Raw genomic sequence first — 229,662 nt, forward strand, 5'->3', positions numbered from 1 at the left:
CTACGGCCTCGTCAGGTCCGCGGTGTACGTGCCGAGCCTCGACAGGGCGCCAGTCTCGTCGACGGTGACCAGCGCAACGTAGTCAGTGTCGGGAATTCCATCCCCGATGGTGTCGTCGGAGCGGCAGAGCTCGATGACCTTCAGCGGTCCGTCGTCCGCCCAGGGGCGTGCCGGTCGCCGTGTCTGTGTTTGTGGCGCCCAGGGCAGTGTCTGCAGTCGATTCTTGGCTGACCCCTGAATCGTCGCTTGAGTTCCCTACGTCCCGGGTCCCTTTGTCGCGGACCATGCTGCCCCCCTTAACGGCCAGACACGGTCGCGGCGGAGGGCCTTCCGGCAGAGGAGAAGACGACGCGTCCACTGCCGCCATCGGTGACGACTCGAACGTATGGCGATTCTTGTTACCGCAGGCGCATCCCAGGTCAGTGGTCTCTCCGCAAAGCTCTGACCTGCGACGTGTTCAGATCTTGGCAGATTCCCCTGCGTCTCCCCCGCGTCCTCCGGGACTTCGGCGCCTGACGGCGCCCGCATGTTCCCGCAGGAACATGCGGGATCGGCCTCGCTTCGCGACTCCAAGACGAAGCGCGGGCCACTGCATTCTGACCTGCAGCCCGTCACTGTTCCTGCTGCTCTGCATCCACTCCGGCCCGTCCTACGAACTGACACCAGGGCGACCGAAACTGGAGCGCGCACGAGGCTCGCGGTTGCCCAGCGCCACCGTTCCGTTCACCCGCGCCAGCGTCTCGGCATCACAGGTGCAGGTACTGTCCGGAACCGGACTCGAACCGCTTCCGCCGACGTCCAGTGGATCACCAACGCCTACTTCGTCGTCCTTGCGGTCACCCTGATCACCGCGGGCAAGCTCGGCGACCGCTTCGGCCACCGGCAGACCCTCCTGATCGGCGTCGTCGTCTTCGCCACCGCCTCCGGCGCGATCAGCCTGTCCGACAGCATCGCCCTCGTCGTTACCTTCCCGCAGTACCGACCCCGTCATCAGCCCAAACAGTAGGGCGTCAGAGGGGGTAGCCCACTGCCTCACGTAAGGCACCGTGCGGCCACTGCTCCCTGCCGTCGAGGGCGGACAACTGCCGACGGCAGGTCCGCTGCCATGCGCCGGCACGGTGCGTCACCGGCGGTGCTGAATGCTGTGGCTGCGGTGCGGAAGCTGGGTCACACTCGCAGGCAGGCAGAGCCGCTGAGTGACGGATCAGGTCGACGTGACGTGGAGCGTGCCGCGAGTGGGTTGGGCGGCCTCGTCGATGAGTCCGGCGGCGATGGATCGGGCGTGGGCTGCAGGTTCGGTGCTGTTGTAGATCATGTTGCGGGCCACGGCGCCGTCGTAGAGCAGAGAGAGCTGTTCGCCGAGCTGCTCCGGGTCGCTCGCGCCCATCTGTCGGGCGAGGGCGGTGAGTCGGCGGGTGAATTCGCTCTTGTACGAGGCCGCGAGCATGTGGACCGGGTGATCGGGGGCGGGGACCTCGACCACGGCGTTGATGAAGGGGCACCCTCGTAGCGGCCCGTCCGCGGTGTGGCAGTCCCAATCGAAGATCGCGAGCATCTGCTCTCTGGGGTCGGCTTCGGCCGAGGGCTCGGCAGGCAGCAGGCCGTCCTGGAGCTGGCTCAGGTAGGCATGGACGAGGTCGTCCTTGCCTGCGAAGTGCAAGTACAGGGTGCGCTTGGACACGTGGCCGGCGGACGTCAGCTGGTCCATGCCCGTCGCGTTGACCCCCTGGGCGGTGAACAGCTCTGTTGCCGCTTTGAGGATCCGCTCCCGGGCCCCGCGGCCACGGCGTCGGCGTACAGGGGTCGCTTCGTCGCTCATACCTTGATGATACCGATCGTTTTACTTAACGAGCTGCCGCTGCTACGGTTGCGGGCATAAGTAGAACGATCGGTGTGCTTACGAGCAACGGAAGATCACTCCTGCCTCACGAGCACGACCGTCGTATCCGGTCGTCACCGGCATGCCGGGCCGGTTCTCGAGTCCCCATGGCCGCACCTGGCTGCGTCCGTCAGGCCATCCCGCATGCCCTGTTCTCAAGGAAGATTTATGTCGCCATCCTCTGTGGATTCCACCCTCGGCAATACGGCCGCGACGCGGTCGCAGGCTTCCGAGGGGAACCGCGCCAGACGCAGGCAACCGCATCCGGCCCTCGTGCTGACCGTGCTGGCCACGTCGATGTTCCTGTCCGCACTGGACTCGTTCGTCGTCAACGTCGCCCTGACCCCGATCGGCCGGGGTTTGGGCGAAGCCTCGCTGTCCCACCTCAGTTGGATCCTCAATGCCTACGCGATCGTCTACGCTGCACTGCTGGTCCCGGCCGGCCGCCTGGTCGACCGCTACGGCCACAAAGCCGGCTTCATGCTCGGCCTCGGTGTCTTCACCATGGCCAGCCTGGGCGCCGCACTCAGTGGCAACCTGTGGATCCTGGTTGCCTTCCGCTTCCTGCAGGCAGTCGGGGCTGCCGTCTTGACGCCGGCAAGTCTCGGTCTCGTGCTCACCACAGCTCCGCCGAGCAAGGTGGGCAAGTATGTGCAGATCTGGGCTGCCAGCGGCTCCCTGGCCGCGGCGGCCGGCCCCGTGGTGGGCGGGCTGCTCGTTCAGGTGTCCTGGCAGTGGATCTTCCTGCTCAACCTGCCGATCGGGATCCTCGCCCTGCTCATGGCAAAGCGGCTACTGCCTGCCGGACGTCGGAGTGAGGACACGCGTCTGCCCGACCTGGTGGGCGGAGCGCTCCTGGTAGCCGGAGTCGGCGCGCTCGCACTCGGACTCGTCCAGGCTCCGGAGTGGGGCTGGGACAGCGGTGCGACCATCGGGAGCTTCGTGGTGGCGGCCGCTGCCTTGACCTGGTGCGTTGTCCGCTCGGCCCGTCACGCGGTGCCAGTGGTCGACCTGAGCCTTCTGCGCAACCGCGTGTTCGGCTGGGCCAACATCGCCACCCTGCTCTTCTACACCGCGTTCGCCGGCCAACTGCTCGGACTGACCCTGTGGCTCCAGCAGACCTGGCACTGGTCGGCGATCCAGACCGGTCTCGGCGTCGCGCCCGGCCCGGCCATGGTGTTCGCGGGCACGGTCCTTGCCCAACGCCTCGCCCTCAAGATGCGGGTCGGCATCGTGGCGGCCTCGGGCTCCGCGCTGGTCGCTCTCGGAATCGCCTGGGTCGCCCTGAACGTGAGCAGCTCCCCGAACTACGCGTCAGCCGTCCTGCCCGGATGGATGCTCGCCGGCGTAGGCGTCGGGCTCACCCTTCCCACGCTGATCTCCTCCGCCACCTCCGGCCTGCCTCGGGACAGGGGGGCCACCGGAAGCGCCGTCGTCACCATGGCCGGCCAAGTCGGCACCGTGCTCGGCGTAAGCCTCTTGGTCATCATCCTGGCAGCCGCCGCATCCGGCGGCCCCGTGCACGCCTTCTCCCTCGCGTGGTGGATCTCCGTCGGCGTCATGGCCGCAAGCGGCCTCGCCGCCCTGGGCATCTCACCCCGCCGTCCAAAGAGTGCCGCAACCCGCTGGTCGTGGCCCTATCGCCGGTGCACGTGAGCGCGCGGAACAACCATCCGGTCCCCGCTCCGAAACCGTACAGCTGAGTCACGCTCAGCACGCGAAAGCAAACCGAACAAAATCAAAGATATTCCGCATCACACTGATTAGGGAGAACCTATGCGTTACACGACGTTTGGACACCGCACCGGGCTCCGCGTCTCGGAGTACGCCCTCGGGACGGGCAACTTCGGCACCGGTTGGGGAGCCGGCGCGGAAGAGGACGAGGCTCGCCGCATGTTCGACAGGTTCGCCGAGGCCGGCGGCAACTTCATCGACAGCTCTGACAACTACCAGGTCGGCGAGTCGGAGAAGATCCTGTCCAAGTTCATCGCAGGGGACCGCGACCACTTCGTGCTCTCCAGCAAGTTCAGCGTCGGGGCAGCACCGCAGCCGGACATCTCCAAGACCGGCAACAGCCGCAAGAACATGATCCGCTCGGTGAACGAGAGCCTGAAGCGCCTCGACACCGACTACATCGACCTGTACTGGGTCCATTTCCCGGACGAACTGACCCCGACCGAGGAACTGCTGCGCGGCATCGATGACCTGGTCACCTCCGGGAAGATCCTCCACGTCGGACTGTCCAACTTCCCGGCCTGGCGCGTCGCCCGCGCCGTCACCCTCGCCGAGCTGAAGAACTGGGCACCCGTCGCCGGCATCCAGGTGGAATACAGCCTCGTCGAGCGCACGGCCGACCGCGAACTCATCCCGATGGCCCAGAGCCTCGGACTGGCCACCACCATGTGGTCCCCGCTCGGCGGAGGCCTGCTCACCGGCAAATACCGCAGCGGAACCGCGGGCCGCCTCAACGACCTCAAGGTCCTCATCCACACGGAATCCAACGATCAGAAGACCGCGATCGTCGACACCGTCCTCGCTGTCGCGGACGAGACCGGCGCCACCCCCGCCCAGGTATCCGTGGCCTGGATCCGAGAGCGCAGCGCCCGCTCCGCCACCCCACTCATCCCGATCATCGGCCCCCGCAACACCAGCCAGCTCGATGGCTACCTCGGCTCAATGGCCGTAGAACTCACCGATGAGCAGTACACCCGCCTGACGGAGGTCAGCGTCGTCCCCCTCGGCGTGCCCCACGAGGCCAACCGCGCTCACCGCGACCACCTCCGCGGCGGGGATGCGTCCCTCATCATCGACACCCCGGCGCCCCTCGCCTGAAGGTCGGGCGCTACTCCCCTGCTCGAGTGTCGCGGGCGTCATCCGCGGTGGCGGTCTTGCCGACGCGGCCAAGATGAAGCTTTACAGCGTACCATCCGGGCGCCAGGCGGCGCGTCTGCCGGCCGCGGGATGAACGCATGAGGTTGGTGGCTGAGCCGGGACGGCTCAGCCACCAACTGCTGCAGCATCTGCCTCTTTTGGACACCGCCAGGCTCCTGACAGGGGCTGATGCGGGCGGCCCGAGCAGCTTCGGAGACCGCTCCGGCGACCGGGACACCAGGACCCTGACAAGCCCCCCATCGCATACACGGCGGGCCTCCGCGCGCACGTCTCTGCGCAGTCCCGGCAGCTCATCAGCCCGCCCAAGGGGGTTGTCTTGGCCTAGGGCAAACGCCATGCCTCGCAAGTGCAGGCCCACCAACGCGGCCTCCGCAACGGTAACGTTGGCCGGCGCTGCATCAAGCCCAACGAGTGGCCTGGTGGGTGGCGGGCAGCCGGTCACGTCGGTGAGTCCAACGCCTCGGTTACTTCCAGCGTTCGTGGTCGGCGAGGGTGTGTTCGACGGTGACGCGGTCGGATGAGCACCAGTGGCGGTCGCGTTCCCAGCGTGCGTGCACGAGTGGAAGTGCGCTCTTGTTCGGCTTCCTCGGAGGTGTGATGGCCCGGCCCGGCTGTGGTCGCCCACTTGATGGGGCACGGCAGGCGCACAAGGCTCTCAGGGGCTCTCACTGAGGTCGTTGACCGAGGACGCAGAACTCGTTGCCTTCAGGGTCTGCCATGACAACCCACGACTGCTCACCCTGACCAATATCAACACGCTGTGCGCCAAGCGCCTCAAGGCGAGCCACCTCGGCGTCCTGATCATCCGGTACGAAGTCGAGATGCAATCGGCTCTTGGCCTTCTTGGGCTCATCGAGACGGACAAACTCCAACCCCGGACGACGATCCTGCTCCGGGCGAATCGCGAACTCCACATCCGAGGTGTGAACCACAACCCAGCCAAGAGCCTCGGCCCACCACTGCCCCAGGGCCGCCGGATCTGCCGAGTGAACAATCACATTCTGCCAGTCCAAGGTCATCAACCGAGCTTACTGATCGTTTCAGAATGAGTTGAGCTGCGGGTCTTGTGCTCGACGATCTTGGTCGGCAGGGTGTCTGGGGTGCGTGCTGATCTTGTTCCGGACGACCTGTGGGAGCGGGTGGCCCCGCTGCTGCCGTCCGCTCCTGAGCGGCGCCGTCGCTATCCCGGGCGGTTGCGTGTTCCTGACCGAGTGGCCCTCGCCGGAGTCCTGTTCGTGCTGCGAACGGGTATCGCGTGGCGTGATGTTCCCGCGGAGACGGTGGGCTGTTCCGGTGTGACGGCCTGGCGGCGGCTGCGGGACTTTACCGAGGCCGGCGTGTGGCCGCGCCTGCATGCTGCCTTGCTGACCGAGCTGCGCCGCGCCCGTCTGCTGGACTTGGACGACTGCGCCGTGGACGGGTCGCACGTCCGGGCTCTCAAAGGGGGGATCATGTCGGCCCTTCGCCCGTCGACCGTGCCCGCCCCGGATCCAAGCACCACCTGATTGTCGACCGTCACGGAACCCCGCTCGCCGTCACGCTCACCGGCGGCAATCGGCACGACGTCACCCAGCTCCTGCCGCTACTGGACGCCGTTCCGTCGATCCGGGGTCTCCGGGGACGTCCCCGCCGCAAGCCCCGGCGCCTGTATGCGGACCGGGGCTACGACTTTGACAAGTACCGCCGCCTGCTGTGGAAGCGGGGCATCAAGCCGTTGATCGCGCGACGCGGCGTCGGCCACGGTTCCGGGCTGGGCAAGGTGCGCTGGGTCGTCGAGCGAGCCTTGTGCGCCACGAGGCGCTCTGTTTGTATCCCCGGTTCAGCCGGGAGGAACTCGGAAGGAGGTTCCTGGGCCGGATGGCTTACCTGGATCCGAAAGGTGAAGGGGACAAGAGCATGTCAGGAAACCAGTAGTCGGGCTCAGTTGTCGGAGACGGTGTGCTGGGTGGCCCGCGCGATATGGCGAAGACTGGATTGTTTGAAGCCCAATCTCCAGCGGATGCAAGTTCCCATCCGTCGGAAAGACAGCTGAAACCGACGCCGCACTCTGCACCGGAGTCGATGGTTGGCCGGTGCACCTCCGGAGGGCGGAGCGATGTCCAGCGAGGACATTCAAGGAGATGAGTGGGACGCCTGTGTCGCGCTAGAACGTACAGACAGGGACGAACGTGGGATCGCCTACGGGATGCGAGTCCTATGGCGACGGAGGCCCCGTAGTAGTCGCCGGAGTCACGACCGGTCAGGGAGGGCGGGAAAGCCCTCCACAGGGCAAAGGGGGCCAGGTGATCGGGACACCCGCGACCCGGGAGGTATGCGAAATGCAGAACGCCGAAACGGTGCCGGGTGTCCAGTGTGAGCAGCTCAACCGCTCGCGTAGTGATCACTGGAGAGCCGGATGATCGGGAAACCATCACGTCCGGTTCGGCGGGAGGCCGCGCGGAACAGGACCTGCCACGGCAGGCACCTCGCCGCGCGGCCGACCCAACCTCGTGGCTGGCCGGCTGCACCGGCGCTACGAACGCAAGCCCGAACACTCCCGCGCCTTCACAAGCATCGTCTGCGCCCTCATCTGCCTGCGTCACCTCACTGGCTGATGTGCCGCTGCAACAGCTTGACCGCCAGGTCATGGCAGTAGTGAAGGGCGACGTCCATGGGCGTTTGCCCGTCCGGGGCTGGGAGTTGCGGGTCGGCACCGAAGGCCAGGAGCACTGCGGTGGTATGTACGGTCAGCGGGCTGCCGCTTTGCAGCGCGCCATCGCCTTCCATGTCGATGGCGTGTGTAAGGAGCGTCATGTTGTCGCATACCTCATCGGGGTCGACTCCCTTGGCCAGCAGCTGAGCCAAGGTCTGTGCGTCCACGCTCTCTACCGCTTGATGGGCCGGTGTCCAGGGGTTCTCCATGGCGGCATTCAACTGTTGCCGCACCAGCCCGGCCAGCGCCTTTCTCGGCCTCTGAATGCCAAATGAGATGATTTGTAAGAGCGTGCAACACGTTAATGAGTGGTTCCTCTTGAGAACGGCCACCCGGGAACGGGGATGTGCTGGTCCTTGCCCCGGCCGTAGGTGTGGCACAGGATCCGCTCCGGTGAGGTGTGGGCGTCCGGCCGCAGCCAGCACGTGACATCGGCCAGGGACCAGCCGGCCATCGACGGCCCGCGGCAGCGCGGCATCGAGGCCAGGGCCTGTCGCATCCGATCCGCGTCGACCCGGCCCTTTGAGACGGCGGCGTCGAGTCCTGTATGTCCACGGCGGTGTTCGCCTACCAGCGACAGCTCTGCCGGCGACCTCACCGGCCCGTCACCGCACAAGACCGCGTCGGCCGGCTCGAACAGAGCACCCGAACGAGCGGCGATACAGGGGGTAGAACTCACCCCGGAAGCATGACAGTTCGGCTGTCGGCTCCTGCCGGACATCGCTATGCAGCAGACTCATCCTCACGGCCTTCGTGCTGGACGTGTGTATTCCTTGGTCGGAGCACATGTTCATACGAAGGCCGCTTCCATGTACGGCGGATGGCGAACCGAGTGATCAAGTACGACACGCCATTCGAGGCATGGCTTCTACCGGCGACGCAGAGACCCGGGTCCGCAACGAGTGGACCAGTCGCCGGCCGGTGACAGTCGCTCTCCACTGGCCCGCACGACAACAAGCCTGCCGTCTTCGAAAATGATTCGATCACTGGCGGCCAGGAAGAGCGGACTCGTCAGCTCGAAGGCGTATCCGTTGTCAGTCTCGAGGTACTTCACCAGTACCAGCCGCGAGGCCGGCGTGGCTCCGTCAGCTACCAGGCGCATGCCGAAATGGTCCCACGCAGCCTGACGTCAACTCCACCGCATTCAGCAGCCGGCCAACGGCCCAAACGTTGAAGATCAAGCTAGCCCTGACCGTACGGCTGCGAGGGCTGGCGGGCCCGGCTCAGACCCCGTCCATCGCCATCTGCGCGCTGTGCGTCTCGGCCTCGCGCTGGTCGTAGTCTGCGCGCGCGGCAGCAATCTCGTCCTGGTGGTCCTCGGTCCAGGTGACGAGCGCTTGGATGGTGTCGTGCAGCGTCGCGCCCATCGGGGTGAGCTGGTAGTCCACGCGCGGCGGGACGACCGGGTGCACGGTGCGGTGCACCAGCCCGTCGCGCTCCAGTTGGCGAAGTGTCACAGTCAGCATGCGCTGGCTGATTCCGTCGATCTCGCGCCGCAGTTGGGTGAAGCGAAGGGTGCGGCGGTCGAGGAGCGCGATGACGAGCAGCGACCACTTGTCGGCCACGCGGTCGAGGATCTGACGGACCTCGCAGCCCTCTCGGGTGTCCCACTGGCGAGCTTGGTCGTCATCGGTTCCCGTGCAGTGACTCGGTGACTTCAAAGTGCCTTCTTCCATAGTCGCTCAGGGTGCACCAGGATCGAGGCGGTAACAAGAGGGAACTGACAGACGGTTCGGTAACCGCCTGCGACACCTGCGTTCTCTCTTCCCCCCTTTGCCTGAAGGAGCCGTTCTATGTCCACGTCGTCCACGTCACCACCGCCGGAGCCCGGCGTCGCCCGCCTGAGCGGGCGTGCCTGGGGAGTGCTCTTCGTACTGTGTGGCGCGATCTTCCTGGAGGGCATCGATGTGGCCATGCTCAATGTGGCCCTGCCGTCGATCCGTGCCGACCTGGGGCTGTCCACAGGTGAGCTGCAGTGGGTGATGAGCGCGTACGTCGTGGGTTACGGCGGGTTCATGCTGCTGGGCGGAAGAGCGGCGGACCTCTTCGGCCGCCGGCAGATGTTTCTGTTCTGGCTCACCGTCTTCCTGCTCTTCTCCGCCCTGGGCGGCTTCGCCGGCGACGGACCGACGCTCATCGCCGCCCGCTTTGTGACGGGGGTCGCCGCCGCGTTCATGACTCCGGCCGGGTTGTCCATCATCACGACCAGCTTTGAGGAGGGGCCGCAGCGCGACAAGGCACTCATGGTCTACGCGGGCACCGCGGCCGGAGGGTTCTCCATCGGCCTGGTCGTCGGAGGGCTGCTGACCTCGGCCGACTGGCGCTGGGTGTTCTTCGCCCCCGTAGTCCTGTCGTTCCTCATCCTGCTCACCGCCCTCGCCCTCATCCCCAAGGCCGAGCGGCCCGACCGCTCCGGGCAGCGTGTCGATCTGCTCGGGGCGCTCACCGTGACCGGCGCGATCGTGCTCCTCGTCCTCGCCGTCGAACGCGCCGCCCACACCGGTGCGAGCCAGACGCTGGGCACCCTCGCCGCGGGCTTCGCGCTCCTCACCGTCTTCGTACTGACCGAACACCGGGCGGCCGCCCCGCTCGTGCGGCTGGGGATCTTCCGCAGCGGCTCCCTGGTGCGCGCCAACCTTGCCGCGCTGCTCTTCTCCGGTGGCTTCTTCGGCTTTCAGTTCATCGCCGTGCTGTATCTGCGGGAGCTGCGAGGCTGGTCCACGATCCAGACCAGCCTCGCGCTCTTGGTGATCGGCATCGACGCCGCACTCTCACCCACCCTCACCCCCAAACTCGTCAACCGCTTCGGCAACGCCCGGGTCATCTTCGGCGGCCTGGTGCTGGCTGTGCTGTCGTACGCACTGTTCCTGCCGGTCGGCGACGACTGGACGTATGCGGCGATGTTCCCCAGCTTCATCACCCTCGGCCTGGCGTTCTCCCTGGCCTACGGCCCGCTCACCATCGTCGCGACCGATGGCATCGACGAGGAGGAGCAGGGGCTCGCGGGAGGACTCCTCTACACCTCCTTCCAGTTCGGTGCTGCTCTCGGCTTGTCCGCCGTCACCGCCGTCAACGTCGCGGCCACCGATGATGGCGGATCCTCCAAGGCCCTGCTCAACGGCTACCACGCCGCCCTGCTCGTCCCGCTCATCGCGGCCGCCCTCGCAGCGCTCGTCAGCGCGCTCGGCCTTCGCGGTCGCCGTCGTGTGACGGATGGCGACGCGTCGCCGGCCGTCGCCGAAAGCGCCGAGACGTCAGAGGCAGCGCGATGAGTCCCACAGCGACGGAGGCGGCGCCAAGGCGCTGAAAGCGCGCTCCTCCACCAGAGCCTGGCCGTGAGCTGCCCGGAACAAGCGGTGTCGTACGTAGCGCCATCTCCGTTCTGGCCAACGTCCTGGGACCCATCCAGCCACTGAGCTACATCGGAACTACTCATCCAGGCACTGCCGACCTCGCGCCATCATGGTTCGTGCGGGCCGGGCTGATCCCTCAGCACTCGTCGTCGAAACGGTTGCGGAAGCTTGCCGTGTCTCTGAGCTCGGAAATCATCGAGTTTCTGCGCCTGATTCGGCTCCTGCCCAGTGGCGACGGGTGCCAGGTCGAATCCTCGGGTGCACCCGAGCATCCGGTGCTGACCGCGGCTTACCGGCTTGTCGGGCCGCTCGGGGCCCCGGTCAACGCAGCCCTGTACGGCGCGATCTGTGAGATCACGCATGCCTCTTCCGTCATGATCGCCGCCGAACGCTGCGGGCACAGGCTCGAACTCACCGTCATATCTACGTCACATGGCTACCCCAGGAACCCGCGAGCACCGATCATCACCCGCATGAAGCGAACCCTCACCCCCGCCGCGGCCGCTGCTGTCCTCCTGGCCCTCGCGGCTTGCAGCAACAGCAAGACGGACTCCAGCACAAACAGCGCGGCGGAGGCTGCGGTAGTGAGTACCCTCTCCGCTGACGATGCGTTCACAACGATCTCCAGCCAGGTTCGTACTGCGAAGCTGTCCGGGGCCGTGACACCGGAGAACGACCCGAATCACCTGCTCGGCCGCCCGAGCCAGTACACGTCGAAGATCACGTTCACTGACAGTCGGATCTCCGCCGCCGATGTCGACGGCACCGGGAAGCGCGACATCGAGCGCGGTGGCGCCATCGAAGTGTTCGCAGACCCCGCGGATGCGAAGGCGCGCACCGACTACATCCAGGGTTTCGCAAAGTCCACGCCGACAGTCGCCGAATACGATTACGTCCACGGTGCCGTCCTCGTCGGGGTGTCGCGCGACCTCACACCGGCCCAGGCCGCCGCGTACAAGACGGCCGCCAACAGACTGAGCTGAGTGTCTGCAGATGAACAAGATGCGGGCGAGTGGCCGGCTGACCTACACCGTGTCCGGGCAGAGTCCGATCACACTGGGATGGGATGTGGTTGTCGTCAGGGTCGCAAACGGACGCGGTACGCCCCTGGACCAACCCGCTGGTATCGCTCCGTGGACACCCTCAAGGATTTTCTGCTCAACTACCTCATCGGCCGCAATCCGGCCGGTCCGCGGAGGCCGAAGTGCCCGGCACGGGAGCAAAGCGGCGGTCGTAACCCGGGATTCGACGACCCGTCGCAGACTGGGCGGCAATGGCAGGACTGGTCCGCGGCCCCCCTGTCGGATCCCTTTCCTGGTCGAATCAGTTCGGTCTCGACCCGCAGTTGTAGACGCGGGTCGAGAGCCCGAATGGGGCGGACCGCGGCCCAGTTGGGCGACAGCGGGCTGTTAGACGCGCCAGCTGCGGAGCCTGTCGGCGGCGCCGAACACATCAACCTTGCCGGCCATGAGGTCCTTGCACAGCTCCACCAGTTCCCCGTAGGGGGAGTCGAATGCCTCTCCGCTGGCGTGCATATAGGCAATGGTGACCGCGCACGCATAACGAACATTCAGCGTGGGAAGCGGCCTCAGCAAGAGCAGCGTGTGCAGCAGTGCGGCGGCCCGCCACGACGCGTCCGGGTCGACGCCCAGACGAGGCGGGTCGACCCGATGGCGCGCCACCGCTGCGACGAGCGCCGAGAAGTCGCTGACATACGGCTGTTCAGGAAGAGCAGCCTCGTGCTGCTGCAGAAGCCAGCGCACATCGATATGAATAGCGGGGGGCATAGGTTCAGGCGGCCCTGCCTGTCGGGCTCGGCACCTGGCCGTCATCGATACCCGCGGCAGCGATGGCGTCGGCCAGAGAGGGGTCGCGGAAGACGCGCTGGAAGACCTCCGCGCCTTCTCGCAAGGCCCGATGCTGGTTGATTGCGTCGGCGGTGGACTGCCTCACGAACTGCTTCATCGGCACGCCCAGCTCCCGGGCGATCGCCCGAAGGTCTTCGAGCTCTGCGTCGGAGTACTCCACATTCAGTGCTGCCATACCAGCAGAGTACCGCCGAGGTACCCGAACCTCAATCATCCCAGGTCAAGACGGTCAGGCCAGGTACCCGAGCGGTGCCCGACCCGTGACCATCAGCACGGAAGAGCCTGCGCTCCCGACCGTCTGAACATGCCGCAGGAGAACTTCCCGCGAAACCGACGCCGTGCCGCCGCAACCAGCCGTGGAAGGTTCCTACAGTCCGCAGCCGGGCCCTTCGGATAGCGAGAACCACAAGCGAATTCACCTGAGGAGAGCAATGCATCCAGGTACGTGCGTCCTGTGCTGTCATCAACCTCAACCGATTCCAAGATCAGGGATTGGACCACCCGGCGTAGACAGCGACGTCACAGAACGCCATTCCGCCGCTTCCGCTGCAACACTGAGTGTGCGGGCCTCCGCGCCGCGTTTCCCCGAGCCGACGCGGAGTCCGCACAGCCCAAGCCAGACACGCAGAATCGGTGGATCCACGTGCCCCAGGAGAGGCCGCAAGACGCCGTAGTGAGCGACTGAAGCGACCCGGACTCCGCATGGGTCGGTCTGCCGCGCATACCGCCGCCAGATTCTCGACGCTCCACGCCGCAGCGGTCAGCATCGAATTCCCTCCCCGCCTGAAGGCCGACATCCATCCCGTACGACAGTCCCAGATCCTGACGAAGTCCCCGACCCGTGGCCAAGGGGTTCCACCACCTGGCGCGCGCATCACCGTGATCGGATCATGCAACCGACCACGCGGGCAGGCAGCGACTTTTCCGCATCAGTTCGGAGTGACGGCCCGTCGTACATGCAAGTGGCCGTCCCTGGGGAAGGGCGGCCGAGCCGGAAGGACTTGGTGAAACTCGTATCCAGCCTTCTCCGCAACCCGGCACGAGGCGAGGTTATCCACCTGATGGAGCAGGTCGAGACGTTCCAGACCTTCGACTGCGAAGACATCGAAGGCCCAGCCGGTGAGAGCTTCGAGGGCACGAGAGGCCACCCCCTGGCCTCGGGCGTGGGCTGCGGTCCAGTAGCCGACTTCTGCGGATTCGCGACCGGGGCCGGTCCGCTTCATGACCACATTGCCGACCAGCCGGACCTCGCCCGTGCCGGAGGGATCTTCATGCACGGCGAAGCTCAACCGTTCTCCGGTCTCCCAGCCGCGTCTCTGAAGCTCCAGCCACTCCACTGCATCCTCGATGCTCTCTACAGGAAGCCTCGTCCAACGACGCAACGTGGGATCGCGATACGCCTCGACCAACGGCTCGACGTCGTCATCATTCCAAGGGCGCAGGACGAGCGCAGAGGCAGACTGCGTCGCGTCCACCTGCAAGGTGACGTTCATCAAGGTCCTCCCCGAACGGTTCACCTGATCATCTCTCATCCCGAGCCGCGATCCGTGCGGTCGCGCGGTCGCGCGGTCAGCTGAATGCCGACAAGAGGAAACCGATCCGCAAGAGACGTGCCACGGGTCGACGCAGAGCGAACGGAGGCCACGGGCAGGTCCGGGAGTTGGAAGGGGTATCGGCTGAGCTCCGAGTTCGCCGTGTCGCCGGTGCCGGTTCACCCGCTTCGACACCGTTGCTCGGGAGACCCCCGACTCTCCGGCCACCTGCGCAATCGGGCGAGTCATGCAACGCTCGATCAATCGGCGGATACCCTCCACGGACAACGGTGCGTTCGCGTGGGTCATGGTGTCGCCGGGGCCGTACGGGACACGTGGTGCCGTGCGCTGGTGACGATGAGTGAGACGTTCTGTCCGCCGAAGCCGAAGGAATTGCTGAGCACGGCCTCCTGGGAAACGTCTCGTCGGTCCGCGACGACATCGAGATCGATATCGGGACCGACACCGGCCGCGGTGATGTTGCGGGTCGGCGGGATGGCGCCGTGCTCCACACTGAGAACGGCGATGAGTGCCTCGATCGCACCGGCCGCGCCGAAGAGATGACCGAGTGCCGCCTTGGGGGCTGTCACGGTGGCGCGGCCGAAGATCTCCGCGATCGCGCGTGCCTCGGCGACGTCGCCGACCGGGGTTCCGGTGGCGTGGGCGTTGATGTGGCTGATCTGCTCAGGAGCCAAGCCGGCTTGCGCGAGGGCCTTCCGCATGGCCGAGATCTGACCGGAGCCGTCGGCAGCGGGCGCTGTGATGTGGTGAGCGTCGGCGGCGATGCCCGCGCCCGCGAGTACCGCGTGGACGCGCGCGCCTCGGGCGCCGGCGTGCTCGGCGCTTTCGAGCACCACGACAGCGGCGCCTTCACTCAGGACGAATCCGCTGCGGTCCGCGGCGAACGGCCGGGACGCTGAGGCGGGTTCGGCGGTGTGCCGCGACAGTGCTTGCGCCTGGACGAAGCCGGCGACGGTGATCGGGGTGATCGCGGCCTCGGTCCCGCCTGCGATCACCACGTCCGCCTCGCCGGCACGGATGAGCCTGGCCCCCAGCGCGATCGCCTCGGCACCGGAAGAGCACGCCGAAACGGGCGTGTAGGCCCCGGCCCGTGCGCCGTATTCGATGCTGATCAGCGCCGCCGCCGCATTGGGCATGAGCATCGGGACCGTACGTGGCGAGACGCGCCGCGTCCCGGCCGCCTCCAGTACGTCGTGTTCCTTCAGCAGCGTCCTTACGCCCCCGATGCCCGTGCCGATCGCCGATGCAAGCCGGTCCGGGTCCACTCGCGGGGTACCGGCATCGGCCCAGGCTTCGGCTGCCGCGGCGAAGGCCGCCTGCTGCGAGCGGTCGAGCCGCCTGGCCTGCACCGGCGGCAGCGACTCGGCGGGGTCGATCGCCATCGTCCCCGCGACGGTGTCGGGAAGGCCGGCATCCTCGTGGCCACGCAGGACACCGCCGCGAATGCCGGACTCGCCGGCCAGCAGGGCCTTCCAGGTGGACTCCACGTCTCCGCCGAGTGGCGTGATCGCGCCGAGTCCTGTCACGACGACTTCGGTCCGGTGCATGCCCTTCGACCTTTCTTGTATGCGATACAAGCGAACAGAACCTTGTTGTATCACATACAATTCGGGTGTGGAGAAGAAGCGAACCGAGGCTCGATCAACGTCGGCTCGGTCGCGTGACCGCGGTCGCGCGACGAGGCGCCGGCTGATGGAGGCAACTGCCCGGCTCTGCAAGGAGCGGCCCGGCGCCGAGGTGAGCGTCGCGGAGATCGCGAACGCGGCAGGCGTCTTCCCCAACCAGGTCACCTACCACTTCGGCTCCAAGGACTCACTGCTCGTGCACGCCGCCTTTCTCGGCTTGCTGCACGACACCCGACGGATCGAGCGCATCGGTCGCCAAGCCCCCGACGCGGCGACATTTCGGCGCAACATCGCCCGCGCCGTACTGGCCATGCCCTCGCTCCCCTCGGTCGCACGAGCACTCGCCGCCGGGATCTCCAAGCCCGAACTCGCCCCCGTGGTCGACCAGCACCTCCAGTTGCTGTTCCGGCAGTCCGAGCGCTTCGTCAGCCAACTCATCGACGGTCGCGGCTGGAGGGCCCGTCGACCGCTCGACGTGGAGGCCAGGACGTTCTGGAGCACCGCGCTCGGCGCAGTGCTCCTCGCCCGCGCCGGCGCACACGGCACTGTCGCCGACCTCGACCTCGCCGGAGCGTTGACCATCCACGACGAACCCGAACACGGCTGACTCAGTGGAACGGGCCCGCGGCGACGACGTGCGCGGCTCCCGCGCGACGGTGGCCTTGTCACGGCCGGCATGTTCGCCGTCGGCCACGAACTCCACTGTTGCGCCTGGAGCAAGGCGTCAAGAACTGCTCGCCTGCAACACCCAGCTGTCCTGAACGTAGACGACTACTGCGCACGCTGCTGGTGTTCGCGCTGGAAGACAGCGCCCTACGCGGTGCCTGGTCTTCACCGCCGCCGCCGAACTCAACCCCCGCGCGCGGTTGGAAGCGCGTGGTCGGAAGGTCCGGTCGCCGCATTGCTGGCGACGTCGAGGTCCGCTCCCCCGACGGCCGCATGTACGTGCTCCCACCCGACCAGGTGCGTTCCACGACCGTGGCGGCCGCGATGACCGGCCAGTGCCCGCCCACGCCGAGTTGACGATCGGCCTGCAGTACCGGCGAGCCGAGCAGCGCGGGGGCGCTCACACGGCGCCGTACTCCGAGGAGTCACCCACGCATGTGCTCCCGCCTCAGTACCTTCGCCCCCGTCGAGTCGGTCGCCCGGTCGTGGAGACGGCCGGCGGCGACTCGGACTGGATCATCCATCTGCTCTGCCGCATCCTGGTCGATGCGGGGCGGGCCGACCACGCCCTTGTCGCGGCCGTGGCCTGCGGCGAGCTCCACCAACTCCTCGGCAAGCAGGAGATCTGCGGCACGCGGGCCGAGGAGGGCGACGATCTGGTCGAGGTGGCCCTGTCGGGCGAGGAGGCGCGCCAGGTCGCGTAGCGCATACCGGTGGCCCGTGTCGGCGAGCGGGCGCAGCAACGCGATGGCCTCGTCGACGCGTTCCCAATCGGTGAGCAGCCCAGCGACGGTGCTGACAGCCGGCCACCAGCCAGTGGCCGCGAACGGCTGCATCAATGCCAGCGCTGTCGCCTGCCCGTCGAGGCCATACTCGGAAGTGGCGGCCTCGCCGAGTCGGCGGGCGCAGAACCAGTCACCGCGGGCAGCTGCCTCTCGCAGGACGCCGTGATGGCCGTGCTCATGAAGCAGCGTGGCAACGGTGGGTGGAATCCAGCCGTCGTAAGTGCGATGACGGTGGTCGAGGGCGGCTGCGTCCATGGGCGCACACCTTAACTTGCCCAGCCGACAGGACCGGCGCCTACAGCAGCCCCGTGCGGGAGCCGCCTGGTGAGGTCCGTCAGAGGGTACGTCAGCGTCAGGCAACATGAGGCTCGGTTCGGGCGTCTAGGACGCCATGTACTCATACCCATCCGCGACAACCTCGTTGCCCGCATCGCCGAGGCCGAACTCGAGGGCTGGCTCGGCGAGGTCGAAGGACACCGCGCCGGCTTGACCGGCGACGACGGCGCGTTCGCTCATAGGGACCGCCGAACTCCAAAGATGGCGGAGCGGAAGAGGCGGCCTCCCAGCGGCAGGCCGCCCCCCTCCCCCTTGCCGCGTGTGCGGCCGTGGCGTGCTCACTGCACAGCGCCGTCGCCGTTCCCGTCGAGCCCGGGCCCGGGGGCGCCTCGCCAGCCCCCGTTGTGCCACAGGGTGCCGGCGGCCTCGTGCGCGGGCGTGCGGGTGCGGTTGGAGTCAGCAAGGGAAGGTGCCGCTGCAGGGGGCGTGTCCGTAGGAGGAGGTTCCGGAGCCGAAGCCGTAGATGCCGTCGTCGGTCCAGACGGCTTCGCGGGTACCGGGTGCAAGAATGACGACCTGGTCGAGCGAACAGGAGCAGCCGCGTGAGCGAGAAACCCAGCCCCGGCAGCTGTCGTAGCAGCGTAGAACTACAGATCGACCGGGTCATCGTCACGTCCCTCGAAAAGGCCACTGTCAGTGTGCGCTGCTTGCGGGGACCAGTCCGTCCCGGTGCACGCTTCAACCGGCTCGGTGGTTCACCACGAGCACTCGACCTGACGCTCACACAGGCCGTTGTCTACGGACATCGGGTCGCAGAACTCGACACCGGCCTCACCGCCTTGGTGACGCTCCGAGGAGAAGACGTCCAACGTCTCATGTCGGCCCCCGCGGCCTCCGGAGGACAGATCATCCAAGGCGCCAACCCGTTGCCTTGATACTCCAGCTGCAGATCGTGATCTTGCTGGTCGGGCGCCAGGTCCCGTGGCGAACTGCTTCCCGCCTCGATTGGTCGGGGCCAGTGCGCTCGCTGCCTCAGCTGGACTGATCAGCGGAGGGGTTGACGGCGCTGCCCGTGCCGTAGAAACGCCCTTGGTCGCACAGGGCGTCGATCTCGGCGTGTCTTCCTCGCTCAGTTGTGCATCGAGCGCGACGCTGATGACCCGTCGGGCGCGGGCCAATCGCCGAGCCACATCCCAGTCGACGATGAATTTGCCGACGGTGTACTCATCGACGGTTCCGAATACCTGGCGGGATCGGAGTCGATCGAGGGACACGACGAACTCGTTCAGGTCCTGCAGTACTGCAACGACCTCACTGAGGGGCACACGGATCTCTCGGGAGGACATGTCCATCAGCCGATTCAACTCGTGAGTTGGTGCTCTGACCAGATCCTGATCATGCTAGTCCGGCTACGGCCACCGTTGATCATCGGTGGCCGCATCCGTTTCGCATGCCGCCGATCGTTGAGCAGAAGGTGCCGGGGCCTCGGTGCCGTGACCGGGCTGACTCAGTCAAGCGACTACAACGCAACAACGAGCACGCAACAGGTGGGCGGCGACACTGCGGCCGGACGCCCCTCGCCCCTACCATCCGAGGGCAGGGGGCCTCACGCGCACCCCGGGCAGGGGCCAAGCATGTGGTCGACCACTTCCCGTCGGCGCTTCGTCGGCGCCGCCGCGATCGGCGTCGCCCTGGCCGCCACCTCGGGATGCACCGTTCCCGACGACGCCGTCGCCGGCATCGCCGTGACCGCCGACGGCCATCTGCTCGGCGTCATGATGGTCTGCGGACATCAGATCGACGGCGCGACCCTCTACGTGGACAACGACGACGTCAACAAGCAGGTGACGGTCGGTTCATGGACTGCCGACCACCCTCTCACGCAGGGTCTCGCGACCTGGACCCTCGATTCTCCTGCCCCTGGCTGGACCGCAACCAAATCTCTCGCTCCGCTCACTGCCGAGACCACCTACACGCTCTACGGGTGGACCAGGGACAACACATGGTCAGCGAGCAGCGTCTCCTTCACCCTGGCCGACCGGGACCGGCTCACCCCGGGAAAGGTCCGCCACGACAGCATCTCGGACAACGGCGACGAATCCGCGATCACCGTTTCCATAGGGGATTTCAAAGCCAAAGCCTGCCGGAACATCTAACGCTACGGCACCTCCGGGCAGGTCGAGGCGCTGAGGTTGTCAGGGGGTACGCACTCAACCTTCGCCGCCCCGAGACACAAGATCACGGTCTACGGCAGGAGTACACGTGCGCCCTCCCCGGCGGGGCCTTGAACGGAAGAAGCAGCGGTGCAAGGGGTCCCGGCTCGATCCCCAGAAGCCGCTGATCGTCGGCATGCTGTCAGCTGGCCTGTACGTTCCTCCCAAACAGCGGCGCACCGCGAGCGCGTCTTTGACCGCTCGGTGGAGAACCAATGGCTTGTCACCCTCGGTGCGCGCCCTGGGTGATGAAGCGGTAGAGCAGATTGAGTCTGCCGGTGTATCCGAGCTCGCGCGCCGCTCTGTCCCCGCGCATGGGTGAACGAGGTCTCCACCCTGAAGGCCGATTGAGTGACTGAGCGTCACTTTCTGTGCGCGGACGCGCAACGTGTGGTGCGATGCCCACGTGCAATCCGGGGGGCCGGGCTCCGAAAGCGACGCCCGCCCTGGATCCGTGGACGATCGAAGGGAAGCCCATGGTGCTCCGCGCGTTGGCCGCGACTGGTGTTGCGACATCATTGTTCGGCTCGTCGGCCTTCGGCGGCACCCCGCCCCCGACGCCGGACCGGATCGTCATCGACACCGTGGAGGTCAACGGTTCCGGCTGCCCCACGGGGACGGCCGCCGTGGCCGTGTCCCCTGACAGAACCGCCTTCACCGTCACCTACAGTAACTACATGGCCAAGGTGGGGCCCGGCTCGGCGCCGACCGACCGGAAGAAGAACTGTCAGCTCAACCTGCTCGTGCAGGTCCCCCGTCGCTACACCTACGCGATCGTGTCCGCCGCCTACCAAGGCTTCGCGTCACTGGCCCCCGGTGCGTCCGCGACCCAGCGCGCCAGCTACCGCTTCCAGGGCAACGCCCACACGACCAACTCGACCCATCACTTCATGGGCGGGTTCAACAACAACTGGCAGACGACCGACACCGTGGACGTCGCCGCCCGTGACTTCGCCCCCTGCGGAGAAGAGCGCACCCTCAACATCAACACTGAACTGCGGGTCGAGCCCGGTACCTCGAGCCCGAGCGCAACCAGCTTCATGGAGATGGACTCGACGGACGGCAGGATCAAAACCGTGTACCACCTGGCCTGGAAGCGGTGTCGGTGATCTCCTGGCGCTGCGATCAGCGGGTGCGTGCACGCCAACGACTCCCATAATCGGTGGTAGCGCTGTGCGGTGATCACTGGAGGCGCTGGCGGAGCAGGAGTAACTCGCCCGTGCATAATGCCTCTTGAGGCACGCGAGCAGTCGAGTGATCTCAAAAGTTGTTGACGTTGATCAAGTCGACACACTTTGAGTGAGTCCCGAAGTCATCGACCTCTCCTCGGCAGCCGACAACAACGACCAGACTCCCCGTGAGTTACCGGCGTTGAGACTGAACGGCGCAACTGTCAGCAAGGAATATTGCGCCTTTTTGTTCCGCACAAATGTGTGTCACCCTGAGATCCAGGATGTCGGCGCGCCTGGGATGTCGTCGGCTACAGTGGCTTTAGCGTCGGAGTCATGGACTCGCCGACTCGTTTCACCCTGACGGAGCACTCTCCTGCCTTATGGCGTGTGACGTTCAACAACCCTCCTGTTAATGTCGTCGACTCGACGATGACGACCGAGTTGGATTCCTTGCTCACCCGTGCGGAGGAGAGCGGAACGGTCGCGGTGATCGTGTTCGACAGCGCGGATCCCGAGTTCTTCCTGGCCCATTACGACCTCTCGGACGGGGACGAGCTGAAGTGGGTTCTCGCCCACCCGGACGAAGTCCATCCGTGGTCGGCCCTGCTTGCTCGTCTCACATCCGTCCCGTTGGCAACCATCTCCTCCATCAGAGGCAGGGCGCGTGGCGCGGGAAGTGAACTCCTCCTCGCCACTGATATTCGTTTCGGCAGCCGGGAGAAGGCAATCGTCGGGCAGTTCGAGATCGGGATGAGTGCCATCCCGGGCGGCGGACCCGCTACTGTCCTGCCCTCTCTCATGGGACGAGGCCGGACATTCGAGATGCTCTACGGCGGGCTCGACTTCGACGGAGAACTCGCGGAGCGGTACGGCTACGTCAACAGGGTTTTCCCTGACGACGAACTCGACGGCTTCGTCGCCGACTTCGCAGCGCGTGTGGCCTCGTTCGACCTGCAAACGATCAAAGACATCAAGCGCTTCGTCAACGTCGCCACGCAGCGGCCGGTGAAGGAGTACAAGGACCAGATGGACGCTTTCTGGGCCGCAACGACCCGTCCGGCCCAACAGCACGTCGCACGCCACCTGTTCGAGGCGGGGCTGCAGCAGCGAAGCGACCTCGAACGCGACCTCCCTCAATGGGTGACGCGGTTTCAACATCGCCCTGGTCCCGACGCTCAGTAAACGACGGCCCACCGGGTGGATCCGTCGGGACGCGTGCGGGTTCCGAAAGCGCCCCGCACGACGGGGTCCCCCACTGCGACCCACTGAGGACATACCCAGCCCCGTTCGATGCCGGTCGTTCGAAGTCTGACCAGCGCCACGACTCCCGGCGACGAAACGAGCCGCGACCGGCCCGACCAGCACTCCTCGGGAGCCATCGCGGCAGTCGACATCCCACCCCTGTTGAGCACTTCCCGGCTCAAAAGCCGGAAAGGCCTGTTCGGCGAGTGCCTCGCGGAATTCCTGGGGATGTTCGTTCTCGTCTCCTTCGGCTGCGGCAGTGCGGCGACCACGGTCGCCGCACTGCCGGGTTCGGGTCGTACTGCCGGCCCCACCACGATGTTCGTCGCCGCCGGCGACTGGGTCTTGCCGGTGTTCGGCTGGGGCCTGGGGTGGCAGGAGCTCGCCCTGCCCGGCGCCTTCCACGCCTACTTCTGGATCCCCATCGTCGGACCACTCGTCGGCGGTGTGATCGGCGTCCTGGTCTACGACCTCTTCATCGGCGACGTCCTGGCCATCCGGACCCGACTGGCCATGCCCCCCGAGATCGGCTGCACCCTCCCGGTGACGACTGCGCAAGCGGAGTGACGGTTGGTCAGAGGTACGGGAAATCCTCGCGAGATTGATCTTGCTGGGATTCCCTGACCCGGAAAGCTTTCAAGCGCGCTGGTGGCCGGGCGGCGTTGTCCTTTTCGGGCTCTGCGGGGTCGGACCGGGTTTCGAAGGAATCGTGTTCTCCGGGTCCGACGAGGCCGAGCACCCGGTGCCTTTCCAGCGGTAGCACGGCATGCGGGTCACTGGCCGTCTGGGTTCCGGGCCTGTGCGAGCAGCTGGGCAACCACGTCGTCGGGGCCGCGCACGGGCCGCGTGGGGGCCCGGCTAGGCCGGACCCCGCGGAAACGTCGTCACCGCCGCGGGAAGTCAACCTCTACTTCGCGCGCGACCCAAGTGAGATGCCTGGCAGACGGTCTCGAGAGGAGCGGCCGGTTCAAGCGGGGATTCGGGCCGTGCCGGCAGGGAAAAGGCTCAGGCGCGGGTCCATAGGTGTATCACTCCGGAGTCGGAGGTCGTGTACGTGTACCAGGTGCCGTCGGCCAGGGCCTGGGCGGCGCTCGTCACAGGGAACGGATAGGTGATCTGCTCGGGGGTCTGCTGTCCTGTCGAAAGCAGCCAGTGGCGACCCGCACCCCACTCCTCGTCGCTCTCGACGGTGCCGGCGATCAAGGAAGTCTCGTCCAGGAAGCCGCCGGCCCAGTCCCAGGCGGGCCAGACTTCGTCGTTCTCGGGTTCGGCTTCCGGATGGCGCGGGACATCGGACTCAGCGTCCCACTGCCCGAGCACCGACCCGTCGGCGGTGTTGTGCACCGCGAGCGTGACCTGGTCATGGGACACGGTCATGAAGCGTTCGCCCGAGGGATTGAGCCCGATCAGCGCGAGGTCCTGGCCGTCGAAGTAGTTCACGGTCAGGGTCCGACCGTCCCAGCGCCCCCAGCGCAGTGGCGCCCCGTCCTGGCCCTCCCCGATGCTCAGCCCCATCTGCCCAGGGTCCGGATGGGCCAGGTGATCGCTTCCGGCCGCCGCGGCGAGGGCGTCCACCCGGGCAAGCAAACGACCGTCGTCAGCCGAGACAACCAGCCACTCGTCGATCACACCGTCCTCCAGCTCGCCCTCCGGTAGCGGGCCACGCACATGTGCCCACACCAGCCGGCCGTCCGACGAGAACCCGGCCGAACCGCGCTCCGGATACTTGTGATCAGGCCGGTCGGCATACTCTTCGTACGACTGATGCATCTCCTGGCAGGCGCCGTACCAGCAGCCGTGTCGGATCTCCCAGCGCACGGTTCCAGACGGCTCCACCGCCCGTACAGCGTGCACGCCCGCGAAGACGGCGAGGCTTCCGTCCGGCGCCACGGCCCACGTTCCCCTCCGCTGCGGCCACGGCGCCGGAAACCTGACCGTCGCTTCTTCAGATGTACCGAGCGCGTACTCGTCGTCCAGAGGGACCCACAGTGCCTCCCGGTCGCCACGCTGCGACAACGCCGTCCGGCCGGCCGGCCGTGAGAGTTCTGGTGCCTGTGCCTCCGAGGCGGGCAGTGGCGCGGTCAACGTGGCGACCAGACGGGCGGCGACAGGGGACACGGAACTCTCCCGGGTAGGGCGGATCTCTGTATGCGGCGAACAGTACGACACGCCTATGACATCGCCCGACGCTTGAAGGGGAACCTACTCTCCCGTTCGGAGGGTCGGTTCTGTGGGTGTACGTCGTGTGCGCGTGTCCTGGTGGCTCACCACCACGGCGGCCCGTCGGGCCGAACGTCCAGCGGCCCCGAAGCCGAACACCGACAACATCCCCGTCGCCGGACTCGGTTACCGAGTTCCTCGCAGAAAGCCCCGGCGTTCACGCCGGGGACGAATGCATCTCAAAGCTGCTCTGACGTGCACCGTAGAGCGGACGTTCTTGCTGCTCGATGTACTGGCGCACGATCGACAATGGTGCTCCGCCGCACGACGCGCAGCAGTAGGAGGGCGACCACAGGTGCCCGTGCACGACGGCGCGGTTGATCCGGCCGGTGAGCTCCTGCCGGATCCGGCGGGCGGGTACATCCTTGAGACTTTTGACCAAGCTTTGAGACTGCCACCTTGGGTGGGCAGTGCACCAGGAGGTGGACGTGATCGCGTTCACTGTTGAACTCCTTCAACCCCGCTTCGAAGTTCTGGCAGACCTTCCCCTCGATCTCTTCGCAGCGTGTCAGCATGTGGCCGATGCGGCGTGGACGGTGACCGTACGGCGGCGTCACCACCTACGTACCGTGGAACCTCCACAAACCGAGGCCGGGCTACTGGGTGGACTCCGGGGCACTCGACCTCGACCGGTTCCTGCGGACGATCGCCGACCAGGGGATGCACACTCGTCCGGCCGGACCGTACATCTGCGCCAAGCTCACCAACGGAGGGCTGCCACCACGGATTCTGCCTCGGACGGTACTGGTCGCGCGGATCACAGCGAACACTGTTCGTCCCCGGCCCCCTACTCGATCCGGCCGGCGAGAACACCCTGGTCGTGCTTGAACTCGACACCGCCTCGGCCGCCGTGGTCCGATTCGTCGCCGACCTCGACCTGGGCCCCGTCGAGGACCAGCTGTTGTTGGCCATGAGGTTATTGACGGGGCGGTAGGTGAGGTGGCGCGCCGTCAGGAGGACGGCATGCGGCCACCACAGGCGCTGTCGTCTTCGGAACCAGCCGGCGCGCCACGATCAGCCTGGACGGCGGACTGCTCGTCAAGAGCCACACCGATCCCGCCGGGTTCCGTGCCGTCGTGCTCCACGAACTCGCACACGTCTACAACAGCGATGTGGGCATCACCTACGCGACCGTCGCCATGTGGCGCACATTCCTCGTGCTTGTCCTGCTGCCCCAGATCGTCACGTTCGCCTACGGTGCTGCCGTGAGCACCGTGCCCACCTCGTGGGGGCGGGCGTACGCCTACGCACACGTGATCGCCCAGCCGTTTCTCATCAGTCTCTTGGTCTACCTCACTCGTGCGGACATCCTGCGTACCCGTGAGATCCACGCTGATCTGACCGCCGCTCGGCGCGGCGCGAGTCGGCACTCCGGCTTCCCGGCCGCAGCGGGCAACACAGCAGGCCCAAGCTACCGCGTACGCGCTTGGGCCGCTTTCCGAGGGCTGTGGCGCACACACCCCTCCTGGGCCATTCGGCACCGCTCGCTGACCGACCCGGCCCCCGTGTTCCAGTCCAGCGCGCTGCCGATGTTTCTCACCGGCGCAGCAACCGGTATGGCCTCGGTCCGGTTGCACAACCTTCCTGGTTCATCCTTGTTGAAGATTCGCGTGCAGGCGTTGTTTCTCGCGGGTCTGACCATGACCATTACGGGGGCCTTGCTGTGGCGCGCCGTCACGTATGCAGTGCTCACCGGTCGACGTGTGCCGACCGGGTGGAACGCCGGACTGTGGTTCGGCGCGGGCCTCATCGTCCCCGAAATGACCGACCCTCTGGTCAACGACCGCTGGTTGCCCACCCATCCTGAGGCCCTGCTGATCCTTGTCGCAGTATGCGTTCTCGCTTTGGTCTGGACCGCCCAGTACGCCGAACTCCGGATACGGACTGCGCGCGGACACACCCTTCGATGGGCCATGCTGTGGGGAATCGCGCCGCCTTGGCTACTCCTCTCCTACACCCTCAATTGGTGGAACACGGAGGGCCTGACGCTGGCCACTGGCTGGTTCTACTCGACGAGCCAAACGCTGAAGGCAATCGGGCTGACCGGCGTACCTACCTTGCATCCGAGCTTTCCCTCACAGATCGATGCAGTGCTGTTCAATCTGCCCGGCCACAACGCTGCGGCCGACACGCTCTGGTGGGGCCTGCCGTTGCTGTGGATTGTGCCGCTGGCGCTGTGGGGTGCCGCCCGCCCACCGGTACGCGGCCCCGGCATGGCTCACCCGTGCTCTCCCCGAGGTCCCCGATCCGGCGCCGCTTCCCGGCGTCCCGCCCCGACTGGTCCACGTCCTGCGGCCAGGGCTGATCGGCGGGGCAGTCTGCTGCACCGCTCTGCTCCTCGTCATGGCGGTGACGGCGCACTCTGACGCCTGGCTCTCCACCGGCCCGGACCGGGTTCCGGCCGCGGCCATGCTGGACTACCTCGCCGAGATCAAACTCGTCCTGTGCGGTACGGGCGTTCTGACGGCAGCGGTGGTCGCACTGCGCGGGGTAAGCCGCTATCCACTGCTGCGGGGACTGATCGCGGCAGGCATCGCGACCCTGACCGGCACCGTGGGCGAATGGGCGCTGCGAACCGCTGACGGATGCTTCGGACCGCTGAACGTCGAAAGAACGGTTTGCCGTTGGGAAAACCCTGCAGACACGTGGCCGGGAAACCCGATTGCGCTCGGGCAACCACTGGGGCCGGCGTTGGTCCTGGCTGCTCTGACCGCCGCCGCCCTCGGAGTCTTCCCGTCACCGCGACGCTCTCGAGCCGAGGTCAAGACCGAGGCCATCACCAAAACCAGCCGCCGCGCTCAACTCGCGCGGCGCTTGACAGCGTCTGCCATCGTCACCGCAGCGCTTCTTCAAGTCGCAACCGTCACAGCCCAGGCGACCATCGCGGTCGCCACATCCCGCGACACATCAACCACCGTGTCCGCCTCCGATCTGTGGGCGGAGGACACGACGCCAAGAGTGTCGGTGGAGACTGCACGACTCCAACTCCTGGCGTGGGCACGGGCCGGCGACGTGGACCTGTTCTCCCAGACCGTTGCTGCGAGAAACGACCTGAGGAAGGGATTCAAGGCCGCACTCGACGCCCCGCCCGCGGACTTCCTTTCGGTCTACGCAGCACAGGTCCCACAGACTTGCGGCGGATTCTCAGCACTGGTGCGGAAAGCCAGCGCGTACTTTCGTCCCGGTCGCGGAGGGGCAGCAGCTCTGGACACAATTCCTCGAACGATTCGAAAGCACCTACGAAGCCTGCGTGGCCTCCGCACAGAACCCCACATTCGCAGAGGCGGACACCGTCAATACCAGACTCAACCGGGCTATTGACGCCTACAACGCTTTCCATCGCTGGGCCAGCAGATTCGAGGCCCCCACCGCTCCCCCTCGGCAGTAGTGCCTGCCGCTACGGCAGCCACGACACAGCTGTGCAGGTGCTCGCCGGCTTCCAGAACGGCCCGTCGTCCGCCGCGGCGCAGGAAACGACCTGACCTGGTCCATCCTCATCCCCCACCTCGCCCCCGGGGGATGGATCCCACCCCCTCAACCAGCCGACCGATACGGCAGCCGTGACCACGCTCTACCGACACCTCGGCGAGTTCTTCGACACGCGAGAACAGCCGCGGCCGCGGCCGCGGGTAAGAGCATCGCTGCGGAGCGTGGGGCCTGGATCGTCTTCGAGGACAAGACCGGGCGTCGATGGCTCCGCCGCCTACCAGGACTTGGGGGCGCCAGGGCTACACGCCGGGCGTGCGGGTGCACGGCCGCCGCACTTCCGTGTGAGTGCCGATGGTGGACATGACCTGCTACAGGTCTACCGAGCGGGCCCAGTTGTTCTACGCGGTCCGGGAGTACACCGGGCCCAAGGACCACCCGAAGGGCTTCGGACGGCACGGTTTGCGCCCCCGATCTGAGCCCGACCGAGCGCGTCTGGTCTCTGGTCAAGCGTGACATCGGCAATCTCGCCGCCGCCAGCCTCAGTGAAATCACCCGCTCGGTCATGCACCGGCTCATGAGGCTCCAGTACCGACCGGACGTGATTGACGGCTGTCTCGCCGGCACCGGCTTGACCCTGGGCATGCGACTCTCCCAGCCCCGGCCCGGCCGTGTCGCGCGACCCGCGACAGGAGAGGATGCAGCTCCCGCCAGCGCACGAAAGCGAGCAACGACATGACGGAACCCGCTCCGGTGGATCTGATCCATCTCACCGATCACGACGGGAACCGCTGCATCGTGCGCGTCACGGGACGGTTTCAGCCGGGCGTGCTGACCGGTCACGACATTGTGCGCGCGGACGTGCTCGCCTCCGCGAGTTTTGTCGACGCCCGGCTCGACCTCTACCTGTTCCAGGACGACCTGGACTCCTGGGAGCAAGCACTGTCGCACTTGGGACCAGGCCAGACAGCCAGTATCGGCGGGGACCGCGGCTTGAACCTCGACATCCACATGTACGGGGACGGCTGGCTGTCGATCCAAGTCAGCGACCCCGATCGCCTCACGGCGATCCTCGGAGTCCGACCCCACGGAGACTGGATCACTGAGCACCGCGAGCGTTTGGAACAGGTCCGGTTGACCTGGCCCCGCGAAGTCATCGAGACGGCCCCAGGAGCCTACAAGTGGAGCCCCGACCGCAAGCGGTGACCACCTGATCCAAGCAGCCGACATCACGCTGTCGAGTTCAGTACGTACAGACTGAGGGCGTCGCGTCTCTCAATGAGCGTTGTTCTGGTTGCCGGCCTGCGGTCCGACAACCAGCAACAGCAGAGCCGACATCGCGGCTGACGGTTCCTTGCTGCATCTGCAGGACATCGCCCCGTTGCGCCATACGGCGCGAGCCATGACCACCTGTCGGCGGAGGCTGCATCAGCCGCCGTCCCCGGGCTTGAGGGGCCGGCGGCCGGTGAGTGCTGAGATCGACAGCTCGGCGCGCCGGCGGTGTCGTTCAGCGGGTGGTGGCGGTGGCGGCCTGTTCGATCAGGTCGGCCACGGCATGGGGGTGAGAGATGGACACGGCGTGCGAGGCCCTGATCACAGTGGGGTGTAACTGGGCGCGTTGGGTCATGAAGCGCCGGTTGTATTCACAGTGCACTACCTGCACGACGCCTACGCAACAGGTGCGGGAGCGTCCGCTCCGGGCCGAAGCGCCGGCCAGTCGCCCGTCGGCCAGGACAGAGGCCGGTCAGCGGAAGGTGAACTTCTGGTCCCGGGCCCCGTTGCACCGCCACAGGACGAGAGGGGTGTTGTTGGCCGTCTTTCCGCCCTTCACAGCCAGGCACTTGGTGTGCTGCCCACCCGCATATGGCCAGATCTGACAGTTGCGCTGCCGTGAGCCGCAGTTGAAGACGAAACTCTGGTTGGTGCGGCCGTTGCAGTTCCACAGAATGAGCTGGGTACCTTTACGGTAATTGCCAGGGATGTCCACACAGAGGCCCATCTTGCGCGCCGGATGGATCCGGTACGCGTTGTGGAAGTCGAGCGCCTCGACGTACCACTTCTGGTTCGATTGCCCGACGCAGCGGTATTGGTCAATCTTCGCCCCCTTGCGTACGCCTCCGTGGGCGGTGATGCACGGGCCGCTGAAGTGCTCCGGCAGCCATTGATAGGTACCGGGGAAGCGCAGCGCGCCTTCAGTCGTCCGTGCTCCGTGTGCTGCAACGGAAGCCGGGGTTTCCGCCTCGGCGGAAACGGCCGCAGCAAGGCCGCCGGCCACGGTGAGTGCTGCCGTGACGAGCACAAGCCGCTTGTGTACCTGCATGATCCGATCCCTTCTCCTCTGATCTGCCCTGAGTGGTGAACGTGTCGTACCGGGGACGACACGGCGAGCCCCCGCCCCGCTGCGTACCTTTCCGGGCGTGACGTCCGGCGTCATCACTAGCGTGCCGAACAAGCGCGGTGCATTCGTAGGGACGTTGACGACTCCGGGACGTCCCGGGACGTCCCGGACGCCGAGCTGCCAGGACGCAACCGAGGGACGTGTTCTCGGGAGCGCGTGCCGTCGATCGGGACGGGACTTTCAAGCCGTTTGCTGGAGTGACCGGATTCCGCCGCACGAACGAGTGGCAGGCAGGAGAACCCGCTACGGGGGTGCCCGAACAGGTGCAGTCTGACAACAGGTCATCAACCTGCGGGCCGCAGCTCCTGCTGGACGCAAGGGCTGCCGGGGAGGCGTGGTGAGGTGGAAAGAGCTGCCGAAGTCGCTTGATCCGCATGCATCGCAGCTGGTGGTCGAGTTGCGGCGGCTGAAGGATCACAGCGGGCTGAGCCTGAAGTCACTGCAGGCGAAAACGCCTTTCAGCAGCTCTTCGTGGGAGCGGTATCTCAACGGAAAGGCGCTACCGCCTCAGGCCGCCGTCGAAGCGCTGGCCCGGATGGCTGGTGCGGATGACGCGCCGTTGTCGGCCCTACGGGAGGCCGCGCACAGAGCCTCGACCAGCTCTGAGGCGGAGCCGGCAGAAAGCCGTCCCGTGGCGATGGAGCGGGATCCAAAGATCCGGACAGCGGCATTGTCTCTCGCCGCCGGTGTGCTGCTGATTTCTGCGGTCACCTCGGTGCTGTTGATCACCGACCCTTGGCACAAGCAGACTCCGGCAACGGGCGTGGCAGGCGTCGGGACGTACACGTGCAGATATGCCAGGCACGGTGACCAGCTGTTCGCCGGGAACAGCACCACCACGTCCCGCTTGGTGATGCGCAACACGACGGGCCCCGACGCTGCGGAGGTGCAGTGCCTGCTTCTACGCCACAAGCTGTCGCCCGGCGACGTGGACGGGTATTTCGGCGAACACAGCGAGTCGGCGGTCAGACGGTTGCAGCGACTGGATCATGTTCCGGTCGACGGGACGGTCGGCGAACGGACATGGGCGTTACTGCGGCATGTGCGATAGCCAACGACACGGAAAGAAGGACCGGGGGAATGGCGCACTCTGCGGCTCGCTGGGGAGGTCTGCCCCATCATCTGCCCGCCGCTTGCTCACATCTCGTCACCGACCTGCGCAAGCTCAAAGACGACAGTGGCTGCACTCTCGCCGAACTGGCCCAGGCTACAGCCATCAGCAAGTCGTCCTGGGAGCGTTACCTCAATGGCAAGCAGTTCCCACCCCGGCAGGCCGTCCAAGCCCTGTGCAGGGCGGCACACGGGCCCGAGAAGGAACTCCTGGCGCGGTGGGCGTTGGCGGACGCGGTCTGGAGCGGACGTGGGCAACCGACGGCTGCCCATTCTGACCGAACATCCTTGCCGGCGGCCGCCGTGGATGCCGCTCTACTCGACAACTCGCCCTCCGCCCAACGCGTCGGCCGCGTCCGCAGAGTGCTCCTTGCAGCCTCCGCGTTGATCGACGAACGCCCCCTGGGTACCGCTGCCGTCGTCCTCCTGCTGTGCGCGGCGATGGTCACGCCGGCCGCCGTCATCCACGCCTCCCGCGCCACCGGCACGCGGACCGTCACCCGCCCACCCGTCTGCCGGCTGCATTCGTGCGAAGGCAGGAACCCTCGTACGACGGCATGTGAGGATCCCATCACCACGGCCTCCCACACGGCAGCCGACGGCACCCGGCTCGAGATCCGGCTCAGCCCGAGCTGCCGCGCCGGATGGATCCGCGCTTGGCCATTGCACCCTGGCTTCCGCATCAAGATCAGCGGCCCGCACGCGAACACCCAAAGCGCCACCGAAACTGCACGGCCGGCCGACAGCGGCATCCTGACGACGACCATGATCACCGCTCCCCAGCCCTCGCGCCTACGCGCGTGCTACTACCCCTCCGCCGGTCATCCAGGACGGGAGTGCTTCGGGAGCACCGGCTGACCGTGCCTCAAACAGGTACCGGACTCGGACGCCGACCACGGACCACGGCCCAAGAGTGCGGCCAAGGCCTACCTCGGAAGCGGTATCGCCTACCGCACGGCAGTGCACAACAGGGTCCACTCGGTCCACCGCGACCTGGACAAGCCCGTCATCCACCGCTGTCCTCGGAGAACTTCCGTGACGCACTTCCGGCGCGACACAGCACGAGCCGAGTCGCACAGCGACCACCACGTCATGAGGGCCTTCGAGATCCGGTCCGCGTTTGTCCTCGCGCACATCGGTCTCTGACCGGCGCCGTCAACTACGCCGGTTGCGGTGTGGTCGGGTCAGATGCCTTTGCCGCAGTAGAACTTTTGGTCGCCCCAATCGATGTCGGAGATGCAGACCCGCGCCTTGTACCCCTTGTCATCCCGGTGAAACCCGGTGCGCCACGTCTGGTCCTCACCCGCCTGCGAGAGGTAGGCGTTCGAGGCCGGCTTGTAGCTGCCACTGCCGTGTTTGCGAGCAAGGTACATCTCACAGTGGGCGTTGTTGGATCGCAGCACCCCCTGAGCGTTCCAGCGACCGCTGACCTTCTTCGTGGTGACCCACCCAGTACAGCGACCTCGCTGGATGCGGGAGCTCGGTTCATATCCATCGGGATGGACGGCGGAGGTGTACGAGCTCGTCGGGGCCGCCGCACGTGTGACGGCGGCAGCGGGTACGGCGAGTCCGAAGGTGGCGAGACCTGCGAATGTTGCGGTGGCGGCAAGTGCCGTCATGCGTACGGAGATGGTCATTCTGCGGCTCCTCTCGATGCAGTGGGGTGTGCGACCGTCGGCACAGCCCCGGCGTCGCCTTCACTATGAGGAGGTGTCGGACGGAAGGCCAGGCAACTTGGGCAGGTGACGACCTCTCGGGACGCCCCGCCGGCAGACCTGCGGCAATACAGTTTGAGACGGCACCGTCGAGGGACACACCGGGATTGGCCTCGCACGCCGGGTTGTGATCGAGAGGCGCGTCATGCATACGGTGAGGTGCCGTTCGGGATCAGCTCTCGTTGTGCAGAGCAGCGTCGCCGGGTGGGGTGTCCGCTGAAGACGGGTGGCTGCCCGCAGGTTCCGGCGCCGCCCGAAGCTTCGCAGACTGAATGTGGGCGGTCCGTGGTGCCGATGTCGAGGGCAGGAGGCCCCTGGGAAGGCGTCATCTCGTATGCGAGAGCCAGAGGAATGAAGGCATGAAGTACGTACAACTGGGCACGTCGGGCTTGACGGTCTCGCGGATCTGCCTGGGCATGATGAGTTACGGCGACGAACCTGCCCGTAAGTGGCAACTGCGCGAGGATGCGGCACTGCCGATCGTGCGACGGGCCGTCGACATGGGCGTGACATTCTTCGACACCGCCGACAGCTATGCGGGTGGCACCAGCGAGACGTTGACAGGGCGGCTGCTGGCCAGGCTGTTCAGTCGCCGGGAGGACTACGTCCTGGCCACCAAGGTCTACTTCCCCACCGGACCGCGCCCGTACGAGCAGGGCTTGTCCCGCAACCACATCCTCGCGGGCATCGACGCCTCGCTCACCAGGCTCGGCACCGACTACGTGGATCTCTACCAGATCCACCGCTTCGACTCGGCCACGCCGGTCGAAGAGACCATGTCCACGCTGAACAGCCTCGTCCAGGCCGGGAAGGTGCGCTACATCGGCGCTTCCAGCATGTACGCGTGGCAGTTCGCCAAGGCGCAGTACGCCGCGGACCGGACCGCTTTTGTCTCCATGCAGAGCCACTACAACCTCCTGTACCGCGAGGAGGAACGCGAGATGATCCCGCACTGCCTGGACCAGGGCGTCGGGGTCATCCCCTACAGTCCGCTCGCCCGCGGCCTGCTCGCGGGCAACCGCACCCGTGCCGACGAGCGGCGCACACTCCGGGCAGCCGCCGATCCCCTGGCCGACTCCCGCTTCGACGCCCACGCCGATACGGACTTCGACGTCATCGAGGTCCTGCGGTCCGTCGCCGCGGACCGGGGCGTGCCACCTGCCCAGGTCGCTCTGGCCTGGCTCCTGCACAGACCAGGTGTGACCGCACCGATCGTCGGCGCCACCAAGCCCCACCACATCGACGACATGTCGGCGGCGGTGAACCTCCACCTCAGTCCTGAGGAGATGGCTCGCCTCGAAGCGCCGTATCGACCGCATCCGATCCTCGGGCACACCTGAGGGGTCACTGCGCCGGTGCGAGCGGGACCGTGCAGTTCACTCTCCGGCGTCCGACCGGTGCCCCAATCGGCGCGACCCGAGGTCGACCCGACGGGCAGTCGATCAAGACTTGGGCTCATCCGTTTTTGGTGCTGCCACCGATCCGTGCAGTCAACACCATCTCTCCCCCGAGCGGCCCCGCCCCCCTCATCGCATCAGTGGAGTACCGTCGCCGAGCGCCCCTGGGCAACGGTGTACGCGCCCGCGGAGATCGCGCCGAGGCTCGCGGGGGTGAGGGTCAGCGAGACGACGCCGCCCGGCAGTAGGCGCGAGCTCTCTGCGACGGCTGCGAATGTCGCAGGCGTCGATCCGCCAGGGAACAGACGCTTCCCCGTCCCGACGACGACGGGGTATTGGAGCAGTCGATACACGTCGACGAGTCCTGCCTGGTGCAATGTCTGCACGAGCTTCCAACTTCCATGAACCTGGAGCTCCTTGCCGGGCAGCTCCTTGAGGCGGCGTACCTCGTCGACCGGCTCACCGCGCAGGACCGTCGTCGGGGTCCAGTCGGCCTCCTCGTCAGTCAGTGTCGAGCTGACGACGTACTTCGGCAGCCCGTTGAGCTTGGTCGCGATCACGTTGTCAGGCTCGGTGACATTCGGCCAGTACCCGCCCAGCAGGCCAAAGCTCGTGCGGCCGAAGAGAAACGCGCCGGCCTCGCGGAACCAGCTCTCGACGACATTGTTGGTGTGCGCCGAGGCGTGCGGGACGAGCCACCCGCCGCGGTCGAAACCGCCGGATCGGTCCTCGTCAGGGGCTCCAGGTCCTTGCATGACGCCGTCGAGGCTGACGAAGGTGTTGACGCTGAGCAGCACGGTTCTCCTCCGGGATGTGAGTCGCGGACAGCCGACCAGGGCCGGCCGGCAGGCTCAAGCTAGCTACCGGGCCCAGAGTGGGTCTTGTACAGGAACGACATCGCGGCATGGTCGCCCGTCTGCAGCTCGCGTGCGGTGCGCCCGACGTAACGACGTAGCGCATGGGCGAGGTGGGCTTGGTCGAAGAACCCGAGCGTCTCGACGACCTTGCGCCAGTCGTGACCGTTGCGCAGCATCGTGGCTGCGGCGTTCGCGCGGTCGATCTGCGTCACGGCGGTTCGCGACAGTCCAGTGATCGCACGGTAGCGACGCTGAAGGGTACGCTCGGTCGGGCCGGCCCCGGGACGCTCGGCGGCGTATTCCTCGTCGCCCAGGCGCGATCCCACCAGCAGACCCGCGTCCTGCAGTCGCCGGACGAATTGCCCGACGTTCTCGAATGTCGGCGCCTCCCAGTCCTCACCGCCGACGACGATCCTGCCCGTGTCCGTCACCGGAAACGGTACGTAACCGTCAATGATCGAGGCGGGAGGATGCGGCCGAAGTACCGTGCCGAGCGCGAACCGGACCCCGAGGAACTCGGTGTCCGGCGGGACCGGCGCGGAACTCGCCCTCGTCTCCGGCCCGCGCAGGCCCGCGAGCAGGCGTCCCTGCGTCCACGAGAGGATCAGATGGCAGCAGGTCCGCGCCGCGGATGTCATCGTGTCCTCGGCGTCGCTGCGGGTACGCCACACGCGGTCGACGACGGTCGCATCCGTCTCGGTGCCGCGATGCTCGAACCGCAAGACCATGACCTCCTCGATCCTCCAACTGCTGAGGTTCCCGGAACGCAGGGAACGTGTGCCGGCGACCCAGGCCATCGACACCCTCTTCGTGGCGTCACTCGCCGTCGTCAGCTGCACAGCACGCTACCGCCCGGGCAACCTGGACCCCGGGGTACGCGACGCCACGAGTCCAGCTCCGGATTACGTCGATCTGCGGCAACTCCGAGGCCCACTTGCTCGACGACGCCTTCCACGCGCCGGCCGGGTGTCAGCGGAGAGCCGGTGTCCATGACGGCGCCAAGACAGCCCCGGTGAGCTTGCAGCCGACCGGGTTGACCCCGGCCGCCTTCACACGGGCGAGGGCTTCACCGGGTACCGCCTTCGGGTCCGGCAGGTGTCCATGCGAAGCCTTCAGGACGACCGTAAGGACGCTCTCCGTTCAGACGGCGAGAGCGACCGGGGTGGGCGACGCCTGCAGAACCCGGACCAGCGGTTCGAGCCTGACATCCTGAGTTGCCTGCGCCAGTGCTGCCCGCAGTGCGGTGTCGTGGGTGGGGCGGGCTGCCTCGAGCAGCTCTGTGCCGGCGTCGGTGACGTTGGTGTAGATCCCTCGGCGGTCGGTGGGGCACAGGTAACGGGACAGCAGACCTCGGTCCTCGAGTCGGGTGACGAGGCGGGTGGTGGCGCTCTGGCTGAGGACGACCGCGTCGGCGACCTGCTTCATCTGCAGGTGCCCTCCCTCTCCGTCGTGCTGTCGGCTGAGCACGTCGAGCAGTGAGTATTCGCGGGCGCTCAGACCGTGATCGGTTTCCAGTACGCGTTCGAGATGTGCCTCGATCTTGCCGTGCAGCAGGGAAAGCGCGTACCAGCCCTGGGCCAGGGCGGAGAGCGCCGGGTCGGTGGCGGTCACAGGAGCCTCCTTCGGCGGCGGGCCACTCCCGCACTATCAATACTTGCATACAACGGCAACCCCGATGCAACATATCGCGCGCTTGCATATATCAAGCGTCTGCAATTATTGTGCTGGAACGTAAGCATCTGACGCAATCACTTGAAAGGTCTCCGCCCATGCCTCTCGCGCTCCTGGCCCTGGCCATCGGGGCCTTCGGGATCGGCACCACCGAATTCGTGATCATGGGCGTGATGCCCCAGGTCGCGGAGGACTTCGGCGTCAGCATCCCCACCGCCGGCTGGCTGGTCTCCGGCTACGCCTTCGGCGTCGTCATCGGTGCTCCGCTGCTCACCGTGCTCGGCACCAAGGTGTCCCGCAAGAAGATGCTCATGTTCCTCATGGGTCTGTTCGTCGTGGGCAACGCCCTCTCGGCCTTCGCGCCCAGCTTCGGCGTCATGCTGATCGGCCGGATCGTCGCCTCGCTGGCCCACGGCGCGTTCTTCGGCATCGGCTCCGTGGTCGCCGCCGACCTGGTGGTTCCCGAGAAGAAGGCCTCGGCCATCTCGCTGATGTTCATGGGCCTGACCGTGGCCAACATCGTCGGCGTACCCGCCGGCACCTATATCGCGCAGGTGACCGGTTGGCGCGTCACCTTCACCATCGTCGCCGTCCTCGGCGTCATCGGTTTCCTCGGCGTCGCCAAGCTCGTCCCCGAGCAGGGCAGGCCCCAGGCCGCGAACATCCGCACCGAGTTCGCCGCCTTCAAGAATGTGCAGGTCTGGCTCGCCATGGCGATGACCGTCCTCGGCTACGGCGGTGTCTTCGCGGCGATCACCTACATCACGCCGATGATGACCCAGGTGACCGGCTACGCCGAGGGCGCCGTGACCTGGCTGCTCGTCCTGTTCGGCATCGGCATGTTCCTCGGCAACCTGCTGGGCGGGAAGTTCGCCGACCGCGCCCTGATGCCGATGCTCTTCACCACCTTGGCGGCCCTGGCTGCCGTACTGCTGCTGTTCACCGCGACCGCCCACAACAAGGTGCTGGCCGCGATCACCCTCGCCCTGATCGGCGCGCTCGGTTTCGCCACGGTGCCGCCGTTGCAGAAGTGGGTTCTCGACCAGGCACCGGCCGCCCCGACGCTGGCCTCGGCCGCCAACATCGGCGCCTTCAACCTCGGCAACGCGCTGGCAGCCTGGCTCGGTGGTGTGGTGATCGCAGGAGGACTCGGCTACACCTCCCCGAACTGGGTCGGTGCCCTACTCTCCGGCACCGCCTTGCTGCTGTCCTTCCTCGCGGCGTTCCTCAACGGCCGCACCCGCCGAGCCTCCAGCAGCGTCGTGGTCGGCTCCACGCAGGCTCAGCAGACCAGCGTCCCGATCGGCCACTGACCCCGGGCAGACCCGGCCCGACCAGAACCCGGACACCACGAACGAAATGAGCAACACACCATGAGCACCCCCGCCACCGTCGCCCCTCTGACCACTCAGGACGCGGAGGGTCTGGTCACCGCCGCCCGTCGTGCCGCGGAGGCGGCCGGAGCCACCGTCAGCGTCACCGTTCTGGACGCCGGCGGTCACCTCCTCGCCTTCCGCCGCGACGACCGCGCCGTGCTGATCTCCGGCGAGACCAGCACCCGCAAGGCGTACACCGCACTCCAGCTGAACGCCGCGACCGCCGACCTCGTCGACCTGGTCAAGCCCGACGGCCCGTTCCACAGCCTGCCGACCGCCCTCGACCGGCCGCTGCTGTTCATCGCCGGTGGCCTGCCCGTCCATCGCGACGGCCGCCTCATCGGCGCCATCGGTGTCGGCGGCGGGACCCCCGAGCAGGATCACGGCTTCGCCGCCACGGCACTCGACACCCTCGCCTGAGAACACCTCAGCCGTATGGGCCGGGCACCGACGGGGCCGACAGCTCCAGCATCAGTGTCAGTGAGCTGTTCGTACTCGTCGTAGGCGTGACTCCTCCTCCTCATGGATGAGGGGGCTTCTCGCTATGCCGGGTTGGCGTTGCGACGGACCAGCCCGGACCGTAGAACGTTGATCGCGCCCACTGTGTCCGCGTGCGCTGAGTGGCCGCACGAGAGGCAGTGGAACTTTTCCTGGGTGGGCCGTTTCTCCTTGGCGGTGTGCCCGCATTCGGGGCACTGCCGTGAGGTGTTACGGGGGTCCACCGCCATCACTTGCCGTCCGGCTCCTTCCGCCTTGGCGGCCAGGATCGCGAGGAACACCCCCATCCGGCATCAGCGATCGAGCGGTTGAGTCCGGCCTTCGCGGCGGCCCCGTTGGGCACAAACACGCCCGGCTGTTCGGGGTCCGGCTTCGGTGCGGGGGCCTTGCTCATGTTGCGGATCTTGAGGTCTTCGTGCGCGATGAAGTCGTGTTCCCGCACGAGGTCGAGAGCGGCCTTGTGTGCGTGGTCCAGGCGCTGACGGCGGACCTTGCGGTGCAGGGTCGCGACGCGTTCGACCGCCTTGCGGCGGCGCTTGGACCCTCGCTCGCACCGGGCGAGGACCTGTTGTGCGGCTTCGAGCTGGGCGGCGGCCTTGGCGCCGTGGCGGGGGTTGGACACGAACCCACCGCCTGAGTCGGCAAGGAAGTTGGCTACCCCCATGTCGACGCCGACCACGCTGCCGGTCGCGGGAAGCGGCTTGGGCGCGCTTTGCTCGGCGGTCAGGATGACGTACCAGCGGCGACCTTCCCGCTTCACACTGATCGTCTTGACCTTGCCGATCACCGCACGGTGCTGGTGGACCTTGACGTGCCCGACGCCTTGGAGGCGCACGCGGGTGATCGGATCGTGCGGGGTTGAATCCCAGCGGCAGCCGTCGCCGTCCTTGGGGAAGTCCACGGTGTCGAACCGCCTGCCCGACCGCAAACGCGGATATCCCGGCTTGTCACCGGCCTTCACGCGCCGGAAGAACGCAGCGAACGCCTTGTCCAGCCGGCGCAAGGTGGCCTGCTGACTTGAGAACGACCAACGCCCCTGACGCTCGGGATCGAAGGAACGGATGTCTTTGAGCTGAGCGGACTGCTGCCCGTAGCGGACCGTGGTCTTCGAGGTGTGCCGGTAGGCGCCACGGCGTTCCTGCAAAGCCCCGTTGCAGAGAGAACAATGCTCACGCAGCATCTCGGCAAGCGCGCCCGCCTGGCCCACGGTGGGCCGCATGAGGAATGTGTACGCACGGATCATCCCGCCCACCCCCTCCCTGGTCAGCTTCGAAGATCACACTACCCTTGGCGTCTGCACGCTCACTTGGTGTTCGTCACCAGTACCGCAAGGACGTCTTCGATGACGCCATGCTCAAGCGGTGCGAGGAGATCATGCGGCAGGTATGCGGCAGCTTCGGGACAGAGCCGAAGGAGTTCAACGGCGAACGCGATCACGTACACCTGCTCGTGCACTACCCGCCGAAGATCGCCCTGTCCAAGCTGATCAACAGCCTCAAGGGCGTCACCTCCCGGTACCTGCGCGCCGAGTACACCGCCCGCGTCAACCGCATCGGGCTGGGCTCCGTGTTCTGGTCCCGCTCATACTTCGCCGGCTCGTGCGGCGGCGCACCGCTCAACATCGTCCGTCAGTACATCGAAGGCCAGAAGCAGCCCACCTGACCGTCACCGAAGACACACAGCGAACTCCGGCGCTACACGCCTCCGGCCCGAGGATGCGTGTCCCTCCCCGACTGAAGCCGGGGATACCCACGCAAGATCAGGGATGGATCTGCGCTGCCGCGACCATGCCGTCGAGTTCGACGCCGGGCGGGCCTCATCGCCGCTTTTGTCCTTGCTTGCGCAGGAGTTCCGCAAGGCGGTCGCCGATCGGGGTGGTGCCGGGCAGGGGCTCGTGGCGGAAGTGCTTCGCCTTGCGCCGGCGCAGCAGTTCCTCCCCGTCCCGCTCCCAGGCGAACGCGGGCTTGCGTAGCAGTGCGCGGAAGACGGCATCAGCGTTCTCGGGATGCCGCTGGACCAAACGGCGGATCACCATGGGAGCGACGGAGTCGTCGGTCAGGTACTCCCGTAGTCGGCGCAGGTAGGTGCGGTCACGGGCCAGGTCGGGATCGGCGAACAGTGCCTCAAGATGGCCGAAGTCGGCGTAGTAGCACAGGCCTTCGGTCTCGTCATAGATCACGGCGACGGTGTCCGCGTCGCGGAACTCTTCCGGCAAGCTGCTGAGTTCGTCGAGGGAGGGCCCACCGCGTGCAGCCTGCGCTGCGCTCTCGTCGTCGAGTTCGGCCAGAACTTTGTCCTGCCGATGGCGGTGGTACTCCCGCATCCGCACGGCCACCTCGTCGGGATCCAGGACGAGCAGGTCCGTGCCGAACACCTCGATGAAGTCGGCGCGTGCTTCGGCCTGCATCTCCCAGGCGCGGCGCAGCAACGCGGGATTACGGCGCAGCAACTGCGGGTTGCCCGCAAGGTTCTGGACTACTGCGTGTGCCAGCTGCGGTCCGTCGCCCGATTCGTAGGTGGCGAGGTTGCCGCTGATGAGCCAGGCGTCGGTGTCCGGGTGGACGGGCACGATGCGGGCGGTCACGAACATCCGTGTACTCAGGTGGCCAAGGGCGTCGCTGCCCAGATTGGAGTAGACCCGGTAGACGAGGTCATCGAGCAGGTTGTGCAGAACAACGGCCTCTCCTTCGAAGCGCTGTACCTCGAAGGCTCCCTCCACCACGTCGCGCCAGCCGAGCACCATCGCCCGCTCGTCCTCCCGCAGCGGAGGCCGCCGCTGCGCCACGAACCGCTCGAGGACCGTCGAGCCGTCCGCAAGCTCGTGCTGCAGCACAAAGTGATCGATGATCTCGATGGCTGTCATCTCGTCCAAGGCGCCGAGCCGGTCTTCTGCCTCCTCAAACCGGGCATCCAACCGGCGGGCAAAGCGGGGACCTTGCGCGAAGTCCACCAACTCGCCTTTCAGGTCGCCACCGCGTGCCACCAGGCTGGCGACCTGGGGCAGTACCGCGGGGGAATCGCTGTGTTCCACTGCTTCTTCCTACCTGCTCTTCCCGTGTGTTCTATCGCCGCAAGCCGCCGCAGTAGGGCAGCGTGCTGGATGCCGGAACATATGTCAGAAACAGCAACCGTTCCAAGTTGCGTACCTTCCGCCGGCGCCTGCATCACCCCTGACCCAAGCAGCCGCCCGGTCATGCCTGTTCGGCGGAGGCTATGGCCGTCTTCAGCACGCAGCGTTCGAAACTGGCGCAGCACACGACCCGGCAACGGCATAGGACCCGGCCAACGGTGGCCCGATCGTTTGCCGTCGTCCGAGGTACGGCGGCCACCGTTTTTCGCCATGTCCTCGAGTCTGGCAGAGCAGCGCGCGACGCGGACCCCGAGGCTTGAAGTTTGCCCCGCCCGGGTGGTCGGTCCTCAGCCGCCAGCCGCTTCTCGGCCACTGCGGACGGGTGGGGGGTGCCCAAGGCGAGTCGACCACTTTCGAACGGCGGCTTTGCTCAGCACCAAGATCGGAACCGAGGCATCGAATCCTGCGGGGTTACCGCTGGCGCAACCATGATTGCGATCTGCGGATCGATCTTGTTCTCGCCCCCGGCCGACCTTGCTTTCATGGCAGCCCGGACGGGTAGCCCGCGTCTTGCGTCACCGTCCGCCCAGCGCCACCAAGGACAATCGAACTTTCGATGACAAGGACGGCCTGACATGGCGATGACGCCCGTCGGAAAACCCCCGGTTCATATAGAGCAACCGCCGCTGATCGCGATCGCAGGCGGCTGTTGATCAAACTGAAGCTCGCCACGCAGATCGGTGAAGGCCTCGACGGCTACATCATCGGCGGCATCGGCATGGCTCTTGCCGCACTCACGACCGACCTGCACCTGTCCACCCTGTGGCAGGGCCTGGTCGGAGCCTCTCCGCTGATCGGCATCTTCGTCGGCCGCGAGTACGCGATGGGCGCCCCGTTGCTGTCCGAGTACGCTGCGTGCCGCAACCGCGGGCGCCTGCTGGCCAGCCTGGAAGTCAGCTGGTACGTCGGCTACATGGTGGCGACCATCGTCGGCGCGGGGCTGGCCCACGTGGACGGGGGCTGGCGCTGGACGCTCGACAGCAGCGCGATCATCGCCGCCATCTGCCTGGCGCTGCAGGGTGGGGTTCCGAAGTCGGCGCGATGGCTGGTCAGCAAGGGACGGCGCGCGGAGGCCGAAGAACTGATCGTCAAGTACGGCATGAAGGTCGACGTCGAGGCCGAGCTGGCCGACGCGGAGAAGAAGGACCTTCTCCACAGATCTCCTCAGACCCCGCCGCTGGTACCCCGCATAGGTGAACCGGTCACCCTGACACTTGTTTCCGCTTGGATGATCCTCCCGGACCACTCCTGGTTTCAAGAGTCCCCATCGAGCGGGGCGACCAGGCTGTCTCCGGGAAAAAGGTCCTGTTCGTCACGAGACCCACGAGGAACACGTCGACCTCGGCCAGCACCGCAATGCACCCAGTGAGCCCAGATGTGAGGAGACTGTCAGCGGCAGCGTGAGTCACTTCCCCGCTCCTGACCGCCGTGAGCATGTACGGCGCCACGTGCGCGACGGTTCTCGGTGCGTTGACGTGGATGTCGGACCGACGCCGGCGCCCACGTCAGGGTCCAGACAGGGGCTGCATACCCAGCCTTCGTCGGCCGGCTGACCGGGCTCGGCTCAACGTCGTCGGCGGCTCGGGGAGTCGGCGCCAACTTTTTCGGATGGCTTGAGGAGGTGGAGAGTTGACACCTCGAAGGCTCTGCGCGATGCCTGCCGGCCGAGCTTGATCACAATGATGTGACGAACCGTCATAGGATCCCCAACCGCCTTCACGCTTCCTTTGCTTCCTGCAATGCTGCTGCGGCTGAAACCAGAACCCGCAAATGGAGCCGATCACATGGACGACATCAAGTCCACGACCGAGTCCGACCAGAGCGTTCCGAGCCCGGCCGGAGGTACCGTCGCGCCCAGCACTGCCGGTGCCCCTGTCGCGACCCGTGTGGCCGGCTTGGCCATGAAGCGCCGCGGACCCGTCGCGGTGTGGCTCGGCCTGCCGCTCATCACCCTCGGAATCTATCAGCTGGTGTGGTACTACAAGATCCACAAGGAGTTGCAGGCATTCGACCGTCGCCAGACCCTCAGCCCGGCGGGCAGCGTACTGGTATTGATCTTCCTGGGCTGGACCGTCATCGCTCCGCTCGTCTCTTACCACAACACCGGCAAGGCTATTGCGAACGCTCAGCGTGCGGCAGGCCTGCCCGTGACGTGCAGCCCCGCCGTAAGCACGTGGCTGACGTTCGTCTTCGGCCTGAACATCTGGTACATGCAGCGCCAGCTCAACCTGGTCGTCGACGCCTATCCGGGTATTGCTCCGGGCACCGAGGTGCCTCTGGCCGCCTGAATTCAGTAGCCGATGTACGGATCGGCGGCCTCGCTGACCAGCGGGCCTCGAGAAGCCCACGCCATCTGACCAGCTCAGATGCCGTGGGCTTCCATCGTTGTCGGTCGACGTCGGCCGACCTCCAACGCCCCGGAACCGGCCCAGGCTCTGAACTGCACCGGATGTGGTCGTGGTCCTGAAGCCAGGCGTGATCGCCTCGGCAGACGGGAGAACACAGGTCCGATGCCTGAACCACGGAAGTGTTCCGACGAACTGCGCGAGCGGGCGGTCCAGGCCCGCCCGTCCGGTCGTCCATGTGGCCCGCGATACCTGGGCATCCACAAGGAAGCCGTGCAGGGCTGGGTCCGTCCGGCCCAGGTCGAACAGGGCGCCGCGCCGACCTGATGACCACGGTCGAGCTGACCGAACCAACGCAACCCCGCAACAGAGTGGTTGGGTTGGTTGGTGCGGGTCAGGGAGATCTTGGCAGCCGTCAGCGTGCCTTTCGCAGATCGGCGGCGGAAATCGGCACCGGGCTAGAGACGACTCACTCCGAGCATGGCATCACAACCACCGTGGTGCGCACCGCCCTCGAGAGCCTGGTGGCCAAGAAGCAGGCGACGCCCGCAGACACTAGTGACGTCTACCCGTTCCGCTGGTCGTCGATCTGCCGCCAATCGGTCCCGCGTGCACTTCACGGCCACGGTGCTGATTCCGACTTTCCCGCACTTGGGCGGTTCTTGACGATCAGATGAATGGCCCGGCCGCACGCCTTCCGTTCCAGCGGTCGTCGCAGCGGCCGGGCCTCCCCTACCGAGTCAGTTGAGCTTCCACTCTCCAGTGTCGTCGGAGAATCCGGAGTCCATCGTGAACTGGACGGCAGACGGCTTCACGCCCTTCGGGACCTCGAACACGATCCATCCGAGGGCCTTGGCGCCGGGCTTGAGACGTACGTCGGACGACATGGACGGTCCGGCCGTGATGTCGGCGATCGTCGCCTGGAACTGCTGGCCCTGGGCGTCGCTGATCTGGGCGCCGTTGGAGGGGCTGTCGCTGTAGGCCTTCTTGCCCGCGTTGACGAGCCGGAACTGGACGCCGTAGAAGCGCTTGCCGACGCTGGGCTCGGTAAACTCGTCGCCGGGCTTGGCGTTGTCGACGACCTTGACGACGGTAACGTCGAGCTTGCCGCCCTCCATGCCCGTCACACCGATGGTGTCGCCGACCTTGGCCACGTCGGGCTTCTTCTTTTCCTTGGCCGCAGCCTTCTTGCCGCTATTGGCGGGCACGCTGGCGTGGGCCTTCTTCTTGTCGTTGACGGTGGTGCCGGTCTCGCACGCGGTGAGCGCCAGCGCCGAAACAGCAAGCACAGCGGATGTGGCAGCAAGTCTGGTACGCGCGTTCATGGTTCTAGTCCCCCCAAGGGATAGTCGATTCACACCTAACGGACGCGGCAACTCAAGCAATGGTTGCAATCTCCGTGAACCGACTTCACACTCTCCCATTCTTTCCACTCGGGGATCGTCCTGACCCAGGGGGATACCCCGCCCGATCGCCTCCAGTGGGAGACCGCACGTGTCATCGACTCCGCCTCCACCGCTGACGAAGCGTTTCCCCCGCTCTCCCGGGCCGCCACTGCGCCAGCCGATCAGATCTGCCGACGACTTGGGGGCCGGCGCGGCAACGGGGTCTCCCCGGATCCGGGCTTCGATGCCCGCGCGGACGATGAATACGCGCAGGGCATGCAGGCCGTAGGCGTGCCGAGGATGGTGCCGTCGACGCATACGCGTCGGCTGCCGACCTCGTCTGGCCAGGCCGCGGACCGAGGCAAGGATCCGGCGGCCGTATCGACGACCTCTTCCATGTACTCGGCGCACCAATCGAACAGACCTCGCACCTGCAATTCGGACGGCTCGAGCACGCCGGCAGACGCCCTGGCCGAGAAGCAGGTGGAGAGGCACGGGGACCCCCCGATGCCAGGTCAAGGTCAGGCTTGCCCGGCTGTTCGCAGGCCGACCCGGAGTCGCAACAGCTCTGCCCGGCCCGGCTCGACCCCTCTTCCAACCATCCTTCCGCCTTCTCCCGAGAGCCACACAGGACCGGAGGGAACGCACTCATCGGTCAGCTACCACCACCCGGCCGGCGAACGAGAGGAGCCAGTCCGCACCATGCGCCAGTACGCCTGCCGATGCCCCGCGCGCCGTACCGAACCCGCCCGTATGCCAGCGCACGACGAGCGGACGACAACGGGCGGGTGCATCGTGATGAGCACCACCGCCATCCCGACGGCAAGCGAATCGAACAGATTCCGCGAACAATGCCCAGACCCGGGCAGCTCGCAGCGCTTGTATTCGTCAGCGCGCTGATCCTCTTCGCGTTACTCCTCGAGATCGTTTGACCCAGGAAGAGCAAGACCACATGGACATGGACGTCGTCCTGACGAATGGGAAGATCACCCTGGCTCCGGCCAGCCGCATCCGGATCGTCTACAGCCAGCACCGGGCCCTGTACGGGCCGACCGTCATCGCCGAGGCCGCCACCCTTCTCGAGGCCCTCCTCGACACCGGCGAGCGAAACGGCTACCCCACGGAAGCCGAGGGATTCGGATGGCTGGCCACCGCTGCCGCCGAGGCCGCCGCCGACCGCTACTGCCAGCCCACAGGCGACCGCACGGCAAGTGAACTGGCGGTCCTGCGCGCCGCCCTGCGGGCGGCCCTGGGCGACGAGGGACTGACTGTCACCCGGTCCGTGACACCGATGGGCGTCGCCGTGGAACCCGAACCCGGTGGGCCGTCGTGGGGCCTCGACGGGACAGCCGGGCTGGCCGTGACCCTGCGGGCCAACAAGGGCTGGGAACTGGAGGCAAACGTTCCATATTCGCAGTCGTGCTCCATTGTCGCCCCAACCACCGAGGATGGGGCCCGGGAAGTCGCCGCCCTGGTCCGAGACGTCACCACGGGCAAGCGCCCGGACCCGTTCCCCACGTGGCGATAGCCGCGTCCACGCCAGACTCACGGCAAGAGCACCTCGCGGTCAGCAGGTGTCAGCCCCCACGCATGAAAAGCGGGACCGCCCGATACACCCTGGGGGACCATGGGAGCCATGACGGACGAGCTCGTACGAGTCAAAGTGCTGCTGCTCTTCGGGGACGAGGCCGAAATCGTGGCGGACGTGCCGGAGGAGGAACGCGCCGAGCCGGAACGGTACCCGGCTGCGCAGATCGCACAGGCGGTGGGCCTCGAGCCTCGGCAGCTGCCAGGCAGGGCCCTGACCGCCGAGGTCGGCCCGGACAATCGCTTGAGAGGCTGGCAGCTGACCTGATGCCTTAAGACACCGTTTCTTTTGGTGACTGCATCGGTGGGCCAGCGATCGGTTTGTCGCGGTTGCTCTGGTCAGCGAGGCATGCGCTGCCCGAGCTCTCGAGCCTTCTCGCGCAAGCCCGCACCCCAGGCACGCCCTTCGGCCGGAGCGGACATCCCTGTGACTGTGGAAACCTGCGCATCTTCGAGTGCGCCATCAGGGGCGGATCCGAACTGGGCCAAGTCCACCCTGATCCCGGCGCGCTCTGCGAGAACCAGCACGGTGGCGGTGAACCCTTCGGAGAGCGCAAGCACTATGGCATGGCTCGTTCTTCGGTGGTGCGCCAGCAGGGCGTTGACGAAGATCTCCAAGGTGGCCGGGTCGATCTGGCACTCGTCGTTCTCCATCGGCCCGATGCCCGATGAGAGTTCTAGCTCTGCTTCGAAGACCGCCACTTGGCGTCGGAACAGACGGGAAGCTCCGTTGGATGGGTTCCACAGGGTCTCGCCGTCCATATCGAAGTACTGGCTCATCACGGCACCTTTCGGCTGGTCATGACAGGGGAGCGTATCCAGCCGGATCATCGCTGTCGTCGCTGTTACGTCCTGGCCAGACGCCGGTGACAGATGAGCGCTGCGGCTATGCCGACGAAAGCCAGGAAGTGCTCAGGCATGCGTTCGTAGCGACGGTGGAGCCGATGGCAGCCGGCCAGCCAGGACACCGTCCGCTCGACGACCCAGCGGTGGCGGCCCAGCCTCTGCGAGGACTCGATGCCTTTGCGGGCGATCCGATGGCGGATTCCTCGCTTGCGGAGCCATCAGCGCAGGTGGTCGTAGTCGTATCCCTTGTCGGCGTGCAGCTTGGCCGGGCGCCGGCGACGCGGGCCGCGCCGGGAGCGGATCGGCGGGATCCCGCGTACCAGTGGCTTCAGGCCGAGGCTGTCGTGCATGTTGGCGCCGGAGATGCCCAGTGACAGGGGCAGGCCGTTCCGGTCCGTGATCAGGTGGATTTTCGATCCGCTCTTGCCGCGATCGGTCGGATTCGGTCCGGTCAACGGCCCCCTTTTGTCGCCCGCACGCTGACGGAGTCCATCGCGCACCGCGACCAGTCCAGCTCGCCGAGGGCGCCGAGCTCGTCGAGGACGACTCGGTGGAGCCTGGCCCAGACCCGGTCCCGACTCCACTGGGCGAAACGCCGGTAGACCGTCGGCCAGGCCGGGCCGAACACCGGGGGCAACTGCCTCCAGGTACACCCCGAGGTCGCTACGAAGATGATCGCCGCCAGGCATTCGCGGTCGCCCGCCCGCCGTAGTCCGCCGCCCTGCGGACGTATGACCTCCGTCTGCGGAACCACCCGTCGGAACAGCGTCCACAACTCATCCGGCACCAACCGCTCAATCAGACCCGTCATGCACCGCTCAACGAACGATCACACCAAAGCAAACGACGTCTTAAGGCCAATGCCGTGACTCTGTTGGCGATCTTGTGAGGGGTGCTGACGCGACGTGTGTTTTGCGGTTCGCTGGAGTGAGGCGGGGTGGTGTCTCGGGGAGGGGCCCGGGGATGTCGTTGCGGCCGAGGAGTTTTCAGCGGATTCCGACGCGGACGGTGTTGACAGCGTGGGCGGCGTGTCGGAAGGGCGGCGCCGGCGATGCTGATGCGGGACCGGTTGGACGTGGTGTTCGAGAACGAGGATTTCGCGGACCTGTATCCGCGTGATGGGCGCCCTGGTCTGTCGCCTGGGCAGTTGGGACTGGTCAGCGTGTTGCAGTTCGCGGAGAACCTGTCCGACCGCGCTGCCACAAATGCGGTTCGCACTCGCATCGACTGGAAATACGCTCTCGGCATGGAGTTGGACGATCCCGGGTTCGATCACTCGGTGCTGTGCAAGTTCCGGGCCCGGCTGACCGAGGGGGATGCGGCCAACCGGCTACTGCAGGTGATGCTGAACCGGCTGGTCGAAGCCGGGCTACTAAGGCCGGAGGCCGCCAGCGTACCGATGCCACACACGTGCTCGCCGCCGTCCGCAGGCTCAGCCGCCTAGAGTTGGCCGGCGAGAGCCTGCGGGCTGCACTCGAGCAACTCGCCCAAGCAGCCCCGGACTGGCTGCTGCCACTGGTGGAGCCGGAGTGGGACAAGCGCTACGGGCGCAAGGTCGAGATCGGCAAAGTTCCTGGTGGGAAGACCGGAGCCACCGCCCTGGCCCAGGCTTTCGGCCGGGACGGATGCAAACTCCTGGCCGCCGCCTGGGCGCCCAACACCCCGCCCCGGCTGCGCGAATTGCCGCAGGTGGAGATCCTGCGCCGGGTGTGGGTGCACCACTACTACTGGGATGCACGCGGACGCCTGCGCTGGCGCGACGGCCACGCTCTGCCTCCGGCGTCGCTACGGTTCGACTCCCCGTACGACACCGACGCGCACTACTGCGTCAAGCGGGGCACCGCATGGTCCGGTTACCGCACCCATTTCACGGAAACGTGCACGTCAGACCTGCCGGAGGTGGTGGTGCACGTGGCCACGACGATTGCCCCGGTCCAGGACGGTGAGCTCACCGACCAGATCCACGACGACCTCGCCGCGTCCGGCCTGGCGACGGGCGAGCACGTGGTTGATGCCGCCTACGTGACCGCGCAGCGGATCGAACACGCCCAGCGTGTCCACCAGATCACGCTGCTCGGCCCGGTCGCTCCCGACCCCAGCCACCAGACCAAAGCACACAACGGATTCGACAAGGCATCCTTCACCGTCGACTGGGACGGCCACCAGGTCGTCTGCCCCCGCGGGCAGACCAGCCGGACCTGGAAGCCACTGCGGATCTCCGGCCACGACTACATCCAGGTCCGCTTCGGGGAGGCCGCATGCCGGGCCTGCACGGACCGGGCCCGGTGCACCAACTCCGAAGTCCGTCCGCGCTCGCTCGCCATGCTGCCCACCCGTGAACTGCACGAGATCCAGCAGGCCAACCGCCTCGACCAACGGACCCGGCAGTGGCAGGACCGCTACGCGATCCGGGCCGGAATCGAGGCCACCCTCTCCCAAAACATTCGCACCTGCGGCCTCCGCAGAACCCGCTACCGGGGCCTGCAAAAGACCCACGTCCAGCACATCCTGACCGCTCTGGCCTGCAACGTCACCCGGATCACCGACTGGATCGCCACTCCGACCCAAAAACAGCGGGCACCCAGCCACTTCCACGCCCTCTGCACCGCCACCAGCTGACCCTCACAAGATCGTCAACAGAGTCACGGCATTGCGTCTAACAAGCCATCTCATTTGGCTCGTTCGATAGCCTCTGGGTGTGGAGATCGTTGAGCGGCTGGTGCCGGACGAGTTGTGGGAGTTGTTCCAGCGGGTGGTGCCGGAGGCGCCGACCCGTCCGCAAGGAGGAGGTCGGCGCCGGCACGGGGACCGGGAAGTGCTGGCTGCGATCGTGTTCGTGGCCACGTCGGGCTGCACGTGGCAGCAACTGCCCTCTGCCTCGTTCGGGCCGTCAGGGGCGACGGCTCACCGGCGTTTCACGGAGTGGTCGAAGGCCAGAGTGTGGGCGAAGCTCCACCGCCTGGTCCTTGACGAGCTCGGTGCCCGAGGCGAGCTGGACTGGTCTCGCTGCGCCATCGACTCGGTGAACATGCGCGCGCTGAAAAAGGGGAGCTGACAGGCCCGAATCCTGTAGACCGGGGCAAGTACGGCTCGAAGATCCACTTGATCACCGAGCGGACCGGTCTGCCCGTTTCCGTCGGCATCTCCGCCGCGAACCTGCATGACAGCCAGGCCCTCGTCCCGCTGGTGGAGGGCATACCGCCGATCCGTTCCCGGCGCGGCCGACGGCGGCGCAGGCCCGGCAAGCTCCATGGCGACAAGGGCTACGACTACGACCACCTGCGACGATGGTTACGCGCCCGCGGCATCACACCTCGGATCGCCCGCAGAGGCACGGATTCCAGCCAACGCCTGGGTCGCCACCGCTGGACCGTCGAGCGCACCATGGCCTGGCTCGCCGGCTGTCGGCGTCTGCATCGTCGCTACGAGCGCAAAGCCAGTCACTTCCTGGCCTTCACCAGCATCGCCTGCACCCTCATATGCTATCGCCGGCTCGCCAAATGAGATGACCTCTAAGGCCCCCTCCAACGCGTCCGAGGCTCGAGGCCACATAGCCACCCCGCACGCTCACGAGCGACCGGAGCTGCGGGGTCAGGCCCAGGAGATAGCCCTGCCCAGTACTGGCTCCGCGAGCACCGCCCGCCATTCGGCCGCAGCAAACGGGGCCGTCGCCAAGACCGCAGTCAAGTGGCAGCTTTCCGAGAGTTCCGGCCCGGAAGGTGCGTCACATCACCAAGGGGTGAAAGCGTCCGCTTGAGTACGGTCTCTCGTTCCCGTCTGCCGCCCATGCGACAGGGTTGCGCCACCAGCCCACCCTGGCGTGGCCCATGCCGCTACAGCACTTGACGCAGGCCTTCCGATCGGCTCGACAAGGCTGCGACACCGGGGAGGTGTCCGGGGCCCGGGTCGAACGGAGCGGTGGGTTGAGGACGGATGCCGGAGTGGGCGGGCGGCGCGGAGGGTGCGGCCGGTGCCGGCATGGGCTGGAGATCGGGGGCCGCCGACCCGAGAACTACTGCGGGCCAGGACCGTCGTCCCAGGATCCCAGGGCTTCCCTCTCGCTTCGCTCGAGCCATTCGAGATACCAGGTATGAAAGTTGTGGCGGGTTCCGTGCACATCGACGAACGGTATGTAGGCCGGATTGGTCCCAACGTTCCGGTCGCGGAGTTCTCCGCGATGCGGGCCGACGATGATGAGCCAGCTGGTCATCCCGCATCCGCTGTCGCTGATGAGGATCGCACCCCGATCGCGCTGCTCGTGCCAGACCCGGTCTGCGGCGTCGCCGAATACCTTGCGGTAGTCGTCGAGGTAGTCGTCGTCCTCGTCGCGGGTGGTGGGCTCGCACCCGGCGGCGCGAAGGGTTGCCAGCTGTTGGTCGGCCCATTCTTCCGTCTCCACGAAGGGCTCGCTCGGGTCCAGCGGAATGGGATCGCTGTCTTCCCAGACCCAGCCCCATTTCCCGTCGACCCGGCGCAACGATGTCAGCTCGAATTCGGGTCCGGGTCCGCCCGCGCCGACCTCCGCCAAGAAGGTGCGGTACTCCTTGGGGAGTTCGACTCCGTATTGGGCCTCGACCTCAGCGATCTCTGCGGCGGTCAGGACCGGCTCGAGGACGGGGTGCTGAGGAGGCCCCCAACCGCGTGCCCGATACTGGGCCTCCACCATCGCGATTACACGTTCCCGGACTCCCGACCAGCCTGTCTGCGTGTCCACGGCTCCTCCTGTCAACGGCGAGCACGGACGTTAGTCCATGCCACCGACAACGGAGGTTCGCCCTTGGTGTCGCCGGAGTGGGTAACGACGAAGGGACAGCCGGGACCCGGCACCTATTCGCTCTCTAGTGGTGTTCGTCGAACGGGAGTCTCGATGAGGTGATTACAACGACTGCTGGACATGGGGACAGGGCCTCTTGGTAGCTCGGTGGGTGTCTACGCCAACTCGACTACCAGGAGTCCCGTTGTCGCCGTTGTACGTCACGGCGGGGGTGAAGTCCACTTCGGCCACTCTCACGTGTGACTGTCTTGCGCCCCGGTTCGGGAACGCCGCCGACCACGGGGTGCGTCAGCGCCGGTATCCCACGGACATGTCGGACCAGGAGTGGGCCATGGTCCTGCCACTGCTGCCGGTTCGGGGCTGGATGCGTGGCCGGAGGCAGGCAGCCGGAGGCGTACTGCCCTACATCGACGCCCATAGCGAGGCGCTGGTCTTCCGGGAGGAGAATCAGGGCGCCTGCTCCTGGGGTGTACTGCTCAAGGATCTCGACCAGGCTGATCCGCCGATTCATGTGCTGTCGGATCTGGCCGACCGGCAGGCCCAGCGATGGGAGCCGTGGATGGAACGCCTGTCGTGGATGGCCGTCGAGATGGTGCTGGCGGAGTCTCTGCACGCACCGCAGCACCTGAGCGACTTCCTTTACGAGCCCGACCCCGAGTACACGCGGATCCTCGAAGAGAGCTGCGAACAACTGTCGTTTCCGACCTATCCGGCCAGGGGTTTCGAGGGTACCCGCTGGTTCCTCGGCGCGGACGTGCTGCTGCGGGATGAGGAGGGCTACGGGCCTGTGAGGGCTCGGACCGAGGAAGCACTGGAAGCGGTCCGGGCCCTGCTCCCGGGAGACTGGCTCAACGGATACAGACTATGGCGTAATGTCGGTCAGCTGTCCATGGTCAGGCCGGTACCGCTGAGGCACCGTTGACCAGGTCAGGGTGGTGCTGGATCTGTTTGAGCCGGTGCTTCACGGCACGGGTGATCTGGCTGAGGTCAGCTGCGGCGAGGTTGCCGATGTCGCGTTTGACCAGTGACCAGATGCCCTCCTGCGGGTTGAGGTCCGGCGCGCAGGTAGGCAGCTGGAAGACGGTGAGCCAGTCGGAGTTCGCGGTGATGAACTCCCACAGCGGCTTGGTCAGATGGAGGCGGACGTTGTCCCAGACCAAGACGATCGGGCCGCCGAGCTGGATCCGGGCGCGGACGATCAGGTCCCGGAAGTCGCGCCGGCCGAAGCCCTTCGGCTCGTCCTTGCGGCCCCGGGACTCCCGGATCCGGTAGATCAGCCGGGACCGTTCACCGGGCTTGTAGCAGGTCAAACCCGCCATCGACACCTGGCCGGAGCCCCGGCCCCGGACTCGAACGACGGGGTCTGGCCGATCCGGCCCCAGGTCCTGGCGCGCGGCGGCGTCATCGACTGCCCGGCTCCGTCCTCGAAGACGATCCACGCCTCGAGGGCCGCCGCGGCGCTCTCACCCGCGGCCAGGTCTCCTTCTTCCACACCGCGACTGCCGCGTCGTCGCGCTCGATCGCCCGGCGGGCGGGCTGCTGCCACGACCAGCCATGCCGCCTCAGTATCCGCCACGTGCCCTCCACCGTGTACGAGACATGGAACAGCCGGCCGATGAGCGTCTTCACCCGCGCCAGCGTCCACCGCTGGTCCGCCCGCCCATGGACCAGCGGCCCCCGCTCCAACTCCCGCTTCAGCCTGGCGGTCTGGGACGAACTGAGCCTCGGGCGCCCGGGTGATCCCTTCGACCGGACGCCGACCTCTCCGCGCTCGCGCCGGCTCCAGCTGTGGTCCTGCTCCGGCTCCGACAACCAGAAGTGGTCCAAGGCTTGAGCGACTGCAGCTGCTCCCTCCCACCCCATGCCTGATCCTTCGGGGACAGCTGCGGCTGGAGCCGCAGGCGCGCCGGGTCGGGAGATCCGTCCAAGTCCTCGGCTCCAAGGACTGTTGTCGGCCTGCCCATAAGCGCAGCGGATTCCTCCGTGCTGTCTCTGGCCGGCATCCGCCGCGGCTCATGGGGCCGGTCCCCCATCCGCAGAGGAAGGAGAGTCACCTCTGCATGCGGTGACTCTCTCCCCTGAAAAGCCGCCCGACGACGCGAGCAGAGCTCTGTGGCACGTCCCCAGCATCCAGCACAGAAAAAGCGTCCGGGGACGTGTCGCTCGAGTCCCTCTACCAGGTGTCGGCGGGGTTCACTCTCATGCAAGCTGAATCGTCGGAGGCGTTCAGTGCGCTTGAGTTGGCCAGGACGACCTGCTTGTTCTGTGCATCGGCCACCGGGTAGGTCGTTCCCTCTGTCCAGTCGGCTCCGACGACCAGAGTGATGTGCGTTACGGACGAGGACCTCTTCACCACTGTAGGCGGCAGCTTCAGCGCCTTGGCCACGGCGAGGGCGTTGGCTTTGTCGTCGGCGCTCGTGTAGGTGATTGTGGTGCCGGACTGCGGCTGCGGTGTGGAGTCGGCCTTCGCCTGGGTGTAGCCCAGGGCTTTGAGCTTGTCCGTGACGGCACGTGCCCGGCCCGACACCGGCTCCTGCGAGGGGGAACCGGTGCCGTTCCGCACCGTCACCGGAATTTCGGCCGCGGCAAGGGGCTTTGCGGTTTGCTCATCAGCCTTCTTCTTGGCTGCTTTCCCGTCCACCGGCTGGTCATTGCGGAGCAACGTGAACAGCTTGGCCGCGTCCGGAGTCGGAACGACATGTGCTCCGTTCTCGGGGTCCCAGCGCCATGGCATTGTGGTCATCGTGATGCGGCCGGTGGGGACATGTTTGAGGTCGTTGCCGAGGTCGTAGAGCTTCTTGACTGTGCCAAGGCCGGTATCGACGGTCAGCGCTTTGGTGGCCGCGTCCGCCAACCCCATCAGCGCGCCGGGATCGGTCAGCTTCGTACCGGATTTGAGCTGACGGACCATCGAGTTCATGTACATGTGCTGGGCGTGGGTACGCCCGATATCGGTACCGTCCTCGAAGCCGTAGCGGGTGCGCAGCCACTGCAGGGCCTGCTGGCCTTTGATGGTGGTCGTGCCCCGGGGGAGTTTGAGTCCGGATTTATGGTCATGGATGTTCGATTTGACACAAACAGGGACACCCTCGATCGCGTCGGCCATGGAGACGACCCCGGAAAAATCGATCATCATGAAGTGGTCGATGTGAATACCGGTCAGGCTCTCCCAGGTGGCCACCGTGCAACCGGGGCCACCGTGCTGAAGGCTTGTGTTGATCGTGCTTTGCGTACTGGCAGGGTATATGTGCCCGTCATCCGGATCGGTGCACTTGGGAATCTCGAGCCGGGTGTCACGCGGCACGCTTACCACTGTCATGTTGCTACGGTCCGCGGAGACGTGCAGTAGCATCTGAACGTCGGCGAGCGGCTTGCGCAGAGCGTCCGTCCTGGCGCCACCGAGTCGCTGGTTCTCCTTGGAGGCCCGACTGTCGGAGCCCAGCAGCAGAATGTTCAGCGGGGTCTGACCTGCGGCGTTCGCCTTGCTCTGGGCGGCCCGGCTGTCGCCGAGATTCAGCGCGTCTTTCCTGATGTTCGCGTTGAGGTGTTGGTAGTACGCGTAGGCGGCGCCCGCCGCCCCAAGTATCGCCACCGTCGTCACGATCGCCACCCAGCGCAGGGCACGTCTCTTGGGCTTCTTGCGGCGGCGATCACGTCGACCGCCAGCGCCCCCGGATCCCAGGTCTTCGCCGGCAGTCGGGATCTCACCCGCCACTTCACCGCGCGTATCCCTGTCCCCGGCACCTCCCTCGAGCCCGGTGCCTGGTTCACCGTCGCCGTACGCTTCGGTGCCGTACTCCGTCGCATCGTAGGAGGACGGGGAGTTCCCCTGCGCTCTCTCTTCTGGTTGCAGACCAGGCTCGGGCGGGCTCCACTGCCCGGGCACGTTCGGCCCCCGGTGCCCCCCCACGTGTGAAGCGTTGTCCCACCCGGGGTCATGAGAGGTGTCAAGCCCTTGGGGGACATTGTCGTAACGCATCGTAGGCCCTCCCCTGGCGCACTGGTCACCTCAACGGTCACCGACCGCGCCCAGCGTGCGAAACATGGACGGTTCCCGGCTATGCGATTGTCAAAGTCCGGCAGAAGCAGAACCATTCCGATCGCATTTGGCAGGGGATCACCATACATTCACTCGCCGACGAGGGGTTCCAGACGCCTGCACGGGCGCTCTCCCCGCGTCCTTCACTACTCAGCAACCAACCCGTTCCCAACCGGCCTGGCCCCGCAGGATTGGCGGGTGCCGCGAAAACGTCCGTGCCGGGCACGACGTCCTCGCGCACGCTCCGGCATGTAAGCAGGGTGTGGATCAAGAAGGCGGAAGGGTTGGGGCATGCAGAGCACAGTCGCCTGTCCTTCATGCGTCGGGACACCGGTCCCGGTCGCCGACGTCACGAGGTGACTGCGGTCAGAACCATGGCGGCGCTTCTCGCGAAGACTCCTCATGCGACACGCTCACCAGACCGGCGACAGCCTGCAAGCGCACTCTCCAGCGGAGTCGGTAGACCAGCGAGTCGCTCGGTCGAGTCCGCGACAGCACCGCGACCTCGGCAGCGGGCACTCGTGCGCGCCCGGTACCGGAGCCATCGCGTGCACAGCAATCGGCTGATGGCAGTGCCGGCACTGGGTCGAAGCGGATTCGACAATCGGCGTCGAGCGGCGATCGGCGCTGCACGACCAGCGCCGAGGCTCAGGCGGAGAAGCCGAGCACGGGCCTGTGTCGCCTGGGCGTTGCCCCGCAGGAGAAGACGCATTGGAGGATGTTCTACGAGTCCGCCGCGAAGGCCAACGAGGTGCTCTGCCTGAGCGCGGAAAGCCTGTGCTGCCCGAACAAGCGTGGCGGGATCACCGCCACGGGCGGGGCGACAAAGTGGATTCACAGGGGGAACCTGATACCGCCCGACTGCTGCCCCGCCTCATCGCCCACCGCACCGGCGCCCCATTTCCTCACCGACCGCAAGCCCCGGCCGGGACGCCACGCTCGACGTGTACCCGAGACCGGCCGGGCCCGACTCCCTTACCGTCGGACCCGGGAGAACACAACGGTTGCCGACCAAACCGGTCGCCTCACTCAAGGACAGCGACGACCTGAACGGCCGGACCCTGCACCGGCTGCAAGATTCACAGTCACACACGATTCACGCGAAGCGGGGCCTCCCCCTCCCCCGATACTGCTGGCCCACTCCCGCCATGCCTCGGGGTGTGGCCCTGGAACGGTGGACACGGTCCTTCATCGACGCGGTCGTCCAGCATGTCGGCACGCACGACCCTGCCGGCCGCGGCAGATGAGCCCGGGCATTCAACCCTGCAAGATCAACTCATGGCCCGTTTGACCGCCTGCGCGGACATCACTGAACGCGATCGGCTGCCGCGCGCCGCACGGAATATGCTTCCTCGGGGGGCTGTTCATCCCGTATGTCCGCGAGGAGCGCGGTGATGGCGGCCATGATGTCTGCGGAGGCGTCCTTGAGTACGTCTGGGGTGAGGGGCTTACCCATGTACCGGCTGAGGTCAACGGGCGGTCCGGCAACCACATGGACGGGCCGGCGGGGAGCCAGCCAAACTCGCCGGTTGCCCCGGCCACCGCGCGCGTAGGGTGGCGCGATCCGGTGGGCGCCCCACTGGGCGACCGGAATAACGGGTGCACCGGTCATCAAGGCGATCCGGGCTGCACCGGTCTTCGCAGTCATCGGCCACATCTGGGGGTCCCGGGTGACGGTGCCTTCGGGGTAGATCGCGACACACTCCCCCTTGTTGACGGCGTCCACCGCGTCGCGAAGCGCGTGCGCAGCATCGGTGGTCCCGCGATGGACGGGGATCTGGCCGATCTTGCGCAGCATCATGCCGACAAAGGGAATGGTGAAGAGGGAGGCTTTCGCGAGCAGTCGAGGCGGTCGGCCACTGCTGTACTGAAAGTGCCCATAGGTCAGCGGATCAAAATAGGAAATATGGTTGACAACAGTGATGAACCCACCCTTAGCGGGCATGTGTTCATGCCCCCGCCAATGACGTTTGACCAACACGAACAGCACCGGCTTCACGATGGCCGCCGCCAGTCGGTACCAGACGCTGTAGGGGTTATGGGCTGTGCCGGGCACCCCGGTCCTCCTTTGCCTGTGTGGCGCCATCCGGGCACCTCTTCCTGTCGCCTCCCGGTTCCCGGCCAGGCCGGCGGCCGAGCCAGGCACCCCAGTGGGCTCGCCCGCTACCTCAAGGCCGTCGGCCGAAGTTCCGCTCATGCGCGCGAACTTGCACACTTCGCACCGCAGCCGTCCGTCACGCCGCGAGAGCGTGGCCTGCGACGTCCCGGGCGCGAAACCAGGAAGACTGCACATCGGACTTTCCGTACGAAGTGCAGCCCAAACCGATGTGCACCTTGACGCAATTGGTGTACGCCCACCAATATACTTGAGCCCGCAACCTTCTCGGAGTCGTGTGCCGGCGGATCGGCGAACAGCCCAGCGTCGCTTGAGGCACCCGTCCCGCATCCGTCTGGCAGCACACATCGTTCGGTGTAACTCCTGATCATGGAAGTTGCATCGACGACCAGTGAGAACGTGGCCGCGCACAAGGCCCGCACGTCGGCAGCGACTGTGTCGGCGAAGACCGTGTTGACCAGCTGATCGACGAACTGGCGAGCCAGGCCTGGGCCGAGGGTCTGCGGCTGACCTGTGCGGGCGGGCTGCCGCAGCGGCCGACCAGTCGGCTATCGGGATCCGCCCTCGTAGGCGAGGTCACCGACCACCTCGGTGATGACCTGCACAAACTGGCGGGCGTAGACGGGCAACTCCCGCAACGGCAAACGCTCCAAGGCAGTACTGACCGACATGGGTCCAGCGAAGACAGCCGTGTCCCGCGATCGGGACGGCTCCTTCGAACCGAAGATCGTCAAAAAGCGACAGAAGCGCCTGCCAGGCATCGACGAAATATTGATCTCGCTGCCGAGAGGTGCCTGACCGTCGGTGAGGTCCAGGCTCACCTTGCGGAGGTCTGCTGCGGCCGGCTACGCCCTCGCAGGCCGTCGTCTGAACATCCCGTGGGTGCCCTTACGCGATGAACGTCCCCTCAACAGCAGTCGGCCACCCCGCGTGTGAGCAGCCGGCCACCCCGGGCGCCAGGCGAATGAACCAGCTCCGCTGTGAAGGTCTTCGATCTGGGCGAAGGTGTCGATACCGACCTCTCTGGTCGGTTGGGCCGCGGCCGGGTTGACAGTGCCTACGTTGCGGAATTCGATACGGTGCCGTGTGAGGCGAGTAGGCAACGCGACCGCGCTCCGGCAGAGGCATCGACGCAGGCCCGCACAACAACCGCGGTTCACCTACCTGTTCGGAACTCGGCCTCGCCCCGGCAGCATGCCGACGCACTGGCCCGGCCCACGTGGGGGGCCCTGTTGCACCCTGGAACGTCGCTCCCCGGAACAGCCCGGCCTGCCACGCGTCGTATCGGAGACACAGGCTGGCGGGCGAGTGTCGATTCCATTTTCAGGAGATCTACCCGTGCCCAGTTCCAGTCCCGCCATACCCACTGTCAGGCCGGATGACACCGCCATCGTCCCAGGTCGGTCCAGTACGGCCATGGCAGCCGCGCTACTGGGCACTTTCGTCATGACGCTCGACGCGCTGATCGTCAACGTCGCTCTGCCGGGCATCGGACGCGGGTTGAGCGGTGGCATGACCGGCCTTCAGTGGGTGGTGGACGGATACACCCTGATGTTCGCCGCGCTGCTGCTGTCGGCCGGATCGGTAACCGACACGGTCGGCGCGCGTCGCGCCTTCGGCGCAGGGCTGGGCGTATTCGTAGCCGCCTCGGCGATCTGCGGCCTGGCGCCCAATCTTCAGGTGCTGATCGCCGCCCGGCTGGTCCAGGGAGCGGGCGCCGCGGTAATCATGCCCGCATCCCTGGCGCTGATCCGCCAGGCGTACCCCGACTCCGTCCGTCGGGCCCGGGCCATCTCGATCTGGGCGATGAGTGCCTCGGTGGGCGCGTCCGCCGGCCCGGTGGCGGGCGGCCTACTGAGCCAGGTGAGCTGGCGGATGATCTTCTTTGTCAACCTCCCCGTGGGGCTTGCGGCGCTGCTACTGCTCGCCCGCACCGCCCGCTCGCCTCGCCGCTCGGCGCCCTTCGACTGGATCGGGCAGATCGCGGCCGTGGTGGCGATGGGCGCCCTCACCTATGGGGCCATCGAGGCGGGAGCCTCCGGTTTCGGGGAACCGCACGTACTGGCGGCCTTCGGACTGGCCGTGGTGGCCGTGCCGGTCTTCCTCGCCGCGCAGGCACGCGGCGCACACCCGATGGTGCCTCCAGCGTTGCTGCGCTCGCGCACCATGGGCGTCGCAGCGGCGGCCGGCTTCGCCATCAACGTCGGCTTCTACGGCATGATCTTCCTGTTCAGCCTCTACCTGCAGCAGAGCCGAGGCCTCTCGGCTCTGACAACGGGCCTGAGCTTCGTGCCGATGACGACGACGGCCGCCTTCATCAGTCCGGTCTCAGCCAAGTTCGCGGAGAAGTACGGACGGCGCGTGCCCGTCGTCACCGGATTGCTCGTCATGGCCTCCGGGCTCGGGATTCTCAGCCTCAGCCCGGCGTCCGCACCCACTTGGACACTGATCGTGCTGATGATCCCGGTCGGCGGCGGAGGCTCCCTCGCGCTCCCTTCGGTGACCGCCATGCTCCTGGACCGGGTTCCGGCCGAACGCGCAGGTACGGCCAGCGGCGTACTGAACGCATCCCGGCAACTCGGCGGTGCCCTGGCCATCGCTGTCTTCGGCGCCCTGGTCACCGACACCGAGCGCTTCCACGATGGCCTTCGGCACAGCCTCCTGACAGCTGCCCTTCTCGTCCTGCTGGCCACTGTGGCCAGCCTGCTCCTTCGCCCACAGTGCAACGTCGACGCTGCGTCGGGTCGTACGCCCTGATGGCGACGCTCCCACTCGGCGACAGCAAGACGACAGCGACGCCTACCGCTGCGAACTGGTCAGGCGCCCCCTCCTGCTGGTGACTCCCGCGAGAGCACTTCGAACATCAAAGGCTCGGGGAAGCTCTACTACGTCGCCGAACAGACCTTGTCGCTCCCGCTCCTCTTCATCCCCCTGGCCGTCCACTGGGATGGACACCTCGACCTGCGCGACGCCTTCAGCCCCCTTGTCTGCGGCGCCTTTGAGATCGAGCTCCGCGGTTTGGACCTGCACCGGGCAGCGGCCCGATGACCGCGTGCGACAGGCTGACCGCACAAGTGCACCACCGTCCGCCTCCCGCCGGTGCCACTGCACGATGGCCACTGACTGCCGCTGTTCGGCCCATCCGTTCGGGACGGAAGGGATACGACCCGTTCGTCATCCGTCTCAGCGGGCGCGGATGCGCCGCCGCCCGTCGTCTTGGAGACGACAGGCGGCGGCGTGTCCGGCCTGTCCACGGTATTGGCCCGGACCGCCCTGACCGACCCGGAACTCTGCGCGGTCGGCGGGAAGTAGGAGACGCCATGCCGCCCACTGGACATCTCGACCTCGTCGACGCGTTCAACGCACCCCTTCCGGTAACGGTCATCGCCGAGCTCCTGGGCATGCCCGAGGAACACCGCAACGACTTCCATCAGTGGTCGAGCCATGCGCTGCAGACCGCCTCACCTGAGCACCGCGCTGCTCTCACCGGTCTGCACGCACTGCTGAGCGACCTTATCGACCGCAAGCGGCACCACCCTCAGGACGATCTACTGTCCGCCCTGGTGGCCGCCGGCGATGACGAGGACGGCCGGCTGTCCGAAGCGGAGTTGCTCAGTACCGCGATGCTCTTGCTCGTGGCAGGCAACGAGACCACTGTCAATCTTCTGGGCAACGCCGTCCTCGCCCTGTTGCACCATCCCGACCAGCTCCGCCTGCTGCGCGACAGGCCCGAACTGACGGCCGGCGCGGTGGAGGAGTTCCTCCGATTCGACAGCCCTGCCGAACACGCTACGAACCGCTATGCCGCAACGGATCTGGAACTGGGCGGAGTGCCGATCCCCCGAGGCAGCGTGGTCGCCGTTGCCCTGGGTTCCGCCGCGCACGACTTGCCTCAGACCGAGGGCCACAACCCCGCGGCCCTCAACGTGGCCCGGCCGAACGCACGCCACATCTCCTTCGGTCACGGGATTCACCACTGTTTCGGCGCACCCCTGGCACGTCTGGAGACCGCTGTCGCCCTGCGCACCCTCCTGTCCCGCCTTCCCGAACTGGAGCTGGCCGTACCCGCCGACTCGCTGGCATGGATCGGTTCCGGGTTCATACGCGGAGTGTTGTCCCTGCCGGTGCGATACCGTCGCGCCTGACGACCGGACACAGATCGTCCGGTTGACAGCCCCCAACGCGATGACCTGGCCGAATGTACCGTCTGGACCGGCAGCATCAGCCTCTCTGCTACCGCAATGCGGTCAACGCGCCTTCCGGGTACGGGCGGAACGGCAACGCCCCGGCGTTCGCGGGGCGGTCTGCCCGGACCGCCCCGCATCCGGATCGACCGATCACGCTCGGAGGACCTGAACAGGCAGGCCCGACAGCGTCGCTCCGCCGGAGTACGTCAGCCCCGCTGCGGCAAGTACCACCGGGGCCAAGAGGTGCCGGCGCTCGTCTTCCGTCTCCTCGTCGGCCCGGACCATGTGACCGTCCGGACGAATGAGCACGGCACGTGTGCCCTTCCAGTCCCCTGCCCTCGGCAAGGATGCCGGTACAACTGGACGGGGTTCCGCCTCGTGGGCCTGGCCCGCTTCACCAGCTGTGACCGCGTCCCGTCCGCAAGGCCGAGCAGGACGTGGGCTCGGCCGCTCATGGTCCGGTGTACTCGTCTCCGATGACAATGACAGTGCTCGCCGGAGCATCCTCTTGCCTTGGTTATCGGACGTTCCGGCCGGCCTGCCGCCTGTGGACACGGCATGCCGCCGAACGACACCGTCATGCCGACCCTCCGGCGGGTCCATGATCACTACGGTCGGGTGATTACGACGTGATCAATCGGTCACGCAGGGATCCCGAACACCGGCGTCAGCCTCGCTCGCCCCAGACCGTGGGCCACAAGCCGGAAGCCCAGCCACGCCGGGCTCGCCGTTGTCGGCACGTCGTCGAGGGTAGGGACGTCCAGCGCGTGAACGACAAACATGTAGCGGTGCGGCGCCTCCCCCGGCGACGGTGCCGCTCCGAGGAAGCCACGCTGACCGGCGTCGTTGGTCAGCGTCTTCGCCCCGGCGGGCAGAGCCTTTCCGTCGATGTTCCCCGCACCGGCGGGCAGTTCGTTCACCGACGCGGGGATGTCATGGACCACCCAGTGCCAGAACCCACTGACCGTCACCGCATCCGGGTCGTAGCACGTGACGGCGAAGCTCATCGCCCCAACCGGATACCCGCTCCACCTCAGATGCGGCGAGCGGTCCTCGCCTGGCCGGCCGAAAATGGCGCTGCGCTGCGCTACGCCCAGAGTCCTTCCGTCGGCGATGTCGTCGCTGCGCAGTGTGAAAGCGGGCACCGGAGGCAGAGCGTCGTAAGGATCAACACTGTGATGCATGCTCGTCTCCATACTTCTCGGGCGCGAGAGCCGCGTCGCCGTCCTTCAGCCAAGCGTGCGAGGTCCGAGCGAGCAACGCATCACCTCGACGGACTGTATGAACGCCGCCGACCGGGCAGCCCTTGCCGACCATCGGCCGGAGAGGAGAAGAGGCTCGCGCCGCCTGGTCGCGGTCACACCGTCCGTGACAGCAGTATGCGGGAGGGTGAACTCTTCGGCCCGGCAACCGATGGCAACCCAATACAGCGTAGACAGGGCTCCGACCTGGCGCATGCCGGCGAGCAGCTCGCCCCGCCCCAGAGCTCGCAACACGATCTTGTGGCCTCAGCGGGCAGCAGTGATGCTCACTTCTCGGAGTCGATCCAAGTCGCCGCAAGTGCTCGCCGATCTGGAAAGCGGGGACCGGAGACTGTCTCCTGGGTGGGTTCTCCGTTGAGCCAGCACACTTGCTCGGGGGCGCCGTCGCCGGTGTCGAACAGGCAGCACACTCCTCCGCTGTCGGAGGTGAGGTCGGTGAACACCTTCCTGACGTTGGCCGACCGCGCAAACAAGCGGCTCATCGCCGACGTCGCTGCCCAGCACTCCACCGACGTGTAGCCAGGATACAGAAGGGACTCGAACCGGATCGTCGCATAGATGTACCCGATCTGGATGCGCCCGTCCGCCTCGGGTTCAGGGCCGTTCGTCTGCGCGTACTCACTCAGCGCATCATCGACATCGAACATGAGGGACGTGTCGAGCTCGAGCGTGCTGCTCGTGGAGCAGTCGACCGGCTCGCTCTTGAAATGGGACGTGAACGGGAGAACGAGCCGGTCACCGCCGGGCAGGGTGATCTCAACCGGCGGCACGGCACGGGCGGGTGGCGCCAGATCGGCCAGATCGGCCAACGCCCTGGCGACATTCCGGGGACGTAGATAGATGTCGTAGCCGTAGATCAGCCCCACATTTCCCCCTGTCGCAGATCGAACAGCACCCTCTCACGACCCGCTCCTTGGGCGCTTGTCGGTTTAGAGCTCGCAACACTTTCATACGAACTCAGTCCGCTGAGCTCAACTTCAAGACCTCCCACACGGTCACCCTCACCCAGCAGTTCATGGCGGCGAAAGCCGGCGCGGACGACGAGGGCGGACTGGCCGTCGGCAACGTCCGGGCCGCGACCACCGAGGAGGGCGTGGTCGGCGCCGTCGTCCTCGACATGTCAGCTCCAGACTCCGGGACGCTCTCCGCCGCCGCTCCGGAGGCCTAGCCGTGGGTGACGGCCTCTACACGTTGTTCCTGCCGCATTCCGGCCGACATACCCTACGCGCCGGCATGTCGAGGTATCGCACACTGACCCGGACGGTGGTTGGGCACCCCGATCGGATCGCCCGCGTCGACTTCAGACCGGCACACCAGGGTCAGAGCTCGAGCGTGCACAGGCGGAAGGGGCGGTGCGGCACCCCGCTGGGTGCCGCACCGCTTCTCCGCGCACGGCCCGCTGGTCCAGCGATCGTCGAGCCGAGTTCCCGCGGAGAGGCCCCTGCCGTCACCGGCTATGCGCCGACCGAGTGCACGAGCCGCGATGCCACCTCCGCGGCGGACGGCATCGCGGCAATCTCATCACGCAGGCGGTGGGCCGCGGTGGTGAAGGCGGGCTCCTCCAGCAGCCGACGGACGGCGGCGGTCACCGACTCCGGTTCTTGCTCCCCGTTGGGCAGGGCCACCCCGGCTCCCGCTGCCTGGAGACGGGCGGCCTGGCGCTGTTGGCCGGGCGTGCCCGGTACCACGACCGCGGGGACACCGCGGGCGGCCGTGCCGAACGTGGTGCCGGAACCGCCGTGATGCACGACGACCGACACGCCATCGAGGAGTTCTGCGGCGGGCAGGAAGGTGACCATCTCCACGCGTTCCACGTCCAGTCCGAGGGTGTCGACGGGGACGCCGCCCGACGTCGCCACCAGGTCGACATCCAGGGTGCCGAGCGACTGCAGCACGGGGCCGAGCCGGGGTGCCGCGCCCGGGGCGGTGCTGAAGCTGACCAGCACCCGGGGCCGGCCCGTTCGAGCCGCTCTCGGCGCGCGCGGAGTGTCTTCGGGTGCCTGGTGGGGCTCTGGTCGCAGCGCCAGGCGTTCCAGGGGCGGCAGTGTCCCACCGCGCTGAAGGCTGGGCGGGCAGAGGTCGAGCAACCATCGTCCGGACGGTGCGTGGGCGGGCGCTTCCAGACCGCGCTCGAGGTACCGGGAGCGTGCGGTTGCGGCCAGAGCATCCAGAACATCCGGTTCCAACGCCGGATCGATGGCCATCACGGTGGACGGCACCTTGAGCAGGGCGGCGACGAGCGGCCCCACGTAGTCACAATGCTCCGACACGATCATGTCGGGTTCCCACTCGCGCGCCTCGGCCAGAGCCTGGTCCAACGAGAGGTCGACGCGGGCTCCGGCGAAGAACTGCGCGACCAGGTCGGGCGACTGTCCGCTCATGATGTCCCTGCCGGAACGCCGGGTGACCTCGGCGAGCACTGCCTCCGTCGTCGGGCTGGCGGCAATGAGACGAAATCCTTCAGTCTCGATCGAACCCGACATGTGCGCTGAGGTGACGAAGGCGACGACGTGACCCTGCTGCCGTAGTGACCGCGCCAGTGGGAGCATCGGGAGCAAATGCCCCGGCATCGGGTTGCCGAACATGAGTATACGCATGGCTGCATAATACATATTTTGTTGCACGGTCAATCACATGCGAGATGTGCACTCACACACGCACGGGGCCGACCCGGAGGCTCAGTGAGGGCGCCGCGCCGGCCGCCATCCGCGATCCACACGTATTTACCCGCCATCACGGTACGGAGCTCCGGGCGGGGGCAAGCACCGGGCCCGGTCACCGACGGCAGGTCTCAACTCTGCGAGTGCCGCGACGAACACCAGCCCCGCGGCATCACGCCGCATCGTTCACCCTCTTTCGTGGAGGGTGCGACAGCGGGCCCTCCAACCGCTCGTCGCCACCCACCGCCGTCAGCCGCACCTTGTGCCCATGCCTGTGAGCGCCCCCACGCCCAACCGGTGTGCGCCGCACTCGGCAACCGGCATGGCATCCCGCACTCGGCCCAACAGGGCGGGCAGCCACAAACCAACGGTCCCCCATGCCCGCAGTCACCGCGAAGACCGATTCGGCCCGCCGGACGGACATCTTCGCCGGTCACCATACACAGTCGGTCGATGACACACAGGCACACCATGCGTCACCTGCTTGACCGGTGACGCTATGGACTGTCATCATCTCACCTGTTCAACCGGTGACGCTTTGGCGCTCAAGCCTCCGTCAGTAAATGAGAAGGCGAAGATGGATTTCAAACTCGAAGTTGTGGTGCTGCCCGTCTCTGACGTCGACCGGGCCAAGGCCTTCTACGAGAAGGCGGGATTCCGGCTGGATGTCGACTATGTCGCCGACGACAGCTATCGCGTGGTGCACCTGACGCCTTCCGGCTCACAGTGCTCGATCCTCTTCGGCACCGGCGTCACCACAGCCGCACCGGGTTCGGTGCAGGGCCTGCACCTCATCGTCTCGGACATCGTGGCGGCCCACGCCGAACTGGTGGACCGCGGCATCGAGATGGGCGAGATCTTCCACGACGCGGGCGGCGTGTTCCACCGTGGCACGGACGAGGGGCGAGTCAGTGGCCCCCACCCGCAGCGCAGCAGTTACGGCTCATTCGCCGCCTTCAGGGACCCGGACGGCAACGAGTGGGTGCTTCAGGAGATCACGACCCGGCTTCCCGGCCGGTGAGAAAGACCCGCTCCCCCGAACACGGCTGACGACCCGCAAGCTCCCGGCGGACAGAACCGTGCAGGCCGGAGCATCCCTTGAGTGACAGGAGCACTGGTGAACGAGCAATTCCGCACCTACGACGTGGTCGTCATAGGCGCAGGCCCAGTCGGCGAGAATGTGGCAGACCGGGCCCGGGCCGCCGGACTCAGTACTGTGATCGTGGAACGCGAACTACTCGGCGGAGAATGCTCGTTCTGGGCTTGCGAACCCAGCAAGGCGCTGCTGCGGCCGGTCGTGGCACGCGCCGACGCACGTCGCGTTCCTGGGCTGAGCCACGCGGTACAAGGTCCGTTGGACGTCAACGCGGTTCTGGGGAATCGCGACAGAGTGGCCGCCTAGTGGAAGGACGAGGACCAGGTCGACTGGCTCGACTCGGTCTCCGTCGACCTCATACGCGGTCACGGCCGGCTCATCGCTCCCAAGCAGGTATCGGTACGGGCCGCGGACGGGGACACCGTCCGGCTCTCCGCACGGCACGCCGTGGCGCTCTGCACCGGCACCGGCACCGCCCTGCCCTCCGTACCCGGACTCGAGACCGCACGCCCGTGGACCAACCGTGAGGCCACCGCTGCCGACCGTGTACCCGGCCGACTGGCAGTGGTGGGCGGCGGCGTGGTCGCTGTCGAGTTCGCAACCGCCTGGCAGGCGCTCGGCTCGCAGGTGACCCTGCTGGTCCGCGGCGAAGGACTGCTGACGAAGATGGAGCCGTTTGCCGGTGCCCTGGTCACCGAAGGACTCCTGGAGGCCGGCGTCAGCATACGGCTGGGAACCGAGGTCTCCTCCGTGGAGCGCGAGAGCGGCGCAGACGGCGCGGTGCGCATCACCTCATCAGGTCGGCGACGAGTTGCGGCAGGGATCTGGACTCTCCCATACAGTCCGTGCCGATCCGGTACCGGCCGCTGGCGACTCCGACCAGCGGCTCTCTGGCCGTCGTCTTCCAGCCACCTTGACGCTTGAGCCCCCGGCTCAGAAGCACTGGGTTACTGCTGTTCAACGCGAGCCTTTCAACGACAGAACCTGAAGATCGACACCTGTTCACCGGTTCCGGAGCCCAGGCCGGCAAACATGTGAAGCCGGCCTGCCCGAGTGCGCACCACACAGGATGACCGCCCCCGTCCCGCCGCTGGGGGTGGTGCGGCGGGAGCCCTGCCACCGGGGAAAACGTGTCCGAGAGACCGGGTCACAGTCTCTTGTTGCCGGTCGGGACCCGGCACGACATCGCTGCGGTGCCGGCCCCCTCTCACCTGCTCCCGCTCCGACGAGATGTCCGAGCGAGCCGACGGGGCGTTCCGAGGGGCGACGCTCGAGCGACTGCCGACCGTCCCACCGCCCAACCGCAGCGGCGGGAAGCCCCGTCAGAGATGAAACGTGTGCTTCATCCCCGGAGGTTCACATTCAAGCCACAGTGCGGGCCTCCGCCTCGGCGGCGGCCGGCACCCCCGGGCTTGGAGGTAGGCCTGAAGCAGGCGCAATCGCCTCCTGCCGTCCAGGATCCGACCGAGGTGACCACCGGCCGGGGACCGTCAAACGCCCGGCCGAGTATGCGCATAGTAGTCGATCGGTCGTATACTTTGGGAATGGGACGGACGAGTGATGCCAAGAGCAAGATCCTGAGCGCCGCTCAGTCACTGATGGAGCAGCGCGGTTATTCGGCTCTGGGCGTCGCCGAGATCTGCAAGACGGCAGGTGTGCCCAAGGGCAGTTTTTACTACTTCTTCGAGTCCAAGGAATCCCTGGCACTCGCCGTGATTGACGAGCACTGGGCCGCCGAGTTGCGCGAGTGGGAGAGCATCCTGCACAGCGACTCCGCACCGTTGCAGCGGCTGCGCCGATTGTTCGAGGCCACGCAGGCGCGCCAGCAAGCCGGTCAGGAGGACTGCGGATCGGTCCTGGGGTGCATGTTCGGGAACCTCTCTCTGGAGATGAGCAATCAGGTCGACGCCGTACGCCGGCGTCTACAGGACATCTTCGAGGCGCAGGTGGAGATGGTCGGCGCGGTCATCACCGAGGCTCAGCGGCGTGGCGAGGTAACCGTGGCCGACACCCTCGGCGTCGCCAGGTCCATGGTCGCGCAGCTCGAGGGGCAGGTGCTTTTCGCCAAGCTGCACAACAGCCCTTCCCAACTCCGCACGCTGTGGCCGAGCTGCCTCGCCCTGCTGGGGGTTCAGGATGGCCAGGTCCGGGTCCGCGCGTGACACGACCACCACGTGGAGCAGCGGACAACGGTTCTCGCACAGCCTCACACCCAGCCAAGGCAGCAGGGGCAGACGGCATTCAGTCCTCCTTCGCGGGCTCGCACCATCGGTGTGCGTGAGTGAGAGCGAGGGCCGGCTGCGGGGCCGCGGCGCTCGGGTGTCGGAGGGCGTCCTGGCAGAGCCGGGCATCCCGGCGTCAAGAGACGGGCATCGCGCCGTCAGTGCCGTCGAGTAGGTTTTCTCCGTTCGGCCCGACAGGCGGGCCGCCGAACTGGGAGGACTCGTCGCCGTGAGCATCCACATGCACATGCGGGCCGTCGCGGAATCCGAGATCCGGGACGACCACACTTGGCTTGCAGCGTTCATGTGGGAGGCTTGGGAGAACCATCCCGACGAGTACGCAGCGGGCATCGCCGAGTCGATCGACAAGATCTGGGACTCCGTCAATGACCTCTATGCCGCTGCCGATGTCCTCGATGCGGATGCCAACGACTCTTGGGAGCTGCCGATTTACGGCGGGCGTCCAGCAGCACACAGCGCCAACGCCGACCCCTCCAACCCCCCGATGGGGATTCTGGAACCGCCTGAGGTGTCGCAGGCCGCAGACTTCCTCGCGAAGGTCTCTTTCGACGAACTGTGGAACGTCGCCGGTGCCAAGCTCGTCTGGATCGGCTGGGACGAGGCACAGGTCAGGCAGGAGTTCCTTGACCATCACAGGCGCCTCCAAGGGTTCTACGGGCGGGCGGCTACAGCAGGCCACGCCGTGGTCAGGGTGGTATGGGCTTGAGACGTGGTCGCGTGCCGGGCACAGCCATTCGTTGATGGCGGCGACGAGCAATGTCGTATCAGGTGTCTCGCCCCTGGATCGTCGCGGCGGCGCGGTGCAACTCGGCAAGGACCGTTCGGACGGCGATTCGGGCGGTGCGCTCGGGTCGGTGCAGAACGTCGACATGGCGTCGGGCGTGCACTCCGCTCAGCGGCCTGAGGACTACGTCGGGGTGCGCACGAGCGGTCCAGCGCGGCATCAGCGCCAGCCCGCCGCCGGCGGCGACGGCCTCGGCGACCACTGCGAATTCGTTGATGCGGTGGACGATCTCGAGCCGGCGATGGGCGACACCGGCGATGGCCTCGATGGTGGCCATCAGCGGGAAGCCGTCGTGAACGGTGATCCACGGCTGGTCTGCCACATCACTTGGCGTAAGCAGCGGTCTCGCGGCCAGTGGGTGATCGGCCGGCAACGCAATATCGAGGGGCTCGTGCAGGAGCGTGGTCGAGGCTACGGTGCGCGGCCAGGGCGGACCGTGGTCCAGACGGCTGGCGAGCACGAGATCGTAGTCGCGAGTAAGTGCGGGGAAGCGGTCCTGGGCGACGTCTTCGTCTGCAAGGCTCAGGCGTGGGCGGTCCTGACCGGTCAGGCTGCGCAGCAGAAGCGGAAAAAACGCGGAAGCTGCGCTATGGAACGCAGCGACCGATACATGTCCATCGGGTTGCTGTGCGAAGTCGGTGATGGTGTGACGCGCGCGGGCCAGTGCACTCTCCACCTCGATGGCCGCTGCGGCCAGGGCCTGCCCCGCGTCCGTCAATACCACCCGCCGTCCGGCACGTTCGGTGAGCGGGACGGGGACCGAGCGCTGCAAGAGCCGCAGCTGCTGCGAAATCGCGGAAGGCGTCACGTGCAGAGCCTCGGCGACCGCGCTGACGCTGCCCAGATCTCCCAGCTCTCGCAGGATCCGCAGCTGCCGTTCATCCATTCCGACAGTGTAGAGCTACTACAACGTAGATGTAGAAGTTGGTCATAGCCTTCAACATCTGAGTGGTGCAGCGTGGGGGCATGCATGTTGCCCGCCGTACTGATGCGGTACTTCTTCTGGTCGCGCTGGTCTGGGGATCCAGTTACCTCTCGGCCAAGACAGCCACGGCCGCGCTCCCGGTCCTGGCGGTGCTGTTCGTCCGGTACGCGATCTCGGCGCTCGCGTGTGGGGCGCTGGTCGCCTCCCGCCGCCGAACGCGCCGCTTGACCCGCGAAGAGGCCCGCTCGGGGTCGCTGCTGGGCGTCACACAGGCGGCCGTCCTCGTACTGGAAACCTATGGGGTGGCCCATACCAGCGCCGCGAACGCCGGATTGATCATCAGCCTGACGATTGTGCTGACGCCGCTGCTGGACCGCACCGGTAGCCGCAGGCTGCCTTGGACGTTCTTCATTGCCGCCGGCCTCTGTGTCGTGGCCGTCGGGCTGCTCACCTCCAGCACCGGGCTGCACACACCACGGCTGGGAGATGTGCTGGTTCTCGCCGCCGCGGTCGTCCGAGCCGGGCATGTTGCGCTCGTCGGGCGATTCACCGCCGGCCGATCAGTGGACCCGCTCCACCTGACGACCGTCCAAACCTTGGTCGGTTCGGCGTTGTTCTTGGCACCCGCCATCAGTCGGCTGCCCGACCTGGCCCACAGCAGTACCGCCACCTGGGCCCAACTGATCTATCTGGCGCTGTTCTGCAGCGTATTCGCGTTCCTTGCCCAGACCTGGGCCGTGCAACGCACGTCCGCCAGTCGCGCCAGCCTTCTGCTGGGCACCGAACCGATCTGGGCCGTCGCCTTCGGGATCAGCCTCGGCGGCGAACGGCTCACGCCCTGGGCTGCCCTGGGCGCCATGCTCATGATCGCCGGAACCTACTGGGGCCAGGCCATCGAACGCACCCACCGCAGCGCCACGGCGAGGACCTCTAAAGAGGACAAGGAGTGCGCGGCGATGGCACCTACCAGCGTCTGATCACCCTGCGCGATACCACCCAGCCGCCTCATCGGCTCGTCCATCACGAACCGGACGGCACCACACCAGCCGGCGCCCCCGAGGCCCGCGAGGGCACAAAACCGGACCGCACGGCGATCTCGAGCCGTTCCGGCTGTACCGCCGGACCGGACCGCGAAACCCGCGCAGGTCACGTACGACCGCTGGTGCCCACCCGAGCGTCCTCACCTGCGGCCCGACCGCTGATCAGCCGGACGAAGTGACACGGCTCGGAGTATCCCGAAGCTACGTCACAGGACGGCAGAGCCCCTCGAGGAGGAAGTTCACCGCAGAGCCACGAGGCCAGTGGCTCAGCGGGGCGCAGAGGATCGCGCCGAATGTCACACAAACCCCGTGCCCGGGCTGGGATTGTGTGCCGCCGACACCCGTCCGTCAGCGGGGTCGTCCGCTTCCGTCTGCCGTGGAGACTGCGCAACCCGGGAGGCGCAGTTCCGGACCGTTCCGGGGATGCGGACTCGGCGCAGGCGAGCAGGGGCATCGGCGCTTTGCGATCGCTTCACGGCTTCTCCCGTCAGTGCGTCGACGTCCAGGTGCGCTGCGGGGGCAGCGCAATCGGCTCGGCGCGAGGTCGGTGTGAAGGTGGAACCAGGAGTGATCACAGCGTATTCCGCGACGCCAGGGACGGCATCGTGAGCGGACCACGAACGGTCAGCCCTGTCGTCCGCTCAGCCGGCGGGCGTGCGCGGGATACACACCGAGAATGCGCACTTCGGACGAGAAGAAGCGCAGTTCCTGCAGGGCGAGTTCGACTCGGGGGTCGTCGGGGTGCCCCTCGATCTCGGCGTAGAACCGGCTGGCGTTCAGTCCGGCGCCCATCTGGTAACTCTCGATCTTGGTGAGGTTGACGGCATTGCTGGCGAATCCGCCGAGCGCCTTGTACAGCGCACTGGGGATGTTGCGCACATTGAAGAAGAGGCTCGTCATGGTCGGCTCGGCCGCGGCCGGTGCCGGTGCGGCTTCCCGGGAGAGCACGACGAATCGCGTGGTGTTGTCGGGGTCGTCCTCGACCCCGGACCGCAGCACGTCCAGACCGAACAGGCCCGCAGCGGCGGGTGGAGCAAGCGCCGCGTGCCGGGGATCACCAAGCTCCGCCACCTCGCGGGCCGCCCCTGCCGTGTCGTCGCTGACGAGGGTGCGCCAGCCGCCCTCGCGCAGCACCTTGCGGCACTGTCCCAGCGCGTGCACGTGGCTGCGTACGACCTCGATCTGGTCGAGCGATGTGCCGGCCACCCCCATCAGGTCGAAACGGATGGCCAGGAAGTACTCGGCGATGATGAAGAGCCTCGACTCCGGCAGCAGGTGGTGCACGTCCGCGACGCGTCCGGCCGCGGAATTGTCCACCGGGATGACCGCGACGTCGGCGGCGTCCAGGGTGACTGCCTCGAGAGCCTGTTCGAAACTGGTGAACGGCAGCTCTCGGCACGCGGGAAACAACGTTCGCGCGACGGTCGAGGAGTTCGAGCCGGGTTCACCCTGATAAGCAACGGTCGTCACCGTGTTTGAGCCTTCCGCGTGGGGATGTCGCTGTGGCGTGGCATGAGTTCCACAGCGAACCGCATGCACTGCAGTATGGGCGAGGTGTCCTCTACCAGGCGAACCAAGGGGTGCCCGTCGTGGCGGGCGGGCAGCGGGAGCGCCTGTTCGTATGTGGCCGCTACCACATGGCGGGCCACCTGACCGGCCCGCTCGAGATGTACTGCTGCGGGTGTCTCCGTGAACGGCCGGGCGTTGACTCCTTCCGCCTCCGGTATCCCGTGCAGTGCCGCGGCCAGGGCCGAGCGCTCGTCGTGCAGTACGGCGTCCAGTTCGGCCGCCGAGGCGGCCGGGGCTCGGCCCGCCGGGATGACGGCGGGCTCGCAGGACGGATCGAGCGCGGCAAGGGCTTCGGTGAGGCGACGGGCCGCACCGAGCGCCATGGCTGTGACGGCTGTGCGGAAAAAGCCCCCGTCGCTGGGCTCCAGGCCCGTTCCCGTCGTATGGGTGGCGAGCCCGGCCGGAATGTAGAAGTCGGTCAGCTCGAACGCGGATGTGGATACAGGCGTCCCGTCCGTCACGCGGAGCGCCTTCGCCGCGACCACGAACAGGTCCGGTTCGCGCTTCGACGTGCCCGCCGCTCCGCGCTGCCGATCGGGGACGACGGACACCACCAGCCACTCGGGGCGTGCTCCCGGGGGCCGGTGCCACCGTCCGGACAGCGAGAAGCCTCCGGGCACACGTCGGACAACGGAACCGACGCCGGCATCGTCAGCGGAAAGAGAGGGGCCGAGGGGCGCGGCCCAGTTCCATGTGCCGGTGAAGGTGCTCCAGGCCACTGCGGGGTCCTCGTGGCCGGCGAGTTCGAAGCATTCGAGCACGCGTGGCAGACCCGATCCCGGTCCGACCGTGCACGAAAGGCCATCCTGTGTGGCCGTCGTCGTATCTCTGGTCAGCTCGCTCACCGTTTCACAACCCGTTCCCGCGTCGCAGGCCATCGTCCAGCTCTTGGGCATGTCTTTCGGCGGGGCGACTGCCGCCGCAGCGACCGTGACACCCCGCGCGAGTGCTTCGTGCGGGCGGCGCCCAGGCCACCCCACCAGCATATGGTCTAAACCACTTGCATTATGTGTGCGCCACGGATGAACGATCATGCGGGGCGGCCACAGGCCGTTCCCGACCCGTCCGCCGCAATGGCGCAGACCTGGACGCACACCGGTCAGTCGGAGTACCGGATGCGGTGGCACAGGGCCGGTAGCTCCCCCGAGGCGAGGCGCGGCATCACCTCGGGCAGTTCCTCGAAGCCACTCTCGCCGGTGATCAGGGCGCCCAGGGCCGGATCGGCGAGCAGGTCGAGGGCGAGGACGAGCCGGTCCGCGTACGTACGGCTGGCGCGGGCCGGAGAGACGGTGCCTACCTGGCTGCTTCGGATGGACAGCCGGCGCGAGTGGAAAGCCTCCCCGAGCGGCAGCATGACGCGTCGGTCGCCGTACCAGCTCAAGTCCACGACTGTGCCCTCGGGCCGCAGCAGTTCCAAGGCGCGAGCAAGGCCCTGCTCGGTGGCGCTGGCGTGCACCACCAGGTCGCAGTCACCCAGTGCGTCGCCGGGGGAGGCGAAGTCGGCGCCAAGTGCCGCGGCGATCTCGGCCCGCGCGGGATCGCTGTCGACCAGTTGCAGCCGCACTCCGGGGAAGCGGGCCAGCAGGGCTGCCACGGAGCAGCCGACCATCCCGCCGCCGACCACGGCAATCCGGTCGCCGATGAGCGGAGCGGCGTCCCACAGCGCGTTCACGGCGGTCTCCACCGTTCCCGCGAGGACCGCTCGTGACCCCGGCACGCCGACGGGTACCGGGGTCACGCTGCTCGCCGGGACAACGTAGCGACTCTGATGCGGGTACAGGCAGAACACCGTACGGCCGGCAAGCTCAGCGGGACCTTCCTCCACGACCCCGACGCTGAGATAGCCGTACTTGACCGGACCCGGAAACTCGCCCTCCTGGAAAGGGGCACGCATGGCCTGGTGCTGGCTGCGCGGCACACCGCCGCGGAACACCAGCGTCTCGGTGCCACGGCTCACCCCGGACCACAGCGCACGCACCATCACCTCGCCCTCTCCGGGTTCCGGCAGGCGCACGTCACGTATCTCACCTCGACCCGGCGAGCGGAGCCAGAACGCGCGGGCGGAGCGGTCCATCGTCGTCCTCCTGAACGATCGGGAAAGCAGTCTTCGACACACCTGAGACATGTCGAAGGTGTCTCTGCCGACATGTGTTTCGGCAACAGAAATTACCGCACTCCACGATCACTCTGCCCGGCGTCCTCCAGATGAGGTCGGACAGTGATTGAACAAGCACATCGTCACCAGTTTGACCGGTGACGATTGCTGTGGAACAGTCATCACGCATTCGCACAGCAGCCATGCCGGAGAAGATCCGGCGGAAGCGCCCGCGCTCGGCAGATGGCCTTCACATCCGGATGACGGAGGAATCCTCATGATCAACAGGCGCACCTTCAACAAGGCCATGGGCCTGGGCACGGGCGCGGCCGCGGTTTCCCTGGCCGGTTTCCAGGCGAACGCGAAGGCCTCCCCCGCCCACCATCACGGCGGCACTCCGACGCCGACCGTCCCCGCGGTATCTCCGGGTACCCACACCTCCTTCGCCCGGCTGAAGCAGGTCAAGGCCGGTGTGCTGGACGTCGGTTACGCCGAGGACGGACCCGCGCACGGACCCGTCGTCATCTGCCTGCACGGCTGGCCCTACGACATCCACAGCTACGCCGATGTCGCCCCCCTGCTCGCTGCGCAGGGCTATCGCGTCATCGTGCCCTTCCTCCGTGGCCACGGCACGACGCGCTTCCTCTCCTCCCGGACGTTCCGCAACGCCCAGCAGTCGGCGGTCGCGCTGGACATCATCGCCCTGATGGACGCCCTCAAAATCGACAAGGCCCTTCTCGCCGGCTTCGACTGGGGCTCGCGTACCGCCGACATCATCGCCGCGCTGTGGCCCGAGCGCGTCAAGGGACTGGTGTCCGTGAGCGGTTACCTCATCACCAACGTCGAGGCGCAAAAGAAGCCCCTGCCTCCGGCCGCGGAGCACACCTGGTGGTACCAGTACTACTTCGCCACCGAGCGGGGCCGTCTCGCTATGGAGGACAAGACCGACCGGCACGACCTGTGCCGGCTCGTCTGGGACACCGTCTCCCCGACCTGGCACTTCGACGACGCCACGTTCGAACGAACGGCCGCCGCGTTCGAGAACCCCGACTACGCGGCCATCGTGATCCACAACTACCGCTGGCGACTGGGCCTCGCCGACGGGGAGCGCCGCTACGACCGTTACGAAAGGCGGCTCGCCACCCGTCCCGTCATCGACGTGCCGACGATCACGCTGGACCCGGAACGCGACCCCTTCACCGTTCCCGGCGACGGCGCCTCGTACCGCGATCGGTTCACCGGCAGGTACGCACACCGCACACTCATCGGCATCGGCCACAACCTCCCGCAGGAGGCACCCACCGCCTTCGCCCAGGCGGTCGTCGACGTGGATCACTTCTGAGATCGCCTTGGGACGGACCCCGCCGTTCGGCGGGTGAGCGACCGGCCACATATGCGTCACCTATTGAATGGGTGACGCATATGTATTTCCGTCACCGTCGTCCAGATCCCGCTGCGAGCAGCCGACCCCCGCTCAGGCGTCCGTACAACGTTGGTCCGGCCTCGGCAGTCGGCGCGAGTCCCGCGACCACCTGGTGGTCGCGGGACTCGCGGTGGGCGCTTCGTCGCCCGCAGTCGGTCTGTCCGTATCGGCGGACCGCGCGTATTCGTCCCGTGCGATCCGTGCGCACCTACGCGGGCGAGGGATCTGTGCCGTCATTCCCCAGCCGTCCGACCAAGTCGGGCACCGGGTGCGGCGAGGACGTGCCGGTGGCCGCCCACCCGCTGTCGATGTCCAGTCGTGCAAGCAGCGTATAGCGGTTGAACCGTGCATCAGCACGGCTAAAAGCAGTGGCGTGGTCTGGCCATGCGGACGGACAAGCTCGCTCTCACCTACCGGGCAGCGCTTCACCTTGCCGCCGTCTTCATCTGGGTACGGCGGTGGGCTGGCGGCTGAAACTACAGGCCCAGGCTCGTGACGAAGGCAGAGAAGGCAGGTGCTACGACCCGCCATCGGCGCAGACCGGGGTTCGTCCAGAAGACACTACCGACAACGCGTGGGTTTGAGTGGTCGGTGCGGTAGTCGAGCGCCAAGGCACCGTCATCACCGGGATTGCGAGTGATGGCGATCAGCACCGCCTGATCGGCCTCGAGCCACGGCAGTTCAAGTGGCGCGGCCGCATGACATCCGCGCCCCACGCTGAAGAAGTCGGAGTGCGGATCGGCGGCGAAACGACTCGCGGCGGCGAGGCGTCACCACACACCTCGCCGCCGCTCCCGGTGACGAAAACGTCAGTCGCGCCGGGCGACTTGGTAGTGAGCGATGTACCACTCCCCGTCGAGGCGCCGGAGCACGACGCCAAGGGTGACCGGGATCGTCGGCCGGTCGGCAAAGGAGAAATCGACGCTCAGGTACCCGAGCAGGACGTCCTCGGCGAGCGACCGGACTTCGAGCACCTCGTAGACCGCCATGAGCCCGAGGGGCTGGGAGTCGTAATACTCCGCGACCCCGGCACGTCCGACGCTGTAGGGACGAAGCCCCTGGAAGACCGCGTCCTCGGTGAAACACGCCGCCACCTGCTGTGGTTCGTGTGCATCGACCGCGGCTTTCCATCGGTCCATGACGTTCCGCAGGACGGCTCGCTGTGTTTCCGTGCTCTCCACCAACAGTTCCTCCACTCGTAAATCGCGCCGACAGCTCAGCTCGTACGGCCCGGGTCGTTGGGGTGCGACTGCAGGGGCGTGACCACCGCGGTCATCCAAGGCCACAGGGGCAGACTGCCGAGGACCTTCTCCCGCAGCTCCGACTCGTCGTCGGCGAGCCACACACCGATGCTGCGCAACTCTCCGACGGGACGCCACAGCCTGAACAAGTGCCCCTGGGCGACGAGTTCCTTGGCCCGGACGGCCTCGGCGGCCCGGCGTCGGTCAACCTCTGCCTGATCGGTACCCTCCGGCACGGTGGTAGTGATCTCGACCAGGAATTCCTTCATGATTTCTTCCCTTTGGGATCGGTCCGGGGACGAGGACTTCACCACCGTCCCCGAGATGCCGCTTCTTTTGATGCCCCGTGAGTCGATTCCGGCTGAGGCATACATGATCGGCCTATCATCGTTCGCCGGCGAGGGGTCGCCGGCATCGGGGCGTCCGGCAAGGACGCCCGAGACGGTCAGGCGGCGGACTTCACCACGCCGGCGATCCTGACGACTCGCTCGGCCTGTATGCGCGCGGCCTTGCGCGTGACCTCGTCCACAGGGTTGGCGCCCTGGCCGTCCACGTGGGAAGTGCCGTAGGGGTTGCCGTCCACGAACTTGTGCGGGTCCGTGAAGCCAGGAGTGATCGTGATGCCACCGAAGTGGTGGATCGAGTTGTACAGGGCGAGCAGGGTCGCCTCCTGTCCGGCGTGCGCCGTCGCAGTGGACACGAAGCCACTGTAGACCTTGTCCACCAGCCGGCCCTCGGCCCAGAGCCCGCCCAGAGTGTCGATGAACTGCTTCAACTGCGCGGAGACGTTGCCGAATCGGGTCGGCGTACCGAACAGGACCGCGTCGGCCCACTCGACATCCTCGGGAGTGGCCTCCGGGATTTCCGCGATGGCTGCATGATGGGCGGCCCACGCGGGGTTGGACTCGATCGCGGCACGCGGAGCGAGCTCGGCGACCTTCAGCAGTCGCACCTCGGCACCGGCCTTGACGCCGGCGTCGTGAAGCTCCTTCGCGATCTCGGTGATCGTTCCGGTGGACGAGTAGTGAATGATCGCAAGCTTGACAGGAGTGGCCACAACAGGCCTCCGTTTCCATGGGAGGGTTTTGCGAGAGGTCGAAGTAGACGACCGGTCGCCTAAGCTAGATGACCGGTCGACTGGAGTCAAACACGACGGATGGACGCGACACACGGCATCGTGCGTATGTCGAAGACCCGCTGCGGATGGACCGCGCAGAAGCCGCACACGAAGCCACTGCCCACGTCGCCGCGACCTGGGCCCCCGCCAACGCGGTGTGTCTGCTCGACGCAGTACGCCCGAAGCCGCCGACACGGTACAGACAGACGTGTGAGCGAGGTGGCGGCCGGCCGAGCCAAAGAGCTACATGGCGCTCTTCTCGCTCACGGGAGAGGCGGTCGCAGGGCGAGTTGCCGGAACCGCAGGGGATGAACCTAGCCCCTTCGCATCTTATGCGGCATATATCGGGGTAGCTGTGAGAAGCCGCACACCCTCCACGTGTACCGCTTCAGCGGGCCGATACGTGTGTGCCTCGAATCTCCACGGGCTCAAACACAAGGCGACCAAACACATGATGGCACCCCATCACAAAGGTCAGCACTCCCCTCCGTCGCCCCGGCACCTCAACAGCCTCATGGGGCATCCCCATTGCGGCGTGCCCCCGGTTCACGCGGTACGGCGACCCCGACAGCAGGCCGTGCACCAGACCCGCCACGCACCGAGTCCTTCCAGGGGGAAGGCAGACTTCTTGGAGTCGACCGAGGGCGGCACCAGGCGCTCTGCTTCGCTCGCGCGGTCATGCATTCACCTTCGCCATACTGCCTGACGGGGAATACCAGCTGACCATTTTTACTGATTCGCCCAGGTATAGAACCTGCCGGTCGGCTGTGCCCGCTTCCGCTTGGTGCCGGTGAGGGCCTTCGACGTCCGTGCTCCAAGGCACGCAGCACTCACCCTCCTCCTTGTCGCCTTCCTTCGTCCAAGCCGCCTCGGCCCGCGTTCGGCTCCGGACGGTGGTCCGCCGACTTCCCACGGCAGCGACTGTCCGCGGTGCAGGTCTCACTCCGTCGACGCAGCCGTGCCCCCGCCCTGGGACGTGCTCCGATGCGGTGGTCATCGGCGCGCCGCCGCGAGTGAGGACCCCGCCCGGCGGCGTATGTCGAGCAGCCTCTCGGACCTATTCGGAATACCTTGAGAGATGGCGGCTGTGACCGCCGCACACGGTGCACGAGCCCGGTCGCCAACGGATGTTGGCGATTTGACGACCGGTCGTCTGCGTTCAGGCCCGGTCGGCGCGAACGTCGAGCTGAAGCCCCTCTTGGAGAGTCATCATGAGCACCCCCGAAAAGAAGGTCGCCGTCATCACCGGTGCGTCTCAGGGCATCGGTGCCGGCCTTGTCGACGCCTACCGCAAGCTGGGGTACGCCGTCGTCGCCACCTCGCGAAGCATCACCCCCTCGCAGGATCCGGATCTCGTCACCGTCCAGGGAGACATCTCCGACCCCGCCACTGCCGAGCGCGTGGCGAGCACCGCGGTCGAGCACTTCGGCCGTATCGACGCGCTGGTCAACAATGCCGGCATCTTCGTGGCCAAGCCCTTCCACGAGTACACCCAGGCGGACTACGACGCCGTGACGGGTGTGAACCTGAGCGGCTTCTTCCGCATCACCCAGCTCGCGGTGCAGCGCATGCTCGAACAGGGTGGCGGCCACGTCGTGCAGATCACCACGAGCCTGGTGGATCACGCCAGCTCCCAGGTACCCTCCGTCCTGGCCTCGCTGACAAAGGGCGGACTGCAGTCCGCGACCAAGGGCCTGGCCATCGAGTACGCCACCCGCGGTATCCGAAGCAACGCCGTCGCGCTGGGTACCATCAAGACGCCGATGCATGCGAAGGAGCACCACGAAAACCTCGCTGCTCTCCACCCGGTCGGCCGGCTCGGCGAGGTGAGCGACGTCGTGGACGCGGTGGTCTACCTGGAGAATGCTCCCTTCGTCACCGGAGAGATCCTGCACGTCGACGGCGGCCAGAGCGCCGGACACTGACTCCGCTTTTACGCCCGGGGCAACGCGACGTGCGGTGTCCCGGGCGTTCGCACGTGCCCGGTCCGCAGCACTCGGCCCCGACCGGGAACAGCGCGTGTCACTCCCGCCCGCGTGGCCGATTACGCCCCAACCGGCGGCGAAGGTGCCGGGCGCGGTTGTTGCTGAACACACGTATGACGCCGACAAGCCGGGCGGAGGCTTGAAATGTTACATAGGTCGGGTCCAGCGACAGCAGGCATCGATACGGCAAGGGGCACTGACGGCCATGGAGGGCGAACCGCAGCACCTGCCTATCAGACCGCCCGGCGCTGCCACAGGCCCCTGGACTTGGCCTCTGGCGCAGCGACTTACGAAAATCATCGAGACCCCGAAGGCCAGTGACCGACTGGGTTTGGGTATGGTCCTCGCAGTGGCGCACCCGGTGCACGTGTCTCCGTCTCGTCGCACTCACCGGAGCGAGGGACACCCCTTCGCCGGTGTATCGCGGCCATCTTGTCGGCGACGCACAGCAGGAGTGGTCACTCCCAGCCGGTGAGCAGCTACGATGCCGGACCGGCATGGATGACGAGCCGAAGACATTTCCCGTCAGCCGTCGACATGATTAGCGTGCTGGAGTCCGAAACGATGATGCGTCTGTGAGGGTGGCAATGACGAGCACGGAGCTGTCCCGCCAGGACTGCGCGGTCACCGTACTGGGCGGCCCCACGGCTGTGATCGACATGGGTGGCCTACGTCTCGTCAGCGATCCGACCTTCGACGACCCCGGCCCACACGGCTACCTGACCAAAACCGCAGGGCCGGCTGTCGGCGAGAGTGCGCTGGGCTCCGTCGACCTGGTGCTCGTCAGCCACGACCAGCACCCGGACAATCTGGATGATCAAGGGCGTACGTTCGCCGAGTCCGCACCGCTGGTCATCGCCGGGCCCCTCTCCGCTGCGCGGCTCGGCGAGCGGGCCGTCGGCCTGCCCTCGTGGACCAGCCACTCCGTGCCCCGTCCGGATGGCGGTGGCGACCTCACCGTCCTCGCAGTTCCGGCGGTGCATGGTCCTGAGGACGGGGAACGTGACGCTGATGGCAACGTGAATTGCGAGGTCAGCGGTTTCGTTCTGTCGGGGGAAGGGCTTCCCACGGTCTACATCAGCGGTGACAACGCCTCCATCCGTACGGTGACGGAAGTGTCCCGTCGCGTACCGGGCATCAGCGCCGCCCTGCTGCATGCCGGAGCTGCTCGCGTACCGACGAAGTTCGACGGTCGGCCTTTGTCCATGGACAGCCGACGTGCAGCGGCCGCAGCCGCGGTCTTGGACGCAAAGGTGGTCGTGCCTGCGCATTACGACGGTTGGATGCACTTCTCCGAGGGGCTCGGCGATCTGCAATCGGCCTTCCACGAAGCCGGGCTCTCGTCACTCCTACGCGTCGCGCCGCATGGATCCTGGGTGTCCTTGCGTCTGTGACACAGCGCGTCCGGGGGCGCACTTCGGCCGGCGTGTCGCTTGGCACGCCGCCTTGACGGCAGCCTGACTCACCAATTTACTTGACACTACAATTATGGTGCTGTCTGTCATCAGTCAGCACAAGTCAGACTCTTCGCTGTCAGTGCATTCGAGAAGCCGGTCCATGATCAACCAAAACCCTGCGCCGGCAGGGGCACGCCCGATCACCCCCGCATCGGATGTGCCGGGCAACGTGGTCAACGACGTCCACGGCAGGCTCGGCGGACCGCAGGCTCCCGGTCCGCGTCTTCGCGGCCAAAGGGTCCTCGACCTCGAGTCCGGGCTCGACCGTACAAACGGGCTCGGGGGGCACTCCGTGGTCCGCCGCACACAACGATCCCTCGCGGCACGACCGTGCGCGGCAACAGTGACCGGTCCGTTCGCATGCTCGTGAGCGGCGACGTAGCGGCGACGGTGCACTCGGAGGACAGCGCGGTGATACGTGAGGAATGACAGCGGCAACATGGACGCGGCAGTGCAGTACTCGATCCTCGGCACCGTGCGTGTGCTGCGGGGGGATACCGAGCTCGACCTGGGCCCTCCTAAAAGGCTGGCCCTGCTCTCCCTTCTGCTGCTGCGTGCACCGGGTCCCGTCCCAGTGAGCCAGGCCTTCGACGTCCTGTGGGACGACGAGCCGCCGGCCAGCGCCGTCAACGTCGTGCACCGGCACATCGGCGCCCTGCGGAAAATGCTCGAACCAGGACTGCGCAGCCGAACCAACGCAGAGCACCTCGCCCGCTCGGCAGACGGATACCGCCTTCTGGTCGACACCTCAACCTCCGATCTCCTGCGTTTTCGCGACCTCCGCGCCCAGGCGCAACTCGCGGTCAAAGCAGGAGATGCCGAGCGAGCGGCCCAGGAGTACATCCAGGCCCTTCGTCTGTGGCGCAGCCCCGTCGTCGCGGACGGCACCTCTGTCGCCCGGCACCCGGTCTTCACCTCGGTGGGACACGAATTCGTGGCGACGGTCAAAGAGGCCACCGACATCGTTCTCGCCTCCGCACCGGCACTGACGGAGGAGGTACTGGCCGCCCTGCGGAGCGCCGTTGACCGTCATCCCTTCGACGAGGCCCTGCACTCGCGGATCATCGGCGCTCTTGCCGCCGGCGGGCGGCAGGCCGAGGCCTTGCAGCAGTTCGAGATCGTCCGCCGCACCCTGGCCGACGAACTCGGCGTCGAACCGGGTCCGGGCCTGCGCGCGGCCCGACGACGATTGCTGCAACAGAGGCTCCGCCAGGACACCGACAGACCGACCGCTCGACATGCCGAGGCCGGCCGTACGTTTCAGCCGGCTCACCTGCCGCCCGCCCCCGTGCCCTTCGTCGACCGCCAGGAGGCACTGAACCGGTACCGCGAACTCCGGCCTCTGGAGGACGGGAGCCACTCCCCCGCAACGGCCGTCGTACTGTGCGGCATGGCAGGGGTCGGCAAGACGACCCTTGCGGTGCACTGGGCCCACCAGGCTGCCGACCGCTTCCCCGACGGACAGATATACGTGGACCTCCAGGGACACCACTCCTCGCGGCCTCCCCTCGACCCGAGCGAGGCCATGAACATCGTGCTCGACGCACTCGGTGTCACCCGCAACGAGGCGGCCGACGCCCCCGCACTCCACGTCGCCTACCGCACTGCACTGGCCGGGCGACGGCTACTTGTCATCCTCGATGACGCGCAGGACTGCGAGCAGGTACGCCCGCTGCTGCCTGCCGCCCCGGGCTGTCTCGCCATCATCACCAGCCGCCGCCGGCTGGAGGGTTTGACCGTCACCCACAACGCCCAGATCATCACGCTGAACCCGATGACTCGGCAGGAGGGCCTCCAGTTTCTCGAACGTCGACTGGGACCGGCCCGAATCCGTGCCGAACGCGCCGCCGCTGCCGACATCGTCGAACTGTGCGGAGGACTGCCGCTGGCATTGGCCGTGGCCGGCGCTCGGGCCTCGTCACAACCGCGGTTCCCCCTCGACTCGCTCGCAGCCCAACTGCAGCATGCCCTCGTAGCGTTGTCGAGCCAGGACACCCGCACAGACGCGCGCAGCGCGTTCCGCCTCAGTTATGAAGCGCTCAGCCCCGACGCGGCGACGCTGTTTCGGTTGCTCAGCCTCCACCCCTCGCGCGACATCACCCCCAGGGCGGCCGCCAGTCTGGCCGGCACAGATCTGCGCACAACACTGGAGCACATAGCCGAACTGGCCGATCACCATCTGCTCGTCGAGCTGCTCCCCGGGCGGTACACGTGCCACGATCTGCTCCGCGCCTATGCTGCGGAAATGAGCTCGGTGCTGGACGCGGCCGGCGTTCAGGGCCAGGCACGCGCCAGGATGTTCGAGCACTACTTGTACAGCGCCGAGGCCGCGACCGCCCTGCTCGCCCCCCATCGCAGCGAGGTGATCCTGCCGCCGCCGCGTCCAGGTGTGCGTCCTCAGGAGTTCAGCAGTCCCGCCCAGGCCGCCGAGTGGATCATCGCTGAGCGGTATCTCCTGCCGGCCCTGGCCCAGGACGCGCGGCACTACCCTCACAGCGAGACGTTCCAGCAGCAGCTGACCTCCGCGCTGGAGATGTCCCTGCGGCCGGCCGACGTGTGAGACACAGGGGACGAAGCCCGCTGCCGGACGACCGCGCTCGCTGACGGCGGTTCCGTCGCTACGCCGTGCCGCGGAAGACACTGCGCGGCGGTGTCGCACAGTCGGTTCACGCAACCGCCTCGGCGCGGAACGCGCTACGAAGCTTGCGCAGGGCATTGTGCTGACGCGACTTCACCGTCCCTGCGGGGATGCCGAGGATGTCGGCCGTCTCTTTGATCGTGCGGTCACACAGGTAGAGGTGGACCAGCACCGCTCGGTGTTCTGGGGACAGCCGCCGCAGCGTGGGCTTGGCAACCATGGCGTGGTGTATCGCGTCGATGTGGTCGGTTCCCGAGGAAGGGTCGATGTACGTGCCTCCCACAACCTCCTTGCGTGTGTGGGGCTTTCGCACCCAGTCCACGATCAGGTGACGGGTGACGGTGAAGAGCCAGCCCTTCACCGACCCCTCCATCCCGAGCAGGCGATCCATGTTTCGCCATGCCCGAATGATCGTTTCCTGCACGATGTCCTCGGCAAGCCCGCGATCGCCCAGCATTTTTTCGGCGTACGAGACCAACCCGTCCCGGTGCTCTCTCATGATGGTCCCGAGCAGGTCCGAACAGGTGGTCGCGGTGGGGGGCGTAGCCATCGTCGTCTGAGCCGTCCTGGTTCTCTGTCATTGCGAGCCGAGGCCGGATGCGGCCTCGGCTCGCAATGTAGACAGACAGGGGTGCCCGAAAACTGCCGCCGTTGTGTCGCCGACGTGGTGCCTGTGTGACCCTGACGTCACCCGTCACACAGAGCGTTCGAAACTGGCCCAGGCGATGTGCGACTCATGCAGGGTCACCGCGATCTGAGTGAGGCCAAAGGCGCTCTCCCCCAGCGCGCCCCGGTGGATCCGGTCGACGAGACGGTCGGCGATCAACGCGGCCAGGAACTCTGTGGAGGTGTTCACCCCTTGGAACTCCTGCTGGTCGTCGAGATTTCGGTAGTTGAGATCTTCGATCACCGAGCGGAGCTCCGTGCTCGCCAGACCGATGTCGACGACGATGTTGTCCTTGTCCAACGCGTTCCGACGAAACGTGGCGTCCACGAGAAACGTTGCCCCATGTAGCTGCTGGGCAGGGCCGAAGACCTCTCCCTGGAAGCTGTGAGCGATCATCATGTGGTCACGGACGGTGATACCGAACACGGGACCTCTCTCCATGCTTTGTGCTGTCAGAACCCGCGCACACCGGTGAGGTGAGCCGTGACGGGCTCGGTCGAAGACCTGCGCGGACCGCTATCCGGCCGTTCGCGCACAGGTCGGGTGAGCCGGACATGCAGAGACACGTGTGAGCGTCGTCCCGCGTGGCAAACCGGCCGCTGTCCGACAGCCCCAGGATCAAGCCTGTCGGGAGGCAAGGAGCATACTCCTCGCTGCGGGCGGCAGAGGACGGTCCCAGCGGGTGGTGACAACCGCCTGTGCTTGGCAAACCGGGTGAACCTCGGAAGTCGCCAATTCGTGTCTCTGGTAAAGGGGCGACCAGCTCCACGAGGTCACCGCTTCCCGCCGGCGAAGGCATACCGCGAGGAATGTTCAGGACCGAGATGCAACCTTGGTGATCATGGTGAGCCACTCCGCACAAGAGTGACAGACCATCGCATTGCTGTGCTCAATACGTGCGGCGCACACCCGCTTGGTCTCCACACCACCGAAAGTCGGAAGAATATGCAGAAGGTCCTTCAAGAGGATGACGTCGTCCACATCGGCTACGACGTCTTCCAAGTCTCCGGCAACAACACCAACTGGGTGATCATCAAGGACGGCGACACCTGCACTCTTGTCGATACCGGCTATCCCGGCGATCACGACGCCTTGCTCGCATCCCTGGACGCCGTCGGGCTGTCCCCACGTTCCGTTGTCGCTGTCCTGGTCACTCACGCCCACAACGACCACATCGGATCGGCCGAGCGCCTACGCGTCGCCTACGACGTGCCTGTGCTCATGCATCTTGAAGAGGTCCCGCACGCCCGCCGGATCCATCTCAACCAGGTGTCAACCGGGCAGGTACTCGCTCGAGCATGGCGCCCAGGAGTAATCCCCTGGGCCGTACACGCCCTTCGAGTCGGGGGCAAGGCCCACGTCCCCGTTCTCGCCCCGCAAGCCTTGCCGGCGATGGACGCGCTCGACCTGCCTGGAGCGCCCGTTCCCATTCACACCCCCGGACACACCGCGGGGCACAGCGCCTACCACCTTCCGGACCGGGGCATTCTGATCACCGGCGATGCCCTGGTGACAGCTCACCCCACGTCCCGCCGGTCAGGGCCCCAGCTGCTGCGCGACATGTTCCACACCGACCGTAGCCGCGCCCTGGACGCGCTCGAAGCAATCGAGCTCGTGGACGCGGAGGTCATCGCGCCCGGCCACGGCCCGGCCTATCGGGGTCTGCCCAAGGAGGCTGTCGCACTGGTCCGGACCCGGGCGGAGAAGTAGCCACACGGGCTTCCGTCCGGTCGGCCCAAGCCTGTCTCGGGATCATCTGACCCGCAGGGGGAGGAACCGTCGCTCCGCATGCAGCCCCTGGACCTCGATGAGGTCCGAGGCCCCGCCGAAAACCCGCGATTGGTGCCGGCTCCAGATCGAGCGCAATCAACCTCGGCCCGAAGCCGGCACGCCGGGCACCGGCGCCGGCCTGCGTCGGCGCACATACGTGTTTCACACCACAATCCCCAGCGCCTGGGTCGTCCGAGGCCGATCTTGAAGACGCGTCGGGATACCGGTCGAGAGGTAGCGCTGGAACCCCTTCAAAACCGTGAGGACGCGGCACCCATCGTCGCCACACGCTGGATACCTGCACTGCAATGCCCGACGTCTCACGTGATGTCGTATGTACCCCGGGCATCCGACGACCACCGAGCGACTGCAGAAAGGTACTCCGAGACGCTCGCATGCGGCCGTTCCAGCAGCAGGGTCCGGTGCAGCGCTGGTTCCCCAAACGCTGACTGACCCGACGCCGACCGACGGGACCGCTCCCGACGACACCGTGCAGCCTGAATGTTTCCAGCCGCTCTTGTCGTTGGGAGCACTCTCAGCGGCTCGCTTCAGCATCATGCCCCCTACCTGCACCTAACGATCGTCCCAGGTGGTCTGCGTCGTATCCCTCCGTCATCCCACGTGCGCGTTTCCTCGCCCGCCACCTTCGCCTCCGCCGGGCTCCCCGCCTCCCCTCCTCGCGGGCTTCCGACCAGCGGAAGAACAGCCCGCGCCGCACATGACACCTGGCCCCACCCGCAACCACACCAACGATCACCCTCGCTGCGGACGTGTTCGGACGTCCGTTTGGCAGGGGGGCGCGCATATCTGGACATGCCTAGGTAGCATGCGCAGCGTCATTGATGAGAAGGAGTGAACGGTTGTGACCAGCCAATCAGCCGCCACGCTCCGGTCGCGGTACGTCGAGCAGGCCGCGTCGGATCTGGAAGAAAATCGCCGGCGACAGCGGGAACTGGCCGAGAAGGTCGCGATGTTGAAGCAGGAGGAAGCCCTGCTGGTGGACATCCTGACTCTCGCCGAACGGTACGACGGCTTGTCGGATCCGTCACGGCTGCCCGAGCAGGCACAGAGCGAACCCGCATCCGGGCAGGAAAGGCATGTGACCGACTCCGGCCCGCTGCCGTCCGGTGCGGCACCGCAGCGGCTGTCCGACGGGGACACGGCAAGGTCTGGCGCGAAGGGGAAGTCGCGTCAGCCCTTGCTCGGAGACATCCTGATCGACCTGCTGGGCACCCATGAAGAACCATGCCTGGCCAAGGAAGTCAGGGACGAACTCCTGGAGAAGCACCCGGACCGGGCTCCGACGCCCCAGGTGGTGCGGAACACTCTCGAGTCACTGGTCGCCAAGGGACGCGTCCGGCGGCACAGGCAGCAGCGGTCGGTGATGTACACGCTGCTCAAGCCAGAAGAGCCTGCCGCCTCCGGCGCGGATTCGGATGCCGGCTGACCGGACGGGATCGGTCTCCCACATGGATGTGCCCCTCGCGAGCCGGCTCGTGCGGGGCACATCGTCGCAGTGGAGTCACCCGCACAGCAATGTGCAGACACGTTTCCCGTCCACGTAAACATATTTACTTCGCTGCACAAGTACAAGGCGACCGGTCGCTTACTGCACAGTATTGCTCATCTCGCACACTTTATCTCCGGGACCGACTACGTCCGAGCGTCCATTTCAAGCTGCAAGGCAACGGAAAAGTACGTCCTCTCGTCTCCTGCGGCCAGGCCGGCCATTTACACTGTGCCCATGGCAGACGCGACGAAAATCCAGCCCCTCAATCGCGATGAGGAGGCCTTCCTACGAGCTCTCGGCAGAGTAATGGCACTCTTGCCCCGACTCGTCGATGCGGACATGCTTGAAGAACATTCGATTTCCAGTACCGAGTACACGGTCCTTTTCCAACTCTCAGAAGTGCCGCACAACCAGATGCGGATGAGTGAGCTCGCCAACGTGTGCGGGCTGTCCCTGAGCGGCATGACCAGAGTGGTGAACCGGCTGGAGTCCCAGTCGTTGGTGATACGGCAGAAGGCTCCCGATGATGGAAGGGCCTTGCTCGCCGTCCTCACCAGCGCCGGATGGACACTTCTGAAGCAATCGTGGCCCACCAACCTCGCGAGCGTGCGACGGCATATCTTCTCTCGCCTGGAAGGCTGTGACATCGCCGCAGCTGCAGAAGTGCTCCAGCGCATAGCGCCCGACTCGTAGTCAACTCATTGTCCGAGCGCTTGCGGATGTGCGGGTGCCTTCGTGGTCCCGTTGGGTACTCGGTCGGTGACGATCAGCTCTGGGGTGTGGTCCGCCGACGCAAGGGCATCAACCACACCTGGGCGGCCCTGCAATCGATTCACGCGGCCTGCCCGGACGGCGTCCCGATCTACGCGATCCTCGACAACCTGTCCGCGCACCTGAACTGGCGGATCCGCCGCTGGGCAGACGGGGACAAGGTCGCACTCTGCTTCACCCCGACCTACGCGTCCTGGGCCAACCCGATCAAGGCCCACTTCAGGCCCCCTGCGTCAGTTCACTCTCGCCAACTCGAACCACCCCAACCACACAGTCCAGACCCCGGCTCTGCGCGCCTACCGGCGCTGGCGCGACAAGACCGCGCCGCCCCGACATTCGCGGCGCCCACCGACGGTGAACGCGCCGGCATCCGCAGCGAGAAACACATCCGCTGGGGCGGCACACCCCTTCGGCTTTCAGCCTCCACCCGGCAAACTTCGGGTCACTGCGCTAGGAGCCTGTCTCAGTAACCAACGACACCCGCGACGTTTCGAGTATCCGCTGTGTCGTCACACGTCGTTCCCGGTGAGAGCCAGACGGACCCCGAGGCCGACCATCACCGTCCCGGACACTGCACCAATCGCGGACAGGCGGCGGGGCGACCCGCGAAACCAGCCACGCGCCGTTCCGGCGAGGAGCCCCCAGGCCGAGTCGGAAACCAGAGCGACAGCGGCGCAGACGATGCCGAGGAGCAGGAGTTGCAGCGTCACGTGCCCGGCTGAGCGGTTGACGAACTGGGGCAGCACGGCCGAGAAGATCAGGAAGCCCTTCGGATTGCTCACTCCGACAACGAAACCCTGCCAGGCGATGCGTCGTACGTTCGTGGGTGGCCGCTGCTGTGCGTCCGTGGCGGCCAGTTCCCCGCGATGCCGCCATGTCTGGACGCCGAGATAGACCAGGTACAGCGCGCCTGCGAACTTCAGCACCGAGAACACCACGATCGACTGCGCGACGACGGCTCCCCACCCGAAGGCCACCAGCACGGCCTGGATCAGCACCCCGCCGTTGTTACCCACCGCAGTGGCCAGCGCCGCCCTCCGCCCGAGTGTCACCCCGCGCCCGACCACAAACACCACGCTCGGCCCCGGCACAGCGATCAGCACAGCGACCACGGCGAGGAAGGCCCAGAAGTGCCCGATACCCAGCATGCCGTCAGGCTAGGAGCCCGAGTTGGTACGCGACAACCCCGCGTGGGTCCGGTGATCATTCCTGCGGGACGATCCCGCCATGCGTGATGCGAATGGCCTGTTCGAGACCGATCCGGTCGAGTAGAAGCGGTCGTAGGCTCGTCCAGCAGCGGTGAACAAGCGATTCAGGGCTTTCGACCCGCACCAGGTGCTGCTGCTAGCGCCGCCGCTGGACGACTGGCTGCCCGAGGACCACCTGGCCCGGTGCGTCGCGGACCTGGCCGACGACGTGCTCGACCTGTCGCCCGTCCTGGCGGTGCGGACTTCACCGAGAAGCGCGGGTTCCCACGCTGTGATCCGCGTTTGATGCTCCGCCTGCTCGTCTACGGCTACACCACCGGCGTCCGCTCCTCCCGGGCAATCGAGCGCCGTCTGGCCGACGACATCGCATTCCGGTTCCCGGCCGGCGGCCAGGAACCGGACTTCCGCCCGGCACGCCGGGACCAACCGGGCTCGCCGGCTGACCGGCCAGGCCCCAAACCCACGCCACGGGCCCGGCCGGCCGAACACCCGCCGGACAGGACCCAGCCACAGCTGCACGGATACCGACCAGACAGCCACGACCGATCCCATCGATCACGGCCAGCGGGCCGCTTGCTCGTTACTGAGAGACTCTCCTAGTCGTCGAACTCGAAGCCTGACGTCTGCGCACGGGCGACAATCTCGCGAACTGCGCTGGGGCTCGAGATCACGGGTTCAAGGGCGGCTTTGAGCCGCGCGAGGTCACTCGAGCTTCCGACCGCACAGAACATGCCGCCCTCGCTGTCGAAATCGAGGCGCTCAGCGATATCCGGCCAGGCGAACTGCACAAGCCCTTCCCAGAAGTACCCATTCGGCTCGTGCCCGGTGGCCACTACTGCAGCATCGGCGACCAGGTCACCGGCAGTGAGCGTCAGCGAGTGCTCGCCGTCGAAGTCATGCAGTGTGATGGTCACGGCGCGATCTTCCCACGCCCAGGGCAGAGGTCGCCCAACCCATCAACCCGCTTGACCACTCTCGATCCCGGTGATCCTTCCCGGTTCACAGCACTGGGTAGGCGTAGTGGTACTTATCGCAGCGAGTGGCCACCGCTCGCTGCTGCCTGAGCCGGTTGATGGTGCGCTCGACGGTGTTGCGCTTCTTGTAGCGCTCTGCGTCGAGGCCGGGCGGCCGCCCGCCTAGTGAGCTCCCGCGTAGGCGGGTGGCCTGGCTGTCGGTCTTCTCCGGGATCGTGTGCCCAATGTCCCGGCGCCGCAGTTGCTCGCGACAGGGCCCGTTGCCGTATGCCTTGCCGGCGCGACACTGCTCGGCTTCTTGCGGGGCTTGCCCGGCTCGAGCTTGGGGACGCGGATCTTCGCCAACAACGGCTGGAACGCCGTGTGGGTGTTCCCTGAACCGGGGTCAGCGCCGGCATGACCCGGCAGTCGACGCCATCTGCAGTGTGGTACCCGTCAGCCACGTCTGGATCAACGACGTACTCGGCATACCCGGCCGCCCCCTCCACGAGGACCGCCTCCTTCGCGAATTCGGGGCCGTCCGGGACTACGAACGCCAGGCCCCCAGCCCGCGTGGGCCAAGAGGCCCTGCCCGCAGGTTCCCAGCCGCCGCATCGCACGGCCCTGAGCTGTCGGCACACCAGTTGACAGCTTGACTGTTAACGACTTAACAGTTAGCTTCGAGGTATGGGCACACCCGGGAATACTTCCAGCGGTCCGCTTGAACAGCTCAAAGTGATCAATTGGGCTCAGATGCAGGCAGGGCAGGAGTGGATCCGCTCCCGGGGACTCAGTATGCAGCAGGCATTCGTGCTCGATTACCTCACTGACCATCCCGGGGCCATCCAGCGCGACATCGCACAGGCTACCCGGACGACTGCCGCAAATGTCTCCGGCGTCCTGCGCGGCCTCGAAGCGCGAGGTCTCGTCGAGCGCCGCTTCGAAGACGGTGATGAACGCAGTAAGCGTGTCTTCGCCACCGACGCCGGGATCGAGCTCATCTCCGGCCATGAGGAGGCGATGATCGCCGTGGACGAGTCGATCCTCGCGCCCCTCACCCCAGCGGAGCGAGCCACCCTTCAAGCACTCCTCAACAAGATCGCCGCCGATCTGCCGCACCTCGACCAGCTCTGACCCGCACGTCGAAGCCGCCAGAACCACACCCATCACGCATCGCGTCGGCAAGAGGCCGAAGCGCCCTCGAACCTGCCCGGACGAGCCCGCTCAACATGGAAAGGAGCGTCATCATGACGACACAAGCAGAAACGACACTGACCATGATTCGCGAGGTGTGCGCCCTCGGACGCGTCGAGTTCGACCGCCCGCACACTGCCGACGGCGACACCGCCGCCGGGCATGCACTCGTCCAGGGACTTCAGGCCATTGATTCAAGCGGCGAACCCAGCGACATCTCCCTGTCCCTTGACCTGCTGGCGCCCCGCGCCCCGTACTTCGACCAGCTCGTGTTGGACGCCATCGCGGCCGGAACCCGTCAGGTCGTCAACCTCGGCGCCGGCTACGACGACCGCGCACTACGGCTAAGACACTCCGGAGTGCAGTTCTTCGACTTGGACCTGCCTGACCTCATCACCGACAAGGCGCGGCGCCTCCAAGCCCTGGAAACGGACATCACCCGCGTCACCCTGGCCGCGGTGGACTTCGCGACCGACGACGTCGGCGACGTCCTCACCCGCGTCGGGCACGACGCCCAGAAGCCCACCCTCTTCATGGGCGAACACCTCGTCCTGTTCCTTCAGCCGAGCGACGTGGAACGACTGCTCGCCGGCGTCTCCAGCCGCGCCGCGCAGGGCAGCACCCTGGCTTTCACCGCCGAGGTGCACCCCGCCGGCCTCGACTCCGCGCTCGTCATCTCGACGGTGGACGACATGATGTTCGACGGCGCCGGCCCTCTGCACACCATCAAGACCCGCGACGCCTGGCTGACCCAGCTCAAGCAGCACGGCTGGCAGGTCAACAACGCCAACAAGGTGACCGCCGTCGACCACTTCGGACTGCCCATCGGCGACCAACCGGTCCAGATCCAGACACAGTTCCTCACCACAACAACAGCGTGACTCAGATAGGCACGCTGCATCACCATGATGCTCGACAGCCCACCACCAGAACTGCTCCCCGTCTCACTCAGGGAGCCGGGAGCAGGAGATTCTCCATGCCTGCCGGGCAACGACCTGGGCGGCCGTCTTCACCGGCGTGATGAACCCCCCTTAGGGACGTCCCCCATGCGCCTGCGGGATTCGTTGAAGGAGGTGCCTGCGTGGCTTGCCCCACGCTGATCCAGGGACGGGTTTCTGGCAGCGCCTGGAAGTCTTCCCACCGTCGGGAGCGGACCGAGGTGTTGCAAGTCGTCATGTGTTTCGGCCTGTGCGAAGCACTTCCCCCGCCGCGGAGGCGGGGGCGCTGACGTACGCGAGGTTACTTTTCCCGCATGCGCTGGTCGTACTCGACGTGGGGTTCGAGGCCCATGGCTGCCCGTCGTTCGTCGAGGTGCTCGGGGTCGGCGATCGGCTGGGGACGCAGACTCGTGCCGTCGGCCTCGTGGGTGTACTGGGTGCCGTACAACTGGGCCCGGCCGTCGGCAACCAGGACACGACCCGTCAGGTACGCGAGATGCCGAGGACGGGCGTCATCGACGGAGACTGCTCCCTGCAGCAGTCTCAGGGCCTTCCTCTGGAACGGCACATCCCGATCAGCGTGCTGGGCGAGCAACCATGCGTCCTCGGCCCCCTGCTCACCCACGAGGGAAAACCCTGGCCACCCGTACTCGGCGGTGATGGCCTTGAGCCATGCGGTGTTGGAGGCATCGATCTGCGGAAGGTCTCCGGTCTCTCCCGTCGCCAGCCAGTGTTGCCTGGCCATCCGATCCGCTTCGGCCCGACAGCGCAGCTCGGTGGCGAGTTCACGGTTCACGGCATCCCCCGCAGCTCGTAAATCGGATAGGGCTGACGCAACTACAAGCCCCTGTTGGCTGGTCAGTCGGCAGCATAGGCCGGTACCGGCCTGCGGCAGGCAGTACGGCCGCTCCTCATGTGGGCACGTTCTGCGACATCACACGCCCCCTCAGGATCGGCACCGGGCGAGTCGGGATCGGGATGACTGCCTCACGTTCCGGGATACCACCCGCACGCCCAGGCGCTACGGCCGTGGGAACCAAAAGCCGCACCGGCGCGGCGACCGGAACCACAACCCGGACTGGTCCGAGCTTGTCCTTCAGTACTGCAAGCTCGAGCGTCGCTACCGGCCCACTTTTAAGCCGTCGACGACACCCGCGGCCTCAGCCCGGTGAATGGGCCTGTCCGGGACGGCTCGGAAGCCGTGCTCACATCGCCATCGCAAGATGATCTACCGTGAACGGGGGTCTTGGGAGAACCGTCAGGCGTGCAGGATGTGCACAGCGAGCAGCGTCTGCCAGGTCCAGCCGACAGTGAGTGAGATGCGCTGGATCAGTCCGCCGAGGTCGACCCAGCGTTGATGCTGGCTGAACGCGGCGCTTGCCAGCGCCATCGTCGTCGCGAAGAGCACACCGCTGACGACCGAATAGATCGCCCATCCGGGCGAGTTGGAGAAGGCGAATACGAAACACGCCACGGTCAGGGCAAGGAATCCGATGAGGGAGCACAGGTCGTGCAGAGACCCGGCGCGGGTGGGGCTCTGAGGCTGATCCGGAGTGCCGGGAGGATAACCGCTTACCGGGTCTGTTCGGCAGGCGCCTGCCCCCAGGAGAGCGACGGCCCAGACGCCGATCAGAAGTGCACCCCAGTGGGAAGGCCCAACATGCCACAGGCCCACAGCGAAGGCCAGCGACAGCAAGCCCGCGAAGAGGAAGTTGACGGTCTGAGCCCATCCAGCGCGACCGAGGGCGAGTGAACTGACGGGATGGCGGAGGGGTTTGTAGTCCAGTCGGGCAGCTCCTTCCAGCAAGTACGCGATGGTGAAGAGAGGGCCGGCGGCCATCCCACAGGCAAGCAGCAGTCGATTCCCCATCCCGTCAACATAGGTTGACAGGCTGGGGTTCGTCAACCCCAGTTGACACAAGAGGGATGCCTCCTGGGTCAGCGGCTCTGACCAGGTGGATGTGGTCTACCCGATCGGTACCTCGCCTCGCCCACCGCGACCGCGGTCACGGCACCACCCTCTACAGCGCTTACGTCGGCGTGCCGGGCCCGCATCACTTGCAGCTGCAGAGGGTAAGGATCAACACCGTAAACCGAACAGCCGCCGCGCACAGCCACTGCCGTCGTCCCGTGCTCGCCGACCGGGGCAGGGCACGGCGAGTGCGTCAAAGGTGCGGTACCCGTGGGTGGTGCTGCACCGAACGCCACGTCCATCGCCTGCCGAGGAGAGGCTCCGGTATCCGCACGCGGAAGCCCTGGGCTGAAGGTATCTCGACCCGCTCATGTCGGTGCAGGTCCTCGTGCTTGAATTCGTGGGGTTACGCGGCGAAGCCGATGTTGGTGACGTACTCGTACTGCCCCCACTGCGAGCCGAGGTCGATGATCTTCTCGACCCACGCGTCGTCCAGGCCTCGGTCGTCCCCGGCCGCCCACGCCTCCACAATGCGGTCCCAGTTCCGAACGTTGAGCGTGCGGAAGTCCACGACGCGCTGACGGGGCCGGACGACTTGCGACTGGTTGACCGGATGGATCTCCACCCTGGTACCGCGGCCCTCGCGGTTGAGGCGGACCAGCAGGTAGCGGGCAACGTTCTCCCGCCGCACGGCGCGATACGCCCGCTCGATCCACTCCAGGTTGGTGCGCGAGGGCGAGCGTTTACCCTCCAGCCAGGCCTTCAGAGTGCGGTCGGTGACCGTCAGGCCGGCCTCGCGGGCCGCTTGGCGGGCATGGTCGGTACGGGTGAGATAGCGCAGGCGGGCCAGCAGGCCACGGCGGGTGGTGGCGGGCGTGACGATGTAACCGCCGAGAGCATCCAATTGACGGGCGACGGCCTCGTAACCCTTGATGCCGCGGGCCCCATAGAGGCCGAACTGTTTATTCCGTTCAGGCATCGTCTCTTCCGGTCCTTGGAGTCACACAACACTCTACGGGCTTGGGACGGCCAGTTCACGATGAGGGCAGAACCGGCAGTCGGCCCCAGGGAGCACGTGGGGATGCAGCGACCCTCCGAGCCCAGCACTCCTTGGCGGCCCCATCAGTGTTGGGACCATTGGCACTTGACCACAAGGGCGAACATGCCCAACTCCAGGCGCTTGTAGAACGCATGGAGCCCAAAATACGTATCCCGGGTATCGATGCACACCCAGGATCGTCCCTTCGGTGCCGCCATACGGGCCATTCAGTCGATGAACCGTGTTCCGAGCCGTCGGCGGACGCTCCACGCGCAGGTACAGTGCTGCTTCGCGATGGACGCGCGGACCGTGATGCCCGTGGTCACCGACAGATGCGACGAAGCGCTGGACGTGCGCCGAGCCATCAGCCCCGACTCGCCGAATGAGCCCGGAGAGAAGCCCGAACTGGCACACCGCGGCAGACGATTGGCGCAAGCGGCCTGACTCAGAGCCCGGACGGCAGCGCAACGTGCCTCGCCCGGGCACTACTCGGCTCCAGCCTGAGGAGGTGGTCGTCAGACGCGCTTGCCCGCCGTGTCGCTGACCGCCTCGTTGCGGATGAGCTCCAGGACGTTGGGCGTGTTCTGCGTTGTGCGTACGTCGATGTACGCGTGCGACAGCCGGTCGTCGACGGCCTGCCGCAGCAGCTCGTGGGCGAGGTCGGGCCGTGCCGTGTACCGGCCGGGGAGACGTGACGCGCCGACCTGGTAGTCACTGACCACCGACGCGTCGAACAGGCCGCCGGGACGGACGACTGTCCAGTCCAGGTCGGTTCCGCGGACGATCGCCTCCATGCGCCGCATGTCGTCATAGACGGTGCGCCCCATGAATCGCATCACGAGTGGCTCCAGCACCTTCCTGAAGAAGAAGTTCTCGCCGGGTGCAGGTTCATCGAAGAGCACGGTCGAGGTCACAGCGACCAGACGGCGGACACCGTGCTTAACCATGCCCTCAGTGATGTGGGTGATGCCGGTGGAATACGTGGTCACCGGCTTCTTGCCGAACGGGACACCGAGCACGGAGATGACCGCGTCTTGCCCTGCCACCGCTCGCTCGACCGCGACGGGGTCGTACACGTCGCCCTCCGCTACCCGCAGCAACGGTCCTGTCAAGGGGAATGTCTCGGGGTGTCGTGTGACGACGGTGACTGTATGCCGTTCCGCACATGCCTGCTCGACGACCAGCCGTCCGGTAGGGCCGTTCGCTCCGAAAACAACGATGTTCACTGTTCTGCCTCCTGTCGAGGACCTCGAGATCGCATTCGTCAACAGGAGGAGCGGGACGGCCGGAGCGTGACATTGGCCTGGAGGCGATTTCCAGATGCGGTGCCCTCACCCGCGTGTCAGCCCTGACCTTCGGCGCCGGGGCGGGACCAGGCCCGCCCCGGCTTCCGAGAGGTCAGGGCTACAGCCCGCGTCAGCTCGTCGAGCCGTCTTCCCAGTGCTGGGTCACCGGAGTTGCGGTGACGTCACCCGAGTACACCAGGGCCACACGGTGGTTGTACTGGATCGTGTACATCGTCTTCGCGCCGGTGACGACCGCGCCGTTGGAGGCGAAGTAGTCGGCCGTTGCGGCGGCCGGCTGGGTGGCGACGTAAGCCTGGCCCACCGGCACCGTGTACATGTTCAGCGGAGCCTGCGTGGACGCTCCCAGGCCGACCGGGTACTCCGCCTTGTCCGGGTAGCTCGACCCGTAGACGGCCACCGGGCTGGTACCCGCGGCCTTAATGATCTTCACGCCGAGGGCCTGCTTGGCGTTCTGGCCTCCCGGGTTGTAGAACCACACCTTCGCGCCGCTGTACCAGATCGCGGTCCAGTCGCCGTCCTGGTCGGCGACGACGAACTGCTGCCCGGCTTCCGCCGTGCTGCCCCAGTCACTGATCCGGTTCGTGCCCGGGTTGGTCCCATGGATCGCCTGGTCGCCGAAGAGCGGGGCCGTGGCGCTGGGGGCGGTCCGCAGGTAGACGAAGTTCGATGCCTGCTGCTTGTCCGTGCACGTGGGCGTGGCGCCGGGCTGGTCGTCGGACGGGCACACCTGGACGGTCTGCACATTCGTGGCGAAGTCGGGGTCGATCGTCACGACCGAGCCCACCGGTGCGACGCCGTGCAGGCCACTGATCGGTGCGCCGAGCAACCGCATGAAGTGGTCCCAGTCCCAGGCGTTGCCCGGGTCCCAGTGCATTCCGGAGACGAGGGACGAACTGGGGCCGGTCACGTTGTCGTGTCCCAGAATGTGCTGGCGGTCCAGCGGAATGCCGAAGCGGAAGGCCAGATACTTCACCAGGTCGGCCGTCGCCTCGTACTGCGCCTCGGTGTACCAGGTGGCGCCCTGCGCGGCGTAACCCTCGTGCTCGATGCCGATCGAGTGAAGATTCGTGGAGTAGTTGCCCGCGTGGAAGGCGATGTCCTTGGTGGGCACCATCTGCGTCACCGCGCCGTCGGAGGAGCGCATGACATAGTGCGTCGACACGCCGTTCGTCGGGTTGGCCAGGCCCGCGACGCCGGCGTCGTAGGAGGACTCCAGGTCGTGGATGACAATGGAGTTGATCTTGATTCCGTTGGCAGGGCGGTTGGATACCTGCAGTCCTGCGGGGGAACCCGGCACGAACGTGCACAGCACGATCGGCGGGCATTCGGTGTCCGTGGAGGCCGACGCCTTCAGGTTCAGACGGTCCACCTGGGCGGTGGCGGGGCGCAGTGAGGGCGCGGCATGCAGCCGAATGCGCTGACCGTCCTTGGTCACGCCGCCCGCTCCATCGCGGATCGTGGTGAAGACGCGGTTCGCAAAGCTCACCGCGGCCTGCTTCTGCGTGGACTGGCTGAAGCGGGCTACGGCGCCGTACCACTGAGCCGGGTTCGACGGGGTCCCGCCGGTCACCTGCTTCTCGTACGAGGCCAGCAATGCCGCACCACCGCGGATGTTCGCAGCCGGGTCCGTACGCAGAGCCTCGGCAGACAATCCGGTCAGCTTCGCCGCAGCTTGCAGGGTATGCAGGGCCGGGTTCGAGGCGATCGACGCCAGGTCGCTGCGCCCCACCGCTCCGGCGTCCCCACCGGCTGCCATGGCAGCGGTAACGTCGGTGAGATGCATCGGCCCGTAGCCGACGTCAGCACTGGGCTGTCCCCCGTGCGACTCCCATCCCGATTCCTGGTAGGCCAAGCCGAGCAACACGCTTTCCGGTATGCGGTATTCCGCTGCCGCTGAAGCGAAGTCCTGCTGCCGCGAGGCATGTGTGCCGCTCGTGGTGTCCGCCTGCGCGGTGATCGGCAGGACCGCAAGGCCGCCAACGGCCAGTGCGCCCGCGGCAACTGCGAGCGGCCACCGCCGCAGCGTTTTCCTCTTGTGCAAGATGCTGTTCCTTTGGGGAAGTTCAGAGGTCAGGTTGTCAAACTCACCGGGATCGGGGCGCCACCAGGCGACTGCACATGTCACGGAGGCCGTGCCAGGCCGCCATGTTGTGCGGCTGACCACAAGGCCGAATCCGGCGATATGTCCACGATCCGATCGGCGCTGACCGGTCTCAAAGGTTTTGACCGCGGTTCAGGGCAGATAACTCCCGTAGCCGCCCACTTCGTTGTGCCGGCCGCCGGGATGCGCCAACGGAAATCACCGCAACCACCTGCTTGACGACACAAGTATTCTACGCACTGCGCTCCATGGGCAAGCTCCTGAGGCGACCGGGGCGAGAACGTGTCTCGCCCCGGTCTGTGGTCTGACCGTCAGTTGACCGCTGTCGCGGCGCTTCCTCTCAGTGCACCTTGCAGGCCATGGGCATGGTCTGCTTCACGGTGTCGCCTTCACTGTCTGTCGCACTGATACGCAGCCCAACTCCCTCAGGGGCCTGGTCCCGCTTCGGGTTCTTGAACTCCGCGGTGAAGGTGTTCGCCACGGCGGCCGTGGTGCGCACCGGGTGCCAGTTCCGGTCGGCGTCGACGCCGGCCACGATGCGGCCGGCCTGACCCGGGGTGTTCGGCACCGCCTGACGCAGGTGACTACGCAAGGGCCCAACGCAGGCGTCAGCGTTGCGCATTGGCGGCGCGGCAGCCCCGGCGACGGGCAGCAGCATGCCTCAAACCTGTCAGCCTCACGTCCGCACGTGCGCGCCGGGGTAGCGACCCTCAAGGCAGGTGTGGGCATGGGGACCTTGAGGTTCCCCCGCAGCCGGCGGAGTTCGACGCTTCGGACCGGACGTCTGATACCTTCGCAACCTGCCCGCCCTGCCCCGGGCGGCGGGCCGGCCGTCTCGAGCGACGCCGTCGCCCTGCCTCTCCCCCGCGGGCCCTGCGTACCCCATACCGACCTCATAAAGCCGAGCTCGCCCACTGAACCCCGACGCGTCGGCCGGTTCCACTCGGTCCTGGCGCGTGGGCCCGTCAATCTGCCGCCCCATCGTGGACAGGCGACCGCCTGCACCCCGGCTCAATGTTCGGCCCGGCGGTCAGGGAAGCGCCGGGCATGCAGCCGTCGTGGGCGCAGGTCTCAGAGCGCAGCCTTCAGGCGGCCGGTCGGTCCGCCCATGCCTGGTCCAGCGCGCGGGTGAACGCTTCCGCCGACTGCACGCCGCTCACTCCGTAACGCCGGTTCAGCACGAAGAAGGGGACGCCGGTGGCGCCCAGATCAGCCGCCAGTCGTTCGTCGGCGCGCACCTCTGCGGCGAACGCGTCGGGGTCGTCGAGCACCTTTCGCGCCTCCGCCTCATCCAGCCCCGCTTCTACGGCCAGACTGATGTGGGTCTCCCTGTCGTAGACCGAGCGCTCTTCAGTGAAGTTCGCCTGGAAGGCGAGATCCATCAACTCGGTCTGCCGACCGTGCGCCTTGGCGAAGTGAATGAGCCGGTGTATGTCGAAGGTGTTCCCGAAGACGCGTCCACCGATGCGGAAACCCAGACCCACGCCTCGCGCCATGGCCGCGGCCTGCTCTTCCCTGGCCACCTGCTGCTCGCGGGTGCGCCCATACTGCGCCGCGACCGCGTCGATGATCGGCACGGTGCCGTTTTCCGCCTTGGGGTTCAGCTCGAACGACCGGTACACCACCTCCACATGGTCCCGGTGGGCGAAGGCGGCGAGACCTTGATCGAAGCGGGCCTTTGCCACGTAGCACCATGGGCAGGCGATGTCAGCCCATATCTCGACACGCATCCTGCTCTATCTCCCGTCATCAGTTGGATTACCCAAAGCAACCGCTCGGCGACTCAAAGCCTCGAACGACCGCCCGGTTGTAATAATAGACGACCGGGCGTCTATGTATGCCGAGGGAAACCAATAAGGCTCGCGCGCCGGCTGCCCTGTGTGCTCTTGCCCGTCGGAACGCACCTGGCATTGGCCATCTTCGGATCGAGTGGCGCTCTGTGGGCCGTCCAGGTCACGCTGTCGGTGTCTTTCCTCGCCGAATTGCCGCCCGACCAGGAACGCGCCCAGGGAATGGGCATGGCAGCGCCGATGAACGTCACCGCGTCGGCCATCGGGGCCGCTCTCGTCGGCGGCGTCGCGCGGGTGACCAGTGCGGCAACTTCCATCGCTCTGGCCGGAGTTGTGTCCATCGCATTCGCCCTGTGGCCGTGCGTGCTCTGGGTTCGCCGGGGATCGGGTGCTTCACACCGGGACGCGATGCCCCGTGAGACGGAAGCCGCCAACCGGTGAGCACCGTCGGGATGCCAGCCGATCAGTCCGTCCATCAACAGCCCTGCATCTCCGGAACGGACGGCCCCGGTGGTCGGGCCGCGCCACCGGCCCTCGCCCAATGAACGACGTGCGAGGCCCGAAGCAGGGAGGCGGTCGCCGCGGCCCCTCACGCCGACAGTGCAGCGCGCTGCCGTCTCCATCTCCGCATGGAACGCGGTGATGTACAGGCCACCCCCTTTCCGGAGGTACCGGACCGGCGGCGCCGGGGATCGTCGCCCGCACGTCTGTCGGCGTAGCAGATGAGGCACCACTTCGAAGCCTCCTCGCCGCACAGCGTGGGGTACGAGCGCGGCTGCGCGCGGCCCTGCCTGCACGTCGGCCTCGACGCGGGTCACCGCACCACTCTTGTCACGTCCTCACCCGGCACGCGAGACGTGGGAGCCGGGCCCGTCAAGGCGGGCTCGTTCCCGCGCTGCCCGCGCCGCGAGGGCAGCATCGAGGTCACCAAAATCATTGCGGCCCAGACCCCGCAGGCCAGTAGGGCGGCCGTTCGGTAGCCGTCGCTCGTGGGCAGAGACCGGCCGACGGAAGTGTGGGCCTGCAGGATTGTGGCACTCAGGACGCTTCCGGTGGAGTAGCCGACATAGCGGAGCACTTGGTTGTAGCTCATCGCACTGCCTGTCTCGTGGGCGGGCACGGATCCCATGATCAGTCCGGGCATTACCGCGAACATCCAGCCGACGCCGAATCCGGCCACCGCCATGATGGTGAACAACTCCCAGAGCCGGTCGTGAGCCAGGGCGAAGGCCAGCGCGGCGGCAAGGGAGATCAGGCACCCGAGCGGCAGTACCAGGGCGTTGGTGGCCCGCCGAGCCAGCAGCGGCACCACACGGCCGGCGGCGACGCTGGCGAGGGAGAACGGCAGCAGGACCAGCCCGGTCAGGGCCACGGAGGCGCCGAACCCGTAGCCGGCCGCACGCGGTGTCTGCACGAAACGGGTGACCAACGACAGCAGCAGATACATACCCACGCCTGCCACCAACGCGGTCACATGGGCGGTGAGCACGGTGCGGTCCTTGGTCAGCCGCAGGTCAACCAGTGGCTGCGTGGTCCGCAGCTCGTGCGCGGCCCATATTCCGAGCAGCAGCGCGGAGGTCCCGGCCAGAGTGAGGAGCCGCACGGAGTGCCATCCCCAGGTCTCGGCCTCGCTCAGAGCGAGCAGCAACCCGCCGAGTGCCGCGCCCAGCAGGATCGCACCGGGAACGTCCAGGCGGGCCGCAGTGCGCCGCGGGGACGGCGGCAGGACTACGGCAGCCGCGACCAGTGCGGCAGCGGCCGCCGCCGCCCCGAACCAGAATCCGGCGTGCAGCCCGAAGGACTGCGCGATCAACCCGGTGACCGGGTAGCCCAGGCCGACCCCGGCGACGGTGGTGATGGACAACAGGGCCACCACTGGGCCCGATCGCTCCGGCAGCAAGGCGTCGCGAGCGGTTGCAATGGCCAGCGGGGTGAGCCCCAGTCCGAGCCCTTGGAGCGCTCGCCCCGTCACCAGGATGCCGAAGCCCAGCGGCAGCGCCGCAAGAACGCAGCCTGTCAGTACCGCAACGAGGGCACCAATAATCACCTTCCGGCGACGCGGCCCGTCACCCAGTCGCCCCATCACCGGGGTGACCACCGCCCCCACAAGCAGCGTGACTGTCAGCGACCACTGGGCATCGTTCAGTGACACGTGTTCCTCGGCGGCAATGGTGGGCACCAGCGGCGCACCGAGGCTGCTGACCACGGCGACCAGCATACCGAGCGAGACCAGTACCGGAACGAGCGCACTCTGACGTCCGGACCGCAGCTCACCCATTGTGGAACCGTCCACGACTCTCCTTGATGTCACCAACCGTCATCGCTGAATTGAAGTCAGCGACTGCTGACGCGTATTCCCAGGTCATTCGAGATGGGGACGCCTCTGTGCGCCGATGCGGTGCAGACCGCTGTCCGGTGCCCGCGGAGCGCCGCGCACAACCTTGCCGTCAATGCGGCGTCGTCACGTGTGTCGAGCCGAACCGAGATGCACGGACAAACTCGAACGGGACCCTACCGCTTCGGTTCCATGAGCGTCGCGTTTGCCGGCTCACAGGTCGCTCGTGATCCGCATGGGGCTCTAGCTACCGGTGCAGCCCGCCCTGATGTTCGCCGCCACGCTGGTGTTCTCGGTCAAGGGCGTCTACGCCCAGCAGATGATCCTGCTCAGTACCCTGCTGTCGATCGTCACCTTCTCCTTCGCGATCTATCTGATCGACAGCGGCCTCGCCGGCTGAGCCTGCCCACCCGGGCGCCGTGACCCCGGCGGGCGTCGGCGTTCCCTCCGGCACCCACCCAGGAACGGCGAAGCGGCCGCCCCGGACGCCGCTTCATGCCTGCCGCACATTGCTGTCGCCCGGCAGGCATGGCACGCCGGTGTCCGGAGGCCTACATAACGGGCAGGGCACCCTCGGCTGCTCCCGGAACAGGAATAGCCGCCACACGGCGGACGTTCGCCTAGATCCAGACAGATCTGTCTAGAGCGGCCGAGGGCCCGTGGACCAGTACCGAAAGTAGCCATGAGCTCTGCATCCATCGCGAACACAAGTCCATCAACACGTGGCCCGGTCAGGCGGTCTCCCGCGCATGCCCGCCCCAAAGGCCCCCTCCTGCGGCCAGTGGCCTCTGTCGGACTGCTGGCCTCGATCCTTGTGTCACTGCTGGCAGCGTCCAGCGCACCGACCCCGCTCTACGCCGTCTACCAGCGGCACTGGGGCTTCTCACCCATCACCGTCACCATCGTGTTCGGTGTCTACGCCGTAGCCGTGCTGGTCTCACTCCTGGCCTTCGGAAAGATCTCCGATCACGTGGGACGCCGGCCGGTGCTCCTGACGGCACTGCTGGGACAGGCCCTGGCCATGGTCGCGTTCATCACCGCCGACGGGGTGAACGCACTGATGGCCGCCCGTGTCATCCAGGGGCTGAGCACCGGCGCGGCCGTCGGTGCCCTCGGCGCCGCCATGCTGGACATCGACCCCCGGCGGGGAGGCTTCCTGAACTCCTTCGCACCCGCGGTGGGGACTGCCACCGGCGCCTTGGTGTCCGGCTTGATCGTCCAGTACCTGCCGGCGCCGACCCACCTCGTCTACTTCCTGCTGCTCGGCGTCTTCGTTCTGCAGGCGCTCGCCGTGCTCGCCCTGCGCGAGACGGTGAGCCGAAAGCCGGGTGCCGTGGCCAGCCTGGCGCCCGAGATCAAACTACCCACCGCGGCCCGAGCCTCGGTGGCCATCGCCGCCCCGGTGCTGTTCGCGGTGTGGGCCCTGACCGGCCTCTACGCCGCTCTGGGTCCGGCCATCTCCCGGACTCTCGAGCACTCCGACTCCGTGGTCTGGGGAGGACTGCCGCTGTTCGTGCTCGCAGGCTTTGCCGGCCTGGCCATTCTGGTTCTGCGCCGGACCGCAACGCACGTGGTCATGCTGATCGGCATCCTTACGCTGGTCGCCGGAGTGACGATCAGCCTGGTGTCCATCGGCTCGGGTTCGGGCGGTGCGCCCTCGGTCGCCGGATTCTTTCTGGGTGCCGCTGTCTCCGGCTTCGGTTTCGGCAGTGGCTTCCAGGGCGGCATCCGGATGGTGATTCCCCAGGTCGCTCCGCACGAGCGGGCCGGTGTGCTGTCCCTTCTGTACGTCGTGTGCTATCTGGGTCTGGGCGTACCGGCAGTCATCGGCGGCATCCTGGTCGTGCATGGCGGAGGGCTCGTGCAGACCGCCAGGGAGTACGGTGCCGCGGTCGTCGTGCTGGCCCTCGTGGCCCTGACCGGTCTCGTCCTCAGCGGCCGTCGCGCGGAGCGAATCGCGGTGGTCCGGTTCGTCCCCACTCCTCGCTCCGAGTCCGCGGCCGCCGTGCACGACCCGTGCATGGCGGACGTCGCCGCGCACGTGGAGTGAATCGGATCGTTCCACCGGGCCTCATGACGACCGGACCGTGCCGAAGCCGTCTGCGCGCCGACCACCTGCTCGAGACGGAGATACGCCACGGAACTCGACGACAGCAGGGGGATCACGGTCCGGCCACCCGGAGAGCGCAGGCCTCCACCAGTCCCCGAGCCTGTCGTACGGGCCCGCGTCACCACTTATCCGACCGTCAACTTCCGCCGAGCAGCCGTCGGACCACATATCCGGCCGAGTCCACTCCCGAGCTGCCGCCCTCCACCAGAGCCGCGACCGAGATGCGCGAGTCGTACGCGGTCAGCCACCCATTGGTGTGGTCCCCCTCCTCGGCCGTGCCCGTCTTCGCTCCGACACCCGACAGCCCGTGCAGCCGCGGAGCGGCCGTACCTCCGCTCGCCACTCCTTGCATCAACGACTGCAGATAACCCGCGGTGGGGGCGGAGATGCGCTGAGGCGCCGTTTCCTGATGCTGTCCGGGCAGAATGATCGGCTGCTCGAAGCCCGTGTTGCGCACGGTGGCCGCCACCGACGCCATGAACAGAGGTGTGGCCGTGACCTTGCCCTGGCCGATGAACTGGGCCGCCTGATCGCCGCCGTGCACGTCCGGCGGGATGCTTGGGTCGGTGGTGGCGACCCCACCGCCGATCGGCCAACTGCCCATACCGAACACGTTCACGGCCTCGTCGTGCAGGGCGGAGGCGTCTCCGTCGTGCACGAGGTGGTGGAATCCTTCATCAAGGAAGGATGTGTTGCAGGACACGGCAAAGGCCTGGGCGAGCGTGGAGCCGGAATCGGCGCGCACTCCCGGGTCGTTGTGGAAGACCTGGCCGTTGGCGGCCACCGTCGCCGTGCAGGGAGCGCACGAGTACGGTCTGCGGCGGCTCGATATGTCTGGTCAGCGCCCCGAGAAGGCCGGAAGAACGAAGTGCCTCCGCCGGCCCGGTGGCGCCCGCCCGTCAGGCGCCACCGCCGTTACCGGGCCGACGGACCGGGCACGCCCGAAGCCGACTCGCTGCCGGAGGTACTCGCGTGCCCTTCCCTCGTCCTCGCCCCTGCGCTGGGCAGCGCACGGCGAAGGCGTTGTACGGCTACGGGAGCTCTGGGGCGGTGTACACCCCCGATTCCCGTTGACCACGACGGCGCCCGCCGCCGAGAAGCCTCTGGGACCAACTCCCTCCATGCTGAGAGCTTTGACGTCCCAGAGTCCCTGCGAAGAGACACAGTGATTCTGCCGGTATCCCGCAGACGTGGGTGTGTGACGGCCGGGCAACCACAAGCTCCGCGCACCGTCCGCAGATCTGAGTGTGTCCGGCCTGTCGTCCCCGTCGGACGCACCGCGAAGGCGCGGCGGGATGCCGCGCCCTCGTGGTGGTTGGTGCCGGGATGGAGCGCTCAGTATCGGGCGCCCACGGGGGCCGGGATGGCGTCGAGGTCGGCGAGGTCGGCCGCGGAGAGCTGGACGTCCGCGCCGCCCGCGTTGTCGGCGAGGTACTTGGGGGTCTTGGTGCCGGGGATGGGCACGACGTGCTCGCCCTGGGCGACGAGCCAGGCGAGAGCCACCTGCGCAGGGGTGGCGCCGATGCGGTCGGCGACTGCGCGGACCTTGCCGACGATGTCGAGGTTGGCCCTGAGGTTGTCCTGCTGGAAGCGGGGCAGACGGCGCCGCTGGTCGTTCTCCGGGAGTTCGTCGAACGAGCTGAAACGGCCGAGGAGGAAGCCGCGACCCAGCGGCGAGTACGGCAGCAGTCCGATGCCGTGCTCCCTGCAGTAGGGCAGGACCTCGGCCTGGACGTCGCGAGTCCACAGGGAGAACTCGGACTGCACGGTGGTGACCGGGTGAATGGCCTCAGCGCGCTGGATCTGCTCGACGCTGACCTCGGACAGACCGAGGTAGCGGGCCTTGCCGGCCGTGACGGCCTCGGCCAGGGCACCCCAGGTCTCCTCGAGCGGAACCTCGGGGTCGACACGGTGGAGCTGGTACAGGTCGATCTGGTCGGTGCCCAGGCGGCGCAGGCTTGCGTCGATGGCGGCACGGACATGCTCGGGCCGGCCGTTCGGCTTGACCAGCGGTGCGCCACCGGGGCCGCCGGTGGGGTCGATGCACTCCATGCCGACCTTGGTGGCGATCACCGCGCGGTCTCGGCGATCGGCCAGGGCCCGCCCGACAAGCTCCTCGTTGGTGTAGGGACCGTAGACGTCGGCAGTGTCGATCAAGGTCACGCCCAGGTCGAGGGCCTGGTGGATGACGGAGACGGAGGTGGCTTCGTCACGCGGGGTGCCCATGTCGTAGGCGAAGCTCATCCCCATGGCGCCCAGGCCGATGACGCCGAGCTGCGGTCCATGAGTGCCCAGGGTGGTGTTACGCATGTTGTGTCTGCCTTCGTACCGGATCGGAGGGCTGACGGATCACAGCCCGTGAACGGAGAGCCGCTGGATCGAACGGTCCTCCGCGGCTCCTCCACTGTCCGGTCCGGGAGGCATGGAGTGGCAGGCCGGACGGTACCGGGGAGGGGCGTTCCAGGGAGTAACACGGCCCCCACGGCCGCCTCGCAACGCTCATGCCACCTGACACACTGGTTGCATGAGCCCTGACCAGCACAGCAACGATTTGGCGGGGTTCCTGCGCGCCCGCCGCACCCAGGTCACCCCCGAGCAGGTCGGCCTCCCGACGGGGCCGGGACTTCGCCGCACCCCCGGACTGCGCCGCGAGGAGCTGGCCACCCTGGCCGGGGTCAGCATCGACTACTACACCCGGCTGGAGCGCGGCAAGGAAACCCGGCCCAGCCCCGCCGTCGTCGACTCCCTCGCCCGCGCGCTGCAGCTACAGGAGGACGAACACGAGCATCTGCGGAAGTTGGCGGTACGAGCTGCACGCACCGCTCCCGAGCCGCCCACCGCGCCCAGCCGTACAGTGCGGCCCGGCGTCAAGCTCCTGCTGGAAAACCTGCGGCCCAGCCCCGCTTACGTGCTCAGCCGCACCCTGGACATACTCGCGGCCAACCCCGGCGGCCTGCACCTGTACGCGGGCATGGAGAGCTGGCCGGCCAAGCAGCGCAACCTGGCCCGGTACTACTTCCTCCACCCGGCCGCCCGCGACGTGTTCCCCGAGTGGGAGACGAGGATCCGCGGCTGTGTCGCACGTCTGAGGGCCTTGGCGGGCACCGACCCCGACGCACCGGACCTCGCCCAGCTGATCGGTGAACTCCTTCTGAAGAGCGAGGACTTCGCCCGCCTGTGGGAGCGCTACGACGTCCGCCCCCATCGCCCCGGCACCAAACACTTCCGCCACCCCCAGGTCGGGGACGTCACCTTCGGGTACCAGACCATGCAGCTCGAAGACACCCCCGGCCACCGCCTCGTCGTCTACTACGCCGACGTCGCAGGCCCCGACCACGACGCGATGGTCCTCCTCGACATGCTCGGCACCCCGAACGCCCCCGCACCCACCGAGCAGACCGTCGATACGGACGTTCGGAACCAGGCACGCTGAGGGAGTAACCCAACTCCGTCTTCCGGGCGGGCCCTTACCGTGACTCGAGCCAAGGGCAGGTCGCCCTCCTGTGCGGGCCGGACGGCGTCGGCTCCGGCCCGGCGTTCCCCAACGGGCCCGCCGGCGTGTCGATTCCGACGAGCGCGGGCTCGAGGCCCGCGAGGGTTGTGGGCGGGGACGCCCTATCAGGGGCATGACTTCGGGCTCGGGTGTGGCTGCGGGTGCTACACGTGTGAGCGCGGGGGGTCGAAACCTCAGCCCGGGAAACCGGAATCCTTCGGGTCAGTGGCTGAGGTGCCACTGACCGTTTTTGACCTACGTCAGCAGGCTCCCGCGCCAGGCGGTCACCACCGCCTGGTACGCGGTCACTTGAGGATCTGAAGCAGTCGGTCTCCGAGAATCGCAGCCGAGTGGGGGTTCTGTCCGGTGATGAGGTTGCGGTCCTCCACCATATACGGCTCCCACTTCGGACCCCGGCTGAAGTCCACGCCTACCTTCTCCTTCAATTCGGTCTCCAGCAGCCACGGGGCCCTGGATGCCAATCCGACGGCCTCTTCCTCCTCGTTGGTGAAACCTGTGACCCTGTAGCCCTTGAAGGGCGACTCACCATGGATCCTGGTGGCAAGCATCGCGGAAGGGGCGTGACACACGATCGCAAGCGGCCTGCCCGAGGCGAGCTGCTCGGTGAGCAGTCGGCCGACGTCGGCGTCGTACGCCAGATCGGACATCGGACCGTGGCCACCGGGCAGGTACACCGCGGCGTAGTCCTCGAGGCGAACGTCCGACAGCTTGAGGGGCCGCCGCATCACCTCGGCAGAACGGATGATCGCCTCCAGCTCGAGTGCTGCTTCCTCACCACCCGCCATCGCAGGACGAAGGCTCATCATGTCGACGTTCGGGATCGCGCCCCCGGGTGTGGCGACAACGACGTCATGACCGGCCTCGGTGAGCTTCTTGTACGGCATCGCGAACTCTTCCGCCCAATAGCCCGTGGCGTACCTGCTGCCGTCCTTGAGCACCCAGTAGGTCGCCCCACTCACGATGAACAGAACTTTCGCCATGGCACCTACCTCCTAGCCCCTGCACTCCCCGAACCCGGTGGGGGTGGACGGGATTCGGCTCGGCCACATACTTGACCAGGCATGTGAAAGTTTCTCCCCCATTGCACGCCCGGCACCACAATCCGGCAAGTCGGCATCGATCCGGCGTCGGCGTCCGTGTCGCCCCGGGGCTGACGGTCGGCGGGGGCCGTTCTCTGATGGAGAACACGACGTTGTGAAACCCGAACAGGACGTGGTCGGCGCGCTGACATGCCTCAAGGATCTTGTATTGAGCGGTCGCGCCAATGACTGAGAACTGCCCTTGGGTCGGGTCCATGCCGAAACCGCGACGACCTGCGGGCGTGCCTTCGATCTCGCGCCCCTTTGACACCCGTGAACTGATCAATTAACGTCATAGACGACCGGTCGATTAATGCCGATACGTTGCCTCCCGCGCAGGGCGGATGCAGTGGAGCCTGGGTGGGCCGGGAACCGAATGTCGGAAGTCGGGGCACCTCGATGTGTCACCGTCGCACGCGGCAGCGACGGGCCGGGTGTACGGCGGCGATGCCCGCGACCCGTCACCACTACCGCACGTTGCGCAGGAGACTCGCATGAGCAGAACGTTCCTCATCACGGGCGTCAGCAGTGGCCTTGGCCGGGCCTTCGCCCAGGAAGCCCTGTCCGCCGGACACTTCGTCGTCGGCACGGTCCGCGATCCGAAGCAGGTCGACGCGTTCGAGGCGTTGGCCCCCGGGCGAGCCGTCGCCAGGCTGCTGGACGTGACGGACGACCACGCTGTCACGACGGCGGTCGACGCCGTCGAGCAGACCGTCGGCCCGATCGACGTACTGATCAGCAACGCCGGGTACGGCCTGGAAGGCACCGTCGAGGAAACCAGCATGGAGGATGCTCGCCGGCAGTTCGACGTCAACGTGTTCGGCAGCATGGCCGTGATCAAGGCGGTTCTGCCCCACATGCGGCGGCGACGCAGTGGCCACATCTTCACCGTGTCCTCCATGGCGGGGCTGACGGCATTGCCCGGGGTGGCCTTCTACGGCGCGAGCAAGTTCGCCATGGAGGGCATCGCCGGCTCGCTGGCCCAGGAAGTCGCCGGTTTCGGCATCCACGTGACCTCACTGGCACTCGGCTCGTTCCGAACGGACTGGGCCGGCCGCTCCATGGTCCGCGTTCCGCGCACCGTACCGGACTACGACGACGTTTTCGCTCCGATCCGGGCCGCCCGCCAGGCGAAGGACGGCAGGCAGGCCGGTGACCCTGCGCTCGCCGCCCGCGCCGTGCTCCAGGTCCTCGACAGTGACAAACCGCCCGTCCACCTTGTGCTCGGCACCGACGCCGTCCGTCTGGTCGAGCAGGGTCAGCGGCAACTGGCCGACGATGTGGCCGCTTGGTCCGAGCTGTCGGCGTCCACGGATTTCCGCGCCGACGACTGATCTTCCTCACCCCACAACGACACCTGTAGCAACGCCAAGAGGAGTTCCCATGACCGCATCCGCCTCGCCCGCGTCCCCGATCCCCGTGGATTTCTACGCCGATCCCATCTGCCCGTGGACTTGGCTGACATCCCGATGGCTCCTCGATGTCGCCGACAGGCGCCCGATCAAGGTGTCCTGGCACGTCATGAGCCTGGCCATCCTGAACGAGAACCGGATGCACGAACTGCCCGAGCGCATCCGCCTGCTGATGGGTGACGCCTGGGCACCGGTACGCGTTCTGACCGCCGCTCGTCTCATCCATGGGCCCGAAGTGGTCGAGCCTCTCTACACCGCCCTCGGTACCCGCTACCACCTGCAGCAACAGCCGAAGAACCGCGCCACGCTGGAAGGGGGTCTGCGGGATGCGGGACTGCCCGTGGACCTGGCCGCCGCCGGCGACACCGATCGTTACGATGAGGAACTGCGAGCATCCCACACCCGGGGAATCACCCTGGTCGGCGAGGATGTCGGCAGTCCGATCATCGCCGTCCCCGGCGCCACACCGGGCAGCGATCCCGTAGCCTTCTTCGGCCCCGTGGTGAATCCCGCCCCCAAGGGCGAGGACGCCGCGCGGCTCTGGGACGGCGTGATCACCGTGGCCTCCACCCCGAACTTCTACGAAATCAAGCGCACCCGTACGGGCGGTCCTGATTTCAGCTGACGCACATGTCCAGGGCAGTCGGCACGCATTCCGCGCGGTACCGGGCCCGTTCCCGCCGGCAGGCGCAGCTCCTCCGGGCTGCGCCTGCCGGCGGTTGGTACATGGTTGTCCGCGCCTTGCGATAACGCCCGAAACGTGGCTGGCGGTAGACACACATGGCGGAAGTCCGGCCGCGCGCGCCACAGGTCGTGGCCGCGGAACAAGTGGGGTAGACCCCGAGGACACAGAGGACGAGAAGGGTCTCCGCCGACGGCGGGGACCCTTCTTCCTTGGAGACCGGGCCGAGACGGAAGGCGATGCGTCAGTCTGCAAGCGGCTGTCCTGACCGCGGGCGACGCGGGAGGTGCGCTCTCCCTGGTCGCCTACGGACCGGTGAGTTGGGCACGGTCGCAGCGCAGCCTGGCCGCGGTCGAGCCACTACGGGTGATCTGCAACGTTGCCGATCCTGATGGACGCGCCGCCTCCAAGATTTCTTGAACACCTGTGCCCAACCAACAGCGTCACCGGTCTGACCGGCCTCGTCCCGCTGGAATTCGCCCATCCCTGAGCGGCGCGGCGCAGCCGGGCGTGGGCGCCTCGGCGCGCCCTGCCAGTCCCGGGTCACGCGGAGGCGAGAGGAACAAAGCGCGCTACGTGTCTGTTGGCGCACAACACGTTGGCAGGGCATGCCTCCGTGATAGCGCAAAGAAAGGTTTGAACCAACTGTGAGCGCTCCACTCTCCATTCTCGATCTCGCCTACATCAACACCGGTGAGACGGCAGGTGACAGTTTCCGGGCCAGTGTGAACCTGGCCCAGCGCGCCGAGGAATGGGGCTACCGACGCATCTGGTACGCGGAGCACCACAACATGTCCATCGTCGGTTCTTCCGCGCCGAGTGTGCTCATAGCCCATGTCGCCGCGCAGACCCGCACGATCCGTCTCGGGGCTGGTGGCATCATGCTCCCCAACCACGCCCCGCTTTCCATCGCGGAGCAGTTCGGGACCCTCGAAACGCTGTACCCCGGCCGTATCGACCTGGGGCTGGGGCGGGCTCCGGGCGGCGACCAGCAGACCCTGCGCGCCCTCCGCCGCGATCCGGAATCAGGAGATACCTTCCCGGAGGACGTCCTGGAGCTCCAGGGGTATCTGACCGGTCGATCCCGGATCCGTGGTGTCGACGCAACACCGGGCAAGGGCACCGACGTGCCGCTGTACATTCTCGGTTCGTCTCTTTTCGGGGCAGGCCTCGCGGCCACGCTCGGGCTTCCGTTCGCCTTTGCGTCTCACTTCGCCCCGAACGCGTTGAAGGACGCGGTGGCCCTGTACCGGCGGGAGTTCGAGCCGTCCGCCCAGTTGGACAAACCGCATGTCATCGCCGGAGTGAACGTTGTCGCGGCGGACACCTCGACGGAGGCCCACGAGCACCTTCTGGCCGCAAAACGCCGTCGGGTGATCCAGCTGCTCGGCCGCGCCGGAGTGGAGGTCCCTCCGCAGGCAGCGAGGACGGTCCTCGAGACGCCGGCGGGGAAACAGGTGCTGGAGCATGTCGAACGTGAGATGGCGTGCACCGCTGGCGGAACTCCGGCCGAGGTGAGGGACTACCTGGACCGCTTCACCGATCTCGCCCGGGCCGACGAATTGATCGTCGCTTCACTGGCCGTCGACCGAAATGCGTGGCTGCGATCCCTGGAACTCCTCGCGGACGTCAGCGGACCGGTGGGCGCCTGAGCCTCGCATGACCGGTGGCGAGATCGGGCACGGCGCGCCTGCGTCCGCTACAGGCGGCAGCATCGCAGTTGCCGATCCACTTCGTTCCCGGCGAGGACGACCGGGAACACGGCATGGGAGCCGGCTCCTCCTCGGCGTGAGAAGACGGCCGGGCGCCCGGTGCGGGGCCTCCGGCTCGTCCCGCGGCCCGGCACCGCCGACAAACGGTCCCGTATCGGGGTCAGTGCCCCATGCCCACCCCGCCGTCGACCGGGATGACTGCTCCGGTGATGTAGCCGGCGGCTTCCGATGCGATGAACGCCACGACCGCTGCGATCTCCTCGGGCCGGGCCAGGCGGCCGAGCGGGATGTGCTCGACCACTGCCGCCCGCTGGGCCTCGGTGAGCTCCGCACTCATCGCGGTCTCGGTCAAGCCGGGGGCCACCACGTTGAAGGTGATGTTGCGAGAGCCCAGTTCGCGAGCGAGGGAGCGGGCGAAGCCCACCAGGGCCGCCTTGGATGCGGCGTAATTCGACTGCCCGGCCTGACCCGCCAGACCGGCGGCGGACGAGATCAGCACGACACGGCCCTTGCGCGCCCGCAGCATGCCGCGGTTGGCCCGCTTGACCACTCGGAAGGCGCCGGTCAGGTTGGTGTCGACGACGCTGGTGAAGTCGTCCTCGGTCATCCGCATGAGCAGCTGATCCTTGGTGATGCCGGCGTTGGCGACCAGTACCTCCACGGTGCCGTGCGCGGCCTCGACCTCCTGGAATGCCTGCTCGACCTGTTCCGGGTCGGTGATGTCACAGCGCACGGCCAACACACCGAGGGCGAGCAGGTCGGCCGGCGGTTCGCCGGAGCGATAGGTGACGGCCACCTTGTCACCCGCCTCGGCCAGTACTCGTGCGATGGCAAGGCCTATGCCACGGTTGCCACCGGTGATCAGGACTGAACGGGACACTTCGCACCCTTCGCTCGGCTTCGCTACAGACCACATTCAATCATTGACTACTCAACTATCCATACGACCCCCGGTCCTCCAGACGGTCGCGAGACTCCTGTTGACATCCACACAGCTGCAGCCAGCCCCACTGGGTGTCAGTCGCAGGCCACGTCCACGCGCCACCCCCGGTTGTCACTTGACCATCGCATCACACCGGCTGCCCACCACCGGGGCGGGCCCCTTCCCCCTGGACTCCAGGGCGTTTCTCCCGAACACATCTCCCCACCCGTGATCCCTTCCATGGCCGCCGGCACCGAATCCCGACCCGCACCGCCGTCGGACCACACGCATGCACTTCGCTTGATCACCATCGGATCGGGGCGATGCGGACCGACACAGGCAGGCGCGGCCCTCCGGCCCACCGCGCCACTCGGCGTCACGGCCACGGATGGGGAGGCTGTCGACCACAGCCGAAGGGGCGTCCTTGGCCGGTCAGCGAACCGACTTCCGACAGCCACCGGTTCACGCTCGCGTCGACGCCCGACAGATCACTCCCCGCCTCACGCGGCCCCTGATAGGTGTCGACAGATGTGACATGAGGCACGGTCCGGCACTCACGTATGCACACAGGTCGACCCCTGCTTGACGCTTCAATTATCTACGTATCTAATTCACCCGGCAAGTTGTTTGCCGGGCAGACGTATCGCCACGCTGCTCATATGCACGAAAGGGTCAACCATGACCAAGATCGGAATCATCGTCGGCAGCACCAGGCCCGGCCGCAACGCGGAAGCCGTCGCACACTGGGTGCACGAGCTGGCCGCCGAGCGCACCGACGCACAGTTCGAGATCGTCGATCTGCTGGACTACAAGCTGCCCCTTCTGGACGAGGCCTACCCGGCGACGTTCGGCAACTACAGCCACCCCCACACCCAGGCCTGGGCCGAGAAGATCGGTTCGCTCGACGGCTTCATCATCGTCACCGGCGAGTACAACCGCTCCATGCCGGCCGCGCTGAAGAACGCCATCGACTTCATCTACGCCGAGTGGAACAACAAGGCCGTAGGTTTCGTCAGCTATGGTTCGGCCGGCGGCGCCCGAGCCGTGGAGCACCTGCGCGGCATCGCCGGCGAAATGCAGCTGGCAGACGTCCGCTCCCAGGTGACCCTCTCCCTGTTCACCGACTTCGAGAACTTCAGCACCTTCAAGCCCGCCGAGATCCACCGCGACACGCTGGTCACGACCTTGGACCAGGTCGTGGCCTGGTCCAAGGCCCTCGCTCCGCTCCGCTCCAACTGAATTCGGCTGCAGGGCGGCTGACGGGGTGCAACGTGCGGCACGCCTGACGGCGATGACCATATGCTCGCACCGACATCAGTCACCGCGACCCGCCGCGGGGGAAATTGTGGCACCCCTACTGCGGCGGGTCGCGTTCCGCCGGGCCACCGACCGCCACTGACCCCCCGCCACAGGACCGCGGCAGGTCTCACCCGACACGCAGTAACAGCCATAGCGACGCCCTCCATCCGACCGGGAGGCCGGACGCAAGGCAGGCGAGGTCCCGGTGACCGCGATCGGCCTCTGCTCAAGTCCGGCGTCGTCAGGGTGGCCGGCGATCTCAGCGGGGTACCCCTCATGTCCGGCGTCCGGGAGCTGCTCCACGAGCGAGCCCTGCCCTTTGGCTCCGCCGATCTGCAGGAAGTCACCGCACGCCTGGGCGACAATGCGGGCGTCATCGAAGCCGCCGCACGGTCGTCGACATCCTCTCCTCCCCCGACCACGCCGACGCCCGGCTGAACGACCGGCGGCCTGCGCCGGCCCCAGCGCGGTACCCGGCCCGGCCCACCGGGACGTGCCACGTCCACGACGTGTGTCGTCTGGCGGTGACTGCGCAACGGCTGCCATCGGGAGCAAGGCGCCGCTCAGCGACGGCCGGGTCCACCCTGTCCGCCGGACAGCGCAGAATCTCCCGTCGCGCGGGAGTCGCGACGCTGGAGTGGACACACCACCGAGCACCAACATCTCTCGTGACGTGCGAACTCGCCAGGCGTTTCCCGGCCGTGGACCGGCGGGTGCCACCGGATGCGACCACGTTTGTGGACCTGCGCCCCCTCCCCTGACTCGACGCCCCGTGGCGTAGCGACCCGGAAGTCCGCAGCACGGGCGAGAGGCCCCCTTCCCACGCCGGCCGAGTGCACTGCGCGTCAGGTCCAGCCAGAGGGCAAGCGTCACACGAACTTGGAAGTGGCCCATTCGACGAGAGGACCTGGGGACGGCGGCGCTTCCATGCCTTCACGGAGCCTGGCCGCGATGACGCCTACGACGGCGAGTTGCTCGGGGGTGAGCGGGTCGACGAACAGCTCGCGAATCGCCTGCAGGTGAGGGAGTGACGCCTCACGGAAGGCGCGGCCCCCCTCATCGGTGAGCACCACCTCCGCTCCCCGGCTGTCGGTGGCGCACTCGACGCGGCGAATCAACCCACGACGCTCCATACGCCCGAGATGATGGGACAGCCGGCTCCGCTCCCACCCTACGAGCGCGGCCAGTTCGGAAGAACGCAACCGGGATCCGTCCGCTTCACTCAGCGCCAGCATGACCGAGTAGTCGCCGGGTGACAGCGAAAATTCCTTCTGCAGGCGTGACGCCAGTTCGGTGCTCAGCGCCTGAGCGGCCTCGATGAAGTCCCGCCAGATGCGCAACTCGTCGGCAGTGGGGTAAGCCCTGCGCCACTGACCCCTCACACACACCTCCTGACCAGCGCGGCAACTTTATCAGGTGAATATTGACTAGTCAATTAAATTACTGACTGGGGGCCGTCAGGAATGTACAACGCGGTGAAGACCCGCCGCACAGGGATCATCATCGCGAGGGCTGAGCCCGTCACCGGGCCCAGCACCACGGGGCTTCGACCCCGCCGACGGGCCGCTGCCCGAGGCAGTGCGGTTGCGAGACTGAGGACTGAACCCCTCGGAGCCGATGTCGGTACCGGCAAGCCCGTTCCACCCCCTCTCCTTCTCGTCAAACGCCGGACGGGGAGTGGGCCAGGTCCTGAGCGGGTCACTCGGCGGCCCCATGAGGAAACCGCGTGACCGGCCCCTGGCCCGGCGATCGGCAGTCCAGGGGCCACACACATCTCACAGCAGATATGTGTCCAGTGCGTAGCCGAGCGGCTCGCCATAAAGCTCCAGCCTGAGGCCGTTGGGGTCCGCGAGGAACAGGTTCGGGGCGTGACTTCCCTCGACCTCCATGAAGGGGATGTCGCGTGCACGGAGGCGGTTCTGGATCGCCTCGAAGTTCTCGTCGGTCACCGAAAGGGATAGGTGATGACTGCCGCCAATGGACTCCTCGTAGTCCGGGTGGGGGTAACCCGGGAAATCGAAGAAGGCGAGGATGTTCTTATTTCCGATATCGAGGAAGAAATGCGTGGAACCGGGGTAGTCGCGATTCTCGAAGAGGTCGACCAGCGGGAAACCCATGACATCTCGGTAGAAGAGAATCGTCTCCTCCACGTCACGACAGATGAACGCAGCGTGATGAATTCCGCGCGAGGTTGTCCTGGGGCGCTCGTCGGCAGGAAGCAGGTACTGCTGCTTCAACTCTTCCTGGCGGCGCCGTATGGACTGCAGTTCTTCACCTTGCGGTTCGGGCATGACGGAGTTTCCTCTCACTGTCTTCACGGGGGGGGCGCCGGACGGGCGGTGGACACTGCGCGTCGGATGCAACATGGCGCACCCCCACCGTGCGGGATCACCCACCATATCCAATCTACTTGCTACGTCAACTAAATGTATACCTTCCGGCTGTGAGCCGGAGGCTCGGCGGGCGGCGGCAACGGTTCGCTTCGCAGCCATGACGGCCGACGCCTGATCTGTGTCGGTGACGGCGCTGGACCACCCGGGTCTCACCGGTGTCCACCCACCGAGAGGCTCGCCGACTGCACCGCCGTCGCAGTTGACCGAGTCCGAGCAGGTAGAGCGAGAGCAGAGGCCCGGGTGGTCCACGCAGCTCTCCCCGGTGCGTGAGGCCTGATCCTGGTCGGCCGGCACCCAGCGTCGTGCCGGTTTCTCGTTTGCCTGATCGCTTCGCGAATCGTCGCGATCACCATGTGGGCGATACTCTCGACTACACAGGGGTTGGCCGACTTCGGTTCGGTGGGTCCGCATCCCTGTTGGCCCGACTGGCCATGCACCCGCTGCACTTGACCGCCACGGCAGCCCAACGCCGGAGGTCAGGAGGCGTCGTCGACACGCACCCTGCAACGTACTTGACAGATTAAGTATCCGCCCTGGGATCCGAGACCATGCGTCCGGCAGAGCCTCCCGGGGATGACCCCCCTTCCGGACCGATGTGGCACAACCGGACGAGCGCCGGTCCGGGACACCGCACCAGGAGTCCTCCGTGCCGCCTTGCGCTCGCACCGAGCCTCAATACGACAAATAATTACTTATCGAATGAATGGGACAGATCTTCTCTCGCCGCACAGCACTTCGCTGGAGGGAGCCGTCTCGTGACACTCAGCCGACAAGGGGAGGACCGGCGTCGTGGCCGCGCGCCGGAGACCGTGCGGGGTGCGGATCTCCCCGAGGTGCTTCACTGCGCCGCTCGTGAGGCCCGGCGGCGATTGGACGCCGTGGCATCAGCGGTATACCTGCTGGACGAGCAGCGGGAGGAACTCCGACTCGCGCTCGCCGGCGGATGTCCGCCGTCGCTCTTCACCTTCGCCGGGCGGATGGGATGGGACTCGCCGTCCGCCTCGGCCCGCGCGCTGAGGTCGGCAGCAACGGCCGTTCTGATGGATCCGGATCCTGCGGGTCCCGAACACAAACACGCGTTGCCCTATCCGTACGCCGCTCTCTCGGCCCCGGTCATCGACGGCGACCGACGCTTCGGCGCCCTCACCGTGCTGCGCCTGGAAAGTGCCGGCGACTTCTCGCCCGCCGAGTGTTCGGCACTCGAAGACATCGGGAAGCAGCTGGCCGAAGCCTTGACGGGGCTGGTCAGGGACGGCGTCACCGTGGCGGCGGAACCGATGCCGATGCTGGTTCCGCCTGAAGCCGACCTCGACTCAAGCGTGTGCACGCCAGGATGGGGGGTGCACGGCGTTCCCGGGTCCGCGGGTACGAGCATGATGTTCCCGCTGCGTCGTCTGTCCGAGCTACTCAATCGTGCAAGGACCATGGACGACATCGTGGGAGCGGTCCAGTACTGCATCATGGCCCCGCTGGGCGCCAAAGCCCTGGTGCTGGTCGCACACAGCGAGGGCCGTCTATGGGTCCTTGGACACAGCGGGGACTCGACGAGCATGGCCCGCAGCCTCCACGGTGTCGGATTGGAAGAGCGTATCCCGGCGACGGAGGCGTTCGAAGGGCGTCCGATGTACGTCTTGGAAGCCCCGTCGCAGGGCGCCGGCCCCCTTGCCGAGGACGGGCCCCGGACGGAGGCCTACCTACCCCTCATCGGCGACTCGCAGTTCGTCGACCTGCCGCTCGCCGGCGGCAAGCAGATCGTCGCGGTCTGCTGCCTGGCCTTCTCCGGGATACGCGAATTCCCACCCGAGGAAAGGGCCCTACTCGGCATGATGGCCGGGCTGCTGGGAGGGGCGGTGGAGCGCGTTGAACTGAGCACCCAGCAGCGGGTGATCGCCGAATGCCTGCAGCGTTTCCTGCTGCCGTCACAGCTTCCTGACCTGCCGCGACTGACCACGACTGCGCGCTACCGGCTCGCCGGCGCCACGTCCAAAGTGGGAGGCGACTGGTACGACGTGATCACGCTGGACGGGGAACGTGCAGTGCTGGTCGTCGGGGACGTCGAAGGCCACGCCATGGAGAGCGCCGCCGTGATGGGACAGGTACGCACCGCGGTGGCTTCCTATGCCGCCGAGGGACACCATCCCACCGCTGTGATCGACCGGACCCGCCAGCTCCTCGCCAGGCTGGGCACGGATCTCACGGTGACCTGCTGCGTCGTCGCGGTGGACACGCTGGACGGCACAGCAGAGGTGGCCCTGGCCGGACACCCCGCTCCCCTGATACGGCGGCCCGACGGGAGCACCGGCGTCCTGGACGCACCGGCCAACGTCCCTCTGGGCGTCTCCGTGGCGCACACGTACCAAGGACGCGAGCACACTCTGGAGGCCGGTTCGTTCCTGATGCTCTACACCAATGGTCTCGTCGGCTGGCACCCCGCGCCCGGGTCCTGCGCGCAGACGCTGCTCGGCTCCGGTGACGAAGGATCCGCACCCGATCTCGAACAGCTGGCCGACCGCATCGCCGCAGAGGCCTGTGCATCACAGCAGCACCGCGACGACGCGGCACTGCTGCTGGCGTTGTACGAAGGGACGCGCGGCCAGGACGAGCCCCGGGTGGCCGGCCTGCACATTCAGCGCCGCGATCTGCGCGGGGTCAGGACGGCTCGCACCTTTGTGCACGACAAACTGGGCTCATGGGGTCTGCAGGACATGTCGGATTCCCTGGAGCTCGTCGTTTCGGAGATCGTGACCAACGCGCTCATTCACGCCGGAAGCGACGTGGACGTCCGCCTGCGGGCATTTCCTGATCACATCCGTCTCGAGGTACGGGACTCCGACAGCAACCCACCGGTACCCTCCCCCCTGTCACTGGCGGAGGAGGAGAACGCCGAAGCGGAACACGGCCGCGGCCTGATGATCGTGGAGGCACTGGCCGAGACCTGGAACAGTTCACCCAACGGCCAGGGCAAGACGGTTTCGCTTGATCTGCCGATCTTGGACTGATGAACAACCGGCACAGGAGTCACAGCCTGCGTACCGATGAACCATCGTTCGACCGATGACTGCGGACCGGCCTCAGACCACACGCGGTGAAGCAGAGCCGAAGAGGCGGGAGCCATGCCGGCGGAAGGCTCGAACGCCTCGGCTTAGTTGCGTAGTCAATTTTTTGGGCTCGTAGGTGAACCCCTACCCGGTTGCAACACGTTGTCCCAGTGGAGCATCCGCCGAGACCTGGAGCAGGCGCGGGCATGAACAGTGGGCAGGTGGCGGGTAGGACAGTGTGCACATCCCAGAACCGCGCCCTCTTCACGCCCGGAACACGTCCGAGTCGCACATCGCCGACGCCGCCCCCTCGTCCCGGCTTAGGCACGGCACGGAGCACCGCAGCGGCACGGAAACCCCGCTCGGCCCAGTGTCCATCCCGCTGCTCGGCAAGGCGCCTGAGCGGGCTTCGATCGGTGCACGTCGAAACCCTCCACGGCCGTCCGCGGTGCCGGGCCGCCGCGAAAACCGCGCTGCTGGACAAGGAAACCGAGAAGTGGGCGACCTACGGTGGCGATGTGTTCGACACGGCCAGCATCGTCAAGGTGGACATCCTCTCCACGCTCCTGCTGCAGGCGCAGGACGCCGACCGGGCGTTGGCCGCCGAGGAGCGCGATCTCACCACCGACATGATCGAGAACAGCGACAACGACGCGACCAGCACCCTGTGGACCGCCATTGGGAGCGCCGCAGGGTTGGACAAGGCCAATCAACGTCTCGGCCTGAAGCAGACCAGGGGCGGTGAAGGCACCGTCTGGGGCCTCACCCAGACCACAGCAGTGGATCAGGTCCGCCTGCTGGCTGCCGTGTTCGGTGACAAATCGCCGCCCAACGCCGAATCCCGCTCATACGTACGGCACTTGATGTACCACATCGCGCCGGACCAGGGCTGGGGGGTGTCGGCGGCGGCGGATACGGGCAAGCCCACCGCGCTGAAGAACGGCTGGTTGCAAAGGAGCCAGACCCACCTGTGGGACGTCAACAGCGTCGGACGGATAGAGAAGAACGGCCGGACCTTCTATATGGCCGTACTGAGCAACGGCGCCGGCACGGAGGACAGCGGCATCGAGTTCGTGGAGCAGGCCGCGCGCTCCGCAGCAACCGCATTCGCCAAGTCCCTGAGCCGGGCTGTCACTTCCTGAGTGGAGCCGACCTCGCACGGGGTGTTCGGCCACGCAGGGCGAGGTGCACTGCGGCGGTGTACTCCAGCCGTTCCTGGTCCAATACGGCAAGACAGTCGCGCCGATCGGCACCCGGACCGGGGAGGCCTCCCGATGAAAGCCGGACCTCGGAGTGACGGGTGCCGCGATCCGATCACCGGTGGCCGGCGGCGGACGAGGGACGACGTAAGCCTGACCCGTCGCCCACCGCGGTCATGTTCAGCAGTTCCTGCGGGGAAGCGCCAAAGCCAGTCGGGCGTTTCGCGAGGTCCGGGACACTGGGCGCGTACACGGCGAGCGGCACGCTGCACCATGCCTTGATCACCCAAGTACCGTGGGCGGGCGGGGTGTTGACGCCGTTCAGACTGTAGATCCGGACCCTGGCTCCGCTGGACCGGGTCGCGGTCCCGTCGTCCTGCTGGACGGCGACCACGAAGTACTGAGTCGGAGAGGGGCACGACCGAGACCGACGGAACCGACGCCGGTTCGATCTCAAGGGCGGCGAGAAGGTCCACGAAGTGCTGCCCGCCCCAGCGGACGCCCGGGTCCCGGTACTTTCCGCCGGCACCCGGCCCGCCGGGGCAACCAGACGGGTCGTCCCAAGTCAGTCGGTCACGGTCTGCACGTCGGCCAGGCGATTGAGCAGTTCCACAAGCAACAGCTTCTCCCCCGGGCTGAGGGGAACCGCCCGCTCTTCGGCCAGTGCGGCGCGCAGGGCCATGGCCGGACCGGCCGAACCGGTACCCGGACCGGTGCTCTCGGGCTCGACCGCGGGAGGCGCGGTGATCGCATCGAAGACGACTTCGCGCATCACGCGCGCCGTTTCCAGATCGCGCGCCTCCGTCGCGGTACTGATCAGCGTGGAGACCACACCCACGCCCGCTGCGTGCATGACGGCCGCGGCCCGTTCGACGCTCATGCGCAGACGGCCGACCGCCGCAACACGGGTGACCATGCGCTGCAGCTCAGCGACAGCCTTGCGACCGGCGCGCGACAGCGGACCGGAGCGCGAGGGCCCGAATACGAGCACGTAGTACGCCGGCTGCTTGAGGCCGAATTCGACGTGCAGGTCCCAGGCAAGGCGAAGGTCGGCCACCGGGTCGTCGCTCTGCGGCAGCCGACTTTTGGCCTGGAGATAGACCTCGAAGCCGTACTCCCCCACTGCTTCCAGCAGCCCGTCCTTGTCCCCGAAGATCCGGAAGATCGTCGGTGGAAACACACCCGCGCGCACCGCCACCGCGCGTATGGACATGGCGTCCAGGCCGTCGTTCTCCAGCACGTCCGCGGCAGCGAGGACGATCTTGCGGTGAAGGGTCTCCCCCGCCTGGCCGTCTACCACGTCAGCAGTCATGAACCAACAGTATCAAACGGTCCGATCCATCGATTCGAACCAATGTTACCCTCGAAATGCGACCATCGATTCATAGTGGACGGACCGCCATGTCTTCACCTTCTGTGTACGACTACATACTCATTGGCGCCGGAACCGCGGGGTGTGTCCTCGCCGACCGGCTCTCGCGGGACGAGAACGCACGCGTCCTGCTCCTGGAAGCAGGCTCGTCCGCCCTCCCCGACGCTGTCGCTCATCCGCCGGCCTGGCCCTCGCTGGCCGCCTCGGAGGCCGGCTGGGGAGACGCAACCGTGGCCCAGCGGGCTTCAGGTGCCCCGGTCGCTCTTCCACGGGGCAGGGGCCTCGGCGGCTCCTCCGCCATCAATGCCATGGTGTTCGCACGCGGTCACCACACCAGCTACGAAAGCTGGAGTGAACACGGCGCCAAGGGCTGGGCGTTCGACGACCTGCTGCCCTATTTCCAGCGCAGCGAGACCGCCGTCAGCGGGGCCCCCGGCCGCGGCACGAACGGGCCGCTGTTCGTCGGACCGGCCGAGGAACCCAACGAAGTCCTGCTCGCCTGCCTCTACGGTGCGATCGAAGCAGGCCATCGCCGAGCCTTCGACATCAGTGGTGGTCTCGAGGAGGGATTCGCTCCGGTAGACCTCAACGTCGTCGCCGGTCGGCGCCAGAGCGCGGCCGACGCCTATCTGACCCCCGCGCTGAGCCGTCCCAATCTGGACGTCGTCACGGACGCTGTCGTACACCGTCTGCTGTTCGACGGCACACGCTGCACCGGTGTGGAGTTCCGCTCCCAGGACAAGATCCGCACCGCAGCAACGGTCGGCGAAGTGGTCCTGACCGCCGGAACGATCGGTTCGGCCCAACTGCTGCTGCGCTCTGGCATCGGCCCCGAGAAAGACCTTCGACGGGCACAGGTCAAGCTTTTCCACGAACTCCCCGGTGTAGGGCAGAACCTGCACGACCACCCACGAGCCAACCTGGTCTACCGCGCGCAGCGCAAGGTCCCTACGCCCCGCCACAACCACGGCGAGATCCTCGGCCTGCTGCGCAGCACACCCGAGATGCACGGACCGGATCTGCAGATCATCTTCATCGACATCCCGGTGCCCAACCCGGTCGCTCCGGTGGAGAACGGTTTCACCATCGGCGTCTCCCCCATGCGCCCGGCCAGCCGGGGAACACTGCGCATCACCTCGGCCGACCCCTGTGCACCACCCGTGATCGACCCCAACTACTTCGCCGAGGAACAGGATGTCCAGGCGGTGCTGTCAGGTATCACCGCGGCCCGCAGAATCGCCTGGTCGTCCGCCCTTGCCGAATGGGGAATCGAAGAGGTCAGTCCCGGGCTGAACAGCGTGGACGCCCGGTCGATCAGCGACTACGCCCGCAAATACTTCAGCTCGTACTGTCATCCCGTCGGCACCTGCATGATGGGTGAGGACGAGGTGTCGGTGGTCGACTCCGCCCTGCGTGTACGAGGACTCGACGGCTTGCGGGTCGCCGACGCCGCCGTTATCCCTTCCATTCCCTCCAACAACACCAACGCCACCGTCTACGCGATCGCCGAGCGAGCCGCCGACCTTCTGCGCAGTAGCTGAACTCGGCTCGTCAACGCCCCACCGAGACTTCCGAAAACGAAACGGCGCTGATCGCGGTCGACTCTCACACATGCACCTCCCAGAGGCTTCGCGATCCGTGAACCCCGCAGGGCCCGACGTCCGTTCTTCCAAGTAGGAGACTTCCGCCACCGAGGAATTCATTGGCTGGCCTCGGCAGCGGAGGCGGTGGTCGCCCTCGCGGCCTTCCCCGAAAGCGAGGGCGACCACCGTTGATGATCCGCCGTAGGTACGGATGAGCGCAGACACCGTAAGAGCGCCGATTGCCTACCACATGGTCAGGTCAACGGGCTGATTCCCAGGCCCGCCGGCCGCTCGGGGCGTTCGGGACGGACCTCCCCGGCGTCGGCCGAGACGCGCACCGCTTCGCTTCACACTTCGAAGAAGCGAAGCGGTGCATCTTTTGTCCCGCCACCCGAACCTGACTGCCTCCGCAGAGCCTTCTCCCGGGCAGCATCGTGAACCTCGCGCGGCTGTCCCTTCGTTGACACATGGGAGAACATGCACATCGAGCACGACATCCTGCGGAGCTCGTGACCACGGGTGACGTCCCGGAAGGACAGGGAGGGCCTTCCAGGAGCGTGGCACATGACGCAGCCGCCCGGGTCCTCTCACCGGGCTACCCTGCCCATCGGGGCGATCGTCACACTGAGCGTCCTGACAGGATGCAGCAGCGGCACCGTGACAGACTGCCGCGGTCAGGCTGACCGTCAACGAACCCAGAGGTCAGTGGAGCTCGCCCTGTGACACCTACCTCACTCGCCGACACGCTACCGGACGAGCTCGGCCATCTGACGGTGAGTTGGCCGTCCGGGGAGGTCCCTGTCGGCAGCGATGCCTTCGCAGCCACCGTGACGGTGTTCCACCCGAACGACGGCGTATGACCACGACCCCGTACGCCCTGTCTCCCTGGCTCAACGGCATGTACACCCCGGACCCGGCGGACCCCATGTCAGGCCAAACGGGTCCGGGACAGAGCCACGCTCCTCAGCAACCGCAAGGCGCGAGCTCAAAGACGACAGGGCCGGTGGAACAGGTGACACCCGAATCTGTGGCTGAATGTGAACCATCTGCCGCTGTCTCTCGTGTTCTTCATATAGGGGAGGCTGCCAACGCTGTGAAATCTCCCACCTGTGTCGGTCCGTGCGTCATGGGTGCTGGGAGAAATGCGGCATACGCAGGCATGGTTACTGTCCGGCACAACTCGCTGCCGGGCGGCAGCCATGCCTGGGAGCCCCGTCATGGTGATTCCGAAGTCAGCCACCAGGGAGTGGCCTCAATGGCAGAGGAGAATCATGGACGCGTCACCGGGAAACCGTATGGAGCAACTTCTGGCTGCCTTCGCCGAACGGTACGCGGCCGTGAGCAAGGCCACGGCACAGATGGACGCGCTCTCAGTAACAGCGCAGTCCAGGGACGGGGTGGTAGAGGCCAGCGTAGGCGTCAACGGCAGGGCACCCACGGTTCGCTTCATCAGCAAGAGGTGCAGGGACATGACGTACTCCGAGCTGGCCGAAGATGTCCTGGACGCCTTGACCACAGCCCGCGCCGAGGCCGCGATCCGCATCAGCACCCTGAGACGGGACGCCGGGTCGTGGCTGTCGGGACGTATGGCGCCCACCTTGGAGAGCAATACCGGCATATGGGGCGCATCCAGCGCGCCCCGCCAGCTCGACATGATCAGTTCCTCTCACGCACCCGGCTCCTCGGCCCTGGGGCTACCGAGGACCTGCTGGAGGTGGATGGTGCAGGAGGCCCGGGTGGTAGCCGCCGGGGACGTCTCCGGTTTCGCGGCAGACGCACAAAGCACCGGCAGCGCCACAAAGCTCGGATCGCACGGGGTACAGGTCACCACAACGGAATGCCGGAAGACGAGGTCGGCCCCTCAGAGCCCGCTGTGGGGAAAAGATCGCCCAGGACTGCGCTCGGGTTCTGGGTACGTTCCGCTGCCCGCGGAGCTGTGCGACGCCGTCATCGCGCTCGGTGATTCAATATGTGCTTCCGTCGGCTGTACCTGCCTCGCCGCGGCGTCTCAAGGGCGGAATGGCCGCATGGGACCGCTGCTCAAGCAGCGACGATGGACGGACCAACTCGCGCGCGCGAGAGGCAATGCCGCTACGGGATGACCTTCGAGCGTCAGCCGGGGAGGGAGGAGAGCCCCCTCCCCCATCACTGACCGGCCTGTCCAGGCCGCGAACACAAGTCGTCGGACCGCCGCGCCAGGGAGCGCACCGTGGTCGTGACGATGTGCTCGGCGGTCGGGAGCTGCGCGATCGTGTGGGAACCCAGAAACCCGGTGCCGCCCGTGACGAGTACATGTGCCATGCCTTCATGGCCGGTGGCCCGATCGTCGCGTTCCAGATCTTGCCGGTACCAGTACTCCAAGGGACGCCGTTTCCTCCCTCGATTTCTGATGCGCAGCCTCAAGGTTCGCTCGCGTCGGCACTCTTCACCACGTCGTTGTCGAGTTTCGCCGGCCAACCCGCGTTCCACGAGGCCGGGACGGGCTCGTGGACGCTCGACGCGCGGCTGAAAGGGTCTATGCGGAGGCGAACTTGGCAGCGATGAGCTTCCTCCCGTTCAGTGAGTCGTCCTTCATCTCGTCCCAGCTCAGACCGAGGGCAAGGAGCGTGTCGCGTGCTCCTTCGACCCGTTCGGGCTTCGTCTCGTCGCGTGCCATCTCGTAGAGCGCCGCCGCGTGTTGGTCTCGCTCGTTGGGACCCACGTCCTTCCAGAAGGCCAGCGTTCTGCGCAGCCGGTCACGCCGCGAAGGGGTGTGGGCACCCGCAGTCTCCGGTGCGGCGCTCTGTTCCCAACGATGCCGGAAGAACCTCCATGCCTTCCAGCCGGCTGATCCCAGGGCCACCGTGGCGGCGGCACCGGCAAGCCCCCAGCCGACCGGGGTTGCGACAAGGACTCCGGCCCCGGCGGCCACTCCCGCGGCGAGGACCACCCCGGCAACCATCGAGGCGATGGAACCACCGACACCCAGCAGACCCGCAACAGCACCGATGGCCTTCATGGTGGTACCTCTGGTGTTCTTCCGTGCCGCGTACTCCTGAATGTCACGCAGTGAGATGTCTTCTGCCGCGGCGCCCCTGTAACGCTTGACCTTCTCCGTCTGCTTCTCCAGGGCGTCCTGCATCTTGGCGGAAACGACCGCGCGTTCCTCTTGCCGGGTCCTCGCGGCCTCCAAATCCGCCTGGTCCCGTGCAAGCGCCGCCTGAGCCTGGTCCGCCCGTTCCATGAGACGCACGAGGAGGGCGAAGTCCACCTCTGCCCCTCTTACCTCTTGCTGTGCCTGCTCCCACAATGCGTCCTCGAACGATGCGTCCGCCGTCTCGGCGTCGACCCGACCGTCGGTCACGGCCCTCTGCAGGGCTTCGACCTGATCATTCGCTGCCTTCAGGGCTTGCTTGGGCTTGTTCTGGTCGTCCATCAGCTTCTGCAACGCGGCGACGCGCCGCCGCGCGCGGTCCGCCTTTCTGATGAAACGGACGCTCTGAACGGAGGCCGCGATCACTCCGACACCGGAAGAGGCAGCGGCCACCCCGCTCACGGCCGCCTGGACCACGTGCTTGAGATTCATCACGGCGGACGCCAAGCCGGTGGACATGTTGACGAAGCTCAATCCCTGCTCCGCCGCCCCGCCCGCCCCAGCCTTCACGTCTCGGCCCAACGCGTGGTCCTCGGCGGTGCCCGGCTCCGCGTTCTTCCTTCCCATGCGTGCCCGGTGGAGCTTGACACCCTGACTCGCGAGCGCTGCGGCCGAGGTGAGCGTTCCGACGCCGGAGCCGACGACGCTGCCGTACTGCGCGGCATTCGTCGTCGCATCCGGGTTCTTGTAACCGCCGGCGACCGACGCACCGGTGAATTGGTTGTTCGCGTCCCCGGCGGAGGTGACGTCCCCGGCCTTCTCGGCAGCCGCACTCAGCGAGGGCCCCGCCGGCGGCCCGCCCGGCTTCGTGCCGGTCACCAACTGAACGGCCGCGGCGTTGCCCGCACTTCGCTGAAGAGCCAACAGTTGCTGCGGCGAGAGGACACCTTGCTTCCCCGCCATGCCCGGGCCCTCGATGGCAGATTGACGCCGGGCTGCTGCAACCGCACTCTGCCCTCGCTTGGCGTCGGCCAAGTATTCACGTCCCTGCACGTCGTCCTCCGAGCATGTCGGCGAAGGCGGGTTTGCGGACGACGACCAGAGGCCGCCGTCGCTCCACCGCATTGGGGTATCGGCCCGAACGGCCCGTCCGGGCAGACCTCGCAGACACCCTCACCGAAGGCCGGTGAAGGTGTCCGGTCCTCCGACGTCAGCGGATGGGGTGGACCGGGCCGACCTTGAGTCCGTGGATGGCCGAGCTGCTGCACTCGGCCGTCTTCCACGGCACATCGATCTGGTCCCTCGAGCCAGGCGGGAAGACACCCAGAAACGAGACGCTCTTCGGTCGGCACTGCGCGTCGGAGTAGCCGGACCGCCCGTCGGGAGCCTCTGCGTCCGCGGCAGCGTGGCCGTTGGGGACAAGGGTCACCGTGGTTGGGCCAGTGTCCGTGTCACGGTCGGCTGCATTGCCGATCTGAGCGCCGTCGCGGCCGCGGAAGGACACGCCGGGGAAGCCCGTGAGCGTGCATGTCGTGTCGCCCGTGTTCTGGAAGACCAGCTGGAAGTGGGTCGTACCGGCGGCGGTGTCCGTGTCCTCTGCGGAGACCCTGAGATGTGCGGACGTGCACCGCTGAGGGTCGCTCCCGCGACTCGAATCGGAGTCCGATCCGGTGTCCTGCGCACCGGCGCGGCCCCGCGAGGCCGAGGAGACGTCGCCGTCCGACGCGGTCGGGCCCGCCGACGACGCAGAACTCGGGGAGAGCGCCGTCGACGAAGCGGTCGAAGGGGCGCCGGAAGCGCCCTCCGTGTCCTTGTCGCACGCCGTCAACGCGGCGAAAGCCAGAACGAGGAGGGGTATGGTGCGGCGGACGGACGCAACGTGCATGAAAACTCGATTTCTTGTGCGGTGACAGGGTGGAATCCCCGCCATGGTCGAATGAACGCCCCCGGCTCGCCGGTCTCGTGCAGCAAGAGTTCACCAGCCACGTGAGAACCCGGCTGTGCCCCGCCTGAGCAGACCGCCATGGGGCACCTCTCAGCGATGTGATGCTGCGGCCCTGTGCGCGCCGCAGGGGCGTCAGGGATTCCCTCCCCGGGTGAACTGGGCGATTTCACCGACACAGGAGGGACGGCTCCGTCTCGGTCGGCACTCTGGGTTCACCGACCGGGATCCGGGGTGGGTGTCTCAGCCCTTCGCGGCGGGCACCGTCTTGCCCTGGTCGATGGTGATGGCCTGCTTGATGGCGAACCAGACGCCCCCGTCGTTCTGGCCGTTGATGTCTCCAGGACGGGTGTCGCCCTTGAACGTGTAGGCGGGCCAGCAGTTGAAGGCCTCCTGCCGGGTGCCGTTCGGGGTGGTGAAGGTGAACAGCGCCTTCGGATCGACCCCGGCGGACTTGGCGTCGTCGGCGGAGACCGGCGCGGTGGGGGTCCACTTCTGCAGGCAGGTCGCGTCGCAAGCGGTCTTCATGGGCCAGGGCTTGTCCTTGGTGAACAGGTACAGCGTCCGGCCGTCCTTGTCCTGCAGGACCATCCCCAGCTTCGGATCGTTGAGCACGCCGAGGGCCGGGCGCTTCACACCGGCCTTCCAGCCGTCGGGCGCGGAGGCGTACCAGGCACCCTTGACGCCCTGACCGTTGACGTCTCCGGGCTTGGTGTCCTTGGCGTAGTAGTACAGCGGCTTGCCCGCCAGTGTGAGCTGCTTGGAGCCGTCCCTCCGTGTGATGGAGCCGAGCAGCTGCTGGTTGAGGTCCTTCGCGGTCTTCGCGTCACCGGCCGGGACCGGCGGCCACTGCGCCGCGCACTCGCCCTCGCAGCTCGAGGAACCCGGCTTGGTGTCCTTGGCGAAGACGTAGACGCTCATGCCCTTGCCGTCGACGACGACGTCGCCGAGGGAGTTGTCGGCGCGCACGGACACCTCACCTGAGGACAGTGTGGCCGCAGTCGCCGACGGGCTGCCGGAAGCGGTGTTCGCCGCAGGCTGCTGCGCGGCCGCAGTCGTCTGGTTCGCTGTCCCGCCACCGCAGGCCGTCAGTGCGGTCAGCGCCAGCAATGCGGCGCCGGCCACGGCCGAGGAGTTCCGGGCGTTGCTCTTCATCACACTTCCCCAAGTTCATCGAGCATGTACTCCGTCGTGGAGTCACTCAGTGCATGACCCCGCTGCCACAGGGTTCAGACCCAGCGTTTCCCAGCTGGTGGCGCCGGGACCAGGTACGCGAGGGCACATCACGGGGGCCGGACGGTCACATCTGCACGCAGTCGTGGGCCCGTACGAGCTTGGTGCAGCAGCGGCGTAAGCCCGTTGAACGGGCCTACCCAGACACCTCAGGCGTGCAAGAACTCAAGTTTGAAGGGCTGAGTCCGTGTATAGCCTGTTGATCTACTGGAACGGCAGAGGGATTGATCGTGGACAGGAAGGGCCAGCACGTCGGCGTCCACCTCCCTGAAGGTTCCTGGTGGGACTGGGACGTCATCACCTGTAACGCCGGGCAGTTCCGTCTGGCGGCCGGACATGACCTCAGCTACTGCCACGGCTTGGAGTTGGTTTTCGGTGATCCGGGCTTCGTCAGCTGCCCGACGACGTTTCACGACCCGGTCTTCCGCGTGCCGACGAGCGAGGAGCGGATGCGGCTCGCTCGTCAACTCGGTGAGGAGCCACCGGTTGTCGTCGCCTTCGAAGCAGACGCGGGCGGTCGGGAACCCGTCTCATGCCTTGTCGCCGCGGAACGGTTCGAGGTCGTGCACGAGACGGTTCTTAGGTACTGGCGGGAGGACACAGCCCCGGGTCAGCGTTTCGCCCCGTGGGTGCGGCCTCCGGCGTAGTCGACGAAGCGGCCTGTGCAGCGACTCCCCGGCAGATGGAGACGGGAAGGCAATCTCATCGAAGCGCGCACCTGCTGAGGCCGCCCGCCACGGCCGCCGAGCCGGTTTGCGGTTCGTGGCCTCGTCGGTTCCGAAATCTACTGGTCAACAGCCCTTGTGCTGCTGCCGTTCTTGAAGCCGCCGCACATGCCGTGCGTACTGCCCGGCCCGCGACCTCTGAGCACGATCGATCGAAAGCACTTGAGGATCCGCCGCCAGCTCGTACAGTTCGACTTCGAAGGGATCCGAGTCCGCCTCGACAAGCCGTGCCAACGCGTCCCGGTCCTGCTCAGCCGTCGGACCCGTGCGAACCTCGTCCCTCCACACCTGACCGCTCGCTTCGGCTTCGTCCACCACGCCAATATACGTGCGGACCTGCGGCATGCGTATTCCTCCGAACCAGGATCCAGTGGATGCGGCCTAACCGTCCACGCCCGATTCCTTGATCTTGTCCCGGATGGCGTCCGCCTGTCGATGGCCGAGCGTGTCGAAGACGTCCAAAGCATCGTTCCAGGCGGTGTGCGCGTCCCATGGACGCCCCATGCTCATATAGGTGTCGCCGAGTCGGCTGAGGGTGTCCGCGCTGCCGTACAGAACGTCGATCCCGCGGTAGCGGACCACGGCTTCCCGGTAGGCGGCGACCGCCTGCTCGTACTGGCCCATGTGATGGTGGGCGTAGCCGATGCTGTCGTGTGTGTCCGCCGAGCCGCACACGTCGGAGGCCGCCTGGTGCAAAGGCAGGGCCTGACGGCAGTAGTGAAGGGTCTGTTCGTGGTGTCCGAGCAGCGCGTGGTACCAGCCGACGGCGTTGAGGCAGCGTGCGGTGGTTGCGGCGTCGCCGCTTGTACGGCTGAGTTCGAGAGCTCTTTCCGCGTGGCCCAGTGCGCCTTGTATGTCACCTAGCCGTTCCGCGAGCCAGCCCGCCTGGCGGTGGGCTTCACCACTGAGTGCGGGGTCCTTGGTCTCGACGAAGAGTTCCACCGAGCGCGCCATGTGCGCCCGGGCCTCCTCGGTATGGCCGAGGGTGACCGTCGCCCTCGCCAGTCCACGACGGATGAACGCCTCGCCGAGGGGGTCTGCGAGTCGGAGCGCCGCGTCCAGAGCGGCCCGATGGGTCGTCACGATGTCGCCCCATCGGCCTCGGCGGTCGAGGTACTGCTTGATGACCCAGGCCAGTTGCCAGGTGTAGGCGTCATGGTGCGGATCGCGGGAGGCCAGCCCGATGCAGCTGATCAGCGCGGCGTGTTCGACGTTGAACCAGCGTTTGGCTGCTTCGGCCCCGCCTTCGCTGCCGGCCCTTTCCACGCACACGCCCGGCAGCACGGCGGGCAGGTCGATGTCGTCCCGGCCCGACTTGAAGAATTGCCGCGCGTTGTCGGCGCTGTGCAGGTAGTGGTTCAGCAGGCGGAGGTGGGCGGCGTCGCGTTCGTCCTGGGTGCCGGTGGCTTGAAGCAACTCCGAGGCGTAGGCGCCGAGCAGGTCGTGCAAGGCGAATCTGCCCGGGGTCCGCTCCTCCACGAGGTGGGCTTGGATCAGTTCGTCGAGCAGATGGCGGGTGTGGGAGACGGAGAACCCGCCAAGGCTGGCGGTGGCGGCCAAAGCCGTGTCGGGCCCCGGGTGGAGCGAGAGCAGCCGGAACAGGCGTGCGGCGTCCGGGCCCAGCGCGTGGTACGAGCAGGAGAAGGCGACCCGTACGTCGGCTGCGGAGTCCCCGCTGCGGAAGGCGTCCAGGCGGCCTGCGCTGTCATGCAGTTCTGTGGCGATGGTGGACAGCGGCATGGCGGGGCGGGTTGCCGCGCGCGCCGCGGTGATGGCCAGGGCAAGTGGCAGATGGCCGCACATCGCGACGATGTCCGCGACCGCCTCGGGCTCGGTGGCCGTCCTGGCATGCCCGAGCCGGCGGGTGAGGAAGCGCCGGGCCTCCGGCTCCGAGAGGACGTCCAGATGGACCGGTCGGGCACCGTCGACGGCCACCAGGCCGGCCATCTGATTGCGACTGGTGACGATGACCAGGCATCCGGGCGCTCCCGGCAGGAGGGGCCTGACCTGGGCCGCGTCGCGTGCGTTGTCCAGCAGCAGGAGTACGCGTCTGCCCGCGAGCCGGGTCCGCAGCAGGGCCGCCAGAGCGTCGACCTCCTGCGGCAGCTTTCCGGCGTTGGCGCCGAGTGCCTCGAGTGCGGTGCGCAGGGCCTGCTCGGACGGGACGGGTGGGCCCCCGTGGTCGAAGCCTCGCAGGTTGAGGTAGATCTGGCCGTCCGGGAAGGCGTCGGCGATCTGCCGGGCCCAGTGGACGGCGAAGGCGGTCTTCCCGACGCCGGCCATGCCGGTGACGACGCTGACGGCGGCCCCGGCGTCGGTCACCAAGTCGGAGGCAGCCTCCAGTTCGACCTCACGGCCCACGAATGTCGCGAGGTCGGCCGGTAGTTGGGCGGGGGTCGCCGCAAGACGATCCTGTGCGGGGGTGTCCACCGGCTCCGTGCGGGCGGGCGCCGCCGGTGCGAGAAGGTCGCCGTCGGCCCGCAGCACCCGTTGGTGCATCGCCTGCAGGCCGGGGCCGGGGTCAACGCCGAGCTCGTCGGCGAGAAGGGCCTGCGCCTCCCGGTAGGTCGCCAGCGCTGCGGCCTGCCGCCCCGACCGGTACAGGGCCAGCATCAGCAGCTCCCGGAAGCGCTCGTCGAGGGGATGGTCCCTGACGAGGCCGATCAGGGCGCCGGCTGCCTGGACGTGCGAACCCAGTTCGATCTCGGCCCGCATCAGCATCGCCTCGGCGGACAGCCGCTGCTCACCGAGCCTGTGCCGTTGAGCATCCGCGAAGTCGCCCCGGACGCCCGACAGGGCCGACCCCTGCCACAGGCCGAGGGCCTCCCTCCAGTGGTCAGCGGCCTCCTTCAGATGGCCGGCGTCGTAGGCGTACTCGGCTCGGGCGAGCAACCTGTGGAAGACGCCGAAATCTACGTCGTCCTGACCGATGTGGAGCCGGTAACCACGCCCCAGGGACTGCAGGACGGAGGACACGCTCTCGCCGACGGGACCCAGGACCTTGCGCAGGCGGTGCACATAAGTACGCAGCGTGCCGGCCGCCGAGGCCGGTGCGCGGGTCCCCCACACCGCGTCGATCAGTTCGCCCACGGACACCTGGGTTCCTTCGGCGAGCAGGAGCGCCGCCAGCACCGCCCGCTGCTGCGGCGGACCGAGGTCGACCTCCGCAGCTCCCCGCCATGCCCGCACCGGTCCCAGGACTGAAAAACGCAACTGCTCCATCACATGGCTTCCCTGAGGACATGGCGCGTCCCGCCCCGTACGTCTGCCGAACCGTGTCCGCCCGTTCCCGCCGGGGCGAGCGCCTTGCCGGGCGGGTGCGGCACCGCGAAGCCGTGCGCCGTGGGGGTCTTCCGGTTGGGCGCCGACACGTGTGCGGTGACAGGTGTGCCGAGGTCGAGTGTGCTGGTGCAGGACCACTCGACGACCGCGTCAAAACGGCGGGCGATGGCAGGGAAGGCCGCCCCGGCGGAAGGCCTCACCATCATGACGGTGTGCCGAGCGTAGAGGTCCGTGTGCTCCACGGCGTGCCGGACCAGCCGAGTCGGGAGACTGCGGAAAGGTCGGTGGCCTTCGGCGAGGACTTTACGGCCGGTGTGCATCAGGTGCGACAAGGCGATCACGTGCGTGGGCTCCGAGGGCAGAGCGGCCGCGTACTCGTACATCTCCTCGGTCTCCGCCCGTTCGAGGAGAGGAACGATGCCTGCCGGCATGGCCACGCGAACCGCCTTTGGGTAACTCGATTGATTGCCCGACCCGTATGTGGCTTCCACAGCTCTCACGAACCGCGTCGGGTTACGAAGCGGCGCGCCGCGAGGAGTCGCCGACGAGCGGTTCAGGGCGCCCTTGCCCATAACGTCGCCTACGGCCGGCGCGCACTGGCCTTCACCACGCGCACCGACCTACCAGCCCTCCGGCGCTCCAGTGACGCGATGGCGTCCGCGGCCGGGGTTACGGCTGTTCGCTGTGCACTATTCCCTGAGCGCGCCGCTTGCACATAGAACGGAGACGCCATATCGGCGCACCCCCGTTCGACGACCGCGCCCCGGAAGGTTTCCGGTCCGGCACGCCAGGGTGCGGCTGTTCCGCCTCGTCAGTGGGTTCCTCACGCCGGCGGCGGGTTCAGCGCTCAGGCTCGCCCGGCGTTGCGGACAAGTGGCACACCACGGCGCGGAGTCGACCTGACCAAGGTTCCGTCCACGATGAGCACCGTGTTCTTACGGCACCGCCTTCGCTGCCGGAGCGCCGACAGTGGACCCGAGGTGGTCGATGATCGGGTCTGCGGCCGACTCGGATATCCCGAAAACGGAGCCAGCTGTCGTATCGTCACGTTCGCAGCGCCAGTATGCCGTGACCGACAAGACGGTCCTCCAGCGGCAGATCCCAGGGAGCCGCATGCCGCTGCGTGCAGATCGATCCCCGGCCTTTGCGCCCGACGGGCATCGGGTGCAAAGGCCGGGATGAAACCCGCGACGTCGCGGACGAGTGGCGTGAGGCTACCGGCGCACAGCTGCGTGAATTGGCCGCTGCACGGGACCCCAACGAAGCCTGACGCCGCGCAGAAGGGTTGCGGGACAGGCTTCAGGTACGTCTGACAAATGATCTCTGCAAACGGCGTTCGAGGCCGAGGAAGGGGCCATGCGGATTGCACTGCGGGGCGGCCCACACGCTAGGGACATCCCAGGAGACCTTGATACGGGGCCTTACCAACACTGTGAAGCGTCGGCGACGGCGCTGAGCACGCTCCGGTGCCCGAGAAGCCGCAAAGATCGCGCGAACGAAGCGCCCAGCCTGCCAAGCTGCACGACATGGAGAAGATACGTCTGCCCCACTCGGGCCGAGGGAACGGTACGGTCCCTGTCAGCCATGCTCCGAACAGCGCGGCCACGGTCGTGGAGATCAAGAGCGGGATCCTCTCGGCCTTCTACGTCCACGGGCTGATCGACACTCCCGACAAGCTCGAGCAGGGCCAGATGCTCGTGACGCACAACTACGGTGGCCACCGCACGCGGGCCATCGTTCCCAGGAAATACACGCACGTCACTGTAAAAAGACCCACACACGGTTCACTGTTCCCCCGCTGGAAGCTCGGCTTCCGTGCCTCCGGCTCACTGCCCGAACTGGTGAAGAGTGCCGAGGGCGGCCATCCGAACGTCCTCCGGTACGCCGGTGCACGCACCACGTTGAAGCTGGAAGTCCTCAAGGGGTACGTCGTCCTCACGCACCGCTCGCTCAGAGGCGAGGGCGCGAAGGAACTGCACCGGAGCAACGGCCCCTTCCGCGGTACCGTCGAACTGCCGGGCTCCGGGTTGATCGAGGTGGACTGCCTGGTCCAGTGGTCGGTCACCTTGCGCCAGTAGGACTCCGTGGTCATGGCGAGGCGGACAACAATGACCTTTTGACGCTGCCGAAGTCAGTACGGACGACACATCGACTCCACACGGAGGACGGCATGGCCCTGGACCTCTTCGCAGGCATCCCCGTCACCGACTACAACGCGGCGCTGCCCTGGTACGAGCAGCTCTTCGGCAGGCAGCCCTCGTTTCTGCCGAACGCCGTCGAGGCGGTGTGGGAGGTCGCCGAGCATCGCTTCATCTACATCGTCCAGGACCCGGTACGGGCGGGGAACGCCCTGGTGCTGTCGTTCGTCGACGATCTCGAGACCCGAGTCGCCGAGATCGCTCGGCGGGGCATCGGGCCCACGAAGCGTGAGACATACGAAGGCGGTGTGACCAAGGTGAGCTACCAAGACGCGGATGGCAATGAGATCAGCTTCGGCGGCGGCCCAGGCTGAACGACCTCTCCGACGCGGACGAATCGCTCGGCATTCCGCCGGGTCCGGGCCCGATACCCCAGCAGTCTGCCGTTACGTGCGCGTCCCCTTCTTCACATCCCCGGTCTCGTCCACGCCCACCACCGCCTGGTCGTCGTGCGCATGCACGTCAGGCACGCGCGGCGTCCGCCGTACGCTCGGCGTGCCGGTCGGAGTGGCTCATGATCCGCTCGGGTTTCCCTGTGCGAGGCGCGCGACGTGGTCCCACTGCTCCAGCCCGGCGAGCCGGCCGGAGTACTCGGTGCGCAGAGCCTCCAGGCCGCCGGTCCCGAACAGGACCCGCATGGGCGGCTCGGGAGTTTCCGCGAGCGCGAAGAGGGCCTCGGCCGTCGCTGCGGGATCGCCCGGCGTGAAGCCGCCGGCCCCCGCCCCCGCGTACAGGGCCTGCCGGGCATGGACGTATGCCGGGTCCTGCCGGGCCTGCGGCGATGCGGCCGCCAGACCGGTGGGGAACATGATCGGCTCGATCAAGGTGACGTGGATGCCGTACGCGGCCACTTCGGCTGCGAGTGACTCGCTCATCGCCTCGAGGGCCCACTTGGAGGCCTGGTAGATACCCAGCGCCGGATAGGCGACCAGGCCCCCGAGTGAGGAGACCTGCAGGATCCGGCCCGCTCGGCGCTCGCGCATCCCGGGCAGCACGGCCCGAGTGGCCCACAGCGCACCGAAGTAGTTGACGTCCATCTGGGCCCGGGCCTGTTCCTCCTCGACCTCTTCGACGGCGCCGATCAGCATGTGACCTGCGTTGTTGACCAGCACGTCGATTCCGCCGAACGTCTGCTCGGCGCTCTGCACGGCGTCGTGGACGGCCGCGGAGTCGCGGACGTCGAGCTGCAGGGGCAGGAAGCGGTCGCCGTAGTGCTCGGACAGCGACGCCAGCGCCGCTTTGTCACGGGCGGTCGCCGCGAGCCGGTCACCGCGGGCGAGGATCGCCTCGGCCCAGTGTGCGCCCAGCCCGCGGGACGCTCCGGTGAGAAACCAGGTCCGCGACGTCCTTGCCTTGCTCATGAGGATCTTCTCCCTCGTCATCCGACCGGGCGGCTCCCGGTCCGGTGACCAGCGTTTCGCCGATCGGAGCCGTCAGGCAGAGTCGCCTTACCCAGGGATCGGCGGTCTCTGGCTGCGGGTGTGGCTGTGCCGCAGACTCGAAGGGTGGACACCGAGCAGTTGGCAGATTTCCTGCGGGTGCGCAGGGAGGCGCTCGACCCCGGGGACGTCGGCCTCCCGGGAACGGGGCGCCGGCGCACTCCCGGACTGCGCCGGGAGGAGGTCGCGCGCCTGGCCGACATCTCCACGGACTACTACACCCGTCTGGAGCAGGATCGTGCGCCGCAGCCGTCGCCGGGCGTGCTCCGCGCGATCACCAGGGCACTGCGCCTGACCTTGGACGAGCGCGACCACCTCTTCCGGCTGGCCGGACACCGACCGCCGGACCGCAGGCGGTCCGACGAACATGTCGCCCCGAGCCTGCTCGGTGTGCTGGACCGCCTTTCCGACATCCCGGCTCAGGTGATGACCGACCTCGGTGCCACCCTGGCCCAGAACGACCTGGCACAGGCCGTCTTCGGCGATCTCACCCGGCTGCGCGGTGCCGCGGGCACGGTGGTGTACCGGTGGTTCACCGATCCCCGCGCCCGCGCCGGGTATCCGGTTCAGGATCACGCGACGGAGTCCCGGGCGCTCGTCGCCGACCTGCGGGCCGCGGCCGTCCGCCGCGACGACGCGCAGGCGAAGGACCTGGTCGAGCGGCTGCTACGGGCGAGTCCCGAGTTCGAGGCCCTGTGGCGTCTGCATTCGGTGGGAGTGATGCGCAGCAGACGCAAGCGGATCCAGCACCCCGAGGTGGGCCTGCTGGAACTCGACTGCCAGGTGCTCGTCGACGAGGAGCGCACACAGATCCTGGCCCTCTTCTCGCCGGCCGCTGGGACACCGACGGCGGAGCGTCTCACACTGCTCGGTTCCCTGGGAGCGCTCACCGCCCGGCGCTCTTCTCGGTGAGCCCGCTCCTGCGGCCCACCCGCCGCGCCACGGGCGGGTGGTGCCGGGCGTTTCACGCGCACCCTTTGGGTGCCTCATCCACCCGCCGCGTCCTCGGCCTCCCAGCGCAGCAGGTCGCCCGGCTGGCACTTGAGCACCTCGCAGAGCGCCGCGAGTGTCGCGAAGCGCACCGCCTTGGCGCGGCCGTTCTTGAGTACCGCCAGGTTGGCGGGCGTGATCCCTACGCGGTCCGCGAGCTCGCCCACGGACATCTTCCGCCTGGCCAGCATCACGTCGATGTCGACGACGATCGGCATCAGATCACCTCGTCCAACTCGGCCTGCATCTGGGCCGCTTCGACGTCGCGTGCGACGGCCTGGGCGAGGAGCATCCGCAGCACGAGCACGATGAGCGCGACCCCCAGGATGGCCAGGCCGATCCCGCCCATGATGACGGTGACGCCCGGGTCGTCCCGCTGGCCCGGCGCATTGATGGCCGTGACCGTGAACCACACCAGGGAAGCCGCCACGATCGCGCCGATCACGCCGTCCACGTAGCGGAAGGCCGCATGGGAGAACACGGTTCCGCGTCGCACCATCGTCACCAGCCGCCATACGCAGACCAGGGCGACCTGGGCCGACATCATGCCCAGGATCGTGACCACGCGAAGCGCCGTCAGCGGGAGGGAGCCGTCCTCCGGGTCGCTCCCGCTGACCAGCACCCACACCATCCCCGCCTGTACGAACACGGTGCCGGCCAGCACCACCACGAGCACGGCGCGAAGCGCACGCACTGCCAGCTTTCCCATGACCCGTCCTTCCATCGAGTTGCGATGGGAATCTATCGAATTTCGATAGATGAAGCAAGGGCCGGGGTACGCACCCGCCCTGCGCGACCGTGTCCGGTTCACTCAGGGCAGGCCCTGGCATCACGACCGCCCGAACATCTCCACCTCCGCGATCGCCACCTGCTTGTTCTGTGCCGTGCCGTAGGCGCTGCGCACGATCATGTCGACCTGGACGACGTCGTCCATGTGCGCGTCCACGACCTGCGCACCGCCGTCGGCGAGCGCGTAGTGCATCAGTGCTGTGCGCCCCCGGGCGTCCGTGAGGAGCACGTCGATGCGTTCGGGGCGGGCCTGGGAGCGGTCCTCGACGCGGCGCGAGACACCAGGAGTGATGATCATCTTCTCCAGCTTGACCGGCTGCTGGTAGTTCGCCTGCAGGTACTGCCCGGATGAGTCGCCGGAGTACCCGGTCCCCCACCAACTGTTGCTGACCCCGTCGAAGGCGGCTTGCGCGGGGTGCGCCGCGTCGGCGTTCGAGGCGCTCACGGCGGCCGGCGGCAGCGGGGACGGATCACTGAAGTGGTCGTTGACCGTGCGGATCACAAGAGGGGTCAGCAATGCCGCGCCGATCACCGCGCAGACGATCCCGGCAATGACCAGTACCCGCTTCCACGGGATGCGGGGGCGCCAGCCCGCCAGGCGCTGCCGTCGCAGCCGCGGGTCCTGGACCCCTTGCTTCGCCCTGCCGTCGAGCGGCGTGCCGTCGTTGCGGCAGAACGCGCGATCCGGCCGGTTCTCCACCCCGCACCGGGGACAGGTGATACCACTCTCGATGTCCGCTTGCAGGGCCCTCACGGTCGGCCGCGCGGGCGCGGGGCGTCCCGGCAGCACGGCGGGCACTCCTCCCTCCGCCCCCTCCGCGTCGGGTACGGGCACCAGCAGAGCGCGGGCCCGCTGCCGGCCGTCGCCGTCGCGTCGTGCGCGCGCCGACAGGTCCGGATCTGCCACGGTCACGGGTTCGCCGCCACCGCTTTCCCCCTCGTCCTGATCCGGCTTGGAGCCCGTCTCCGCCTTGCGGCCGGTCGGGGACCCGTCACCGCTCCGTCGCCCCGGACGGCTCCCCTCGCTCCCCGTGACGTCTTCCGCTGCCGTCGGCGGCTTCCCACCCGCGCCGGACGTACTCTCGCCGGCGGAGGGCGACAGGGACGGTGCCACGTCCGGTTGTGAACCGGCCGCCACCGGGGCCGAACCTGAAGCGGCGGGCCCTCGGTCGGGCCCCTCCTCCTGAGTTGCCGGTGACGATGCGGAGCCGGAGCCGGGTTGCGGGCCCCTTGCCGCGTCCCAGTCGATCAGTGTGCCGCACACGTCGCAGAACGACTCCCCGCCCTCGGGTCCGGGCGTCCCGCACACCGGGCAGAGACCGTCGGGCGTCGCCTTCTCGCTCATCGGTTGTCAGACCTTTCGCTCAATACCTCAACGGTGAACGGCATATGTGCGGGGCGGGCAGCGGCGACCAGTGACTCCAGGCGCCGGACGTCGAACGCCGCCGGGTCGGGCACCCGTACCACCACGCGCAGCGAGGGCAGGGGATCACCGGGAAGGCGGCCCCGCGGCCCGGCGGACCAGACCGCGCCACCGCTCTCGGTGATGTCCGGTGTGACCCCGAAAGCCAACCGGACTGCGGCAGCCAGTCCTTGGGCGGTTCCTCGACGGCGGTGCATCACCACGGCCATGGCGACGGCCTCGCGGCGCGCGGGTTCGGAGATCAGGTCCTGCAGTTCGGCTCCGACCCAGGCGCCGATCCAGTCGAGGAAATCGACGGGTGCGAGCCCGGGCCGGAAGTAGGCGTCCAGACAGTCCAGTGTGGTGAGGACCGGACCCTGCATCGTGTCCAGACCGTCCGCGAACACCCCGGCGAACGTGTCCTGCGCGTAGACACCCGGGAGTTGGTGCCGCAGCGGATGGGGGGATGCCGGAATGGGGGTGCTCATCATGCTCCTATCACGCGGATCCGGTGGTCGTACGGAAAGAGCAGGGCCGATCCCGCCAGGTCGATACGGTCGGTCGGTTCACCGCGGCGCCCGGTCAACGGGTCGGCGGGGCACAGCTCGACGTCGTCGACCAGTTCCACGCCGGGGACTCGCTGCAGCGCGGCGAAGACGTCCCCCGTCCGCAGGGGACGGCCGAACGGCCATCCCCGGCCCTCCGCTCCGCCGGTCAGCGGATCGAGGTAGGTGTACAGGCAGTCGAGCGCCGCCGCCCGGACCTCCTGTGCCGGCCTGCTGCGGTACGCGTGCAGGGTCGCGGTGACGGAGACGCCTTGGTAGTACGGCGGTCCGACCGCCAGCCGGGTGCCCAGCGGCCGCCGCTCGTCCAGATGCCGGGTCACCCGCTCCAGCAGGGCATCGCTGGGGACGAGCTGCTCGAAGCGCAGCCTGCCCCCCGCGTCCGGCACGGCGTCCGGCACCACCAGGACCCGGACGGCACCCACCCCGTCCGATTCGGGTTCCGCCGCCACACACACGATCCGAGCGGTCTCGGGCGCCGCCTGCCGGGCAAGCTCCTCGTAGTCCCGGGCGGTGACGGCGCGTTCCTGAGCCCGCAACGCGATCGGCGCCCGTACCTTGGCCTCTTCGACGCTCTCCCCGTCGACTCCGCCGCCGGCGGCCTCCCGGTTCTCCACGCGGGCGATGTACGGGATCGAGCTGCGCAGCACCTGTAGCTGCGCCCGGGAGACGTTGCCGCGGCGCCCACCTCCGGTGCGATACCGCACGGCCCGCACCACGGCGCCCTTGGCGGGCACGGCACCGTACTGCCGTATGCTCCCGTCCGGTTGCCTCACGGAAGGGCCGAAGGCGATCTCGCCGGTGGTCGCGTCCACCATCAGGTGCCTGTCGGACGGTTCGGAAGCGGCGAAGTCGGACACCACCTCCCACCCTTGCCACCCGTCGCCGTCCGTCACCTCGATCTCGACCAGCGGGGCGTCGGCGATCAGCGGCACCTGCCCGAGCTGCATCCGCTGCCCCGGAGCTCCCGACGACTCGCCGAGCACCTCGTCGCGGACCTCGACCGCGTGCACGGCCCGGACCGTGCCGCCGATGGTGTAGGCGGAAGCCGCTCGGATGGTGGGGGTCGCAGAGTAGAACGGCTGGTCCTGCGCCGGCTCCAGCACCCGGCACCGCAGCCATCCCGCCTCGTGCTGGCCGAGTTGGGACAAGGTGTGCCCGGACGGCACGTGCAGCACGACCTCGCCGGACCGGTTCAGACCACCCGTCGTGTCCTCGTCCACCTCGCAGGGCTCCCACCCGGTGGCCGTACGCGCCTCCCAGGCGAGCGGTGGCTGGCGAGGGTCCACACCCACACCGTCCACCTGGCTGTCCAGGACAAGCACCACCGCGCAGTCCGGTACGGCAGCGGACAGGCCGAACAGCAGGACATCGCCCGGCTGCGGCTTCTTGGAGAAGGCGGGCACGTCGGTGTTGCCCAGCACGGCGCTGGTCCGGTCCTGAGGGCTCTGCCTGTTCTCCTGGCGCAGCACGCGTTCCAGGGAGGACGAGGGCACGCGCAGGTCGCGTTCGGTGGTGAACACGATCGCCTCCTGCGTCTCGGTGCGCATGGTGGCGACCTCGGTGCCGGCGGGCAGCAGCACGGGCTCGGGCTGGGCCGCGGACAGCCAGAAGGTGACATCGGCCCGGGCCGCCGAGGGCGGAAAGAGTGTCACCCCCAGCAGGTCCAGGAACGCCAGGTGGTTCTTGTCCGGTACACGGTTGAGCCGGTACATGAGCTGGTCGCTCATGTACGCCACGGCCTCGATGAGCGTGATGCCGGGATCGGAGACGTTGTGGTCGGTCCACTCCGGGGCACGCTGCTGGATGTAGCGCTTGGCGTCGTCGACGAACTGCTGGAAGTGCCGGTCGTCGAGATGCGGGGTGGGCAGGGGCATCGGGCTTACACGTCGCCTTCACTGGACGGGATCACATAAAAGGGAAAGACCAGGCTGCGCGGGTTGCTGGTCCCGCGGATCGCGTACCTGACGTCGATCAGCAGTACGGAGGGATCGTCGTCGGACGCCGTCACGGCCACCTCGGCCACTTCGATACGGGGCTCCCACCGCTCGAGGCTGGTACGTACCTCGTAACTGATGCGGCCTGCGGTCGCCTCGTTGACCGGGGCGAACACCAGGTCGTGCACGGCGCAGCCGAACTCGGGGCGCATCGGGCGTTCACCGGGCGCCGTGGCGAGCACCAGGCGAATGGCCTCCTCGATCTCCCGTTCACGACGGACCAGGGCGATGGCACCGGAAGCGTCCGTGTGCAGCGGAAACGCCCAGCCGGCGCCGACGAATTGTTCGGCCATCAGAAGGGCACCCCGTTGCGCAGCGTGACGCCGGTCAAGGTCACCGTCGCAGCCGTGACGGAGGCGTTCGCCGCCGAGGTCAGGGACACCGCGCCGGCCGCCTTGACGCTGGCGACGCCCAGCGCGTCGATCGAGACGGCGCCACCGGCCGCCAGGCCGACCTTGCCCGCGGCTTTGAGGTTCAGCGCCGCGCCGGCTGAGATGTTCACCGCTCGCCCGGCCGTCAGGTTCAGGTCCCCGCCCGCCTTGATGTCGACGCCGCGGGCGCCCCGGATGGAGACGCTGCCGTCGCTGCTGACGGTGACGCTCGTGCGGTTCTGGTCCAGGTGGACGGTCAGCGACCCGTCCCCGGTGCGCAGTCGTACGCCCTGTGCCCTGCGGGCGTCGTCCAGCAACTCGACGGCCTGCCCGCTCCGCGAGGCCAGCTTCCTCCAGTTGACGGAGCCGCTGGTCGGGTCCACGGGCGGGCTGCCCTCCTGAATGCGGGGCAGTTTGTCGACGCCGTTGTAGAGGCCGGCCAGGACGTACGGGTGCTCCAATGAGCCCCGATCGAAAGCGGCCAGCACCTCGTCGTTGACCTCCGGCAGGATCAGCCCGCCACCACGCACACCGCCGAACTGCGCAACCCGGCACCAGTCGCTCTCGTAGGAATCCGACAGCCAGGGAAAGCGCAGTTTGACGCGGCCCATGCCCAGCGGGTCCTTGATATTGCTCACGACGGCGATCACCACTCCCGGCATCGTCGGCGCCTGCTGCTGACCGGCGGCCAGGCCGTACAGGGAACGGAACTGACGGCCGCTCACCTGAACCCATGTCGTGTACTGCTCACCGGAGGCGAAGACGTGCCGGACACCGGTGACCGTGTACTTCCCCTCGAACGGCGCTCCCGCGCCGTTCAGCGCCACGGGGACGCCCGGGCGCAGCGCCGGGTTGCCGTCGACGGCAACCTCGAGCTCGGCGAAGGAGGCTGTGACGTCGTCCGCAAGCGCCTCGGCGGCCTGCCGTACCTGGGCCTGGGTGGTGTACGGGACCGCCGTGCCGGTGAGCGAGGCCTGCCCGAACGGTCGGCTCACCTCGCCCGGCGTGATGTCCGCCAGGATGTCCTCGGTGGTGGTCGCGGGGGCGTCGGCGGACAGCGGTCGCTTCGTCTGAAGGTCCCAGCCGCGCACCGAGACCGAGGGCACCTGCCCGGCCGCGGTGACCGCGACGCGGCTGTTGGTGGCGTTGACACCGAACTCCACCACGTAGGGACTCTGTGCCGCCGGCGTACTGTCGGACGGGGCGCCCGCGGCGGTACGCAGGGCTGTGAACTGGAGCTGTCCCTCCTCGTCGAAGTACAGATGCACGTTGCTCTCACGGGCCAGTCGCGTCAGGAAGTCCCAGTCCGTGAGGTTGGGCTGCGTCGCCAGTTCGTAGACCGTCGGAGTCGCATCCACGGTCCCCACCGTCAGCCCGTTCTGGGTGGCCAGTCGCCGCACGATGTCGGCGGCCGTCATGTTCGGGTAGCCCGCGACCCGGCGGTTGCGGAGCAGACGATGCCCGGGGTCGTACCCGCGGACGATCAACGACTTGCCCAGGCCGTCGGCGTCGGCCTCCAGCGCCGTGACCTCCCCGGTGACAAGGGGACGACCCGACGTGCCGTCCGTGTACGGCACCAGCTCCGCCTTCGCGCCCACCGTGAGGGACGGCAGCAGGCCCAGCAGATCGCGTGCGGGATCGCTGAAGACGAGCCGAAAGGCGGCCGGCACATTCACGCTCGAGTCGATCCAGGCCGAGACCAGCCGCCCGGCCACCTGATCGGGCAGCGGGGCGCCCGCGATCTTCACCTTCACTACGGTCGTATAGGACTTCATGGATGAGCCTTCACTTCTGAGCCAGCCTGCGCGGTCGTCATGCCGACGCACCGCCCCGCCGCAGGTCGTCGGCCAGCGGCAGCAGCAGTTCCGTGCCGGGGCGCAGCCGCATGGGGTCGTCGATGTCATTGGCTTCGGCGATGGCACGCCACTGCGTGGCATTGCCGTATTCGCGCCAGGCCAGGGACGGCAGTGAGTCACCGGCGACCACACGATGGACCCGCTGGGTCCGCAGAGTGCCGGAGGTCGGGTTCTGCCCCTTCGTCGGTGTCGGGATCTCTTTGAGGTTCAGGCGGCAGGTGGCACGCAGGGGCTCACCGGTCGGACTGAACAGGGAGTAGGCGGCGTTGACGCTCTCGACGTACGCCGTGAACTGGACCGTGCTGAATCCGCCCCACGAGAAGCGCACCCAGGGCGGGGAGGGCCGGTTGGTGGGAAGAGTCTGCGGATCCACTTCGCAACACGAGAGCAGCTTCTCCACCTCCCGGCGCACACGTGGGCTTCCGGGGGTTGCGGAGGCGTCGAGGAAGACCTCGAGGGACAGCGAGGCCGGCTCTGCTCCGGAGAACTCCTGCTGCGCGCCGCGGTCGAAGCCGACGGCGCGCTGGGCGTACCAGGACGCCGAGCGCGACAGCTCCATCTGGTGGGGGTTGAACTGGAACTCGACCTCGCCGATCCGCCCGCCCACGGTGCGGCTGGACCCACTCGGCGGATGGTGAATGGCGAGCCGGGCCCGCACAAGACTCTTGTTGGCATTACCCGTGGCCGGCGGCATCAGGCCCCCTGGGCGTCGGTGAAGCCGTGGTGGGCGATCTCCAGCGTCTCGGTGGCCACTCCGGGGCTTGCCGGGTCCAGGTTCGGGCCCTGCCACCGTACGGGCAGTACCTCGACGAGCCCCCACTGCGCGACCACGGAACCGTCCGCCCGCAAGGCGGCTATCTGCCCCGTCGGCCTGGTGATGCCCGTCACGATGGAGGAGATCCAGGCCGCGGCCTTGCCGGTGTCGGGGGTGAGCGGTCGGGTCAGCCGGATGTTCGAGTACGTGATCCTGGAGGGCAGTTGCCAGACGAACCCGTTGTTGCCCCCTTCCTCTCGCTGTTCCACCTGCACCTCGGAAGCGAGCCCCTCGCAGCTGTTGAAGAGACCGAGGTCCAGGCCGTCGATGGACAGTCTGAAGAAGACGGTGGAGGCCGGGTCTTGAGGGGTGGGCATGGGCTGGGTCCTTGCGTCGTGGGGTGGTTCTCGTGGCTGGGGTGCGGGGTCAGGGTGTGTCGCGGAGGCGGCCGATCCGCTCGCGGTCACCGCGCAGTTCGGAACGCAGCAGGCGGGACAGGGGCTCCAGAAGGGACCGGGCAAGTGCGTCCAGCGACTCGGGGGGCAGTGCGTGGAGTGCGGGCCCCGGGCCGCCCGGGGTGCCCGCACCGGTCGAGGTGCCCGGGCCTGGGGCCGGAAGGCCGCGCTGCACGGGAGACCCCTGCCCTTGACGCTGCACGGTCAGGGCACGGTCCGGTGGCAGTGACGGCAGCGGACCCGCCGTCCGCCCGGTCCCCGGCGCGACCGAGGGCACGCTCGGGGCGGCTCGTCCCGCGGACGCGGCGATCGGCCTTGCTGCCCGCGACGATTGGCCGGCCCGTTGGACGGTGGCGGGAGCGGAGGGGGCCGCTGCGGCACGAGGCGTGCGGGAGGCGGCGGGGGCCGGCGTGGCACGCGGCGTGCGGGAGGGGGCGGCGGGGACCGGTGACTGCTGGAACGGCGCGCGACCCTGCCGAGGAGTTTTGGGGGTGGGCATCGACACCGGCTGTCCGCCGGACGGCGACGGTGACGCGGCAGCGGTTCTGCCCGCACTGGTCGTCGTCGCGGAGGGGGGGAGCTGCGGGCCGGGCACCGGAGGAGCGGTGACACGGGAGCGCTCCTTGGTGGCGGGGCCGCCGGGACCCGGGGCAGGGCGCGGTGCCTGGCCGCCAAGTAGCTGCACGACCAGGGGTGGAGAGGATGTGGCGGCGTGCTTGGGCGCCACGGTTGCCGTGCGCGGACGGACCAACGGCAGGCGAACCGGCGCTACCGGGCGCCTGACAGCCGGGTCCGTGCCCCGGTCCTGGCCCTGGCCCTGGCCCTGGCCCTGGCCCTGGCCGAGGTTGCGGCCCGCAGCGCCGAGCGAATCCGGGCCGGCCGCGTTCTCCGGCACGGCGGTCGACCGCGACATCGCCCGCGGACTCGGTGTCCCGGCGTGGGAACGCTGCACCGGCACGGTCAGCACGCGTGGCATGGCCGCCGCTGCGACAGGGCGGAGGGTCTGCGGTGTGGACCGACCTGCGCGATGCAGCGGGACTCGCCGCTGCACGGGGGCGAGGGGTGCGGTGGGCTGTGCGAGCGAGGTCCGCCCGGTGGCCACGGCGGCACTCCCCTGTACATCGCCCGCGACGGGTGCCGCAGAGGAGGAAGGTGCGGTGGGAGCGACCGAAGGAGAGGTGTTCGGGCGGCCCGTGTCGAGGAGGCCACCCGAAACGGCGGGCAGCGACTGGCTGCCCCTGCCTGATGCCTGCGGGCCGACACGCGTGGTGCGCCCGGTCTGCGACGGCCGCAGGACGGATACCTCGCCCGGTGCGGCGCCGGTGGCCGGGGAGCGGTCCGCAGCCGCGGCGGCCGTGCTGCGCTGCACGCGTGTGCCGGACGACTCCTTGCTCGGCGCGAGGGCGCGGGCTCCCCCCGGCGCAACAGAGGCGGAGGTGTCCACGTGCCCCGCCACAGCGACGTGGTTCCGTGTGAACTCCCCCGCCCCGGAACGCACTCGGCGCTGGATGACGACGCCTCGCTCCCCATCGGGCGTGGTCCGCTCGGCAGGCGTGAGCGCCGACTCCGCCGTCTGTGGCGATGCCGGGCGTGCGGCCTGTGCCGTGCCGAGGCGGGAAGGCACCGGGTGAGACGGCCCGGTGTGCGGTGTCCCGGACGGTGTGGGCTCGGCAGCCGTGGTCCCCCTGTCTGCCACCGATCTCACAGCCGTCCGGCTCGCCGAAGCCGCGGTCGACGCACGGAGCGGGGCAGCGGGGTTGTCGGTGGTCGCCCGCAGGGCAGATGCCCCCGCGGCGGGCTCCGCACCTGTCGTCCGCGCGGGAGCGGCGACCGTGCTCACCTGGTCCGGTTGCTGCGCCGAAGCGCCCTGGGCCGTCGGACCGGACGCCGACGTCGAGGGGGCGGTGGGAGCCGGGATCCGACCGTCCGGTCGTGCGGACACAGTGGGATCCGAGGGCCGCGACCGCAGCGGCGCACCGAGGCCGAGATGATGAGCCCCTCCGGTGGTCAACGACCGGTCGGCTCGCCCAACCTGCCTACCCACAACGGGCGTTCGCTGTACGGGAGCAGTGAACTGAGCAGAGGTTCCTTCCTGCTGCAGTCGAAGCGGGGCGCCGAGACCGAGGTCCGACGGCGGGGAACCGGCCTCACGACCAGGGGCGTTGGACGTACTCGAGGCCGCGCCTGCTGCCGTCTGGGGCGCACGGGTGCTCGGCCGGCGCTGAGCCGGGGGCTTGTTCGGCGTCCGTGCGTCCTTGTTCGCCGAGCGCTGCACCGCGGTGTCGGGGGCGACCGCCTGCGCCGTCGTCGGCGCAGTGGCGCCGTTGCCGGTGGCCTGCGGGTGCACCGGCTGTGCGGTCGGGGGAAGTTCGCCTGCTCCGCCATGAACGTTCCCTGCGTCTTGGCTGCCAGGGGTACGGGCCGGAAGATCCGTATACGCAGTGCGCGTGGTCGGCCCGGTCCGCGCAGTGTGCTCGGTGTGCAGGGCGTGCGCGGTCCGCACGGCGCGCCCCGTCCGGGTTGCCGGGAGGCCGGCCTGCGACGCCGTTCGCTGGACGAGGGCGGGGGCCGGGGTGTGCGGGACGCGGGCCGCGTCGCGCCCAGGCGTCATCGCGGGGGGTGTGGGCTCGGGCGTGTCACTCACGGGCGCGGACGGGACGGGACGATCCCGGGATGCGGATCGGTCGGCTCCCGGCGCGGACCGGTCGGCGCCTCCCGTTCGGGGAGGTGATGGTTCAACTGTGTGGGCCGGGTTTGTGGGCACCGGATCGGTGCCCACGGAACGGTCCTCTGCCCGGGCGACCACGGCCGCCAGCCGTCGCCCAGCGGGCGCGGGCGGAGCCGACAGGAAGGGGGATCGTGCGGAGCGTACGGGCGTTGCCCGTGTCACGCGCTGCACGGACTCCTTGCGCGGCTCGGGCGCGCGCTCGGCCGGAACCGCTTGGCTGTACTCGGAAGGGGCCGAAGCGTCGTTCGATGTCGTCGGCACCGGCACCGCGGGCCCCGGCAGGGGCACCTTCACCGGTGCAGGACTGCCGACAGCGCCACCGGTCGGACCATCGGGTCCCCCCTTGCCTGTCCGTGCGCCCGGTCGCGCAGCCGATGGTGCAGCCGTCTCCGTCCGCCGCCAGGCGGTGTGGGCGCGGTCGGCCGGCACACCGAGGTGTTCCCCGCGCGTGCCCGCGTCCAGAACCCGCAGCCCCCTCCCCGGGGCAGGTTCTCCCCCGGTCAAAGCGGGGTTCTGGTGGGTCGCGAGGTGCGCCGCGAGGTCGTGCGACACCACTGCGGGAGACACGCCGTCGAGCACTCGTTGGACCGGCGCAGCCGACTGCCACTGACCGCCGGTGGCCCGTTGTGCGTCCGGCCGGCCGGCCGGACGCACAACGGGCGACTCCGGAAGACGGCTGTCGTGAGCCTCGGTGCCCGGAACGGGTGCGAACACCCGACCCCAGATCCCTGCCAGGAAACCGCTCAACTCAACTCACTCCTCCGCGCGGCTCACCAATGCTGCGGTCCGCTTCACATAGAGCCGGCGATCCGCGTGCTCCAGGTCCAACAACTCCTCGAGCCCCCAGTGCAGGTGGAAGGCGAGGTACGCGACCTCGTCGTGCAGACGGTCGGTCGCGTACGTCGCTATTCCCCCAGGCGGCTCCCGGCCAGGTCCACCTCGAAGGACTCGGTGCAGTGGGGGCAGGACACCGCCGCCCGGGTATGTCCCTCCGCATTGATCTGGCGGTAGAAATCCTGCAGAAAGGCAAGATCCGAGGCGAACATGTTCTCGACGATTCCATCGTGCACGGACGGAAGCGTGCCGAGGCGGGTGATGACCCTGCCGAGCAGGACGACCGACAGATACGCCGGGTTGTCCTGGACGCGCACATCCCGAAGAGGGACCAGTTCGTCACGTGCCGTGGAAAGCCGCATCGTTCCCGATCGGTGGACGATTCCCGATTCGTCGACGTATCCACGAGGAAGTTCGAACGCGAACTCCGTACGAAGGGGCGCCGGGGCCGGGGCGGGCGGTGATGCCTTGACCGGCTCGGGATCCGGCCCTGCGGTTGCCGCCTCGGCCCCCGCACGAGCGGCGGTGCGCCTGATCACTCGATGACCAGCTCTTCGAAGGTGATGGTCACCTGCTCGGTCAGTGCGGACGTGTCGCCGGCCTTGACTCCGCTGGTTTCCACCTTGCTGCACCAGGCGTTGCGCATGTTGTAACGCTTCACCGGGTTGTTCTGGTAGTCCATCATCATGATGGTGGCGTTCTTGCGTGCGGCGCCCATGTTCCCGGCTATGGAATCGTTGATCCACGTGGTGAACGCGCTGGACTCGGTCATACCCCGGGTGACCGTGCACTCACCGGCCTTCCGCACACCGGGCATCTTCTTGATGACGGGCTTTCCGTCCGCCGAGACCTGCTGGTATTCGATGACGTCCTGTTCGACGGAGAGGCCGCTGACCTCCTGGAGGTACTCGACCATCACACCGTCGATCTGCAGGCCGAAATTGTGTGAGGCGAGCGCATCACCAGGCTGAAGAGACATGAGCGTTCGTTTCTCTTTCTGGAATCAACCGAACAAAAGGAAAATGATCTGTGGCCGGGCACGGTGAGTGGACCGGCCCGGCGATCGAGGCCGGCACCCACGGCACCGGAGGTGCTACTCGGCGAGTTCGCCGGTCCCGTCGGAAAACTGCGCCAGCCGGAAGACGACGAACTCGGCGGGCTTGACGGGAGCGATGCCGACCTCGCACACCACGCGGCCGGCCTCGACCGACTCCGGCGAGTTGGTCTCGGCGTCGCACTTGACGTAGAACGCCTCCTCGGGGCGGGAGCCGAAGAGCGCCCCGGCACGCCACTCGTTCACGAGGAACGCCGACACGTTGCGCCGGATCCGCGCCCACAGGGCCTCGTCGTTGGGCTCGAACACCACCCACTGCGTGCCGGCGAGGATCGACTCCTCGAGGTAGTTGAAGTACCGGCGCACGTTCAGGTAGCGCCAGGCCGGGTCCGAGGCGGCCGTACGCGCTCCCCACACCCGGATGCCCCGGCCGGGGAAAGCGCGGATGCAGTTGACGCCGATGGGGTTGAGCAGGTCCTGCTCACCGCGGGTGATCTGCAGGCCCAGGTCGACGGCACCGCGGACGATCTCGTTCGCGGGCGCCTTGTGCACCCCGCGCTCGAAGTCGTTGCGGGACCAGATGCCCGCCATGTGGCCGCTGGGCGGGACCAGGCGCTGCCGGCCGCCGGAGGGGTCGAGGACCTTGACCCAGGGGTAGTACAGGGCGGCATGCGAGGAGTCGTATCCCGCGGTGTCCTGGCGCCAGTCCCGGATCTGCTGGGCGTTCATGCCCGGCGGCGGGTCCAGGATCGCCATGCGGTCACCCATCAGTTCGCAGTGGGCGATCATGCCGAGCTGCACTGCCTTCACCGCGTCCATATCGAGGGCGCCACGCTCGTAGGCGACCATCAGGTCGGGGACCGCGACCATGGTGACCGCGTCCAGCGCCTCCAGCCCGCCGAAGCCCGTCCGGTCGGCGGCGTCGCCGAGGAAGTGGCCGCTGGTGAGGCTCTCCTGCGAGGGCACCGGCAGCGAGGACGGCGCGGCCTCCAGGGCGACCGTCCCGTTGTCGGGGCGGGCGATCTGGGCCGCCGGGGCCGCCTCCTCCACAGCGATCAGCTTGGACCGCTGCTTGATCTGCGTGACGACGTAGTTCCGGTTGCCCTTCTTCGACGAGACGTCGAAGGTTTCCAGCACCTTGTCGCCGTCCTTGACCGTGAGGGTGAACCGGTCGTCCGGTCCCTCGCCGGCCGGGGTCGACACCTCCACCAGAGGTGCTCCGCCCAGGTCCGCCCCTTCGAGAGCCGTCACGCGGAAGGCGCCGAGGGGTGCCTGTCGCTGCGCTGTGGCAAGCGCGGGCCGCTCGCCGGCGTCGGTGGCCCCACCGCCGACCCGCACGACATACGCGGTCGTACCGCCGTTGTTGAAGTATCCGTACACCGCATGCGCCAGGGCGTAGTCCTCGGTGAAGTCACCGAAGGTCGACGTGTACTGGGACCAGTTGGTGACCATGACGGCCTCGTTCAGCGGCCCCGACGGCGCAAGGCCCACGAAGGCGGCCACCGAGGTGCCAACTCCCTCGATGGGACGCGATCCACTGGCCACCTCCTCGACGTAGACGCCAGGGGAGAGGTACGTGGGCATAGCGGCTTCTCCTTGTACGACAGCTTCACATGATCGAGCTGTCACCAGCCTGACGTGGGCGGGCCTTCCTCGAAACGGCCGCTCGACAGGCCGTTGGGGCACAGCGGCGGGCCCATGTGGTCATGTGCACCGACCGTCCTCCGTGCGTCCCCACTTGTACAGGCCGCTGCCCGGCCGGGTCATGGCCATACGGCCCCCCGTACGGCCATCGGACCCTGCCCGGATGCCTCTGGCCCACCTCATGGCGCTTCTCAAAGGTTGTCGTGTGACCACCTTCACCTCCCTGGAACCGAGCTCCGTCGCGGTCGATCCCGGTTCGAGCGAAACCACCACCGTGCGACTCCGGAACGACAGCGACACCGTCGAGGAGTATCGGCTCTCGGTCGTCGGTGACCCTGCCGCATGGACGCGCATCGCTCCCGACACATTGCGGCTCTACCCCGGAGACGAGGGCTCGGCCTCGGTGGTCTTCTCCCCGCCCCGTGCGCCGGAGACGACCGCGGGGAGCCTGCCGTTCGGCATCCTGGTGCAACCGCGGCAGAGTCCGGAACTGTCGAACGTGGGCGAAGGAGTCGTCACCGTCTCCCCCTTCGCGGAGATGCGCGCGGAACTGGTTCCCGTGACGGTGCGCGGGCGGCTGTCGACGCGGTCACGCGTGGCCGTGGACAACCTCGGCAACGCACCGCTGCCCGTCGGGATCTCGGGGCAGGACGACGAGGATGTGCTGGCCTTCCGTCCCTCTCCGGAGACCTTGGAGGTCGCGCAGGGCCGCACCCGTCTCGCCAGGGTGAGGATCCGGCCCGGTGGGGTGAAGTTTCTCGGCCGGCCCGAGCGGTATCCGTTCACGCTGACCCTCACCCCGGCGCGGGATGGTCTGCCCGGGCAAACGGGGGCGGTCCCGCCCGCGCAGTTGCGCGGCACCTTCGTCCGGCTGCCGCTCTTCCCGAAGTGGCTGCTGGTCACGCTGGGGCTACTGGCTGCGGGCGCTGCCGCGTTCGCGGCGCTCTGGTTCGTCCCGCGGCCACCCCTGGTGTCGAACGCGGTGGCCCAGCAACTACCGCCGGCCGCACCGGTGAACGCGCTGCCCCCGCCCCCTCAGACGCCATCGCCGATCCCCAGTCCCCCGTCGGCCGCCCCCTCACCGTCGCCTTCCCCGTCGCAGCCGGCCGCACAGGAAGCGCCCTCCCCTGACAGCACACAGGACCAGGCGGGCACGGACACGGCCGACAACGCCATCGTCACGATCCGCAGCACCCAGAACGGACAGGTCCTCGCCCTTCCCGACGGCCGCACGGACGACGGAACCGAGGTGATCCTCGCCGACGACGACAAGGTGCAGGGACAGCAGCAGAACCGGTTCTGGGCCCGCATCCCCTTCTCGGACGGCACGGAGGCGCTCGCGCCGAGCGATACGCTCGGCAGCGTTCTCGACCAGGCCGATGGTGAGGCGCCGGTCCGGCTCAGGACCATCCCCGGTGGTGAAGCAGCCGTACGAGCGGGTCAGGCGGGTCTTCTCCAGCGTTGGCGCCTGCAGCCCGTGTCCCAGGACATCGTGACGATCGTCAACGCCCAGACGGGCGGCTGTCTCACCAACATGGGCAAGGACGCGCAGGCGCAGGTCCGGCCCTGTGACGCGGCCTTCGCCGCCATCCAGCGATGGCAGCTCGTACAGCCCGTCACCCGCTGAGCTTCGTTTCCCCGATGAGCGGCGTGGACCCGGCACCGTGCAGCTCCCCCAGGTCCGGTATCCCGCCACGCGGCCTCCTGCACCGTTCGGTGCGGGAGGCCGCCCATCGTCGCGGTGCCGTGCCAGAGCACACAGGCACTGAGCCCGCGGCATCGGGCACGTCCGGACAGGTACCGGGAAACGGGTCCGAAGGCGGTCGCCGGCCACTGACGGCACCCGCCGCAGCGGTGGCCACTGACCGGAAAGATGCATCCGATCACCACGCAGGGCCGGTCCGGCCGCCGCACTGCGCCGCCCCTCCAAGGCCACGTGGCACTGGCGTTCTATCCGAACCGCGGCCCGGTGTGATCGGTTGGAGCAGGTCGCCGCAGCGACGCCGCGCCCACGCTGTTCGGCATCCCGCACCGAGGTGCTGCGCCCCGCGTGCTCTGCCCGCCTCCGGACCATGTCCCGCCCTGCGACGACGCGACCTCAAGCGGGCTGCCCCTTCACATCGTCCGACGTTCCCCGCACCTCCCGGAGACGACACCCATGGCTCAGCTCCACGACCCACTCAGACCGATCGTGCTCGCCTACACGGACGTCTGCGACGATCTGGCGACCGCGACGAGCGGGCGGTTCCACAGAGACCCGGAAGGCACCGTTCTGGCTGTGTCGGGTGCACCGGTCGCCACCCTGAACGCCGTCGTCAGCCCCAACCTGGAACCCGACCCCGAGGTCGTCGAGGCTCTGGCCGGTGAAGTGAGCGGGACGGGGTTGCCGTGGAGTATCCAGGTCCGTGGTCGTGCCGGGAAGGCGATCACGGAGGTGGCGGCGCAGTACGGGCTGACCGCGGTCACCACGACGCCACTCATGATCAGGCGTCCCGGTGCGGGAATGCTGCCGGGGCCGGCCGGGTCCGTGCGCATACGCCCGGTGGCAGGTGACGAACTGGGCCTGTACGCCCGGACGATGGCGGAGGGCTTCGGGGTGCCCCTCGAGGTGTTTGCGATGTTCGCCGAACCCGCCCTGGCCAAGAGGGAACACTTCACCTTCTACCTGGCGGAGGCGGACGGGGTTCCCGTGGGCACGGGAATGGCCGCGGTCACCGACAACCTCGTGGGAGTCTTCAACATCAGCGTGCTCCCACAGCATCGGCGGCAAGGCCACGGACAGGCCATCACGGCGGAGATCATCCGCGCAGCGAACGACGCCGGCGCCACGACCGCCTACCTCTACTCCAGCACCATGGGCGAACCCGTCTACGCATCCCTGGACTTCCGCACCGAAGAAATCCTCACCGCCTTCACCGCCCCGGTATAAGCCACATCCCACCAGCAACCCGCGGCCCCTGCCCGTAAGGGCAAGGGCCGCAGCCGCCGAATCACGGCGCCAGGCTTGCGATGCGGCGGCCGAACTCTGTCAGGCTGAACGTGGCTCGGTCACTACGATCGAGGAGTGACGATCACGTACGAGTGGCGGGGCCGCTTCGACAACGCCACCCTCAACGCCCTGCACGCCGACGGCTTCGGCCCCCCGGTCGCCGAGACCGACTGGCGCGAACGACTTGAGCGCTACAGCCTCGGCTGGGTCTGTGCCCGGGAGGAGGGCGATCTGATCGGCTTCGTCAATGTTGCCTGGGACGGCGGAGTTCACGCCTTCCTCCTGGACACGGTGGTCGCCCAGCGTCTCCGGGCGAAAGGTATCGGGACGGCGCTGGTCGCCGCCGCGGCTCGCGAAGCTCGTGCCGCGCGATGCGAATGGCTCCACGTCGACTTCGAGGAGCACCTGCGTTCGTTCTATTTTGATGCCTGCGGCTTCAAGGAGACGACAGCAGGTCTGATCGCCCTGTAGCACCGTGGCCAGGCTCGGGACGGGGGTGCACGGGACCGGAAGACATCTCAACCGGCCCCTGCAGGCCGGCCCGGATTCAACCTCGGCGAGCAACGAGTGTCGCTGCGCCACGCAGGGGACCAGCGCCCGAAGCAACGCGGCGGCGCGACTCCCGCAGCAGGCGGACCCGACCGGACGTCGCCGTGTCCGGTCGCTCCTACACCAGGACCTCGCCGGGGACCAGGCGTCCCGCCTTGCGGTACTCACGCTTCGCTCCCGCCAGCAGGTCCGCCGTGGTGACCGGTGTGCCACGGCCTACGGCGATGTAGGCGGCCGTGACGACGGCGCTGCGGATCGAACCGCCGGCGAGCTCGAAGTCCCGGGCGCAGGAATCGAGATCGATGTCGTCCGCACAGGGCACTCCGGTCAGGCTGTGGCGCCAGAGGGCCAGGCGTTGCGACGGGTCGGGGAAGGGGAAGTCGATCAGCAGATCGAGCCGGCGGGTGAAGGCCTCGTCGATGTTGGCCCGGAGATTGGTGGTGAGCAGGGCGATGCCGTCGAAGGACTCCAGCCGTTGGAGTAGGTAGGCACTCTCCAGGTTGGCGTAGCGGTCGTGGGAGTCCTTGACCTCCGAGCGCTTGCCGAAGATCGCGTCGGCTTCGTCGAACAGCAGGACCGCGTTGGTGCGATCGGCCTCGGCGAAGATCCTTTCGAGGTTCTTCTCCGTCTCGCCGATGTACTTGTCGACCACGGCCGACAACTCGACGATGTAGAGGTCGATGCCCAGCTCCCCCGCGACGACCTCGGCGGCCAGGGTCTTTCCCGTCCCCGACTCCCCCGCGAACAGCGCCACCACCCCGTGCCCGCGCCCACCACCGGTACGCAGCCCCCACTGCCCAAGCACCCGCTCCCGGTGCCGCGCCCGGGTCAGCAGCTCTGCAAGCTGGGTACGGGGTTCGTCGGGCAGGACGAGATCGGCACATGTCACGGCCGGACTCACGCGCCGGGCATGCCGGTCCAAGGTGGGTGCCGACTGCCGGCGGGCGCCCTGCTGTACATGGACCGCACCCGGTGTTGTGCCCTCCAGGGCGGCGAGCGAGCGGGCGGCCTTGGCCGCGTGGGCGATCTGCTCGGGGGTCAAACGGTAGGAGGCGACGGTCGCGGGCAGGTCGAAACGCTTGGCGGCGTCTCCGAGATGGGTGTGCCAGAGCAGTTCGGTGTCGATGCCGTCGTGCGGTGCGTCCAGGCACAACACATCACCGGACGGCGACCAGCGCGGGTCGAAGGAATCTTTGCCGAAGATGACGACGGGAAGGACGCGGCGGGCCCCGGCATCGTGCGTTCCTGCCGCTGCGCAGGCAGTGGGGTCCGGTGTGTTCAGGACAGCGCCCTGCTCCACCGCATTGACCCAGGCTTCGGGCTCCTTGGACAAGGGACCCAGGACGATGCCGGCTCCGAGCAGCCGCGCCTCTCTGAGCAGCGCGGGAACGACCCGGTCGGCCTGCTGCGCCGTGTGTGTCACATCGCAGCGCAGCACCGGAAGGCCCGCGGCGTGCACGGCCGCGACGGCGGTCGCGAGACCGGTGCCCTGCCGGCTCTCACGCAGGTGGACCACGGCGGGAGCGGCTGCCAGCAGCGCCCCGAGCCGCCCCGCGAACAGGCCTGTCGCGGGATCGGCCCGGCTGGTGCCCTCGTCCGGCTCGCCGACGGGCTTCAGGCTCACGGAGCCGGGAAGGTCGCCGTCGAGCGTGTCGTCGCCGAGCAGATGGGCGATCACCCGCTCCGGAACCCGCAGTGCCCGGCCCGGCAGTGGCCGGTCCTCGTCGTCCAGAGTGAGCAGGTCACCCGAGCGCAGAGGAGCACGGGGATGGAACCGGGCGCGCGCGGACGCCTCACCCGGTGCCAGTCCCGCGAGATCGAGAGTGAGCGCGACGCTGGCACGCCGACGTCCGACATCGTTGTTGAGATACCCGTACAGCGACTCGAAGTCGCGGTCCACATCCGGTGCCAGGGCGGCGAGCAGGATGTGGACGTCCAACTGCGTGAGTGCAAAGCGTTCGGCCAGGCACAGCAGCCGGCCCTCCGGATCACCGCAACTTCCGTAGGCGTCGTCGAGCCGGACCGTGTGCCGCGTCCCATCGGTCTCCAACAGCCGCCCGATGTGCTCCCCGGACAGATACAGCCCCCGCAAGGGGTCACCCGCGGACGGATCTTCGGCGCTGCGCGCGTCGACCAGGGTCCGGGCTCTCTCCCGGAGCAGCGCCAGGCGCTTCATCAAGGCGGCGCTCACTGCCCGTCCTTCCTCGCCGAAGGTCGTGAACCGCCTTCACGGCTGTCGGCGAGGTCGTGCACCACGGCCACCGTCGGCTGGAGGACCGGCGGCGCCACCTGGTAGTCCGGCGAGACCGGCATCGGCGCGACCACCACGACCTCGAGCGACGGCTTGAGTTCTCCGCCGAGGGCCGACCAGATGTCCGCGATGGAGCGGGACTCGGCCGGTGGCACACCGATGGTGAGGGGAATCGCCGCATGGAGGTCTGCCAGCGGGCCCTCGAGATATTCGGCCGGCAGTGTTTCGTGGGGCAGCAGGCCGGTCAGAACGGCGGACAGGAGCCGATGCTCGTCCTCGGTGCGCTTGGTCCACGCGGTGAGCAGATAGGACAACCGGAACCAGCGCGGCGGCTGGCGCCGCCGTGTGACCATGCCGGTGGCATCGCGCAGCGCCATCGCGCCACGCTCGCGCCGGGCCACCTCCTCCCGTATGTCGTAGAGATACGCATCCACGGTGGGAGCGTTGCGGCGGGCGGCCCACTCACGGGTGGGGGCGTCGAAGACCACCTCTGCCGCGCCCGCGGGCAGCGCCTGCGCGCGCAGCAGACGTCGCAGCGCCTCGTCGATCTCGTGAATCACCGGGACGTCCCCAGGGCGGTGTCCACCGGCGATGCCGGCATCATCTGGGTGCTCACAGGTACCCCTCCCGCAGTGCGAACGCAACGGCGTGCGCGCGGTTGCGCAGCTGCATGCGTGTCATGAGACCGTGCAGGATGTTCTTGACCGTGCGTTCCGAGTAGGAGAGCTTTCCCGCGATCTGCCGGTTCTCCAGCCCGTCGGCCACAAAGCGCAGCACCTGCACCTCACGATCGGACAGCCCGGTGACCATGGGCGCCGACGACGCGCCGGAGCCGTGCCGCCCCAGTTGCACGAGCAGCCGGTTGAGCAGGTCGGACGGGACTTCGCTGTCGCCACGGGCCGCGGATCGCACGGCCTTGGCCAGGCTTTCCGCCGTGGCCTGGTGCCGCCACACGAAGGTCCGCACTCCGCAGGCCACCGCGCTCAGCAGCTCCCGCTCATGGAGCTTGCCCGCCACCAGCACCGCTTCCCGTGATTCGCCGCGCACCAGCCGGCGCAGCACCACGGCGGTGTCGTCGTCGACGCGATCGGCGAGGATCACGGCCACAGAGCGGCGTCCGACACTCTGCACTGGCCGCTCCAGCACTTCGATCTCGGGCTGTCCGCGGAGGAGACCGGAGAGGCCGGCCCGCGCGATCGGGTCGTCGGCGTGCAGGGTCACCGTGATCATCTTGGTTGCCATCATTGTCATCAATGTCTTGCCTCACGAGCCTCGGGCGTGAGGCCGGCACACGACCGGCCCCACGCCCGACCGAACAGTTCAGTCCCTGCTGTCCTTGGCCTTGGTGCCGTCGGGGGCGACGGCGAACCAGGTGCCGCCCACCCCCTCACCCTTGATCTCGCCTGCCGCCGTGTCCTTGGAGAACCGGTAGACGGGCCATCCCCCGATGGTCACCTGCTGCGTTCCGTCGGGCCTGGTGACCGTCGAGATCTTGTCGCGGTACAGCCGCTGGAAGACGATCTTGTCGTTGGCGAGCACCGGCGGCCAGGTGACCGCGCAGTCGCCCACGCACGTGGCCTTCGAGGGGTTGGCGGAGTCCGGGTCGAACCGGTACAGCGTGAAGCCCTCACCGTCCACCACGGTGCTGCCGAGCCGGTCGTTGTGCCCGAGCTGCACGGTCGCGGGCCAGTAACCGCCCGACGGGTTCGTCGACTGCGCAGGCTGCGGCGCCTGACCGGCAGGCGCCCCGTTTCCCGTGCCGTTGGATCCGGCGTCCCCCGCAGCGCCGCCGGATCCACCGCTACCGCCCGCAGCGCCGTTGGAAGGGGCGGCCGCGGGAGGGACGGATGCGGGCGCACTGGGCGCCGAAGACGCAGCTCCGCTGTCGGAGCCGCCGCATCCAGCAAGCAAGAGGACGCTGCTGAGTGCTGCGGCCAGGCCGAGAGATGCGTAGGAACGCGTCATTGAACTTCCCTTGTCGTATTCATACAGACAGCTGGTACGCACGCACGAGGTACGTCGCACCATGTGTGCGGCAGCGCACATGACCCGGCGCCCAAGTGGGCAGCCTGGACGGTGGCGTTGCCACAAGCAGCCAACCGTGTGAGCGTCCACGCCCCGTCGACAACGTGTTGATGAGCCGTCCTCATTCGGTTGACGTGGAGCCGACGGCGCGGTCCACGCGGTCAGGACGCCGGGCGTACGGTCACGACGACACCACCGCAGGGATCGACGGATGTGTCCGTGCCCCCGACCAGGAGGCCACGCGCATCGACACCGATGCCCATGTCCCCTCCGGCCAGGCAGGCACGGGCCGGCAGCCGATCGAACCCGGTCCGGGAACCCCTCCCGGCGTGGGGACGTGAACACCCGGGCTGCCCGTCGTCGCCCACACTTACAGAGCTGCCGATCACGATGGCCTCGACCGTCCGGATGCCCAGGACAGTGACGCGAACACGCCCACTGCCCACGCCAGCAGAGCTTTCAGCCGCACCGGCACCCGAGCCGACCGTTCCGCCGCGGGGCCGGAGAACGCCCTCCCGTGCTGACCCGGCGCACCACACGGACTCCGCGTCACTGACCCTTGTTGACCGCGGCCGACCGCCGTACGGACACACCTGGCACATCTGCCGCACTGCCGAGTGACCAGGCGCTCGACTCGAAGTCGTCCACAAGAAGGCGGAGGCCCCTGGGCCGCGATGGTGTCGTCGAACGCCGGATCGGCGGCTTCGCGCGAGGATCGACACCGCGGCGGGGCGCAGCTGAGGCGATCGCTGCTTACGGTGCACCATGGGTTGCAGCGGTTGGCGTCGGAAACGGATGTCGACAGTCCTTCCGGTCCGGTCGCAGAGTTCGACGGGGCGGCCGGACGGTCGCTCTCACGCTGTGTGGGCCGATGCGGCCCCAAACCGGGCGACAGGCGGGGTGGTTGTCCTCTGCACGGTGACAGAGCAGCGGTTCGCCGACCTACGACGAGCCAAAGGACGGCTGCCGGGCGGTCGGCGCGCTCGGCGTTCTGTCGACCGACGCAGAGGCTTCTTCCTACGGACAGCGCGGGTTGCTGGTGGGATGTGGCTTATACCGGGGCGGTGAAGGCGGTGAGGATTTCTTCGGTGCGGAAGTCCAGGGATGCGTAGACGGGTTCGCCCATGGTGCTGGAGTAGAGGTAGGCGGTCGTGGCGCCGGCGTCGTTCGCTGCGCGGATGATCTCCGCCGTGATGGTCTGTCCGTGGCCTTGCCGCCGATGCTGTGGGAGCACGCTGATGTTGAAGACTCCCACGAGGTTGTCGGTGACCGCGGCCATTCCCGTGCCCACGGGAACCCCGTCCGCCTCCGCCAGGTAGAAGGTGAAGTGTTCCCTCTTGGCCAGGGCGGGTTCGGCGAACATCGCAAACACCTCGAGGGGCACCCCGAAGCCCTCCGCCATCGTCCGGGCGTACAGGCCCAGTTCGTCACCTGCCACCGGGCGTATGCGCACGGACCCGGCCGGCCCCGGCAGCATTCCCGCACCGGGACGCCTGATCATGAGTGGCGTCGTGGTGACCGCGGTCAGCCCGTACCGCGCCGCCACCTCCGTGATCGCCTTCCCGGCACGACCACGGACCTGGATACTCCACGGCAACCCCGTGAGGTTCGGATCGCCGGCCAGGGACCCGAGCACCTGGGGGTTCGGATCACGGTTGGGACTGATGACGCCGTTCAATGTGGCCACGGGCGCACCCGAGACAGCCAGAACCGTGCCGTCCGGATCCCTTGTGCACCGCCCCTCTGCAGCAGCGGCCAAAGCGTCGCGGACGACCGTGTAGGCGAAGACGATCGGTCTGAGTGGGTCGTGGTGCTGTGTCATGGTGTCGTCTCTGTGTGGTCCCTGGGCGGTCGGGACTCCGGGAAAGTGCGGCCGGACAGGGCGCGTCCTGCGAGATCACCCGCCCAGTGCCTCCTGGGTCGGCAGGCGCGGCCGCGGCGACTCCGGCCGTCCAGGAAAACGTGACCGACGTGGCGGCGGCTGACCCCGTGATGGCCGGTCCGTGTCGTGCCACGGAGTCCCCGGCGGCCCGGAGATCGCATGCGGCGCGTCCCCATCGCAGCGGTTGCTCCCAACTCATCACACCGTGCAGCCACGCGGATAGAACACGGATGCCACATGTGCCACGGTGGCCCGACCGACACCGGATGATGGCCCCCGCGTCACCGGAGGCCATCTCTTACGGGTACAAGCGGCATCGCTGCGAGCGGAAGGTCATAAGGCCGGCCGAGGCGGCTTCGTGATGTACCCGCCCGGTGAGGGGTGCCTTCTCACCGCGCCGATTGGAAGGTCGCGACGAAGCGGTTTCGCGTGAGTGGCATCACCACAGGTCATCGCCATAGCGTTCGGAGGCCACCGCCCTCTCCCCGCACCCTCCGGGTACGCAGACCTTCAGCACCACGCCCCTGCCGGAGCCACGGGCAGGGATGCGCAAGGCCGGCCCGGAGGGCGCGGAGGTTGTATATGCGCGCCACTCGATAGAACCACGACGCCTGCACTCCTTGATCATTCGACAAGAACCCTTCCCGACACGTAAAGTGAGCAAATCCTTGCGTGCGACAACGATGTCACCTGCTTGCAAGCAGTCCTATTCCCCTGTCGATCGCCCTATGCCTTCACCAAGAAGATCGGTTGGAGCGATCGAAAAGAGGCGCAGATGAGTGACCAGACACTGGAAGATTCCGCAGACTCCTCACTGAACTGCGGCCGAACAACAGATTTCAAGACCAACATGAATCTGACGGCCCGGCAGGTGAGAGATACTGAGCACATTTTCCAGGAGTGGGAAGGCGGCCCCTTCTCCCACCTCACACGCCTCGCCATACCTCACGGATCCGCCCATGGATTCAGATTCTCCGCAAACGGACACCTTTTCGACAGTCTGCTGTCGGTAAGGGTGTACTGCGACTCGCTGACGGGGATTTCCGGGAGCAATCTGGACCAGGATCCGATCGTGGCCGACCTGGTCACGGCCGGCCGGATCAGTTTCACGGGAAAGGACGGCACCCACTCCGTCACACCCGGCCGTATCTGTATCCGGGACACCAAAGCCTCTTGGGAATTCTCCTGCGCGCCCGCCACACGCGTACGTGTCGTGACGATCCCGCGACACCTGCTGTTCTCGCGCATGCGATCAACCAAGGTGCTCAACCAGGCCTACGTCTCCGACGTCTCCGCCCCCGAGGTCCGCTTCCTCGTGAACTTCCTGGAGGCGATCGAGAAGACCAGTAACGACCTGGACCTGTCGATCTCCGCGCAGAACATTGCGTTGGACGCCTGCGCGACCTTGTTCTCAGGAATGCTCTCCGAACGCACCGAACTGGGGCTGCAGGAACACCCGAACGCCACGTTGAAGGCCGCGAAGAACGTCATCGAAAAAAATCTCGACAGACACGATCTGTCCCCCGCAATGGTCGCCAAAACAGTCGGGGTTTCCCTTCGCACGCTGCACAGGTCTTTTTCTGCATCCAATGATTCCATCATGGCCTTTGCTCGCCGACGGCGTCTGCAGAAGGCACATGGTGAACTCGTGCGGCAAGGTAACACGGCCAGTGTCTCCGAAATAGCCGCACGTTGGCATTTTGCAGATGCCAGCCACTTCATCAGACACTTCAAATCATTCTACGGAACCACTCCGGCCGCCTACTTGAGAAATTACGGCGAGACGAACGGCGAGAATTGATCTTCCGCGAAGGAGGATCGACAGCTGGATGATCACGGCCGACGGCTCGGCGGTGGAGGAATCGTTGCCGCCGTCGGAGATCGACCAACTGTTGCTGCCACCGGCCAGGGTGGGGCCGAAGGGCGGCCGAGACCAGCCCCGCTCGCTCGGAGACCATGATCCGCTGGGCGATGATCGGCAACATGTTTCGGGGACTCACCCGCAAAGGACCGGCTCTCCGCCCAGGCCCCCGACCGCTCACCGGAGCTCTGCTGTATGACCGGACTGTCCGCTGCCGGCGGTCTCCGACGCGAGCAGGTCCGCCCGACCGAGCCGGTTGGCGGACCGGGCCGGGACTGCATCGGTTCCTGTCAGCGAGTGCATGGCCGCCGGGAAGCCCAGCCGATCCATGCCGACGTCAAAGGCCCTTCAGGACACGATCAAGAGCGGACCGGCCTGCGGGTCCCCAGTTCGGCTTGCCTCCGGGCAGGCCGCGTTCCCCGTTCTGGCCCATCAACATCAGGAACAGGCTCTTCATCGCGGCCAGTCCGCGCGCCCGTCGCACCGCGGCCTCGTCCGCCTGTGCGTAGCAGTTGAAGAACCGTGAGGCGCCGCCCGCGGGGAGTAGCAGCCAGGCGGCCGCGAGGTCCCACGCCGGGTCGCCGGCCAGGAGTGCGCCGAAGTCGACGACACCCGCCAATGTCCCGTCCGCGACGACGACGTTCGCGGGATGCAGGTCGCCGTGTACCCACACCGGTGGACCCTCCCACCCCGGGGCCGCCACCGCTTCGCCCCAGACTTCACGGATCTGGTCGGCGAGGTCGGTAGGGGCAACGGCCTGGAAGAAGTGCTCGAAGCCGTCCGTGCAGTCCTTGGGGTGAGCGCCGAAGTCCGAAGCTGTCGGTGCGTCGGCGGGCGCCTCCACGTGCAGCGCCCTGAGGAAGCCCGACAGCGTCTCGGCCGCGTGGTCGCGGCGAGTGATCGAGCCGTGGTCCAGCGGCGTGCCCTCGACCCATGTCATGACGGTCCAGATCTTGGGGAAGCGCTCGGACGGCGCACCGTTCCGTAGGGGGACGGGAATCGGCAGCGGCAGGCGCGCGGCCAGAGTCGGCAGCCACCGGCGCTCCTTGAGCTGTAGATCGGGGCTTGTGTCCATCCGCTGCATCCGGACGGCCAACTCGTCACCGAGGCGCCACATTTGGTTGCCCCAGCCGCCCGCCACTTCGCGGATGGGCAGCTCGGCCAGGTCCGGATGCTGTTCCCGAAGCAGGTCGCGGACCAGTTCCTCGCTGATCTCGATCTCGGATTCGATCATGCCGAGTCACCGTACTTGAGGTGAGCGAAGGCCACCGTGCACTGCGGGAGATCCAGCTCCCCGGCTGGGTCTCCCGAGCTCTCTGAAGAACCCGCAGGCAAGCGCTGCAGGCCGTGCTCGCCCGCCGACACCTGCGCTCGGCTCTGCCGACTGCCGGGCTCATCCACCAGCTGGAGCGCAAAGTCACAGCGCCATCTACAAAGACCTCAAACGCGGTCTCAGGTGCAGGCAACAGACAGAGTGCCCGCGCGAGGTCTCCGGTTACGACGCTTCCGCCTGGTTCCGAAGTAGGAACAGCGCCGTGCCTCCGCTCGACCCGCCGGCCGCCAGGCGGACCTTCGACGCGACCCCCGCACCTCGACCCAGACCGCGCTGATGCCGGTGCCGCGCTGTCGGCACAGGCTGCCGCTTCTCTCCCTTACCGTGAACACTGCAAAGGCAGGGGCAGGGCCGGACACCGGAACTCACAGGCCCTCAGGGGCCTTCGCGGTGTCGAGAGCGACTCTGCCCCTGCCAGGCTCTAGCCCAGAACGGCGGGCTTGAGTACCTCCTCGCACCACTGGCGGAAGTGGGTGGGCGCCGACTCGGGCGTACTCGGCACGTCAGACCCGTAGAAGCCCTGTTCGTCGAGGGCGTCCGTCATGTCGGCCAGCGCTTGCGCCCAGGCCTCGCTCGCGCCGCGACGCAGGGCCGCCTCCTTGTACTCCGAGCTGCTGATCAGTTGGACGCGCACGGGGCGGTTCAGCACCTCGGAGACGACGGCTGCCATGCCCCCCGGGGACAGGTCGTCGGGTCCGACCAGCGGTACGTCATGCTGCTCCGTCCACGATCCGTCGAGCAGCAGCCGGGCCGCCGTGGCAGCGATGTCGCGGGTGGCGCAGGTGCGCAGCACGCGGTCATCCGTCATCGACAGGAAGAACACCCCGGCGTCTCGGATCGAGGCTGCCTGCCCCAACAGGTTCTCCATCAGGAACGGCGGGCACAACGCGCGGTAGTGCACACCCGTTGCCATGATCGCCTCGTCCATGGCGAGGGAGGCGGAGATCTGCCCGGCGTTCTTCGCCACCGTGCGGCCCAGGGTCGAGACACTGACAACACGTTCCAAGCCGTGGCGCGCGATCACCTCGCACAGCGACTCGGTGAAGCCCTGGAAGTGGCGCTCGACGCTGTCGGCCCGGGGCGCCGGGGGCACCAGCCAGAAGAGGCGGTCGGCACCCTCGCACGCCGCCTCGAGAACGGCGGGGTCGGCGTGCGAGCCGCGTACGACCTCGACGTGTTCGTGGACACGGGCGGGGAGCCGTGCGGGGTCTCGGGCGATCACTCGGATGTCCGTCGCGCCTTCCGCGGCGTCCACAAGGTGGTCGAGAACCTGCCGGCCGATCTGACCGGTGGGGGTGGCGACGACGATCATTCAATGACTCCCATTCGAGAAGGCTGAACCGATGTCGTCGAGCCTGCTGCGTAGCGCGCTCGAACTGAAGGATCGATCGGCTCGCCCGCGTTACCCTGAGGGCAATACCGAACAGAGGGGGTCGTGTGGAATCACGCCCGCTGCGCTACTTCGTCGCCGTCGCCGAAGAACTCAATTTCACCCGCGCCGCCGAGCGACTCGGCATGTCCCCGCCACCCTTGTCCCGCGCGATCCGCAAGCTGGAGAAGGAAATGGGCGTCGACCTCTTCGATCGGAACACCCACGGCGTGGCCCTGTCCCCGGCGGGAGCGGTACTGCTCACGGAGGCAAAGATCGCCCTGAACGCCCTGCAGGCCGCCGAGCGGCGGGCCCAGCGCGCCGCGGCGACGGAGCCGAAGCTGATCCTGGCCGTCAAGGCCGACGGAGACGCGGGTCTGCTGGAGCCGATCCTCGCGCGCTTCGCGTGGGAACCGGCGGCCATACCCGTCGCGGTCCGGCTGTGCGGCTGGCACGAACAGCCGCAGCTGCTGCGCCAGGGCGAAGCCGACGCGGCCCTGGTCCATGAGCCCTTCGACCGTACCGGCCTCGACTCGGAGACGCTGATCGGCGAACCGCGCGTCGCGGCACTCGCTGCCTCCCATCCTCTCGCCGCCCGCGACCAGCTGACCCTCACCGACCTCGGCCTGCGCCCTGACGACGTGGACCGGTTCATCAACCAGCACCGCGGCCAGGGTCGCGACCTCGCCCAACTGCTCACACTCGTTGGGCTCGGTGGCCCGACTCCCCTGCTGCCCGCCTCCGTCGCCGCTCGTTATCCGCGCCCCGGCGTCGTCTACCGGCCCGTCGCGGACGCACCGGTGTCAGTGCTGGCCATCGCGTGGCCACAGCAGTCCCGCTCGACCGCCACCGCGGCACTCGTCCGCGTCGCGTGCAGTGCGGCCGGCATCGTCACCGGCTCGAAAGCCACCGATTGAGGGCGCGCCCCGGAACGCCGCCCGGCCATGGCTGCCGCAAGGTCCCGGCAAAGGCCCGTTCAGCGACCGACTACAGCGCTGAAGCGGAGGCTGTCGGGCACCAAGTCCCGCAAGCGGGTCCGTGCGCGCGCTGTACGGCGCTGCCGCGGTGGACCGTGTGGGCGCGGCGAACGGTGTCCGTTGCTGCCCCGCTCGATCCGAGGTGGCGTACCTTGCCCTCCTGCCGGCGGCAGGGCACCGTCACTCGCTGCGCAGCACGGTCGCTGTGTCCTTCCTGGTGGCCCAGCCGGCCGGCAGCAGCGCGCCCGTCACCGCGATGACCAACCCGCCGAGGGCGAGCACGGCCAGCTGGGGCGCGTGGTAGACGGCGACGTCCGAAGTGGGCAGGTCCATGCCGACGGCATCGCCCATGAGCGGTGTGACGAACCGGTGCAGGGCGACCCCGGCCGGGACGCCCGCGGCACCGGCGACCAGGCCGATCCCGGCGACCGAGGTGATGACCATGGTCACGGTCTGGCGGGGTGCCATGCCCAGAGCCCTGAAGACGCCGAGTTCGTGGACGCGGTCGCGGGTCTCGAGGACGACCGTGTTGAGGACGCCCATGCCCGCGACCGCAACAAGCATCAGGGTGAGCGTCCCGACCAGCGCGTCCATGGTCACGATCACATCGGAAGCGTTGGTGGTGTTGGCCCGGGCAACGGCGCCGACCGGGTCCAGTGCCGCGTTGAGCGAGGTCAGGTAGGGCGCCAAGGCCGTGCCCGGTCTCGTCTCGACGTTGTACCGGCCCGGTTCTGCATCGAGTCCCAGTGCCGCGAGGGTCGAGGTCGGGGTGAGGAGTTCCATGCCCTCGCCCTGGGTGAAGAACGCCTCGCCGACGATCCGCACCGAGGTCTGCCGCCCCTGCACCGTCAGGGTCACCGTGTCCCCGACCCGGATTCCGGCAGCCTGCAGGAACCGGGTGGTGACCACCGCCTGACCAGGGCCGTCGAGCCAGCTTCCCGAGACCGTCTGCGGGGCGGCCCACGACGCGTCGCCCTGGTACGCCACCACGGTGGTGGCGCCGGTGATCCCGGACGCGCTCACCTCCGCCTGGGCCGTGCCGTAGAAGCGCCTCGTCCCCTTCTGCGCACGGAGCGCGGCGGCGATCTCCGCCGGGTCGGCCTTCGGCGCTTCGGGCTCGCCGCCCGCGTGAACCACCTGTGCGCCGGGAGGTGCCTGCCCGCCGCCGGTCTCCACCACCACCGAACCGGCCGAGTCGAGCATGCGGCCCGACTGGACAGCCCCGAGTGTCAGGGCGAGCCCGACCCCGAAGGTGACGGTGGCGGCGCCGAAGGCGACCGCGGCAGCCGTCGTCGCCGAACGCGCCGGCCGGGCGAAGGGGTTCGCCAGCCCGAGGCTGACCGCGCGCGGCAACGGGAGCCGCCCCGTCAGCCGCCGAGCCAGGTGCCCTCGACCGGCGTCGGGGATACGTCCGACGCTGATCGCTTCCACGGTACGCAGTCGGCCGGCGCGCGACGCGGGTACCAGTGCTGCGCCGGCGACGAGGACAAGGGTCGCGGTCGGCACGACGGCGTCGATCCACACGGGAATCGATGCTGCCGGGCCGCCGAAGGCCGTGCCGACCTCTCGGAGCACCGGAATGGCCAGTAGGTTGCCCAGACCGAGCCCCAGGGCGCAGCCGACCGCCGCCGGGATCAGCGCCTGCCCGACGTAGGCCCGTACGACCTGTGCCGGGGTGAAGCCGAGGGACTTGAGGATGCCGATGCGCCGGGTCGCGGCGCCGACCGCGCCGCTGACCACGATGCCGATGACCAGCACCGACAGGAGCAGTCCGAGGACTCCGAAAGCGGCCAGGAAGGGCACGAAGGCCATCGCGTTGGCGGTTTCCTGTTGCTTGACGGCCAGATAGGAGTGCGACCCGGTCATCGTGCCCCGCGGCACTGCCGTGGTGACAGCGGCGCGGTTCGCGGCCATCCGGGAGTCCGTACCCGCGTGGCGGAAGCGGTAGAGCATCTCGTACGTGAGGGGGCTGCCCGGCGCGGTCAGTGCCTCGGCCTGAGCGGGAGTCACCCAGGCATCCGCGGTGCCGGTCACCGACCGGGCGACGCCGACCACGGTCAGCGTGGGGCTGCCCGGCGCGGCGGGGAACGTCAGCCGCTCACCCGGCTGTACGGGCACCCTGTCGTAGGCCACCACGATCTGGCCGGGTCGGGTGGCCCAGGTGCCCGCCACGAATGTGAGTCCGTCGACACGGCCTGATGCATCGGCCCGGCCGACGACGGTCAGCGGCGGGAGATCGACACCGGCCGGAAGCATGTCGGAGCGCGACGCCGTGCGCGGGCGTACCGAAAGGGTCCGGAAGGGTCCGGCTGCGGAGGTCACGCCGGATGCGTGGGCGGTTGCCGCGAGCTTCGCGGCTGTTGCCTTCGTCCCGTCGAACTGCGCGGTCAGATGGGCGCCGTGCTGCTCGGCGAAGGCGCGGTCGAAGGGCGCCTGGGCCGCGACGAGCAGTCCGGTGGCGAGCACCGACGCGGTCACGGCCATGAGCGTGGTCAGGATGATCACCGCGGTATGGACGCGCCGCCGCCCGACTCCGGCGCGTACCACCCGGCCGAGCGCGCTCATCGGGCCACCGCCGCCGTGTGCTCGGTGTCCGGCACGATCCGGCCGTCGACCAGCTCGACGGTCCGGGTCGCGCAGGACTCGGCAAGGCCCAGATCATGGGTGACCAGGATGATCGTCTGCCCTTCCGCGTTGAGTTCGGTCAGCAGTTCTCGGACGTGCTCTCCGGAGGCGGTGTCCAGCGCGCCCGTGGGCTCGTCGGCCAGCAGCAGAGCGGGGCGGTTCATCAACGCCCGGGCGACCGCGACCCGCTGCCGCTCGCCGCCGGACAACCGGCCGGGGTAGGCACCGGCGTGCCGGTCGATGCGGAGGTACTCCAGCAGAGCGGCAGCACGCCTTCGGGCCTCGGCCCGGGGCAGGCCCGCCAACTGCGCGGGCAGCAGCACATTGTCGGTGACCGTGAGGTCGTCCAGGAGGTTGAAGAACTGGAAGACCATGCCGACTTTCACCCGCCGGTACTCCGCCGACCTGGCCTCACTCAGCTTGTCCACCCGCAGTCCGTCGACCGTGACGCTGCCTGCGGTCGGCCGGTCGAGTCCGGCGATCAGGTTGAGGAGCGTCGACTTGCCGCTGCCGGACGGCCCCAGGACGGCGAGTGCCTCGCCGGCGAGCACGCTCAGCGTCACGTCGGCGAGAGCCGGCGACCCCTCCCCGTACGTTCTGGTCACATCGCGGATGTCGATCACGGGCGCAGTCGCTGCCACGGTGCCTCCACAGGCCGGTAGTTGACGGTTCGGCCCGAAGTTAGGGGCCGGGCCGGGCCCCGTGCGTCGCCTGTGAAGGCGAGATGGGCTGCCGTCCCTGGATGACCCGCTGCTCGCGTCATCCTTGCGATGTACGTGAGGGATGTAGTGCTCGTCCGCGACGGGAAGGATGTGGCGGGGTCCGGGGCTTGCCACACTGTGCGCATGGGCGCAGCTGTTCGGGCAAAGATCGTGGAGCGGTGGAGGACGGGTGTCGCAACGCTGCGTCGCTGGAGCCCGCTGCCGCGGCCGTCCCGGTGGATGTGGACCGCCGACGCGATCCTTGCCGTCGTCCTCGCCGCATGTACGGTGGGAACCGTCCTCCGGCAGGGCAGCAGCGACGTTCCGCTCCCGCCGTTTCCGGTGCTGAAGCCACCGCCCGTGCCGACGCCGGGCTCCGCGCCGGCTGCTCCGCCCCCGCCGCTGGGACTCGCGCATCACTTCGAAGCCGTCCAGCCCGCGCAGTTGATGTTGGCGGCGCTGACCGCGTTGCCCCTGGTGGTGCGCCGACGGTATCCGCTGGCCGCCTTCTGGGCCGTGGTGGGCGCGAGCCTGCTGTTCAACCTGCGCACGGGCGGCGGTGATGCGACCGTGTACACCTTCCTGACCTGCGTGGTCGCCGCCTACAGCGCCGCCGTGTACAGCCCGTACCGGGCGCGCGCCCTCACCGGCCTGGTGGCCGGCACAGGCCTGCTCGCCGTGTACCACGATGAGAACTTCCCGTCCTTCGCCCCCAGTTTGGCGCCGTTCCTCGCGTTGCTCGGTGTGGGGCTCGCGGCCAACGCGATGCACACCTGGAAGCAGCGCCTGCGCGTCCTGCAGGAAGAGCACGAGACCGCCACACGGCTGGCGGTCGACCGCGAACGCTCACGGATCGCGCGTGAACTGCACGACGTGGTCACCCACAATGTGAGCGTGATGGTGATCCAGGCGGGTGCGGCCCGCACAGTGATGGACACCGCGCCCGACCGGGCCCGCGAGGCACTGCTGTCCGTGGAGGCCGGCGGGCGCACCGCGATGGCCGAACTGCGCCACGCCATGGGCCTGCTGACCATGGCCGGCGACGGCTACGACACGGCCACCGAGACCGACCTGGCGCCACAACCGGGCCTCGGCCAGGTGCCGACCCTGACCGATCGCATGCGCGGAACCGGTGTTGCCGTCGAACTGACCGTCACCGGCGCCCCGGTACCCCTTTCCACCGGCGCCGACCTGGCCGCATACCGCGTGGTGCAGGAGGCGCTGACCAATACCGTCAAGCACGCCGCCGGAGCGCGTGTGCGGATCGCCATCGACCACGTCCCCGGCGCCGTGCACATCGATGTGTCCGACACCGGCGGAGTATCCGAGGCACCGGCCGGACCCGGGGGCGGTCGTGGACTGATCGGCCTCCGTGATCGTCTCGCCGTCTACGGAGGCACTCTCCACTCGGGCCAACGCCCTACCGGCGGCTTCCGGCTCCGCGCCGTGATACCAGTCGAGGAGGTCGCGTGAGTGAGCTGCCGCGCGTGGTGATCGCCGACGATCAGGCCCTGGTCCGTACCGGTTTCAGCCTGATCCTGGCGGCGGACGGAATCGACGTCGTCGCCGAGGCCTCCGACGGCGACGAGGCGATCGACGCGGTCCACCGCACCCGCCCCGACCTGGTCCTGATGGACATCCGCATGCCCGGGACCGACGGACTGGAAGCCACGCGGCGCATCCTCTCCTGCGCCGCGCCCGATCTGCCCCGCGTCATCATGCTGACCACCTTCGACCTCGACCGCTACGTTTACGCCGCGCTTACCGCGGGGGCGAGCGGCTTCCTCCTCAAGGACGTCACTCCCGAACACCTGGTCGCCGCCGTCCGTCTTGCCCGCACCGGTGATGCGCTGCTCGCTCCGGCCATCACTCGCCGACTCGTCGAACGCTTCGTTTCTCGTGACATCGAGGCCGGCGCCCTGCATCGGGACCTGTCTGTGCTCACCCCCCGCGAGCTCGAAGTCCTCCGTTCGCTCGGCGGCGGCTTGAGCAACGCCGAACTCGCCGCGCGCTTCGGCTTGAGCGAGGCCACCGTGAAAACCCATGTGGCCCGGATCCTGGCCAAGCTCCGCTTGCGTGACCGCGCCCAAGCCGTCGTCGTGGCGTACGAGACGGGACTTGTCACCCCGGGGTCAGGCGCCCCAGCGGCGGAGCCGTGGACAAGGTAGCGGGTGGTCCGGTGGCGGGGCAGCGACATCCGGTCGCACCGCGACGGCATTCTCGCCTTCGTGCGCGGCAAGAGGGGCCGGGCCGGAGGAACATCACCTCAGGCGCTTGACGTCCTGGGATCGCCGGATCACCGTCCCTGCCCATGCCGTCCCGGTCAGGCCGCATCCGCATGCCGGCCATGTGGGCCGAGCGACCGATCGAGCAGTCCATCCCCGGGCCCAGCGACGGTATCCTCCATCACATCGAGGCTGTCGACCGCAAACAGCGACGAGGAATCGGGGGCCGGTCCTAGACTTTCGCCATGAGCAGGATCGACCGCGCAGGCCGGATCATCGCAGCGCCACCGAAGGCTGTCTACGGCGCTCTCCTCGACCGCGAGTCTCTCGAGGTGTGGCTTCCGCCGGAAGGCATGCGAGGGCGGGTCGACCGGTGGGATCCCCGGCCCGGCGGGGGTTTCCGGATGGTCCTCACCTACCTCGATCCCGCCGAGAGTCCCGGCAAGACGTCAGATGCGACGGATGTCGTCGATGTCGGGTTCGCGGAACTGGTTCCGCCCACGCGCGTGGTGCAGAAGGCGGTCTTCGAGGCCGACGACCCCTCGTATGCAGGCACCATGACAATGACCTGGCAGCTCAACGCCGTTGGGGACGGAACCGAAGTGACCGTCACCGCCACGGATGTGCCGCCCGGCATCGATCAGGCGGTCCACGAGGCCGGGATGGCCTCTTCGCTTGCCAATCTGGCGTCGTACATCGAGGTAGCCGATTGACACGCGGACAGCCACGGCTCGGTCCGGCGTCGTCGTCGTAAGAACTGTCGAACACTCACGACGCCTTCGCGAGCCGCCCGAGCGGGGCCGGATCGACAACAGGCCCGAGGGTGCGCGCTGCGCGGACTCGTCCGCCGACGCCACGCGTTGACCCGGCCGAGGAGTTCTCCAGCCGGTTGTCACCGGGATCACCGGCCTCACCGACGGCGCAGGCTACGAGATCAGCCGAGCCGCTCCCGTGGCCATGGCCGCCGGGCACGCCACCTTCCTCCCATCCCGGCTTTCGCCCTGTCCTTCGGCGGCGGTTCCCGGCGCCTAACGGGCCACCCGGCCGCACACACGGTCCGGAAACGATCACCGGCAGGACGACGGCTCAGGTGATCAGCGACCCGCAGTCCCGGAGGACGTCACCGCGTCGGAGGGCCGGACCGACTCCGTAGAAGCAGGGGCAGTTCCATCGCAGGACACCTCACCTGCCATAGGGAAACAACTGGCCACACTGCCGTGCCCTGATTTTCCCACTCCACCGAATACGGGTCATTTAAAGGATGCAATTCACCCGGCGAGAGTCTCTTATTTCATTTCCACTCACGGCAGCGCCGGCAGGCTGCGCCACGAGGCGTGAATTCGTCTGGACGGGTGTTTCAAAAAGGGCCGGAACCCACCGTTCCGCACTCACCGGAAAAGGTCGCTGAGCTGCCTCTTTCCACCTGCTCCCGATTGCCGCCCACCCGTACTCGCCGCGCCTGATCGCCTATCAGCTTCTGCCGTGACGCATGGAATTCGAGGTAGCGTCTGACGCAGCAGCAGGGAAATGATCGAATTCCTGCTGTCCGAAAGGAGAGTACGTGAAGACCATTGCTAGGGCTGTGGCAGTCGCGCTGATGACAGCCGGAGCCGTTGCCGTGCCCCTGACGGCAGAAGCCAGCGCCACCCCGCTGCCGGGATCGGTTTCCGCGGCGCCCGCCCTCTCCGCCCTCCACCGAGGCGAGAGCGCACGCACCCACCACCCGTCCCACTACCGCAACAACGGGGACCTGCGCCGCTACCGCGGCATCGACCTGCGCCGATACCGAGGCCACGACCGCGACTACTGGCGCTGGGACAGGTACCGGAACCGCTGCGACCGGCACTCGGGCTGGGACCTGGGCGGCTACCGACACGGGCGCTACAGCCAGTACTCCTACGACTGGGACTGCTGCCGCTACTGACCCAACAGCACATCCACCATCCATGAAGCCGCGTCGCCCGCCGTCGAATTCCGCCGACGGCGGGCGACGCGTATGTCACCCCCGAAAAACAGAAGGCGGGCCCCGAGCCCGCCACCCTCATCGCAAACTCCGAACCCGACCTGGGTCAGTCGCCGGACAGCCTGTAGACCGTCAAAACCTCATCACCGACCGCAACGCGCGAATCCGCCCGACCCGCCCGCAAGCGCGGGAAGGCCTGGCTGACCAGGCGCAATTCCGCCTCACTGAGAACAGCCGAGGCCACCTTCACCATATCCAGCAGCGCCTGCTCCGGCACACCCCGATGCCCGTTCCCGGACAGCAAAATCACCGGCTCACCCGTACTGCCACGAACGACAGCAGTCACCGAGGCACCCTGCACAACGAGCATCCGCCGCCCCTCTCCCCGGCACGGACAACCAACCCGCCGATCCTGACACGCCCACACAAAAACCCCGGCACTCCCCCATACCCCTGGGCGTGTTGACACGCATCAACCCAGAAAAACCCCGAAAACCCGGACACGCCCTCTCCGCGAACCCCAGCCTGACGTCACGATGCACCGACGCTCTTCGCGATGCGCCGCGACAGCAACCCCGGCCCACCAGACCCCTGGTACTGCCAGCACATGACGATCAACAGGACGGACGCAGCAGCGTCCAGGCAGACGATCCGCAGGCGCCCGCCCGAACAGACCGTGCGCCACCCAGGCGACACCACGCCGGACACTCCGGCCTCGCGCCGGCCACCACCATATGGCCGGTGCAGTGAGCACGGAGGCCGGCAGCACCCCAGAGGCGCGGAGGTCTCACCCGCCTTCACCGGGGCGGATGTCGCATCCTGCCGGTCGAAAGAGTGCTCGTGCCTCTGTCGAGTCCGTCTCTCACCCCAGGGCGACTGCTCCCCAGTCCCCGGCCGCGTCCAACTCCTCCTGCAACTGGATCGCCTGGGCGATGCTTCCGCTGAGCGTCTTGCGGATGATGGGATCGGTGATCCCCCACGCATCCATCGCCTCCTGCGCCGACAGCACCGACGCCACCTCCACGTCCTTCTCCACCGTCTGCGGCCCGCGCTGCTCCGGGATCAGACCGCTCTCCACGAGCATCCTGCGATGATCAAGATTGAGGACCGTCGCCCAGGTCGTCAACTGGGAAGGAAGCGGCAACGTCTTGCCGTCCAACGTCCGACTGATCGTCGTCAAACTCAGACCGGTCACGGCCGCCAACTGCACCCGACCGCCCTGCCGCCGCCGCACGTCGTACCCGGCCGCGGTCGCCACCGCCGTCAAAAACGCACCGACCCGCCGCGCCTGCGCCTGCCGCCTTGCCCGACTCCCGTGGGGGGGATCTTCCATACTCCGCATCCCCGGAGAGTAGCGCGCCGACCCCGGAGGGTAGCGCGCATGCCAACTACTGCCCACTCAGTTGCACCCATGCACCTTCGCAGGTCACAGCCCTAGATCCACAAACACACAGGCCACATCACCAACACCGAACTCCTGTGCGCATCAAAATACCCTTGCGTCACTCCAAGCCGACAACTTGCATACGTTGCGTGCGCGTGGGCCAACCGCACAAACGCACATTCCCAGAGGGGGTCCCCGACCATGCTCCGCCTACACATGACCACACTCCTGGCCGAAGCCAAGGAACACGGCGACGAAACCGTCGCCGACATGGCCGAACGCACCGGCATCAGCAGATCCACCCTCCACCGCCTCGCCGCCGGCACCAAACAACCCAGCCTCACCACCCTCTGGACCCTCCACCACGCCTACAACATCCAACTCGACACCCTCGTCTACAACGACCCACACACCACCTGACGGCACGTCAAGCCGGGCTCCAGACCTACCGGGTCCGCAGCGCAGACCCGGCACGCCAGGAGCGCTGACGACTGCTCGCACAAGGAAGTGCCGGAGGGGGCGCGAGCCAGTCGAGACGAGGAGGACCGCTGTCCGGCCCTGGGAGGTCAACGACGGATTGTGGGCGCGCATCGAGCCGGTGCTGAGGTCGTCCCACGTGGTCCGCGGCGTCCGGACCGTAAGCGTCCGGACAGTCGCAAGGTGCTGTGCGGGACCCTGTTCGTGCTGTACAGCGGGATCCGCTGGGAGTTTCTGCCCCCAGGAACCGGCAGCCTGGGTGCGGTCCCAGACCGACCGCGGCCATGACCACGAGACCTACCGGGACAAGGTCCGCCGGTTCCGGATCACCCCGCACCTCGCCCGGCGCGGCACCGGGCACGGCTCCGGCCCGGGCGTGTACCGGCTCGTGGAAGGAACGATCGCGCTGTTGCGCTGGTTCCGCCGCCCGCGCTCCGCTGGGAGATCCGCGACGACATTCCTCGCGCGTTCGTCAGCCTCGGCTGCACCGTCATCTGCCGGCGACGACTGCGCACCGCACTCTGTTGCGAGTAAGGGCAGGCGATGCGCCCCAGGGGATGGCCTGCTCGATGCGTCGGAACGCATACGTAGCAGTCCGGCCCGCGCGGCCTCACATCCGGGATCTCAGCACGTCGACCTCACAGCCCGGCGCGAAGGGGTCGAAGCCGTGCTCGATCAGCCAGCGAACGATCAGCAGGCTTCGCAACGACCACCACGCGTGGATCACATCGAGGTCCACGTCGGTTCCATAGCCGACGATGACGTCGTCGAGGTGCTCCTCATGTCCGAGCGTGAAGGTGGCGAGGTCGTGCAGGGCATCGCCCTGGCCCGCCTCGGACCAGTCGATGATGCCCGTGACCTCGTCGCCGTCGACGAAGACGTGCGCGATCTGCAGGTCGCCGTGCGTGAACGCCGGAGTCCACGGCCGGAGCGCGGCCTCCGCGACCTGGCGGTTGCGGGTGACCAGGTCGGCGGGCAGGACACCGTTCGTCACGAGCAATGCGCACTCGGTGTCGAGTTCCGCCGCCAGTCCGACGATGCTCCGGCCGGCCTGGCCCGGCCGGGGCGGCAGTGGCGCGTCGTGCAGCTTCCGGATGGCGGCGCCCGCCGCTGCCCACGCCGTCGGCGACCCGGTCGACGGACCGCCGAGGCGCCCGAGCGTCGTCCCCGGGAGCGCGGCGAGCGCGAGCACGGGCGGCTTGCGCCACAGGACCTCCGGGGTCGGGACCGGTGCGAGGGACATCGCCTCGATCTCGACGTCGATGCGCGCCTGATCGGCGTCCACCTTCAGGAACACGTCGCCGACGCGCAGAGTCGCGCGCTCGGAATGGGCGACGACGACTTTGACCTCATCCATGGGCGACCAGTATTCCGGGGTGCATCGCCTACGTCGCCGGGTTTATCGCGTGCGATGACGCAGCTGACCGCGTCCCGCTACCCGGCGACCTCGTGCACGACGTCTACCTCTGACCAGGTCACACCACTTTTGCTGGGAGTCCTGAGGCCACGAACCGGCACCACCCCGAGAACCGGCGGGCCGGGCCGTGCTTGCTGCACGGCGAGCAGGCTGCCCGCCGGTCATTCGGATGCTTCGCCGTGAGGAGTTGGAGCCGGTCGGCCGGGGACAAGCCGGTCCGGAGCAACGCGCTGACATGCAAGAAGTGGACGGCATGCGAGACCAGTTGACGCTGCGTCGACGCCGGCAAGAATCGAAGAGGTGTTGACTTCCCTACTGGCATTAGGTTTTCTTATCGGCATGAGGGAAGACCGGAGGCTTCGGCGGCGCAATGAGACCGTGCAGGAGATCCTCGACACCGCGATCGACGTCATGGCGGAGGACGGCGTGGCCGGGCTGAGCATGGCTGAGGTCGCCCGGCGCGTGGGAGTGCGCCCACCCTCGCTGTACCAGTACTTCCCGTCGAAGATGGCCATCTACGACGCCTTGTTCGAGCGGGGAGTACGTGAATCGGCCGAGGTCCTGGAGCCCTACAGTGCCCGGCTCGCCGAGGATCCCCGGGCTGTCATCGTGGCGGGTCAACAGGCCAGCGTCGCTTGGGCCATGACCAATCCGGTGCTGGCGCAGCTGCTGTACTGGCGGCCCGTACCCAAATTCGAACCAACCCCCCAGGCCTTCGAGCCCTCGGTGCGCCTGCTGGAAATCCTGCGATCAGCGCTTCAGGCGGCCGTGCACGCCGGGCAGTTGGCCCCCGAAGCCGCCGGCGACGAGGGGGTGGCGCTCTACACGGCGCTGGTCTCCGGCGTGATCAGCCAGCAGCTCGCCAATGAACCATCCGCACAGGTCGAAGAAGGCCGATTCGCCCGACTCACGGGCACGGCAGTGGACATGTTCTTCCGCTACTACGCCCCAAAGGAGGGCGAGTGAGATGACTCAGACCTTTGTCGACGCCGCAGGCCTGGCGCAGACCGACCGCGACCGTTCGGCCATGATCGCCGAAGCCGAGGGCCGGGCGGCTCTCCAAGTACTCGGAAAGCTCGCCGACGGCGACTGGAAGCGTCCCACCGACTGCGTGGAGTGGGACGTGCGCACCCTGGTCTCCCATCTTGTCGCGCAGTGCGAGGACAACATCAGCCTGCCCACGATGCTGCGCCGGGAGATCGCGGGAAGGCGACGTCACCGCGGCAAGGGCCCGATCGATGCCCACATGGCGGCACAGGTCGAAGACCATACCGGATCGTCGGGCCCGGACCTGGTCGCCGCGTTCGCCCGACTGTGGCCCCGCGCCATACAGGCCCGCCGGAGCCGTCCCGGGCTGATGCGGCGTGCCAACCTCGTCACCGGCATGCCCACGGCCCCGCGGGTGTCCGTCGGCCACCTGCTCGACACCATCTACAACCGCGACCTGTGGATGCACCGCATCGATCTCGCACGGGCGACGGGACAGACCATCACCATCGGCGAGCACGACGGGCAGATCGTCGAACAGGCCATCCGTGACCTCGCCCTGACCTGGTCCGAGGCATCCATCGCCCTCGAACTCACCGGACCTGCCGGGGGCGCCTGGCTGATCGGCTCCGGCGAACCGAAGGCGGTCATCCGCGCGGGCACGCTGGATTACATGCGTGCTCTGGCCGGTCGTGACACCGACGGGGCGCTGGAACTGGTCTCCGGAGCCGAGACCGCCCTCGCAACTGCCCGCCGGGCCAGAATCGTCTTCTGAGCTCCGTGGGCGCGACTTCCCGTTCGCCCGCCAGGTCACGGAATCACTCGCCCACGTGATCACGGAGTCATCCGAAGGGACAACGGGTTCGAGCCCCAGCAGAATGGTGCCGTCGGGCTGCGGGACGCTTCACCGCAGCCCGACGGTCACCCGCCATGACCCGGCCAAGGGTCTCTCCCGACTCACGTTGACCATTACGGCCGGTGAGCGAGTTGATCTCTATTTGGCGACCGCACCAACCGCCTTCGGTCCCTCGGCGCGACGCCCGCCGAGGTGGGCCGGGGCAGCGTGCCGTGGACGGTCGCCGCCGACCCGGAGGGCAACGAGTTCTGTGTCCTCGCCCCGTCCTGACGCAGAGCCCTGACGAAACCCCGACAGGTGAGCCCTGTGTGGTCATGTGCCATGACCACGGGTGGGCTGGGCCGCGGCGTCAGGAGTCCAGGCATCGCACTCGGTGTCAGAGCAGTCGCCGAGTGTGGGAGCTGTGCGGGGATGCGCCGCTGTGGCGGCTCGTCTCCCCCGGTGCTGCCGGTTCCTGGGCGCTCCAGCTGGCGAGCAGCTTCCACGCGTCCCGGGAGGCCTGGTCCTGGGCCGGAAGGTACAGGAACAGTGTCTGGTCGATCTCGCCGAGCGCGGTGAAGGCCTGGTAGTCGATGACAAGATCGCCGACGACGGGGTGGTGCAGGCGCTTGTGACCGTGGGTGCGGTCGAAGACCTGATGGTCGGCCCACCAGCGGCGGAAGTGCTCGCTCTTCATCGCCAGCTCGCCCACCAGCTCGGCGGTTCGGGTGTCGTCGGGATGACGTCCGACGTCCAGCCGCAGAACGGCGGTCATCTCGGTGGCGACCTGCTCCCAGTCCGAATACAGGGCGCGGGCCTCCTCATCCAGCAGGATCCAGCGGGTGAGGTTGCGTTCACGCGCGGGCATCGCGTCGAAGTCGGTCATGAGCGCCCGGGCCAGGTGGTTGGTGGCCAGTACGTCCGTACGGCGACCGAGGACGAAACCGGCTTGGTCGGTGAAGGAGTCCAGAAACCGCCGGACCCCCGGCCGGACGCGCTGCACGGTCGGGGCCGAACGGCGAGCCCGGCCTGCATTGGGCCCGACGAGGTCGAACAGGTGGGCGCGTTCGGCGGTATCCAACCGCAGCGCGGCGGCCACTGCCTCCAGCACAGCGGTCGACGGGCTGATCTGCCTTCCCTGCTCCAGCCGCGTGTAGTAGTCGGTGCTGACTCCGGCCAGTTGGGCGACCTCTTCCCGACGGAGCCCCGGAACTCGCCGGTAGGCCCCGCGCTCGGGCAGTCCGGCCGATTCGGGGCTGATACGTGCGCGGGAACGGCGAAGAAATTCGCTGAGCTCGACATTGCGGGCCATGCCTCCATTCTCTCTCGCCGCTGAGCTCGGTCGACCGGGGAAGGGGGGTCGCTGAGTCCTACGCAGCGGCTTCCCTGGCAGGTCAGGGCCGGGAAGCAGCCCCTGCGGTGCGGGGGTCGCGTGGTGTCCTGGATCGCGGAGGCCCACCGGGACGGGCACGGAATCCATTCCGCAAGCGGCCCAATTTCCGGTGCCTCAGTACTGCTCATCCAAGGGCGGCATCCCAACCGAAGAAAGTGAGTGCCGATATGACCAGGATCCTGATGGTGCTGTCGGGCGTCGACTACTGGACGCTGGCCGACGGCAGCAAGCACCCCAGCGGCTACTGGGCCGAGGAGTTCGTGGTTCCGCACCGCATCCTGACGCAGGCCGGGTTCACCGTCGACATCGCCGCCCCGGAGGACGGCAAGCCGGCCGCCGACCCTGTGAGCCTGCGGTCCGATGTCGCCGGCACCGAGGCGGAGTCCTTCGCGGACTACATCGGCGCGGCAGCCGAAGCGCTCGCCAACCCCGTCGCGCTGTCCGCCGTCGACACTGCCGACTACGACGCGATCTTCATCCCCGGTGGGCACGGCCCCATGGAAGACCTGGCCCACGACCCCGATCTCGGGCGCCTGCTCGTGGAAGCCGACACCGCGGGGAAGATCATTGCCCCGGTGTGCCACGGACCGGCCGCGCTCCTGTCGGCGAATCTGCCGGGCGGACGGTGGCAGTTCGCCGGGCGCACCCTGACCGTGTTCACCAACGAGGAAGAGCGGCTCAACGGCACCGCCGACCGGGCCCCGTGGCTGGCCGAGACCGTGCTCACAGCGCGTGGGGCGGTAGTCCGTTCCGCGAAAGACGCGTGGCAGCCGAACGTCGTCGTCGACGGCAATCTGTGCTCCGGCCAGAACCCCGCCTCCAGCAAGCCGCTGGCCGAGCGAATCGTCGCCGCACTCACCGGCCACTGATCCGCTTCGCCCCATCCACCGCTCGTGGCAGACGGAACCCGGCCTGGCCGCGTTTCGCTGGGGGTGACAAGGTTCCGCATGCGAAGGACTGAAAGGTCCCTGGGCACTTGACGTCGCACCACCGCGTCTCAGCTGCCGTATTCCACCTGACCGCCGGATCGGCGCCGTGGCCAGGTCACTCACACCATCCGGCTGTCAACAACCTCGCAGCTCGGCTCTCCCCCAGTCCGTCGTACTGCATCGGGGCCGTGACGGTGGTGAAGAACGGTCTCTGAGACGCCACCGGCGCCATCGCTTCTCGTGTCGGATGGCTCCAGGAGCCCGCGGGTCGACAAGGATTCGGACCGCGGCAGGGCCCGACCGCCGTCGTGCCCTCCTGATGCACGGCCGTCCCCGGAGGTGTGGCAACCGGGGCGGGACCATCCATCCCTGCGACCACGAGGAGCACACACCCGTGAGCGACACCCCTGCGACCATCTGGCCTCTGGACGATGCGCGACCCGGCGAGGTCGTCGTGATCGCTCGTTGGAGCCCGGGTCCCGGCGAGAGCGGGACCATCGCCGCGCTGCTGCCCGAACTGATTCAGAAATCTCGAGCCGAGCCCGGCTGCCTCGGCTATCAGGCGTACCGCCCCGACGGCGACGTCGACGGCGACCTCGTGCTCGTCGAGCGCTACGCCGACCAGTCCGCGCTGGACGCGCACCGCGACAGTGTCCACTTCCGGACCATCGTCCTGGAGCGCATCGTGCCGCTGCTCGCGGACCGCCACGCGGTCGTCACAAAGGTGCGGTAACCCGCTCGGCGCGGCCGCCGGGTCGGGCGCCGCGGCTCCGGCGGGCACCTCCCCGGAGCCGTACCGACGAGCAGCCGGATCGGGACGTGCATGAACAACAGCTTGACCACCGCTAAATGATGTTGAGGCAGTCGAGGAAAGGGGTCACGGCAGATACGTCCCCCGTGATGCTGCAGTAGTCGCGCCAGGGTTTGCGGGTGGTGGCCCATGCGATGAAGTCCAGGGCCGTGCTGTGGACTTGGACGGTGGCGTCGGCGCCAGGTGCCACGGTCAGCTGCCCGGTGGGCTCGTTCGCGGGGAGGATGGTGACGGTGGTGGCGCCCGGCCCGGTCAGGTCGAGGACGATGGGCCGGTTCACGGTGGCGGTGAGTTCGGGTCCCTGCATCTGCGGCAGGCCGGCGAGCATGAATTCGACGGCGGGGGCGATTTGGGAGTCAACCGGTTCCGGGACGGTGTAGGGAAGTGGGCCGTCCGGGGCGAGCATGTCGTTGCGCAGGTGGCAGAAGACGTTGAACGCCATGGTGTTCGCCAGGAGATGGCGTGGATACGTTCCGAGCCCGGGTACCTCGACGGGCTCACCGGCCCCGGGCGGCTCCTGGGCCGCTTCCAGGAGGTCCAGTTGCCGGGGGCTGCTGCGCCGCCATTCGTCGAGGACGTCCGCATGGCTCCAGCGGCGCCGTTCGTCGACACGCACGTCGTGGTAACGCTCGCGGTTCTTCGGCAGTGCGGGATCGGGCGGCGGTGGGTCCACCGCCTCGGAGGCGAGGGCCGCGAGGTGGGCCACCACATCGATGACACGCCAGCCGTCACACGCGGACGGCAGCTCCCATTGCGCGTCGTCCACATGGGGCACGATCTTTGCCAGATCCGCCGTGCTCGAACGCGCGGCGGCGATGCCGGCACCCGTCAACGTTCCTCCTCCGCCTCGCTCGAAGGACGGCCCGGTCAGGTCGTGACCTGGCGGGACGTTCGGTAGGTCGCGGCGACGTCCGTACGGCCGAGTCGATCGTCGGTCGCCAAGTGGAGTCGTTCATCGACGACTTCCGCGATGCCCACGTGCAGACCGGCGGCACGCGGTGTGTCGGTGATCAGCCCGGCGTCCTTGGCGGCCGCTTCACGAGGGAAGGAGGGGGTTTCGGGGGCCTCGTCGAGCATCATCGGGCCCTTGCTCCGCACGTACGGGCTGTCGAGGCCGCTGCCGCCGATGAGACGCGGCGCGGGCCGCCACGAGCGGCGTAGCTTGCCGACGGTGTCGACCGCCCGGCTGCCGGACGGTCAGGCGTCCTGGCCGACCCAGACGGTCTTGGCGTTCATGAACTCCCGCATGCCGAGGTCGGACAGTTCGCGTCCGTATCCGCTGCGTTTGACGCCGCCGAAGGGGATCTCGGGGAAGCTGGTGGTGTTGCCGTTGATGAAGGCCATGCCCGACTGGATGTCACGCACGAACATCTCCCGCTCGGCCTCGTCCTCGCTCCACAGGTTCGAACCCAGGCCGTAGGGATGCCCGTTGGCCTCCCGCAGTGCCTCCTCCAGCGATCCGACGGTCCAGATCTGCGCGACGGGGCCGAAGACCTCCTCGTGATACATGTCCATCTCCGGTGTGATGCCGGTCAGCACGGTGGGTGGATAGAACCAGCCCGGCCCGTCCGGGCGTTCACCCCCCAGCAGAACCCTCGCGCCCTTCGCGACGGCGTCCTCGACGTAGGCCTCGACATCCCGGCGGCCGGACTCCGTGGCCAGCGGTCCCACATCGGTGTCCTCGTCCATCGGGTCGCCCACCACCAACGCCCCCATCTTCGCCACGAACATCTCGATGAACGCATCACTGATGTCCCGGTGCACGAAGAACCGTTTGCCGTTGATGCACGACTGGCCGTTGTTCAGGCACCGCGCCGTGACCGCGACATCGGTGGCACGCTCCAGATCAGTGGACGGCATGACGATGAACGGGTCGGATCCGCCGAGTTCGAGAACCACCTTCTTGATCTCGTCACCCGCGATGGTCGCCACCGACCGCCCCGCCGGCTCACTGCCCGTCAGGGTCGCGGCCGCCACCCGCGGATCGCGCAACACCTGCTCCACCCTGCGCGCGGAGATCAGCAGGGTCTGGAACACGTCGTCCGGGAAGCCCGCTTCACGGAACAGTTCCTCCAGGTAGAGGGCGCACTGCGGGACGTTCGAGGCGTGCTTGAGCAGTCCCACGTTCCCCGCCATCAACGCGGGAGCGGCGAACCGCATGGCTTGCCACAAGGGAAGGTTCCACGGCATCACCGCGAGCACCACCCCGATCGGCTGGTACGTCACGAACGTCTGCTTCGCGCCCACACGCCCCGCGTCGGCCTCCAGGTCCCGCAGATACGCGGGACCCTCGGCGGCGTAGAAGCGCAGCCCGTGAACGCACTTGACCACTTCCTGCTCCGCCGCGCGGAACGTCTTGCCCATCTCCGAGGTGATCATCCGGCCGACGCTCTCGATTTCCTTCTCAAGACGGTCGGCAGCGTGATGGAGGCACTCCGCCCGCTCCTCCACGCTTGTCAGCCGGTACGAGGCGGCCGCAGCCGCCGCTCTGGCGAGCTTGTCCTCGAGTTCCTCGGGAGTCAGCTCGTCGAAGCTCCGGAGGACCTCACCTGTCACGGGACTCGTGGTTGCGATAGCCATTAATCCACGGTATTGCCGCCCGATAAAATCGGCAATTCACCCATTTGCACCATTTACCGACTCGCGGGGCGGGCCGGCGCACGGGATGCCGTCGGGCGCGGCCTCGCTGAGTGCGAGGGTGGTGCACCTTGCCCTCGCCGACCAGCTCGTCCATGGCCCCGACGGTCTCCTCGATGGGCACGTCCGGGTCGAAACGGCGCATGACACGGGGCGACGTGGTTGATGCCCAGCCGCTTCGGCGAGCGTTCGAAGTGCTCGCGGTTGCGCTCGGGGTGGCCATCGATGACCGGGCCGGGGCGGCGGCCTGCCGCTGTCGGCTTGACGGCAGGCCGGCCGCTCGATCCGCACCAAGGTCTTTGTCGTCACTGCGCGATCTACGCCTCGGTAGAGCGTCGAGGCCGCCGGGGCAGTTCGCCTGATCACGCGGAGTGGCACAGGACCTACAGATCCAAGGGGGGTGTCACAGGGCCCCGGGTGGATCGTGCCACGCGGCATACGCTGCGGTTATGAGCGATTCGCACGACGACAACCGGCTGGGCAAGTACCTGCGGGCGCGTCGCGAGCTGGTGACCCCGGAGCAGGCGGGAATCCCCGCCGGCGCCAACCGGCGCGTGCCCGGGCTGCGCCGCGAGGAAGTGGCGATGTTGGCAGGGATCAGCGCCGACTACTACCTTCGGCTCGAGCGCGGACGCGACAGAAATCCCTCCACTCAGGTGCTCGAGGCGATCGGCCGAGTGCTGGGGCTCGACGAGGTGGAGCAGAGCTATCTGCTGGGCATGATCGCGCCACGTGTACGGCCCCGCAGGCGTCACCGACCGGAGCGAGTACCGGCTCGCCTGCATCAGCTTCTGGCGACGATCGGGCTGCCGGCCTTCGTCGAGGGGCGTGCTTTCGACGTCCTCGCCTCCAACGACCTGGCGGCCGCGTTCTCGCCTCGTCTCCGGCCGGGCGAGAACCGGCTGCGCTCGCTCATGCTCGACCCGGAGGAGCAGGCGTTCCACCGGGACTGGGCGACTGCGGCGGCAGACTTCGTCTCCGCGTTCCGCCGACAAATAGGCGAGGACGTCGACGATCCCCGCTTCATCGAATTGGTCGGAGAGCTCGCCCTTTCGAGCGAGCGATTCCGTGCGCTGTGGGCGCGCCATGACGTACGCGAGCTGGAGGGCGGCACTGCCCTCGTCAACCATCCGGTCGTCGGTGAGATGGATCTGCACCGCGACAAGTTCCCGGTGGAGAACGTGATCCTCGTCGTCTACTACGCCGATCACGGCAGCGACAGCGAGCAGAAGCTGCGGCTGCTCGCGTCGTATGCGGTCGACGGAAGAGGGGGTCCTGCCACTCCCCGTCCCAGCGGGGCTCTCCCCCGGTCCGACGAGGCCTCGCAGGATTGAGAGGTCCACTTGGAAAGGGAACTCATGAACATCACCTCACGCACTGTTCTCATCGTCGGCGGCACCTCGGGGATCGGCCGCGAACTCGCCCGGCGGTTCGCCGCCGCGGGGAGCACCGTCGTCGTCGGTGGCCGCAATCCCGAAGCCCTCGCCCAGCTGGCTGCCGAAGGGTTCGGCACCACCGAGCTCGACGTCACCGACGACGGCTCCGTCACTCGGGCGCGAGACGCTGTGCTTGCCCAGCACCCCGACCTCGACACCGTCGTGGCAATGTCGGGCGTCATGCTGCCGGAGGATCTGCGCGACCCGGCACACTTCGAAGCGGCCCGGGCGACGATCGACACCAACCTCGTCGGCACCATCCGAGTGGTGGATGCCTTTACCCCGCACCTGATCGAACGTGGCACCGGCACGATCATCACCGTCACCTCGGGGATCGCCTTCCTGCCGTTCCCGCCGATGCCGACCTACGCCGCCTCGAAGGCCGGCGTACACGCCTACTCCGAGGCGCTGCGCGCACAGCTGGACGGCACGGGCGTCGAGGTCGTCGAACTCGTGCCGCCCGCGGTGGCCACAGCCGGACAGGATCAGGTGAATCCCCATGCGCTGCCGCTCGACGCCTTCGTCACCGAGGTCATGCAACTCCTGGCCCAGGACCCCACCCCGAACGAAATACTCGTCGAGCGGGTGAAGATGCATCGCTGGGCGGAGCGTGACGGCAGCTACACCGAGCTGGTCGCACAGCGCTCCCAGGCACTCGCGATGCTGCCCGGGCGCTGAGAGCACCGCTGGAGCACGCCGCGCCACCTGCCGACGACAGTTGGTCCACGAAGGGGCGTCGATGTTCCGCGGTACGCAGGTGCCCCCGGGCTCGGCCGGTTGTGCCACGGCGTGTCCGGCCGGGGTGGGAGCCTCGGGGGCGTCTGATCGGCGCACCAGGTCGGGACACGGCTTTCTGCTCGTCCAACACCACGGCTGCACCCGTGAGTTCGCCTTGCACCGCTGCCATTCGACTGCTCCGCTCACCGTGCCCGCCCAGCGACGTCTGATGTGGCCCTCGGCGTGCGCAGCTCGCGGGTGGGCTCCCGGCGAGTCGCGGTGGGGCGGGGAGGCCGTCGCCTCCCCGCCCCACCGCGACCGCCGCTTCTCACACGGGGGTGGGCTGCCCGGCCGCCTCCTGACCCTCGTGCGACGCGGCTGAACCCGGGTCCGTCGCACTCAGCGAGCGCAGTATGCGCTCCACGCTCTCCTTGGCGTCGCCGAAGAGCATGCGGCTGTTCTCGCGGAAGAACAGCGGGTTCTGTACGCCCGCGTAACCCGAGGACATGGACCGCTTGAACACGATGACATTCTCGGCTTCCCACACGCGCAACACCGGCATCCCGGCGATGGGGCTGGACGGATCCTCCTCCGCCGCCGGGTTGACGGTGTCATTGGCGCCGATGACCAGCACCACCGTGGTGCCGCCGAAGTCGTCGTTGATCTCATCCATTTCCAGCACGACGTCGTACGGCACTCTGGCCTCGGCCAGCAGCACGTTCATGTGCCCCGGGAGCCGCCCGGCCACCGGGTGAACGCCGAACCGGACCTGCACCCCGCGCCGGCGCAGGGCCTGCGTCAGCTCCGCCACCGGGTGCTGGGCCTGGGCCACCGCCATGCCGTAGCCGGGGGTGATGATCACGGAGGTGGCGTTCTCCAGCAGCTCCGCGGTCTCCTCGGCGGTGGTCTCACGGTGCTCGCCCTGCTCGGTCGCGGCGCCCGACGGCGCCTCGACGCCGAAACCACCGGCGATCACCGAGATGAACGACCGGTTCATCGCCTTGCACATGATGTACGACAGGTAGGCGCCCGAGGAGCCGACGAGCGCGCCGGTGACGATGAGCAGGTTGTTGTTGAGCAGGAAGCCCGCCGCCGCTGCCGCCCAGCCCGAGTAGCTGTTGAGCATCGAGACGACCACCGGCATGTCACCGCCGCCGATGGAGACCACCAGGTGCCAGCCCAGTACCAGCGCCAGGGCAGTCACGGCGATCATCAGGCCGAGGCTCGGAGCCACCGTGAACCAGGTCGTCAGGCCCACGAAGACGACCAGAGCACCGAGGTTGAGCGCGTTCTTGGCCGGCAGGGTCAACGGGCGGGACTTGATGCGCCCCGACAGCTTCAGGAAGGCGACGAGGGAGCCGGTGAAGGTGACCGCGCCGATGAAGATGCCGATGAACACCTCGGCATGGTGGATACCCAGCAGGTCCTGGGTCACCCGGGTCTGCGCGCCACCGTGCGCCTCGACCTCGTAGTAGCTGTTCCAGCCGACGAGGACCGCGGCCAGACCGACCAAGCTGTGCAGTACCGCGATGAGCTCGGGCATCTGCGTCATCTCCACCTTGCGCGCCCGCCACAGACCCACGGCGCCGCCGATGACGGTGGCGACCACGATCAGCAGGACGGCGGTGACCGACACGTCCTGCGACGCGGCCACCACGGTGGCCACGAGCGCCAGCGCCATGCCGGCGATGCCATAGGCCACTCCGGCGCGCGAGGTACGGTGCTGGGAGAGTCCGGCCAGGCTGAAGATGAACAGCAGCGCGGCAACGATGTCGGCGGCCCGGGCCGCCGTGGTCGAGTTCATCGATCATCAGCCTTTCGAGAACATGCCGAGCATGCGGCGGGTGACGGCGAATCCACCGAAGATGTTCACGGTGGTGAGCATGATCGCCACGAACGACAGCACGCTGACGGCCGGTCCCGCGTGGCCGATCTGCAGCAGCGCCCCGACCACGACGATCCCCGAGATGGCGTTGGTGACCGACATCAAGGGGGTGTGCAAGGCGTGGTGGACCTTGCCGATGACGTAGTAGCCGATGACCACGGCCAGCGCGAACACCGTGAAGTTGCCGACCAGTTGGGCCGGGGAGAACGCGATGAGGAGGAACATCGCGAGCATGCCGAGACCGATCAGGCCGTAGCGCACAGCGGGCGACAGGCGCGTCTCCTTGACCTGGGGGGTCGCCGTCACCGGCGCCGGGATCTGCCGGGTCGGCTCCGCCGACACCTCGACGGGCGGCGGGGGCCAGGTCTTCTCGCCGTCGCGTACCACCGTTACCGACCGCTGCACGACGTCGTCGAAGTCCAGCGTCAGCCGCCCGTCCTTGCCGGGCGTCAGCAGCTTGAGCAGGTTGACCAGGTTGGTCCCGTACAACTGCGAAGCCTGCGCGGGCAGCCGGCCGGCGAGGTCGGTGTACCCGATGATCGTCACGTCGTTGTCCGTGACGATCGCCTTCCCGCTGACGGTGCCCTCGACGTTGCCTCCCTGCGCGGCGGCCATGTCGACGATGACACTGCCCGGCTTCATGGATGCCACGTCAGCCGCGGTGATCAGTCTCGGAGCGGGGCGGCCGGGGATCAGCGCGGTGGTGATGATGATGTCGACGTCCCTGGCCTGCTCGCGGTAGATCTCGGCGGCACGCCGGTCATAGGCCTCGGAGGTCGCCTTGGCGTAACCGTCGGAACTCGCCTCCTGCTCCACCTCGACGGCGAGGAACTCCCCGCCCATGGAACGGACCTGCTCCGCGACCTCGGCCCGCGGGTCGGTGGCCCGGACCACGGCGCCGAGGCTGCCCGCCGCCCCGATCGCGGCCAGACCGGCCACGCCCGCCCCGGCGACGAGCACCTTGGCCGGCGGTACTTTGCCGGCCGCGGTGACCTGCCCGGTGAAGAACCGTCCGAAGACGTGGGCCGCCTCGATCACCGCCCGGTATCCGGCGATGTTGGCCATGGAGCTGAGCACGTCCATCGACTGGGCGCGGGATATGCGCGGTACGGCGTCCATGGACAGGACGGTGATCGACCGTTCGGCGAGCTCGTCGACGAGGCCGGGGTTGAGGGCGGGAGCGATCAGGCCGATGAGGACCGCTCCGTCGCGCAGCTTCTGGATCTCCTCGTGCGAGGGGGCATTGACCTTCAGGACCACGTCCGCCTGCCAGGCGTCGCCGACGCGCGCGCCCGCCTCGTTGTACGCGTCGTCGGAGAAGCCCGAGGCCGCTCCGGCGCCAGGCTCCACGACGACCTCGTAGCCGAGGGCCAGGAGCCTGCGGACACTGTCCGGTGTGGCCGCCACGCGAGTCTCCCCGGCGGTGGACTCGGTGACGACACCGACCTGCTCTGGGGGTGAATCCGACATCACTCTCCTGTTCCACTACGTGTTCCTGGGGCTGAAGGCACACTCCTACCCGACCACCGGCTCGCTCGCCACCCCATTGCTCGGTGAGCGGACGGGGCTGTTGGCCCGTCAGAAGTGCATTCCCTGGTGATACTGCGCCAGTCGACGACATCTCGTTGTCGCCACTGCTCGACATACCCACCGGTGGTCTGCTGCTGCACGCCGTCGGCCGGCTGCCCCACCACCACGACGGCTCGTTGCCGACCATCGGGGTCGTCGGGCGGGATCTGGTCCTGGCGGACGAGGCGACGGAGAGCGTCAGCGCTTGATCCGCCCTCTTCCTTCGCCGTTTTCGGCCCAGCCCGCGGCAGCGGAAGGCCGTCGAGCCTGGCCGGCTGCTCGCCGGTCGGCTCGACCGTGGCGCCTCACCCGACCAGCGGGCGAAGGGCAGACGATCAGGGAACCGGCCGCCGTCACCCACGCCGCAAGGATCGGCCGGACGAGTTCACCGCACGCGGCGCCAGATCTGCGCGAACGTTCCGAGACGGACCGTTGCGGAGTCCGGGCGGGTGGGAAACGACTCAAAGTCGCCCGACGTGGTCCTCCGGCCGTCGGCCAGGTCGGAAGCCGGTCGGCGTCAGGAGTTGCTGCGCGTGCCGGGCGACCTCCGCCCTCGCTGCGGTGGACGCCGCGGGAACCCCGCCCGTCTGTCTGTGGGCGCCGCGCCGCTTGTCCCTTTCCCCTGGTACGCCGGCTGCACGAGCGGCCAAGGACGCAGCCAAGCCTCGTGTCCGCATCGCGTATCGCTAAGCTCCCGGCATGTTCGATTCGCCCGACTTCGATCTGGCGCCGTACGGCGATGTCGACATGGCACAGTACGTACGGCGCAGCTACTGCAGTTGGAACGACTCCAACTGGAGTTCGTTGCTTGTGCAGTGCTTCGTGCACGCGCGCCAGGTCGAGTACCTGCACCTGCCCGGCACCTGCGATGTGCATCTCGTGCTGTGCACTGCCGGGCAAGCCGTCATGCGGGTCAGCTCCGAAGGGACATCGGCCAAGCGTCGCTGGACGGCCGGGCGGCTGGAACTCATGGTGCCGGGTCGTTCGACCGTGCGCAGCTATGCAGCGACCTCCGCCCTGTCCACCGTCCAGGTGCACATCCCGCACGCTGTCATCGCGCGGACCGCGGCTCAACTGGGTGGACGCCGACCGGACTTCGAGGCCATGTCCGCCGCGCTGGGCATGGGCGACCCGATGCTCGAACACCTCGTGCAGTCACTGCCTGCTCATCGGGAGGCGGGTGACTTGTACGCCGAGTCGGCTGCCGCCTTCCTCGCGGTACACCTGCTGTCTCGCGGGCGGGATCCGCGTGTACCGGACAGTGAGCACGCCGCCGTCCGCAAAGGCGTCTCCATCATGCAGGACCGTCTGGCCGAGCCTCTCACCCTCGCCGACATCGCGGCCGAGGTGCACTTGAGCGTCTACCACTTCGTACGCGTCTTCCGGAACGCCACCGGCGAGACGCCACATCGGTATCTCACGCGGCTTCGCATCGAGCTGGCACAACGGCTGCTGTCGGAGACCACCCTCACCATCGAGCAGATCGCCCGACGGTGTGGTTTCGCCGGCCCCGGCCCCTTGTCATCGGCGTTCCTGCGCCACGTCGGCGTCCGGCCGTCGGTCTACCGCAAGCACCGCAAGATGTGATCGACAGGTGGGCAATCCGGCGCATGTTCTCGTACACCACCGCCGGCCTACGTTCGAGAAATGACGTTCACCTATTCCGTGACAGCGCACTCGCAAGCGAACCCCGATGTCGTTTACTCAGCCCTTGTCCGCGCGGGTACCTGGCCCCTGTGGTCGCCGATCGACGCTGCCGAGGTCGCGGCGGGCAATCCGGACGATGCTCAGCAGGCCGGAGACACCAGGATCTTTCGAACCGGCCGGGCCGTCTCGCACGAGAGGATCGTCGAGCTGGCCAAGGACAAGCGATTCGTCTACGAGAACGTGGATGGACCGTTCCGCTTCTACCGAGGGGCCGTCGAACTCGCGCAGCCGTGTGAAGGCGGCACCGACATAGTCTGGTCGGCGGAGTTCGCACCCAAGTTGCCACTGACCGGCCTGCTTTGGCGCTGGTATCTGACTCGCTACATGCAGCGCATGGTGCAAGGACTGGCCAGGTATGCGGAAGACGCCGGAAACCAGACCTCAGACTCACCTCGATCCCGGCCCCTCACCATGTGACGGAGCCGGCAGCGCAGTTCGTCGCAGCTTGAGGGCCCGCCCGGGAGACGGCCGACCACCCGCCTCACCGACCTCACGACCTCATCGGCCCGGACATGCTCGTGTCGGCCATGTCAGACGGCCGCAGTGGCAACGCCGGTCGGAGCCGGACCGTCTTCGGAGCGGGTTGTCGCCCTGAACTGGCCCGGCGGCTGGGAGCGCGCCCGGCGGAAGGCCCGGCTGAAGGCATAGGCGGAGGAGTAGCCGACCGAGGCTGCGATCGCATCGAGGCTGTCGTCCGTGTCACGTAGCCGCCGGGCCGCGAGGTCCATCCGCCAGCGAGTGAGGTAGGTGCCCGGCGACTCGCCGGTCGCAGCCGCGAAGCGGCGGTCGAGAGTGGCCCGCGAGACGCCGACCTCACGGGCGAGGGCGGCAGTCGTCCATGGTCGTGCGGGCTGCTCATGAAGCCTGGTCACGGCGGCTCCCACCACGGAGTCACCGAGAGCCCCCAGCCAGGAAGGTTCCGACGCCCCGCCGGAGGCGAGCCACGCCCGCAGCACCTGGACGAGCAGTACGTCCACCAGCCGGTCGAGAACCACGCCGGTGGCCGCACGCGGGGCGGCGAGCTCGCGGCCGAGCAGGCGCACGGTGTCCTCGGCCAACCCGTCCGGGTCACTGTCGGCGCGCAGATGGAGCACCTCAGGCAGCAGGGGAAGAATCTGCGTCGAGACGCTCTGATCATGGTCGTATTCGGCGCACAGGACGCGGGCACGCACCGGTCCGGTGCCGATCGACACGGTTCCCGAGGCGGTGGCATGCCAGTCGTCGAACGTGTGCGGCCCGGTGCGGGCCACTGCTGCCGGGTCACTGCCGAGTGCGTGCTCGGCTCCTCCGGGCAGCAGGACGACGTCCCCCGGCATCAGCTGAAGGGGCGCGCCGTCGGGCAGACCCACCCAGACAGTCCCGGAGGTGACAGCGTGCAGCGACGCGCGCGGCGTCGCCGAGGTCCACCACCAGCCCCAGTCTTCGCCGGCCTCGATCCGCGCGCCGACCGCTCCCCGCACATCCGACAGCGCCAGCACCTCTGCGAGCAAATCCACAGATGCAGCCTACCTGAGCACCGTCATAAGACAAATGGCCATCTCATTGCGCCAGACAGCCATCGCTTCACTCACTATGTGCGTCATACGGTGAGCACATGAAGATCTCAGGAAGCACTGCACTGATCACCGGGGCCTCGCGTGGCCTCGGCCGCCACTTCGCCGAGCAGCTCCTCGCGCGCGGCGCCAAGGTGTACGCGACCGCGCGGGACCCCGAACGCGTGGACGTCACGGGGGTCGAACGCCTGCGCCTCGACCTCCTCGACCCGTCGTCCGTCACCGCTGCGGCCGAGGCCGCCTCGGACGTCACACTCGTCGTCAACAATGCAGGCGTCAGCCTCAACCAGGATCTCGTCACGGGCGACCTGGACAAGATCCGTCGCGAGCTGGACACCTCCTTCTACGGCACGCTGGCCGTCGTACGCGCCTTCGCTCCGGTGCTCGCGGCCAATGGTGGAGGCGCGTTCCTGAACGTACTGTCGCGGATGTCGTGGCTCTCCTATCCGGGGGCGAACTCCTACGCAGCGGCCAAGGCGGCTGCCTGGAGCCTGACCAATGGCGTCCGCCTGGAGTTGGCCGAACAGGGCACCCACGTGACCGGCCTGCTGATGAGCGCCACCGACACCGACATGATGAGCGGTTGGGACATCCCGAAGAACGACCCGGCGGATGTCGTGCGCCAAGCCCTGGACGGGCTCGAGGCCGGTGCCCTCGAAGTCATCGCGGACGAGGACACCCGCCTGGCGAAGGCCGCACTCAGCGCCGACCCGGGCGAGACGTACAGTGCGCTCCTCACGGCCGCCGGGCACTCGCGGTGACCCGGAGCGGGGCCCAGCAGTGATCGTGCACCGAGCGAGCGGGGCATGTCGGAGACAAGGCCGGCAGGAAGCCGGACCGACCTCCCCCTCATGTGTGTCCCGGGTATCCGAGAACCCCCTGCGTCACCGCCGAAAATGAGGGATCCTGGACGGTCGTGACCGAAAATTTGAGCGAACCAGTCCTGGACAGTGAGGTAGGGGCGCTTCTCAGGGCCCTTGAAGGCCAGCGCCGCCACGTTCTGGGCATCCTTGACGGGCTCGATGAGGAGGCTCTGCGCCGGCCCGTACTGCCCTCCGGGTGGCACTGTCTGGGGCTGGTCCAGCACCTCGCGCTGGACGTCGAGCGCTTCTGGTTCCGCGCGGTCGTCGCCGGGGATCCGGAGATCATCCATGGACTGACGAGCGGCGACGAAGCGTGGAACGTGGCGCCGGAAGTCCCGGCCGTCGAGGTACTCGACGCATACCGGCACGAGGCAGAACTCTCCGACGCCCTTATCACCGCCACCCCTGCCGATGCCGACCTGGCCTGGTGGCCCCACGACCTCTTCGGTGAACCGCATCTGCACAGCCTTCGCGACGTCCTGCTGCACGTCATCACCGAGACCGCGTGCCACGCCGGCCACCTCGACGCGGCCCGAGAGCTCATCGACGGCCGCCGCTGGCTGGTCCTCACCTAACCGCCCTTCCCGGGGCGGCACGGGTGAATGAGCCCGCCCGGCCGTTGCGGGTCATGAGGTTGTTGACGCCGGACGGATGACTTGCTTGCTCGGCGATTCTCTGACCATGGTCAGAGAATGGAAGGTGAGCAGGTCGAGGCGGTCCGGCGTTTCAACCGGGTCATCACACAACGGGTCGGGGCGCTTGAGGAGGCGTACCTTTCACGCGAGCATTCCCTCGGCCTCTCGCGGCTGCTGTGGGAGATCGGATCCGAAGGCGCAGAGGTCCGCGTGCTGCGCTCCCGGCTCAGCCTCGACTCGGGATATGTGAGTCGCCAACTTCGGCGTCTGGAGTCCGAAGGGCTCGTGACCACCGATCCCGATCAGAACGACGGCCGGGTGCGGACGGTGCGGCTCACCGACGCCGGTGCCTCCGAGCGTGCGCTGCTGGATCGCTCTTACGACGAACTCGCGGCTTCGATGCTTGAGCCGCTCACTGCGTCGCAGCGCGAGCGTCTGGTTGCCGCCATGGCCGAAGTCGAAAAGCTCGTCATCGCGTCGCTCGTGCGCATAGAGATCACCGACCCTCGCGACCCGGACGCCCGATTCTGCCTGCGGTCCTACTTCACCGAGCTGGGACGCCGGTTCGACGGCGGTTTCGATCCATCGCAGAGCATCCCGGCCGGCGACCAGGAGATGAGCCTGCCGAACGGGCTGCTGCTGGTTGCGACGGTCCAGGGATCGCCCGTCGGATGCGGAGCCCTCAAGCTCCACGCCGACACCGGGATCGCCGAGGTCAAACGCATATGGGTCTCCTCTGGGGTCCGCGGGCTCGGGCTGGGCCGGCGGCTGTTGGAGTGCCTTGCGAAAGAAGCCTCAATACGGGGGATGTCGACACTGCGGCTGGAGACGAACCAGACACTCACCGAGGCGCGGCACCTCTACGAGACAGCCGGCTTCGCCGAAGTCGAGTCCTTCAACGACGAGCCCTACGCCCACCACTGGTTCCAAAGGGCCCTCAAGACCGTCTGAAGTCGGAGGCTGAAGCATTCGACGGGCACATACGGCCCGCCGGCACCAACGCCCTCCCGGACCAGAGGTCCAGGAGGGCGATCGACTTCGTGACAAGGGCGAAAGCATTCCTCGCCACGCACGGGATCACCCGGATCGAGCCGGCCGTCACAGACCGCGGATCCTGCTACCGCGCCCACGACTTCGCTCACCTGCTCCAAGAAACCCGCCACCAGCGCATCCCCCCTCCCGTCCGCCCACCGCGGCGGCAAGTCGCCGGGCACGCGGGCCGTCGCAACGTCGACGGCCGTGCGCGATGCAGGGATGGACGGACCGACCACGGGCGCGCGAGGGCAACACCCGCTTCCGACCGCGTCGGCCCACCCTGACGCCCGACTCCCGACTTTCCCTGCTCGTCGCCCACCCACCGCACGGCGAAGCAGTCCTGGTGGGGCCGGGACGGTGAACGGACGGAGACGACAAGGGGGCTGGTGTCCCGCGCGCGTCACAGAAGGGCAACCAGCCCATCCGCAGGCCCGGACGGGCTGGTGAAGGGCCGCATCATGGTGCGGGGAGAGAACGACAAGGGGGGTACGGGGCAATGGAATTCACGGTCGAGCGGACGTTGAGAAGACGCGGGATGCGGTGGACGAGCTGGGGGCTCGTCGTGCTGGCGGGTTCGCTCGTATGGCTGATCAGCTCTGTGGGCAACGCCGTCCCCGGCGCAGCGTTCGTGGGGGTCTTCTCCGCGCTGGCGGTCTGGCACGGGTGGAACGAGCTGCGCAAGGCGCGGCGTCCGTTCCGGTTGCAGATCGACGGCCGCGGAATCACGCTGCACGACGCCGCGCTGTCCTGGGAGCAGATCGACGCGGTCGCCCTGTGGCACGATCGCGCGGCGGACAGCGACACCACGCCGCCCGATCCGCGGCTGATGCTCTGGACGGCGCCGGGCGTGACGCTACCGCGCAAGCAGGACCGCACCTGGGACGGCCGGAATCGCTACACCCTGGTGAGCTGTTCGGACCTCGACCAGAGCGTCTCGCAGCTCACCACTGCGCTCGCCAGGCACGGCGGCGCCCACTTCGAGACGGCACCACGTGCGGTACGGCCACCGATCCCGGTGACCGTCGCCGGACCCGAACTGAGTGTCCCCGGCGGTGAGCGGACCTTCACGGCCGACCAGGGCGCCGGCCGGAAGGCGGTCGTCTGGACGATACTGGCGCTGCTGTGCAGCACGGTGTTCGTGTTGCTCAACCTGTATCTGATCCGCCACCCCGAGAAGGCCGACTACGATTCAGGAGCCGGGATCCCCCTCACGGTGTTGGCCCTCGCCGCGCTCGTCTTCTGGATTCAGGTGCGCTCTTCCTACGTCCGCTGGCGCAAGCCGTTGCGGCTGCGGATCGGGGGCGCAGGCATCGGCATGCGCGAGGTGGCCGGTGAGGAGAGGTACTTCCGGTGGGCGCAGATAGCCACCGTCTCGGTCGGGCCGCAGCAGTACAGCTCCGACTCCCGTCCCTGCCTCACCGTGTGGCCGCTGCCGGGCACGCACGCCCACGACCATCCGAGCCATCTGTCCGACGGTCATCGGGCCTACGTCCTGCCTGGGCTGGACCGGCTGCCGGGGGGCCTGGCGGCGGTCGTGCCGGTGCTGCGAGCCTACGCGGGCGAGCGGTACGCCGAAACGGCGTGACAGTAGCGGCGGAAGGGCCACACCAGTTGGCCGTCCTGCCACGTCGTGGGCACGCTTTTCCTCTTCAGCGGCGGTGGGCGTGAGCGAGCGCGTCCAGCCGGCAGTGCACATCCGGCGCTGTCCGAACTGAAAACGCTTCCGCAGGACTGCCGTTGGTTGTGTTCCTCGTCGAGAGCGACCATCGTGTCGGCGTTTCTTATGGCGCGCGGCCCGCGGCGTGTATCCGGTCGGGCCGACGATGACGGCCACCGCCGATTTCGAATCCCCGTCGTAACGGTGGTCGAGGCCTGGTGTCGGTGGTCAAGTCAGGTCGGACCGGGCGCTCCTGGAAGTGATGGCGGCGCACCTCGAGCACACGAACCGGGCACCCGCATCGCCAGAAGGGCCACGTCGTCGTCGTTGTCGGGTGGGCGTGCCCGTGCCAGCAACTGGTCCGTGAATGTCTCCAGAGGACGGTGGGCCAAGGCGGCCGCGTGCCGGCGCAGCCGGTTCAGGCCCTCGTCCAGGGAGTGGCCGGGAGACTCGATCAGGCCGTCGGTATACAGGATCAGGGTCGCGCCGGGCGGCAACTGCACCGTCGCATCCGGACGGACCCGGTCGGGCGCGACGCCGAGCAGTATTCCGTGGCCCTCGGTCAGGTACTGGGCCAAGCCCTCGTGACTGACCAACAGGGGCGGTGGATGGCCCGCGTTGGTCCAGGACAGCTCACACTGACCGGCCTCGTTCACCGTCATGCGGGCGAAGATCAATGTGGCCATGGAGACCTCCGCTATGTGCAGGATCGCATGGTCGAGCCATTCCACGATCTTGCTCGGCGGCTCCTGCTGGGACAACGCGTACGCGCGAAGCATGTTGCGCAGCTGGGCCATGCCTGCCGCCGCGTCCAGGTCGTGTCCGACGACGTCGCCGATGGCGACGGCCGTGGCGCCGTCCGTCAGGGTGAACGCGTCGTACCAGTCGCCTCCGACCTGCGAGGCGTCCGGCGCGGGCAGATAGCGGACGGTCATGCCGAGGCCGGCGACATGCGGAAGATGCGGCAGGAGATGGCGCTGCATGGTCTCGGCGACCTTGCGTTGCCGCTGGTAGAGGCGGGCGTTCTCGAGGGACAGGCCGGCCCGGCGAGCGATGTCTTCGAGCAGGGCGACGTCGGTCGAGGTGTACTGCTCGGGCTGGTCCGCACGGCCGAGGGTGATGGCACCGAGTACGTCTACGTCACGCAGGCTGGGGATGGGGACGACGACGGCCGAGTGCATGCCGGTCACCTCGAACAGGCGCCGCTGCTCGACCGCGATGCCGGAATCGGACCGTCCCTGGTAGGTCTCGGGACCGATGCGGCTCGACGCGACGCCGCGCAGGGCTCGGGACAGAGGCATCGAGGACTCCATGGGCACGGGCGGCATCGGGCCCTGGAGATCCTCCCGGAACACCACGGTTCCGCCCTCGGCGTGGGCGACGGCGAAGCGGAGCACCTCGTCCTCCTCGCTGATCAGGTCGATCACGGCCCAGTCGGCGAGGCGGGGCAGGAGGAGGCCGATCAGGCGGTGCAGCGCCTCGTTGATGTCGAGAGTGGAGGTGAGCAAGGTGGTCGTTTCGGCGAGCAGCGCGAGCCGTTGCAGATCGGAGAGCCGCCCGCCGCACAGCAGCTGCTGCTCGGGCCGTTCCGCCAAGCCTGCCGAGTGGAAAAGGACGAGGGTGATCGACGGCCTCACATCGATGTCACAGGGGGTGGCGAGCCATGCCACCGGCAGCAGCGTGCCGTCCCCGCGCTCGAGCCACTCGTCGGCACCCTGTTCCGTGCGCCCGGCGAGGATGCACGCCCGGAGCCGGCACTGGGACCTCGGCACGGATTCGCCGCGGCTGTTGCGATGCAGCAGGTCATGGGCGTCCTGACCGAGCAGACCCGAGGCCGGGCGCGCCAGGAGTTGTTCGCCGCGCCTGTTGACTCCCACGATGCAGCCACGTGGGTCCGTGAGGAAGGCGCCCGTGCCGAGAGCGTCGAGGGCCCTGGCAACCGCCTCCCGGGAACCACCCTGACCCGTCATGGCCGCCTCCCCTCACCGGAGAAACGCCTAGTCCGCCCCCTTTTCAGGTTCCCCATCGGGAGCAGGTGATGCCCCCCGTCGAAGAGGCGCGCTGCACCTCGCAGCCGCCCCCGTCTCGGGTTGGGGTGGCGCGGCAGCAGCACAGTGCATGTGCTTCCGTCGTCCGAGTGCGGTGCCCCTTGCGGCAGTGGCAAAGGTGTCTCGCTCCGGCTCCCTTCCGCAATCAATGGGCGACGGACGGTGTCGGCGGTGCGGCTCACCGGCACCTCACGGAGACTCAGGACGGGTCGGCCCCTGCACTCCCCTTGTCACGGAGGGTAATCGGGCACCCTCATGCTCCCGGCGAGGCCCCGACAGCCAAAAGGGGTCCGCGGGGCCGAGCAGGGGTACGCCCGGGGCGCGGCCTGCTGCTTGCCACCTTGGAGGAGGCCGACCTCCGGCGGGGGTCGCACCGTCGGCCGTTCGCTCCCGAACGACGCGGTATTCAGGACTACGTGGCAGGGCCCCGGGTGGGGTCGATGGGCCTCGGCAGCAGAACACCGTCGACGTACAGATCGACATGCTCGTTGTAGAACGCTGCCAAGCCCGCGATGCGGTTGGCGTGAATGGTCGGGAAGTCGTACGCCCAGGCGATGTCCTCGTGGGAAGCGGTGTCACTGTCGAACGACCAGTAGCCGCTGGTTGTCCCCTTGTAAGGGCATCGCGTCACCGTGTCCGAGCGGCGCAGCTTCGTCCAGTCGACATGCATGCGCTCCACGTAGTAGCGGGTCGGCAGGCCGGTCTCGAAGAGCTTCACGCAGTTGGGCGCCTCCGCGAGCACGACCCCGTCCAGCTCCACCCGTACGCTGCTGGCCGATCGCAGCGCGTCCACGCGAGAGTAGGGACTTCTGGGGTGCACGAAGACGGGCTCGTCCTCCTCGAACCACGAGTCGAGCGCGTCCCACTCGAAGCGCACGGTGTTGAGCAGAGACTGCGGGCTGCCCTCGTCCCACACCCATGCCGCACCCTCGCGAACCTCCGAGCCGACCTGCAGTGTGTGCCGGCGAGCGGGGCCGGCGCCGCGGTGCTCGGTGTGATCGTCGTCGATGAGCACGCCGTCGACCAGATCCTCCACCGGAATGCTGAACTGCGGGTAGGCGCGCCACTCCCACACATAGAGCGCACGCCGCGTGTCGAAGACGACGCGGCCTCCGATCAGTCCCCTGATCCTGCGCGGTACGGGTTCGACGTGCCCGACCGGGACGATCAGGCTCGGGTGCAGAACACTTTCGTTTGCCATGGTGACCTCCGTTTGCTCGTTGCTCGTTCTTCCAGCGCTCGCCCGCCCGCCGGTCGTGTCCGTGACCGGCGGGCGGGCGGGGCGGAGGACAGGTCAGGGCCGTGGAGCGCGCAGGTGGGCGCGTTGCTCGAGTTCCTCTGCGTCGACGAGTTCGAGCATGGGCTTGCCCGGCGCGCACATCATGGTGACCACGAACGAAGTCCTGGCGTCGGTGAGGGCGTTGCCGTCCTGGTAGTGGATGACGTCGCCGCCCGGTTCCCAGAACGTGCCGCCGGCCTCGACGATGCGCTCGGGCTCGCCCTCGAGTTCGAAGCGCACAGCGCCCTCGACGACGTAGCCGAACGCCGGACCCGAGTGGCGGTGCGGCGGAGTGCCGGGATCGCCGGGCTCCCACTCCACATGAATGGTCATCGCCGAGGCGCCCTCGGGGACAGTGATCGGCGCGGCGTCCTGAAGCAGCTTCGCCGCCCTGGTCCAGCTCGGGCCGTCCTCAGCGCCGCCGTGATGAACGTGACCGTGGTCGTGTTGCGGATTGTTCGACATGGTGTCGCACCTCCATAGGTCCTCGATGTCATGGGGTCCGGCCCACCGGCGGAGGCAACCGTCCTCCCGGCGGTGGGCAACCATGGACACCTCATGGGAATGACCGAGGACACGGTGGATCCGTGACATGCCCGTGCAGGGGGACATCGCTGCTCTTGGGTGTGCGGGCAGGCCTGTGACCTCGCGATGTGCCCGGGTGTCAGGCCAAGGACGAAAAACCGTTGAGTTTCGACGGGTTGAGCACCCAGAGGAGCCGCCTGATGCCATCCGCGCCCGCCTCGACGCTCAGCAGGGCGATCACGTGCATGCCACGAGTGATCAGCGCACACGTACGGCCGTTCGCCTCCACCCAGCGAGTGTGGGTACCCGGCCAAAAACGCGGCTGGAAGGCCACGATGTACCGCGCGACACGGCTCCTGCCCAACACCGGGATACGCGACGCGCCTCGTACGCCGCCGCCGTCCGAATAGCTGGCCGCGTCCGAGGCGAGCAAGGCCTCGAGAGCCGCCAGGTCACCGGTCCGGGCCGCCGTGATGAACTTGTCGAGCAGCCTGCGGTGTTCGTCTGCACCGACGTGGCTGCGCCGCTCACCGGCAATGTAGGTACGGGCCCGGCGTGCCAGTTGGCGGGCATTGGCCTCGCTGGAGCCGATGACGGCAGCGATCTCCCGGTAGGAGTAGTCGAAGGCTTCTCGTAGTACGTAGGCCGCCCGCTCCCTCGGCTTCAGCCGCTCCAGGAGCAGCAGGACCGCGAAGTCCAGGGCCTCGCCCCGTTCCGCACCGACGGCCGGATCGGCGCCCGTGTCGACCGGTTCGGGGAGCCACGGTCCCACGTACGTCTCGCGGCGCTTCCGCGCGGACGTCGCTACATTGACGGCCAGCCGTGTCGTCACCGTCGACAGGAAGGCGGTGGCGTCAAGGACGGCCGAACGGTCCGTGGTCTGCCACCGCACCCACGCGTCCTGCACCACGTCCTCGGCCTCCGCGGCGCTGCCGAGCATCCGGTAGGCGATGCCGAACAGCCTGGGTCGGAGGCTGTCGAACACCACCACGGCGTCCCGGAGGTCGTCCGCCTCCGGTCGTTCCGCCCGCAAGGTACACGTCCTGTCGCGCCCCACCGCTCGTCGACTCCTCTCACAACTGCGTCCGGACCCGCAGGCCCCAGCCGCCGGGACGCGGCTGGGGCCACCGGCCCCTGCACCTATGACCAGGTAGCCCTGCCAGACGTGACAACCACGTCCTCACGCTCGTGCCCGCATGGCGTCACGCGCCGGGTTTTTCCGGACGAGAGCCTTTTGCGCACAGTGCGCATGGTGCCGGGCACGTCTCCGGTCGACTCAGGCGGCCGCCCCACCGGTGCGGGGACGCCTTACCGACTGGGGTCCTGCTCGCGATGTGCAGATCGTCGCGCTCGCATGCCTACGTGGCGCGCCTCGGCACTAAGCAGCCGGTCCGTCCGACGTGTCTCCGTCCCCGTTCGGCCGGGCGGCCAGAATTCCGCTGAGCAGGCCGGTGGACTGGCCGACCTCGATGAGGTAGCCGTCGGGGTCGCGCAGATAACAACGCAGTTCGGAGGTGCGGTCGAGGGGTTCGGTCAGGAAGCGGGCCCCCTTCGCGACGGCGTGCGCGTAGAAGGAGGCCATGTCGGCCACGCGCACGTTCAGGAAACCGGACACTCGATCGCCGCTCCGGGGCACTTCCAAAGTGACATCCGGCTTGTCGGGAGTCGGTCCTCCACCGGGGTTCATGATGATCCAGGTGTTGGCGACCTTCACGATTGCCGGGTTCTCCTCCATCACGACCTCACCGCCGAAGACGTCCGCGTAGAACTGCCGCGCGACCGCCACGTCGCGCACGGTCAGGAAGTGGGTGAGGAGGAGGCCGTGCTCGGGTGCGGGAAGATCACTCTTGGACGTCGTCATCGTTTGTTGCCCTCCGTAGGCTTACGTGATCATGGATGCTCCTGCCCGCACCATGGGCGCGGACGGCTCACCGCTTCGCACCGACGAGCCGTCCTGCGATCTCCCGTCGGCGCCTGCGGGGTTCAGGGGCGGAGTTCGGGTGCGACGTACTCGAACGTCGGGCCGGCCGTGTTCTCATCGCCGTCGAGGGTCTGCAGCAGGCTCTGCGCCTTGCCTTTGAGCATGTACATCGTGCCCATCGAGGCCCCGAGCGTCTGCGGCCGGCCGTTGAACGTCTGCTCCAACTGCTGGAGCAGTGTGCAGTACGACTGGTTGAACTGGGTTTGCGCGCCGCGAATCGGATCGCCCGCAGGGTGATCGTCGAGTCGCGGGTTGGGACGCATCGGGTAGATGCCTTCGGGATCGACCACCACCGGTTCGCCCGTCGGTCCGGTCTGCGGCGTGTCACCGGGCTGGTAGCGGCGGCCCAGCTTGAGCTCGAGGAAGCGGTAGTAGTGCGAGACCTCGTTGCGCTCGGGGTGGAAGACGTCCTGGTCGCTGTCCCAGACGGCGCCACGCTCCGTCCCCTCGCCCTGTTCGACGATTTCCTCCATCGCCGCCAGCGCCGAGGCGAGGTCGGTGACGGCGGTCAGCTTCCCGCTCGTGTGCCCGAAGGGCCCCGCCGTGACCTGGCGAGCCGGGTCACCGCTGAACACCTGCCGCTCACCGAGTTCGGCGCAGAGGTGGCGCAGACCTTGTTCGATCGCGTCGTAGAACTGCCCGATCGTCTCGTAGTCGTCTCCCTCTGCCCGGGCGTCGGGCAGCGCCGGCTGTTCGAGGCGAAGGAACATCTCCAGGGCATCCGGGCCGAACGGGAGGAGCGACAGCTGCATGGAGCGGTCGCCGTGGGGCAGGGCACGCGGGTGGGCGGGCAGCATGTGGGGTGCGTCCAGAACGGGTTGACCACCGACCGCGTTCAGGAGGTTCGCCGCCAGCGCGAGGTGCAGCATCTCCTCGACGAAGACCCCGCTGACGGCCTGGACGGCGTCCGGGTTCCGCGACGGATCGAGCGAGTAGAGGGCACAGAGGTAGGGCGGCAGCGTCGCGTGTTCCAGTTCGATCGCCCACTGAAGGTGCTCACGCAGACCTTCGAGCGTCGTGATCGGTGCCTTGGCAGGCGTCTCGTCGATATTGAGCTGTGGTGAGTTGTTCAACGTCTTCTCACTTGGGTCGCCGACACGGGTGAGGACGACGGCGGAGGCTGTGGTGGACCACCCACCGTTCCCGTCCACCGGGAACGCTTCGGCTGCCGTCTGCAACCTAGGACCGGACGGCCGCAGGATCCGTGACGGCGGCGCGAGGCCGACGCAGGTGATCCATGTCACACAGGTGCGGTGCCGGTATGGGGCCAGATCGCAGCGTGCGGGGAGCACCCGCAACTGGATCGCGGCCAGAAGCCAAGGGCTCTTGGGGAGCGGTGGGCCGATGCAGCGCTCCCTCCAGAGGGCAGCTCCTGATGGCCACTCAAACTCTCTGTGGGGGACGGACGTTATGGCGGAATGGACTGGGGCCGTGTTGCCTTCATCAAGGACGGAAACCTCATGTTGGTCACCGACGGCACCCCACGGGCAGTCGGCTCCATCGGGTGCCGCGGCGGCGGCTGGCGCACAGGTAGGCGGACGGGAAGCGCGGGCTTGCAGTGGACACATCGACGCCCGACGGATACGCAAGCGCGCGGAAGCTCCTGGCGGACAGGCGATCTTGGTCGTGAACCCGTCCACCAGGAGCTTCTTCACATCAGAACACCGCCCCCACCCAACTGGCGAACGTGGGAAATGGCTCACCGGTTCTGCAGAGCACACGGCCTCGAACTGCTGCCGTGCCGTGTGGGATACGGGCCGTACCCGGCCCTCGTCGGTCAGTCGCACATGTGTCATGTGCGACTGACCACCGGACTCAGCCGCACGGCGAGGGGCCACGGATCGATCACGAGCCCATGAGCACCCGGGCCCGTCACCGGCGCCGTGAGCATCGGCGCGTTTCCTCAGGGCGGATCCGGTGGCAGATGACAGCCGGCCGAGTGTGAGGCACTCAGGGCGGCGGCCTGCACTGCTTCACCTGGCGGCCGACGAGGGCGACTCGTCGGGCGCGGCCACGGTGCGGGGTCAGCTGTCCTGTCGGCTCGGCATCGACGCGTGCGAGCCGTTTCCGGTGGGTTCTTGGCCCGCCTTGTCGACCACTGCGTGTTCGAGCTCGGCGGTGCTGGAGAGCAGGGTGCCCTTCTTCCCGTACGAGGTGTCCTTGATCAGGTAGCTGCGGGTGCCGAGGAGAGCGAGGCCGTCCTTGTCGAAGACCCATTCGGTGCGGGTACCGGAGGCGGCGTCGTCGCGGGCAATGCCGACGCCGCGGCGACCGATCGCATCCTGGGCCTGGGGCGCCGGTTCAACTCCCGGGATCCGGGCGGCGGCCTGGTAGAGGGCGGCAGCCGTCCGGGGCGGCATCGCCTCACTGATGAGGCTGCCGATCTGCTCGAATACGAACTGATTGTGCCCCTGGCCAGGAACCTTCGCCGTCTTCGGCGTCTTCGCATCGAGATATGACAGGAGCTTGTCCGGGTCGGTCGGCAAGGCGGCGAGCCACCGATAGGTGGGCCGGCCGAGGCCCGCCGGGGTGCCGTGCGTGTCCCCCAACTCGGCGTTGATGGAAGAGGTTTCGCCGTCGACCCGGTCCATACCGAGCTTGAGCAGTGGCCCCTGCTTCTGGGACTCCCAGCTCTCCATATCCCTCAGCGGGCCGACCACGGCCTTGGCACTGGTCAGATCCGCTTCGCGGATCTTGGCCCGCCTGTAGGTGAACTGGTCGTCGCGTACCGCAGTGGCGTCGTTCTTCAGCGCGGCCTGGGAGATCCGGCCGAGAAGCGCGGCGGCGGGACGCGTGGTGTCGCTGGTGGTGGCGTGCCCAGAGGGGCCTGCGGTGGCGGAGTGGTCCGAGTCGCCGGTGGCGGTGACCACCGTGAGGGCCACGGCACCGATGGCCAATGCCGTGACCGGCACCATGACTGCGGGCCGCAGCAGCGGCCGGGAGGGACGGGGACCGGGCGTGGGCCGGGCGCGGTCGAGGGCCTGGTCGCGGTCGATCTGGCGCATCAGCAGTTCCTTGTGGTGTAGGTATCGCTCGCGCGGAACGTCCCACTCGGCCGGCGCCGGGAGCAGTCCGGCGATGTCATCGGCGTCGGTGCGCCGGGCCTGGGGGCGGCGGGTGTCATGGCTCGTCATACGGTTTCCTCCCGCACGGGCAGGGCCGCGAGTGCGGCCTCACTGATTACCTTTCCGCGGCCGGTGTGCGGTTCCATGGCCTTTCCCGGCTCTTCGTCGGTGAGCCTGGCCAGCTTGGCGCGGGCCCGCGACAGGCGTGAGCGCACGGTGCCGACGGGGATGCCAAGCGCCTCGGCGGTCTGCTGGTAGTCGAGGCCCGACCACACGCACAGGGAGAGCACTTCCCGTTCCGGACGACGCAGTTGGCGCAGCGCGATCTGCACGGCGCGCAGGCGGCGCGCATCGTCGATGCGTCCGTCGACCTCGGGCGCGAAATCGCCGACAGCGGGTGGCTGTGGCTGCCGGACCAGGAAGGCCAGGCGCCGGCGCGATCCGCGCCGGGCGTTCTCCGCCTTGTTGGTCGCGATGCCGAGCAGCCAGGGAACGAGCGAACCCCCGTCGGCCTCGAGCCGCTCCCGTACCCGCCAAGCGGTCAAGAACGTCTCCGCCATGATTTCTTCCGCCGTTGACCAGTCGCCCGTCAGCCGCAACCCGTGGTTGTAGACGGTCCGGGCGCACTGCTCGTACAGCTCGGCGAACGCGTCGCGATCCCCGGCGCGCACACGTCGGCGCAGGTTGTTTTCCGTGTCCCTCACAGTAGATACCTCTCCGCCGCCCGGGCGGGGTTCCTGTGACGTGCGCCATGGTCGGCGCCACGGAGATGGAGATCCGGCGTGGGCAGATTTCAACAAATCGTCGCACACGGTGTCGGGGACGTTCCCCAACAGCCGGAGAAGCGCTCGGCCGGGCCGTCCCAGCCGAGCTTCTTCCGCGGCCTGGCGTGCAGCACGTCTTATCGCTCGGCACGCCGATCGCCCCCACCGCCGCCCCGGACCTGGCTCTACCCTGGTACGGGCGGTATCGGCACGCACCGCGCTTCCGGGAGTCGAGAGCGGGCACCGTTGCGCCTACAGTGCTGTAGTCGATCTGTGTGCTGTGGATGATCCGAGAGAGGGGACTGGCCGGTGGCTGAGATCGACGGTGAGCGGCGGTCGGCGGGCGAGCTGGAGGCCAGCGTCCTCGCTGCGCTGTGGACGGCCGCCAGGCCGCAGTCGGCAGCGCAGGTCAGGGAGGCGATGCCGCAACCGTTGGCGCGGACGACCGTGGCGACGCTGCTCGCACGTCTGCACCAGAAGGGCGTCATCGGCAGGCGTCCCGGCGGGCGCGGTTTCGTCTACTTTCCGATGGATGACGCACACGGGCTGACAGCGCGGCGGATGCATCACGAGCTTGATCAGGACAGTGACCGCAGCATGGTGCTGGCGCGATTCGTCAAAGGGCTGAGTCAGGCCGACGAAGAGGAGCTGAGGCGGCTTCTCGAGGGAGAAGAACGATGATCGCGCTGCTGCTCGTCCCGCTTGTCCTCCCTTGGTTACTGCCGCCTCTGGCCCGGCGTACCGCGGAGCGGGTACGGCCGGACGTCGCGTTGTGGTCGATCACCGCCGCCTCCGCCGCACTCGGGTTCGGTGTGGTGGCGTGCTTGGGCGCCCTGCTCGCCCCGCTCGCTCTGCAGGTTCCTCAGCTCGCCGTCCTGGTGGATTTGATCCAGCCGCTCAAGGCCGGTCCCGAATCGCTGGTTCTGGGGATTTCGGCGCTGGCCGCCAGCATTGCGGCCGTCACCGCTGTCGCAGCGGCGCGGCGCGTGGCGTCGGAGGTGCGCCGTCTCCGTACCGCCCGCGGAAGTGTCGCCGCTCTACCGGACGCCGGAGGGCTTTGTGTGGTGGATGACCCGCACCCGGACGCTTATGCGCTGCCCGACGGCCTGCGTGGGCGGGGGCGGATCGTGGTGACCTCGGGCATGCTTCGCGCCTTGGGCGGTGACGAACGCGAGGTGCTCCTCGCTCATGAGCGCGCCCATCTGGCCGGTCGCCATCACCTCTTTCTCGCCGCAGCACTCATCGCCGCTCAGTGTCATCCGGCGCTGGCCGCCGTCGTCCATCCCGTTTCCTTCGCGGCTGAGCGCGCGGCCGATGAGGCTGCCGCCCGCGGGGCCGGAGACCGGAGGCTCACCGCGCACGCCGTGGGGCGCGCCGCTCTGGCCGCCGCTCACCGGCGGGGAGGTACCCGATTGCCGGTGGTGATTCCCGGGGCTGTGACCGGCCCGGTGCCCGCCCGTGTCCGGGCACTCCTCGGAGAGGCACCGACACGGCGGATCGTTCCGGCGTTGCTGGCCATGGTTCTGGTGTGCACCGGGGCCGCCGCATCCTCCCTCGGCGGAGCCGCGCTTCTGCACCGCGGCGTCGAGGTCGCCCAGGGCGAGATCCCCTCCCACTGACACAGCACTCGCATTCGACACTAAGGGAAGCCTTTCCTCACCGTCTACTGCTGTGTAGACTCAACGGACGATCGGGCCTTCGCCCACGCCTTCCTTCACGTGTGAAACGAGGCATCCTCCATGTCCGCGAGTTCGCGTTACCTGCTGCCCTGCGCCGCCACTGCCACCGCGGCCGTCGTATCGCTGTCGGGGTGCGCACAGAAATCCGACGGCGGCGACGGATCGGTTCGAGTCACGGCGTCGGACTCCAAGTGCGAGGTCTCTCGGACTCGGTTCCCCGCCGGCCATGTCACTGTGAGCGTCGAGAACACCGGCTCGACGGTGACCGAGGTGTACGTGCTGTTCCCGGACGACCGGATCGCAGCGGAACGCGAGAACATCGGGCCGGGCACCAAGTCGTCGATCACCACAGAGATCAAGTCGGGCGACTACCAGATTGCCTGCAAGCCGGGCATGAAGGGGGACGGCATCCGTCAGAAGGTGACGGTCACCGGCAAGAACGCAGCCGCCGCGCGGAGCCCTGAGGCCGACAGGGCGGTGGCCGCCTACCGCTCGTACGTCCTTGCCCAGGCTGACCAGACCCTGCCACGGGCGCAGGCCTTCGCCGATGCCGTCAAGGCCGGGGATGTCGCGACGGCGAAGAAGCTTTACGCACCTTCCCGGATCGGATGGGAACGTACCGAACCGGTCGCCGAGTCCTTCGGCGACATCGACCCGAAGGTCGACGTCCGCGAAGACGGCCTCGAGGCGGGTCAGGATCCGGCCACGGACTGGACCGGCTGGCACCGACTGGAGAAGGCGCTGTGGCAAGGAGGGAGGATCGGCGCCCGCGAGAAGCAACTCGCCGACCGGCTGATGACCGACCTGAACACGTGGGTGACGAAGGTCGGCACCGCGGAGATCACCCCGACCTCGATGGCGAACGGTGCCAAGAGCCTGTTGGACGAGGTCGCTCGAAACAAGGTCACCGGCGAAGAAGAGCGCTACTCCCACACCGACCTGGTGGACTTCAAGGGCAACCTTGAGGGGGCTGAAAAGGCCTACGAGCTGCTCAAGCCGATCGCTGCCAGGAACGACAGCGCCCTGACCAAGGAACTCGACAGCCAATTCGTCGCACTGCCCGCGCTGTTGGAAAAGTACCGCACAGACGGCGACTACACCTACGCCTCCTACGACACCGTCACCGGACCCCAGCGCAAGGAACTCTCCGACGGAGTGAACGCGCTCGCTGAACCGCTCTCCAAGCTTGCCGCTGCCGTCGTGAAATGAGTCGACACACGCCATGGGCGTGAGGTCAACACATTCACCGAGGGGCGTCAGTCTCCTTCGCGCCGCGCCGCGCCGTCGCGTCCGACTACGTCCCCCGGCTTCGGCCCAGCGCTGTTCGATGACCGGTTCGGACTGCCCAGCAGGCGACCCAGTGCACTCATCGACCGCCCCGCGTTTCCCCTCCAACCGACGGAAGGACTCGGCGTGTTCGCCAACTACCTGATCGGCTTGCGTGAAGGGCTGGAAGCCAGCCTCGTCGTCTGCATACTCGTCGCGTACCTCGTCAAGAGCGGCAACCGGCGGCAACTGCTGCCCGTGTGGGTGGGAGTCGTGCTGGCGGTCTTCCTCAGCCTGGCCTTCGGCGCCCTCCTGCAATTCGGCTCCTCCACGCTCACCTTCCAGGCTCAAGAAGCCCTCGGCGGCACCCTGTCCATCCTGTCGGTGGCCCTGGTGACCTGGATGGTCTTCTGGATGCGGCGCACCGCTCGCCACCTCAAGAGCGAACTCCAAGGCAAGCTCGACGCAGCCCTGGCCGTCGGCACCGGCGCGCTGGTGGTGACCTCGTTCTTCGCCGTGGGGCGCGAGGGCCTGGAAACCTCTCTGTTCATCTGGACCGCCGTGCAAGCCACCGGTGACGGCATCCGCCCGCTCATCGGCGCGCTGCTGGGGCTCGCCACCTCCGCCGCGCTCGGATGGCTGTTCTACAAGGGTGCCCTGCGGATCAATCTGGCCAGGTTCTTCCGCTGGACCGGAGCCATGCTCGTCGTCGTAGCCGCCGGCGTCCTCGCGTACGGCATCCACGACCTCCAGGAAGCCGGCTTCCTGCCCGGGCTGACCGATCTCGCCTTCGACATCAGCACCACCATCCCCCCGGACTCCTGGTACGGCACACTCCTCAAGGGTGTCTTCAACTTCCAGCCCGACCCCACCCTGCTCCAGATCATCATCTGGACGCTGTATCTGGTCCCCGTGATGGCCCTCTTCCTCGCTCCCCAGCGCACCGGCACCGCGTCCGAGCCCCGTCAGCCGGTCATCCGGTCGACGGCCGAGTAGGGCGGGCAGTCGCAGCCATGGCAACGGGGGCCCACTGTCGTGACAGGAGCAGGAAGGGCCGCCGCTCCATGCGGTGGACTCCGGCAGTGCATGCTGCTGCCGCAGGTCAGACCGGTCGGGCTGGGGCACGCGGCGGTCAGGATACGTTCAGGTGTCCGATGGCACGGTCGGGAGCCATGACCTACGAATCCCCTGGAAACGCCGCACTTCCCGCAGTCGACGAACCGGTCCCTCCACAGCGCACTCTGTCGCGCTACAACAAGGTGCCCGAAGTCACCGTCTACTTCTGGCTCATCAAGGTCCTGTGCACCACCGTCGGTGAGACTGCGGCCGATCTGCTGAACTCCAACGCAGGACTCGGCCTGACCGGTGTATCGGTGCTGATGAGCGGCCTGCTGGCCATCGTGCTGGTCGTGCAGTTCCGCACGCGGGCCTACCGACCCGGAATCTACTGGCTCGCTGTGGCGCTCATCAGCATCGTCGGCACGCTGATCAGCGACAACCTCACCGACAACATGGGTGTGCCGCTGGAGGCAAGCACCATCGTGTTCGCCCTGCTCCTCGCGATCGTGTTTCTGGTCTGGTACCGGCGCGAGCGGACGCTGTCCATCCACCACATCGACACCACCGGCCGCGAGTCCTTCTACTGGCTTGCCGTCCTGTTCACCTTCGCCCTCGGCACTGCGGCCGGCGATCTCGTCTCCGAACGTATGGACCTCGGTTACTGGCTGTCGGCCGTACTGTTCGCCATGGCCATCGCCGCAGTCGCCCTGGCGCGATTCACGCTGGACCTGAATGCGGTCTGCAGTTTCTGGGTCGCCTACATCCTGACCCGTCCGCTCGGTGCCTCCATCGGCGACTACTTGTCCCAGTCGACTGCCGACGGCGGCCTGGGATTCGGCACCGTGGTGACCAGTGCGCTGTTCCTTGCGGTCATCCTCGGCCTCGTGGTGTACCTCGCGGTCACACGTAGGGACGTCACGGAGCGCAAGCCGGTCAACCGACACGCGGCATGAGCGGCTGATCAGCAGGCGACCGGACCGCGTCCCGAAAAGCTGGCCGAGGTCACCGCTCGACTCGTTTCCGGGGCGCTCGTCACCGATCACGACGAGCGCCCCGTCGTCCAACAGACCGGTGGAGGTAACCCGGCCGTCAGCCGGCCGGCAGACTGATGGTGAACCTGGCGCCAGGTGCGTGGGCGGCGTCGTAGGACACTTCACCGCCGACTGCCCGGGCGAGACGTCGGGCAAGGGGCAACCCCAGGCCGGCGCCGTCGTGGCCGTCGTCGGCGTCGGCACGCCGACCTGGCTGGAACAGCTCGGAGATGAACGCCTGCGGCACACCGGGGCCGTCGTCGACGACATCGATCCACACCGCGCCCGGGATGCTCCGCGCGCCGACCTTTACGCTCGAGCGTGCGTAACGAACTGCGTTGGTGAGCAGTGGGCTGACGATGCGTTCGAGCAGGGCGGGCGGAACGCCCACCTCGAGCACCGAGGTCTCGGCCTCTACGGCCTTGCGCACCTGATCCGGTGCCTCCACGTGCCGAACCATGCCGCCCAGGACGGAGACGACGTCTGCTGTTCCGGGCACGGTCGCCGGGTTGCGCGCGCTCTCTCGGGCGTCGTTCAAGAGGGTGTCGCAGATCGTGCGCATGGCCTGAGCAGCCTCCCCGATCACCGATTGGATGGCACGCGTCTCCTCCGCGGAGCGCGGACGGCGTGTCCACCAGTCGAGTTCGGTGATGATCCGGGTGAGTGGGGTGCGCAGTTCGTGAGACAGCTCTGCGGTCAGCTGCTGTTCGTATCGCAGCGCGGTCCGTATGCGGTCCAAGAGCGCGTCCAATGAGGTGCCCAGGCGGGTGAGTTCCGCCGGGTGATCCTTGGCACCGAAGCGGTCGTCGGAGTGCACGGCACTCCACTGGGTTGCCTGATCGGTCATCGTCCGTACCGGACGAAGGGCACGAGCGACGGACAGACGGGTGAGCACGTACGTGCACAGGAGCATCACGGCATCCAGTACCAGCGAGCCGAGGAGCAGTGTGTCGGCCGAACTGCGGTAGGGGCCGAGATCCAGGGCGGTCACGACCGCGGCGCCACCGCGCCCACCCGACAAGGGCTCGGAACACAGACGCAGAGGCCGCTCACCGCGGGCGGTCACGGTCGCGCAGGCGCGCCCCGACTGTGCGGCCAGCCGGTCGACGGCTTGGTACAGCGGCCCGGCGGACGCGGCGGACGGTGGCTTCTCCACCAGACGCCCACCTTCGAGGATCCACACGTTCGTATCGAGGAGGCGGTCGTTGACGGTTTCCAGGACGCGTACGTGGGGGCCGCTCATGTCGATAGTCGTGGCGACGGCGGCTGCCCGGTTGCGTAGTTCGTCGTCGGCCTGATGCTGCAGGTGCCGATCCATTACTACGTTGAAAACCACGGTCAGGATGGTCATCAGCAGCGATGCGGCCGTCAGGGCCACGAGGGAAAGGCGTCCCCGCAGGGTGCGGGGCGCCAGGTGCGCCAAGAGTCCCTTCATGACAGGCGGTGTCCGATTCCACGCGCCGTACCGATCGTCAGGTCGCTGCCCACCTCGCGCAGCTTGCGGCGCAGCCGGCTCAGGTACTGGTCCAGGGTGTTGTCACTGACGTGCGCTCCTTCTGGCCAGGCGGCCCGGACCAGGTCTCTGCGGCGCACGATGGTGCCGTCGGCGGCGGTGAGTGTGGCCAGCAGCCGGAACTCGGTCGGGGACAGGGCGATGCGGGCTCCGGGTGCGGACATGCTGTGGTTCACCGCGTCGAGGACGAGATCGCCGGCCGACATCGCGGTCTGCGGGGCTGCTCGCTTGAGAAGGGCCCTGAGTCGAGCGACGAGTTCGGCCAGATGGAACGGCTTGACCAGGTAGTCGTCGCCTCCTGCCGCGAACCCGGACAGGCGGTCGGTGATCTGGTGGCGAGCGGTCAGGAAGAGGACAGGGGCGAGAAAGCCGTTGGCGCGCATCGCCTGGCACACGTCCCGCCCGTCTGCGTCGGGTAGTCCGACGTCCAGGACGGCCGCCGCGATGTCGCCCGTTGCCAGTCGTAGTGCGCTCGCGCCGTCGGCGGCGGCGACGGGGATGAAGTCTTCGTCGGACAGATACCGGCGCAGCACATCCCGCAGGGCGTGATCGTCTTCAACGATGAGGATTTTGGGGTGCATGGTCCTCCGCCGGTCTTCGGCCCATGGCCGCACCTTGTGTGAACGAGTCGGGGAGCCACCGGGCCAGGGCCCACAGGCAGGCCCCCAGCCAGCCGACCGCGAACAGCCATCCGCCAAGAACGTCGGTGGACCAGTGGACGCCCAGGTAGATGCGGGTCAGGCCGACGAGCAGTGCCCAACAGCCGATGACGATCCGCAGCGGCGTCGCGCCACGCGGGGCCCACAGCGACACGGCGGCGATCAGTACTCCGGCAGCGAGGGCAGACGTTGTGGTGTGACCCGAGGGGAAGGCCCAACGCGTTGCGTGCGCCGCCCAGTCCGTCGTGGGTGGCCGGGTCCGATGGACGAGTTGCATCACCTCGAATCGCAGGGTTTGGCCCGCTCCGAGGCAAGCGAGACAGAGCACGGTGGCGAGCAGGCGCTGCTTCGGCGACCGTCCTGCGAGGATGCCTGCCAGGGCGGCAAGGACATAGGGGACGGCGCCGGTTCCGGTGGCGGTCACACCGCGTGCCACAGTCACGGCAGGATGCGAGCGGTGTGCGACCGACCAGGACAGGAACCGGTCGTCCGGCCAGTGCGGCGTATCGGCATGGACGGCAGCGGCGAGGATCACGAACGCGGTTCCGGCCCCGAGAGCGATCCAGCCGGCCGGGCCGGAGACATCAGGGCGGCTCATGAGGCGAGCAGCAGTGCGCCGAGACGTCTGGAGGTGAGCCGCCGCACCAGACTCCCCGACTGCCGTCGTACGACGAACGTCGCAGCCCACGCCACCAGGCCGCCGACGAGCACGCCTGCCAGGACGTCGTGGGGATAGTGCACGCCGACCCAGACCCGGGAGACCGCCAACGCCGCGGCCGCGACCCCCGCGATCGCGCCGAGGAGGCGCGAGACGAAGAACAGGGCCACTGCGGCGGCCGCGGCGATGGCCGCATGGTTGCTGGGGAACGACCAGTCGCCGTGTGCCGGGCAGGCATCCAGCGTTGTCACCCGCAGGCTCTGGCAGGGGCGGTTCTCCCGTACGGCCGCCTTCAGGAGCAGGTCCACTCCGTATGCGGCGACCACGACGACCGGTACGGCCAGCGTCGTGACCGCGGCCGCCGGGCTGACCCGCCGGGCCCGCCACCAGCCGATGACGGCAAGGACGGCGAACACCAGGAGTCCGTAGGTCGACCAGACCGAGACCGTGTCGTCGAGCCAGTCGGCCGAGTGATGCGCGCGGGCAACGACGTCCGAGTAGAGGGAACCGTCGATGGACGACCCGTCGAAGGCGAGGATCACTTGTGCCTCGCCCTCGGGCCGGCGGCACGCCGGGATCGCAGGACTTCGCCGAGCAGCGGGATCAGCGACACCACGACGACCAGCGCGATCAGGGGCAGGAGGTAGTGGTCGACGTTCGGGATCGAGGAGCCCAGCACATACCCTGCGAGCGTGACACCGACGGCCCAGACGAGGCCACCGGTCACCTGCCACAGCGTGAAGGTCCGCACGGGGACTTCGAGCGCGCCCGCCATCGGGTTGAGCACGGTCCGCACAACCGGGATGAATCTCGCCAGGACGATCGCCTTGGCGTACCCATAGCGTTCCAAGAGCTCTTCGGCCCGCTTCATGCCGTCGTGCAGACGCTGCGAACGACTGCGGGCGACCAGCGCTCCGCCCGCCCGGCGGCCGATCAGATAGCCGCACTGCGCCCCGGCCAGGGCACCGACGGCAGCTGAGAGGAGCAGCGGTATCAGCGACAGCTGCACGGCCCGGTCCGCCGTCCCCGTGCACAGGAGTCCGGCGGTGAACAGCAAGGAGTCTCCGGGCAGGAAGAACCCGATGAGCAGTCCCGTCTCTGCGAACAGCACCACGCCCACGCCCACCACGCCGAAGGCGGTCAGCAGGGACTGGGCGTCCAGCACGTTCACGGCGAGCTGCGAGGCCAGGTGCAGCGGTGTGGTCATTCAGCGAAAGCCTTTCCCTGTGGCCTTGAGGTGAGCAGCGGGGCACACCATGATCGACTACAGCACGGTAGACGGTCTACAGAACTGTAGACGATCGACGGCGGTGATGCGTTCCCGGCGAGGGTGTGTCTTCATAGACGTCCTGCAACCACCCGTGCTCGCGCAGAGGCCCGACTTCGAGGCGGCGCTGCTCACATGTGTCGAGAATGCGCGGCAGTGCGCCCAGCGCAGAGCGCCAGGCCCCGGGCGCGGAGGTGCAGTCGGAGTCGTGGAGCAGGATGGTTCCGCCTCCGTCCAGGTCGGCCGTGACCGTGCGGTGGACGGACTGCGGCGTGGCCCTGGCAGTCCAGTCCTCTCCCCAGCAGGTCCACAGCACGGGAGTGAGTCCGAGGCGCCGGGCGGCGTGATGGGCGTACGTCGACATGACGCCGTACGGGGGACGGAAGAGCGTGGGTCGCTCCCCCGTGATCGCGGCGAGGGTGTCGCGGGCCCGGGCGAGGTCGTCGTACGTGGCTCGTGGGCCGCGCAGCAGAAGCGGCCGGTGCAGCCAGCCGTGCACAGCTACCTCGTGGCCGGCCGCCACGATCTCCTGGACCACACCGGGAGACCGGCGTGCCTCCCTGCCGAGCAGGAAGAAGGTCGCACGGATGTTCCGCTCGTCGAGCACCTTCAGGAAGAACGGGGTGGAAAGGGGGTCGGGTCCGTCGTCGAAGGTCAGGGCCACGTGGTCCGGGCGGCCTCGACCCGAGAGGCGGGGCATGAGCCGCCTGCGCAGCGGCCCGAAAGTGGAGATCACCGGGGCGGCGTGGGCGACGGCCAGGGTGGGGAGGACCGCCAGTGCGGCACTGCGAACCAGTCGGGTGGCGGTCACGAGTGATGTCCTTCAGGTCGATGGCCGGGAGCGAGGTCGTCCAGGTCGAAGCTGTGGCCGATGGTGTGCACAAGGCCGGGGGCGTGATGCGTTGCCGCGAATCCCGCTCCCACGGCGCTCGCCCATACGGCGCCCGCAAGGGCTGCGGTCGTGGTGACGCGTGGGCGAGGCGCGAGACGTCGACGGGCGAGAGGCTTGGAGTGGTGCTGCCCTGGCGGCGCGGAGCCTTGCGGGAAAGTTTCGGAGAAGCACAGGCGGGCGATCTCAGCCGCCGGGCCCTCACCCGGCGCCTTCGCGAACAGGTCCAGACCCACGTCGCGTTGCTGCCGCCCGAGCGATCCGTCGATGAGGTCGCAGAGCACCTTCTTGAGGCCGTCGGCGTTGCGGATCCACACAGCCGCCCCGGCTTCATCGAGCGCGGCGGCATTGGTCAGACCGTGGCCGGGTATGCAGCGGTAACTCGCGACCGGCAAGCCTGCGGCGAATGCTTCCAGAGAGGTCAGGCCGCCTGCGTTCTGCACGAGGACGTCAGCGGCATGCATCAGGGCGGGCATGTCGTCGACCCAGCCGAAGACGTGCTCGATCCCGTCGGCACGCAGTCGCGCCGCGAGTGCCTCGTTGCGCCCACAGACGACGACCGGCACAGCGGCACCGCAGTCACGCAGCTCCTGAGCGACCTGCCGGACCGGCCCGACACCCCAGGAGCCGGCGACCAGCAAGGCCAGCGGCGTCCTCTCCGGCAGACCGAAGCCGGAGCGGCCCTGGTCGCGGTCCTGCCCGTTGCCCGGCCGGAAACGCGGATCGGTGACCGGTCCGCAGATTCGCACATCCCGCGCCCCGGCTGCCCGCGCCTGGTGAGCCGGCACCGCATGAGCAGCCAGGTGGACGTCTACACCCTCCGCCACCCACAGCGGATGCACGGAGAAGTCGGTCAGGTAGGTCAGGACGGGGACGGTCAGCCGCCCTTCCAGCCGCAGATTGCCGAGCACGCGACTGGCCCCGGGATAGGTCGAGACGACCGCACCGGTATCCGGAGACAGAGCGCGGAGAACCCGGTCCTCGGCGGAGCGGAGCAGCGTCCGCGCCAGCCGGCCACCCCCTCCGGCGCGCTCGGTCCTGGAGTAGATCCGCTGGTAGGCCCAGGGCGCACGAACGAGCATGCGGTGGTAGATCTCCTGGACCGCCCGCCCGAGCCGCACAGGCAACAGGTCCAGCAGGTCGTACCGGTCCACCGTGAGGCCGTCGCCCTCGAGGCGCCGGGCCAGTTCGGCGGCGGCGCCGTCGTGGCCGGCGCCGACGCTCGCGGAGACGATGGCGACGCGCCCGGGGCGCGTCTCCTGTCCCCAGGGGGCCGGTACAGGACACGTCGCCGCGGGGCGCGGAAGCGTACGTCCGATATGAGGCATGGGTGGGCTGCTCCTCCGCCCGACGAGGGCTGCAGAATCTACAAGATGTAGTAGTTCGCGTTTCGAAGCCCGGAGCATACCTCCTACAACTAGTAGTAGGCATGCCGGGTAGCCTGTGCTGACACGGCAGGAGGGAAGACGGACGGTGAGCGACCCCAACGGCGAGGAGACACCCGGCGGATCCGGCAGGCGGGCGCGTGGCGAACTGGAGAGCGATGTACTTGCCGCGCTGTGGGCTGCCGACCGTCCACTGACTGCGGGCCGCGTTCGTGAGCGACTGCAGGGCGATCTCGCCTACACCACCGTGCTGACGATCCTGTCGCGTCTCCACGACAAGGGCGTGCTCGTCCGGCACCGTGAGGGCCGCGGGTATGCGTACACACCGGCTTCGGACGAGGCGTCGCACACCGCGCAGCGCATGCGGACACTGCTGGACAGCGGCTCGGATCGAGAGGCGGTGCTGACCCGCTTCGTCTCGGAGCTCTCCGAGCAGGACGAGGAACTACTGCAGCACCTGCTGTCCGAGCACGACACGCGTGACGGTGACGGGCCCTGAGGCACTAGGTTGTGACGACGTGTTGATCAGTGTCTACGTACCCTTCGTCGTAACCGCCGTGCTCACGGCGCTCGCGCCGCGTCCGGCGCGCCGGCTTGCCCCGCGCCCGGCCGCTTGGGCCCTGGCCTTGGCCGCCCTCGTCACAGCGGGCGGCTGGACGGGCTCACTGGCGTTGCTGGCCTTCACCGGCGTCGCGCAGATCCCCCAAGTCGCGGCGGAGGGCCACTGGTCGGCGGCTGCACTGCGGGACGATGATCCCGTGTATCTCGGCGTCGCGGCCACCAGCGCGCTCGTGCTGACTGCCGGCCTGATCTCCCTCGGGATCGCAGCCGTCAGCCAGACTCGCCACATCGTCCGGGCCCGCCGGGAATGTGCTCGCCTGCCTGGCGACACGGAGTTGGCCGTACTCGACGACGACACCCCCCTGGCCTTCGCCCTACCCGGCAGGCCTGGAAGGATCGTGGTGTCCCGGGGCATGCTCAAGTGCCTGGGTGACGAGGAGCGCCACGCGCTGCTGATGCACGAGCGGGCCCATCTGCGGGGAAAGCACCATGCCTTCAAGACCGTCTGGCGGCTTACGTCCGCCGTGAACCCGCTGCTGCGCCCCCTGGCCCACACCGGCGCCTTCGTCCTGGAACGCTGGGCAGACGAAGACGCCGCCGCGCAGACCGGCGATCGCGTGATCGTCGCCCGAGCCGTCGGTCGCGCCGCGCTCGCATCCGCCGGTACGCCACGTCCCGCCGCCCTGGCCGCGGCCGGCGGCGACGTCCCGCAACGCGTGCGCGCCCTGCTGGGCCCCCCACCGACACGCCGACGCCTGCCCTTCGCAGCCGGCGCCCTGCTGCTGATTCTGTGCTGCACCAGCCTGGTCAACGCCGCATCCGACAGTGACGAGTTGGTTGACAACGCGCAGTGGCACCATGCGCAGCACACAACCGTGTCACAGATTCGCGAATGACCGTGTCCACTCGCGGTGGCAGGCGGCGCTCAGGACCTTCGCAGCAGGAGACGGCTGCGCCTGTGAACCATCAACTCACTCGCCGGGCAACCGACTCCGGCTCCGCCTGCGGTCGGCCGACCGCCTTCCGTTCCCGCATGTGGGCATAGGCCATCAGAGCCAGCAGCACGGCAAGCAGAACCGCCGACGAGCCGATCGTGCCGAGGTTCAACCCGCCCTTGGCGACCGGCTTGGTGAGGAAATCACCCGCTGTGGCGCCAAGCGGCCGGGTAAGAACGAAGGCGATCCAGAACAGCAGTGTGTTCGGCACGGTCGGAACCCTCATCAACACCACCAGCACCGCCAGCGCTCCAACCACCAGCAGTGCGCCGCCTCCGTAGCCAAGGCCGGAGCTGTCGGACAGAAAGTCACCCATTGACGTTCCGAGTGTGTTGGACACAAGAATCGCCGCCCAGAAAAGGGCCTCGCCCCGGAACGTGACGATGTCGCGGATCTGGAACGTCATACCACTCAGCTTCCACACGACGAAAATCGCGAGGAGGATCGAGACGAGGATCGCTGCTCCCGCCGGATAGCCCATACCGAGTCCCTGCGGCCCCCAACCGAGCGAACTCGTCCCGCTGGAGAGGTACTCGGCACTCGCGTCCCGGTTCATGAAATCGGACATCGTGGTGCCGGCCATACTGGTCGAGAGGATCACGGTCCAGTAGAAAAAGGGGTGGTAGCGACCGGACCGCAACTGAATCACCAACGTGACCACGAAGAGCAGGAAGAGCGCGATCGTGGTGAGAAAATAACCGATCTGCAACGTCTGTGCGAAAAGGTCCCCGGCCGTCTCGCCCAGTGTCGTCGCGGCGATCTTCATGACCCAGAAGGCCAGAGTGACCTCGGGCAATTTCTTCATCACCGACTTACCGGTAGCCGACGTTGCCTTCGCGCCCGCCGCGTCGCCGTCGGCGAGCACGCTCGACTGCTCCACCATCGATTGCTCCTGCTTGATTGTCCGACAGGGTGCCAGCTCCCCGCGGCAGGAGCTGGCACCCTCCGAGAAATATCCAACCATAAGGAGCGATCAATTCAATTGGCCATGACCGCCGAAACCTGAACACATCCTGAAAGCCGGTCGACCACCGGAGAACAGCAAACCGGGTACGACCGGTTCGGAAATCGCCGAACTATTCGATCCCGAAGCGTTCACGGAGGTGTCTTGGATCGCTGCCCATCGTTCTTCTTCGGAATCGGCACCAGGTACGACCTGCGTCACCGCATCGGTCACCCCGCCGATGAAGCGACTTCCGAGGCACCCGCGGATGCGTCTCACCGCGACGGCGTCGCCGACGACACGGGTCCGCACCACCCTCCTTCACCTCCCGCGCAGGCGCGGCGTCATGCGTAGGTGCGCAACTCGGGCCACGTCTCGCCCCAGGGGCGGCGGGGGTCGGTGCAGACGTAGACGTGACCGCCCCACTCGATGTTGTGCACGCCATCGGGATTGGAGAGTGTGGCGGCGACACGGACGTGCCGGAAGTAGTGGCGCAGGCGGGCGGCGTAGTCGGGGGCGTAGTCGGGGCCAGGGGCGATGGCCACCACGGTCGTGGCGTGCGTTGCGCCGGGGCCCCACCACCAGTCGGTGTTCTGGGCACCTGCGGCCGTGGGCAGCCCGGCGCCGCGGCCCAGTTCGTTGATGGCGCCGGCCTCGCCGTAGTCCGCCGCGAAGATCACCGCGTTCTCGCGCTGCCCGGCCGGGAGCCCGGTCCATACCCGCCCCACGGTGCCGACCAGCTGGGGCCAGCCCAGCATCTCCCCCGAATTCGAGCTGATGCCGTACGTCCAGCCCACACCGGAGGGCGGTAGCACCGGCAGCACGATCACGGCGGACAGCGCGGCCGAGACGGCGGTTCCCACCATCAGTCCGCGCAGCCGCTCCGGGCGTGAGTGCAGCCACCCGTCGAGGCCCACAGCTCCGGCCGCAAGCAGGCACACATACAGCCCGGCGAGGTAGTACACCTGCGCTCCGGTCGTCACCGCGAACAGCACGAACAACACGGCGTACGCGACGACCAGGCACTGCCACAGCGGCCGCCCTGACCGCCACAGAAACTTGAGGCCCGCCACCCACAGCACGACCATCGCCAGGCAGGACATGCCCAGCTGGCCCCCGATCCAGGTGAGAACGTTGCCTGCACCTCCGTGCTCCCCGTTCAGCGCCTGCGTCATCGCGAACATCGCCCAACCGTGCTGCGCCTGCCACCACAGATCGGGAAGCACAACCACCACGGCGATCAGCGCGCCCGCGAGCAGCCACCGGTCGACCATGGTCCGGCGGGCCGGGCCGAGCAGCGTCGCAGCCAGCAGGACGACCCCGAAGATCGCCGCGAGGTGGTTGAACTCCGCGCCGAGACCGACCAGCGCTCCCACGGCGAGCCACCACCGCGTGTCGCCGGTGCGGCCGATCCGCACGACCACAAACGCGATCGCCGCCCACGCCAGCAT

198 protein-coding genes and 20 pseudogenes (1 of these 218 only partly in view) are annotated in these 229,662 nt (G+C 67.8%); 102 read left to right on the plus strand and 116 right to left on the minus strand.

Annotated features, from left to right (window positions below; all coding sequences use genetic code 11):
• Positions 1-745: 745 nt before the first annotated feature.
• Positions 746-970 (plus strand): annotated as a pseudogene (locus ACSHXN_RS01460) (MFS transporter); the annotation flags it as partial.
• A 234-nt stretch (positions 971-1,204) separates the two neighbouring features.
• On the opposite strand, the gene ACSHXN_RS01465 reads toward ACSHXN_RS01460, so the two are convergent.
• Positions 1,205-1,819: a TetR/AcrR family transcriptional regulator gene (locus ACSHXN_RS01465; RefSeq protein ID WP_355132421.1), complete on the minus strand. Its 615-nt coding sequence runs from the start codon at positions 1,817-1,819 to the stop codon at positions 1,205-1,207.
• Positions 1,820-2,047: 228 nt separating this feature from the next.
• Between ACSHXN_RS01465 and ACSHXN_RS01470 the strand changes: the two genes are divergently transcribed.
• Together ACSHXN_RS01470 and ACSHXN_RS01475 are read left to right on the plus strand one after the other, a co-directional pair.
• Positions 2,048-3,535 carry an MFS transporter gene (locus ACSHXN_RS01470; protein WP_438302463.1) on the plus strand — a complete coding sequence of 496 codons (1,488 nt, stop codon included), beginning with the start codon at positions 2,048-2,050 and terminating at the stop codon, positions 3,533-3,535.
• A 120-nt stretch (positions 3,536-3,655) separates the two neighbouring features.
• A complete protein-coding gene (locus ACSHXN_RS01475; RefSeq protein WP_383358776.1) occupies positions 3,656-4,711 on the plus strand; it encodes an aldo/keto reductase in 1,056 nt (351 codons plus the stop codon).
• Between the two features lie 725 nt (positions 4,712-5,436).
• Here the strand turns inward: ACSHXN_RS01475 and ACSHXN_RS01480 are convergent.
• Positions 5,437-5,790 carry a VOC family protein gene (locus ACSHXN_RS01480; protein ID WP_356114530.1) on the minus strand — a complete coding sequence of 118 codons (354 nt, stop codon included), beginning with the start codon at positions 5,788-5,790 and terminating at the stop codon, positions 5,437-5,439.
• Positions 5,791-5,871: 81 nt separating this feature from the next.
• On the opposite strand from ACSHXN_RS01480, the pseudogene ACSHXN_RS01485 reads away from it, so the two are divergent.
• Positions 5,872-6,554: pseudogene (locus ACSHXN_RS01485) on the plus strand (IS5 family transposase); the annotation flags it as partial.
• 715 nt (positions 6,555-7,269) lie between these two features.
• Positions 7,270-7,365, plus strand: a pseudogene (locus ACSHXN_RS01490) (IS5/IS1182 family transposase); the annotation flags it as partial.
• Here ACSHXN_RS01490 and ACSHXN_RS01495 read toward each other — a convergent pair.
• The 3 genes from ACSHXN_RS01495 to ACSHXN_RS01505 form a co-directional block, all read right to left on the minus strand.
• Positions 7,355-7,672: an ankyrin repeat domain-containing protein gene (locus tag ACSHXN_RS01495; RefSeq protein ID WP_356114560.1), complete on the minus strand. Its 318-nt coding sequence runs from the start codon at positions 7,670-7,672 to the stop codon at positions 7,355-7,357. The pseudogene ACSHXN_RS01490 and the gene ACSHXN_RS01495 overlap by 11 nt on opposite strands.
• Positions 7,673-7,764: 92 nt before the next feature.
• Complete coding sequence (locus tag ACSHXN_RS01500; RefSeq protein WP_438302464.1) at positions 7,765-8,184, minus strand: transposase; 420 nt, start codon at positions 8,182-8,184, stop codon at positions 7,765-7,767.
• Between the two features lie 502 nt (positions 8,185-8,686).
• Positions 8,687-9,139, minus strand: a complete 453-nt coding sequence (locus tag ACSHXN_RS01505; RefSeq protein WP_355798941.1) for a winged helix-turn-helix transcriptional regulator — start codon at positions 9,137-9,139, stop codon at positions 8,687-8,689.
• Positions 9,140-9,256: 117 nt separating this feature from the next.
• Between ACSHXN_RS01505 and ACSHXN_RS01510 the strand changes: the two genes are divergently transcribed.
• Positions 9,257-10,735, plus strand: coding sequence for an MFS transporter (locus tag ACSHXN_RS01510; protein ID WP_438302465.1), 1,479 nt, complete (start codon positions 9,257-9,259; stop codon positions 10,733-10,735).
• 254 nt (positions 10,736-10,989) lie between these two features.
• Positions 10,990-11,799, plus strand: a complete 810-nt coding sequence (locus ACSHXN_RS01515; RefSeq protein ID WP_383360009.1) for a hypothetical protein — start codon at positions 10,990-10,992, stop codon at positions 11,797-11,799.
• Between the two features lie 426 nt (positions 11,800-12,225).
• Here the strand turns inward: ACSHXN_RS01515 and ACSHXN_RS01520 are convergent, their stop codons facing one another.
• From ACSHXN_RS01520 to ACSHXN_RS01540, 5 genes and pseudogenes are all read right to left on the minus strand, one after another.
• Positions 12,226-12,603 carry a toxin Doc gene (locus ACSHXN_RS01520; protein ID WP_356114526.1) on the minus strand — a complete coding sequence of 126 codons (378 nt, stop codon included), beginning with the start codon at positions 12,601-12,603 and terminating at the stop codon, positions 12,226-12,228.
• A gap of 4 nt (positions 12,604-12,607) precedes the next feature.
• Positions 12,608-12,859, minus strand: coding sequence for a hypothetical protein (locus ACSHXN_RS01525; protein WP_355132431.1), 252 nt, complete (start codon positions 12,857-12,859; stop codon positions 12,608-12,610).
• 754 nt (positions 12,860-13,613) lie between these two features.
• Positions 13,614-14,177, minus strand: a complete 564-nt coding sequence (locus ACSHXN_RS01530) for a GNAT family N-acetyltransferase (RefSeq protein ID WP_438306412.1) — start codon at positions 14,175-14,177, stop codon at positions 13,614-13,616.
• A gap of 153 nt (positions 14,178-14,330) precedes the next feature.
• Positions 14,331-14,525 (minus strand): annotated as a pseudogene (locus ACSHXN_RS01535) (hypothetical protein); the annotation flags it as partial.
• Entirely contained in the window at positions 14,522-15,784 is a 1,263-nt protein-coding gene (locus ACSHXN_RS01540; RefSeq protein ID WP_356114559.1) for a beta-ketoacyl-[acyl-carrier-protein] synthase family protein, read from the minus strand. The gene ACSHXN_RS01540 and the pseudogene ACSHXN_RS01535, both read right to left, overlap by 4 nt.
• A gap of 145 nt (positions 15,785-15,929) precedes the next feature.
• Here ACSHXN_RS01540 and ACSHXN_RS01545 point away from each other — a divergent pair, with 145 nt between their 5' ends.
• Positions 15,930-16,469, plus strand: coding sequence for a TetR/AcrR family transcriptional regulator C-terminal domain-containing protein (locus ACSHXN_RS01545; protein ID WP_438302466.1), 540 nt, complete (start codon positions 15,930-15,932; stop codon positions 16,467-16,469).
• A gap of 484 nt (positions 16,470-16,953) precedes the next feature.
• Here ACSHXN_RS01545 and ACSHXN_RS01550 read toward each other — a convergent pair whose 3' ends face one another.
• Positions 16,954-17,568, minus strand: a complete 615-nt coding sequence (locus ACSHXN_RS01550) for a hypothetical protein (protein ID WP_438302467.1) — start codon at positions 17,566-17,568, stop codon at positions 16,954-16,956.
• 126 nt (positions 17,569-17,694) lie between these two features.
• Entirely contained in the window at positions 17,695-17,829 is a 135-nt protein-coding gene (locus tag ACSHXN_RS01555) for a hypothetical protein (RefSeq protein WP_438302468.1), read from the minus strand.
• Positions 17,830-18,722: 893 nt separating this feature from the next.
• Between ACSHXN_RS01555 and ACSHXN_RS01560 the strand changes: the two genes are divergently transcribed.
• The 4 genes and pseudogenes from ACSHXN_RS01560 to ACSHXN_RS01575 all read left to right on the plus strand — a co-directional run.
• On the plus strand, positions 18,723-19,745 hold the full coding sequence (locus tag ACSHXN_RS01560; protein ID WP_438302469.1) for a twin-arginine translocation signal domain-containing protein: 1,023 nt from the start codon (positions 18,723-18,725) through the stop codon (positions 19,743-19,745).
• Between the two features lie 533 nt (positions 19,746-20,278).
• Complete coding sequence (locus ACSHXN_RS01565; RefSeq protein ID WP_438302470.1) at positions 20,279-20,911, plus strand: DUF4360 domain-containing protein; 633 nt, start codon at positions 20,279-20,281, stop codon at positions 20,909-20,911.
• A gap of 396 nt (positions 20,912-21,307) precedes the next feature.
• Positions 21,308-22,156: an enoyl-CoA hydratase/isomerase family protein gene (locus tag ACSHXN_RS01570; RefSeq protein ID WP_355132439.1), complete on the plus strand. Its 849-nt coding sequence runs from the start codon at positions 21,308-21,310 to the stop codon at positions 22,154-22,156.
• A gap of 219 nt (positions 22,157-22,375) precedes the next feature.
• Positions 22,376-22,585, plus strand: a pseudogene (locus tag ACSHXN_RS01575) (aquaporin); the annotation flags it as partial.
• A gap of 636 nt (positions 22,586-23,221) precedes the next feature.
• Here ACSHXN_RS01575 and ACSHXN_RS01580 read toward each other — a convergent pair.
• Entirely contained in the window at positions 23,222-24,334 is a 1,113-nt protein-coding gene (locus ACSHXN_RS01580) for a hypothetical protein (RefSeq protein WP_438302471.1), read from the minus strand.
• Between the two features lie 259 nt (positions 24,335-24,593).
• Positions 24,594-24,951 (minus strand): annotated as a pseudogene (tnpA, locus tag ACSHXN_RS01585) (IS200/IS605 family transposase); the annotation flags it as partial.
• Between the two features lie 88 nt (positions 24,952-25,039).
• Between tnpA (ACSHXN_RS01585) and ACSHXN_RS01590 the strand changes: the two are divergent.
• The 5 genes and pseudogenes from ACSHXN_RS01590 to ACSHXN_RS01610 all read left to right on the plus strand — a co-directional run.
• Positions 25,040-25,099, plus strand: a pseudogene (locus ACSHXN_RS01590) (hypothetical protein); the annotation flags it as partial.
• Between the two features lie 73 nt (positions 25,100-25,172).
• Positions 25,173-25,235, plus strand: a pseudogene (locus tag ACSHXN_RS01595) (hypothetical protein); the annotation flags it as partial.
• A gap of 199 nt (positions 25,236-25,434) precedes the next feature.
• Positions 25,435-26,802, plus strand: a pseudogene (locus tag ACSHXN_RS01600) (M48 family metalloprotease); the annotation flags it as partial.
• Positions 26,780-27,757: a hypothetical protein gene (locus tag ACSHXN_RS01605; RefSeq protein ID WP_438302472.1), complete on the plus strand. Its 978-nt coding sequence runs from the start codon at positions 26,780-26,782 to the stop codon at positions 27,755-27,757. The pseudogene ACSHXN_RS01600 and the gene ACSHXN_RS01605, both read left to right, overlap by 23 nt.
• Positions 27,758-28,597: 840 nt before the next feature.
• Positions 28,598-29,068 carry a DUF5959 family protein gene (locus tag ACSHXN_RS01610; protein ID WP_383359479.1) on the plus strand — a complete coding sequence of 157 codons (471 nt, stop codon included), beginning with the start codon at positions 28,598-28,600 and terminating at the stop codon, positions 29,066-29,068.
• Between the two features lie 538 nt (positions 29,069-29,606).
• On the opposite strand, the gene ACSHXN_RS01615 is transcribed toward ACSHXN_RS01610, so the two are convergent.
• Entirely contained in the window at positions 29,607-30,182 is a 576-nt protein-coding gene (locus ACSHXN_RS01615) for an RICIN domain-containing protein (RefSeq protein WP_356107102.1), read from the minus strand.
• Between the two features lie 415 nt (positions 30,183-30,597).
• On the opposite strand from ACSHXN_RS01615, the gene ACSHXN_RS01620 reads away from it, so the two are divergent.
• Both ACSHXN_RS01620 and ACSHXN_RS01625 read left to right on the plus strand, forming a co-directional pair.
• Complete coding sequence (locus ACSHXN_RS01620; RefSeq protein WP_355132444.1) at positions 30,598-31,311, plus strand: helix-turn-helix domain-containing protein; 714 nt, start codon at positions 30,598-30,600, stop codon at positions 31,309-31,311.
• A 29-nt stretch (positions 31,312-31,340) separates the two neighbouring features.
• Positions 31,341-32,228: a helix-turn-helix domain-containing protein gene (locus tag ACSHXN_RS01625; RefSeq protein ID WP_438302473.1), complete on the plus strand. Its 888-nt coding sequence runs from the start codon at positions 31,341-31,343 to the stop codon at positions 32,226-32,228.
• Between the two features lie 326 nt (positions 32,229-32,554).
• Here ACSHXN_RS01625 and ACSHXN_RS01630 read toward each other — a convergent pair whose 3' ends face one another.
• Positions 32,555-33,007 (minus strand): hypothetical protein, encoded by a 453-nt coding sequence (locus ACSHXN_RS01630; protein ID WP_356107096.1) that lies wholly within the window; start codon positions 33,005-33,007, stop codon positions 32,555-32,557.
• Positions 33,008-33,444: 437 nt separating this feature from the next.
• Here ACSHXN_RS01630 and ACSHXN_RS01635 point away from each other — a divergent pair, with 437 nt between their 5' ends.
• Positions 33,445-34,425, plus strand: a complete 981-nt coding sequence (locus ACSHXN_RS01635; RefSeq protein WP_356297391.1) for an aldo/keto reductase — start codon at positions 33,445-33,447, stop codon at positions 34,423-34,425.
• A 194-nt stretch (positions 34,426-34,619) separates the two neighbouring features.
• Here ACSHXN_RS01635 and ACSHXN_RS01640 read toward each other — a convergent pair whose 3' ends face one another.
• From ACSHXN_RS01640 to ACSHXN_RS01650, 3 genes are all read right to left on the minus strand, one after another.
• Entirely contained in the window at positions 34,620-35,279 is a 660-nt protein-coding gene (locus ACSHXN_RS01640; protein WP_355132447.1) for a dihydrofolate reductase family protein, read from the minus strand.
• 59 nt (positions 35,280-35,338) lie between these two features.
• Positions 35,339-36,136: a helix-turn-helix domain-containing protein gene (locus ACSHXN_RS01645; protein ID WP_438302474.1), complete on the minus strand. Its 798-nt coding sequence runs from the start codon at positions 36,134-36,136 to the stop codon at positions 35,339-35,341.
• Between the two features lie 343 nt (positions 36,137-36,479).
• Positions 36,480-36,950 carry a MarR family winged helix-turn-helix transcriptional regulator gene (locus ACSHXN_RS01650; RefSeq protein WP_356107088.1) on the minus strand — a complete coding sequence of 157 codons (471 nt, stop codon included), beginning with the start codon at positions 36,948-36,950 and terminating at the stop codon, positions 36,480-36,482.
• 158 nt (positions 36,951-37,108) lie between these two features.
• Between ACSHXN_RS01650 and ACSHXN_RS01655 the strand changes: the two genes are divergently transcribed.
• Both ACSHXN_RS01655 and ACSHXN_RS01660 read left to right on the plus strand, forming a co-directional pair.
• Positions 37,109-38,323, plus strand: a complete 1,215-nt coding sequence (locus ACSHXN_RS01655; protein WP_438302475.1) for an MFS transporter — start codon at positions 37,109-37,111, stop codon at positions 38,321-38,323.
• A 60-nt stretch (positions 38,324-38,383) separates the two neighbouring features.
• Positions 38,384-38,806: a GlcG/HbpS family heme-binding protein gene (locus ACSHXN_RS01660; protein WP_438302476.1), complete on the plus strand. Its 423-nt coding sequence runs from the start codon at positions 38,384-38,386 to the stop codon at positions 38,804-38,806.
• Between the two features lie 122 nt (positions 38,807-38,928).
• Here ACSHXN_RS01660 and ACSHXN_RS01665 read toward each other — a convergent pair.
• Positions 38,929-40,127 (minus strand): annotated as a pseudogene (locus ACSHXN_RS01665) (RNA-guided endonuclease InsQ/TnpB family protein).
• A 51-nt stretch (positions 40,128-40,178) separates the two neighbouring features.
• On the opposite strand from ACSHXN_RS01665, the pseudogene tnpA (ACSHXN_RS01670) reads away from it, so the two are divergent.
• A pseudogene (gene tnpA / locus ACSHXN_RS01670) lies at positions 40,179-40,546 on the plus strand (IS200/IS605 family transposase).
• A gap of 154 nt (positions 40,547-40,700) precedes the next feature.
• Here tnpA (ACSHXN_RS01670) and ACSHXN_RS01675 read toward each other — a convergent pair.
• Positions 40,701-41,915: a hypothetical protein gene (locus ACSHXN_RS01675; RefSeq protein WP_438302477.1), complete on the minus strand. Its 1,215-nt coding sequence runs from the start codon at positions 41,913-41,915 to the stop codon at positions 40,701-40,703.
• 748 nt (positions 41,916-42,663) lie between these two features.
• On the opposite strand from ACSHXN_RS01675, the gene ACSHXN_RS01680 reads away from it, so the two are divergent.
• The 4 genes from ACSHXN_RS01680 to ACSHXN_RS01695 all read left to right on the plus strand — a co-directional run bounded on the left by ACSHXN_RS01680 (position 42,664) and on the right by ACSHXN_RS01695 (position 45,036).
• The gene (locus ACSHXN_RS01680) at positions 42,664-43,383 is read left to right on the plus strand and encodes an MFS transporter (RefSeq protein WP_438302478.1); all 720 of its coding nucleotides are present in this window, start codon (positions 42,664-42,666) and stop codon (positions 43,381-43,383) included.
• Positions 43,384-43,798: 415 nt separating this feature from the next.
• Complete coding sequence (locus tag ACSHXN_RS01685) at positions 43,799-44,302, plus strand: DUF4234 domain-containing protein (RefSeq protein WP_356114889.1); 504 nt, start codon at positions 43,799-43,801, stop codon at positions 44,300-44,302.
• 222 nt (positions 44,303-44,524) lie between these two features.
• Positions 44,525-44,686, plus strand: a complete 162-nt coding sequence (locus ACSHXN_RS01690) for a hypothetical protein (RefSeq protein ID WP_356114888.1) — start codon at positions 44,525-44,527, stop codon at positions 44,684-44,686.
• Positions 44,686-45,036 (plus strand): hypothetical protein, encoded by a 351-nt coding sequence (locus ACSHXN_RS01695; protein ID WP_355136437.1) that lies wholly within the window; start codon positions 44,686-44,688, stop codon positions 45,034-45,036. The genes ACSHXN_RS01690 and ACSHXN_RS01695 overlap by 1 nt, the downstream gene beginning before the upstream one ends.
• 63 nt (positions 45,037-45,099) lie before the next feature.
• Here ACSHXN_RS01695 and ACSHXN_RS01700 read toward each other — a convergent pair whose 3' ends face one another.
• Entirely contained in the window at positions 45,100-45,684 is a 585-nt protein-coding gene (locus ACSHXN_RS01700) for a DUF4352 domain-containing protein (RefSeq protein WP_438302479.1), read from the minus strand.
• 1,012 nt (positions 45,685-46,696) lie between these two features.
• Here ACSHXN_RS01700 and ACSHXN_RS01705 point away from each other — a divergent pair.
• Both ACSHXN_RS01705 and ACSHXN_RS01710 read left to right on the plus strand, forming a co-directional pair.
• On the plus strand, positions 46,697-47,272 hold the full coding sequence (locus ACSHXN_RS01705; RefSeq protein WP_438302480.1) for a hypothetical protein: 576 nt from the start codon (positions 46,697-46,699) through the stop codon (positions 47,270-47,272).
• A gap of 108 nt (positions 47,273-47,380) precedes the next feature.
• Positions 47,381-47,599 carry a hypothetical protein gene (locus ACSHXN_RS01710; RefSeq protein ID WP_355136443.1) on the plus strand — a complete coding sequence of 73 codons (219 nt, stop codon included), beginning with the start codon at positions 47,381-47,383 and terminating at the stop codon, positions 47,597-47,599.
• Between the two features lie 71 nt (positions 47,600-47,670).
• Here ACSHXN_RS01710 and ACSHXN_RS01715 read toward each other — a convergent pair whose 3' ends face one another.
• Both ACSHXN_RS01715 and ACSHXN_RS01720 read right to left on the minus strand, forming a co-directional pair.
• Entirely contained in the window at positions 47,671-48,111 is a 441-nt protein-coding gene (locus tag ACSHXN_RS01715; RefSeq protein WP_355136445.1) for a DUF6086 family protein, read from the minus strand.
• Positions 48,112-48,176: 65 nt separating this feature from the next.
• A pseudogene (locus tag ACSHXN_RS01720) lies at positions 48,177-48,988 on the minus strand (IS5 family transposase).
• Positions 48,989-49,228: 240 nt separating this feature from the next.
• Between ACSHXN_RS01720 and ACSHXN_RS01725 the strand changes: the two are divergent.
• From ACSHXN_RS01725 to ACSHXN_RS01735, 3 genes are all read left to right on the plus strand, one after another.
• On the plus strand, positions 49,229-49,621 hold the full coding sequence (locus ACSHXN_RS01725) for a transposase (RefSeq protein ID WP_438302481.1): 393 nt from the start codon (positions 49,229-49,231) through the stop codon (positions 49,619-49,621).
• A 2-nt stretch (positions 49,622-49,623) separates the two neighbouring features.
• Positions 49,624-50,796, plus strand: a complete 1,173-nt coding sequence (locus ACSHXN_RS01730; RefSeq protein WP_438302482.1) for a transposase — start codon at positions 49,624-49,626, stop codon at positions 50,794-50,796.
• An 85-nt stretch (positions 50,797-50,881) separates the two neighbouring features.
• Positions 50,882-51,681 (plus strand): IS5 family transposase gene (locus ACSHXN_RS01735; RefSeq protein WP_356107812.1). Its coding sequence is split into 2 segments (ribosomal slippage): positions 50,882-51,230 and positions 51,230-51,681, totalling 801 coding nucleotides; the frame shifts between segments, so codons are not numbered across the junction.
• A 508-nt stretch (positions 51,682-52,189) separates the two neighbouring features.
• Here the strand turns inward: ACSHXN_RS01735 and ACSHXN_RS01740 are convergent.
• The 4 genes and pseudogenes from ACSHXN_RS01740 to ACSHXN_RS01755 all read right to left on the minus strand — a co-directional run bounded on the left by ACSHXN_RS01740 (position 52,190) and on the right by ACSHXN_RS01755 (position 59,046).
• Positions 52,190-52,891, minus strand: a complete 702-nt coding sequence (locus ACSHXN_RS01740) for an SMI1/KNR4 family protein (RefSeq protein ID WP_438302483.1) — start codon at positions 52,889-52,891, stop codon at positions 52,190-52,192.
• 939 nt (positions 52,892-53,830) lie between these two features.
• A pseudogene (locus ACSHXN_RS01745) lies at positions 53,831-54,736 on the minus strand (IS630 family transposase); the annotation flags it as partial.
• A 388-nt stretch (positions 54,737-55,124) separates the two neighbouring features.
• Positions 55,125-56,930, minus strand: a complete 1,806-nt coding sequence (locus ACSHXN_RS01750; protein WP_438302484.1) for an LCP family protein — start codon at positions 56,928-56,930, stop codon at positions 55,125-55,127.
• Between the two features lie 1,366 nt (positions 56,931-58,296).
• Positions 58,297-59,046 carry a lysophospholipid acyltransferase family protein gene (locus ACSHXN_RS01755; RefSeq protein ID WP_383359331.1) on the minus strand — a complete coding sequence of 250 codons (750 nt, stop codon included), beginning with the start codon at positions 59,044-59,046 and terminating at the stop codon, positions 58,297-58,299.
• A gap of 429 nt (positions 59,047-59,475) precedes the next feature.
• Between ACSHXN_RS01755 and ACSHXN_RS01760 the strand changes: the two are divergent.
• From ACSHXN_RS01760 to ACSHXN_RS01770, 3 genes and pseudogenes are all read left to right on the plus strand, one after another.
• Positions 59,476-59,939, plus strand: a pseudogene (locus tag ACSHXN_RS01760) (transposase); the annotation flags it as partial.
• Between the two features lie 583 nt (positions 59,940-60,522).
• Positions 60,523-61,863: an MFS transporter gene (locus ACSHXN_RS01765; RefSeq protein ID WP_438302485.1), complete on the plus strand. Its 1,341-nt coding sequence runs from the start codon at positions 60,523-60,525 to the stop codon at positions 61,861-61,863.
• A 563-nt stretch (positions 61,864-62,426) separates the two neighbouring features.
• On the plus strand, positions 62,427-63,251 hold the full coding sequence (locus ACSHXN_RS01770; RefSeq protein ID WP_438302486.1) for a cytochrome P450: 825 nt from the start codon (positions 62,427-62,429) through the stop codon (positions 63,249-63,251).
• A 683-nt stretch (positions 63,252-63,934) separates the two neighbouring features.
• Here the strand turns inward: ACSHXN_RS01770 and ACSHXN_RS01775 are convergent.
• Both ACSHXN_RS01775 and ACSHXN_RS01780 read right to left on the minus strand, forming a co-directional pair.
• The gene (locus tag ACSHXN_RS01775; RefSeq protein ID WP_438302487.1) at positions 63,935-64,489 is read right to left on the minus strand and encodes a YbhB/YbcL family Raf kinase inhibitor-like protein; all 555 of its coding nucleotides are present in this window, start codon (positions 64,487-64,489) and stop codon (positions 63,935-63,937) included.
• Between the two features lie 332 nt (positions 64,490-64,821).
• Positions 64,822-65,421, minus strand: coding sequence for a hypothetical protein (locus ACSHXN_RS01780; RefSeq protein WP_356114874.1), 600 nt, complete (start codon positions 65,419-65,421; stop codon positions 64,822-64,824).
• A 149-nt stretch (positions 65,422-65,570) separates the two neighbouring features.
• Between ACSHXN_RS01780 and ACSHXN_RS01785 the strand changes: the two genes are divergently transcribed.
• Complete coding sequence (locus ACSHXN_RS01785; protein WP_355136471.1) at positions 65,571-65,723, plus strand: hypothetical protein; 153 nt, start codon at positions 65,571-65,573, stop codon at positions 65,721-65,723.
• Positions 65,724-66,009: 286 nt separating this feature from the next.
• Here the strand turns inward: ACSHXN_RS01785 and ACSHXN_RS01790 are convergent, their stop codons facing one another.
• Complete coding sequence (locus tag ACSHXN_RS01790; RefSeq protein WP_356113821.1) at positions 66,010-67,152, minus strand: glycosyltransferase; 1,143 nt, start codon at positions 67,150-67,152, stop codon at positions 66,010-66,012.
• A gap of 640 nt (positions 67,153-67,792) precedes the next feature.
• On the opposite strand from ACSHXN_RS01790, the gene ACSHXN_RS01795 reads away from it, so the two are divergent.
• The 4 genes and pseudogenes from ACSHXN_RS01795 to ACSHXN_RS01810 all read left to right on the plus strand — a co-directional run bounded on the left by ACSHXN_RS01795 (position 67,793) and on the right by ACSHXN_RS01810 (position 71,260).
• Positions 67,793-68,236 (plus strand): VOC family protein, encoded by a 444-nt coding sequence (locus ACSHXN_RS01795; protein WP_356113823.1) that lies wholly within the window; start codon positions 67,793-67,795, stop codon positions 68,234-68,236.
• Positions 68,237-68,317: 81 nt separating this feature from the next.
• Positions 68,318-69,130: pseudogene (locus ACSHXN_RS01800) on the plus strand (FAD-dependent oxidoreductase); the annotation flags it as partial.
• A gap of 725 nt (positions 69,131-69,855) precedes the next feature.
• Positions 69,856-70,473: a TetR/AcrR family transcriptional regulator gene (locus ACSHXN_RS01805; RefSeq protein ID WP_356113827.1), complete on the plus strand. Its 618-nt coding sequence runs from the start codon at positions 69,856-69,858 to the stop codon at positions 70,471-70,473.
• A gap of 289 nt (positions 70,474-70,762) precedes the next feature.
• Positions 70,763-71,260, plus strand: a complete 498-nt coding sequence (locus ACSHXN_RS01810) for a DUF1877 family protein (protein ID WP_438302488.1) — start codon at positions 70,763-70,765, stop codon at positions 71,258-71,260.
• A gap of 58 nt (positions 71,261-71,318) precedes the next feature.
• Here the strand turns inward: ACSHXN_RS01810 and ACSHXN_RS01815 are convergent, their stop codons facing one another.
• A complete protein-coding gene (locus tag ACSHXN_RS01815) occupies positions 71,319-72,224 on the minus strand; it encodes a LysR family transcriptional regulator (RefSeq protein ID WP_383359307.1) in 906 nt (301 codons plus the stop codon).
• Positions 72,225-72,304: 80 nt separating this feature from the next.
• Between ACSHXN_RS01815 and ACSHXN_RS01820 the strand changes: the two genes are divergently transcribed.
• Positions 72,305-73,240 (plus strand): DMT family transporter, encoded by a 936-nt coding sequence (locus ACSHXN_RS01820; protein WP_356113833.1) that lies wholly within the window; start codon positions 72,305-72,307, stop codon positions 73,238-73,240.
• A gap of 687 nt (positions 73,241-73,927) precedes the next feature.
• Here the strand turns inward: ACSHXN_RS01820 and ACSHXN_RS01825 are convergent.
• The 3 genes from ACSHXN_RS01825 to ACSHXN_RS01835 form a co-directional block, all read right to left on the minus strand.
• Positions 73,928-74,773 carry a prephenate dehydratase gene (locus tag ACSHXN_RS01825; RefSeq protein ID WP_355136487.1) on the minus strand — a complete coding sequence of 282 codons (846 nt, stop codon included), beginning with the start codon at positions 74,771-74,773 and terminating at the stop codon, positions 73,928-73,930.
• Complete coding sequence (locus tag ACSHXN_RS01830; RefSeq protein ID WP_438302489.1) at positions 74,770-75,633, minus strand: hypothetical protein; 864 nt, start codon at positions 75,631-75,633, stop codon at positions 74,770-74,772. Before ACSHXN_RS01830 ends, ACSHXN_RS01825 begins: the two co-directional genes overlap by 4 nt.
• A gap of 338 nt (positions 75,634-75,971) precedes the next feature.
• A complete protein-coding gene (locus tag ACSHXN_RS01835) occupies positions 75,972-76,946 on the minus strand; it encodes a zinc-dependent alcohol dehydrogenase (protein ID WP_356113837.1) in 975 nt (324 codons plus the stop codon).
• A 298-nt stretch (positions 76,947-77,244) separates the two neighbouring features.
• Between ACSHXN_RS01835 and ACSHXN_RS01840 the strand changes: the two genes are divergently transcribed.
• Positions 77,245-78,309 carry an alpha/beta fold hydrolase gene (locus ACSHXN_RS01840; RefSeq protein WP_355136491.1) on the plus strand — a complete coding sequence of 355 codons (1,065 nt, stop codon included), beginning with the start codon at positions 77,245-77,247 and terminating at the stop codon, positions 78,307-78,309.
• Between the two features lie 199 nt (positions 78,310-78,508).
• Positions 78,509-78,864: pseudogene (locus ACSHXN_RS01845) on the plus strand (transposase); the annotation flags it as partial.
• 335 nt (positions 78,865-79,199) lie between these two features.
• On the opposite strand, the gene ACSHXN_RS01850 reads toward ACSHXN_RS01845, so the two are convergent.
• The 3 genes from ACSHXN_RS01850 to wrbA form a co-directional block, all read right to left on the minus strand.
• Positions 79,200-79,571 carry a YybH family protein gene (locus tag ACSHXN_RS01850; RefSeq protein ID WP_383358350.1) on the minus strand — a complete coding sequence of 124 codons (372 nt, stop codon included), beginning with the start codon at positions 79,569-79,571 and terminating at the stop codon, positions 79,200-79,202.
• 35 nt (positions 79,572-79,606) lie between these two features.
• Positions 79,607-79,900 (minus strand): muconolactone Delta-isomerase family protein, encoded by a 294-nt coding sequence (locus ACSHXN_RS01855; protein ID WP_355136495.1) that lies wholly within the window; start codon positions 79,898-79,900, stop codon positions 79,607-79,609.
• Positions 79,901-80,076: 176 nt separating this feature from the next.
• Entirely contained in the window at positions 80,077-80,688 is a 612-nt protein-coding gene (gene wrbA / locus ACSHXN_RS01860; protein WP_355136497.1) for an NAD(P)H:quinone oxidoreductase type IV, read from the minus strand.
• Positions 80,689-81,959: 1,271 nt separating this feature from the next.
• Between wrbA and ACSHXN_RS01865 the strand changes: the two genes are divergently transcribed.
• The 3 genes from ACSHXN_RS01865 to ACSHXN_RS01875 all read left to right on the plus strand — a co-directional run bounded on the left by ACSHXN_RS01865 (position 81,960) and on the right by ACSHXN_RS01875 (position 86,750).
• Positions 81,960-82,673, plus strand: a complete 714-nt coding sequence (locus ACSHXN_RS01865) for an SDR family NAD(P)-dependent oxidoreductase (RefSeq protein WP_355136499.1) — start codon at positions 81,960-81,962, stop codon at positions 82,671-82,673.
• A 647-nt stretch (positions 82,674-83,320) separates the two neighbouring features.
• Complete coding sequence (locus tag ACSHXN_RS01870; protein WP_356113843.1) at positions 83,321-84,127, plus strand: MBL fold metallo-hydrolase; 807 nt, start codon at positions 83,321-83,323, stop codon at positions 84,125-84,127.
• 502 nt (positions 84,128-84,629) lie between these two features.
• Positions 84,630-86,750: an AfsR/SARP family transcriptional regulator gene (locus tag ACSHXN_RS01875; protein ID WP_438302490.1), complete on the plus strand. Its 2,121-nt coding sequence runs from the start codon at positions 84,630-84,632 to the stop codon at positions 86,748-86,750.
• A 106-nt stretch (positions 86,751-86,856) separates the two neighbouring features.
• Here the strand turns inward: ACSHXN_RS01875 and ACSHXN_RS01880 are convergent, their stop codons facing one another.
• Positions 86,857-87,378, minus strand: coding sequence for a sigma-70 family RNA polymerase sigma factor (locus ACSHXN_RS01880; RefSeq protein WP_438302491.1), 522 nt, complete (start codon positions 87,376-87,378; stop codon positions 86,857-86,859).
• Between the two features lie 144 nt (positions 87,379-87,522).
• Positions 87,523-87,921 carry a 6-pyruvoyl trahydropterin synthase family protein gene (locus ACSHXN_RS01885; RefSeq protein ID WP_438302492.1) on the minus strand — a complete coding sequence of 133 codons (399 nt, stop codon included), beginning with the start codon at positions 87,919-87,921 and terminating at the stop codon, positions 87,523-87,525.
• Positions 87,922-88,440: 519 nt separating this feature from the next.
• On the opposite strand from ACSHXN_RS01885, the gene ACSHXN_RS01890 reads away from it, so the two are divergent.
• The 4 genes from ACSHXN_RS01890 to ACSHXN_RS01905 all read left to right on the plus strand — a co-directional run bounded on the left by ACSHXN_RS01890 (position 88,441) and on the right by ACSHXN_RS01905 (position 92,016).
• Positions 88,441-89,205, plus strand: coding sequence for an MBL fold metallo-hydrolase (locus tag ACSHXN_RS01890; RefSeq protein ID WP_438302493.1), 765 nt, complete (start codon positions 88,441-88,443; stop codon positions 89,203-89,205).
• A gap of 922 nt (positions 89,206-90,127) precedes the next feature.
• On the plus strand, positions 90,128-90,712 hold the full coding sequence (locus ACSHXN_RS01895; protein WP_355136511.1) for a BlaI/MecI/CopY family transcriptional regulator: 585 nt from the start codon (positions 90,128-90,130) through the stop codon (positions 90,710-90,712).
• Positions 90,713-91,009: 297 nt separating this feature from the next.
• Positions 91,010-91,468, plus strand: coding sequence for a MarR family winged helix-turn-helix transcriptional regulator (locus ACSHXN_RS01900; protein ID WP_355136512.1), 459 nt, complete (start codon positions 91,010-91,012; stop codon positions 91,466-91,468).
• Between the two features lie 26 nt (positions 91,469-91,494).
• Entirely contained in the window at positions 91,495-92,016 is a 522-nt protein-coding gene (locus ACSHXN_RS01905) for a transposase (protein WP_438306413.1), read from the plus strand.
• Positions 92,017-92,055: 39 nt separating this feature from the next.
• Here ACSHXN_RS01905 and ACSHXN_RS01910 read toward each other — a convergent pair whose 3' ends face one another.
• Entirely contained in the window at positions 92,056-92,694 is a 639-nt protein-coding gene (locus ACSHXN_RS01910) for a LysE family translocator (RefSeq protein WP_438302494.1), read from the minus strand.
• 151 nt (positions 92,695-92,845) lie between these two features.
• On the opposite strand from ACSHXN_RS01910, the pseudogene ACSHXN_RS01915 reads away from it, so the two are divergent.
• A pseudogene (locus tag ACSHXN_RS01915) lies at positions 92,846-93,174 on the plus strand (transposase); the annotation flags it as partial.
• A 176-nt stretch (positions 93,175-93,350) separates the two neighbouring features.
• Here ACSHXN_RS01915 and ACSHXN_RS01920 read toward each other — a convergent pair.
• Positions 93,351-93,668, minus strand: a complete 318-nt coding sequence (locus ACSHXN_RS01920; RefSeq protein WP_355136514.1) for an Imm51 family immunity protein — start codon at positions 93,666-93,668, stop codon at positions 93,351-93,353.
• Positions 93,669-94,394: 726 nt separating this feature from the next.
• Here ACSHXN_RS01920 and ACSHXN_RS01925 point away from each other — a divergent pair.
• Together ACSHXN_RS01925 and ACSHXN_RS01930 are read left to right on the plus strand one after the other, a co-directional pair.
• The gene (locus tag ACSHXN_RS01925; RefSeq protein ID WP_355136515.1) at positions 94,395-94,841 is read left to right on the plus strand and encodes a MarR family winged helix-turn-helix transcriptional regulator; all 447 of its coding nucleotides are present in this window, start codon (positions 94,395-94,397) and stop codon (positions 94,839-94,841) included.
• Between the two features lie 113 nt (positions 94,842-94,954).
• The gene (locus ACSHXN_RS01930) at positions 94,955-95,782 is read left to right on the plus strand and encodes a class I SAM-dependent methyltransferase (RefSeq protein ID WP_438302495.1); all 828 of its coding nucleotides are present in this window, start codon (positions 94,955-94,957) and stop codon (positions 95,780-95,782) included.
• A gap of 358 nt (positions 95,783-96,140) precedes the next feature.
• Here ACSHXN_RS01930 and ACSHXN_RS01935 read toward each other — a convergent pair whose 3' ends face one another.
• The 7 genes from ACSHXN_RS01935 to ACSHXN_RS01965 all read right to left on the minus strand — a co-directional run bounded on the left by ACSHXN_RS01935 (position 96,141) and on the right by ACSHXN_RS01965 (position 103,928).
• Positions 96,141-96,635: a DUF6624 domain-containing protein gene (locus ACSHXN_RS01935; protein WP_438302496.1), complete on the minus strand. Its 495-nt coding sequence runs from the start codon at positions 96,633-96,635 to the stop codon at positions 96,141-96,143.
• Between the two features lie 462 nt (positions 96,636-97,097).
• The gene (locus ACSHXN_RS01940) at positions 97,098-97,709 is read right to left on the minus strand and encodes a DUF998 domain-containing protein (RefSeq protein WP_355136521.1); all 612 of its coding nucleotides are present in this window, start codon (positions 97,707-97,709) and stop codon (positions 97,098-97,100) included.
• Between the two features lie 448 nt (positions 97,710-98,157).
• Positions 98,158-98,730, minus strand: coding sequence for a transcriptional regulator (locus tag ACSHXN_RS01945; protein ID WP_355136523.1), 573 nt, complete (start codon positions 98,728-98,730; stop codon positions 98,158-98,160).
• Between the two features lie 575 nt (positions 98,731-99,305).
• Positions 99,306-100,016 carry an NAD(P)-dependent oxidoreductase gene (locus ACSHXN_RS01950; RefSeq protein ID WP_355136525.1) on the minus strand — a complete coding sequence of 237 codons (711 nt, stop codon included), beginning with the start codon at positions 100,014-100,016 and terminating at the stop codon, positions 99,306-99,308.
• A 190-nt stretch (positions 100,017-100,206) separates the two neighbouring features.
• Entirely contained in the window at positions 100,207-102,138 is a 1,932-nt protein-coding gene (locus tag ACSHXN_RS01955; protein WP_356113857.1) for an N-acetylmuramoyl-L-alanine amidase, read from the minus strand.
• 400 nt (positions 102,139-102,538) lie between these two features.
• Positions 102,539-102,856: a hypothetical protein gene (locus tag ACSHXN_RS01960; protein WP_438302497.1), complete on the minus strand. Its 318-nt coding sequence runs from the start codon at positions 102,854-102,856 to the stop codon at positions 102,539-102,541.
• Between the two features lie 427 nt (positions 102,857-103,283).
• Positions 103,284-103,928, minus strand: a complete 645-nt coding sequence (locus ACSHXN_RS01965; RefSeq protein ID WP_438302498.1) for a DsbA family oxidoreductase — start codon at positions 103,926-103,928, stop codon at positions 103,284-103,286.
• 180 nt (positions 103,929-104,108) lie between these two features.
• On the opposite strand from ACSHXN_RS01965, the gene ACSHXN_RS01970 reads away from it, so the two are divergent.
• Positions 104,109-104,429: a hypothetical protein gene (locus ACSHXN_RS01970; protein ID WP_438302499.1), complete on the plus strand. Its 321-nt coding sequence runs from the start codon at positions 104,109-104,111 to the stop codon at positions 104,427-104,429.
• A gap of 373 nt (positions 104,430-104,802) precedes the next feature.
• On the opposite strand, the gene ACSHXN_RS01975 is transcribed toward ACSHXN_RS01970, so the two are convergent.
• Positions 104,803-106,281 (minus strand): MFS transporter, encoded by a 1,479-nt coding sequence (locus ACSHXN_RS01975; RefSeq protein ID WP_355136535.1) that lies wholly within the window; start codon positions 106,279-106,281, stop codon positions 104,803-104,805.
• Between the two features lie 295 nt (positions 106,282-106,576).
• Here ACSHXN_RS01975 and ACSHXN_RS01980 point away from each other — a divergent pair, with 295 nt between their 5' ends.
• Together ACSHXN_RS01980 and ACSHXN_RS01985 are read left to right on the plus strand one after the other, a co-directional pair.
• The gene (locus ACSHXN_RS01980) at positions 106,577-106,723 is read left to right on the plus strand and encodes a hypothetical protein (RefSeq protein ID WP_356113869.1); all 147 of its coding nucleotides are present in this window, start codon (positions 106,577-106,579) and stop codon (positions 106,721-106,723) included.
• A 381-nt stretch (positions 106,724-107,104) separates the two neighbouring features.
• Positions 107,105-108,373, plus strand: coding sequence for an MFS transporter (locus tag ACSHXN_RS01985; protein WP_438302500.1), 1,269 nt, complete (start codon positions 107,105-107,107; stop codon positions 108,371-108,373).
• A 196-nt stretch (positions 108,374-108,569) separates the two neighbouring features.
• Here the strand turns inward: ACSHXN_RS01985 and ACSHXN_RS01990 are convergent, their stop codons facing one another.
• Positions 108,570-109,217, minus strand: a complete 648-nt coding sequence (locus ACSHXN_RS01990; RefSeq protein ID WP_383358361.1) for a penicillin-binding transpeptidase domain-containing protein — start codon at positions 109,215-109,217, stop codon at positions 108,570-108,572.
• A 551-nt stretch (positions 109,218-109,768) separates the two neighbouring features.
• Positions 109,769-110,743, minus strand: coding sequence for an aldo/keto reductase (locus tag ACSHXN_RS01995; protein ID WP_438302501.1), 975 nt, complete (start codon positions 110,741-110,743; stop codon positions 109,769-109,771).
• A 214-nt stretch (positions 110,744-110,957) separates the two neighbouring features.
• Here ACSHXN_RS01995 and ACSHXN_RS02000 point away from each other — a divergent pair, with 214 nt between their 5' ends.
• Positions 110,958-111,866, plus strand: coding sequence for a helix-turn-helix transcriptional regulator (locus ACSHXN_RS02000; RefSeq protein ID WP_355136545.1), 909 nt, complete (start codon positions 110,958-110,960; stop codon positions 111,864-111,866).
• Between the two features lie 365 nt (positions 111,867-112,231).
• Here the strand turns inward: ACSHXN_RS02000 and ACSHXN_RS02005 are convergent, their stop codons facing one another.
• Positions 112,232-112,927 (minus strand): type 1 glutamine amidotransferase domain-containing protein, encoded by a 696-nt coding sequence (locus ACSHXN_RS02005; protein ID WP_438302502.1) that lies wholly within the window; start codon positions 112,925-112,927, stop codon positions 112,232-112,234.
• Between the two features lie 593 nt (positions 112,928-113,520).
• Here ACSHXN_RS02005 and ACSHXN_RS02010 point away from each other — a divergent pair.
• From ACSHXN_RS02010 to ACSHXN_RS02020, 3 genes are all read left to right on the plus strand, one after another.
• Entirely contained in the window at positions 113,521-114,360 is an 840-nt protein-coding gene (locus ACSHXN_RS02010; protein ID WP_355136549.1) for an oxidoreductase, read from the plus strand.
• Positions 114,361-114,409: 49 nt separating this feature from the next.
• Positions 114,410-115,063, plus strand: a complete 654-nt coding sequence (locus tag ACSHXN_RS02015) for a mycothiol-dependent nitroreductase Rv2466c family protein (RefSeq protein ID WP_355136551.1) — start codon at positions 114,410-114,412, stop codon at positions 115,061-115,063.
• A 704-nt stretch (positions 115,064-115,767) separates the two neighbouring features.
• Entirely contained in the window at positions 115,768-116,772 is a 1,005-nt protein-coding gene (locus ACSHXN_RS02020; protein WP_438302503.1) for an LLM class flavin-dependent oxidoreductase, read from the plus strand.
• A gap of 220 nt (positions 116,773-116,992) precedes the next feature.
• Here the strand turns inward: ACSHXN_RS02020 and fabG are convergent, their stop codons facing one another.
• A complete protein-coding gene (gene fabG, locus ACSHXN_RS02025; protein ID WP_355136555.1) occupies positions 116,993-117,712 on the minus strand; it encodes a 3-oxoacyl-ACP reductase FabG in 720 nt (239 codons plus the stop codon).
• A gap of 720 nt (positions 117,713-118,432) precedes the next feature.
• Between fabG and ACSHXN_RS02030 the strand changes: the two genes are divergently transcribed.
• A complete protein-coding gene (locus tag ACSHXN_RS02030) occupies positions 118,433-118,993 on the plus strand; it encodes an NADPH-dependent FMN reductase (RefSeq protein ID WP_355136557.1) in 561 nt (186 codons plus the stop codon).
• 929 nt (positions 118,994-119,922) lie between these two features.
• Here ACSHXN_RS02030 and ACSHXN_RS02035 read toward each other — a convergent pair.
• Together ACSHXN_RS02035 and ACSHXN_RS02040 are read right to left on the minus strand one after the other, a co-directional pair.
• Positions 119,923-120,393 (minus strand): MarR family winged helix-turn-helix transcriptional regulator, encoded by a 471-nt coding sequence (locus tag ACSHXN_RS02035; protein WP_383358364.1) that lies wholly within the window; start codon positions 120,391-120,393, stop codon positions 119,923-119,925.
• A 435-nt stretch (positions 120,394-120,828) separates the two neighbouring features.
• Entirely contained in the window at positions 120,829-121,344 is a 516-nt protein-coding gene (locus ACSHXN_RS02040; RefSeq protein WP_356294067.1) for a VOC family protein, read from the minus strand.
• Positions 121,345-122,255: 911 nt separating this feature from the next.
• Between ACSHXN_RS02040 and ACSHXN_RS02045 the strand changes: the two genes are divergently transcribed.
• Both ACSHXN_RS02045 and ACSHXN_RS02050 read left to right on the plus strand, forming a co-directional pair.
• The gene (locus ACSHXN_RS02045; RefSeq protein WP_383358382.1) at positions 122,256-124,445 is read left to right on the plus strand and encodes a SpoIIE family protein phosphatase; all 2,190 of its coding nucleotides are present in this window, start codon (positions 122,256-122,258) and stop codon (positions 124,443-124,445) included.
• A 455-nt stretch (positions 124,446-124,900) separates the two neighbouring features.
• The gene (locus tag ACSHXN_RS02050; protein WP_438302504.1) at positions 124,901-125,626 is read left to right on the plus strand and encodes a serine hydrolase; all 726 of its coding nucleotides are present in this window, start codon (positions 124,901-124,903) and stop codon (positions 125,624-125,626) included.
• Between the two features lie 622 nt (positions 125,627-126,248).
• On the opposite strand, the gene ACSHXN_RS02055 is transcribed toward ACSHXN_RS02050, so the two are convergent.
• Positions 126,249-126,995 (minus strand): TetR/AcrR family transcriptional regulator, encoded by a 747-nt coding sequence (locus tag ACSHXN_RS02055; RefSeq protein WP_356113884.1) that lies wholly within the window; start codon positions 126,993-126,995, stop codon positions 126,249-126,251.
• A gap of 89 nt (positions 126,996-127,084) precedes the next feature.
• Here ACSHXN_RS02055 and ACSHXN_RS02060 point away from each other — a divergent pair, with 89 nt between their 5' ends.
• Both ACSHXN_RS02060 and ACSHXN_RS02065 read left to right on the plus strand, forming a co-directional pair.
• A complete protein-coding gene (locus ACSHXN_RS02060) occupies positions 127,085-128,596 on the plus strand; it encodes a GMC family oxidoreductase (RefSeq protein WP_355136567.1) in 1,512 nt (503 codons plus the stop codon).
• A 761-nt stretch (positions 128,597-129,357) separates the two neighbouring features.
• A complete protein-coding gene (locus ACSHXN_RS02065) occupies positions 129,358-129,498 on the plus strand; it encodes a hypothetical protein (RefSeq protein ID WP_355136569.1) in 141 nt (46 codons plus the stop codon).
• Between the two features lie 1,285 nt (positions 129,499-130,783).
• On the opposite strand, the gene ACSHXN_RS02070 is transcribed toward ACSHXN_RS02065, so the two are convergent.
• The 4 genes from ACSHXN_RS02070 to ACSHXN_RS02085 form a co-directional block, all read right to left on the minus strand.
• On the minus strand, positions 130,784-130,999 hold the full coding sequence (locus ACSHXN_RS02070) for an NAD-dependent epimerase/dehydratase family protein (protein WP_356113888.1): 216 nt from the start codon (positions 130,997-130,999) through the stop codon (positions 130,784-130,786).
• 154 nt (positions 131,000-131,153) lie between these two features.
• Entirely contained in the window at positions 131,154-132,674 is a 1,521-nt protein-coding gene (locus ACSHXN_RS02075) for a hypothetical protein (protein WP_438302505.1), read from the minus strand.
• A 247-nt stretch (positions 132,675-132,921) separates the two neighbouring features.
• The gene (locus ACSHXN_RS02080) at positions 132,922-133,596 is read right to left on the minus strand and encodes a DUF4232 domain-containing protein (protein ID WP_383358370.1); all 675 of its coding nucleotides are present in this window, start codon (positions 133,594-133,596) and stop codon (positions 132,922-132,924) included.
• A 300-nt stretch (positions 133,597-133,896) separates the two neighbouring features.
• Complete coding sequence (locus tag ACSHXN_RS02085; protein ID WP_438302506.1) at positions 133,897-134,808, minus strand: SCO0930 family lipoprotein; 912 nt, start codon at positions 134,806-134,808, stop codon at positions 133,897-133,899.
• A 308-nt stretch (positions 134,809-135,116) separates the two neighbouring features.
• Between ACSHXN_RS02085 and ACSHXN_RS02090 the strand changes: the two genes are divergently transcribed.
• On the plus strand, positions 135,117-135,533 hold the full coding sequence (locus ACSHXN_RS02090) for a hypothetical protein (protein ID WP_356113895.1): 417 nt from the start codon (positions 135,117-135,119) through the stop codon (positions 135,531-135,533).
• Between the two features lie 144 nt (positions 135,534-135,677).
• Here ACSHXN_RS02090 and ACSHXN_RS02095 read toward each other — a convergent pair whose 3' ends face one another.
• The 4 genes and pseudogenes from ACSHXN_RS02095 to ACSHXN_RS02110 all read right to left on the minus strand — a co-directional run.
• A complete protein-coding gene (locus ACSHXN_RS02095) occupies positions 135,678-135,956 on the minus strand; it encodes a hypothetical protein (protein WP_356294053.1) in 279 nt (92 codons plus the stop codon).
• Positions 135,957-135,992: 36 nt separating this feature from the next.
• Positions 135,993-138,833, minus strand: coding sequence for a BTAD domain-containing putative transcriptional regulator (locus ACSHXN_RS02100; RefSeq protein ID WP_438302507.1), 2,841 nt, complete (start codon positions 138,831-138,833; stop codon positions 135,993-135,995).
• A complete protein-coding gene (locus ACSHXN_RS02105) occupies positions 138,833-139,330 on the minus strand; it encodes a hypothetical protein (RefSeq protein WP_356113902.1) in 498 nt (165 codons plus the stop codon). Before ACSHXN_RS02105 ends, ACSHXN_RS02100 begins: the two co-directional genes overlap by 1 nt.
• 464 nt (positions 139,331-139,794) lie before the next feature.
• Positions 139,795-140,012, minus strand: a pseudogene (locus ACSHXN_RS02110) (helix-turn-helix domain-containing protein); the annotation flags it as partial.
• Positions 140,013-140,419: 407 nt separating this feature from the next.
• Here ACSHXN_RS02110 and ACSHXN_RS02115 point away from each other — a divergent pair.
• Positions 140,420-140,971 carry a hypothetical protein gene (locus ACSHXN_RS02115; RefSeq protein ID WP_355136587.1) on the plus strand — a complete coding sequence of 184 codons (552 nt, stop codon included), beginning with the start codon at positions 140,420-140,422 and terminating at the stop codon, positions 140,969-140,971.
• Positions 140,972-141,063: 92 nt separating this feature from the next.
• Entirely contained in the window at positions 141,064-141,405 is a 342-nt protein-coding gene (locus ACSHXN_RS02120) for a VOC family protein (protein WP_355136589.1), read from the plus strand.
• 198 nt (positions 141,406-141,603) lie between these two features.
• On the opposite strand, the gene ACSHXN_RS02125 is transcribed toward ACSHXN_RS02120, so the two are convergent.
• Positions 141,604-142,452 carry an SDR family NAD(P)-dependent oxidoreductase gene (locus ACSHXN_RS02125; protein WP_356113904.1) on the minus strand — a complete coding sequence of 283 codons (849 nt, stop codon included), beginning with the start codon at positions 142,450-142,452 and terminating at the stop codon, positions 141,604-141,606.
• Positions 142,453-142,596: 144 nt separating this feature from the next.
• Between ACSHXN_RS02125 and ACSHXN_RS02130 the strand changes: the two genes are divergently transcribed.
• Positions 142,597-143,442 carry a helix-turn-helix domain-containing protein gene (locus ACSHXN_RS02130; RefSeq protein WP_355136593.1) on the plus strand — a complete coding sequence of 282 codons (846 nt, stop codon included), beginning with the start codon at positions 142,597-142,599 and terminating at the stop codon, positions 143,440-143,442.
• A 74-nt stretch (positions 143,443-143,516) separates the two neighbouring features.
• Here the strand turns inward: ACSHXN_RS02130 and ACSHXN_RS02135 are convergent, their stop codons facing one another.
• From ACSHXN_RS02135 to ACSHXN_RS02200, 14 genes are all read right to left on the minus strand, one after another.
• Positions 143,517-143,738, minus strand: a complete 222-nt coding sequence (locus ACSHXN_RS02135; protein ID WP_266636582.1) for a helix-turn-helix domain-containing protein — start codon at positions 143,736-143,738, stop codon at positions 143,517-143,519.
• On the minus strand, positions 143,738-144,229 hold the full coding sequence (locus ACSHXN_RS02140; RefSeq protein WP_355136595.1) for a DUF2975 domain-containing protein: 492 nt from the start codon (positions 144,227-144,229) through the stop codon (positions 143,738-143,740). The genes ACSHXN_RS02135 and ACSHXN_RS02140 overlap by 1 nt, the downstream gene beginning before the upstream one ends.
• Positions 144,230-144,349: 120 nt before the next feature.
• A complete protein-coding gene (locus ACSHXN_RS02145) occupies positions 144,350-145,222 on the minus strand; it encodes an NADase-type glycan-binding domain-containing protein (protein ID WP_355136597.1) in 873 nt (290 codons plus the stop codon).
• 428 nt (positions 145,223-145,650) lie between these two features.
• Positions 145,651-146,199 (minus strand): phage tail protein, encoded by a 549-nt coding sequence (locus tag ACSHXN_RS02150; protein ID WP_438302508.1) that lies wholly within the window; start codon positions 146,197-146,199, stop codon positions 145,651-145,653.
• A complete protein-coding gene (locus ACSHXN_RS02155; RefSeq protein WP_383358378.1) occupies positions 146,199-148,151 on the minus strand; it encodes a putative baseplate assembly protein in 1,953 nt (650 codons plus the stop codon). Before ACSHXN_RS02155 ends, ACSHXN_RS02150 begins: the two co-directional genes overlap by 1 nt.
• A gap of 5 nt (positions 148,152-148,156) precedes the next feature.
• Positions 148,157-148,564, minus strand: a complete 408-nt coding sequence (locus tag ACSHXN_RS02160; RefSeq protein WP_059131193.1) for a GPW/gp25 family protein — start codon at positions 148,562-148,564, stop codon at positions 148,157-148,159.
• Entirely contained in the window at positions 148,564-150,417 is a 1,854-nt protein-coding gene (locus tag ACSHXN_RS02165; protein ID WP_355136603.1) for a VgrG-related protein, read from the minus strand. Before ACSHXN_RS02165 ends, ACSHXN_RS02160 begins: the two co-directional genes overlap by 1 nt.
• A gap of 37 nt (positions 150,418-150,454) precedes the next feature.
• Complete coding sequence (locus ACSHXN_RS02170) at positions 150,455-151,192, minus strand: CIS tube protein (protein ID WP_355136605.1); 738 nt, start codon at positions 151,190-151,192, stop codon at positions 150,455-150,457.
• The gene (locus ACSHXN_RS02175; protein ID WP_438302509.1) at positions 151,192-151,629 is read right to left on the minus strand and encodes a phage tail protein; all 438 of its coding nucleotides are present in this window, start codon (positions 151,627-151,629) and stop codon (positions 151,192-151,194) included. Before ACSHXN_RS02175 ends, ACSHXN_RS02170 begins: the two co-directional genes overlap by 1 nt.
• Before the next feature lie 49 nt (positions 151,630-151,678).
• Positions 151,679-151,882 (minus strand): hypothetical protein, encoded by a 204-nt coding sequence (locus ACSHXN_RS02180; protein WP_356113911.1) that lies wholly within the window; start codon positions 151,880-151,882, stop codon positions 151,679-151,681.
• Positions 151,883-155,188: 3,306 nt separating this feature from the next.
• Positions 155,189-155,344 carry a DUF6760 family protein gene (locus ACSHXN_RS02185; RefSeq protein WP_345552849.1) on the minus strand — a complete coding sequence of 52 codons (156 nt, stop codon included), beginning with the start codon at positions 155,342-155,344 and terminating at the stop codon, positions 155,189-155,191.
• Positions 155,341-155,805, minus strand: coding sequence for a hypothetical protein (locus tag ACSHXN_RS02190; protein ID WP_355805473.1), 465 nt, complete (start codon positions 155,803-155,805; stop codon positions 155,341-155,343). The genes ACSHXN_RS02185 and ACSHXN_RS02190 overlap by 4 nt, the downstream gene beginning before the upstream one ends.
• The gene (locus ACSHXN_RS02195; protein ID WP_059131189.1) at positions 155,805-156,248 is read right to left on the minus strand and encodes a phage tail protein; all 444 of its coding nucleotides are present in this window, start codon (positions 156,246-156,248) and stop codon (positions 155,805-155,807) included. Before ACSHXN_RS02195 ends, ACSHXN_RS02190 begins: the two co-directional genes overlap by 1 nt.
• 114 nt (positions 156,249-156,362) lie before the next feature.
• On the minus strand, positions 156,363-157,907 hold the full coding sequence (locus ACSHXN_RS02200) for a phage tail sheath subtilisin-like domain-containing protein (RefSeq protein WP_438302510.1): 1,545 nt from the start codon (positions 157,905-157,907) through the stop codon (positions 156,363-156,365).
• 265 nt (positions 157,908-158,172) lie between these two features.
• Between ACSHXN_RS02200 and ACSHXN_RS02205 the strand changes: the two genes are divergently transcribed.
• From ACSHXN_RS02205 to ACSHXN_RS02215, 3 genes are all read left to right on the plus strand, one after another.
• Positions 158,173-159,594: a hypothetical protein gene (locus tag ACSHXN_RS02205; RefSeq protein ID WP_438302511.1), complete on the plus strand. Its 1,422-nt coding sequence runs from the start codon at positions 158,173-158,175 to the stop codon at positions 159,592-159,594.
• Positions 159,595-160,125: 531 nt separating this feature from the next.
• Complete coding sequence (locus ACSHXN_RS02210; protein ID WP_438302512.1) at positions 160,126-160,896, plus strand: GNAT family N-acetyltransferase; 771 nt, start codon at positions 160,126-160,128, stop codon at positions 160,894-160,896.
• Positions 160,897-161,031: 135 nt separating this feature from the next.
• The gene (locus ACSHXN_RS02215) at positions 161,032-161,427 is read left to right on the plus strand and encodes a GNAT family N-acetyltransferase (RefSeq protein ID WP_355142466.1); all 396 of its coding nucleotides are present in this window, start codon (positions 161,032-161,034) and stop codon (positions 161,425-161,427) included.
• A gap of 196 nt (positions 161,428-161,623) precedes the next feature.
• Here the strand turns inward: ACSHXN_RS02215 and ACSHXN_RS02220 are convergent, their stop codons facing one another.
• The 5 genes from ACSHXN_RS02220 to ACSHXN_RS02240 all read right to left on the minus strand — a co-directional run bounded on the left by ACSHXN_RS02220 (position 161,624) and on the right by ACSHXN_RS02240 (position 167,603).
• Entirely contained in the window at positions 161,624-163,681 is a 2,058-nt protein-coding gene (locus tag ACSHXN_RS02220) for an ATP-binding protein (RefSeq protein WP_438306414.1), read from the minus strand.
• An 11-nt stretch (positions 163,682-163,692) separates the two neighbouring features.
• A complete protein-coding gene (locus ACSHXN_RS02225) occupies positions 163,693-164,316 on the minus strand; it encodes a DUF4255 domain-containing protein (RefSeq protein WP_355142464.1) in 624 nt (207 codons plus the stop codon).
• A gap of 52 nt (positions 164,317-164,368) precedes the next feature.
• Positions 164,369-165,001: a response regulator transcription factor gene (locus tag ACSHXN_RS02230; protein ID WP_355142462.1), complete on the minus strand. Its 633-nt coding sequence runs from the start codon at positions 164,999-165,001 to the stop codon at positions 164,369-164,371.
• A gap of 75 nt (positions 165,002-165,076) precedes the next feature.
• Complete coding sequence (locus ACSHXN_RS02235; protein WP_355142460.1) at positions 165,077-165,433, minus strand: hypothetical protein; 357 nt, start codon at positions 165,431-165,433, stop codon at positions 165,077-165,079.
• Between the two features lie 1,399 nt (positions 165,434-166,832).
• Positions 166,833-167,603 carry a GNAT family N-acetyltransferase gene (locus ACSHXN_RS02240; protein ID WP_438302514.1) on the minus strand — a complete coding sequence of 257 codons (771 nt, stop codon included), beginning with the start codon at positions 167,601-167,603 and terminating at the stop codon, positions 166,833-166,835.
• 835 nt (positions 167,604-168,438) lie between these two features.
• Here ACSHXN_RS02240 and ACSHXN_RS02245 point away from each other — a divergent pair.
• A complete protein-coding gene (locus ACSHXN_RS02245; RefSeq protein WP_356297451.1) occupies positions 168,439-169,464 on the plus strand; it encodes a helix-turn-helix transcriptional regulator in 1,026 nt (341 codons plus the stop codon).
• Between the two features lie 397 nt (positions 169,465-169,861).
• On the opposite strand, the gene ACSHXN_RS02250 is transcribed toward ACSHXN_RS02245, so the two are convergent.
• Positions 169,862-170,758 (minus strand): aminoglycoside phosphotransferase family protein, encoded by an 897-nt coding sequence (locus ACSHXN_RS02250; protein WP_356114926.1) that lies wholly within the window; start codon positions 170,756-170,758, stop codon positions 169,862-169,864.
• 520 nt (positions 170,759-171,278) lie between these two features.
• Positions 171,279-172,169 carry an NAD(P)H-binding protein gene (locus ACSHXN_RS02255; protein ID WP_438302515.1) on the minus strand — a complete coding sequence of 297 codons (891 nt, stop codon included), beginning with the start codon at positions 172,167-172,169 and terminating at the stop codon, positions 171,279-171,281.
• Between the two features lie 125 nt (positions 172,170-172,294).
• Here ACSHXN_RS02255 and ACSHXN_RS02260 point away from each other — a divergent pair, with 125 nt between their 5' ends.
• Complete coding sequence (locus ACSHXN_RS02260) at positions 172,295-173,143, plus strand: LysR family transcriptional regulator (RefSeq protein WP_355142240.1); 849 nt, start codon at positions 172,295-172,297, stop codon at positions 173,141-173,143.
• Positions 173,144-173,383: 240 nt separating this feature from the next.
• Here the strand turns inward: ACSHXN_RS02260 and ACSHXN_RS02265 are convergent, their stop codons facing one another.
• A complete protein-coding gene (locus ACSHXN_RS02265) occupies positions 173,384-175,768 on the minus strand; it encodes an ABC transporter permease (protein ID WP_383357522.1) in 2,385 nt (794 codons plus the stop codon).
• Positions 175,765-176,469: an ABC transporter ATP-binding protein gene (locus ACSHXN_RS02270; RefSeq protein ID WP_356114923.1), complete on the minus strand. Its 705-nt coding sequence runs from the start codon at positions 176,467-176,469 to the stop codon at positions 175,765-175,767. The genes ACSHXN_RS02265 and ACSHXN_RS02270 overlap by 4 nt, the downstream gene beginning before the upstream one ends.
• A gap of 204 nt (positions 176,470-176,673) precedes the next feature.
• Here ACSHXN_RS02270 and ACSHXN_RS02275 point away from each other — a divergent pair, with 204 nt between their 5' ends.
• From ACSHXN_RS02275 to ACSHXN_RS02290, 4 genes are all read left to right on the plus strand, one after another.
• Positions 176,674-178,002, plus strand: a complete 1,329-nt coding sequence (locus ACSHXN_RS02275; protein ID WP_438302516.1) for a sensor histidine kinase — start codon at positions 176,674-176,676, stop codon at positions 178,000-178,002.
• Positions 177,999-178,697: a response regulator transcription factor gene (locus ACSHXN_RS02280; RefSeq protein WP_355142232.1), complete on the plus strand. Its 699-nt coding sequence runs from the start codon at positions 177,999-178,001 to the stop codon at positions 178,695-178,697. Before ACSHXN_RS02275 ends, ACSHXN_RS02280 begins: the two co-directional genes overlap by 4 nt.
• Before the next feature lie 302 nt (positions 178,698-178,999).
• The gene (locus ACSHXN_RS02285) at positions 179,000-179,467 is read left to right on the plus strand and encodes an SRPBCC family protein (RefSeq protein WP_355142230.1); all 468 of its coding nucleotides are present in this window, start codon (positions 179,000-179,002) and stop codon (positions 179,465-179,467) included.
• 848 nt (positions 179,468-180,315) lie between these two features.
• Positions 180,316-180,678: a hypothetical protein gene (locus ACSHXN_RS02290; RefSeq protein ID WP_355142229.1), complete on the plus strand. Its 363-nt coding sequence runs from the start codon at positions 180,316-180,318 to the stop codon at positions 180,676-180,678.
• A gap of 145 nt (positions 180,679-180,823) precedes the next feature.
• Here the strand turns inward: ACSHXN_RS02290 and ACSHXN_RS02295 are convergent, their stop codons facing one another.
• The gene (locus tag ACSHXN_RS02295; RefSeq protein WP_355142574.1) at positions 180,824-181,087 is read right to left on the minus strand and encodes a hypothetical protein; all 264 of its coding nucleotides are present in this window, start codon (positions 181,085-181,087) and stop codon (positions 180,824-180,826) included.
• Between the two features lie 492 nt (positions 181,088-181,579).
• Positions 181,580-181,897 carry a hypothetical protein gene (locus tag ACSHXN_RS02300; RefSeq protein ID WP_383357525.1) on the minus strand — a complete coding sequence of 106 codons (318 nt, stop codon included), beginning with the start codon at positions 181,895-181,897 and terminating at the stop codon, positions 181,580-181,582.
• Between the two features lie 420 nt (positions 181,898-182,317).
• On the opposite strand from ACSHXN_RS02300, the gene ACSHXN_RS02305 reads away from it, so the two are divergent.
• Positions 182,318-182,521 carry a helix-turn-helix domain-containing protein gene (locus ACSHXN_RS02305; RefSeq protein ID WP_356112462.1) on the plus strand — a complete coding sequence of 68 codons (204 nt, stop codon included), beginning with the start codon at positions 182,318-182,320 and terminating at the stop codon, positions 182,519-182,521.
• Between the two features lie 157 nt (positions 182,522-182,678).
• Positions 182,679-183,112, plus strand: a pseudogene (locus ACSHXN_RS02310) (transposase).
• 76 nt (positions 183,113-183,188) lie between these two features.
• On the opposite strand, the gene ACSHXN_RS02315 reads toward ACSHXN_RS02310, so the two are convergent.
• Positions 183,189-183,935 carry a phosphotransferase family protein gene (locus ACSHXN_RS02315; RefSeq protein WP_356112464.1) on the minus strand — a complete coding sequence of 249 codons (747 nt, stop codon included), beginning with the start codon at positions 183,933-183,935 and terminating at the stop codon, positions 183,189-183,191.
• Between the two features lie 438 nt (positions 183,936-184,373).
• Between ACSHXN_RS02315 and ACSHXN_RS02320 the strand changes: the two genes are divergently transcribed.
• From ACSHXN_RS02320 to ACSHXN_RS02330, 3 genes and pseudogenes are all read left to right on the plus strand, one after another.
• The gene (locus tag ACSHXN_RS02320) at positions 184,374-184,961 is read left to right on the plus strand and encodes a TetR/AcrR family transcriptional regulator (protein WP_438302517.1); all 588 of its coding nucleotides are present in this window, start codon (positions 184,374-184,376) and stop codon (positions 184,959-184,961) included.
• Between the two features lies 1 nt (position 184,962).
• On the plus strand, positions 184,963-185,757 hold the full coding sequence (locus ACSHXN_RS02325; protein WP_438302518.1) for a maleylpyruvate isomerase family mycothiol-dependent enzyme: 795 nt from the start codon (positions 184,963-184,965) through the stop codon (positions 185,755-185,757).
• A gap of 240 nt (positions 185,758-185,997) precedes the next feature.
• Positions 185,998-186,102 (plus strand): annotated as a pseudogene (locus ACSHXN_RS02330) (VOC family protein); the annotation flags it as partial.
• Positions 186,103-186,214: 112 nt separating this feature from the next.
• Here the strand turns inward: ACSHXN_RS02330 and ACSHXN_RS02335 are convergent.
• Complete coding sequence (locus ACSHXN_RS02335; protein WP_355141839.1) at positions 186,215-187,129, minus strand: helix-turn-helix transcriptional regulator; 915 nt, start codon at positions 187,127-187,129, stop codon at positions 186,215-186,217.
• Between the two features lie 248 nt (positions 187,130-187,377).
• Between ACSHXN_RS02335 and ACSHXN_RS02340 the strand changes: the two genes are divergently transcribed.
• On the plus strand, positions 187,378-188,079 hold the full coding sequence (locus tag ACSHXN_RS02340; RefSeq protein ID WP_438302519.1) for a type 1 glutamine amidotransferase domain-containing protein: 702 nt from the start codon (positions 187,378-187,380) through the stop codon (positions 188,077-188,079).
• Positions 188,080-188,533: 454 nt separating this feature from the next.
• Positions 188,534-188,872, plus strand: coding sequence for a putative quinol monooxygenase (locus ACSHXN_RS02345; RefSeq protein WP_355141843.1), 339 nt, complete (start codon positions 188,534-188,536; stop codon positions 188,870-188,872).
• Positions 188,873-188,984: 112 nt separating this feature from the next.
• Here the strand turns inward: ACSHXN_RS02345 and ACSHXN_RS02350 are convergent, their stop codons facing one another.
• The 3 genes from ACSHXN_RS02350 to ACSHXN_RS02360 all read right to left on the minus strand — a co-directional run bounded on the left by ACSHXN_RS02350 (position 188,985) and on the right by ACSHXN_RS02360 (position 191,530).
• On the minus strand, positions 188,985-189,782 hold the full coding sequence (locus ACSHXN_RS02350; protein WP_356112472.1) for a maleylpyruvate isomerase family mycothiol-dependent enzyme: 798 nt from the start codon (positions 189,780-189,782) through the stop codon (positions 188,985-188,987).
• A gap of 35 nt (positions 189,783-189,817) precedes the next feature.
• A complete protein-coding gene (locus ACSHXN_RS02355) occupies positions 189,818-190,030 on the minus strand; it encodes a hypothetical protein (RefSeq protein ID WP_356293889.1) in 213 nt (70 codons plus the stop codon).
• A gap of 117 nt (positions 190,031-190,147) precedes the next feature.
• The gene (locus ACSHXN_RS02360; protein WP_356112476.1) at positions 190,148-191,530 is read right to left on the minus strand and encodes an NADP-dependent succinic semialdehyde dehydrogenase; all 1,383 of its coding nucleotides are present in this window, start codon (positions 191,528-191,530) and stop codon (positions 190,148-190,150) included.
• A gap of 506 nt (positions 191,531-192,036) precedes the next feature.
• Here ACSHXN_RS02360 and ACSHXN_RS02365 point away from each other — a divergent pair.
• Together ACSHXN_RS02365 and ACSHXN_RS02370 are read left to right on the plus strand one after the other, a co-directional pair.
• Entirely contained in the window at positions 192,037-192,921 is an 885-nt protein-coding gene (locus ACSHXN_RS02365; RefSeq protein ID WP_438302520.1) for a helix-turn-helix domain-containing protein, read from the plus strand.
• Positions 192,922-192,945: 24 nt separating this feature from the next.
• Positions 192,946-193,701 carry an SDR family oxidoreductase gene (locus ACSHXN_RS02370; protein ID WP_355141851.1) on the plus strand — a complete coding sequence of 252 codons (756 nt, stop codon included), beginning with the start codon at positions 192,946-192,948 and terminating at the stop codon, positions 193,699-193,701.
• A 367-nt stretch (positions 193,702-194,068) separates the two neighbouring features.
• On the opposite strand, the gene pntB is transcribed toward ACSHXN_RS02370, so the two are convergent.
• Positions 194,069-195,544 (minus strand): Re/Si-specific NAD(P)(+) transhydrogenase subunit beta, encoded by a 1,476-nt coding sequence (gene pntB, locus ACSHXN_RS02375; RefSeq protein WP_438302521.1) that lies wholly within the window; start codon positions 195,542-195,544, stop codon positions 194,069-194,071.
• Between the two features lie 6 nt (positions 195,545-195,550).
• Complete coding sequence (locus tag ACSHXN_RS02380; protein ID WP_355802577.1) at positions 195,551-197,095, minus strand: Re/Si-specific NAD(P)(+) transhydrogenase subunit alpha; 1,545 nt, start codon at positions 197,093-197,095, stop codon at positions 195,551-195,553.
• Between ACSHXN_RS02380 and ACSHXN_RS02385 the strand changes: the two genes are divergently transcribed.
• From ACSHXN_RS02385 to ACSHXN_RS02400, 4 genes are all read left to right on the plus strand, one after another.
• Entirely contained in the window at positions 197,022-197,225 is a 204-nt protein-coding gene (locus ACSHXN_RS02385) for a hypothetical protein (protein ID WP_355141869.1), read from the plus strand. The genes ACSHXN_RS02380 and ACSHXN_RS02385 overlap by 74 nt on opposite strands.
• Before the next feature lie 25 nt (positions 197,226-197,250).
• Positions 197,251-197,403, plus strand: coding sequence for a hypothetical protein (locus ACSHXN_RS02390; protein ID WP_355141857.1), 153 nt, complete (start codon positions 197,251-197,253; stop codon positions 197,401-197,403).
• Between the two features lie 490 nt (positions 197,404-197,893).
• Positions 197,894-198,781 (plus strand): helix-turn-helix domain-containing protein, encoded by an 888-nt coding sequence (locus ACSHXN_RS02395; protein WP_438302522.1) that lies wholly within the window; start codon positions 197,894-197,896, stop codon positions 198,779-198,781.
• A gap of 60 nt (positions 198,782-198,841) precedes the next feature.
• The gene (locus ACSHXN_RS02400) at positions 198,842-199,318 is read left to right on the plus strand and encodes an SRPBCC family protein (RefSeq protein ID WP_355141861.1); all 477 of its coding nucleotides are present in this window, start codon (positions 198,842-198,844) and stop codon (positions 199,316-199,318) included.
• Positions 199,319-199,431: 113 nt separating this feature from the next.
• On the opposite strand, the gene ACSHXN_RS02405 is transcribed toward ACSHXN_RS02400, so the two are convergent.
• Entirely contained in the window at positions 199,432-200,397 is a 966-nt protein-coding gene (locus ACSHXN_RS02405) for an AraC family transcriptional regulator (RefSeq protein ID WP_438302523.1), read from the minus strand.
• A gap of 98 nt (positions 200,398-200,495) precedes the next feature.
• Here ACSHXN_RS02405 and ACSHXN_RS02410 point away from each other — a divergent pair, with 98 nt between their 5' ends.
• The 4 genes from ACSHXN_RS02410 (at position 200,496) to ACSHXN_RS02425 (ending at position 204,572) form a co-directional block, all read left to right on the plus strand.
• On the plus strand, positions 200,496-201,215 hold the full coding sequence (locus ACSHXN_RS02410) for an SDR family oxidoreductase (RefSeq protein WP_438302524.1): 720 nt from the start codon (positions 200,496-200,498) through the stop codon (positions 201,213-201,215).
• 155 nt (positions 201,216-201,370) lie between these two features.
• Positions 201,371-201,892 carry a DinB family protein gene (locus ACSHXN_RS02415; RefSeq protein ID WP_438302525.1) on the plus strand — a complete coding sequence of 174 codons (522 nt, stop codon included), beginning with the start codon at positions 201,371-201,373 and terminating at the stop codon, positions 201,890-201,892.
• Between the two features lie 81 nt (positions 201,893-201,973).
• Positions 201,974-202,903 (plus strand): GNAT family N-acetyltransferase, encoded by a 930-nt coding sequence (locus ACSHXN_RS02420; RefSeq protein ID WP_438302526.1) that lies wholly within the window; start codon positions 201,974-201,976, stop codon positions 202,901-202,903.
• A 580-nt stretch (positions 202,904-203,483) separates the two neighbouring features.
• On the plus strand, positions 203,484-204,572 hold the full coding sequence (locus tag ACSHXN_RS02425) for a hypothetical protein (protein ID WP_438302527.1): 1,089 nt from the start codon (positions 203,484-203,486) through the stop codon (positions 204,570-204,572).
• Positions 204,573-204,877: 305 nt separating this feature from the next.
• On the opposite strand, the gene ACSHXN_RS02430 is transcribed toward ACSHXN_RS02425, so the two are convergent.
• From ACSHXN_RS02430 to ACSHXN_RS02465, 8 genes are all read right to left on the minus strand, one after another.
• On the minus strand, positions 204,878-206,614 hold the full coding sequence (locus ACSHXN_RS02430) for a SpoIIE family protein phosphatase (RefSeq protein ID WP_438302528.1): 1,737 nt from the start codon (positions 206,612-206,614) through the stop codon (positions 204,878-204,880).
• Positions 206,615-207,104: 490 nt separating this feature from the next.
• Positions 207,105-207,893: a DUF427 domain-containing protein gene (locus tag ACSHXN_RS02435; protein WP_355140316.1), complete on the minus strand. Its 789-nt coding sequence runs from the start codon at positions 207,891-207,893 to the stop codon at positions 207,105-207,107.
• A gap of 93 nt (positions 207,894-207,986) precedes the next feature.
• Positions 207,987-208,436, minus strand: a complete 450-nt coding sequence (locus tag ACSHXN_RS02440) for a cupin domain-containing protein (RefSeq protein ID WP_356112496.1) — start codon at positions 208,434-208,436, stop codon at positions 207,987-207,989.
• Positions 208,437-208,635: 199 nt separating this feature from the next.
• Complete coding sequence (locus ACSHXN_RS02445) at positions 208,636-209,529, minus strand: RNA polymerase sigma-70 factor (protein ID WP_356112497.1); 894 nt, start codon at positions 209,527-209,529, stop codon at positions 208,636-208,638.
• 345 nt (positions 209,530-209,874) lie between these two features.
• Positions 209,875-210,357, minus strand: coding sequence for a VOC family protein (locus tag ACSHXN_RS02450; RefSeq protein WP_355140314.1), 483 nt, complete (start codon positions 210,355-210,357; stop codon positions 209,875-209,877).
• 122 nt (positions 210,358-210,479) lie between these two features.
• Positions 210,480-211,655: a ferritin-like domain-containing protein gene (locus ACSHXN_RS02455; RefSeq protein ID WP_438302529.1), complete on the minus strand. Its 1,176-nt coding sequence runs from the start codon at positions 211,653-211,655 to the stop codon at positions 210,480-210,482.
• An 846-nt stretch (positions 211,656-212,501) separates the two neighbouring features.
• On the minus strand, positions 212,502-213,611 hold the full coding sequence (locus tag ACSHXN_RS02460) for a CU044_5270 family protein (protein ID WP_438302530.1): 1,110 nt from the start codon (positions 213,609-213,611) through the stop codon (positions 212,502-212,504).
• Entirely contained in the window at positions 213,608-214,225 is a 618-nt protein-coding gene (locus tag ACSHXN_RS02465) for an RNA polymerase sigma factor (RefSeq protein ID WP_356112599.1), read from the minus strand. Before ACSHXN_RS02465 ends, ACSHXN_RS02460 begins: the two co-directional genes overlap by 4 nt.
• Positions 214,226-214,615: 390 nt before the next feature.
• On the opposite strand from ACSHXN_RS02465, the gene ACSHXN_RS02470 reads away from it, so the two are divergent.
• The 5 genes from ACSHXN_RS02470 to ACSHXN_RS02490 all read left to right on the plus strand — a co-directional run bounded on the left by ACSHXN_RS02470 (position 214,616) and on the right by ACSHXN_RS02490 (position 219,263).
• Positions 214,616-214,987, plus strand: coding sequence for a BlaI/MecI/CopY family transcriptional regulator (locus tag ACSHXN_RS02470; protein WP_355140311.1), 372 nt, complete (start codon positions 214,616-214,618; stop codon positions 214,985-214,987).
• Positions 214,984-215,925, plus strand: a complete 942-nt coding sequence (locus tag ACSHXN_RS02475; protein ID WP_438302531.1) for a M48 family metalloprotease — start codon at positions 214,984-214,986, stop codon at positions 215,923-215,925. The genes ACSHXN_RS02470 and ACSHXN_RS02475 overlap by 4 nt, the downstream gene beginning before the upstream one ends.
• A gap of 120 nt (positions 215,926-216,045) precedes the next feature.
• A complete protein-coding gene (efeO, locus tag ACSHXN_RS02480) occupies positions 216,046-217,194 on the plus strand; it encodes an iron uptake system protein EfeO (RefSeq protein WP_438302532.1) in 1,149 nt (382 codons plus the stop codon).
• Positions 217,195-217,398: 204 nt separating this feature from the next.
• Positions 217,399-218,247: an iron uptake transporter permease EfeU gene (gene efeU, locus ACSHXN_RS02485; protein WP_438302533.1), complete on the plus strand. Its 849-nt coding sequence runs from the start codon at positions 217,399-217,401 to the stop codon at positions 218,245-218,247.
• A gap of 176 nt (positions 218,248-218,423) precedes the next feature.
• A complete protein-coding gene (locus ACSHXN_RS02490) occupies positions 218,424-219,263 on the plus strand; it encodes a COG4705 family protein (protein ID WP_438302534.1) in 840 nt (279 codons plus the stop codon).
• 136 nt (positions 219,264-219,399) lie between these two features.
• On the opposite strand, the gene ACSHXN_RS02495 is transcribed toward ACSHXN_RS02490, so the two are convergent.
• The 7 genes from ACSHXN_RS02495 to ACSHXN_RS02525 form a co-directional block, all read right to left on the minus strand.
• Positions 219,400-220,776: a sensor histidine kinase gene (locus ACSHXN_RS02495; protein ID WP_438302535.1), complete on the minus strand. Its 1,377-nt coding sequence runs from the start codon at positions 220,774-220,776 to the stop codon at positions 219,400-219,402.
• Positions 220,773-221,435 (minus strand): response regulator transcription factor, encoded by a 663-nt coding sequence (locus ACSHXN_RS02500; protein WP_355140304.1) that lies wholly within the window; start codon positions 221,433-221,435, stop codon positions 220,773-220,775. The genes ACSHXN_RS02495 and ACSHXN_RS02500 overlap by 4 nt, the downstream gene beginning before the upstream one ends.
• Positions 221,410-222,111, minus strand: a complete 702-nt coding sequence (locus tag ACSHXN_RS02505) for a phosphatase PAP2 family protein (protein WP_356112513.1) — start codon at positions 222,109-222,111, stop codon at positions 221,410-221,412. Before ACSHXN_RS02505 ends, ACSHXN_RS02500 begins: the two co-directional genes overlap by 26 nt.
• Entirely contained in the window at positions 222,108-222,713 is a 606-nt protein-coding gene (locus ACSHXN_RS02510; RefSeq protein WP_438302536.1) for a phosphatase PAP2 family protein, read from the minus strand. The genes ACSHXN_RS02505 and ACSHXN_RS02510 overlap by 4 nt, the downstream gene beginning before the upstream one ends.
• Positions 222,710-223,378, minus strand: coding sequence for a DedA family protein (locus tag ACSHXN_RS02515; protein WP_355140301.1), 669 nt, complete (start codon positions 223,376-223,378; stop codon positions 222,710-222,712). The genes ACSHXN_RS02510 and ACSHXN_RS02515 overlap by 4 nt, the downstream gene beginning before the upstream one ends.
• A 76-nt stretch (positions 223,379-223,454) precedes the next feature.
• Positions 223,455-224,249, minus strand: coding sequence for a polysaccharide deacetylase family protein (locus ACSHXN_RS02520; RefSeq protein ID WP_356112517.1), 795 nt, complete (start codon positions 224,247-224,249; stop codon positions 223,455-223,457).
• Positions 224,246-225,655 (minus strand): glycosyltransferase, encoded by a 1,410-nt coding sequence (locus ACSHXN_RS02525; RefSeq protein ID WP_438302537.1) that lies wholly within the window; start codon positions 225,653-225,655, stop codon positions 224,246-224,248. The genes ACSHXN_RS02520 and ACSHXN_RS02525 overlap by 4 nt, the downstream gene beginning before the upstream one ends.
• A gap of 145 nt (positions 225,656-225,800) precedes the next feature.
• Here ACSHXN_RS02525 and ACSHXN_RS02530 point away from each other — a divergent pair, with 145 nt between their 5' ends.
• Both ACSHXN_RS02530 and ACSHXN_RS02535 read left to right on the plus strand, forming a co-directional pair.
• Positions 225,801-226,211, plus strand: a complete 411-nt coding sequence (locus ACSHXN_RS02530; protein WP_438302538.1) for a BlaI/MecI/CopY family transcriptional regulator — start codon at positions 225,801-225,803, stop codon at positions 226,209-226,211.
• A 19-nt stretch (positions 226,212-226,230) separates the two neighbouring features.
• Positions 226,231-227,169: a M56 family metallopeptidase gene (locus ACSHXN_RS02535; RefSeq protein ID WP_438302539.1), complete on the plus strand. Its 939-nt coding sequence runs from the start codon at positions 226,231-226,233 to the stop codon at positions 227,167-227,169.
• Between the two features lie 70 nt (positions 227,170-227,239).
• Here the strand turns inward: ACSHXN_RS02535 and ACSHXN_RS02540 are convergent, their stop codons facing one another.
• Both ACSHXN_RS02540 and ACSHXN_RS02545 read right to left on the minus strand, forming a co-directional pair.
• Positions 227,240-228,151, minus strand: coding sequence for a COG4705 family protein (locus tag ACSHXN_RS02540; protein ID WP_438302540.1), 912 nt, complete (start codon positions 228,149-228,151; stop codon positions 227,240-227,242).
• A gap of 404 nt (positions 228,152-228,555) precedes the next feature.
• Positions 228,556-229,662, minus strand: partial view of an ArnT family glycosyltransferase gene (locus ACSHXN_RS02545; protein WP_438302541.1) — the 3' portion only. The gene runs 438 nt beyond the window's last position; the window shows 1,107 of its 1,545 coding nt (coding positions 439-1,545); its start codon lies beyond the right edge, outside the window; it ends in the stop codon at positions 228,556-228,558.

Origin of the sequence: Streptomyces sp. HUAS TT11 (assembly GCF_051553595.1) — a bacterium.
Classification (GTDB): Bacteria; Actinomycetota; Actinomycetes; order Streptomycetales; family Streptomycetaceae; genus Streptomyces.

What these genes read in the sequence shown, in the direction of transcription:
- ACSHXN_RS01465 (WP_355132421.1), bottom strand. Translation starts at nt 1,819, where the DNA reads ATGAGCGACGAAGCGACCCCTGTACGCCGACGCCGTGGCCGCGGGGCC.
- ACSHXN_RS01470 (WP_438302463.1), top strand. Translation starts at nt 2,048, where the DNA reads ATGTCGCCATCCTCTGTGGATTCCACCCTCGGCAATACGGCCGCGACG.
- ACSHXN_RS01475 (WP_383358776.1), top strand. Translation starts at nt 3,656, where the DNA reads ATGCGTTACACGACGTTTGGACACCGCACCGGGCTCCGCGTCTCGGAG.
- ACSHXN_RS01480 (WP_356114530.1), bottom strand. Translation starts at nt 5,790, where the DNA reads ATGACCTTGGACTGGCAGAATGTGATTGTTCACTCGGCAGATCCGGCG.
- ACSHXN_RS01495 (WP_356114560.1), bottom strand. Translation starts at nt 7,672, where the DNA reads ATGGAGAACCCCTGGACACCGGCCCATCAAGCGGTAGAGAGCGTGGAC.
- ACSHXN_RS01500 (WP_438302464.1), bottom strand. Translation starts at nt 8,184, where the DNA reads ATGTCCGGCAGGAGCCGACAGCCGAACTGTCATGCTTCCGGGGTGAGT.
- ACSHXN_RS01505 (WP_355798941.1), bottom strand. Translation starts at nt 9,139, where the DNA reads ATGGAAGAAGGCACTTTGAAGTCACCGAGTCACTGCACGGGAACCGAT.
- ACSHXN_RS01510 (WP_438302465.1), top strand. Translation starts at nt 9,257, where the DNA reads ATGTCCACGTCGTCCACGTCACCACCGCCGGAGCCCGGCGTCGCCCGC.
- ACSHXN_RS01520 (WP_356114526.1), bottom strand. Translation starts at nt 12,603, where the DNA reads ATGCCCCCCGCTATTCATATCGATGTGCGCTGGCTTCTGCAGCAGCAC.
- ACSHXN_RS01525 (WP_355132431.1), bottom strand. Translation starts at nt 12,859, where the DNA reads ATGGCAGCACTGAATGTGGAGTACTCCGACGCAGAGCTCGAAGACCTT.
- ACSHXN_RS01530 (WP_438306412.1), bottom strand. Translation starts at nt 14,177, where the DNA reads ATGAACGTCACCTTGCAGGTGGACGCGACGCAGTCTGCCTCTGCGCTC.
- ACSHXN_RS01540 (WP_356114559.1), bottom strand. Translation starts at nt 15,784, where the DNA reads ATGCACCGGACCGAAGTCGTCGTGACAGGACTCGGCGCGATCACGCCA.
- ACSHXN_RS01545 (WP_438302466.1), top strand. Translation starts at nt 15,930, where the DNA reads ATGGAGGCAACTGCCCGGCTCTGCAAGGAGCGGCCCGGCGCCGAGGTG.
- ACSHXN_RS01550 (WP_438302467.1), bottom strand. Translation starts at nt 17,568, where the DNA reads ATGGACGCAGCCGCCCTCGACCACCGTCATCGCACTTACGACGGCTGG.
- ACSHXN_RS01555 (WP_438302468.1), bottom strand. Translation starts at nt 17,829, where the DNA reads ATGAGCGAACGCGCCGTCGTCGCCGGTCAAGCCGGCGCGGTGTCCTTC.
- ACSHXN_RS01565 (WP_438302470.1), top strand. Translation starts at nt 20,279, where the DNA reads ATGGTGCTCCGCGCGTTGGCCGCGACTGGTGTTGCGACATCATTGTTC.
- ACSHXN_RS01570 (WP_355132439.1), top strand. Translation starts at nt 21,308, where the DNA reads ATGGACTCGCCGACTCGTTTCACCCTGACGGAGCACTCTCCTGCCTTA.
- ACSHXN_RS01605 (WP_438302472.1), top strand. Translation starts at nt 26,780, where the DNA reads ATGGCGGTGACGGCGCACTCTGACGCCTGGCTCTCCACCGGCCCGGAC.
- ACSHXN_RS01610 (WP_383359479.1), top strand. Translation starts at nt 28,598, where the DNA reads ATGACGGAACCCGCTCCGGTGGATCTGATCCATCTCACCGATCACGAC.
- ACSHXN_RS01615 (WP_356107102.1), bottom strand. Translation starts at nt 30,182, where the DNA reads ATGCAGGTACACAAGCGGCTTGTGCTCGTCACGGCAGCACTCACCGTG.
- ACSHXN_RS01625 (WP_438302473.1), top strand. Translation starts at nt 31,341, where the DNA reads ATGGCGCACTCTGCGGCTCGCTGGGGAGGTCTGCCCCATCATCTGCCC.
- ACSHXN_RS01630 (WP_356107096.1), bottom strand. Translation starts at nt 33,007, where the DNA reads ATGACCATCTCCGTACGCATGACGGCACTTGCCGCCACCGCAACATTC.
- ACSHXN_RS01635 (WP_356297391.1), top strand. Translation starts at nt 33,445, where the DNA reads ATGAAGTACGTACAACTGGGCACGTCGGGCTTGACGGTCTCGCGGATC.
- ACSHXN_RS01645 (WP_438302474.1), bottom strand. Translation starts at nt 36,136, where the DNA reads ATGGCCTGGGTCGCCGGCACACGTTCCCTGCGTTCCGGGAACCTCAGC.
- ACSHXN_RS01655 (WP_438302475.1), top strand. Translation starts at nt 37,109, where the DNA reads ATGCCTCTCGCGCTCCTGGCCCTGGCCATCGGGGCCTTCGGGATCGGC.
- ACSHXN_RS01660 (WP_438302476.1), top strand. Translation starts at nt 38,384, where the DNA reads ATGAGCACCCCCGCCACCGTCGCCCCTCTGACCACTCAGGACGCGGAG.
- ACSHXN_RS01685 (WP_356114889.1), top strand. Translation starts at nt 43,799, where the DNA reads ATGGACGACATCAAGTCCACGACCGAGTCCGACCAGAGCGTTCCGAGC.
- ACSHXN_RS01690 (WP_356114888.1), top strand. Translation starts at nt 44,525, where the DNA reads ATGCCTGAACCACGGAAGTGTTCCGACGAACTGCGCGAGCGGGCGGTC.
- ACSHXN_RS01695 (WP_355136437.1), top strand. Translation starts at nt 44,686, where the DNA reads ATGACCACGGTCGAGCTGACCGAACCAACGCAACCCCGCAACAGAGTG.
- ACSHXN_RS01700 (WP_438302479.1), bottom strand. Translation starts at nt 45,684, where the DNA reads ATGAACGCGCGTACCAGACTTGCTGCCACATCCGCTGTGCTTGCTGTT.
- ACSHXN_RS01705 (WP_438302480.1), top strand. Translation starts at nt 46,697, where the DNA reads ATGGACATGGACGTCGTCCTGACGAATGGGAAGATCACCCTGGCTCCG.
- ACSHXN_RS01710 (WP_355136443.1), top strand. Translation starts at nt 47,381, where the DNA reads ATGACGGACGAGCTCGTACGAGTCAAAGTGCTGCTGCTCTTCGGGGAC.
- ACSHXN_RS01715 (WP_355136445.1), bottom strand. Translation starts at nt 48,111, where the DNA reads ATGAGCCAGTACTTCGATATGGACGGCGAGACCCTGTGGAACCCATCC.
- ACSHXN_RS01725 (WP_438302481.1), top strand. Translation starts at nt 49,229, where the DNA reads ATGCTGATGCGGGACCGGTTGGACGTGGTGTTCGAGAACGAGGATTTC.
- ACSHXN_RS01750 (WP_438302484.1), bottom strand. Translation starts at nt 56,930, where the DNA reads ATGCGTTACGACAATGTCCCCCAAGGGCTTGACACCTCTCATGACCCC.
- ACSHXN_RS01765 (WP_438302485.1), top strand. Translation starts at nt 60,523, where the DNA reads ATGGCAGCCGCGCTACTGGGCACTTTCGTCATGACGCTCGACGCGCTG.
- ACSHXN_RS01770 (WP_438302486.1), top strand. Translation starts at nt 62,427, where the DNA reads ATGCCGCCCACTGGACATCTCGACCTCGTCGACGCGTTCAACGCACCC.
- ACSHXN_RS01775 (WP_438302487.1), bottom strand. Translation starts at nt 64,489, where the DNA reads ATGGAGACGAGCATGCATCACAGTGTTGATCCTTACGACGCTCTGCCT.
- ACSHXN_RS01785 (WP_355136471.1), top strand. Translation starts at nt 65,571, where the DNA reads ATGGCGGCGAAAGCCGGCGCGGACGACGAGGGCGGACTGGCCGTCGGC.
- ACSHXN_RS01790 (WP_356113821.1), bottom strand. Translation starts at nt 67,152, where the DNA reads ATGCGTATACTCATGTTCGGCAACCCGATGCCGGGGCATTTGCTCCCG.
- ACSHXN_RS01795 (WP_356113823.1), top strand. Translation starts at nt 67,793, where the DNA reads ATGGATTTCAAACTCGAAGTTGTGGTGCTGCCCGTCTCTGACGTCGAC.
- ACSHXN_RS01805 (WP_356113827.1), top strand. Translation starts at nt 69,856, where the DNA reads ATGGGACGGACGAGTGATGCCAAGAGCAAGATCCTGAGCGCCGCTCAG.
- ACSHXN_RS01815 (WP_383359307.1), bottom strand. Translation starts at nt 72,224, where the DNA reads ATGGATGAACGGCAGCTGCGGATCCTGCGAGAGCTGGGAGATCTGGGC.
- ACSHXN_RS01820 (WP_356113833.1), top strand. Translation starts at nt 72,305, where the DNA reads ATGCATGTTGCCCGCCGTACTGATGCGGTACTTCTTCTGGTCGCGCTG.
- ACSHXN_RS01835 (WP_356113837.1), bottom strand. Translation starts at nt 76,946, where the DNA reads ATGGACCGCTCCGCCCGCGCGTTCTGGCTCCGCTCGCCGGGTCGAGGT.
- ACSHXN_RS01840 (WP_355136491.1), top strand. Translation starts at nt 77,245, where the DNA reads ATGATCAACAGGCGCACCTTCAACAAGGCCATGGGCCTGGGCACGGGC.
- ACSHXN_RS01855 (WP_355136495.1), bottom strand. Translation starts at nt 79,900, where the DNA reads ATGAAGGAATTCCTGGTCGAGATCACTACCACCGTGCCGGAGGGTACC.
- ACSHXN_RS01865 (WP_355136499.1), top strand. Translation starts at nt 81,960, where the DNA reads ATGAGCACCCCCGAAAAGAAGGTCGCCGTCATCACCGGTGCGTCTCAG.
- ACSHXN_RS01870 (WP_356113843.1), top strand. Translation starts at nt 83,321, where the DNA reads ATGACGAGCACGGAGCTGTCCCGCCAGGACTGCGCGGTCACCGTACTG.
- ACSHXN_RS01875 (WP_438302490.1), top strand. Translation starts at nt 84,630, where the DNA reads ATGGACGCGGCAGTGCAGTACTCGATCCTCGGCACCGTGCGTGTGCTG.
- ACSHXN_RS01880 (WP_438302491.1), bottom strand. Translation starts at nt 87,378, where the DNA reads ATGGCTACGCCCCCCACCGCGACCACCTGTTCGGACCTGCTCGGGACC.
- ACSHXN_RS01890 (WP_438302493.1), top strand. Translation starts at nt 88,441, where the DNA reads ATGCAGAAGGTCCTTCAAGAGGATGACGTCGTCCACATCGGCTACGAC.
- ACSHXN_RS01900 (WP_355136512.1), top strand. Translation starts at nt 91,010, where the DNA reads ATGGCAGACGCGACGAAAATCCAGCCCCTCAATCGCGATGAGGAGGCC.
- ACSHXN_RS01905 (WP_438306413.1), top strand. Translation starts at nt 91,495, where the DNA reads ATGTGCGGGTGCCTTCGTGGTCCCGTTGGGTACTCGGTCGGTGACGAT.
- ACSHXN_RS01910 (WP_438302494.1), bottom strand. Translation starts at nt 92,694, where the DNA reads ATGCTGGGTATCGGGCACTTCTGGGCCTTCCTCGCCGTGGTCGCTGTG.
- ACSHXN_RS01925 (WP_355136515.1), top strand. Translation starts at nt 94,395, where the DNA reads ATGGGCACACCCGGGAATACTTCCAGCGGTCCGCTTGAACAGCTCAAA.
- ACSHXN_RS01930 (WP_438302495.1), top strand. Translation starts at nt 94,955, where the DNA reads ATGACGACACAAGCAGAAACGACACTGACCATGATTCGCGAGGTGTGC.
- ACSHXN_RS01940 (WP_355136521.1), bottom strand. Translation starts at nt 97,709, where the DNA reads ATGGGGAATCGACTGCTGCTTGCCTGTGGGATGGCCGCCGGCCCTCTC.
- ACSHXN_RS01945 (WP_355136523.1), bottom strand. Translation starts at nt 98,730, where the DNA reads ATGCCTGAACGGAATAAACAGTTCGGCCTCTATGGGGCCCGCGGCATC.
- ACSHXN_RS01960 (WP_438302497.1), bottom strand. Translation starts at nt 102,856, where the DNA reads ATGCTGCTGCCCGTCGCCGGGGCTGCCGCGCCGCCAATGCGCAACGCT.
- ACSHXN_RS01965 (WP_438302498.1), bottom strand. Translation starts at nt 103,928, where the DNA reads ATGCGTGTCGAGATATGGGCTGACATCGCCTGCCCATGGTGCTACGTG.
- ACSHXN_RS01995 (WP_438302501.1), bottom strand. Translation starts at nt 110,743, where the DNA reads ATGCGTAACACCACCCTGGGCACTCATGGACCGCAGCTCGGCGTCATC.
- ACSHXN_RS02000 (WP_355136545.1), top strand. Translation starts at nt 110,958, where the DNA reads ATGAGCCCTGACCAGCACAGCAACGATTTGGCGGGGTTCCTGCGCGCC.
- ACSHXN_RS02005 (WP_438302502.1), bottom strand. Translation starts at nt 112,927, where the DNA reads ATGGCGAAAGTTCTGTTCATCGTGAGTGGGGCGACCTACTGGGTGCTC.
- ACSHXN_RS02010 (WP_355136549.1), top strand. Translation starts at nt 113,521, where the DNA reads ATGAGCAGAACGTTCCTCATCACGGGCGTCAGCAGTGGCCTTGGCCGG.
- ACSHXN_RS02015 (WP_355136551.1), top strand. Translation starts at nt 114,410, where the DNA reads ATGACCGCATCCGCCTCGCCCGCGTCCCCGATCCCCGTGGATTTCTAC.
- ACSHXN_RS02030 (WP_355136557.1), top strand. Translation starts at nt 118,433, where the DNA reads ATGACCAAGATCGGAATCATCGTCGGCAGCACCAGGCCCGGCCGCAAC.
- ACSHXN_RS02040 (WP_356294067.1), bottom strand. Translation starts at nt 121,344, where the DNA reads ATGCCCGAACCGCAAGGTGAAGAACTGCAGTCCATACGGCGCCGCCAG.
- ACSHXN_RS02055 (WP_356113884.1), bottom strand. Translation starts at nt 126,995, where the DNA reads ATGACTGCTGACGTGGTAGACGGCCAGGCGGGGGAGACCCTTCACCGC.
- ACSHXN_RS02060 (WP_355136567.1), top strand. Translation starts at nt 127,085, where the DNA reads ATGTCTTCACCTTCTGTGTACGACTACATACTCATTGGCGCCGGAACC.
- ACSHXN_RS02075 (WP_438302505.1), bottom strand. Translation starts at nt 132,674, where the DNA reads ATGGCGGGGAAGCAAGGTGTCCTCTCGCCGCAGCAACTGTTGGCTCTT.
- ACSHXN_RS02080 (WP_383358370.1), bottom strand. Translation starts at nt 133,596, where the DNA reads ATGCACGTTGCGTCCGTCCGCCGCACCATACCCCTCCTCGTTCTGGCT.
- ACSHXN_RS02085 (WP_438302506.1), bottom strand. Translation starts at nt 134,808, where the DNA reads ATGAAGAGCAACGCCCGGAACTCCTCGGCCGTGGCCGGCGCCGCATTG.
- ACSHXN_RS02095 (WP_356294053.1), bottom strand. Translation starts at nt 135,956, where the DNA reads ATGCCGCAGGTCCGCACGTATATTGGCGTGGTGGACGAAGCCGAAGCG.
- ACSHXN_RS02100 (WP_438302507.1), bottom strand. Translation starts at nt 138,833, where the DNA reads ATGGAGCAGTTGCGTTTTTCAGTCCTGGGACCGGTGCGGGCATGGCGG.
- ACSHXN_RS02115 (WP_355136587.1), top strand. Translation starts at nt 140,420, where the DNA reads ATGGAGAAGATACGTCTGCCCCACTCGGGCCGAGGGAACGGTACGGTC.
- ACSHXN_RS02120 (WP_355136589.1), top strand. Translation starts at nt 141,064, where the DNA reads ATGGCCCTGGACCTCTTCGCAGGCATCCCCGTCACCGACTACAACGCG.
- ACSHXN_RS02125 (WP_356113904.1), bottom strand. Translation starts at nt 142,452, where the DNA reads ATGAGCAAGGCAAGGACGTCGCGGACCTGGTTTCTCACCGGAGCGTCC.
- ACSHXN_RS02135 (WP_266636582.1), bottom strand. Translation starts at nt 143,738, where the DNA reads ATGCCGATCGTCGTCGACATCGACGTGATGCTGGCCAGGCGGAAGATG.
- ACSHXN_RS02140 (WP_355136595.1), bottom strand. Translation starts at nt 144,229, where the DNA reads ATGGGAAAGCTGGCAGTGCGTGCGCTTCGCGCCGTGCTCGTGGTGGTG.
- ACSHXN_RS02150 (WP_438302508.1), bottom strand. Translation starts at nt 146,199, where the DNA reads ATGAGCACCCCCATTCCGGCATCCCCCCATCCGCTGCGGCACCAACTC.
- ACSHXN_RS02155 (WP_383358378.1), bottom strand. Translation starts at nt 148,151, where the DNA reads ATGCCCCTGCCCACCCCGCATCTCGACGACCGGCACTTCCAGCAGTTC.
- ACSHXN_RS02160 (WP_059131193.1), bottom strand. Translation starts at nt 148,564, where the DNA reads ATGGCCGAACAATTCGTCGGCGCCGGCTGGGCGTTTCCGCTGCACACG.
- ACSHXN_RS02165 (WP_355136603.1), bottom strand. Translation starts at nt 150,417, where the DNA reads ATGAAGTCCTATACGACCGTAGTGAAGGTGAAGATCGCGGGCGCCCCG.
- ACSHXN_RS02170 (WP_355136605.1), bottom strand. Translation starts at nt 151,192, where the DNA reads ATGCCGCCGGCCACGGGTAATGCCAACAAGAGTCTTGTGCGGGCCCGG.
- ACSHXN_RS02175 (WP_438302509.1), bottom strand. Translation starts at nt 151,629, where the DNA reads ATGCCCACCCCTCAAGACCCGGCCTCCACCGTCTTCTTCAGACTGTCC.
- ACSHXN_RS02195 (WP_059131189.1), bottom strand. Translation starts at nt 156,248, where the DNA reads ATGTCTCTTCAGCCTGGTGATGCGCTCGCCTCACACAATTTCGGCCTG.
- ACSHXN_RS02200 (WP_438302510.1), bottom strand. Translation starts at nt 157,907, where the DNA reads ATGCCCACGTACCTCTCCCCTGGCGTCTACGTCGAGGAGGTGGCCAGT.
- ACSHXN_RS02210 (WP_438302512.1), top strand. Translation starts at nt 160,126, where the DNA reads ATGGCTCAGCTCCACGACCCACTCAGACCGATCGTGCTCGCCTACACG.
- ACSHXN_RS02220 (WP_438306414.1), bottom strand. Translation starts at nt 163,681, where the DNA reads ATGAAGCGCCTGGCGCTGCTCCGGGAGAGAGCCCGGACCCTGGTCGAC.
- ACSHXN_RS02230 (WP_355142462.1), bottom strand. Translation starts at nt 165,001, where the DNA reads ATGATGGCAACCAAGATGATCACGGTGACCCTGCACGCCGACGACCCG.
- ACSHXN_RS02240 (WP_438302514.1), bottom strand. Translation starts at nt 167,603, where the DNA reads ATGACACAGCACCACGACCCACTCAGACCGATCGTCTTCGCCTACACG.
- ACSHXN_RS02245 (WP_356297451.1), top strand. Translation starts at nt 168,439, where the DNA reads ATGAGTGACCAGACACTGGAAGATTCCGCAGACTCCTCACTGAACTGC.
- ACSHXN_RS02250 (WP_356114926.1), bottom strand. Translation starts at nt 170,758, where the DNA reads ATGATCGAATCCGAGATCGAGATCAGCGAGGAACTGGTCCGCGACCTG.
- ACSHXN_RS02255 (WP_438302515.1), bottom strand. Translation starts at nt 172,169, where the DNA reads ATGATCGTCGTCGCCACCCCCACCGGTCAGATCGGCCGGCAGGTTCTC.
- ACSHXN_RS02265 (WP_383357522.1), bottom strand. Translation starts at nt 175,768, where the DNA reads ATGAGCGCGCTCGGCCGGGTGGTACGCGCCGGAGTCGGGCGGCGGCGC.
- ACSHXN_RS02275 (WP_438302516.1), top strand. Translation starts at nt 176,674, where the DNA reads ATGGGCGCAGCTGTTCGGGCAAAGATCGTGGAGCGGTGGAGGACGGGT.
- ACSHXN_RS02285 (WP_355142230.1), top strand. Translation starts at nt 179,000, where the DNA reads ATGAGCAGGATCGACCGCGCAGGCCGGATCATCGCAGCGCCACCGAAG.
- ACSHXN_RS02295 (WP_355142574.1), bottom strand. Translation starts at nt 181,087, where the DNA reads ATGCTCGTTGTGCAGGGTGCCTCGGTGACTGCTGTCGTTCGTGGCAGT.
- ACSHXN_RS02305 (WP_356112462.1), top strand. Translation starts at nt 182,318, where the DNA reads ATGACCACACTCCTGGCCGAAGCCAAGGAACACGGCGACGAAACCGTC.
- ACSHXN_RS02315 (WP_356112464.1), bottom strand. Translation starts at nt 183,935, where the DNA reads ATGGATGAGGTCAAAGTCGTCGTCGCCCATTCCGAGCGCGCGACTCTG.
- ACSHXN_RS02325 (WP_438302518.1), top strand. Translation starts at nt 184,963, where the DNA reads ATGACTCAGACCTTTGTCGACGCCGCAGGCCTGGCGCAGACCGACCGC.
- ACSHXN_RS02335 (WP_355141839.1), bottom strand. Translation starts at nt 187,129, where the DNA reads ATGGCCCGCAATGTCGAGCTCAGCGAATTTCTTCGCCGTTCCCGCGCA.
- ACSHXN_RS02340 (WP_438302519.1), top strand. Translation starts at nt 187,378, where the DNA reads ATGACCAGGATCCTGATGGTGCTGTCGGGCGTCGACTACTGGACGCTG.
- ACSHXN_RS02355 (WP_356293889.1), bottom strand. Translation starts at nt 190,030, where the DNA reads ATGATGCTCGACGAGGCCCCCGAAACCCCCTCCTTCCCTCGTGAAGCG.
- ACSHXN_RS02360 (WP_356112476.1), bottom strand. Translation starts at nt 191,530, where the DNA reads ATGGCTATCGCAACCACGAGTCCCGTGACAGGTGAGGTCCTCCGGAGC.
- ACSHXN_RS02365 (WP_438302520.1), top strand. Translation starts at nt 192,037, where the DNA reads ATGAGCGATTCGCACGACGACAACCGGCTGGGCAAGTACCTGCGGGCG.
- ACSHXN_RS02370 (WP_355141851.1), top strand. Translation starts at nt 192,946, where the DNA reads ATGAACATCACCTCACGCACTGTTCTCATCGTCGGCGGCACCTCGGGG.
- pntB (WP_438302521.1), bottom strand. Translation starts at nt 195,544, where the DNA reads ATGAACTCGACCACGGCGGCCCGGGCCGCCGACATCGTTGCCGCGCTG.
- ACSHXN_RS02380 (WP_355802577.1), bottom strand. Translation starts at nt 197,095, where the DNA reads ATGTCGGATTCACCCCCAGAGCAGGTCGGTGTCGTCACCGAGTCCACC.
- ACSHXN_RS02395 (WP_438302522.1), top strand. Translation starts at nt 197,894, where the DNA reads ATGTTCGATTCGCCCGACTTCGATCTGGCGCCGTACGGCGATGTCGAC.
- ACSHXN_RS02400 (WP_355141861.1), top strand. Translation starts at nt 198,842, where the DNA reads ATGACGTTCACCTATTCCGTGACAGCGCACTCGCAAGCGAACCCCGAT.
- ACSHXN_RS02410 (WP_438302524.1), top strand. Translation starts at nt 200,496, where the DNA reads ATGAAGATCTCAGGAAGCACTGCACTGATCACCGGGGCCTCGCGTGGC.
- ACSHXN_RS02425 (WP_438302527.1), top strand. Translation starts at nt 203,484, where the DNA reads ATGGAATTCACGGTCGAGCGGACGTTGAGAAGACGCGGGATGCGGTGG.
- ACSHXN_RS02430 (WP_438302528.1), bottom strand. Translation starts at nt 206,614, where the DNA reads ATGACGGGTCAGGGTGGTTCCCGGGAGGCGGTTGCCAGGGCCCTCGAC.
- ACSHXN_RS02435 (WP_355140316.1), bottom strand. Translation starts at nt 207,893, where the DNA reads ATGGCAAACGAAAGTGTTCTGCACCCGAGCCTGATCGTCCCGGTCGGG.
- ACSHXN_RS02440 (WP_356112496.1), bottom strand. Translation starts at nt 208,436, where the DNA reads ATGTCGAACAATCCGCAACACGACCACGGTCACGTTCATCACGGCGGC.
- ACSHXN_RS02450 (WP_355140314.1), bottom strand. Translation starts at nt 210,357, where the DNA reads ATGACGACGTCCAAGAGTGATCTTCCCGCACCCGAGCACGGCCTCCTC.
- ACSHXN_RS02460 (WP_438302530.1), bottom strand. Translation starts at nt 213,611, where the DNA reads ATGACGAGCCATGACACCCGCCGCCCCCAGGCCCGGCGCACCGACGCC.
- ACSHXN_RS02475 (WP_438302531.1), top strand. Translation starts at nt 214,984, where the DNA reads ATGATCGCGCTGCTGCTCGTCCCGCTTGTCCTCCCTTGGTTACTGCCG.
- efeO (WP_438302532.1), top strand. Translation starts at nt 216,046, where the DNA reads ATGTCCGCGAGTTCGCGTTACCTGCTGCCCTGCGCCGCCACTGCCACC.
- ACSHXN_RS02490 (WP_438302534.1), top strand. Translation starts at nt 218,424, where the DNA reads ATGACCTACGAATCCCCTGGAAACGCCGCACTTCCCGCAGTCGACGAA.
- ACSHXN_RS02495 (WP_438302535.1), bottom strand. Translation starts at nt 220,776, where the DNA reads ATGAAGGGACTCTTGGCGCACCTGGCGCCCCGCACCCTGCGGGGACGC.
- ACSHXN_RS02500 (WP_355140304.1), bottom strand. Translation starts at nt 221,435, where the DNA reads ATGCACCCCAAAATCCTCATCGTTGAAGACGATCACGCCCTGCGGGAT.
- ACSHXN_RS02505 (WP_356112513.1), bottom strand. Translation starts at nt 222,111, where the DNA reads ATGAGCCGCCCTGATGTCTCCGGCCCGGCCGGCTGGATCGCTCTCGGG.
- ACSHXN_RS02515 (WP_355140301.1), bottom strand. Translation starts at nt 223,378, where the DNA reads ATGACCACACCGCTGCACCTGGCCTCGCAGCTCGCCGTGAACGTGCTG.
- ACSHXN_RS02525 (WP_438302537.1), bottom strand. Translation starts at nt 225,655, where the DNA reads ATGCCTCATATCGGACGTACGCTTCCGCGCCCCGCGGCGACGTGTCCT.
- ACSHXN_RS02540 (WP_438302540.1), bottom strand. Translation starts at nt 228,151, where the DNA reads ATGGTGGAGCAGTCGAGCGTGCTCGCCGACGGCGACGCGGCGGGCGCG.